Here is a 230,686-nt window from a genome sequence, read left to right as displayed (position 1 = left end):
CAGACTATTGTAAGTGGTCAGGTACATCCGCTAAGATTGTTTTTTGGGGGGCTCGGCATAAGCATACTGCTCGGTAGTTTCGCTTTCCTTTTGCTAAAAATCCGTATTGACAAACTTACGAAGTCACATAATTCAGAGCTCCAAAACACGCGCGATGAACTGCTTGCACTCGCTTCACACCAGTTACGTACCCCCGCTACAGGTGTAAAGCAATACATTGGTATGCTCCGCGAGGGTTATTTTGGTAACCAAACGCCCGAACAACTCAGCATAATCAACAAAGCATACGCCTCAAATGACCGCCAGCTCGAGATTATTGATCAGCTGCTCTACGTCGCCAAGGCCGATGCCGGCCAACTCAGCCTCAAGCCGGAACGCTTTACACTTTCTGCCACAGTACTCGATGTTGCTGAAGCCATGCGAGAACAAGCCAAGCCAAAAGAAATATCTTTCCAGCTCAGAGTCCCCCCCAATGTCACAATTATCGGCGATGAACGATTTATTCGCATGATTATAGAAAATCTGGTGAGTAACGCCATAAAGTATTCGTATCCCAACAGTACTGTGCAGATCACCCTGCAGGAAAAGCTAGGCACTATACGACTGCGTGTTAGCGATTCTGGGACTGGTATCGCCAGCGAAGACCTAGGTAGGTTATTTAAGAAGTTTAGTCGCATAGAAAACCCTCTTTCGAGTAAAGAAGCCGGCAGCGGGCTTGGCCTTTATCTTGCCCAAATGCTTGCAGTGGCGCATGGTGGGAAAATCACTACAAAACAACGTCGTCCAAGGGGGACGGAGTTCATACTTATTCTACCAAAACATATGATTAGTGATGAAACTGTTATCCAGCTAACAGAACACAACTACACCGGCAACGTATAGTACTTAGCATGCCTCGAACCCACAAAGTACTCCTTGTCGAAGATGATTCAGCGCTCAATGACGCTTTCGGCATAATCTTGTTAAAAAGTGGCTATGATGTTCGTGCAGTTTTCAACGGACAGGAAGCACTCGATGTCATGAGTGACTTCACGCCAGATGTTATCCTTCTTGATTTACTTATGCCCATTATGGACGGCAAAGAATTCCTACGCCGACTTGGTAAAAATAGTCCTATCCCAATTATCGTGTTTAGCAACCTAGATAGTAAATCGGACGTCGAGGAAGTTCTCGGACTCGGTGCCTCACGTTTTATGCTCAAAGCCTGGGCAACTCCAAATGAGCTTGTCAACGTCATACAAAACACTCTGCAATAGCAGTGCTAGTTAAATAATAATTTCATCGATGTTGTCCTCACCGAGCAAACTATTGAGCTGCGGTAAGTTGACGGTGTAGAGCTTCAACTTTTCACTTACTGCGTTCTTAGCCTTCAACTTTGCGAGCTCTATACTGACTGTCTCGCGTGACATTGTGCACAAATTTGCTAGATCCTGTTGTGTCAGCCGAATATTTATCCTCACAAATCCTTTGCCGCTCATAGCCATGCCAAATCTGATTGCTAGGTAACGCAAGGTGTGACCCAGTTTTTCGTACGCGTTAGCCTGACCAAGCGCATTGACATGGAGCAGTGCCCCCACATACCGCTTGCTGTCTTGCGCAGGAGTACTGTCATTTGCTGCTCGAAGTGACTGAAAATCTTCATTTGTCTGATTGTGAAGCACGCAGTCTGTCAAAGCTTCGTAGTAAAAAAGTGTGGCCGGGGCGCTATGGTACGCCGTTTCAACAGGGAAGTAGTCTCCCGGGCCATAGAGAGCAATATTTATCTCACTGCCCGTTCCAAGGATACTGTAAGCACGAATAATACCTTCAGAAATGACATATACGCCGCTTAGAGCTTCACCCTGGTAGAGCACAATCTGTTCTTTTCGTACTCTTTTCTCCCGCATCATGGCTTTAGTATACAGAGTAATAGCGCAAAAGAGTAAGCCAATAGTGCTTCACGGCTCTGCCGGCCGAGCTGGCTAGCTGGTGCGATATGCGTGTAATCGTCATTTTTCGCCAGGTGCTATGCTCGTATCCTGAGAACTGGTATGATAAACCCATATGGGAGCAGTCGAGACTATTGGTATTGTCGGCGGCGGACAGTTAGGTCGCATGCTCACGCTTGCCGCCAAACCGCTTGGCTTTGAAATTGTTGTTGTTGACCCAGGCAAACATTGCCCAGCAGAGCAGGTAGGAGCGCGGCAAATCGTCGCCAACCTATATGACGAACGCGCGCTCGAACAACTGGCGACCGAGTCAAACTACATTACCGTGGAAATCGAGCATCTTGACGCCGACGCATTAGCAAAGTTGGAACAAAATGGGGCGACAATAAACCCGTCGCCCAGCACCATCCGGCTCATCCAGGACAAGTATGCTCAGAAGCAGTTTCTCCAAGATAATAAAGTTCCCCTAGCCCCATTCGCCGAAATAACAGGGGAAAGTTCCGCTCGGGATGCCCTCAAGCAGTTCGGCGGTTGCATGATAGTCAAAACCCGTCACGGCGCCTACGACGGCCGTGGCAACATGGTTGTTCGCTCTGAAGCTGATCTTGATCAGGCACTAAAGAATTTTGCGGGCAAGGCTCTTTACGCCGAAGGCCTCGTCGACTTTGAAAGCGAACTAGCCGTTATGGTTGCGCGAGACATGCAGGGCAATGTCGCACTCTACCCCATCGTCCAGACTATTCACAAGCGGAACATTTGCACCGAGGTACTTGTGCCAGCGCCAGTTTCGGCTGAAATAATGAAGCAAGCCGAAGCCGTTGCCCGCCAGGTCGCTGGGCTGCTTAGCGGTGCGGGAACATTTGGCATAGAGCTTTTCCTGACGCGAGATGGTGAAGTACTAGTAAACGAAATCGCACCACGAGTTCACAACAGCGGCCACTACACCACCGAAGCCTGCCGCACTTCACAGTTCGAGCAACACATCCGCGCCATTGCCGGTTTACCACTGGGGGACACAAGCCTCGTCGTAGCCGCAGCCGTCATGATAAACATCCTGGGAGAGCGAGACGGCGAAACCCAGGTAAAAGGCACCCCTGATGTTTTGGCCATCCCAGGTGCAAGCATCCACCTTTATGGCAAATCCCCGACCAAAATCGACCGCAAAATGGGTCACATCACCGTCACAGGTTCGGACATAGAAACTGCTCGTAAAAACGCCCGAAAAGCCCGGAGCTTACTGAGCATATGATGTGGTATAACGACAAGAGATATGAGATAAGAGATAAGAGCGATATTTCGCACGGTTGGTCAAAACTCATGACTCATGACTCTTATCTCTTAAATCTAAGGAGGATTGTATGAACAAACCAGTTGTCGGCATCATAATGGGGTCAGATAGCGATCTCGACATCATGAGTGAAGCTGCCAAAATGCTAGATAATTTTGGGATTAGTTATGAGGTACGCGTGGTTTCGGCGCATCGCACGCCAGATGTCATGGAAGAGTACGCGCGGACTGCAGCCGAGCGCGGACTGAAAGTTATCATCGCTGGGGCAGGCGGGTCGGCACACCTCCCCGGCATGACGGCCTCACACACCACGCTGCCCGTCATTGCCGTTCCCATAAAACGCGACCACCACGGCCACGAAGCATTTTGGTCCAGTATAAAAATGCCCCCCGGCATCCCGCTAGCAACCATGCCCGAAAATGGTGCCCGCAACGCCGCCCTTATGGCAGTAGAAATCCTAGCCTTGAGTGACACCACTCTTGCCAATAAGTACGTCGCTTTCCGCGCCGATCAACACGACAGCGTCCTCACCGCCGACGCAAAACTCCAACAACAAGGCTGGCAGGGCTACCTAGAAAGCCACTCCTAGTATTTGACTTGCTGAAGTTTGGTGAGAAGGTTTTTCACCTCCGTCAATGAGGCAACTGTAGAGGTGGGCTTCTCACTATCCAGTTCTGGTAACTCGTTTGCAAACTTGCCTTGCTTCACCCAAATCGTTGTAGCGCCAAGCACATTTCCAACCGCAAGCTCTGAGCGTACACGGTCACCGATGAAGACTGTTTGCTTAGCATCAAACGTGTTGACAAAAAGGGCAAATAGATCTGTATCTTTGCACCCTCGCGAAATATAACTTGCGAGAAATACTGCCGTACTCCTAGCCGATCTACTTTACCGTACATATCAGTGTCGCCCTTACCGATAAGTACCGTGGGAATCTCCTGGCTGCCCAGCCATTCCAGAAGTTCAAGCGCCCCGCCAATAAGCTCATCCTCCTCGGGTTCGTACAGCGTCCGCTTCCAATCAAAAACAATATTAGTCATACAAACAGAATAGTTTACCCAGTTTGCAGAGACAAGACATACCTCAAACCGGTAGCTTACCCGGCCTCAGAGCATCCACAAAACGCTCAAAATCTTTCACAACAATATCTGCTGCCAGTAGGTTGTCGCTGTTGTGCTCGGAGCCACCGTAAGCAATACATTTCATCCCGGCAGTTTTTGCGGCTTGCACACCATTTTCGGCATCTTCCACGACAACACAGTTTGCGGGATCAACTCCAAGTCTGGCTGCGGCCAGTAAAAAGATGTCCGGTGCCGGCTTGGAATGTTCCACATCATCACCGCAAGCAATAACAGGAAAATATCTTTTAAGCCCAAGCTTTTTCAAAAATAGATCGATCCGTGCTGCCGAAGCAGACGAAGCCAATGCCAAGGGGTGTCCGGCGGCGGCAAGACTCTTCACAAGCTTAACTGCGCCCGGAATAGACGGTAGCGCTGAGAGGTTGTTTAGATGCTGCATATACGCCTTGCGCGATAACGCAATTAACTCGTCAACCTGATAATCAAGCTCAAATGTTTCGATAATCAGACGCGAAACGTTCTTCGAGCTGACACCCTTGAGATTATGCGTAAGCTTGCTAGGATCTTCGATACCCAAACTCAACAAAAAGACTTGCAGGTGCTGCTCAAAAATTGGCTCACTATCTATGAGCACACCGTCCATGTCAAAAATCACAGCTTGCATAAGAAAAGTATACCAGCCCCATTAAACCTCTGCTGTTTACCTGCCATGTATGAAGCGTTTGGCTATGCTGAAACAATGAAATATCCCTCGTAAGTCGAGTAGAGTAGAATAGATAATGTTGTTACAATAGGTGAGTACGGACGAGGTGGCGCAATGCGTGCCTTTTTATTAGTTGAAAGGAGGGTCTATGGCAAACAATCCAACAACCTATGCACAGACTGGTGTGGATTACAGCGCGATGGATCCGGTGAAGGTGCTAGCGCAAAAAGCTGCGCTGTCGACAGCTCAAAATCATGCACGTTTCGGCGCTACTGAAGTCGGTGCGAGCCGAGGAGAATCGGCCTATGTTTGGGAAGAAAAAGATGCATACCGTGCACTTGTCATAGAAGGACTCGGTACTAAGAATCTCGTGGCAGACGCAATGCGTAAAACCACCGGAAAAACTTACTATGACTCACTCGCCCAAGACACGGTAGCAATGATTGTCAATGACCTAATTGTCGTTGGGGCCTTGCCGCAGGTTGTAAATGCTTACTTTGCTCTCGGTGACGGCGCTTGGATGAACGACCGTAAGCGAGCTACCGATCTTGTGACTGGCTGGGCAGGGGCTTGTAATGCAATTGGTGCAGCGTGGGGGGGCGGTGAAACACCAGCGCTTAAAGGCATCATTAACCCAGACACAATTGATTTGGGAGGTTCGGCCGTAGGAATAATTAACCCAAAAGAAAATCTCGTTCTTGGAGATAAGCTAGCTGACGGTGACGAAATTATTCTAGTAGAAAGTAGTGGTATACACGCCAATGGTATTTCATTTGTGCGGCATTTATACGAAAAAACCCCCCAACTCTATGAAACAACACTATCCAACGGGAAACTATTTGGTGAGGCAATCTTAACCCCTACACTACTGTATGTACCTCTCGTCCGTGATGTACTCGAGGCGGGCGTTGTTCCTCACTACATGGTAAACGTCACCGGTCATGGCTGGCGCAAGCTAATGCGTGCCAACGCGGCTTTTACCTACGAAATCGAAACCATACTGGAGCCCCAACCAGAATTTCTACACATGCAAGCCGAGTCCCGTGTTGATGACAGCGAAATGTACGGCAATTTCAACATGGGCGTCGGGTTTGTGCTGTATGTTGCGCCACAGGACACCGACTCGGTTCTCGCAGCCGCTAAGCGTAATGGGGTAAAAGCCATCAGGGGTGGAAAAGTCAAACGAGGTAAGAAGCAGGTGATTATCAAGCCAAAGAATCTAACATTTTCAGCAGAAACCTTGGAGGTGCGCTAATGCAGATATACAAAGGGGTCAACGCAATATCGGATTTCCGTGCGAAAAATTTGCTCAAACAGTTGCAGTCAGTCGACAAACACATAGGCAGTGTTACCGCAGAGTATGTACACTTCATAAACGGCGATAAAAAGCTTTCGTCACATGAAGACAAAGAGCTCAGTAAGCTCCTAGCCTACGACACCCCGTACAACGGCGCAAGAAGCGGCGAACTATTTTTGGTAACACCTCGGCCAGGTACAATATCTCCCTGGTCATCAAAGGCAACCGACATTGGACACAATGCTGGTCTATCTAGTATCAAACGAATTGAGCGAGGAACGGCTTATTATATCGAATCGTCTCGGCCAATCGAGCGCGGGACAATCGAACCACTACTCCATGACCGCATGACCGAGGCTGTTCTAGACTCACTGAGTTCGGCCAAGGCACTTTTTGCCGAACCATCACCGAAGCCACTCATTATCGTCAATGTGCTTGAGGGTGGCAAAAACGCGCTAGAAAAGGCAAACACAGAGCAGGGGCTTGCCCTCAGTGCCGATGAAATTGAATATCTTGTTGCCGCCTACACCGAACTTGGCCGTAACCCCTCTGACGCCGAACTCATGATGTTCGGCCAAGTCAACAGCGAACACTGTCGCCACAAAATATTCAATGCCGACTGGGTTATAGACGGTAAGCCGCAGCCAAAAAGTTTATTCAAAATGATCCGTAACACGTTTGAGCGTGGCGGCGAAGACGTGCTCAGTGCATATTCAGATAACGCCGCCGTAATCGCTGGTCCTGTCGCTGATCGCTTTTTCCCAAACCCAGAAACGCATGAATATGGTTACAGCAAAGAACCGATTCATACTGTTATAAAAGTTGAGACACATAATCACCCGACTGCCATTGCACCGTTTCCGGGCGCAGCCACCGGTACTGGCGGTGAAATCCGGGACGAGGGCGCCACCGGTCGCGGCGCCAAACCCAAGATGGGACTGGCCGGATTCAGCGTATCAAATTTGAACTTGCCTGGCGCAGGACAACCTTGGGAAAAACCATACGGAAAACCAAGCAGGATTACCTCACCGCTGGGCATTATGATAGACGCTCCTTTAGGCGGCGCGGCGTTCGCTAACGAATTTGGTCGCCCAAACCTAGCTGGCTACTTCCGTACCTTTGAGCAACACGATGGTCAAAGCGTACGCGGCTATCATAAACCGATCATGATTGCCGGCGGTCTGGGGAACATCCGCGACCAGCACGTTCAAAAAGGCAAGCTAAAAGCCGGCGACAAAATTATCATCCTCGGTGGGCCAGCTATGCTCATTGGTCTCGGCGGCGGCGCAGCCAGCAGCATGCAAACCGGCGCAAGCAGCGCGGATCTCGACTTTGCATCAGTCCAGCGAGGAAACGGCGAAATGGAACGCCGCGCGCAGGAAGTCATTGACACGTGCTGGGCGAGTAGCGAAAACCCCATCGTCATGATTCACGACATTGGTGCCGGCGGTTACTGTAACGCCGTGCCGGAGCTTGTGCATGACGCCGGCCTAGGAGCAGAGGTTGAACTACGAAATATCGACAATGCCGACCCGGGTATGTCGCCTATGGAAATCTGGTGCAACGAGGCCCAGGAACGCTACGTCATAGGACTAAGGGAAGCAGACGTTGAGCGTTTCGCGAGTATATGCAAACGAGAACGATGTCCATTCACCGTCATTGGTACTGCGACAGACAAAGATCGACTTGTCGTGCATGATAATCTACTCGACAACGACACCGTAGACCTACCCATGAGTACACTCTTTGGAAAACCTCCCAAAATGACACGCACCTATACATCTGTATTGGCTCAGACAGCTTCATTCAATACTGCAAATATTGACATTGAAGAGGCCGTAGAGCGCGTGCTTCACGTACCCGCTGTTGGTAGCAAAAAGTTCCTCATAACCATCGGCGACCGTACCGTCACCGGCCTAATTACCCGTGATCAAATGGTTGGACCATGGCAGGTGCCTGTTAGTGACGTAGCCGTTTCTGCCGTTGGGTTTACGAGCAATCATGGTGAGGCAATGACCATGGGCGAACGCACGCCGCTGGCTGTTTCCAACGCACCGGCCTCCGGCCGTATGGCTGTCGCCGAAACCATCACAAACATGCTGGCTGCCGACGTCAAAAAACTATCAGACATAAAACTATCAGCCAACTGGATGGCGGCGGCCGGACAAGGTAGTGAAGACCAAGCCCTCTACGATACTGTCCACATACTCGGCGAAGATTTTTGCCCGGCGCTTGGCTTGACTATTCCTGTCGGCAAAGATTCCCTGAGCATGCGTTCAACTTGGACTGATGGCAAAGAAGCAAAATCAGTTACATCACCACTTAGCCTCATTATAACCGGCTTTAGCCCAGTGACTAACGTCACCAAAACACTAACGCCTCAGCTCGACACCACTACCGATTCGCTGCTCATGTTTGTCGATCTTTCCGGTGGGCAGACTCGAATGGGAGGCTCGGCGCTTGCGCAAGCTTACAACCAAACAGGCGACAAAACACCCGATGCTGACCCGACGCTCTTAAAATCCTTCTTTAACTCACTGACAAAATTAAAAGCAGACGGAAAGATTTTGGCATACCACGACCGCTCAGATGGCGGAATACTTACAACTCTATGCGAAATGGCATTTGCAAGCCGTTGCGGACTTGATATAAAAATCGCCGCTCTTCCCGGAGAAACAATTGAAAAACTATTTAACGAAGAGCTCGGCGTAGTCATCCAAGTAAAATCAACAGACGAAAAAACTGTATCCCGGGTTTTTGGCGACTCCGCGTACACAATTGGCAAGCCCACAAAAACGCAAGATATTGTTTTTAGCGATGGGCAGAAAATAGTATACAAAAGTACTCGCGCTCAGCTCGAACAGTGGTGGGCAGAAACCAGTTACCTCATACAAAAATTGCGCGACAACCCCGCCTGCGCCGACCAAGAATACGCTTTGATTAACCATGACAATAACCCCGGGCTAAACCCGCTGCTAAAGTTAAGAGATAAGAGTTATGAGTTAAGAGTAGCGGCATTAAGGCAACAAACAAATGAGGGTACACCGCTGACCGAACGAGCGCACACCGCGAGCGAACAGCGAGCGGGGGAGCGGAGGCTGCTTTCGAGCGAAGCAAAGAAAACACCTCAAGAGGGGCAAGCCTCTCTTCAAAAAGATAAGAAAAGGTATATCAACCGCCCACAAATTGCCATCCTCCGTGAGCAAGGTGTCAACGGTCAAATCGAAATGGCCGCCGCCTTCAACCGCGCCGGCTTTTTAGCCGTAGACGTTCACCTAAACGACCTCATTACTGGCACAACAAAACTCGATGACTTTAGCGGCCTTGTTGCCTGTGGCGGGTTTAGCTACGGTGACGTGCTTGGCGCTGGGGGCGGCTGGGCAAAAACCATCCTCTTTGACCCAAAACTTCGAGCACAGTTCAAAGCATTTTTTGAACGACCAAACACCTTTAGTTTAGGCGTCTGCAATGGCTGCCAAATGCTTTCTGAGCTGAAAGAACTTATACCAGGCGCAGATAACTGGCCACGGTTCCTGCAAAACCGCAGCGAACGATTTGAAGCCCGCTTGCCGCAAATCAGGTTAAACGAATCACCGTCAATCTTTTTCAAGGGTATGGCTGGCTCTGTGTTGCCCATACCGGTCGCACACGGCGAGGGTTATGCGGCGTTTGCGTCAAAGCAGGAGCAGCAATCCGCAGTAAAAAGCTGCCTAGTTTCGGCACAATTCGTCGATGACAACCACAAACCGACAGAAGTCTATCCAACCAACCCAAATGGCTCACCAGAGGGCATCACAGCACTTACCACACCAGACGGTCGCGCCACCATTATGATGCCACACCCCGAGCGTGCTTTCATGACCCGTCAGCTTTCTTGGCACCCCTCCGACTGGCCAGAGGATTCACCATGGCTCCAGATGTTTGTAAACGCCCACGACTGGGTAACGGATAGGAATCATGAAGCATGAATCATGAAGCAGGTAAAAAAAGCATTAGGAGCTTTACTGACTTAGACACCCGGAAAGAAGGTCATAAATTAGTAATTCTCATTTACACTACGACAAAAACGTTTCCTGTCAACGAGCAATTTGGGCTAACCAGCCAGATTCGCCGAGCGGCTGTCTCGGTGACATCAAATATTGCTGAGGGTTTTTCAAGACCATCCTACCCTGATAAAGCACATTTTTTTTCAATGGCTCACGGTTCGCTTACTGAGCTACAAAATCAACTTTTAGTTAGTCGAGACGTTGGCTATATTACAGCCGATGATTTTAAAATACTTGCTAAGCAATCAGTAATAACCCACAAGCTACTAACTGGCCTACTAAAAACTACCCGGCAGTACAACAAATTACATGATTCATAATTCAAAATTCATGATTCAATTAAGGAGGAGACATGTCTATCTACCACTTACTTAAAACTAATCAAAATGCCTTGCTTTCAGTCTATGACAAAACTGGAATCGCCGAATTTGCCAAGGGGCTGCACGATCTGGGGTGGAACATCATTTCGTCTGGCGGAACCGCCAAAGTTGTTGCCGAGGCGGGCGTACCGGTCACAGATGTCGCAGAGCTAGTTGGCGGGGAAGCCATACTCGGCCACCGTGTTGTGACGCTTTCGCGCGAGATACACAGCGGCTTGCTGGCTGACGCCGACAGGCCAGAAGACTTACAGGAGCTAAAAGACAGAGGAATTCCTTTTATCGACCTCGTGGCAGTGGACATGTACCCCCTAGAAGAAGAAATTGCCAGCGGCAAAGCCACACTGCAAAGCGTGATTGAAAAAACCGATATCGGGGGTCCAACTATGCTCCGCGCCGGAGCAAAAGCACGGCGAATTGTGCTTTCCCGTGCCGACCAACGAAGTGAAGTGCTTGCCTGGTTAACAGATGGCAAAACAGAAGAAAAAGCGTTCCGGGACAAATTGTGTGCCGTTGCCGAGTACGAATGTGCGCGCTACATTATGATTTCCGCCAAGTACCACGGTGGGGAAGAGGTGGCTGGCTGGATAGGCAAACGTGTTGCGCCTACGAAATACGGCGAAAACCCGCGGCAAACACCAGCCGGGCTCTACGCCGATAACCGCGTCACAGTTGATCCGCTTGGCCTCGACCAGTTCACCCACCAAAAAGGTTGGGAACTGAGCTACATAAACGAAACCGACATGCACCGCTTGCTGCAAACTGTCACGCATATTGCTGCTGGTTTTGAGAAAAACTTTGGTAAGGTGCCGTTCATCGCAGTCGGTGTCAAGCATGGTAACGCCTGTGGGGCAGGAACGGCAAAAACCACCGTAGAGGCGGTACAGCGCATGCTTGAAGGTGATGAAATCGCCATATTTGGCGGAGTTGTCATGGTAAACGGCCTCATTGACGCCAATGTCGCAACCATTCTCATGCAACATCACATGCCAGAAGGGCAAAACCGACTGCTCGACGGTGTCGTTGGTAGTGGAGCCACTGCGGAGGCGTTGGAAATACTTGGGCGAGCGAAGTTGCGTGTCGTGACAAACCCGGCACTTGCAACTTTGGGTAATGATTCTCTAGAGACTGCCTCTGTGTACCGTAATGTGCGCGGCGGCATACTTGTGCAACCAAACTACACATTTGTTGTAGACTTTGCAGCTGACTACATCGAGCAACACGGCGAAGTAAGCGACCAAACAAAGAAAGACCTTATCCTCGCCTGGGCAGTCGGTAGCACAAGCAATAGCAACACCATTACCATTGTGAAAGATTGCAAACTACTGGGCAACGGCGTCGGCCAGCAGGACAGGGTTGGAGCAGCTAGGCTCGCCGTTACACGTGCCCTCGGCCGCAACCACGACATAAAAGGCGCGGCGGCTTACAGCGATAGTTTCTTCCCATTCCCAGACGGCCCACTTGTGCTTGCCGAGGCTGGCATCACCGCCATCCTGACATCATCTGGCTCTGTCAAAGACACCGAGGTCGTCAAAACTCTAGCCGACAAAAAGGTTTCCACCACCATGCTACCCGACAAACTAGGCCGCGGCTTCTTCGGCCACTAAGAGGCTATGAGGAAACCGTGATAGGTTTCCCTCATCGAGCCAGGTCTCGCATCTCCCTAATCGGTCGATCACTCGACTTGGTCTGCTCCTTCCTGAAAGATGTAAATATATCCTTGGAGTAAATCCAAGGATATATTTGGTTTGATACGACTTCAACACAAACCCGAGAGCATAAAAGTATTTGTGTAAGTAAGACGACCGTTTGCATTCTCACCTGTGGTTTTGTCCAACGTTGGCTACCCAAAGTCGGCCGCCACGCCCAGTCTGAACCGCGCATGAATGTAGCGCTTGCCATAAAGCGCTCGTGCTTTCATACTGATAGACAATGCAGCATCAGGTAAAGAAAAATTTGGGCGTGACTGGGCACGGGGAAAGTACGCAGTTTCGGCTGTGGGCGCCGTTTGCCACCAGCGTTACCCTAGCGGGCACTGTCAACGACGGCCAACGCGTCGATATGGCCAGCGAGGGCGATGGCTATTGGTCAGTAAGTATCAAAGGGGTCGTACCCGGCCAAAACTATGTCTACCTCATTACGACACCAGACGGCCGCACACTCACGCGTAACGACCCTCGAGCGCAGCAACTTACAACATCTGACAGCGGCGCTTCCGTCATCGTTGATCCAAATTTTGATTGGCAAGGCGATGATTTCTCGCCAGTACCACCCAAGCAACAGGTCATATATGAACTTCACATTGGCACTTTCAACCGACCAGATGCCGCAACAATTGGTACATTCGAAGACGCAATCGATAAGCTTGATTACCTGAAAGGGCTCGGCGTTAACGTCGTAGAACTTATGCCCGTCACCAGCATGGCGCACGGCTACGGTTGGGGGTATGCCCCAAACCACATTTTTTCAGTCGAAAACGCCTACGGCGGACGGCATGGCTTACTAACGTTTGTACGAGAGTGCCACAAACAGGGCATCGCAGTCATTCTGGACGTTGTTTACAACCACTTCTCAGGTAAAACTGACCTCTGGCAATTCGACGGGTGGAGTGAAAACCAACGGGGAGGCATATACTTCTATAACGATTCCCGAGGCGATACGCCGTGGGGTGGACGCCCAGATTATGGCCGCCCGGAAGTCCGCCAGTTTTTCCTTGATAACGCTGCCATGTGGCTAAACGAATATCATCTCGATGGACTGCGCGTCGATAGTACAATTTACATGCGCAACACCGAAGGCCACGATAACGACCCGGCACACGATATATCTCACGCGTGGTACTTGCTGCAAGACATAAACGAACTCGCTCACAAAATCAAACCATCGGCCATTATGATCGCCGAAGACTGTGCCAATAGCGCGTACCTTACCAAACCGCGTAGTGAAAACGGCTGCGGATTTGATGCGCAGTGGGAGCTTGGATTCCCGCATGCACTGCGTGATGCGTTGGGACTACGCGGCGGCCGCACACTGGCGGGGGTACGCTACGAACTCGAACGTCGCTACAACGGCGCTGCTTTTGAGAAAGTTGTTTTTAGCGATTCGCATGACACCGCCGCCAACGGTTCGGTTCGACTAAATGAAGCCGCCAGTTCGGGCGATGCTGCCGACATCCATGCGCGCGAAAAATCGCTGCTGGCCGACGCCGTTATGCTAACCGCTCCCGGCATACCTATGCTTTTGCAGGGTCAGGAGTTTTTGCAAGAAGGCAGCTTCAATGACTGGCAGGAGCTAGAATGGGGCAAAGCCGAAAGATATAGCGGAATAGTGCTCGCACACCGCCACCTCATAGACCTACGGCTCAACCGGCACAACAATACCGCCGGGCTGCTTGGCCAAAGCACAGCCGTCTTTCACCAGGATGACAACAACGGCGTTTTAGGCTACCATCGCTGGAACCAAGGCGGTGCAGGCGACGACGTCCTCATTATCGTCAATTTCGGCGACCAAGCCCACAATATCTACCAACTTCAGCTGCCGGTGCACGGCACTTGGCAAGTACGATTCAACAGTACCTGGAAAGGTTACAGCCCCGACTTCCACGAAGTCGATGTTGCGAGCATTATGACTGAGGGTAGCAACCTTGCCACTATTTCACTTCCTCCGTACTGCGTCCTCATCCTCTCCCAGGACGAGTAGTCCGTTTATCTCCCTCATTTTAGATTGTCCGGCCGGACAATCTAAAATATAAGTTATACTTGGTATATGAAACGTCTGCTAATTATATCCCTTGCAATCTCGACCGTCGGACTTGGACTGTTTTTGGCGTTTCGTTCTGACGATCTTCCTCAGAACACCTCGAAAAACTCAGCAGATTTAAAAACTACCCAGTCGCAAAAGACAAACGAACAGCCCGTAGGTGGTACCACTGAGCTAGTTATTGGAAATGCAGATGCAGCGATTACCATTGTCGAATATGGTGACTACAAATGTCCAAAGTGCAATGATTTTCACCAGAAAGCAGGCAAAGACATACGTCGAGAATGGGTCGACACTGGAAAGGCAAAAATTATCTACCGGCCATATCCACTTTTTGGCGAAGACTCCGGACTAGCGCTGTACGCTTCATTCTGCGCCGCAGAGCAGGGTAAATTTGCTGCCTACCACGACAAAATGTTTGCATACATGTGGGGCAATTACTTTAGTAAAGGTGATCTAGATGCCACCACCGCAAAACTATTCACCCCCGAAAAGCTCGGTGAGTTGGCTCACGGAGCAGGTTTAAGTGGCACTGAATTTACAACCTGCGCCGGTGGGCAATCTCATGCCGACGCGTACAACACAGCTGTCGACAAGGCGGCTGGTGACGAGGTACAGGGCACGCCAACGCTTATCATCGGTGGCCAAAAAATTATCGGCTCGCAACCCTACAATATCTATAAGGCTCTGTTGCAAATTCAATGAGCTCGCTCAAACTACCGCTAAAAACCAAGCTCAAAATTGCCGCCACAAACACGGGCAGGATAGTTCTAAAAAACCCACTTTACTTCGTGCTGGCGGTAGCGACCGCATTTCTCATGCTTGCGATTATCATTTGGTCACTCAACTACGAGCTCGCCGGATACATCATTACCAACCCCGATATGACGTTCGACCAAAAAGTGAGGTTTTTTGGCTATGGCTACGAGGCGCTTTTTACTTCATTTGATAGTTTTCTCTCTGTCAGCATCACCTCATTATCATTGCTGTTTGGTATCAACATTGCCGTACTTACCTATGCGCTTCGGCGCAAAACTGCCTCTGCGCGCGCAAGCGGCACGAGCGGACTTGCCGCCACACTCGGCATCCTCAGTAGCGGCTGTGCCGCATGCGGAACTTCACTACTCGGTCCGCTTCTTGCAACTTTTGGTGCAACGTCGCTTACTGCGGTTCACAACATCGGCGCCGCTTTTAGTCTCGTTGGAAGCGCTCTGTTGCTATACTCAATCTACAAAATCACCCTCCAAACCCAAACCAAGGGCTAGCTTCTAGACAATCGGTCCAGGAGGTCGGCTTCGCTGCGGATGGCGGCGGCTTCTTCCATGGTAAGCGTGAGTGCATGTTTGGCAGCAATGGCTTCATAGCGCTCGACGCGGTGAGCAAGCAGGCGAGGATAAAGATAGGCGCCGACCTGCCTCGGTGAAATTTCGGTAACATCAGCCGCGTTGAATTTTTCTAGCAGTTTCGGCAACTCAGCAGCCACAAAATCTGGCCGATAATAGATGGGTTTTGGGTCGGCAATATTACGTTCGATGAGCACTTTTTCATGCGCTTTGGTGGCACGAATGTAGATAAGTGTTACTGTGTCGTCCATTATCTGGAGCACTGGATCGTCATCGTTCGCAGGCTCGACAACCTCGCATAAACTTCCGCTTAAATCGGCAAGAAAGTGTGGATATTTGTACAACTCTTCAGCCCGTTTAATGAAACGCGGGATATCTAGCATGGCAGCGATTTCGCTTTCGGCGTGCCGTGCCATCCGCTCGGTGAAATCCGGCAGCGTCGAACCATGCTTTTTCGGGTTACCGAGCATGCCCATGTAGAGTGATGTCGCAAGCAGGTTATCAAAATGAACCCGATGTTCAACAGTTATAGCATCGCGTTTTAGCATGTCACACAGTAATGGGTGAGACATGGCGAGCTTCTTAAGGTAATCATTAAGCTCATCGCCAAGGTAATGTGTCCATATACGGTAATCGACCGAATAATGAAACCACCGACTGCTTGGTAGGCACCGCGCCAGCGTGGTTTTACCTACACCACTAAGCCCCATTACGGCAATCCTGATTGGCTGGCTTGTGTTTATGGGGTGATACATGATGTCAGAGATGAGAGATATAAGTTAAGAGTTTAGAATTTCTTGTTTAAGTGCTTCGAGGGAGTTAGGGATTGAAGTGAAGCGCTCAGGCACCGTACGGAGTTTTTCAAGCTCGGCAGTGTTATCGACAAATATGCCTGTCTCCCGCATAATTTCTTCGGCAAATTTTTCTGGGGCGGCCGTAGAAACAATAACGTCATGAAGATCTTTGTTTGGGTGCTGTTCGCTCGCATACCACGCCACTGCGGTGTGAGGGTCAAGCAAGTAGCCAGTTTTTTCGTAAACCTTCTTGATTGTCTCCACCGTTTGCTCGTCACTTACTTGCGCAGTCAGGATATCCGCGCGAAATGCATTGACGTCCTGACCAAAAATCTGCCGCAAACGTGGTAAGTTATTTGGCGCCCCGATATCCATGGCGTTTGACATAGTTGGCACCGCTTCAAACGGGGTAAAGTTGCCGGTTTGCGCGTACCGATCTATGGCATTATTGGCATTATTGGCTGCCAAGAAAGAAGCAATTGGTATACCCATCTGCTGTGCCAAAACACCGCCCGTTACATTGCCGAGGTTACCGCTCGGTACTACAAAGCGCAAGTCTCTGCGCCCGCCCAGCTGAGCGTATACACGTGCATAATATAGTGTTTGGGGAAGTAGCCGCCCCACAGTAATGGAGTTTGCTGAAGTCAAGCCAACCTTTTCTACTAGCTGCTTGTCGGCCAGAGCCTGTTTGACGAGTGACTGACATGTATCAAAGTCGCCCTCAACTTCCAGTGTATGTACGTTGTTGGCGGCGCGGCGCAGTTGTTCTTGTTGAAGCTGGCTGACACGACCTTTCGGGTAGAGGACGACAACTCGCGTGCCCTCAACACCGCCAAAGCCGTGGGCAATCGCCCCACCCGTATCGCCGCTTGTGGCGACAAGCACTGTAGAGGTGCGCCCAGTCTTGGCATTAAAATAGCCCATCAGGGCTGCAAGATAGCGCGCTGCGACATCCTTAAATGCCATAGTAGGCCCATGAAAAAGTTCTAGCACATGCTTGTCGCTAACAGAAACCGCTGGTGTTTCAAAAGAGGCAGCAGCATCGACAATATTACGAAGATCGTCTGCCGGAATTTCGTCGCTCAGCCAAGCACCGAGCATGACCGCATCGATTTCATTTTTCTCAAGTTGAGGCATTGCGCCAACTTGCTCTGTAGACAAACGCGGGATTTTTACCGGATAGTACAGGCTGCCGTCAGGAGGAATCCCCCGGCTTAACGCTTGCTCAAACGAAACAACATCTTTCTGATTACCCAAGCTCATAAATTTCATACCTTTAATACTACGCTACCCTGAGCCGGATGCAAATAATACTCATTTCCCTACAGAAAGCCCAGCACGCCGTCGCCCTCTACGCCAACTAACACACCGAAAACTGCGACCGTATACTGTGACGGCGCAGCCCCTTGCTACGGGCCTCGTGAAGTGGCCGCGCATGGCAGTGCCGGGAACTGCTGGGGATATAACGGCAACCGCGTTATAAATATTTCAGGTTTCGATGCGGCATATCATAAAGCAAAAAGCGGTATTGGGAGCGTTGAGGTGAGTGGGGTGTGCGGCAAAGACCTTTCTGGCTCTCTTGGTGGCAGCGTCAGTGCAGAAGGTCAGACTAGAAACCACAACGCTGCCACAAAATCCAACGCCGACCGTAACCTGATACCGTACTTTGTAGGGTACTTTGACGTCAACAAACCATAAAAAAAGAGATTTAAACTATGCATAATAAATTAGGTAACAACCAATCCCAAGTAAAAACACTAGATGAAAAACACAGTCCCAGACGAAATTGGGAACGTTGGCTGTTTGGACTAAGCATAGTAATGCTCATGGTATCATTTCTTATTCTTGAGGTCGCCAGTTCGATTGCAAGCGAGCGTATACGCGTGCCTTTTGCAGGGTTAGTGGCAGGCAAACCCATTACCACCGGCACAACGACTATCACCGTCAGCGATATTCACCATAAACCAGGCACTGGGCGTTTCATTGCGCGGAGCGGCTACGAATATCTTGTTCTGACGCTCAATGTGCGCAATAACGGCGAAAAACCACTTAACGTTTTCCCGACTACCGACACCTACATAAAAACAAACTCAGGCGTAGTCAGCTATGTAACGCCGTACGACCTCGCAAATCCATTCCATAGTGGCAGTGTTTTGTCGGGTGAGTCTACTGAAGGCCAGTTGAGCTACCTTGTCCCAAAAAACGCCTCCTATAAGTTCTACGTTGAATCGAGCTGGAGTGGGGGCGCTATTCCGTTTATGGCACAATCAGAAAAACTTAAGCGAGACAATTTGTAATGGATTTTAAACCGGTAGTCGTCGAGTTTAACGCCCCCAAGACGCCCCTCGGCAGTTGGCGAGACAAGCTTCCTCATTTTGGGCCGCGCGGCACTAAGATGATGATAATTGTCATATCGACCATTATGATTGCCAGTATGGTCAGCTTCGCAGTATTTACCGTGCAGAGCAACAACGCCGACTTCAGCAAGAAACACGGGTTAGACGCCAATCTCCCACAAAGCAGTGGTGTCGATAAAAACAATGCCTCACTACCGGGCGGCGGGGTCGCTGTCGGAATTGGCGGAACAACAGGGAAGAATGCCCCCTCGATAGAACTCACCGCCGAACCAGCCTCCGTGGTTCAGGGACAAAAAAGCACTCTGAAATGGACAGTAACAAATAGCCCCAACACGTGCACAGCTAGTGACGACTGGAGCGGAGAAAAGTCTAAGACAACAGGGAGCGAACAAACGCAAACACTTAGCAGCGTACAGAACTACTTGTTCACACTAACCTGCAAAACCGCGACGGGAACCGCATTTAAAACAGTGGCTGTGAGTGTAACAGCACCAAATACCTCCGCACCTGGTAGCACGTCTACAGCCACAACTGGGGTGCCCGCAGTGAGTATTGCTGCTAAACCAAACTTAATCTTTGCCGGTGACAGTTCGACTATCACATGGGAAGCAACCAATAACCCATCGTCATGTACAGCCAGCGGTGACTGGAGCGGAACCAAAGCGGGTTCTGGTAGCATGAGTACCGGAACTTTGATTACTGCGAAAACCTATACCTATACACTGTTATGTAAAAATACCGCAGGCTCCAGCCAATCAATCAGCGCAAAACTCACCGTGCAAACAGTGCCGCCTGGAAGCCCAGTTGTTTTTTTGGCGAGCACCCCCCCTGGGCCAATTCAGCCTGGCGCCGGCGTAACCTTGAGCTGGACAACCGAGAATTCACCGTCCTCATGTCTGGCCAGTGGTGACTGGAGTGGTACAAAAGCCGTTGGGGGCGGGAGCCAACAAATTAGTAATCTGTCGACTATAAAAGAATATGTTTTTACCATTACCTGCTCGAATGAAACGGGTACTATTGACGATTCCGCCACAGTTCAAGTGCTGCCTAGCCCGCCCAATGTGTCACTGACCGTCAATCCAAGCAGCATAATATCGGGGCAGTCTTCGACCTTAAGTTGGTCGGCCACAAATAGCCCCACCAGCTGCACCGCCAGCGGAAGCTGGAGCGGAGCAAAGGCGAGCAGTGGCACGCAAAGTACAGGGGCATTGAATGCCGGTGCATATGCCTACAATCTCAGCTGCACGAACGCTGGTGGCACAGGCTACGCAAATAATGTTCCGCTCACGGTTTCTACTCCACCCAAGCCTGTCATTACGCTCAGTGCAAGCCCAATTTCGGTTTCGGTAGGTGGCAACTCAAACTTAACTTGGTCGGCCACAAATAGCCCCACCAGCTGCACCGCCAGCGGAAGCTGGAGCGGAGCAAAGGCGAGCAGTGGCACGCAAAGTACGGGGGCACTCAACACAGCACAAACTTTCACATACACATTATCCTGCGCCAACGCTGGTGGAACCGGCACTGCGAGCACGAGCGTTACGGCTTCTTCTGGCGGGGCGACAAATCCGCCAGTTGTATCCATCAGCGCCAGCCCAACGTCCATAGGAACAGGAGGCAGCTCAACACTCAGCTGGTCGGCCACAAATAGTCCAAGCTCGTGCACCGCCAGCGGAAGCTGGAGCGGAGCAAAAAGTGCCAGCGGAACCACCACGTTGTCGCCTACTCCTGCTGGAACATACACCTACAGCCTGTCGTGCAACAACGCAGTCGGGTCTGGCAGTGCCTCGGCAACAATCACCGTCATCGCCACCCCAACGGTAAGTGTTAGCGTATCACCGGGCACTATTACTGCGGGCAGCAGCACAGCCGTGGCATGGACAACAGGAAACAGCCCCTCGTCCTGCACAGCGGGCGGTACGGGGTGGAGCGGAAGTAAAACACCGAGCGGTGGTTCGCAATCTGTTGTCCTGGCAGCTGCTGGTACCTACACTTTTACTCTTACCTGTAGCAATTCCGGCGGAAGCACTACAAGTAATACTGCCAGCGTTACGGTAAACGCCGCCGTGTATTGCGCAGGCCTGACGCCCTGCTACAGCACCGCCGACCTAAACACCCACACAAGCCTTACCGACTGCTGGAGTTACAACACTTCTACGGCAAGCGCTTCCAATAAATCTGTATACAACATTACAAACTTCAACAATGGCTGGCATAGATCACGGCAAAACCTGCTGCCAGGCGCTTCGTCTGCAACAGCGCTTTGCGGCGCCAAGGATTTTGCCGCATTTATTGCCGGCACAAATCTTTCTGGGGTGGGTAGCCGCAATCACGCAACCAACACCAAGCAAAATTCAAATACAACGCTGAATGCGTACAGGGCAGGCTACTATGATGCAACGAAACCATAAGAAAACGACAACACATAAGAAGGGAAGTGCATGAAAAAACATGAGACACCGATAGAGAAGATTGAAGACGCCATCGAGCACGAAGCCAACAAGCTAAAGCGTGAATATAAACGATTTGAAAAGTTTCGTGATGAAAACAACTTACTTTTTGGGGTCTTTGTAGCAGCAATTGTAGCGCTACTAGTCGTAAACACTCTTTTTTGGGCACAATACACCGCACGGCGCTACGATAAAGAAAACCGCGTCACAACAACGGTAGCCAACCTTACCAGCAGCACATCGCTGCAAACAGCTCACAACTTTGCGCTAAGCGCCCGCGTAAGCAACGTCGGTACAAAAACAGAGCAAGACCGTGCCTTTCCGATAGATCCTGGCAAAACTCTGCTAATTATGGATGTTACAGTTACAAACAAAACAACCACTGACCAACAACTCATACCAGTCACCCAGTTCTACGTTCGCACCACCGACGGGCAATACGCTACCCTCTACCCAAGCTCAAGACTACGGCAAGCACTTTTACCGCAAGATCTTCGTCCCGGGCAATCCGCCACCGGCCAGCTTAGCTTTGCTATTTCCGACCGTACTTCCATGCCTCTTCTGTACATAGACACCATGTGGAACCGTGCCACACCTCTCGTCATAGACGTTCTACACTAACCCGAACAGGGCTTTCGGCTCGTTCGCTTCGCTCATTACGGTCGAGCGTAGAGATAACCGGTGGTGCTTATCTGGAGCTGAATTTAACTGGCCAGCTGTTGGCGAAAACGACGGAGGCGTTTAGTTTGAATTTTTTCGGCCTCAAGCAGCCATGTATCGTTGTAGTCTTCGCTGCCTATTTCTGCCTTTAAATCCTGGACCGCAATCGGACGACGAAGGATGTTAAGCCTTTTTAGTTGTTTGACATGTGGTAATCGTTTCATGGCGAGAGTTCCTTTCAACGAAATTAATTTGATTTGGGCGTTTCGGCGCTACGTTTAAACGCTTTACCTCTAACATACGCCAAAACCCTCATGTTTGTCTGAGAGCTAGATTACAGAAATATAATATTTCACCCGAGATGAGCAATTTATCTCTGACAACTTTACCGCGGATTATTCACAACATTTTTTTGGCTCTACGTAGTCTGCCAATATTTTTTGTGAACGCACTTTGAACTCATCACACATTTTCTCCTTAAATCACGGGGGGAGCCGTACTTATGGTACGGTGAGTCAGTACAAAATGCATGAGTTCAAAGTACGAAATGGGTAACTGATTGTATTATCTGATAATTAGTGCTATGCTTCCACGTACTAGAAGGCTGCGAAAAAGGGGTGGCCGGTCATAAGCCCGGCAATTCAGGTTCTAGAAAGATTAATAAGTTATGTTCGATGCAAGGCGCAGCTAAGACCGTTCTTTCGGGATTACCTTCAGCGACAACCGAAAGAAAGGGTTCCATTTAATGGCAACCAAATTATTCGTCGGTTCACTGCCATGGTCAGTGGACGACACACAGCTTGCTGATCTCTTTGCAGAGTTCGGCCAAGTTACATCAGCTAAGGTCATCATCGACCGCGACACCAACCGCTCAAAGGGCTTTGGTTTCGTTGAGTTCGACGACGACGAGGCTGCAAAAGCAGCTGTCGCCAAGCTGAACAACACCGAAATGAACGGCCGCACCATTGTGGTCAACGAGGCTCGCCCACAAGAACCACGCGCTCCACGCCGTGACTTCGGTGGCGACCGCGGTGGCTACAACGACCGCCGCTATTAAGCAGTAGAAGGGGCTTGCCCCTTCTAAAAAGCCCCGAAGTAAATTCGGGGCTTTTTTCTACCCCCTAAAGCCGGCGCTTCGCACCGGTTCGTTTCACTCAATTAGTAGAAGGGGCTTGCCCCTTCTAAAAAGCCCCGAAGTAAATTCGGGGCTTTTTTCTACCCCCTAAAGCCGGCGCTTCGCACCGGTTCGTTTCACTCAATAGGAGGGGCTGCTATACCTTATTCGTGGGGGTTGATAAATTAGAGGTAGATAATATGCTATCATGAGGGAAGATAAGGAGCCAAACAAGTGAAACTAGTTGTTGTTTCAATATGCAAAAACGAGGCCGACACCATTGCTGAACTCATCAGCCGCATTCCAAAAAAATATACCGGTATCAGTGAGCTCGAGGTCTGCATTGTGGATGATGGTAGCACAGATGGCACTGCCAAAATCGCCAAAAATGCTGGAGCGGTGGTTTACAGCGACGGAGCTGGCAAAGGACTGGCGTTTCGGTTTCGAGAAGTTATCGATATAGCACTAGAGCGCGGCGCAGACGTGCTCGTCAACATAGACGGCGACCTGCAGTTCAGGCCGGAAGATATACCGCAGTTCGTAGCACCCATTGTTAAAAACGAGGCAGATTTTGTCGCCGCCGACCGTTTTACTGACCCCAAAACAAATCGGCAGCGCCGTCCAGAAAACATGCCGGCTGGTAAGTACTACGGCAACAAACTGGGCGCCCGTGTTATTAGTAATTTTTCAAAACAACGCTTCAATGATGTTACTTGCGGATTTCGCGCCTACAACCGCCGAGCACTATTTGCACTCAATCTTAACAGTACCCACACCTACACTCAGGAGTCATTTCAGATTATCGCCGCTAAACGTATGCGAATAACAACCATACCGACTCATGTCACCTACTATAAAGGTCGCAAATCTCGGGTGGTCAAAAGCCTGGTTAGCTACATCGCCATCAGCAGCCTAAATATACTGCGTGCCTACCGCGATTTCGCCCCATTACGTTTTTTCTTCTCTGTCGGCTTCATCCCATTTGTCCTTGGGGCGATTGGCATGTCTATTGCAGGTTGGCACTGGTTCCAGACCGGCAGTATTTCACCATACAAAGCTTTTGGTATAGCCGGACTGTACCTGACAACACTCGGCATATTCTTCTGGTCACTCGGTCTCGTTGCCGACATGCTTGTCCGTTTGCAAGGTACTCAGGAAAAAACCTACGAAGACGTCAAGCGACTCCGCTACCCTAAAAAGTAGCTACGTCAACCCCAGCTCAGTGTCAGTACCGCTATTAGCGCTTTCAAGGGTGCCACGCATTTCGCACCTTAACCACGCATACGAGCAGCCAGCGCTAGCTGGATGCTCGGTTTTATGACCTCCCACTTTTGTTGGTACATGCTGTTTTGTATATTGTTTAGCCTGTCTTGTTGTCTTCTCTTGTGTCTTTGTATCCAGGTGAGCATAGAGAGCCCAATGTGGTTTCTCTGTGCTCGGCCAGTGTTGGCCAGACAGCGAGTAAAACCACAGGTTTGTTTGAGTTCACGATGCAACACTTCGACGCTCCAACGTCTTTCAAAGTACTCTTTGACTTGGCTCCTGGATAGATCGAGCTTGCTAGTACCAATGTAATCCGTGCGACCGTGTTTGGTCACGAACCGGAATAGCTTGATCCATCCGTATCCTTTGAGGTGTACGACCAGACCTTCATCTGGTATCTCGAGGGTTTTAATCTGTACATGTGGTTTGTTGACCAAACGGTTACTACGTAACCCCATCACCCAATCCCAGCCATGAGAGCGAGTGGCTTTAAGGTTATCTAAACTGGAATACCAACTGTCGGCAACAACCATTTCAGGCGTAGTTGACGCTGTTTTAGCTGTCAGCATATCCCTGAAATGGTTGTTTTTAGTCTTGCCATCTTCCGACGGATTCCATATACGGTAGTCCATCGGCATGTAGTCTTCTTTACTGGTTTGCCATAAGGCATTAACTACACCAATACCTTTAGTTATGTCGTGCTTTGAGCCGGCATACTGCCAGTTACTAATTCAGTCTTACCACTACGACTTTTGTCTATGACTACATCGTCAAAGACAAGGATACCAGGTTTAGAGGCTACCTCAGACTTAGCAGCCTGCCACAGATCCTTGGGCTGTACCTTTTCGTCTGCAAGCCAACGAGAGATGCTGTCATGTGATAGCGTCGATCCATCTGGAGCAACTTCGCTCAGTGACAATGCTGAATATCTATCTGCTGTTACTTCCAAGAAAGCACAATACAGATCGCGAGAACATTTTGATCGAGACATGTTTATTTTATCCTGCTTAGTTTTGCAGGGCTAACGCCCTGCTACTAATTATGCAGGTTGGGGGTTAAAGTGCGAAATGCGTGGGTGCTTGGGTTATTTCAAAATGAATGGCGCTACGACGCTGCGGACGACACGGCTGATAGGCTGCATTGTCGGCCAATACCATGTATCCTGCGAACGGATAATGTAAGCTGCCATACCGCCGCCCCACAAGCTTGCAAGAAGAAGTATAGAAACTGCTACAGCGGAAACGGTCTGCATTTTTTGCTTACGCAAAAGTGGCCGCAAGCCGATGTATACTAGGTAGCCAGCGAGCGGCAAGAAGGGCAAGACGTAGCGCCCATGAATTGAGAGAGGAACTGCCGTTGCAAGAAACGCACCATAGTTTTTGAGAAATAAAAATACAACATATGTGCCCGTAACTGCAAAGAGTAGCTGGGCGTATATGTTTTTTCGGAGTATCCAGGGCAGGCGCAGTAATATTGTCAGAGCTCCCAGCGCTGCGACTATCTTTCCCGCTGTGTAAGGAACGGGCAACGGTTCTGCAACTGGATACGCAATTTCTTTCGGCCCGACCGCAAAGTATGATTCGTAGATCATTTTTTCATACCATTTGTATGGATATGTTAGCCGCTGCTTCTGAGTTATTGTCTTGTACCAACCTTTTTCTCGTATGTCGGCATCACGTCCATAGGGTGCAAAGCCAAGACAACGCTCATGGCTTAAAACAACCTGGCATTCCGGAACCAAGCTGCCGTAGTTCAGGTAATTCATCCCATACCGCTGAACAAACAGTACCCCAGTAAGAAGCAGTACCCCAACAGCCACAGCGCCAGAACCTTTGGAGGCGTCAGTTCGCCAAGACTGCCAGATACTCGACCAACGCAAGCGTTTCTGATAGGTTTGCCTGGTTAAGTAACCAATCATATACAGCCCCGCGCCTAACGCCGCCGGGAAAAATGCGTATTTTGTCTGTAATGTTACCAATACGGCAACACCCACCCAGGCAACGAGGGAAAGCGGCAGTTTTCTCTGCTCGCTTACCGTCCGAAGCAACCGAACAAGCAGAAGCACAGTTACCCCGCAAGACGTAAAGAAAAGCGCATCATATGTCAGCTGCCCAGCCATAAAAGGTGCCATGGGCATAAGCATACATATGGCCAATAGCACATGAGCCGGCGCTGCCGAAAGCTTGAGCTCAAAGAGCAAACGCCGGAATACGTACCATCCAGCCACCACAATGCCAACATCTAGCAAACGCAGCATGACAATAAGCGCCGTCTGTGAAGTAGTCACTAGGCGCAGCAGTCGGTAGGGAAAGCTCATCAGGTAGTGATATAGGTATGAACCATCGGCCGTAAAAGCACTCAGTTCAGCTGGCCCAGGCGGCTGGGTAACTTGCCAGGGAAACAACACTTTTGAATATTCGTTTATGGCGGCAAGGTGAAAATGCTCATCAAACGCCATAGAAAACTGGCCAACGAGAGCAATATACACGGCTTGTATGACAAACAAGCCTACTATGCCACGCCAAAACCACCGCGAGGCAGTCACAGAAACGAGCGTCGCAAAAACTCTTTTCCCAAAAAACAGTTTGTACATTATAAGGTAGTATAACCCCAGCTCTGTGTAAGCACCACTGCTGGCGCATTTAGGCATTAAGCGAGCGAGAGCGAAGCCTTCAGGGGTGGGGAGCTTTAAATAACTGGATTTACTCCGGTTATTTAAAGCGGGGCGGGCGAGCCTGCCCCTTTAGGACTCGGCGTTTGCGCCGAGTTCGAGTAGTATAGCTTAGTCATGCAGTGGTACGATACTAGGTATGCGCGGCAAATCGGTTCGTCTGTGGCTCATGAGTACCGTTTTACTCGGAACTGTCATTCTTTTTGGGTGGTATATTCGCAGTCACCCAGAGCATATCACCCAACTTAGAACACTTGAGCCAAAATGGATTATTTTCATACTGCTCGCAAATGTTGGAGGCATTGCAGCTCTTACTGGTTTATACCAGGTACTGGTTCGCCTTGTTGACGTTCGACTCCAAGCAACAGAAAATATACTGCTCACCGTTTATTCATCCGTTGCAAACTTCTTTGGACCGCTCCAGAGCGGACCTGGCGTCCGAGCAGCCTACCTGAAAGCCAAGTACGATCTTCCTGTCAAACGCTACGTACTTGTGACGCTTATTGCCTATGCGGCATACGCAGTACTCAGCGCTTTCTGTATGCTAGTGGGTACGCGGCCATGGTGGCAGACGCTACTTGCGGTAGCGGGTGCCGCCTGCCTCAGTGTATTGGTTATTCGTGCACTTACTCGGCGACGTGCCGCAGGCGTAAGCCGTCTAAACCTCACAGCACCGCTTTTAATCGGCGTACTCCTGTGTACAGCCTTGCAAATTTTGTTCATCACCATCCGCTACTATTTATCTTTGCGAGCAAGCGGTACCGAGGTTTCGCTTGGGCAAGCCCTGTCTTACACAGGTGCTGCAAATTTTGCATTGTTCGTATCCGTTACCCCTGACGGCATCGGTATCCGTGAGGCTTTCCTGTTGTTTTCACAAAACATCCACGGAGTATCCACTCCAGACATTGTAGCGGCGAGTGTGGTAGATAGGGCAACGTATGTTTTATTCCTAGGTTTACTGTTTATATTTGCGCTTAGCCTGCATGCAAAAGAACGTATTACACATATTGGACGTGGAAGCTCGACCAAAAAAGCGCTACACTAACGGTTAGCGCTATGCATATCACCATTATTGACATCCTTATTGTGTTCTTGGCCATCGGTGCGCTGCTACGAGGCTACCAGATTGGTTTTTTGCGCCAAGGCATATCGACAGTTATGTTTATAGTCGGGCTGTTTCCAGGTTCCTGGTTGTCCGGCTACGCAATGGAGCACGTCAGTGGACCAAGTAAGCCCTTGGCTGGGCTAGCCGTTCTGCTTACGGTGTGTTTTCTGCTTATGACCATCGGGGAAATCATAGCCGTTCGGCTGAAGCACGCAGTCGAAAACAAACTCATTCATAAGTTAGATAACGGACTTGGCAGTTTCATGTCAGTCATAACACTCCTGCTGGGGTTTTGGTTGGCTGGTGCTTTGTTCAACTTGGCTCCACCGAGCGGTTTGCAGACTGCACTAAAGCAATCGGTAATAATTAGTGCGTTTACGAGCCGACTACCCCCCGCCGGACAAGTTCTGACAACCCTCAACACACTGATTGACCCAAATCAGTCCCCACAAGTGTTTGCCGGCCGCGAGCCAACCCCTGACGCGACCTACACTCTTCCAAACCCCCAGCAATACACTGACATGCTATCTCAAGCCCAACAATCGGTTGTCAAAATAGAAGGTCTTGGCTGTGGGGGCATTGTCGATGGCAGCGGTTTCGTATTTGCCCGTGAGTTCGTCGCAACTAACGCGCATGTTGTAGCAGGCGTTAGTAGTCCAAAGATACAAAGTGGCAACAAAACTTATAACACAATACCCGTTGCTTTTGACGCAGAAAACGACATAGCCGTGCTTCTTGTGCCCGGTTTAGCCGCCCGCCCAATGACCGTTAATCGTATGAATCTAGCACCTAAGAGCCCCGCCTTCGCACTTGGCTATCCGGGCGGCGGCGATTACAGCGTCAGTCCAGCGGTAGTGTTCGACCAATTTAAAGCACTCGGGCAAGACATCTACGGAAAAAATCGGGTTATCCGTGAAGTTTACAGCCTGCAAACGACGATTGTACGCGGCAACTCGGGCGGGCCAGTCGTTGGCGCCGACGGCACAGTAATTGGCGTTGTGTTCGCTACCAGCACCACGTACAATAATGTCGGTTACGCGCTGACGATGGAACAGGTTCATCAGGTGTTGCATAAAGCACAAACAAACTCTAACCCTGTCAGCACAGGGAAGTGCAGCGAGAAATAACTGACTGACGATTGGAGATAAGAATGGGAAAAGCCTTAAAGAGCAAAAGCAAGCAAGATCCTTCAGCCCAAGTGAAACTCCCCTCTGTTAAATCATCTTCCCAGGTAAAAGGGCAGGCTCATCCTAGGCACCTCAATTGGCTGGAGCGTCATGTGCCGTGGATTCTCATTGGCTCGGGGTCAATTGGACTATTTGCGTCTATCATGCTTTCGGTCGAGGAATTTTACCACCTGAAACAGCCCGCTGCGCAGCTCGGCTGCGACTTAAACCCCATCATAGGCTGCGGCTCGATTCTCGACACCTGGCAAGGGCATGTTCTTTTCGGTGTCCCAAACCAGTTTTGGAGCGTTTCCATGTTTTCGGTCATCATTGCAATTGGCTTCGCTATATTGGCGGGGGCAAGACTGAAGCGATGGTTCTGGCTAGGTCTGCAAGCCGGTATGCTTTTTGGGTTCCTTTTCGTCGTCTGGTTTATGGCACAAAGCATATTTGTGTTAAAACACCTGTGCCCGTACTGTATGCTCACGTGGGTAGCGATGATTCCGGCTTTCTGGTACACAACACTCTACTGCATCCGAGCCGAGCATCTTCGTCTGCACGGCAGCCTAGCCCGAGCTAACCATTTCATACAGAAACACCATGCCGATATTCTCGTAGGAATGTACCTTACTGTCATCGGTCTCATTCTCTGGCGATTCTGGTACTACTGGGGAACGCTCATTTAGGCTATTACTGCTAAGCGGAAGTGAAACTTTTATCTGTCAGGCATTTCGCAGCAGCCAGCTCGGCGCTTACGCCCGGCTTGGGTTCATTAAGATGACAAGTGGTTTCGTTCGACGTGATGTTTGTTAATACCGTTCACTACGTTTGTAAAGCCCATTTGTCGGAGATAGGGCATTGTAGCGTTACTGCGGCTGCCGCTCAAACAGTAGACAATGATTTCAGCATCACGGGGGATATCTGCCAACTCCGGCGGATTACTGAGCAGTTTCGCCGGGGGTATGTTGATAGCGCCCTCGACATGCCCCATTTTGTATTCAAACGGTTCACGGACATCGATTATAATTTTGTTGGTCATAGTACATAGGAGTATACTATACAAAGTAAAGTAATAAAAGAGGCTAACTATGAAAAAAGTGTTCGCTGTTCTTACAGTCCTAGTTGTTCTGATTGGTGGCTTTTTACTGATTAGCAGGCCGGACAGTTCATCCGAGATAAACAAGCAACCAGCCGCTAAACTCACCTTCGGGCTAGTAAAAAACGAGGTCGAAAAGGGTAGCGCGATGCTACTTGATGTCCGCGAACCAGAAGAATACGCCAGCGGACATTTTCCGGGTGCGCTCAACCTCAGTCTGCAAAATATAGAAGCAGGAAAACGGCCTGATTCAGCCAAGACTCAGCCATTGTACATATATTGTCGTAGCGGGAACCGTTCGGCTCAAGCAACCACAATTCTGAAAAATAGTGGGTACACCGTTATTACCGACCTGGGAGGTCTCGATGACGTCACAGCTATGGGCGGAACCCTCATTAAATAACCGGGAGGCTCTCCGTGAAACAAGTATTTACCAAAACAACCGTTATTATTGCTATGGCAATTGCCGTACTTGTGGCAGGCTTTTTTTATGCCCTATCTAAACCAGAATCATCCGCACCGGTCGTGAAAACAGTAACGCAAAGGACAAGTGAAGCAACGTCCAAGCCAGAAACAGCCGATCCTTCCGCGGCTACAGTCAACACACTGTCACAAAATGAGCTTTTAAACTACCTCCTGGAAGAAGAAAAGCTCGCTTATGATGTCTACAGCGTAATGCATGATACCTACGGCGCAAAAGTTTTCGGCAATATACTAAACAGTGAGCAGACACATCAGGGCGAAGCGATGGCTCTCTTAAACACAAGAAACTTACCAGACTCACGCACAGGCAAGACTGGTACGTTCACGAACCCGGAGCTGCAAACGCTCTACGACCAGCTAATTGCTCAAGGCAAGCAAAGTGCCGAGGAAGCCTACAAGATTGGAGTAGCCATTGAAGAAAAAGACATTGCCGATATTACAAAGCAACTTGCAACAGCTACCGATAGCAATATTGTAACTACGCTCGAAAAACTCCGAACCGGTTCCGAAAACCATTTGCGTGCCTTCAACCGCCAGCTTTCTCGGTACTAGTAGCCGGATGAATCTGTTACAATACTGGCAAATAGCTTACGCTTTTTGCCATGCCAAACATACCCAAACGATTCGATTCTGACAAGTTCCTCGAGAAAAGCGTGGAAGTTCCTGCGGTCATGCTTGAAAAAACGCTGGAAGCAGGCAACAGAGCCGTCCAAGCCGTTCCAAACAATCGAGGCGTAAAAAGGGCACGTGACTACTGGCATGCACTAGGGCCCGGGCTGACAACAGGAGCAAGTGACGACGACCCTTCGGGTATCGCTACTTACAGCCAAGCCGGCGCTCAACACGGCTTTGGGTTTTTGTGGCTGAGCTTGTGGACATTCCCGCTCATGAGCGTAGTACAGGAAATGTGTGCCCGAATTGGCATGGTGACGGGCAGAGGTCTCGCGGGAAACATTCGTGTACACTTTTCACGTCGTATGCTGCGGTTTGTGACGCTTCTGCTTTTTGCGGCCAATGCTTTTAACATTGGCGCAGACCTTGGAGCTATGGCAAAGGCCGTACAGCTTTTGAGACCTGGCCTGTCTTTTAGCTGGCTCGTTGTTGGTTTTGCGGTTTTTAGTTTGCTTTTGCAAGTTCTCATGCCCTACGCAAAGTACGCAAAATACCTAAAATGGCTAGCCCTCGTTCTGCTTAGCTACATCGTCTCGGCTATTTTGGCGAGGATTGACTGGACAGAAGCTCTACAGCATACTTTCGTCCCAGACCTCACAATTAACAGAGACAGTCTTCTCCTCATTTGTGCCATACTCGGTACCACCATTTCCCCATACTTGTTCTTTTGGCAGACCTCGCAGGAAGTCGAAGAAGAAATTCTGGAGGGTAAAACAACCCTGCGCGAACGACGCAGTGCGACCGCGCCCGAACAAATTCGCAAAATGCGTGTAGACGTTTGGAGCGGTATGTTCTTAAGCAATCTCGTCATGTTTTTTATAATCGCTGTCTGTGGCTGGGTACTTTTTCCACACGGCATCACAAACATCACGAGTGCCTCTCAGGCGGCGGAGGCGCTTCGGCCATTTGCCGGTGAAGCAACCTACTATTTGTTCGCCCTAGGTATTGTTGGTACCGGTATGCTTGCCATACCCGTACTGGCCGGTTCCTCTAGTTATGCGGTTTCAGAAAGCCTAAAGTGGAAGGGTGGTCTGCATAGCCCGCTTAAGCAAGCCCATGCTTTTTACGGAGTTATTATTATTTCCATGCTTGTCGGCCTGGGCTTAAACTTTGTTGGGCTTGACCCCATTAAAGCACTCATTTACTCGGCTGCCGCCAATGGCATTGTCGCTCCATTTGTACTGTTTTTTATCGTAAGAATTGCGGGCAATAAAAGCATCATGGGTCACTGGGTAAACCGCCGCAGCACCACCATCATCGGCTGGGTGACAACAACGCTCATGGCCGTCGCCGGCCTCGCCGCCCTGTGGTCAATGTTCTAAAAAAACCAGCTCAGTGTAAATACCGCTGATAGCTTCCTCAGGCGTTAGCGAGAGGGAGCAAATCCTTCACGATGGGGAGCTTTAAACAACTGGATTGACTTTAGGTTATTTAAAGCGAGGCGAGCGAGTCAGCGCCTTTAGACCTCGGTACTTACCCCAAGCAAAGGTTAATTATTAAAATTTATCGGGCAATGAACGGTACTTCTGCTGACGAGTGGTCAGCTATCCAAACTCTCCATAAGTTTTTCTGTTGGTGAAACTTCTCTAGCCGACGCCGTCTCTCGCCGGATGTTGCACCTGGGTCTTCTTTATCATACCATCCGAACGTTTCCTCTAACACACCCTCCATACCCTTGCTTATCTGAGAAGCATGTAGTTGTAGGTAATTCTGAGCGCTCGGAAAGCGCTTACCGCATTCGATAAGATCACCGACAACACCACTACCTAACACTTCGGTAGTCAACCTCTTAAGTGCAACGATGGCTGCCTCACGGTCCTCATCCGAATCGATCCCAAGGAGGGTCATATACCTATCCCCAAGCGCTGCATGCTCCAGTCGTCTAATCTGCTGCAGAGATGAGAGAGTATTGTTCATGAAGCCCATCAGCTCAACTGTCTTAAAGGCACCAGGCATTTTCTGCATTTTATCACCAAATGCAATATCTTGACCCCTTCTATAAACTGTCAGGATCATGCCCCCTAGTTTAGGCACAAAGGACGCCTCGTATTCTACTAGTGTACGCGCCTCTTTCTCCCGCTGATTCCGTGACTTTCTACCATACTCGATATCTCCGACGACTGCTTCGCCCTGGTCGTGCATGGCTGCCGTTACCGTTAGCTCCTGTGCTTCCTTATAGGAGAAAGTGCCGGGTTTAATATTATTCTCAGTATCAACGAACCAAGCAGCAACGGCTATTGATTGACGCATATGATGAAGGTTGTTTCCATCTGGACCGATTAGCCGCTCCCATTGTTCCGTAGAAAACCCATCAGGAATAAAACGATGGTACCGAGGCGTATCTTTAAGCATGTCACCGAATCCGGTCGCAGCGAATTCCCGATACACTCTTCTTGCTACATAAACAGGGTTCATTGCGACGATTATACCATCACAAGACACTGAAATTTAGGGTAATATAATACCCTAAATTCGCGTAAATGACCGAGGTACCATATAATGCAGGCCATGCTAGAGCTGCACAGATTACAAGTGAAAGTATTGCGAGAAATGGCGCTACACCCATCACGACGTTTTTCGGACATGATGGCGGTAACGGGACTGACGAGCGATGACTTTAAGTTTCATCTGCGCAAGCTTGTGAAGCTAGATTTGGTTGCCAAGAACGAAGAAGGCTTGTACGAGCTAACGCCTGAGGGAAAAGAGCTAGCCAATCGGTTTGACTACGCGGAACGGGCACCGATTCGACAGCCGAAACTAACCACCGCAACTATACTATCCAGAGCTAATGCCAACACAGGCCAAACTGAATATCTGTTTCATCAGCGCCTTCGGCAGCCATTTTATTGGTACTGGGGTGTTATCGGCCAGCCGGTGAGGTGGGGCGAGACATTTGAAGATGCGGCACGGCACGGCTTGAAGGAGCAGACAGGGCTGGATGTGCCTGTACAATTCATAGGATTTTACCGGCAGCGTGACTATGAGGAAAATACTGATGAGCTTCTGGAAGACAAATTGTTCGTGATATTCAAAGCTGATTCTGAGGGTAAGGAAACACAAAACTGGCCACTCGCAAACGCAGAGTGGATGACGGCAAGTAAGTATGCTGAGCAAAAGAAGAAATTCAAATCGTGTGTCGATATGCTCAACATCGTCGAAAATGGTCAGAGTAGTTTCAAGGACAACACCAGTTTTTACCCACAAGAACAATATTAGGCTGTAGCCGAGAAAACCGTATTTGTGTTTTATTTATTCGTGGCGAAGGGCTTCGATGGGGTCCATTCGGGCAGCCTTGATAGCAGGGATGGCTCCAAAAAGTACACCTGTGGCGAGCGCTATGAGCGGCGCAGCCACCACAACGGGCCATACTATCGCCGGAGAAAGACTTGTATACATACGCAGCAGCCCAATGGCCGCCAACGAAGCAACAACTCCAACCACCGCGCCGACTATACAGAGCGCGAAAGCTTCAGTCATAAATTGCCTGAGAATTTGTTTGTTTGTTGCGCCAATTGCTTTCCTGAGCCCAATTTCGTGGATACGCTCGGTGACGCTTACTAGCATCATATTCATAATGCCAGCTCCACCTACGACGAGGGCGACTATGGCCATACAAACAGTCATGAGCGTCAAGAGTTGCAACGTGGGCTCAACACCACCTCTTTTTGAGCCAGGCGAGAGTACCGCAACATCATCAGTGCCGCCATGAGAATCGGATATTGTTTTCTGTAACTCCGTGGCTAAAACCTGCGTAGAAACGCCCGGTTTTGCTTGGACAAAAAGCTGATTCATGCGGGGCGGAGACCCCAATAAAGATTGGGCTGCCGCATAAGGGATAAAGACTGCTTCGTTGTAGTTTGCTTCAAGCGAAAATGGCGCTGCCGTAAACGAACTAAACACACCGGCTACGGTAAACTGTTGGCCGCGAAAGGTGAGTTGCTGCCCAAGCGGTGCGACATCTGCAAAAAGCTGTGCCGCCACCGTTTTCCCAAGCACCGCTACCCGTTCTCCATCACTTGCTGTAAAGAAGCCACCGAACTCCATTTTTTGATGCACTAAGCTAGCCAATTCAGGGCTCGTTGCAATGACTAGCGGACTCTGTACGCTTTTATCTGCTTTTATTGCCCCCCTGAGTGTACTGAGTGGAACGACTTGCTGTACGCTCGGAGAACGCCGAAGTGTTTCTGCGTCGGCGGGTTCGAGCAAACTAGTTGCCACGCCAGTGAAGCTTCCGCCGAGACCGCTTCCTGTGTCTGGCCGAACGATGAGAACATCTTTGCCATAACGTGCCGACTGATCGGCAATCTGATCTTTCACTCCTTCTCCAACCCCGACAATCACTATCACCGACATAACTCCAATAACTATTCCGAGCATGGTCATGAAACTTCTCATACGAGAAGCCCGCAGACTTTGAAGCGCAAGACCAAGGTAACCTTTACGTATACTGGTCATGTCGATGCCTTTTGTTTCGTCTCACGTTTACTGCGTCGCTTAGAAGCCCGCTTCTGTGGCAATTTTTTGGTTTTTTTATCTGACCCAGTTTCTCCAGGGCGTATTTTCATAAGCACCGACACTCCCGCCAAATCATCTTCTTCGCTTGCAACTGGCACTTTGTACATAAACTGTGCCACGTAGCGGCCTACTTCGCCAAGTTTTGTTTGCTCATCGTGTTTAATAAGCCCGTCCTGCATGTACACAACCCGAGTTGCGTAACGGGTGAGCTCAGGGTTATGCGTCACAAAAATAATAGTGTTACCCGATTTGTGAATTTCACCCAAAAGTTCCATCACAAGACGAGAGCTTTCAGAATCAAGGTTACCCGTCGGTTCATCTGCAATAATGATTTCTGGTTGGTTTACTAACGCCCTCGCTATTGCAACACACTGTGTTTGGCCACCAGACAATTGCCTCGGGTAGTAGTAGCAGCGGTCATTTAAGCCAACACGTTCAAGTAATGAGCGGGCAGCATGGTTACGCTTTGATGTACTGAGACCACGGTAAAGCAAGGGAAGTGCAACATTTTCGAGGGCGGTTAATCGCCCTAGCAGGTTAAACGACTGAAAAATAAATCCAATCTTGTCACGGCGAATTCGTGCTCGCCGATTTGTCGAAAGCCGGCTGACACGCTTACCAGAAAAAAAGTAGTCGCCGTGGGTCGGATGATCAAGCAGTCCAATCATGTTCATAAGTGTGCTCTTACCGCTGCCGCTAGGACCCATAACAGCTACACATTCGCCTTTTTCGATAGTCAAACTGACCTCGTCGAGCGCCACACTTGTAGCGTCGCCAAAGCCATACAGCTTGCTAACGTCTTTAAGTTCTATAAGAGACATTTATGCTTCTTAGTGTACCGCCCTTTGCAACAGAGGCGCAACTACATAAACTTCATTTTCCAACGTATTTTTCGCAACACCACTTCCACGGAGCGACTTCTGACGCAGCTGCTCACGAATCAAGCTCAATGTTTAATCTCGATTTAGATTGTCCGGCCGGACAATCTAAATCGAGCACTTAACGTTGTTCTTCTTAAAACGCTCTGTTTTCTTCACCCCATTTTCGCTATACTGCTAACATTACGGAGGGGTCGCCTAGTGGTCTATGGCGCCGCCTTGGAAAGGCGGTTTGCGGGCAACTGCATCGAGGGTTCGAATCCCTCTCCCTCCGCCAGACACAATAAACCTACCGGCAAAATAACGTAAACCGTTTATGGTCATGTAATCAGATCCGTGAACGCTCCAGACTTACATTATGAGGATTGAGCACTACTAGACGTAGGGAAATACATGGGCTTATCCGGTTGCTGCAACTCAACTACTAGCTTACGACTCGAGGCAAACATATCAGCCGCCAGGGGAAATGCCCAGTTGCCAGCGAACACCAAGCCAGTTATAAGTGCTCCCATGACCATAGCGGTCTGTAGCTTTGACGGCCGCTGACCTACCTCGCGTAAGTCAGGCTGATTGAGCTTTTCAAGAAGTATATCCATTTTAGCGAATGATGGTTCCGACCGATTCGCCGGCAGCGGCGCGGGCAATATTGCCTTCTGTGAGTAAGTCACAGATGATGAGTGTCTTTTTATCTTCAAGTGCCATTCCCAATGCTGCCTTGTCCATAACCTGGATATCGCCGTTGGCTAACGCTTCGTCATAGCTGATATGGTCGTACTTTACTGCGTCAGGGAATTTCATTGGGTCTTTGTTGTACACGCCGTCGACTTTTGTTGTTTTAACAATTGCATCGCACTTCAATTCCAATGCAAGATTTACAGCCGCCGTGTCAGTGGTAACAAAAGGACGACCCGTACCGCCTCCAATTATAACAACCCTATTTTTTTCAAGATGGGTTACCGCACGGCGGAAAGTATAACTATCAACAATTTGATTGATTTCAATGTTGCTCAGCGCCCGAGTTTCTAGACCGTCAGCGTTAAAGACGTCAGCCAGTGTTACTGCATTTATTACGGTTGCAAGCATGCCGACATTGTGCGCGGTCACATCAACGATACCATTGCCCATAAGCTGTGCGCCGCGTGCGTAATTGCCACCGCCAACTATTATCGCCACCTGCGTACCCGCTTCTATGACTGGTTTTATCTGTCCGGCAATCCACTTTGCCCGCTCAGCGTCAAAACCGCCGTCTTTATCGCCTTGTAATTGTTCCCCAGAAAGTTTAAGTAAAATTCGTTTATACATAAGGTCGAGTATAGCATGCCCGACGCACCCAATACATAAACCGCATAATCCCACCCCACCAGACTCACTCATCAGCCGCGTTGCAGTCCTTTAAGTAGCAATGCGTTATACTAATCCGCATGAAACTCTATAGCTGGAATGTTAACGGTATACGGGCGGTGCTCTCAAAAGGCCTTTTGCAGAAGTTCGTGCAAGAGCACGATCCTGACGTCTTGTGTTTACAGGAGACCAAAGCCGAGCGAGGACAATTTGTGTTCGATTTTCCGCAGTATGAAGAACACTTTTTTAGCGCGGTAAAGAAAGGCTACAGTGGCACGGCGGTACTATCCAAAGTGAAACCTATCAGATGTGTAGATGGCTTCCCGGGTGAAATCATCAAACAATACAACGTTACGGGCGATAGCTACGGTGACTCGAACGCAGAAGGTAGAATTATTGCCGCCGAATACCCAAATTTCTGGGTTGTGACGTGCTACACGCCAAACAGCAAAGGCGACCTTAGCCGGCTCAGCCTCCGCTACGAACACTGGGACAAGGCCTGTCTTGCATATCTACAGCAGCTGAAACAAACAAAGCCGGTTTTGTACTGCGGGGACATGAATGTGGCACACCAGGAAATTGACCTTGCAAACCCTAAGCCGAATGTTGGTAAACACGGGTTTACAGATGAAGAACGTGCCGGTTTCCAAGCATTTCTAGACGCCGGGTTTATCGATACCTTCCGCAGCGCTAACCCAGATAAAACTGACGCCTACACTTGGTGGACGCACTGGGCCGATGCCCGCACCCGCAACGTAGGCTGGCGCATAGATTACTGGCTTGCCTCAGCCGATATTGCAAACCAGGTTAAAAACTCGCAGATTCACCCCGATGTAATGGGGAGCGATCACTGCCCAATATCCATTGAAATTTAGCCCTAGCAGACGAACCGAAAGCACACGTAATCTGTAATGCTCTAAATCACGCGTTTCGCTTTGAGTTTTTTTTTTTTTCCCGGGGGGGGGGGGGGGCCCCGGGGGGGGGGGGGCCGGTGGGGGGGGGGGGGGAGGGGGGGGGGGGTTAAAGGGGGCCGGGGGGGTGGGCGCCCCCGCCGGCGGGCCGGCTGGCGCGGCGGTGAAGTGAGTGCTACCTCTTGAGCCCGCAAAATGATATTCTAGTAACATGAAACGGGATGTGGACTTTTTATATGAGCTGGGGGCTATTCGCCTTATAGATCGGCAGTGGCGGCGTTTTCATAGCCAGAATTTTGCAAACCTCGCTGACCATCACTTCCGGGTCGCTTGGATTGCGCTCGTCATCGCCGCCCGCGAAGGTGGCAAACTAGACACCGGCAAGCTTGTCAAAATGGCACTCGTCCACGACATAGCCGAAAGCCGTACAGGGGATGTCGACTATTTATCGAGGCAATACGTTACAAAGGACGAGGCAGGCGCAGCCAAAGATATGATGGATGACACGAGCATCGGCGAAGAGTTTTTAAGCCTACTCGAAGAATATGAGAAGCGAGATTGTCTGGAAGCGAAAATTGTGAAAGACGCCGATAACCTAGATGTCGACATGGAACTTTGCGAGCAAGCAATGCAGGGCAATGCTCTTCGTAAGACTTGGCAGTTCAATCGTCGACTTGTGGCCGATACAAAATTGTACACCAAAACCGCCCGACACATGTGGGACGAAATTCAGTCTACCGACCCCGACCACTGGCACGCCGGCTCTCCCAAAAACCGCGTCAACGGCGGCGACTGGAAGCCACCCGACAAGAAGTCAGCAGAGAAGTAGTGATGACCCCAGACAAGCATACAATCGCAGAACACATGCTCGAGGTCGGCCACGAACACACCTTGTACATTCAGGACTGGGGCAATAAAAAGGCAAAAACTCCGATATTCTTCCTTCACGGAGGCCCAGGCGCGCAGTGCAAAAACAAACACAAATTGCCATTTGACCCTGTCACGCAGCGCGTGATTTTCCACGACCAGCGGGGCAGCGGTAAAAGCACACCGCTCGGACGCTGGCACCACAACAATACCCAGGAGCTGGCCGCAGATATTACCAAAATTGCCGACTACCTGAAAATTGATCAATTCATTATTACGGGCGGATCATGGGGAAGCACGCTCGCACTCTACTATTCCATCTGCGAACCACGCCGAGTCAAAGGTATTGTCATTGACGGCGTATTCACCGGCTCGCAGGCCGAAATAGATTGGGTAGACAAAGGTTTGTTTCGGGCTCATTTTCCCGATGCTTGGGAGCACTACCTAGCCGCAACACCCAAAAAATACTGGGGTGACCCAAGCGCGTACCACATAGCACAGGCACTCGGTACAGACGAGGCAGCGACCAAAAAATCTGCACATGCTTACGAGGAGCTTGAACGCAGTATTATGAGTTTGGATGATAATTTTTTGCCATCAAATCCTGAAGATTTTGAACCCGAGGGAATGTTAATCGAAATGCGGTATTTGAGAAACCGCTGTTTCTTGCCCGATAGGTTCATCCTGAAAAACGCCGGCAAACTCAAGATGCCGCTATACATTATCCAAGGCCGTTACGACTTTGTTTGCCCACCGCAAACAGCATATGAACTCAGCAAAATCGCTCCAATTGCTCATCTTACCTGGGTAATTAATGGACATAAGGGGGAACATGAAGTTGTCTCCGTTAAACGGCTTATCTACAGGCACTTGACCGAAGGAAAATAATGTCGCAAACCGCGTGCATAGTCTATGGATTTATGGAAGGGCCGCGGCACGGCCATCGGATGAGGCAAGCTCTCAGAGACAGGGGCTACCGCGTCGTCAAAAGCCAAAGACATGCCAACCTTATTGTTGCCCACTCTGGAGCACACCTACTGGTACGCGTGCCCAAAGTGAGGCAGCAAGTCCTCATCATAGATGCCTCGTGCAATACGGGCCGACACGTCTTCGATAACGCCCTCAGGCATGTTTGGTATGATCTGGTGCATGTGCTAGGAAACGGGCAGGTGCAATACTACGCCTGGAAAACTTGGTGGAACGCCGTATACTTTTTCTTGCGTCCACTGCCCGCTTGGCGTATGTACCGACGGATTCGCCGGCCAGACTACCTTCCAGTTCGTTTTGCTGGCAAAGCAGTCATAACTCAAGGTGATGACCGCTCGTGGTATCGGCCGGAATCATTGCCGCTCGAAGAAATTGTTTTCATGAGCGGTGATCACGACGATTGCTGGCGCAACCCCGACCGCTACCTCGACCTCATAAATGCTCTACAACCGCCAAAACCCACAACCTAAACCCACCCATACCCATACCCATACCCATACCCATACCCAGGCCCATACTCAGGCTCAGGCTCAGGCTCATATCATTTAGATTGTCCGGCCGGACAATCTAAAACTGAGTTGTAGTGTTCAGAGGCGAAAGGGTAGAATAATATATATGATTTCTGCGAAAACAGAGGCGCTACTGCGCAAGCTCCTGGCTGAGCAACCGACGTACAAACCGAACAGTGCCGTGCTGGCACGACTGAAACACATAGATTATACCTGTTTTGTAGGAGCGACCTGTATGGGTAAGACCACGCTAATGGATACACTCGTCGCACTCAACCCCCTTTCGTATGGTAAAACACGTAATTTCACAACCCGCTCACCACGAGCAGATGATGACCCAAAACGCTATTATTACTACCCGCACACTGACGAAGGGTTGCGGCCAATCTTCGAGCGCATCGCCCGACACGAAAACCTCCAGCATAACATTAACCCTTACACGCTCATCATGTACGGTAGCGAAATCGATGATTACCCTCACCGCTATAATCTCGGCGACATATTTTCCAGCTCCATCGATGGTTTCCGGCAGCTTGGGTTTGGAACGCTACGCGTCTTTTCGGTTGTAACTGATCCTGCTGTTTGGATAGACCGTGTCGAGGAACGATTCCCAGTTGGCAACTTCGACCGTAAGGCCAGATTCCAAGAAGCTATCGATAGCCTCAGCTGGTCACTAGCTCAAGCCGCAACCAATCACTCGTGGATTATCAACCCCTCGGACCACATCCAAGTGGCAGCTGTATCTGTTGATGCTGCCATCCGCGGTGAAATCGTAACCACTCAAGCCGACGCACGCGCCCTCGCCGAGGAATGTTTAAAGCACGTAAAAGAGCTTTTAAAATGAGTAAACAGTGCCACGAAGCTGACACAAGCGAGGTTCATGCTTCGAGCTCATGGCTGTTTTCTAGCACAACGACTAACGAAGTCTTTCAAAGGCACGGCGAGAGAAGAATCACCGGTGCAAAACGTGCAAAAGACGAAATAACTAGCGGAGTTGGCGGCTCGGCTGACAAGCAGGCAAGCCGACATGAACTTCGAAAGTTTGCAGTGTTTGACATAGACGGCACACTCATCCGATGGCAGCTGTACCATGCTGTGGTACACAAACTTGGGAAGGTGGGGCAACTTGGACCGGGTGATTTTGAGGCAATCAATGCCGCCCGCATGGAGTGGAAAAACCGCCACGACACCGAAGGGTTTCACATTTATGAGAACGAGGTTGTTGAACGGCTCAAAACCGCGCTGCCGCATATTGACCCAGCAGTGTATGACCAAGTAGCAGAGGAGGTATTTGACGAATACAAAGACCAGACCTTCACGTACACACGCAACCTAGTGACTGAGCTAAAAACAAAGGGATATTTACTTTTCGCAATCAGCGGCTCACCCCAGGAAGTCATTGAACTGCTGGCAAAACATCATGGCTTCGATGATGCCATAAGTGGAACGTTTGAACGGCTAAACGGACAGTTCACAGGTAAATATGCAACGCCTATATTTAATAAAAAATCCGCCCTCGATTCACTCATCGAGAAACACGGTGCGACGTACGATGAAAGCTACGCGGTTGGCGATAGTGCCAGCGATATTTCGCTCCTTGAAGCCGTAACGCACCCCATCGCTTTCAGCCCGGACCAAAACCTTTACCGAGCGGCTAAAAAACGCAACTGGCCGATCATAGTCGAGCGCAAAAACGTCGTCTACGAACTATGACCAGGGCACTAAATTAAGGGTAAATTATGATTATGAATCAACCATACTGGTTAAAACAAGACGAAAAAGCGTTGTTTCCTGATCTGTTGTGGGCACGACCCGAGTTAAAAAGTGCCGCCGGTAAGCTTCTAATAGTCGGCGGGCACGCCCAAAGTTTTGCAGCCGTCGCCGAGGCATATGCAGCAGCTGAAAAAGCGGGCATAGGTAGCGTCCGAGTTCTGTTACCTGACTGTCTCGAAAAAACCATCGGTAAACTATTTCCAGCGGCAGAATTTGCACCGAGCAACCCCAGCGGCGGGTTCGCCATGCAAGCACTCGCCGAAGTACTGGCGGCAGGGCAGTGGGCAGGCGGGACACTCATCGCGGGAGACCTTGGCAGAAATAGCGAAACAACTGCCATGCTTGAAAACTTTGCGGGCAAATACACGGGGCAGCTAACCATCACGAAAGACGCGGCCGACTTCTTTTGCTCACAGTCACACGGCATAATATCGCGGGCAAGCACGCTACTCGTGCTCAGTATGGGACAGCTCCAGAAACTAGGCCATTCATTAAAACTGCCCAGCGCTTTTACGAGCGACCTCGGCACAGTACAGCTGGTAGAACTACTGCACGACCTTACCAGCATGTACCCTAACCTTCACCTCATCATCCGTAACCAAAATCATGATGTGGTAGCCGTAGCTGGGCATATTAGTACAACACCAGCCTCCACCGACAAACCCATCTGGCGCGTCACCACGGCAGCCTCGGCCGCCACTTGGTGGCTCCAAAACCCGACGAAAGCATTTGAAGCCATAACCACTACCCTAGTGTCATAAATCACATTACAAAGCGAAGCATAAAAGATATAGTGAAGGCGCCCCCCCCCCCCCCCCCCCCCCCCCCCCCCCCCCCCCCCCCCCCCCCCCCCCCCCCCCCAAACCCCCCCCCCCCAAACCCCCCCCCCCCCCCCCCACCCCCCCCCCCCCCCCGCCCCCCCCCCCCCCCCACCCCCCCCCCCCCCCCCCCCCCCCCCCCCCAACCCCCAACCACCCCCCAGCCTACCGGCAACCCAAGCGGGCCGGGGGGGCCGCGCCCGGACCCCCCAAAACCAAAACACACCCCCGCCGGGGGGAGGGGTTTTGTCTTTTTCCTTTTTTTGGGTTTTGGGGTTAAACCCCACACACCCACACCGCGAAAACAACCACACGACCCCGGACGACCCCCACACGCCCCCAACAACCCCCTCCACCCCCCCCCCCCCCGCCCTTCTCCCCCCCCCCCGTTTTTCCCCCTTTTTTCTCAGGTTCCCCCCCCCCCCCCCCCCCCCCGCAGGGGAGGATGGGGTTGGGGGTTGCAGGGTGCGGGGCTGCGGCTCCCCCGCCCCCGCACCGCACAGAACAGGAGGGGATGAGCGACAGAAAAAAAAAAAAAAACACACCCAAAACTCCCCCCCCCAATTACCCCCCCCAAAAGTATGGGTTACCAGAAACCCGCAGAGCTACACCCCATAAAAAAGAGATGTGGTTTTTATATTTTGGGCGGTGCCCCCCCGCCGGGCCCCCCCACACAAAAAAAAAAAAAAAAATAAGGAGGGGGCGGCCCCTTTCTTCAAGCCCTAACAAAACACGGACCTTCTCGGATAAGAGCTATGTCAGGCGTCTGTTTGCTCGCAGCTGCCGCGTAACGTAGCGCCAGAGCTTCATTTTTTGTTATACTTTGAGCAATGAAGAAACACAAACGCAATGACAAACTTGTTGACGTATGGAGTTTCGTACATGTAGTTAGCAGTGGAGCGCTCGCTTGGCTAATCGGGCCTTTGCCGGCGCTTGTTATCGTCACGCTTTGGGAACCGCTTGAGATTTTTGTGGTTTCGCCCTTACTGGCAAAACGTGGCACTCTCTTCGGCTACGAAAGCTGGCGAAACTCTCTTTCTGACATTATTTTCAATACGCTTGGAATCGCCATTGTTACGGGCTTAAAATCGGTATAAGAAAACCTTTTCCTTACTCAAACAAACCCCTGCCGGGCGTAAGTAAGCTGGCCTGGTGCGATAGGCACGATTGTTTGAAAAATTAATGTGGTGCCGCAGGCCGGACTTGAACCGGCACGTCCGTAAGGACACAAGATTTTGAGTCTAGCGTGTCTACCAATTCCACCACTGCGGCAGCACATTTATTTTTCAATGAACAAAGTGATGTTTATATACTAGTTGCACTACTCGCTTTGCGCGCAATAACTATGGAGATTACCCATAGTCACCAGGGGTGTATTGTACTATACTTATGTATGAAACGCGAGTGGGCGGTGGTCTGCTAGCGTATAGACGCATATGAGCACACACCCAATTTTTCCTGACAACCCCCTCCGACCTGAACCGGCCGACAGCGCTGCCGTGGAGCTCATACGGCAAAAGGTTTCCCGCGCATATGGCCAAGAGCCGTCAGCGAGCGAAGAACTAGTTAAAGCAAAGCATGATCGGGCTCCAAGCAAACACCAGCTTTTTATGAAACAGCTCGCCGAGGCAGGAAAAAATCTTGCCGAAGTGCAGACAGAGTGGCATCACTACTATACACAGCTACCAGATGACGAAAAACGTGAGGTATGGGATGAATTTTATGCCGCAAACGAGTATACACCGTACCAAAAGCTATTCCAGAAGCAACAACCAGTTCAATCGCGCGCACAAATAGAGCCCCGCGTCATTAATGCCGCCCAGACTCCGTACGTGCCTGACCAGAACGCAACTGCCCTGAACGGCGTAATGGTGGGGGATCTTTCCACCCCCAGAACAGTGTTGCCCCCAAAAACGAAAAGAAAAAAACGAAAGTCTGGTGCCGCTAAAAAAACTGGTGAGCTCATTCGCAAAACCAAAGTAGGTCGCCGAGTTGCCGACTCACGGACAGCGGAAAAAACACGACACATAAAGCAGAAGATTCAACAGAAAGTGAGTGCAGGGGGCAGACTAGAGGCACGCCACCACATTCAGTCACTCCTATTCGGTCTGGGTGTTGGAGCTATCATGCTTTTATTTCTGTTGTTTGGTTTTTTTAACGAGTACATCATCACGCCGTTTATCCAGCCGAGCAGTAAAGTCAGTAGCATGCCCATAATTGTCAGCAACATATCCGCCGACCAAGCCGCGAATCCAACAGTAATTGTACCGAAAATAAATATTCAAATCCCGATAGACTTCAACCTCACTACCACTGACGAATCGACAATACAGAGTTCTCTGGAAAACGGCATCGTGCACTATTCCAGCACCGTAAAACCCGGTCAAAACGGCAACGGTGCATACTTTGGACATTCAAGCCAGAACCTTTTAAACAGCGGCAAGTACAAATTTGCGTTTGTACGACTCCGTGAGCTTACCACTGGTGATATTTTTTACGTAACCTACCAAGGAAAAGTATACGGCTACCAAGTATTTGCAAAAGAAATCGTTCCGCCTTCACAAGTAAGTGTTCTAGGCGACACTAAGGGAGAACAAGCGACGGCAGTTCTTATTACGTGCGATCCGCCTGGTTTCAGTACTAACCGACTAGTTGTTTGGGGCAAGCAAATTAGCCCGAACGTAGCCTCCAACACTACACCAGGCACTTTGCCCGCTGTACCAGAGCCCGTGCAAATCACAAGCAATGGCCCCACGCTCTGGACTCGTATGTGGCGAAGTATTGAGTTTTGGCGGTAGCAACACTCAGGTAACCATAGCTCGGTGTAAATAACCCTGTTAACGCCTTCAGCCACGGGCGAGCCTGCCCCTCTAGAATTCGACGCTTATACCGAGTGTGGCTAAGGTACGATTAGAGCAGTCTGTGTCAGTTTTGGCAGTTCACCTGCGACCTGAGTTACCGCGTAGCTATGCTCAAAGTCAGGAGCAAAAAACACACCGTACTGCGGGAGCGCCGCGTGCAACACATGCTCGTTAAGATTATCGTAATCATATGCCACAACTTTTCCATCGGAGATGTATGTCAGTCTATGACCATCCATCCACACAGCTTGTGCCTGAGATGCGTCAAAGGGGGCAGTTTTTATATAGTGGTAAACTGCCTGGTACTCCAGGTCATACACGGTGTGTCTCAAGCCGTTTCCAACCAAAATAAACTGTGCATTTGCCGAAAAAGATACATACTGCGGGGAAGGTAGCTTCAAAAAACGAAACGGAGCTGGCATATCTGATGCTTTTGCAAGCACAGCGTCAAGTGGATTAAGGTACGTATATACACCTTTTGATGCGTCTGAGCCTAGAACAACGTACCATTTACCGTCGTACTGGGCAATATCAAGTAAGTACCGGCTCGCAGTCGGCAAACGCTTCAGCACACCGCTACGCGTACCTTGTTGCAAAACAACCCAAACAAAACCCGGTGTCGCTTGGCTCCCCAGCGGCGTGTCGGTCACGTATAAAATAGTGTTGTCTTCATAGGTTTTATACGCCAGCACCCGTTGCAGTTGTAGTGTCGCGGGAGGACTACCGTTCAGCGCAAGCGTCCGCAAAACCTTTGTTTCGGTGTTATATACATAAAATAGATTCTGCTTCTTATCAAAAAGCCGCACTTGCTCAGCAGGTGCCAGACTCAACTCCTTGGTGATATTCCTTGCTGCAGTGCCGTCCTGGCGATCAAGTAGGAGATATTCCTGTGCCTGAGTACCCGCGGCCGTGTAAGACCTCTGCGTCAAAATGTGCCGCCCGTCGCTGGACCATTCCACGACATTCCAAGATTGCACTGACTCGGACGAGCTTATCACCGTTGTCGGCAGCTGGATCGTCACGCTGCTTGGTTGTTCTGAATTTCGTAGGTCAAATACTTTCAGTTGAGCTGGTTGTGCAATCTCAGCAACCACCACCCAACGACGATTTGGGCTCTGCGTCACAAAAGATGCCGAGCTGCCCAAGGTCGCAATCGATTTCGACTTGAGGTTCACAGGATAGAGTAGCGGGTAATCAAACCTCTGGACATCGCCGCCCGCCACAGTCACGCTTCGGCTCCAGTCGTGATAGCCAGAGCGGCTCAACCGGATGTTATATGTTCCACTCTTTAGATTTACCTTGCCATTTGTGGTAAATTTTTGCACTTTATCGTCAATATGCACCGTTGCGCCATCTGGTTGACTCGAAACAAACACAAGACCACACCGATCGACCTTGCCATCTCGACCCAAACAATATCCGTCGGTTTGATACAGCAACATCCAGCTTGTGAGGGCAATAGCAACGGCAATAAGACCGTAGCTCGCAATGAGCACAATACGATTTAGCCGTTCCTTTCTGGGATCAAGAAAATCCATGGTGTTTACAGTATACTCGACTTACCAAAGAACCGCCGCAATCTCCGACTCACATATCAGCATCCGTAGGAACTGAAAACACTTGCGCTTTCACAACCAAAAGCGGTATGATACGTCATGAAAGCGTGATAGCTACAAGAGAGAAAGCAAACAATATGGGGAAAACGGTTGTGCAAGTAAACGGTAAGTTATACGATGCTGTGTCGGGTCGGCGTATCATCGACATAGCTTCACCCCCAGAAAAACCCGTTGTTCAACGCGTAAAAAAGCCTAGCCCCATCGCTGTTACCACGGTAAGTAAGCAGGCTCGACAACCGGCCGCACACGCCAAGCATCGTCATCCCGAGTCATCAAAAACACTCGTTCGTCGAGCGGTCAAAAAACCCAGTGCAGGACTAAAAAAACAAATGCACGTTCAACACGAAATCAGCCACAGTGAGCAGCAGAGTATTGTTGTTAAGCACATCGCATCACATGTTGATACCGCCAGGCTGCACCGGGCAACCGCAACTGAAAAAAACCAGCAAGTCCATCGTTTCCACAGCCCTGCCGTCGTCCCAACCACGTTTACCCATGTTCAGGTACAAACACCACCCCAGGATCTCCCCGCCAACGAACCTCTCATTGTGCCGCCTCCAACCCCCAGCAACGATCCACCAGATATATTTGAGCAAGCCATTGCCAATGCCTCCCACTTCGTCGACATTACAGCTCATAAAACACACCTCAAGAAAAAAGCCCGTCAACATGCACTCACCATGGTCGCCGGTGTTACTGTGCTACTATTTTTAGGCGGATTTTTGGCACTCCGTAATACACCCAGCCTTCAGGTCAAAATGGCCGGTGTTGTGGCGGGCGTGTCAACTCACATGCCAAACTTTGCCGCCGCCGGTTTCACTTACGAGGGCGTGTCCGGGAAAGATTCACGGCTTGTCTACACATTTCGTAGCGACCTAGCACGGTACCAAATGGTCGAACAAACTACCAACTGGAGTGGGGAAGAAATGATTCGTCAAGTTTCTTCAGTCGCCGCCAACGGTGCCCCCAACTACACCACAGTCCAAGCCGAAGGCCGAACCATATACAAATTTAGTGACCGCCACGCTACCTGGATTACTCATGGTACATGGTACCAAGTTCATGGTGAACAACCATTTTCTGACGCCCAGCTCGCAGCACTTGCCAAAAACAGCTAACATTACTTTGGCCTAGCAAAACCCCAGCCCGGTACAGGCACCACTGTTAGCGAGTTCAGCCGTAAGGCGGGCGAGCCAAGCCCTTTTAGTTATAATTTACCCCTGAAGTCTGTATACTTAGGGATATGACAACTGTCCGTACACGTTTTGCACCAAGCCCCACCGGATACATCCACGTTGGTAATGTCAGGGCGGCATTATTCCCCTGGCTTTTAGCACGCCAGCAAACAGGCACATTTATTTTACGCATCGAAGATACCGACCAAGCACGGTTTGTTGCGGGTGCGACCGATCTCATCCTCGACACACTAACCTGGTTGGGTCTCACCTGGGACGAAGGCCCCCGTGTTGGCGGAGAGCACGGCCCGTATTTTCAGACCGAACGGCGCGACACGTACCGCGCCTGGGCACAGAAACTTATAGACAAAGGCCTGGCCTACGCCGATCCGTATACCCCAGAACAAGTCCAGGCCTTCCGCGAGGAGGCCAAAGCTGCCAAGCGAGCTTTCCTATTCCGTGACCACCGTCCTGAAAACCCACCCGTTTGGGACGGCACGCAACCACTACGCTTCAAGGTGACAGACGTGAAACGCTACACCTGGCACGATCCGGTTATGGGTGAGCTCACCGCCGGCCCCGAAGCACTCGACGATTTTGTACTTATCAAAGCCGACGGCCTGCCAACCTACAATTTCGCCCATATCGTAGATGATGCTGAAATGGGCATCACCCACGTCATACGCGGCCTTGAGTACATAAGCTCTACTCCTCGTTACCTCAGCCTTTACGCAGCACTCGAACTTGAAGTACCCATACTTGCGTGCCTGCCACACATACTGGCTCCGGACGGCAAGAAAAAACTCGGCAAACGTGACGGTGCCAAAAGCGTCACTGATTATCGTACCGATGGCATTTTACCTGAAGCCATGCTAAATTTCCTGGCCAGTCTTGGGTGGAACGATGGTACCGAGCAAGAAATATTCACCCGCGAAGAGCTTATACAAAAATTTAGCCTAGGCCGTGTTCAGAAAAGCGGAGCCAGTTTCGATGAAACCAGACTTCTCTGGATGAACGGGCAGTGGATTCGTCGCCTAACATTAGATGACCTCTATGCCCGAACTGCACCATACTGGCCAGCCGAAGCGGGCGACGCCAACGAGCTGCATAAAAAGCAGGTACTCGCGCTTGTTCAAGATCGCCTAAAAACCCTCGCCGAATTACCCATGATGACACGATACTTTTTTAGTGAACCAACTGAAAACCGCGCACTCATAACAGAGAACAAACAGCTAAAAAAACTACAGCCAAGTGAAATAAACGCCCTTATGGCCGCTGCCCGCGACAAACTGCAAGGGGTAGAGCAGTGGGACGCCGAGCATATTCTAACCGCTCTGAACGAGCTACTAGAAGAAACCGGCCAAAATCCAGGCACCCTTTTTAGCCTCATACGTATATACACTACCTGGGCGCCCTTTAGCCCAGCACTCGACGCTACCCTCGCTCTCCTCGGCAAAGATAAAACCATCACCCGCCTGAAACCCCAGCAAAATTAATATCAATTCCATGACTACAGGGTAACCGAATCGAGTGCTCTGCTTTGACTAATATGCGTCAGGGTACGATCCCTAACAACAACTTTTTCTGGGAGCACAAGGAGGTACAGGCAAGCCCCACTCCTAACTTCAGCCACTAAAGCACCGGTAAGCTTATCCGGACTAGGTGATACGTTTTCCCCGTCCCGAGGCATTCTAGCAGGGTCTAGCTGGAATACCGTGCGCGGCGAAGAGGGGTCATCCTCACCATTGGTATGCCCCGACGACTGATAAGCTTGCACCGCTCTCTGACCAAACTTAAACTGAAGTTGCTTAAGAACTTCATTAGTACACTCTGAATCTAGGGGAGCTTCCACGGCTACACGGATAAGAGTAGACCCCTTTGTTGGCACTAACTGACTGGGATATAGTGTAAGCGACCTATCTTGCTCCGACATCTGCTCCAACCTTTATAAGATAAAAATAGCATAAACCGCCCAAACTACAAATTATTTATACTGAATATGGTGGTAGATAGCCCCTAACATTGCTACAATAATGCTTATGATTGATAACTTTCTTGGGGCTGATCCACTGCGCCGCCAAACCCCGAAACTAGTTGAACCAGTTAAGCAAGAGCCCCTTCGTTCCATCCACGAGTTGGTTGCGGAGCAGGAAGCGACCGAAACTGCCGGGGATCAGTCGCCTGGAGCAGTGCAAACTCCCACCGACATTTTACCTGAAACTCCAAATGAAGTTGAGTCGTCCTCTGTAAATAACACATCCCAAGTAAAGAGGGCTCCTGGTTTTTTTGCGTTCCGCTGGACACTTAGCAAGCGTTGGACTATTGTACTCGGTCTGGTTGTGGCCTTGCTCATAGGAGGTGGGCTTACTGCCGCCTACACGCTCACGCGCCCAACAGTCAAAGGCGGTGTCTATACGAGCAAAAATCCGCCGAAACCTGCGCCAAAAATCACCACAGTGGCCAGCAGCCTTAGCGGCCTACAAGTTGATCCAAGCGTCAATGAGCGTCCAGTTTTGGGCGTTATGATTGAAAACAGTCCTGATGCTCGGCCACAAAGTGGGCTTGACCAGGCTGGTGTTGTTTTTGAAGCAATCGCCGAAGGAGGGATCACCCGTTTCCTCGCTCTCTACCAAGACACGCAGCCCGACTACATTGGCCCCGTGCGCAGCGCCCGGCCGTACTATGTGCAGTGGTGCATGAGCTTTGATTGTGCGTATGCCCACGCTGGGGGCAGTCCAGAGGCTTTGCAAAATATTGGGGCATGGGGCACAAAAGATTTGCCCGACACGCGTGGTATATTTTGGCGCATTTCTAATCGCTATGCCCCACACAATCTATATACAAGTAGCTCGAAACTGACAGAGCTCGCGGCCACAAAAGGGTACGGCAAGCCAACACTGACCGGTTTTACCCGTAAGAAGGACAAACCCTACGTAGCACCCCCAGCTGCCACGGCAACGCCAAAGAAAAACACAACACCAGAGACAAGACCTCCCGCCAACGTTGTCAATCTCAACACCTCAAGTGGTAGCTACAATGCTCAGTTTAACTATGACCCCGCGACAAACTCCTACGCCCGTGCCCAGGGCGGAGCGGCGCATACGACGATAGACGCCGCCGGTACTCAAACGCAAATCAAGTCTAAAGTTGTTGTCGCTCTTATAACCAACTACGGTGTAGCCGCAGATAAGCACTCCCAGTACGGCGTTACTGGCAGCGGACAGGCCGTTGTATTCCAAGATGGCACCGTAATACAAGCCTCGTGGAGCAAGACTGAAACTGCCTCACCACTCAGGCTGACTGATGCGGCTGGTGCAGATATAGCCCTGAACGCCGGCCAAACATGGCTAACCGCCCTTAGCGGTGCCGACAGACTATCATACCAGTAGGCTTATGGATTTTTATAGCAAATACCGACACCAACTCACCCTCCGAGTCCTCGGCTATGTCATTGTGCTCCAGGCATTTGTACTTGGAATAGGCTGGATGTTGTACTCACAGGAGATGGAACCGCTTGTTGTCTCTATGGGTATGGTTTTGTGCTCGCTAGGCGGAGGTCTGCTGTTTACCCATTTCATTACTACTACGAGCAGCGAACCATTGAAAGCACTATGGCAAGCAATTTTGCACGTTGCTCCTCACGGCGAGTCACAACACGCACCCCAAATTGAAAAACTGCACTACGGCAGAGAGCTCGTGTCAAGTCTGATAAACCACGTTTATCAGATGGCCAGCGTCATCACGGATGTCGAAAAAACTACCTCAAAAAAAATACAAGACATGCATGCAAACTTTCTTGCCAATTCTTTACCGCTGCCACTGCTTGTCCTCGACAAAGACGACGCCATTGTTTACGCAAACGAAACAGCCATCCGGTATTTGGCCCTGCCGATTGATGAGATGGAGGGCAAAAATATCTACACCGCGCTCGACATGTCGTTTTCGGACGACCAGACATTACACAGCTGGCTACAGAACGTTCGGCAATCAAGTATTACCGGCAATATGCGCTGGGAACGCGTACGCATAGGCCTGCCTGGGCAGCAAAACGGCAAGCAGTTTGATCTAGCGGCCCATTTTAACAAAGAGAACCCCATGGGCTACGAAACGCTTCTCATTATGTTTGACCATACCGAAGTCTACAGCCAAGATGACCAAGCAATGAGCTTCGTGGCACTGAGCGTGCATGAGCTACGCACTCCGCTTACTTTACTTCGCGGGTACATTGAGGTTTTTGACGAAGAACTCGGCCCAAACCTAAACGCCGAAATGCAAGGCTTTATGAAAAAGATGGATGCCGCCGCTCAGCAACTTGCTGCGTTTGTTGACAACATTTTGAATGTTGCAAAAATAGAAGATAACCAGCTCACGCTCCAGCTAAAGCAAGAGGAGTGGGACGACGTTTTGCGCACAGTAGTGAACGACCTACGCCTGCGGGCAAGCGTTCGAGGCGTGACCATAAAAGCTACCGTGGCACGCAACTTGCCGGCTGTGGGAGTTGATCGATACAGCATATATGAAGTCGTTGCAAACTTGCTCGACAACGCCATCAAATACTCCCGTGGGACTAAAGAAGTACACCTCTCCGCCAGCCTCAACGCAAATGGTCTTGTCGAGACCAGCGTAAAAGATTTTGGCCTTGGTATAGATTCTTCAATCTTGCCACATATTTTCGATAAATTTTACCGCAACCACCGTAACCGCGCTCAGATAGGTGGCACAGGTCTAGGCCTCTACCTGAGTCGAGCTATTGTGCAGGCACACGGCGGGCAAATATCGGTCAATAGCAAAGTTGACGAGGGAAGCACATTTACATTCACCGTCTTGCCATACACCAAACTTGCAGAACAGGGCAAAACAGGCAATACTAATGGCATCACCCGCGGAGCCCACGGCTGGATAAAAAATCACTCGCTCTACCGCGAATAAAGGAAACTATGCAACCAGACACACCCATTCCCACTCCAACCCCAACGCTTCGAAAAGTCCTCTGCGTTGAGGATGAACATTTTATTAGTGAGCTCTACGCCCGAGCTCTGACCAAAGCCGGTTACGAAGTCGATGTTCAGCTCGATGGCCAAAACGGCTTAGCGGCCGCCCAAACAGACGCATACGATATTATCTTGCTTGACCTTATGGTGCCCAGTATTACCGGCATCGAGGTTCTGCGCACCTTGCGTGACCCTCGTCAGACGCCCAAGATGCATGCAAAAATAATCATTACGACGAACCTCGAACAGCGCGATGACGTCCGTGCCGATATCGAGCACCAGGCCGACGGCTACCTTGTCAAAGCAGAAATAACTCCCCATCAACTGGTAGAGTTTCTGAGTAAACTCGAACCGGCAACGACCTAAGATCAGAATTTGAAGAGCAATTGGCGACCTTGCGTGGGCGAAACCGCCTGCCTATGCTGTCTTGTGGTTAAAACGACACTATGCAAGTCGTAAACACAAGCGTATATTAAGTAATCCAGCCATGTGAGGACTGACCTGTTTAAGGTTTTTACCTCGCAGACTATATTTCAGGCAATCACACTTCGGTCACTGTGCGCCTTCATTACTCAAAACAGGTTCCTTATACCCACCCCGCGTGAAACGGTCGCGAGCGTGACAGGCACCTACCAACAAAACCCGTTGCCGAAAGAGTTATTACGACTTCGGCTTTTTGTCGTTCTAAAGCTTTATCGACAAAAATTAATGAAATGTAATGGAGGAAAGTCAGCCATGACCCAAGTTATCAACCAAGAAGTTACTATAAATGCCCTCTATTTTGCCGGCCAGACAATGAAAACATTCCCGCGCGAGATTGAATACGGTGGCAGGGCTGTGACGTTTATGAACGGCCTACGCTACCTTGTCCAACGCGGGCAAGAAGCAATCCAGCTATTCGACATGAGCACTGAGGACGGCCATACCTACCGAATCAGTCGAAGCGGTGACAGATGGATGTTGCTCGGCCGGAAAGGAGCTTTTTAAATGAAAAATAGGCAGTACCTCACTGAGGATATCGGGCAGATACAGCGTTATTTCCCGGGAGCACAAGCCGTCACACTGCGAACGCCATTTGATCTCAGCCCGCCTCACCGTCGTATTATTGGCGATGTATTCCGCGCCAAACGGCCAATCAAACACTGGGGAGAAAGCCTACGCTGGACCTCATAAACCCACTAGGCAACACACCTCATGAACCCCACTATTATTTGCGACGAGCGTGTTAGCGTTGTCATCTTATTTCACGTCCACACCGAACCAAGTTCAATCGCGCAGCCTTACAAAATGCGCTACAAGAACCGTGACGTTACCTTTACGCAGCTCGGCTTGCGCCATCCAACCGCAAAGGGGAAGCGCATGATTCATGTGTTCGATGTTTCCGACGGCTGCGATGATTACCGGCTCGAGTTTGACGCCGAGGCACTGACTTGGACACTCACCGCCATCATTCCAGGAGGCAGCACATGAAATATCAGAAAAATTTTCGGCTAAACACTGAAGCCCCTAGTATTATGTGGGTTGACCTCAACAGTGCGTTCGCCACCGCCGAACAACAAGCGCACCCGAGTCTGCGCGGCCGCCCCATGGGAGTCACGAACCGTTTAAGCCCAGAGTGCTGTGTCATAGCCGCAAGCTATGAAGCGAAAGCTCTCGGCATAAAGGTAGGCGTGCGGCGCAGCGAAGCTATGGCAATCTGTCCAGACTTCATTATGCTCGAAACAGACCCACCCAAGTATAACCACGTCTACAAAAACCTGTGCCGCATCATGCAAGACTACACCCCGCACATCAAAATGCGCAGTATCGATGAAGGCATTTTAGATTTTCATCATACGCTTCTCGAGAGCAAAACCGAAAAAATCGTTGAAATTGGCTACGAAATCAAGCAACGAGTCAAACGGGAAATAGGTGACTACACCAAGATAAACGTTGGCATTGCCCCAAATCGATTTCTGGCCAAAACTGCCGCAGGCCTCCACAAACCGGACGGTCTAGACGTCATTGATCACCAAAATCTCCTAGCGGTATACCGAGGGCTAGATCTGCAAGACCTAAGTGGCATTGCCGATGGTTACGGCGCACGACTACGAGCGCACGGTATCACAACACCGCTTGAGTTCCTGGCGGCACCAGAACGCCTGTTGCGACGAGTTGTTTTTCGCAGTATCAACGGTATACATTGGTACAACAGGCTACGTGGCTATGAGGTAGACGATTTTCAAACTCAGCTCGGTATGGTAGGGCGACAGTGGGTTGTCGCAAGCCCAACAGCAGAAGACGCATATTTGCGCTCTTGCTTGCACTTTCTCGCTGAAACAACCGGCATAAAACTACGTTACCGGCAAGCCGAAGCACGTGGCGTTTGCGTGTGGCTCAGCTTTCAGGCTGGAGGAGAGTGCATTGTAAAAAAACTGTACAAAACAGCGTGCTACACTAACAGCACTATTTGGGAGCGCGTTGCTAGTCTATTTGATCAACGACCAAAAGGCATGGTGGTGCGCACTATGGGGCTTTACTTATACCACCTGCAGCCTTCCACGCGCAGTCAACTCGGCCTTTTCGAAGACCTGGCCAAGGCAGACTACCTCACCAGTGCCGTCGACGAAATCAATGACAACTACGGCGCGTTTACCGTCTACTCGGCAGACACACTCACCGGCACCCGCACGGTCCGCCAGAAGATACCCTTCGGCGGTACAGAATACTTTGACCTACTCTTAAAGAGACAATAACCATGCAACACCGACCAATCGTATTTTTAGACATTGAGACAACGGGCGGAAGTCCGCACTGGTCACGTATTACCGAAATAGGAGCAATCCGCATCGAAAATGGCGCAGTCAGTGGCGTGTTCAACCAACTGATTGATCCAGAGTGCGCCGTTCCGCCGTTCATCACACGGCTCACTGGTATTAACAATGCGATGGTATCGGGGCAGCCGACATTTAAAGACGTTGCCACAGAACTGGAGCAATTTTTGGATCAGGCAATATTTGTCGCTCACCACGTAAACTTTGATTACGGGTTTATCCGAGAAGAATATCGCCGCCTCGGGCGTATGTTTCGTATGGACCGAGGGTGTACCGTTCGACTTGACCGACTGTTATATCCAGCGCAGCACAGTCACGCACTAGACCGCATCATTGAACGGCAGGGGATAGACGTGGCGCATCGCCACCGCGCATTTGACGACGCTGCCGTCCTGTGGGAGTACTTTGAGTTTGAATGGCAAGCGCGCGGCCTAGAAATATTCCGCAACTTCGAAAAAACCCTCATTACAACTCGCTCAAACATCCTGTAACTTACTACATCCTCCCGCAAAATAGATTTGGCCGTATTTTTCTGACACCATACAGCCCCGGAATATGCTAGTATACCTATAAATATGGCAGAATCATTTCGATTTGAGGAAATTGGCTTAGAAACTCGTGACAGACGAGTATATGAGGCGCTGGTAGAAAACCCCCAGAGCTCGCTGCGAAAGATTGCCGCCGACACAGGGATAAACCGCGGCAGCGTCTACGAAAGCATGAAGCGGCTCGCAGAACAGGGCTTGGTCGGCTCAATAGAGGTTGGTAAGCAGCGACGCTATACTGCCAGCAACCCCGACGTCATCATCGAGCTGCTTAAAGAACGGCAAGAACAGGCCGCAGTCGCCCAATCACTCGCCGCGGAATACATCGCCAATCTACCAAAACCCAGTAGCGACACTGCTCAAGTTGTGTCTTTCGCTACCTTTTACGAAGACCACGAGGGGATTGCAGCCATTTTACGGGATGTGCTTGCCACCTGCCGCGAGCAGAAAAACCCAGCATACCGGGTTATCTCTACGAAACGCGTTCGCCAATATCTTTACCATAATTTTCCAAATTTTACTCAACGCCGGATAGCAGACGAGATTAGTGTTCGAGTGATTGGCGTTGGCAGCGGCAGTAGTCAAGATGAATTAAGTGAACGCAAAGAGTTTCCAGCAACTCGCGGAGAGGCTCCAAATTGCTACACCCTCATATACGGCAACAAAACAGCCCTGATAACGCTCGGCGACACAAACGTTCTTTCGGCAATTGTTATCGACAACCCCGGCGTCACCAACATGCAGAAAGAGCTTTTTGACCACCTATGGCAAACGTTCTAGTAATGGTAGTTTGCTTGAAGCCCAGTAAGTAATGTTCAGGATTCAAAGTTCAATACAAAATGATCAATCATATAAGCACAATACTCCACAAACACACTCTCATTTCTGATCAGGTTAGCAAACAACAGGTCGAGGTTATACTGCACCAGCTTCAGCGCGTCCTAGACGCCTATATCGAAGGAGACATTGTTGAATTTGGCTGTTACGTCGGCACAACGAGTCTCTTCATTCGACGGCTCCTCGACCAACAATTACTAGGGAGCGATGGCTCAGAGCGGGCATTTCATGTCTACGACAGTTTTGAGGGTCTGCCGCCAAAATCCACCTGGGATACGTCTATAACAGGGGAGCAGTTTACCGCGGGCCAACTTGCCATCAGCAAAAAACAGTTCCTGCTTGAGTTCAAAAAAGCTCACCTTCAGCCACCCATTGTTCACAAAGCCTGGTTCAAAGACCTTACGGATACCAGCATTCCCGACAAAATCGCATTCGCATTTCTTGATGGTGACTTTTATGAAAGCATACGCGGTTCACTCAACCTTGTCCTTCCTCACATGACGCAAGGTAGTACTATTGTTGTCGATGATTACTCCCGCGAAGCACTCCCCGGCGTCGCCCGTGCCGTAAACGAACACTTCCGGTCCGAAACCATTACCACTTCGCATAACCTTGCCATCATCCAGCACTCGTAATATTGCCAAAATCCACCCCTAACTCCCCATCTCCCATCGTCAACCATTCCTTATCTAACTTCAACATTCTAGTTCTTCATGCTATGGCCTTTGAAACTAGCATGAAACTGTAAGCGAGATGATTCTGGAATGTAAGTTTTGGCCTGTAATTTACTACTATGTTTTTGCTACTATGTTGCTATGCATCCAGAAGCCAAGCCCGTTCGGTAAACAATGGAACACATTTCTGACGCGGCAGCAGAGGCTGTCATCGGCATTTTTATCATGAGTACCAGAACCACAAAGATATGCGACTACACCTACTAACAATCGGCAAGCCTAAGCTTGCATATGCAAAGCTAGGGTTTGAGGAGTACGCGCAGCGGTTGGGGCGGCTTCACCAGCTACGCGTAACGCATTTAAGTGACAAATACGCTGATGACGCCAAAAAGATCCTAGGTGAAACGCAAGACACCGTAACAATGGTGCTAGAAATAAATGGGATGGAATATACATCTGAAACATTGGCAGATTTTGTGCGAGCCAGAGAACTCGAAAGCAGGGAAGTCTGTTTTATCATTGGCGGACCAAATGGTTTGCCCCAGCAAGTGCGTGATGCCGCCGACTATCGTTGGTCACTTGGCCGCCTCACGCTACCGCACGACCTTGCCATGGTCGTTACTCTAGAAGCCCTTTACCGCGCCAGCACTATCATCTCCGGCTTACCGTATCATAAGTAAAAAGCCCTACCCGTGGTAGAGCTTTTTACTTGGTGACCCCGGCGGGGTTCGAACCCGCGATTTTCTGGATGAGAACCAGATGTCCTAAACCACTAGACGACGGGGCCGGGCTACTTTGCTCCAATTTTTATTTCACTTCTTATAATTATCATTTGGAGCTACAACAGGTTACCATATCTGACGATTTTCGTCTAGGTAACAGAACGGAGCCGTGGCAGAGGCACCTTGCTTTTCACAGAGAAAAAACAGATACTAATACGTAAGCAGTTTAACGTATGCAAGAATACATATTTATCGGTGGTGGGGCGATTGTTGGCATTGCACTGGGGGTGATGGGATGGATTCTTGCTATAAAACGAAAAGGGCTCGGTTCTGCAACCACAAGCAAGCTTGCCAGCACGCTACGTGATGAAAAAGCAAAGTCCGACATCATCCTTGGAGCCATTCAAGATGGAGTAGTCCTTGTAGACGACCAGCAAATCATTCAGCATTTTAACCAAGGTGCAACGAGCATTACTGGTTGGACAAAGCAGGAGGCACAAGGCCTGGACTGGCATTCGGTATTGAAGTTTGTTAGTGCCAAAGGCGAGGTCATACCGACCGACCTAACGCCACTGGCAAAAGCCTTCTCGACCGGCCAGCCGCTACGTGACAACGCGCTCAGCATAATGACCAAGGCAGACACAATTGTTGCCACCAATTTCAGTGTGTCACCGCTCGTAGACAGTGGCAAGCACGTCACGGGTATGGTAGCAATTTTTCGCGACGTTAGCGAAGAACGTGCCGAGGAAAACCAGAGAGCAGAATTTATTAGTACAGCCAGCCACGAGATGCGCACGCCCGTTGCGGCTATAGAAGGCTACCTCAGCTTGGCGCTCAACGAAAAGGTTGCAATCATTGACAACCGTGCACGGGACTACCTTGAGAAGGCACATAGCAGCACAAAACACCTCGGACAGCTCTTTCAGGACCTCCTTACTAGCGCCAAAGCTGAAGATGGCCGCCTCACTAACCATCCAAAAGTAGTAGAAATGGGCGCATTTCTCGAGCAGCTCGCTCAGGATTTACGGTTTTCGGCCGAAAAAAAAGGGCTGTTCATGGAGTTTTTATTTGGTAATTCGTCTATAAAAGATGCCAGCGGCGAAAGAGGTGAAGTCTTAGACATGAACAAAGTTATACGGCCGCTCTACTACGTGCAGGTTGACCCTGACCGTATGCGCGAAGTTATTACAAACATTTTCGACAATAGCTGTAAGTACACCGAGGAGGGCAAGGTAAGCTTGGGACTAACTGGTAACGATGGCGTTGTACAGGTGTACGTAAAAGACACCGGTGCCGGCATCCCAACAGAAGACATTCCTCATCTTTTCCAAAAATTTTATCGGGTTGACAATAGCGCCACGCGTACCATTGGCGGCACGGGCCTAGGCCTTTTCATATGCCGGAAAATTGTTGAGCTGTATCAGGGGCGAATATGGGTCGAGAGTGAACTCGGCAAGGGCAGCACTTTTTATATAAACATCCCCCGCATAACCTCTCAAAAAGCCGAGCAGCTCATGGCCACAGAAGCCGCCAATCCACTCAACACAACTACAGTCGTACCAAGCACAACCGCGCAGGTATCGACAAACCAGCTGTCGTGATATACTTTTACATATAAACCATAAGTGTTTTTACACGATAAAAGGCAGCAACAGTGGCAAAACTCCTCCTCGTCGAAGATGACAATAACCTACGCGAAATCTATCAGGCTCGCTTATCGGCCGAGGGCTACGACATTGTCACTGCTCAAAACGGCGAGGAAGCACTTTCAGTAGCAAAACAAGCCCACCCTGATCTAATCATTTCCGATGTTATGATGCCCCGCATAAGCGGTTTTGAGATGCTCGATATTCTGCGGGCAACTCCAGAGCTCGCAAATACCAAGATTATTATGCTGACAGCTCTCGGCCAAGCCGAAGATCAGGCTCGGGCAAACAAACTCGGAGCCGATAAATACCTAGTGAAATCTCAGGTAACGCTTGAAGACATTGTAAATTCCGTAAGGGATCTCTTGAGTGGCACTACTATGGTCGCGCCGTCTACCGTAAGTCAGCCAACTGCAACGACTGCTTCCGTACAAACATCGCCAGTAACGGCTGACCCAACAAGCGCTCCTACCGTCGCCACACCTTCACTAGTACCAGCGCCAGAACCGTCGCTACCCGGTTTTCTCCCTACACCAAATTTTGGGAGTGACGGGGCTATTGCAGCGCCCGCACCCGCACAAAACACTGCCGACCCTGCAATAACTGCAGACAACACAACAACCCAGACAAACTCTGGTTTTGTGACTGCGACCGTGTCGGATCCCGACCCGCTCTCTTTCGCCCAACCAGCCACTCCGGCACCACAGACAGCAGAGTCTGTCTTGCCCGAAATCATGACACATAGCGGACCAGTCCTGGGCGCGTCCAACAACACTGCAACCGACACAACTTCAGATATACCCAACCCCACCGTACCCTCAGTGACAACCTCTGGAACAGAAGAAGCACCCACCGTACCTCAAGTAGCCATTCCCTCAACCGACGACCAGACTGCACAAACTCTTGCTGCAGAAGAAGCCACTGTTGCATCGCAAATTGCCGCCTTTGCAAACACTATTCCGACAGAAAGCAGCGCAGCAGTTGCGCCGTTTCCAGAGACACCACATACTCTAGCAAACGAAGCTAATGAGCGAACCCTAACAGCAGCTGTAGATGATTTAGCCGCTGCAGTGAACCAACCGCCTGAGCCGTCGCTTCCTCCCAGCCAAAAAATTGTTCCCGGCGAAGAACCACCCATTGTAACCGAAACTGACAACACTACCCCCATCCCGCCGGAATCGATCGCTGTAACTGTAACACCGGAGCCTACAGACACCGCGGCAACCACACCGTCCGTAGTAACCCCAACCCCCGCAACCACGCAAAATCCTGTTTCGCCCGACCAAGCACAGCCAATAGTTGTAAGTAACCAGCCAGCACCGCCGCAAGCACCACCAGAACCCGAGAACAGTCAGGTAAACGTCGCCGGCAAAAAGGTTATTAGGCCAATTAACAACATTACCCAGGGGCCTAATCTAAGTGAGCTCCTCGCAAAAGAAGCTGAAAAGGAACAAGCGTCCGTCGGTTTTAGTAATGCTGTTGTTGGCGATGAGTCGCAACAGATTTCGGCGCCAACAGCTCCAGCCGCTCCAGCAGCCCCTCCAGCCGGCCCCACTAGCGCCCCGACACAGACCGCCATCGATCCAAATAGCATCGCTCTCTAGCGTTCAACGACGTATACTTGTTACATGCGTATAAACAAGTACGTCGCAGCCGGTACATCACTAAGCCGCCGCGCTGCCGACACTGCCGTTACTAATGGCCGCGTTACCATAAATGGTCATACCGCTGAAACTGGATCTCAGGTGAAGCCAACAGATACAGTTTGCTTCGATGGGGTAAAATTGGCCATTCGTGAGGCGCCCACAACAATCATACTCAATAAACCAGTCGGCTACGTGTGTTCACGGAACGGGCAGGGCAGTCAGACCATTTTTGAGCTGTTGCCACCTGAGTATCGGCATCTCCAGCCCGTTGGGCGGCTCGACAAAGACTCTTCTGGGCTTCTGCTGCTTACCGATGACGGTGACCTTGCCAATGAGCTGACCCATCCGCGCTACGCAAAAACTAAAATCTACGAAGTTACACTCGACAAACCCCTCGCCCCCCTCCATCAACAAATGATTACAGATATCGGGATAACGCTCCAAGACGGGAAGAGTCAGTTCTTGATTACAAAAATTGACTCACAAGCACAGAGCACGGGCGGCGAAAGGATTAAGACGGGGGTGGGACAGGGGCGACACGGGCAAAGCCGTGCGTCGCGCGAGAAGGGCAACGCCCCTCCCAGGTCAATTGAGCAGTCTGTGCCGATTTACCAAATTACTATGACAGAAGGCCGTAATCGCCAAATTCGCCGCACGCTCTCCGCCCTCGGCTACAATGTCACCACCCTCCACCGTACTAAGTTCGGCTCTTACTCACTGCATTCCCTTGGTGCTGGCCAGCACTCTGTCGTTTCTGCCTATGAAGCCTAGTTATGGTCGTCAAGCAATTTTTCTACAATCATCTGGCCAGTTTGCTTAAGAAAGTTTTTTGCATCTTTTGCTGCTAAGCAGAAACACCACGGCCGCCTAAGCTTCGTCGTCTTGTAAGGAACCGTGCTACTACGCATTTGCCACTTTGAGCTCACATCACGCATTTTCTCCTCGTAGCACGGAAGGTACGGTTAAGCGATCACTGGAAAAGAAAATGTGCATGGGGTTAAAAAAGCCAGCCATGCATCACGGCTCTCCCGGCAAGCAAGCTGACTATTGCGATATGTTTGGTTACTGCGCGGAGCCCGCTTCGGCTAACATTCATTTGTTTGGCATAGGCGTTGACGTGGCACAGCCTAACACATGGGCATCATCAACCAAATTATGTAGTTAGCTGGTGCTTTTTCACTTTAAAGTACTCCTAATAGCCTTCAAAACACCACTTGGATCCGCCGACCGTAACGACTGCAATGTTCGTTGTATTGGCGCTTTTTCGGAACCCGGGACAACCCAAATGGCCATAATACCAAGCGGCACTTTTTTAGAACGGGCAAGGTCAGTCGCTTCCACATTAAGATGAGCCGTACTACCAGAAGGTGCGCCCTCAAGAGGCGTCGACACGTCAGGCGTCGCAGTTGTTAATGCCACCCCTCTCTCGGCTGAATTTTTCAGAGCTTCATCTAGCTTCGTATGTAACTCTACTAGGCCCTCAGGCGAACATTCTACATGTACAGGAGCCGTTATGGTCAGGAATGTGCCTACATCTCTACCATATGGAGGTCGAACACCGCAAGTATAAAATGCAGACATCCTTACAGGTATAGCCGCCGGATCTATAGCGGTTTCACCGAGCTGTACAGTCTCATATAATGCGCTATACCGATCTCCCAGGTTTACGATATCGCCTGCACGCGCCAACGCCGTCCCAAAAGCTAGTGACGGTTTGGGCGGAATATTACTCTTCATATAAATATGATAGCACCTTGTTGCAATTTGTGAAATCTGCTTCTGCGCCAATTTATACTATTAAAGAATTTGAGGTGTCTTTTTGCAAATATCGTTACCTCTGTTATACTGTCTAAGAATGATTAAAAAACTACCGATTGTCGCCATAGTAGGGCGGGCAAATGTGGGCAAGAGCAGTCTGTTTAATGCTATCCTCGACCGACGAGAGGGCAATTGTTGCGCGTGAGGCTGGCACAACGCGCGACAGCATCACCGCCAAAGCCGAGTGGCAAGGACAAAACTTCTGGCTCGTCGACACCGCGGGCATGAAAGACGCAGCCGATGATTTTGAGTTCACCATCCAAGAGCAAATTATCCAAGCAGCCGACAGCGCCGACATCATTTGGGTTGTTGTGGAAGCAAACGTCGCCATCAGCGAAGAAGACCGCCGTGTTGCCAGATTGGCACTGAGAAGTAAAAAACCTGTTTTTCTTGTTATAAACAAAGTTGACCGAGCGCGGAGCGGCGACCTTGAGGGATTCCAACGCCTCGGTATAAAGCCCATTTTTCCAACCAGCGCCACCCAAAAACGTGGCATCGACGACCTACTGGATAGCCTTATCCAGCACATTCCGAAAGCTACGCTTGCCGACAATGACAACCGCTTGCGTATTGCGCTTTTGGGTCGCCCAAATGTTGGCAAATCACAGCTTTTCAATACTCTCGCAAAAAAACAGCAGGCAATTGTAGCCGACCGTGCAGGCACCACCCGCGACATCAACCGCGCCACGGTGAAATACAACGGTCAAGAGATTGAGCTTATGGACACCGCAGGCATCCGCCGTCCGGGTAAAATTGGTGTTGGCATAGAGCATTTTAGCGTTGTACGTTCCTTGAGCGCTATTGAGCAGGCCGATGTCTGTTTGCTGCTTATAGACGTCAATGAAATAGGTACCGCACTTGATCAAAAAATTGCCGGTATGGTCAAAGACGCAGGCAAAGGACTTGTACTGGTTGTGTCAAAATGGGACAGCGTAGAAGGCAAAGATGCTTTCACACGCGACGCACTCGCCCCCCAAATTGCTCAAACATTTGATTTTGTCTCGTGGGCACCGCTTATCTTTACCAGCTCAGTAACTGGACAAAACGTAACAAAAATATTTGACCTCACGCTCGATATCGCAGCTGCGCGCAAAACCCGCATTACCACCCGAGTGCTAAACACCTGGCTTTCAGGTGTTATCGCCAAACATCCGCCCGCCGGCCTAAAAAACCGCGCTCCAAAGCTAAATTACATGGTACAAGAAGACGACAACCCCATTCCGGCCTTCAAAGTATTCGGCGCCCATACGAAATTTTTACACTGGAGTTACAAGCGCTTTATGGAACGTGAGCTGCGTGCCCAGTTTGACTTTTCTGGCACAGCAGTACAACTGTGGTTCATTGAAAAAGATGGCCGGCACAAGCACGGCAACAGCCCTACCAAGCCAGAGCGTAGCGACACTCAGCGCAAGATTATCAAAAACAAAACCCGCAGTGGCAAAGCGTAGAGTTGTAGTTAGTAGCCTACAGCCTGTAGTCACGCATATCGCACCAGCCAGCCTGCTCGGCCGGCAGAGCCGTCAAGCACTGCTGGCTTCTTTAATCTCCTGCACATTTTTCTTTTCTAATACTCTCTCACCGGACCTTAAGTACGGCTCGTTCCGTGCTTCGAGGGAAAAATGTGCATGAGCTTTAAAATGCAAAAAGCGTGGTAGTATGGAAACATGTATCGAAAATCCCAGCTAACTAGAGTTGACGACTAATGGCTTTGTTTGTAAAACGCCCAGACATTGGCAGCCGGATCAGCTTCACCACATACGGCATGAATAAATCACTGCTCATCGTCGGACTTGGCAATCTTGGCAAGGAGTACGACGGTACCCGGCATAATGTGGGTTTTTTATGTTTAGACGAGTTTGCTCTTAAAAACGATTTTACATCCTGGGTGAACAAAACAGATATGAAATGCCTAACCACGGTAAAAACAGTTGGCGATACCCGCGTGATTTTGTGCAAACCCACAACTTTTATGAACCTCAGCGGGGAAGCTGTACAGGCCGTGATTCACTTCTACAAACTGTCGCTTGATAACGTAATTGTGCTGCATGACGATATTGACGTTGATTTTGGCCAAATACGAATGCGCCGTGGCGGCAGCAGCGCAGGGCACAACGGCATAAAAAGCGTGACGCAAATGCTAGGTAGCGAAGACTACGGCCGTGTCCGGGTAGGTATTGGCCCAAAGACACCGCCGCAGCTAGACTCTGCCGACTTCGTTCTCCAGAAATTCAACGCCACAGAGCGGGGCGAGCTACCAAAACTAACACGTGAAATGAACGCACTCCTCAGTGAGTATGCCTACGGCACGCCCCTCACCTCCGAAACCCGCAGCTTTTTATAACCCTACTGTTTTGGCTGTAGCAACAAAAGCTCCTGGATTTTGTCCCGAATCCTGATTAACTGGTTCTGCCCATTAACGTGAACGACTTGTTCTGCTCCAAGAAGTCGCGCAAAGCTGCGTGTCTGTTCAAAGATTTCTCTATAGCTAGCACCATACTCGGCCAATTTACTCCTAAGTACGTAAGTGGCGTTACCGTACTCCGGGCTCTCACCGATAGCAAACTCTTCACCATCCACTGACAGCACTGCTACGTAATATGGTACACCGCCTTTTCCTAGGCTGCTAGGAAGCGTCTGACCTACTACACCGCCAAAAATGTCACGGAGCTTCAATAAGTTTTCTACGTAGCCCCAGTTAATCTTATGGCTAACCTTGTCTCCATAATTCTCCAGTGTAAAACCTTTAATCACATTGATGTCCGCATCGGGGGGGAACATTTCCCAATCTAGTTGGCGAATCACGTCTTTTTTATCCCAAAGAGCAGGCAAATCCGGCGGAGACGCCGGATCGGCACCTAATTTCACGCCCTCACCGTCTCCTTGATCATCGTCACCTAGCAATTCCCCTGTGGCTAAGGCCACCTGTACTTCGTCGTCCTCACGTACCGAAGTATCGCCATCGCCCTGAGATGCAGTAAGCCCTTGTTTGTACACTAGAACGTCAGAAAGTATTCCTATGGCCGCCCCCCAATCTTCCTTGCCGAATGGAGAATTATAAGGAGAATCTTCCGCCCCAATGATTTCAAAAATCTTCCGTATTGAAGCAAAATTATCTGCGTCACTAAGCCATTCAATCTCGGTCGATAAATCACGCTGTAATGCATTACGATAGCCTGAACGGCTATTAAGTTGAGCAAATAAACGCCCATACTCCGAACGTAGGCTACTGTCAGCCACGAGCTGTTCTACTAACTCATTCTTGAAGCTTTCGCCGTCTTGGCTTTTTGAGGCAAGGACTAGCAAGCCAACAAATGTTTGTAGCACAGAATCTGGAAGTACTTGGCTAGTCTCTTTTTGCAAAATATAAGAAAAAGAATCTTTACCCATGAAACCCAACGAACGTAACTTTTTCCCCGTAAAAGTATACTGCTCGAGAAGAGTGGCCTGTGCGGAGGTTACTCTAAGCATATTTTCGCTTATTTCCGCGTCAGCCTCCATCTCTGCCTGTGTTCGCAGAGCCAATTCGGCGGCTCGTTTTGCAGCCTCGTCTAGCCGTTTCTGACGAGCCGCCGCCAGGGCTTCACTTCCTTCGGTGGTAGCTTTTCGTGGAGAATTATCCTGTCTTGATAATAATAGACGGCGGTCCCGGCGGCTATTATACGCCTCCAGTACACCCCTAAGTCTGTCGCCACTTAGTGGCTCATACCGAACAAAGCTGCTCGCGACTTCGGGGAAATCAGTCAGTGCACCACAGCGTAAATCTATAGACTCAATAATCACATCTTTTGCCAAATCAAACACGTCCCGCATTCTTTCTGGTGCGTTGGAGGCCTTAGTTTCTAGTAGAAGCAAGGCTTTTTCGAGGCGACCATCTAGCCCAGTCAAATATTCCTTAACTGTCTGATTTTTAGGGGTAGAAGTATTATTTATTAAGTTTGTAGTAGCGTTAAACACCCGCGCACTCTTCCCAACATCAGGGTGTGCAGTCAATACCGATGCGGCAAACCTAAGACTCGTTTCCGCCAGTACAGTTTGTTCCTCCAATACAAGCCCATCATACTTCTCTAAGTAACCTAAGGATGTATAGTTACCTTCCTCATTTATTTTTGAGAGTGTTCGATCCACGCTTGGACGCTGACCCAAAATAGTTCGCACAATTCCATCAGGTTTAGTCTCTCCACCATACTCCTTAAGTGCAGCTTTATAGTTACCCTCGAGTGTTTTGCTATGTATTCCACCCAGAAGCCTTGCAGCCACTATTCCGCGCCACGTGCAAGCCAACCCCAAAGTCTTAAGCTGCCCACTATGACAAGTCCAATATCTATCGGTCATTCTTTGCAGCAATCCAGTCGAATGGTTACTAATAAGGTAGCTACTGTCGCTTACAAAGAGTGCTCCGGCGTCCATCCATTGCGTTTGCAACTCAGCAAAACTCTCAACAGCCGCTGGGCGTCCCTTATACATGAATGGTGTCTCGCCTAGGTTAGCCATTTCTTCAAAGCTCATCGTATTGTGTATGCCGTTGCCTTGAGCAAATCGGCCATCGACCAGATTGGCCTCTTTAATAATATGTAGCCCTGGGCTCACTGGTGCTAGTCGTATATCTACTTGATCGGGGTGGTTCATAATTGTTGTATTATAATACTTTATTACAGTTTTATCAAATTTGCTTTCTCGCATTGCAAGATACCGCCGAGAGGGCGGAGATCGCCAGTGGCAATTTTCACGGCGTCTAAACCAAGGGGAACAATATAAAAAGACCACCGAGAGGGGGTGGGCACCGCTCGATGGTCTATTTATGGAGACCACCGAAGTGATCTCCCTCCACCCTTCAACCCACCCGCAGAGAATGAAGCATCGTGCATCTGTGGCATAGACGATGACGTGCTTTTCAGGATTTGATACCTAAAAATCGTCCAGATTCATTGGTTTTTCTGGGGTCCTCTCAAAATCAAAAATTTTGGGAGGTCCTAGTTAAAGGGGTTAGTTTGTTTTAGAACGCTCCAGGCTAGTAGCCAGGAAATGCCGAGAGAAAAGTGGAGGGTAACAACTTTTAAAATGGCACGTTCTAAAACAATCTAACAAATTTTTCCTCCAGAGCTTCGTCAGAAGCAAGGGAGGGTGTTAGAATGGGGGATATAAGGTGCGAAAGTGATGCTATACCACTTCTGAGTTGCTATTTTAGCAATAAAGTGTCATATTGTCAATTACTTTTTCATGGTTTCGTATGAAAGTAAAAAAGATTACATTAACTAACAGCTCTTATCCCGACGTTCTGCGCAACATTCCGTCGCCCCCCAAAAGAGCTCTACTACATCGGGTGTGAGCCAGATGAGTGGCTTTCACGCCCTCGTGTCGCCATTGTGGGAAGTCGAGGAATTACACCGTATGGTAAGATTGTAACCTCTCAACTCGCCGGTGACCTCGCCGCAAAGGGCATTTCCATAGTTAGCGGCTTAGCTCTCGGGGTAGATGCCACCGCCCATGAAGCAGCCCTGAAAACGGGGGGTCTCCACATAGCTGTGTTAGCAAACGGCCTTGATAAGATTTATCCTGCCAGTAACACCCAGCTCGCCCGTCAAATACTTGAAACGGGCGGGGTGATTATTTCTGAGTATCCAGAGGGTATGCCTAGCTTAAAACAGAATTTTGTCGCACGTAACCGTATTGTGGCTGGGCTGAGCAACGCACTACTCATCACTGAAGCTGCAGAAAAAAGCGGAACGCTTCACACTGCTCGGTTCGCGATGGAACAGGGCAGAGATGTTTTAGTGGTACCAGGAAATATTACAAGCCCAAATAGCGTGGGGTGCAACAACTTGATAAAGTCCGGGGCAATACCCGTCAGCTCTGTCGACGACGTCTTGTTCGCGCTTGGAACAAAAAATCTTATCACAACGACATATATTCATAAGGGTGACACGACCTAAGAACAAGCACTCCTAAACCTTCTATACAACGGCGTAAGTGATGGTCACGAGCTGCTCACAAGGAGTACACTCGCCCCAAACCTGTTCACCCAGACCGTGACCATGCTCGGGCTTTCTGGCAAAAACCACCCCCTGGGCAATAACCACTGGGCTCCCTCATAAATTACTCCGCTCTCTTGACGAGACGAGAACTGTCGTGTATGCTTTCCAACCGTTGTCTAGCTATATTATATAAATTGAGTATACTGTTAAAAAGCATATGGCAAAAAACCTGGTCGTCGTCGAGAGTCCGGCAAAAGCAAAAACCATCGAGAAGTATCTTGGTGGCGATTTTCATGTCCTAAGCAGCGTTGGGCATATTCGTGCCATCCCCAAAAAGTCCAAAGACGGCACACCCGTGATAGACATAAGAAACGGCTTCACCACACAATACGAAGTAGATCCTGAAAAAAAGAAAATTATTGCCGAACTCAAAAAAGCCGTTAAAGCCGCCAGTACAGTATGGCTGGCAACTGACGAAGACCGCGAAGGAGAGGCTATCGCCTGGCACCTTTGCGAAGTGCTTGGACTTGACCCGGCAAAAACCAACAGAATCGTGTTTCATGAAATAACGAAAGACGCAATTACCGAGGCTATCAAGCATCCACGCACCGTTGATATGCACCTGGTGGCGGCCCAACAAGCCCGCCAAATTCTTGATCGTATTGTCGGATTTGAGCTCAGCCCAGTCGTATGGCAAAAGGTTCCGGGTGGCAAAAGTGCGGGACGCGTACAAAGCCCGGCGGTAAAGCTGCTGGTAGAACGTGAGCGTGAAATTCAGGCATTTGAGAGTACCGCCCAGTTCAAAATTACTGCCGAATTTACACATGGTAGTGAAACGTTCAGTGCAGAATTACCAAAACGTTTCGACACCGAGCAAGAAGCCCATGATTTCATAGCTGGCCTGAGCGCCGCGACTTTTTTGGTCACAGACGTTACAACCACCCCCGGAAAACGCAACCCAGGAGCCCCGTTTACGACGAGTACCCTCCAGCAAGAAGCCAATGCAAAACTCGGTTTTGGCAGTCGTGCAACCATGACCGCCGCCCAAAAGCTTTACCAGGCCGGCAAAATAACCTATATGCGCACTGACAGCGTCAATCTGAGTAAACAGGCAATCGCCTCAGCAGCGACCTACATTGAGAAAACCTACGGGAAAGAGTACGTGCAAGTACGCACTTTTGCGACCAAGAGCAAGGGCGCCCAAGAAGCTCATGAGGCTATTCGTCCAACTAACATGGCGCTAGAGGTAGCCAGTAGCGACACTTACGACCAGAAGTTGTACGAGCTCATTCGCCGTCGCACTCTCGCAAGCCAAATGGCGCCCGCAAAACTAGAAAAAACGGTCATTTCCATTACCGCCCAGTCCGGAGACACAACTCACGAAACACGTGTTTTCGAAGCCAAGGGTGAAGTTATTACCTTCAGTGGTTTCCTAAAAGTCTACGGACGAGCTAAAGATGATGCCATTTTACCTCAGTTAACACCAGAGGATGAGGTAACCCTGGCGTCTGCCACGGCCCGCCAGGTGTTTGGCCGCCCGCCAGCCCGATACACCGAGGGATCACTCGTAAAAAAGCTTGAGGAGCTTGGCATCGGCCGCCCAAGCACGTATGCCACCATCATTGGTACAATCCAAACTAGAGGCTACGTGGAGCGTGGCGACAGCGAGGGCGACCCAAGAGAATGTATTCAGCTCACGCTTGACCCAGGTGCAGCAGGCCGGGAATCACAAGTTACGAAAGAAGTTATTACCGAAAACACCGGCTCTACCAAAGGCAAACTTGTCCCAACGCCAAGTGGGCAGCTAATAGCCGATTTTTTGAGCAATCATTTTCAACCTGTTATTGATTACGGTTTTACCGCCAAAATCGAAGAAGAGTTTGACGATATTGCCGAAAACAAGCTCGAGCGCAATACCATGCTCAGCCATTTCTACGAACCATTTCACGCCCTTGTAGCAAAAGGTGACAAAATTGACCGCGCCGCTGTTGCCCAAGCCAGGGAAGTTGGCATTGACCCAAAGACAGGCAAACCTATTTACGCCAAGTTCGGACGTTTTGGTCCATATCTTCAGCTCGGAGAAGGTGGCGAAGGGGAGGAAAAACCGCAGAATGCCCCGTTGCCAAAGGGTGTTACCATAGAGACCGTTTCTCTAGAACAAGCACTCAAGGCTTTTGAGCTGCCACGACTCGTCGGACAAACGCAAGACGGACAAGACATCCGCGCTAACATTGGTCGCTTTGGCCCATATATCCAAATCGGGAAGCTGTTTGTTAGCATAAAGCCGCATGACCCGTACGATATTGACCTCGTAACAGCCCTTGCATTGTACGTAGAAAAACTGAAAACTGAAGCCGAAAAGAACATCGCTGACTTCGGTGACGGTGTAAAAGTTCTGAAGGGAAGGTGGGGGCCTTACGTCACAGATGGCAAAAAAAATGCCAAAATTGATAAAAAAATTGACCCAGCTTCTCTCACTCGCGAGCAGGCTCTGGCACTCTTGGCGGACGCACCGGCGGCAGGCAAAAAGCGCCCCCCTTACCGTCGCAAGAAATAATCGCTACGAACTCACTTTGTCCACAGGCAAACCATGACCTTATTAACTTTTACAACACGGAGTCTGTGCCATAGTCAATTTATGTGCTACAATAACGTTACGAACGCACATTATCAGATGAGCAACAAAAAAGTGGTGGATTAGCAAAAAGTCGTTGACTTCCTACATAAAAAGTTTTATAGTAAAGGTAATAATGTCAGAAAAACAATCCGTTCTTAATACAGAAGCCATCGTGCAAGATGTTTTAAATAGCATTGACCGTGAACGAGAGCGTGAAATCATTGCTCGTCGCTACGGCTTATTTGACCGTAAGGAAACGTTGGAACAAATTGGGGAGCTGCTTGGCATCACAAGAGAGCGCGTGCGTCAGCTTGAGAAGTCGGTTATGACTAAGCTCCGCCAAACAAGTTTGGACTTACCGCACATTGCAGAGGTAGAATCGGTTGTTCTCAAAACCCTTAGTGAAAAGGGAGAAACAGCCCGAGTCACAGTTCTCGCTGGCGTGCTTACCGCCGAAAACACCCGTACTGATCAGTCTCGCCTTGCGTTTCTGACAGAACTGTGTCCAAATGTTGCTGTTGTTTCTGAAGATGACACCTATTTTCAGGCGGCAGGGAACAGTACCACTCACGATGTCGCCACGCTAAAGCGCGAAGTTGTAACTATTGTTGAGGCCATAAAAAAGGCAGGGAAGCCTGTCAGTGCAAAAGAAATGACAAAGTTGGCTGGTTTTGATACCGAAGCCTTTACAGCCGCGCTCGCGAGTATCAGCAAGCAACTTGCGACGCTTAATGGCCGGTGGGGACTCGTACGATGGCCCACCGTTAACCCAAAGAACATCCGCGACAAAATTTACGTTATACTCAGCGAAAACAAGAAACACATGCACTTCAATGAAATCGCCGAATCTATTAAAGCCAGTGATTTCAAACGCAAAGACGTAACCACGCAAGCTATTCACAACGAGCTCATCAAGGACACGCGCTTCGTCCTAATAGGCCGCGGTATTTACGCTCTCAAAGAATGGGGATACAAAAAGGGCACTGTGGCAGATATTATTTCAGAGGTCCTCCGTGAAGCCAAGCAACCACTCCACCGCGATGAAATTGTCCAGCGGGTGCTTAAAAGCCGCTTCGTCAAAGAAACGACCATCCTCTTGAACCTGCAGAGCAAGCCCCAGTTTAAACGCGTCGCCAAAGCCACCTACGAACTCAGCGAGTAACCAGGATATGGCTGAGTGGGTTCCTAACTATCCAAATACGCCAGCCGTCATGTCTGCTGCTGCCGTATATTGGAATCTTGCAGGACATATTTCAAGGCACCCCAACACCCACTTAAACCAAGAATTACGAGACGGGATCTATGGGCAACTAATGTTTTTTTCCGTGCCAAACTTGACTCCTGAGCCAACCCCTAAAGCAGAAACAACTACTCCGCCACTTACTCAAGCGCTCACCAGCACACACTATGGCGGTTTATTGTCTATAAACGGTGGGCTAGCTTATCAGGAAAGACTGAAGAGTGGCGAAGACATTATCGGTGTCCAATGCAGCCCACAATCGGTTGACCCGCCGCCACTCGCTGATACAGACAAGCTAACAGCTCGTCTGCTGGTATTTAACCGTGATTCATTTTTGCCTAGCGGTTTTATAGGTGAAGCTATTGCAACCGCGCTTAAAGCATCGGGCCATTCGTCCGGTTGGGTTATCGCCGAACAACAACCAAATAGTAGCTGGAAGGTATCACCTGATCTTCCAATAGAGATTGTACCAGGAATGGTCAGTAACGTCGCCGTGGCAGCAGCATTTGGTCTAGCCCTCACGCGTAGGGTAATTTTTCCACAAAGTTATGCCGATGACGAAAAAATACTAATGCGTTAGTAATACAAACAAAATGCGAACATTGATTACCGACCAGCATACAAAAGGAGAGCCAACCGATAACCCAAACCTGCGAGCACAGACAAGGGAATTCAAGGCTTAATAAATATATTGAATCATTGCTTGGCCAAAACAGAAAGCCACAATGGGCGAGCAGGTGAATAAAAAGAGAACATAGTTTATATGTCGCACAATGTATATTTTGCGACGTGAATATCTTCTTTCAAGATGATTGTGTGTACCCCTATTAACGGGGGAGTTTTGGCAGCTGGGCTTCAAAACTGCTAACTTAGGTCTCCCCACACTTTATGTGGGATTCATAATTGCTCTCTGTATGCTTCACTTGGTTGGGCTTATAGTACGTCGCGGCTTCAGTATAGCTAGTGTTTGCTTTTTTATTGAAACGCTATTGCAGTATGCGTTTATTTGACTTTTCCACAGGCACGTTGTGAAAACATTTGCTTTTTCACGCATTTGACTTTTTTATAGCTCTTCCCCTTTTTGCCTCCCTATCCTGCTCTGTTATATATTTGACACTGCCCTACAATGCATGTGTCGTATGCTTTTTTGCAAGATAAAATGCAGTACGAACATTTTGTGAACACTAGCGGGGTAGCAACGGGGGGATTGCTCGTCACCGCGCTACTTGTAATACGCTCTGCCAAGCACCCTGACATCGATATATTCAGGTCGCGCGGTTGGCTCCAGTTGTTGCAATACGGCTACTGCTCCCCCGCTCTGTTGGAGGGCATCCGCCTGCAAGTTAAATCTCACTAGATACGACTTTCCCACAAGCGCTAACTGCATTTCGTACGGTGCATCTGAAGGCAGCACAATCCTACTTATAGTGAAGCCCGCCTGCTGCATCTGAAATTTAACCGTTCTAGCAAAGCTAACCGTAGAAGCGGGAAGAAATTGTTTTCCGACTTCGGGGACACGATTGCTAAGTTCGGCCATTGTCACAAGTTCCTTCTCGGGTGCTGGAAGTTTGGCGAGCACATACCCATTGTCTGCCAGACTATATAGGCCCATGGGTGACTCTATCATGAAAGAGGCGCGCGAAGGAGTAACGTACACTATCGGCCGGTTACCAACCAGGGGCACCGTGACTACGACGCTGGCAAGCTCAGGAAAGCGTTGCTCTATATCTGTTGCTACCCCACGCGTGTTTAATGTAATTTTATTTCTGTTCAACAGACTGCTTTTCAGAGAACTATTGGCAGTCTCGGCATACGCATTTTGAGGTAAATCAAGAGTTTGTACATTTTCAGTTATAACAATCTTACTATTGGGCGTGAGCAGAACAATTTTGAGGGCACAGAGCAACCCAATAACAACGCATACCAGGAGCATTGCGGTATGGATATTCATGCCTGAGATAACACGTTTTTTTTCGGGGGAGGCATTTGGTCGGCTTCGGGTTGATGTTCCGGTATTATCCGACGGCCGTGCCTTATAGTACAAGTATTGCGGACGACTCCCGGCCTGTTTCGGACGATCACGACCCGGGACGAGTGGTTTTTGTTGTTTCTTATGCCATTTCCAGACCATACTGACTACTAGCCACCCTTCCCTGTTGCTATGATGAGCGTAGCTAGCTCATTTGCAGCCTTTGGCCGCGCAAACACACCGATGGCCGTTTCTAGCGTTGCCCGGCGGGCAGGGTCTCGCAGCAGGCCAGCAACCGTGCGGCCAAGTCGTTCAGGCTGCTCGGCCTGTTCTTCGGTGAGCTCGAGCACGGCTCCTGCTTTAGCAAGAGCCTGACTATTTTTTACATTCCACGCTAGCTGTTTCGAAGGCACCAGCAGACAGGCTTTATGCTGAAGCGCAAATTCAGCGATACTACTCATACCACCTCTCGCAATTATGACATCTGCGGCTCCGCTGAACTTATAAAAATCCGCTGCAAAGCTGTATACACGTACTCGGGTACGGGCAGCCTCCAGCTTGAGACTTTCATACATATTATTTGTTTCCTGCTCAAGCGCGCGCCCTGCAAAATGCAGAATAATCAGATTTGGAAAGCGAGATAGTAAATACCGGCTATTGTTAACGACAAACTTGTTGAGCATCCGGGCGCCGTTTCCCCCGCCAGTTACCAACAAGACTTCATCGTACGCCTCCAGCCCCAGTTCTTTTTTATACTCATCTCGTAGATTCGTGCCGACAGGCTTATGATTGTGGCCGACGGGCATCCCAACCATGCGGATTTTGTCCTGAGGATACGGATATAACTCTGGCGGAAGCGCCACTGTATGAAGATGAGCCCACCGCCCTATCAGACGATTTGCGAGGCTTGGCAAGCTATCCGCATCGTGAGTAAGGTACGGAATGCCGTGCATTTTTGCAGCCAACGCGACTGGCACACTCACAAAACCGCCACGGGTAAAAACTACGGCTGGTTTGGCCTTCTTGAGCAAACGAAAGCTTTGTATAAAACCCTTTATAGTCCGAAATACATCACGTATATTCAGCGCCTGAGTCTTTATATCAAACAGTTGTCTCCACCCCTCCCCGCTGTATCGTCGCAGTTTTCCAGCCGACACGGTTTGTATTTCATCAATATCTGGGTTGGCTTTAATAATATCAAGTAAATCATCACCGTACTGACCGATGTACATCACGTGGCATGAGGGTAGCTGCCGCTTCAGTTCATGGGCGACTGCTAGAACCGGGGTGATATGCCCCCCCGAACCGCCGCCTGTCAATACTATGTTCATGTCTATCCCTTTGCTGGCTACCCATGGCGCGCCGTGTGTTAAAACTTGTGTAGTGTGAAACCTGATAAACAAGCCCAAGCGCTGCGCCTACGAACAGAACGCTTGTACCGCCGTAGCTTATCAGTGGCAAAGTAATGCCCTTTAGGGGCAATAGTCCTATCATAGCACCAATATTGATAATTGCCTGCGTGCTCAGCCACGCAAGCACCCCGACAACAACCAATCTGCTAAACATGTCGGGCGCCCGTTCAATAATTAGCCTCAGCCGAGCAAACAGTGTTACAAACAACGCAAGTAGCACCATTGACCCGACAAAACCGAACTTTTCTGCATATATCGCAAAAATCGAGTCATTTTGGGCTTCTGGCAAGTAGCCATACGCTTGAACGCTCTTACCAAGTCCTAGGCCAACTAACCCACCGGAACCAACGGCAATCAAAGCTTGGCATGCCTGATGTCCCGCCTCTGTCGAGCAGTTTGCTTCAGGGTGTAAATATGTGTTGAGACGTTCTCTTCGGTAAGGCGTTGAGGAAACTGCCAGCATGGTTCCAAACGCAACTACCAAACCGATTGTCATTATCCGGCGCATAGGCATACCCGCAACAAACGCCATTATGGTTGCCATTGCCACAATTACTCCGGCAGATCCTAAATCACTCTGTACAAACGCCACAATAAACCCTATCACGCCAAGTACAAGGACAAGCGGCTTAAGCGTCTTTCTGTAATCGCCAATATTTCCCTCGCGTATCCGTGCGGTCAAAAAACCGCTGAGCGCAATCAGCAAGGCAAACTTGAGTACTTCGACAGATTGTAGCGAGAAACTACCAAAACGAATCCAGCGATGTTGTGGGTACGCGGGTATCGCTGGTGTAATCAGGGCAACCAAGGTACCGAGCGCGGCACCCGCTAGCAGCCACCAACGCCATTTTTCCCACTTTGCAAGTGGAGTTCGAGCAGTCACAAAAAAAGCAACAATACTAAGCAGAATCGCAACAACCTGGTGCACAACATAATTTCCGCCACGAAGCTCGGAAAGCGCCGGACTAATCGAATATACCACAATCAGTCCAACTGCCAACAAAAACGCCACAATCACAAGGAGCCAGTAGTCAGGCCGGTGCTTTCGAAGCACCTCTGTTGGTCGGCTGTTTCTTTGTCGCTGGGCATAATATTCAGACATCTCTACTCCAATGCACGGCAACCAAACGCAGCACCGCATCGTCTCCCTGGTAAAAGTGACTTATAGGTACTCCTGGTGAGTTTGAGACGATGGAGTTCTTTCGTAAGTCGAGTACAGCAAAGCGAGCCGTGAGTGTTCTATGGGAGTTAGTTTGTTTGTGTATGTTCATTTTTTCTTTTTTACTTGTGGTATTGCTTAGGTTCTAGCCGTATCGACCCATTACGAAAAGTGCGAGTCCAACTAACGCAGCGGTCTGGCCAATCACCCAGAAGCGCATGGTTACTTTTGCTTCAGGCCAACCAATCGCCTCGAAATGGTGATGGATGGGTGAAATACGAAATATTTTTTTACCATTCCGTAGCTTTTTAGACGCAATTTGCAAAATCACAGAACCCGCCTCAGCCACAAATACAAACCCAATAATTGGAAGAAGTAGCACAGTATCTGTGTACATGGCTATCACGCCCAGGGCTGTACCGAGCGCAAAAGATCCAACGTCACCCATAAAAAATCGTGCTGGGAACACATTAAACCAGGTGTAGCTCATGAGCGCTCCTACCATGGCCGCGCAAAAACCGGCGACACCGTACTTGCCTTCAAGCACGGCAATAACGGTATAGGTTGCAAATGCAATAGTTGTTAACCCTCCAGCCAAACCATCAAGCCCATCACTGATATTCACCGCATTTGCCGTTGCTACAACTACAAGGGTAAAAAGCGGTATAATCCACCACCCGAGCACCAATGAATGCTCAAGACCTGGCAACTGTATGCTGTTAAACCCAAGTTTATAGTAAAAATACCAGCCCGCCACCGCAGCCACCAGCGTTATTAAAAGAAACTTCAGTTTTGACGGTAACCCAGCTTTGCCGGTTCCATCTCCCCGCAAATTGATAATGTCGTCCAAAAGCCCAACAGCCGCGGCGCCGACAAATGCTGCCAGCGGCAACCACGTTTCCGCTCTTGACCAGTTGGCACTCAACGTCAAAATAGCTACAGCTGTTATAAAAATAACGCCTGCCATGGTTGGAATATGCCGCTTGTGCTTCTCCCCGTGCAACTTCATAAACACTGTAGCTTGCGTGCCTGTCACTGTTTGGGTACGAGGTTTTTTCCAGAGATGCCAGCGATACGCAACGGTCGTGTAGAGAGGAGTCAATGCCATTGAAAGCAAGAAACCCCCCACGCCAAGTAAGACAATTTTCAATAAACTGGAGCCTTCAAGCGTCGCCGTAAGTAACTGGTCATTCATATTGTTTTTCCTTTTCCTGAAATCTGTCGTGTAGTATAGCGCATTGTCTTCCTCGGGTCACCTTACTTTGTTTTCGGAGTTACGTCATAGTTATTTATAAGCATATGAGCAATCTCAGCAAAAATTGGTTGCCCAGTTTGCGCCCCCGCATAGCCAGAATAACCGTGTGGCTCTATGTTGTAGACAACTATGGTGTACTGGGGCGTATCTCCACCGACATAACCTAAAAATGTTCCGTTAAACACATCTTCTCGGTAAAGATGCGTCTTTTCGTCAATAATCTGTGCCGTGCCAGTTTTACCTCCCACACTATAACGACTGTCAAAGCGCATGTACGGAAAACCTGCCGTGTGTGCTTCGGTAACATAGTCGAGCAGTTCAACCATGCTCTTACTGGTTTGTGCAGACACAACATCACGAGACAGCACGACCGGCTTTTTTTGCACCACATCCCCCGCCCCGCTCACGGTTGAGGAGATCAGGGTCGGTTGGTAGTATGTGCCACCATTTACCACGGCTCCGAGTGCACTCGCCATTTGCAGTACGGAAGCTGAATATGCCTGGCCAAAAGACATATTTGCGTAAGTTATATTTATACCGTTATCTTTGTCCACTGGGTCAGGCACAAAGCCCGCTCCCTCGTAGCCCTGCTCAATACCGGTTGGCTTCATAAACCGAAAATGATCGACAAAATACTTATAAAGCTTCGCTCGTCCGGTATCATTCAACTTTCCACCGCCCATCTGCATCAGCGTCCATGTTGCACCGGTGTTAAGGGACAAATTCAAAAGACTTTTAATCGTCTGTGTCCCGTTGCCAGTCCCCTCTGCGACATTGAGCACTTTTGCGCCGTCAATCGTCCACTTGCCAGGGTCATAATAGGAAGTATTTTTCGTAATTGCACCGCTGTCTAACGCTGCCGCAACTGTGAAAACCTTGGTTATCGAGCCGGGTTCTATGGGGCTGGCAACGCTATAGTTTTGAAACAAAGCACCATCTTCAACTGTTTGGTAATCTGCTGGATTATAGGTCGGATAGTTCGCCATTGCTTTTACAGCGCCGGTGTTTGTTTCCATCACAACTGCACTGACATTTTTTGATCGAAACTTTTCCTGAGCTGCCTTAACAATCGACTCTACCTGTGCCTGCATGCCCATATCGAGCGTCAGTGTCACATTCTGCCCTGCCACGGGCTCAACAAGCAGGTTTTCGCTGCTGGCAGCAAGTGGAACACCGTTCACATCGGTAATGGCCTTCAGGCGGCCTCGTGTGCCTGCAAGCGTTTCGTCAAGTGCCTCTTCAACGCCGTACTTACCTTCGCCATCATTATTGACAAAACCAAGCAGCTGGCCAGCCATGGTTCCTTGCGGGTACACTCGGTAATTCATCTGCTGCGATGCAATACCCGGATATTTCAACGCCAATAATTTTTTGTTATCATCTGGTGCCACCCGACGTTTTAGCACAACATAGCTTGTATTTTTACTTTGAAGCTTTGCTTCGACCTCACGAGCATCTAGTCCCAGCATGGGAGCGATAGTCGCAGCGGTTTTTGCATGATTTTTTATAATACTAGGGTCAGCAAACACCGTAAACAGTTTCTGATTTAGAACAAGCGGTATTGTTTCTCCGTTCAGCTGTGCATAAATGGTCCCTCGTTCCGGCAGGACATCGTACTCACGAGTTTGGTCGCTCAAAGCAAGCGACTTATAGTGGTCATACCGAATGACCTGAGTATAAAATAATCTCACGGCAAAGACCCCGAAAACAACGACAATTAGCGCATACCATAACCTGGTGCGCAGAACGGGGTCAGTCTGTTTGCTGTGAGTTGGTTTCATGAAGGTACTTGACTAAAAATCTACCGAACACTGCCGCTTGGAGCCACTGCCACGAGCTTTTTGGCTTCAGCAGTTTGTTTTACTGTGGCCAGTGACTGCAAACGTGCTGATGTTGCAGCCAAGTCGTCGCGTTCACTTTGTAGTGCAGCATGTTCGTGTTGCAAATTATTAATTGTGTAGCCGTAGGCATTCGTTTTTGTAACTTGCGTTAGATATAAAAGCCCAAGTAAACATGCCAAAACAATCAGCACGATTGTATTACTAATAGGCCCTAGCCGTCTGTCTTTCGGACGAAAGCTCACCGAATTATGCCCGCGAACCGCGAGCTGTTGACGACCAAGCGCCATACTTGATGAATAAGTCATATGTTTGTTTTTGTTTCCTTTTTTACAAAAAATGCCTTGTAGTGATTGGTGCTGGCGGAGCAAATGCTCCGCCAGCAGCCTCGGCCTTAGTGACCCACTTTGACGTGGACTTTGTAGGCTCGGGAGCTACTTTTTACCCGTATAGGCATATCGAGTTCCCTTTCTTTTTTTATTTTCGCTGCAAGGCTCGAAGTTTTGCGCTTCGTGCCCGCGGATTAGTAACTGATTCAGTGTCGTCGGCCACGACTGGATGCTTTGTGAGTAAACGATACTCGGCGTCATAACGATCGCCTGCAACGTCTGCAAAAGCCTGCTTGATGATTCGATCCTCAAGACTGTGAAAGCTAATGACCGCAAGTCTTCCCCCCGGCTGTAATAGTTCGAGCCACATGGGTATGCTGCGCTTCAGCTGTCCGAGCTCATCATTAACTGCAATACGAATTGCCTGGAAACTACGTGTCGCAGGATGCTGCTTGCTTCCCCTCGGAAGGGCACCCGCAATCACTTCAGCAAGCTCACTTGTTGTCCGAATGGGACGACGAGCAACAATTGCTTGAGCCACGCGCCGAGCACGATTTTCTTCACCATAACGGCGCAAAATATCTTCTAGCTCAGCTACCTGGTACGTATTGACGATGGTATCGGCCGTAAGCTCTGCGCGTTGATCCATCCGCATATCGAGCGGACCATCCAAACGAAACGCAAAACCACGTGACGACGTGTCAAGGTGCAACGACGAAACACCCAAGTCCGCCAATATCATATCGAAATGCTCGCCCTGCTCCTGCAGCGACTTCGAGATTTCTTCGAAACTGGCATGCAATACCCGCGCACCCTGGTCTGCCAATGGTTGTAGCGCTGTAATCGCAGTCGCGTCGCGATCGACCAGCGTCAAACCCGTCGGCTTGTGGGTGTGTTTCAGTACCGCCGTCGCGTGCCCCCCGTAGCCAGCCGTCAGGTCGAGGTAATTTTCCCCCTCCACTGGTGCAAGGTACGTGAGCACTGCCGGTAGCAGTACAGGCTTGTGTATGGTTTGTGACATAGTGCATGTCGTGTCTTTTTTTATGTTTGTATTTGTTTTGGTGATTTTCGCAGCTTATTTAAGCTTTGTTTTTGTTTTTAATGCGTAACAAATTCTAATTGAAAATGTTTGCGCGTTTATCACCTATTTAGCAGCCAACTTTTTGTTTTGTTTGTAGTTTTTGTTTTTGTGGTGTTTCCGGTCCGTATGTAAGGAAGCAAAAGTTTAGTAAGATTTAAAAAATCTTGTAAGGCTTCCTACTTCCCGGAAACTAAGTGAGAGACTTATGTGTGAGGTGGAGTTTTGGGAGGTGTTTTATGGAAAGAACTAAGGTTTTTTAGCGTGGTGCCTTCGGGTTGTCCACGTGTTGACTGCCAAATAGGTGACCCTAAAAAATTGAATATTGAATCATGATTTTAGAATCATGTATCCGTTTTTAGGTCTATTCGTTTTTGCATGATTCAAAAATCAAAAATTCGTGATTAATGTTTCATGCTTTCTCTAGGTTGTTAAGGTTATATGATTGCCCTGCAGGACACTATGCCTGCTCGGCTGCTAATAAACGCCAGTAATTCCCTACACTTACCGCGGTGACACCTTTTTGTATGCCCGCATAATCAAGTAAGTGCTGTTCCAGGGTTATCCGCCCCTGCTTGCCATCGAGTGATTGCTCGACCTTGCCCGTACGAAATTGCACGTTCAGGTCTGCGATCCGCTCGTCTAGGATGTCGCCGGCCAACCTTGGTTCAACAAGGTTATTCCAGACATCTTTCGGGTAGAGGTGCAGATACTGCCCAAATCCACGAGTGATTACTGCCCCGCTAGCAAACATGTCTCGAAGCTCGGTCGGTATGGTTAACCGCCGTTTATCGTCAAGTTTGCGCTGGAAGTAATCCACCTGTGTCATGGCTATTGTATTGTTTTAAGTTACAGTGAGTTTTTTATTTTTGTTTGTCTGCCTAAAGTTCGAGAGAGCTTTTTGGCGGGCTACCTACTTTTACCCACTGACATCAGTTTACTACCCACTATCACCCACTGCAATACACAAATGTGAATATAGTGGTATTATCCACACCATTTCTCCACAGAAAATACACGTTCGTTGCTACTGCTTGTTGGGGGGTTCAAGAGTAAGCGTTCTTTGACCTTGTCCTGGGATACTACATATTCCCGTAACTGTTACCTCTCCAGGGGTGCCTGCCATCAGATTTAAAGGTTTGCCATTAGAACCGTACAACGCAACTTGGTCACGTGTTGCCGCATTAACATTTGCATCCGTTGGCGAGAGACCAACCTTGGCCAAAGCAGAAACAACTGCGTCACTAACGAGATCTCCTGGCCCAATGGTAAGTTGCCCTTCAATACACGTTTTGCCCCTATTATCATGTGTAACTGTGTACGAATCACCACGTTCAACGACTGCTGTTGTCGTACGACTAGCTACTGCAATGGCGGCACCTGTTGCACTGGCGGCAGACAGGGCAAATGGCAATAAACGACGTAACAGTTTTTGCTTGCGTGTCAAGGGTGCAGCGGCCTGTTCTGGAGGGTATTTAGGCGACACTTTCTCACCGTTTGAGGAGAAAAGTCTAAGATGCCGGGGGGGCTTTGTCATGTTACGATTATATACGTTTTATAGTTTTTTGTCAATAGGGCAAGTTTATGTTCCACTTACGCGGGCGGGGCGAGCAAAGCTGAGTTGGGCATGACCAATGTGGGTTTCTGCTTCCCGCAAATGGGTATGGCTAAAGCCCTCCCCGTTACCGTGACCCGGGCTGTAATAGACAGCCGCTATCATCCCCTCGCTCGTTTTCATAGCAGTGATGAGCAGCGCCGCTATACCCACATACATTCCGACATGTAAATGTACCGGGTGCATCTGTAACCAATTCTGTTTCTTTTTTGTTTTTGACATATTGTTTGTTTCTTATAGAACTACATTATATTAGCAAGACATAACCGTTTTGTCAACTCTATGTTTTGCTATGCAGGATAACATAGTAAAAATCACCCCTATTACTCCCCCGTCATCAGAAAAACAACTACCCCTCTTAATTTCAACCCCGCTCGGCTGTCGATATGATAAGGCTTAAAGCTCTACTACCAACGGGATGCCGTTTTTAGGTTCGAGGAGCGTAGTTAGACTCGAGTCACGCAAAACCTCACCTCTGCCACTACTACCTCGTACGGGTGTTTGGTTTTTTGTGGCGAAAATCACGGTATGCCAGCTCCCTGCGGTGCTGATCAATCCCCTCTATATATTCGTCAAACCCCTGAAGTAGCGTCGAAAACCGTCGGTTTGGCGCGAGTACCTTCAGTAGCTTCTTTTCGTCTCTCAGGTACTCAATAAGACTAAAGAAGTCGCCGTCACCACTCACAATCACCGCTTTGTCATAGTTTGGCAGCTCTTTCATGGCATACAGTACAAGGTCTGCGTCAATATTCCCCTTCACCTGGGATTTTTCTGTCTCCTCTGTTTTCTTGCCCATATTTTCACCTGGTTTGCTAGGTTTTGATACCCCGGACAAAGTCGAGGAATCTTCAACGGCTTTTACTTGCTGCGTTGGTTTGATATCCACAGTCGGTTTTAGCACAACCAAAAAACCATGAGCGTACATCTGCTCGTAAAGTGATTCGTTGTCCGGCATGTAGCCAATGAACATAAACGCTTGCTCGACGTTGTACTCAGACTTAAGCCATTCCCGAAACTTGTGCCAATCCATCTTCCACCCGATCTTCTGCACCCCAAGATTCAGGTTTTGACTGTCAATAAATGCATAATTACCCTTCGGCTTTGGCGGCGCCACAACAGGCTTAGCCCCCTGCTTCCGTTTTACCCACCAGGGCTTTCTGCCCCCCTGCCCTGTCTTTTGATTTTCCGTCATACCATCATGATACCAGAGTGAGATAAAATTGCGACCAACTACGAGTGCTAGTATGACTCCTGACGAGCGTTGCGCTAAGTGGGTTCGGAGATCAGTAATTTGAGAAGACTGGGTGCATATTTTTCAAGCTTCATTTTTCCCATGCCTTTTATGGCTAGTAGGGCTTGCTTGGTTTGGGGACGGCGGGTGGCAAGTTCTTTCAGTGTGGTGTCATGGAAAACCATGTAGGACGGGATTTTTTCTTTCGTGGCCTGGGTGGTACGCCATTTCTTGAGCATGCTTAAAAGAGCTTCATCGAGCGCTGCTTCAACCTCATTTTTCTTATTATCTTCGGTATAATCGGTTGTTTTTAACCCCATTTCTTCAGAACGTTCACGCAGATACACATCGTACTCATATATAACTGGGTGCATGGCAAGTGCCGTGCGGTTTACGCCGGCCAGATATACACCATCCATGCTCCTTACTCGGGAAAGCGCCACATAGCCCATACCTGGTGTAAAGGTGCGACTGAGGTCAATTTCGGCAGCGTCAAGACTCATCCCCTGACTTTTATGTATGGTGATTGCCCAAGCTAAACGTAGCGGCAGCTGCGTCACCTCAGCCTTTACCCGACCGTCTTCCTCGAGTGACCAGCTATGTGGCTCAACAAGCACCTCACGTCCGCCAGTCGTCACTACCAGAGGGGCGGTATCGACAAAGTCTATCACCATGCCGCGCGTTCCATTGACAAACTTACCCTTTTGGCTATTTGCCACAAACATGACTTCCGCACCTCGCTTAAGCTCCAGCTCCTCTGGCGCCAAAACGCTTTTCATGAGCTGTTCACGCTTTGCAGCCACGCCTTTGGCTTGCATGGTGTATCGGCGCGCCGGCGCGGTGATAGCGCGCAAGTGGCGCTGGTTAATGCTGTCGACATCAACATTGTGTGCGTAGAGCCGCGTTACTGCCTGCCCTTCATCTGCCGTAAGGCCCATACGTTCATGCAGCGCTGCTTCGTGATATTCATTGACGTCACCGCGGCGCATGGCAGCAAGCAGATCTAACAGCGTATCACCAACAGCTTGTCGGTGCTGTTCCGTCAGGTAGCAAATAATTGGATCCAGTTCTTGCCAGGCTGCACTCTGGTGTGCAAAATCTGCCACATCACTACCGCGTGTAACTGGTGGCAGCTGAAACAGATCACCAACCAGAATCACCTGAAGTCCGCCAAATGGCTTGTCACTCTGACGCATTTTTTTAGCCAACTGGTTGATCATGTCGAGACGGTGGCCGTGCAACATCGAAACCTCATCTATCACCAGCGCATCGGTAGCATTATATCGTTTCACCAAATTTGACTTTGCACTCAGGCGAGATACATCGTACTGGCTCAGGCTATCAAGTATCCCCAAGCCCGACCAGGAGTGGATTGTACTACCGCCAATGTGAGTAGCCGCAATGCCCGTACTAGCCGTAACGGCGACATTTCTCCCCCGCGATTTTGTGAGACGAATGAACTCATTTAGGACATACGTCTTCCCTGCCCCAGGCGCGCCCGTCAAAAAAATGGACTCTCCGTCCATCATCAATCTCAGTGCCTGCTTTTGTCTCACTCTATCGCTCTCCTTACGCTACGTAAAACCCTTGTCGTCGCACCCTACCCTGCCTCCGCAAGCCCTCGCCCTCCCCATCCTCATCGCATACCAAACCTACTACCTACAGTATACCCCTTCAGACTACACGCAAAGCAACTCTCTGAATATATTATTCACCTAATTTTTAGATTGTCCGGCCGGACAATCTATTTTTGTATCAAGATTGAAATGCAGATTTAAATCGATCTATAAGTACCGACTCGTGGTCAATGTGAGCTGTTATGATATAGGTTACAAATTGGCTAATAGCCATTTTTTCGCAGACAACTGATATTTCGCGGCGAGATTCGAACGGATGAATCCAGACGCTTTGATGTAAATATTTATAACCAAGCAGACGTAGTTTCATTGTAAAATCTCGCCGTGTCATATGCATATTCTCTGGAATATCAAACATTACAATTCTCCACTGTCCATCCCACACTTTTGGGGTTGGTATGGCAAGTTTTTCATAATCCATACGTTTTAACCGCAAGCGACCTAGCGTCGTTATTTCTAGACCATTCTGAGAATTTTCCGTTAGAAGTTTTTTGGATTTCATATAGGCAAAAACCCTTGCAATCTCTCGCTCCTGAGCTCTTTTGTCGAGCGTGTCAAAAGCTTTACGCATTGGTTTGTTTAACCCAATGAGTGCATTTGGCGCTACAATCATCGTGCCCGCAACTGCTCCAGCAATAACTAGCCTAAGAATCTCGTCCACAAGGGCACTGGTCTGTGCATTTCTCGCCATAATTTAGATTGTACGGCCGGACAATCTAAAATGCAATGTATACGAGCATACGAACAGGCTAAGAACAGCAGCTGTCATAAGTTTTTTTGACTGTTAATTGCAAGTGTTTGTAGTATGTTTTATTGTCAAGGTTTTTTGTGACGTTTATTGTTACTCTTTTGGTTACGCTTTTTGGCTGATTGTCGGACTACTTCTCCGCCTGCTGCTTGAGCGAGGTTTAGGGCACCTAGCGTGTTAGCTACTGCCGCCAGTGGAGCAGCTAATACGGCCCCCACAGCAAAACAGGCTGCAGCACCAAGAGCGTTGATATTTCGGTACAATCGAGCCAATCGCTCTGTTTTATTCTGACTGGTTGGTTTTTTAGGCTCTTTTTCTGACATTATATGCCTTATTTTAAACCCTGCTCGGCATAAGTACTACCTACCCCACTTAATTGATAACCAAAATAAGCGAAGTACCCGAGCATAAGGGCGAGATTTAGAGAGCATGATAAGTACTCTCAGCTTTGTGAGCCATTTCTTTCCAAATGTAGATTATTATGCCTCTTCGTCTTTTGCCTTGAGGGGACGCTTTTTAATAATTTCGTAGCGTTCGCCAGTTAATGGTGATTCCCAGTAATCATCATTTATTATGTTTACAAATGTCGTCAGACTTTTTTCATCTAATATTATGATTTTACCCTGGTCATCGGGCAATAGTTCTAGGTCCATATCCTCAGCGTATTCAAGTGCTTTTGCTTGGGTTACCCTACCAACTTCAAGTTTTTGCAGCTTCTGAATAAGCTGTTTTTTGCCCTTTAGAAGCGCATTCAGCCCAACCCCTTCGGGGAAACTTAGCCCGTAAGTTTCCATAATCTCGCGGACTTTACTTTCGGCAATTGCTGCTTCTTTTGCATCGTATCCAAAAAGGGTCTTTAGCTTTGACTGATTAAAAACGTACAAATCCTGGTTTAAGATCAACAGCTGTGGGTCGGTTGGTAGTCGAAGTGCCGCCTCTGCGTCAAATGGTACAAATTTGTCGGAGCGCAGCATCCACCCCTGTTTACCTCTCATTACCTGAGACTTTGGCAACACCTTTGCAAGGTAAAACGGCTTATCCATTTCTGGGTGACTGACTCTAGCCATGACACCCTTCATATGATTGATATCGTGTTCGTCGTCTTTGAATAGCACGATTTCACGCTCCTGGGTTCGCAGCCAGCCGAGCGTTTCGCGAAGTTTCTCTACTTTAAAAACTTGCGTTCGCTGCAAAACGCCCGTTTCGGCCTCAGCGTCTTCAAAACCTCGTACAATTAAGCCCTTTTCTGCTCCCTCGAGAATGTAATCGAGTACTTCATCAACAAAAATTGGTTCTAACTGTTTTTTGAGGCCTTCCGCCATGGCTGTTTTGTACAGCACATAATTTTTTGAGATAAAAAAAAGCTCAATCTTGAGTTCATCCTTATACTGGACCAGGTTATTCGCCCACGCAAATACATCGGTTTCTTGGTAGTTATCTCGCTCTTTTTGGAGCTGCTGTTCAGTGCTAGTGTCTTCATCCATGCCAGCATTGTATCACCGAAGTGAAGACACCACTGTTGTGTTATCGTCTCCTTTTACGCGGCTACTTCTTTCGGACAAACATTTTAAAAACGCCTAACAGCAGCGCAAGTAGTCCGGCGTTCTTTTTGTTAAACAAACCAGACACGATATCTCCTAGGCCACCGTCGCCTTTGCCAGTTTTTTGACCAAGTAGAATGCTCACTAACCCGCCGACATCCAGCCCCTCAGACTGTTTTTGTTTGCCAAGCTGACCAAGCACTATCGGTGCCAATGTGCCCAATATATCACCGGCCGCAGAGCTGCTTACCCCAGCATTTTTTGCTACCGTATCTGTAATTTTATCGCTTTTATCCCCAAAAATGTGTTCAAGTATTTTTGTGCCGTCTACCTTTGTTGCATCGCTGCCAACCGCCCCAACTAGATCATTTAAAATTGATCCATTGTGATCTTTGCTCAAGGCGTCGTCCAGTTTTTCAGCCGTTTTGCCATTACCCGCTTCCTGCTGCAAGCCACTCAAAATCGCTGTAAGCGCAGAATCCACCGCTGAATTAGTCTGTGATGAATCTAGCCCGTTGCGCGAACCAAGTTTATCGGCCGCCGCACCAGAAAGCTGGTCAAGTATGAGCTGCTTGATATCCATAACTATTTCTCACACGCAATGCCGTCGTTGTCTCGGTCGAGGCGAGGCTCATAGCTGGCGTTAGAACGTTTGATATCAAAAACTCCTGCTTCAAAAGCAGCTGTGCAATTCGTAAACGTGCGCCCACCTGAATTTTTGCTTTCTTTCTGTGCTGCAACCTTCTGCTTCGCTGAGGCGCTCGCGGTATTCAGTGCATCTGTTTCACCCGTAACTTCGCCATTTGGCTGAGTTTGAATCGGTGAGTATTTTCCATTCACATTTGCTTGCGAGGGGTTGGTGAGGATGACACCAGCGTACCCTGCCCAAGCGACCGCCAGACCAAGTAATGCCTTTGCCCACGGACTCGTTTTAAAGCTTTCTGGATCACGCACGTACCATATGACTGCCGCAACAATCGGGATAATTGGTAGCACAATCAGCCAAAGTAGCCATCCGACTATAATGGTGCGAGCCGTCGTCCAGTTTTGATATTTATTGCGCGTTATCGGAAAACGCGACACAATCCAAACGGCACATCGTAGGAAAAAACCCGGATGTTCATAATCATTACGCTCCCCAAGCACCCGTGCATCCTTCGTCGCGGCACTATAATCCGTTGTATCAACCTTCTTATTTTTGTGCTCAGACATACCGACCCCTCCTCGTTATGTACTAAATGTACCACAATTTGGCACCTTCAGACAGCCTGAGTTATACGTCCGATACCAGGTTGTCCCTGCTGCGAAGTTCGGTAACCAGGTAGACTCCGTCTGACTCTTGCCGAAACATGACTTCATGCGGATTCATAAAATAATCGTTTGAACCGATTATTTGGTACACAAGCTCGGCGCGAGTTTCCGGACGAGCACGGAACGAATGTCCTCGGTATAGGAGGAACTCCGCGCTACCATGCGACGGAAGATTGTTGTCAAGCTCGACAGTTTGCCCAAATATACGAATTTTATCGAGCTGTATTTCAAATGGCGAATCATTGTGAATATGCACGCGAAGCTCAGAGTGATCACCACTGCGGTGAAAATGTGCGCTTGATACTTTTGCTACCGGATACACCTTGCGTCCTGAAGACTGCAAGTACGGATTTGCACCGTTTGCTGCTGGAGAAGCGCCGTGCCCGCCACTGGGGGAACCCTGCGTCTCCTTTTTGTCTGTTTGGAAAGCTGGTTCGCCAGAAAAAATTCTCTTAAGCACCGAGAAGGGTCCGTTAGTGTCAACATTGTTATCCTCATTTTGTCGCATGTTCAATTACTCCTTATGCCCGACTCAAGCGCTGTTTCAGCGGGTGTGAAATACGGCGGCGAAACACACCGCGCAAGAATTCTCCAGCGAGATAGTAGTACGGGAACACCGTAACTACCATAAGTGTACTCGAAAGCAAGCCAAAAATTAGCACGACCGCTAGTCCTTGCCAGAATGGACTCGTGAGAGAGAGCGGAATAATAGAAACAATGGCCGTTAAGCTCGTAGCGACAAGTGGTCGGAATCGCTCGGCGAGAGCTTCCTGCGCTGCATCAACGGGGTTCATCCCTGCCCGACGCGACTGATTCGCGTAATCGGTCAGGAGGATGGTGTTCTTGATGCTAAGACCAATTAGTGCAAAGAAGCCAAGCATTGCAAAGAAGCTAAATGCATTGTCTGTCAGCCATAGCCCCAGCGTAATCCCAAAAAGACTGAATGGAATTGCCATAAATATCAGTAATGGCTGCAATAGGCTACGGAACTGCGCTGCAAGCACTAAGTAAATGACGAGAAGTACTATCGGAAATGCGACTGCCAACGTCTTAAAGCTGTCCTGGTTTTCACTCTCCTGACCAAAGTTGAAGCTTACGGCATCTTTCGAAACACCGTAGGCAGCTACTTTCCCAGGGGTAAAGGTATCCTCTACGGCCTTCTGTGTTTGTGTCACAAGTGCAGTTGTATCAGTATCAACAAACTTGGCAGTAATACCCACATACGATTTACTGTCGACCCGGGTCAGAATATCGGCATTATCAACCGAAACGGTTTCAATTTTGACTTTACTGCCATCCAACCGACGAATATCGGCTGTTCGTATATAGTTAGCAATGTCGGTCGCCAGTTTTTCGGCCGCTGGACGGTTTTCATCCGATGCAATTCGAGCTGTAAAGTCTGAGGCTGGAGGCCCGGCGTCAATAGTCGTAATACCAATTTGAGCTTGCTTGAAATCTTTGAAAACCACTTTGAGCTGGTCTATGTACTCTGGTGCAGTTGTTTTACGTTTATTGTAGTCCTTGAGGTCTATAAAGAACTGCGCACTCTGCGCATTAGCCAGACCATAGTGCGCTCCGGACACAAAGTCCTCCCCGAGCACTGCCTGTACCTTCTGCAAAGCCACGTCGCTGATTGCCTCTGCTTGCTCTATCGAGGTACCTGTTGGAAAACGTAATGTTGCGGCAATCTGGTTCGTATCCTTTGAGGGTGGAAAGATATTAAACGTTACTTTTTGAAAGATAAAGCCGCCGGCGCCTATGAATGCAAAACTTAGGAATATCGCCGCCAATCCAACCCCAAAAAGTTTACGTTTGCTGTGTTGAGCCCACAGCATCGGCTTGGCAAGCCAACGAGCCACGCGAGCTTCGAAATTAGCCGCCAATTCATGTTCGGCTTTGGCGCCAACATGTTTTTCGCCAAGCATAATAAACCGTGCAAAAAACGGAATAAAAACTAGCGCAACAATCAAACTAATGACAAGTGCCGATATAATCGTTACCGGCATAACACGAATAAACCCGCCCAATATGCCGCCAACGAACAGTAAGGGAGCAAAGCTTAAAGCTGCGGTAGATGTCGCCGCTATCATTGCACGGCCAACCTTGCCGATAGCCGTTTTTACAATATCTTTCGCATCATTCTTGCGTTTCCGTTGGGCATCGAGCGCCTCAACGACAATGATGGTATCGTCAACTATGAGAGAAAGTCCTAAAATCAGCGCAAACAGCGAAATAGTATTGAGCGTATAGCCAATAAGTTCTAATACCCCTAGCGTAGCCAAAATAACAGTCACCATAGAAAGCACCGTGATGACCGACGCCCGCACCGCAATAACAATCGAGCCGATAATTAACACCGCTAGTAAGCCCTCGAGGAGCGTCTTTTGCAGCTCGCTGATTTGTTGGCGAATGCTCGGGGCAAAGCTTGCACTCACTCGCATAGCAAAACCGCTAGAGCTAAACTTGCGGTTGTAGGCATCGACCGCCTCTTTTAGCTGATCACCAAACGTTACAACGTCACCGCCCCTTACAATGCTTGCGCCAATCGGCACAGAGCTATAAAAGGTGGTTTTATCGCCAACCCGTTCGCCAAATCTCTCAAATCGGCTTTGCACATTTTGTGTTTCACCCGTCAGCGGATTCTGGGCCTGTTCAATGGGGCTAATAATAGACGCGTCTTTGACAAGGCTCTGTTTCTGCTCCCTGATAAACTTAGCAGCTTGCGTAGCAGCCGAAACAAGCTCAGGTTCAGGAAGTGCAGTATTCTTCGTTGAGAAAAAAGACACAACCGCATCATCACCGCGCTCCGTAAATCCGAACCGTGCCGCCTCAAACTTTAGGTTTCCTCCCGCCGGAACAATTTTCTGCGAAACCATTGCCTTCTGTAGCTCCTGGCTGCGGCTTGTCGCGTCGACCTTTGCTTCGTACTGTAGAACAACTGTCGCAAAGTTACCGAGACTATTCGTCTGTACCGTTTTTACCCCAGATTGTTTCATAAGATATTCGCTGACAGGCTTGGCTAAGTCGGTGTCGACTTTTGCAGCATCATTCACAAAGTACGTCGCTTGGCCAATTGCGTAAGGTACGTTGATTGGCGGAAAACCTTCCCTTTTGAGCAATGTTGTGTAGCTAAGCACGCCAAATCCAGCGACTATAAGACACAGTATGGCAGTTGTGCGAGGTCGCTGGAAGAAAAACAACGCAAAGCGCTGCAACGGTCGCAGTTTATCTGCTGAGTTTCGTCCCACGTTTTTTCTGGCTCCGTGTTTTTTCGGCATCAATAGTCCCCTTACACTTTATTAACTCTATTGTAACAAAGCAATCCGTGAAAACTGTATGAAAACCCACAACTCATAAGTTAACGCAGCTCCTGAGAGTACTCAGTCATGGCTTCAAATACAGCACACAAGAATCAGATAAATAACTCACCTGCATTTGGAAAGCTATTGTAACCTTTGTGACTCATGCTCCGGCAGTAGGCGCCCGTGTCATATATGGCAATAGTGTCGCCAATATTTGCCTTTCGCAGCTCTCTCGATTCTATACCCTCTGGGTCACCTGGCGCCGGCGTGAGAATATCAGCCGTTTCGCAGTTATGCCCGACCAACACATACTCCGCTGTATCAAGCGCGTCATTTAGCACTGCAACCCGGTGCTGAGCGCCGTACATGCCTGGACGTGCAAAGTCATTCATCCCAGTATCAAGTCGCAAAAACGTATGACCATCGTCGCCCGTATCGACAACATCGACGACACTGGCAAGCAATACCCCTGCATGCCCGACTAGCCACGTACCCGGTTCGATTTCTAAGTGCAGTTTTCGCCCCGTTTTTTTCGCGAACGTCTGTAATTGCCGGCTAAATTCAACTCCTATGGCAACCAAATCTGCTTCATGCTCATCCCCGTAGCGATGGATCTTGTACCCTCCTCCCATATTCAGACTGGTCACATCATGCATGTTTTCGGCAATAGAAAGCGCCGTTTCTATCATTTTTCCCCACATGGTTGGGTCAGCGCCCGAACCGATGTGTACGTGCAGGCGATCAATCTTCACCCCATTTTTTTTAGCTAGTTGAAGTGCCTCAGGGACATAGGCATTCCATAGCCCAAAACTACTATTAGCTCCACCGGTAGTCAGTCTATTATTGTGACCAGCACCAATACCGGGATTAACTCGTAATCCTATCTGTTTTGGACACTGCTCTTCTCGTAAAACCAACTCGAGTTGATGCATGGAGGTCGCGACAAATTTTACACCAGCCTGCAACAATTCTTGCAAATTGTGCGCTGGTTGCTGACTGGATAAACTAATCTTTTCACCTGGAATACCTTGTGCCAATATTTCATTTGCTTCGTAGCTAGAACTGGCGTCAAACTGCAAGCCCGCGTCATGAAACATTTGCAGTATATCTGGATGATTATTGGCTTTAATTGCATATCGCGGAGTATAACCAAATGGAAGCTTCAGATCGACAATTTGCTTCGCCCGCTCAAGTAGTAACTGACGCGAATAAACAAACAAAGGTGTCCCCTGTTCGGTCGCGGTTGATCTGAGCTGGGTCAAGTCCCAATTGTTATTCATTAACCTCGACTCCTCTCCAAAACGCCACGTAGTTTGTATAATCTTTGTGGACACGCTCAATCGAACCTTCTCGTGGCTCCGGGTAGTACCAAGCCGCATCGCTGTTTGTTTCGCCGCCAACGACTACATTGTAATAGCTAGCTTCTCCCTTCCAGGCACAAGTCGTGTGTGTTTCGCTAGGTACAAAATACTCCTCGTTAATAGCTGAGGGCGGAAAATACCAGTTCCCCTCAATATATATAAGACTGTCTTTGTCAGCCTGAGCGATAATCTGACCTTTCCATTTTGCTATCATTATGAAAACCTCGCTTTCAATTAGTCTACATTATAGCTGACTATATGGGATTATCCCGCAGATACTCACGGAGTTTGTCGATTTTTGGATTGATGACTATTTGGCAGTAGGCCTGCTCTGGGTGCTGCTCGAAATAATTGCGATGGTATGCTTCGGCTTCATAAAACGCATCTAGTTTTGCGACCTCAGTCACTATAGTTGTCGCCGTTTCAGCTTGGATCTCCTCTATAACAGATTGCGCTTTCACAGCATCCACCTTATCGCCATACAAAATGACTGACCGATATTGCGAACCTTCATCTGCTCCCTGGCGATTAAGCGTCGTAGGGTCGTGTGCTCTGAAGAAAATATGTAGTAAATGCTCCAGCGATATCTTTGTATCGTCATAATCGACTTTTACTACTTCAGCATGTCCAGTTTTGCCGCTGCAAACTTGTTCATACATCGGATCTGGCACAGTGCCTCCGGCATAGCCTGGTACAACCTTTGTCACGCCATCCACCCGCTGAAATACCGCCTCGCTACACCAAAAACATCCCCCACCAAAGACAATCGACTTGATCATACATTTACCTCTACGTGCTTTTTGAGCCACTCGGAAATTTCCTCTACACCCAAATGCTCCACAGCCACTTGCACTGCAAAGTCTTCGAGCTCCTGATTACTCGCTCGCAGAGTTAGGCCATTCACTTTCATCAACGTTAAGCCTGCAAGCATCGCCGTTCTTTTATTTCCATCTATAAATGGGTGGTCCGCAATAATACCACGAATAATCGCGCCCGCCTTGTTGTACAGTTCCGGGTATAATTCGGTTCCGAAAACTTCCTGTGTTTGCGTGGCAAGCGCCGCCTCAAGCCGCCCAATATCGCGCACTCCATCACCGCCACCTGTATTTGCAAGCACAAATGAGTGCAGCATCAGCAGCTGATCTATTCCAAACGTTTTTACATTCATCGATTAGCTAAATTTTGGAAGGCCGTACGATATTCGCGCAGAATGTCATCGGCTGCTGTTATAACTTCTTCGTTGGTTGCAGCATTTGATTTCTTGCGTACGATAAGCTCAAGTTCGTCGTCGTCCTTTACACCAAGACGTTTTAGTTCCTTCGCCGGCAAAATAACCCCACGGCTTGTCCCAATCTTAATTGCTTTTTGGATGGTCGTAAATGTCATAATTCCATCCTAGCATATGTCTCAAACCATTACAATATTATTATAATGTTTTCATTCACTAAATACGCCCTGTTTAAAATCGTCCGAAGTTAGTCGATTTTGAGTACATTTATAGCTGGCGCTAGATACGCCCAATTTTCATGGATCATACTGCCAGTATACGGTATGCTTGTCCGCTAGCCTGAATGATTTTCAGAACGTCGCTAGGCGACAGGAAGACGGTGGCAGTATTGTCATTGGGGTGAAAACCAAGTTCTGGTTCAGTCATGAGCGATTCATCTAGCACAACCTGTATGTTTTTAGATCCCGGGTGGAGAAGACCGAAGATAGAAACGCTTCCCGGTTGAACGCCTACCAGTTCAAACACACGCTCTGGCTGTACGAACTGCAGTTTTTTTACCCCCAGCTCGCGCGCTAACAGCTTCATATCCAGTCGGTTCAGCCCGCGCATTGCCACCATCCAGACATGCTGTTTTCGCTCATCTGTCACCAGCAACGTTTTGACTGGTAATTTCTCCTCTAGTTTTACGCTCGACTCCGCCACAGTAAACACTGCCTCGTGCTCCTGAAGCCGATAGGGAATATCCAGTTTTTCTAAGGTTGCAAACACAGCGTCACGCATAGCCCATAGTATAATCTTTTGTATGGCCTTCAACCACTACGCAAAACTAAAACGTATTTTAGCTAACGAACCGGCAGATTGGTTCATACGACGTATAGACGAGCCCACGACCGCACAAACATTCAAAGGTGAGCTGCGCCGCTTTGACTACTACTACCGACTCTACCACGCCGACGGAACACCCATAAAATACGGCAAATTTCAGCAGCTTGACCGCCTCGCCTCTACCCTTGGTACCTCACCCAACGCCTTGCCAATCGTAAACGACTAGCTTTTTGCTTAGTGCACTCCTTAGGCCAAGCGCCAATCTCCTCCACATTCAAATGCTGCACAATTACACTTTCTCAGATTCTTATGCCCTCGCGTGCTTGGTTGGCCCAGTGGTCTGCTAACTCATTGCCCTCATGCCCCACGTGACCACGCACCCAGATTAGCTCAGCCTGCGAACTGCGGTACAGCGGGCAGACCTCCTGCACAATATCGAGGTTTTTTATTTCGCCGCCCTTCTTCTTCCAACCATTTGCCTCCCAACTAAGTGACCATTTCGTGATGACATTTATCCAGAATTCGCTGTCGGTATAGATCTGGCACGGCTGGCCTCCGGCATGTTTCAGAGCGTTCAATATGGCAAAACCCTCCATACGGATGTTGGTAGTCACTGCACCACTCGGCTCACCGCCGAGTACCACCGGTTTACCTCCGCTCACCACCGAAAACCCTCCTGGCCCCGGGTTTGGACTGGCACTTCCGTCGGTGAAATAAATAAACATTTCCCTATGGTACCTCATTTCTGTATCGTTTGACCAATCATGAAAAATATGAGAACCGCGAAATATATTTCTATAGTTATACAGTAATTTCCGGCTATGCCCTACTTAAGGAGTGCTATCAAATTCAAAACTTTGGCGCGTTCCTGGGCGGTGGTGTCGCGTGAGCGGACTGTCACAGTGTCTTTCGTGTCCCCTTCTAGAGTGTCGAAGTCTACGGTCACGACATAGGGTACACCTATTTCGTCCATTTTGCGGTAGTTTTTACCAATGTTGCCGCTGTCCACCCATAGGACTGCGCCGAACTCTTTCTTTAGGCTAGTGTATATTTCACGCGCTTTTGCTACCAGTTCAGGGTTATTTTTTGCTAACGGACAGACTGCTACTTTTACTGGTGCAAGGTCGTATGGCAGCCGCAAAACCACGCGGTCGTTTTCGGTATCGTTCCAGTACGCACTACACAGCACCGCCATGACAGCACGCTCCACGCCGAAGCTTGGTTCTATGACGTGCGGTACATACGCTGGTGATCCATTTTTTGGCCGGTATTCCATGCCTTTTTTCGACGCATTTTGGATGTTTATAAGGTCAAAATCGGTGCGGTATGCGAGCCCCATCAGCTCTTCGCGTCCGATCGGGAAGTCGAACTCAAAATCTATCGTGCGCTTGCTGTAATGTGCGCGGTCGTTTTGTGGCACCTCTAGTTCGTGCACGGTTCCTTCTGGTAGACCCAGCGCACTAAACCACTTTTTGCACTGTTCTACCCAGTGTTCAAAACTTTCTTCCCATTCATCGGGCTGTACAAAATACTCGATCTCCATCTGCTCGAACTCGCGGCTACGAAACACAAAATCACGGGGGGAGATTTCATTGCGAAAGGCCTTGCCCTGCTGGGCAATGCCAAATGGCACATCTGGATATATGGTGTCTACTACGTTCTTAAAATTGGTAAAAATCCCCTGCGCCGTTTCTGGCCTTAGGTACGAAAGCGAGGCATCATCATCGACTGGCCCAACATTAGTTTTAAACATCATATTAAACGCTCGAGCCTCACCAAATGTATTTTTTTGGCCACATGTCGGACACGTATCGGCCTTGTCAAGTTTGTCTGCGCGGAAACGACCTTTGCAATTTGAACATTCTACGAGTGGGTCGGTAAACGTGTCGACATGACCGCTGGCTTGCCAGACTTTTTGATTCATCAATATGGCGGCATCGACGCCGTACATGTCGTCACGTTCCTGTACAAACATTTTCCACCATAGCTGCATGATATTGCGTTTCAGCTCTACACCGAGTGGACCGTAGTCCCAGGTTCCAGCCAGCCCACCGTAAACATCACTGCCCGGGAATATAAACCCCCGCCTCTTACACAGGCTAACGATATCTTCCAATTTTACCTCGTTTGGGCTATTTGCCTCTGGCAGTTTCACCTCATGTCGCTGTGTACTCATAGCCCTCATGATACTCTTTACCCTCCGTAAAATCCAATCGCACACGTCTTGTTGGGCACGCATTTCGCTTTCCAAAAGCACAGATGGTACATTTTCTCCCCAAAGCACGAGTTCGGGTTATACACGAAGATGGAGCTGGCGCAGCGTCTGAATGAGCGGAGCCACAAGAATAATTATTGCGTCTACTCCCTGCACCCTTACGAGGATGTTTGGCTTGCTCTCGCCAAACAATAGGCGCAAGAACTTAACTTCATTTACGCCAAAAACGCCACTAGGACTGAGCGAAAAAGCAGTGGCATCATAGTCAAAATCATAGCGCTGAGTTGACGCAAGTTTCGTTTTATCAGTACTTGTTTGTAAATTTGGGCTATGCCCAGCGAGTCGCAGCAGCTGAGCGCTAAACCAGATCCGGATTAAATTAACGGGCACGTTTTGGTCATCCAAGGCGAGAAACGCTTGCTCAAGTAGGCCAAAATATGCCGTTTCCGGTTCGTCTTCTGTAACTTTGTGTAGAAGTTTTATCAGCTCGTAACCGAGCATTGTACGATCAATGTTTTCTACAATGTGTCCATAGTGCCGGCTAAGTCTAGCTGAGACAAGTGTGGAAATATTTCCCCTACCTGGTATGTACGTAATCTCACTCGTGCTAAATAATTCAATTCCGCCGGCAAGTTTACTTCTTACTTTTCGAACACCTTTTGCAATCAGACTTAGTTTTCCACTGTCGGGGGTAAGCACCGTAATTATTCTGTCTGCTTCGCCGTAATTCACTCGCGTAAGAACGATTGCGGTTGTGCGGCGCTGGTTCATGGTGCCCCCTGCTCACCCGCGGCCAAAACAGCATCACAAAGTTGCACTAATGTCGTTTGCGACCGTACCAAGACGGCTTGAACCCCAAGCTGGTCTCTCAACGCAACCGGGTCACCGAGATCGAATGCAAGTCGTGGCACTAACAGCACCACCGGCACCGGCTGCCACTCTGGATAGCTTTTGAACTCGTAGAGAAACTCTGCGCCGTTGTGCCGAGCAATGCCGAGCGACAGCACAATAACATCTGGCGTACTAGTGTCTGCCGCCCGCACCGCCGTTTGAGCGCTCACCACACGAACTACGTGATGTCCAGCCGTCTCAAGCGCTGTCGTATATGTTTTGGCAAGTATCGTGTCTGGTTCAACGAGCAATACTTTCATAGCTAGACTAATTGGAGCTGGTGACAAGCTGGCAAGGTTGCGGCAAGCCCAGCCGTATTGTGATACCGCGCAACATGAAGCTGAGATGAAATTGATGCCAGCAACCCGTCTGCAATAAAAACGCCACTCGCCGAACCACTAACCAGCTCGTGGAGCGGTTGTTGCACTCGGCCGTGTAAGCGACGAGCCCTAGTAAGTGCCCGCGCACTCAGTTCGTAACCTTGGCCATACCAACCAGCAACAATCCCATATCTTCCTTTATGCGCCCCTAGACTGAGCACGCGCTGCTCATGCTCAGATTCTGACTGAGCACCTATAAATACTTGACCAAGGCTGAGTAACGCAGACTGTAAAATAGCCCTATCACTCACAACTGGTTCGAGACTGGGAGGTATATCGATCGCAAGGTCAACCTGATACTGTTTAGCGTAGGGTTCTAGCATATGAAGAGTGTCGTAAAGCAAGCTGGTAACAGCCACTGGTTCAAGGAGCGGCTGAGCTGTACCACCGTGTAGGCGCATGAGATGGACGTAACTTTCCAAAAGCTGCAACGACGCACCGGTTAAGTCACGTACGGCTGCCCACTGTTCATCTTGGCTACCAGGTATAAAACGTGCTTCCTCACTCAGGCGTGTCAGCTGAAGAAAAGTATGACTCACGCCATCGGCTAAACTTGTAAAAAGCTTTTCGTGCTCGGTAAACTCTTTTTTTTGCTTTGCAACTCGCACCGCTTATACCCTTTTCCTTACCAAGTCCACACTACGCGATTTCTCTACGCAGTATACCTAAGTAAAAGCAGGGTGCATATTGTGAAAATTATGGAGAGAAGGTTGTATTGGGTAAGATTATGCCATCAAAGTCGGCAGCAAATTGGCTTGATTCAATCCAAAGTTTTAATGTTTTGTCGCGCATTGGTAAAACCACAATACTCCCCTGCTTTGTTGGGGTAATTTGACCATCTACCCGAACGCCAACCGTACCAGGAACTTTCGGCAAAGCGTAAGGCTTCACGGTTACTTTGCCCTGCTTTTGTAAACTCTGGTACTGTGTCACGCTTTGGCTGTACGGCGACGCAACCACTTGAACTCGTAATGCAAAAACCGACTTCAGGTCGGACACCGAAGGAACCACATCTGGGTTAAAGAAGCCGTCCAAGGGCTGCCCTGTCCCGGTGACAATATAACCACTCCAAGTTTTTGGATACTGAATGGTAACGCTACCATAAGCCTCTGGTCCAGCGTATGTCTTGAGCGGATTCTTGGCCGCTTCGGCATAATCTTTTGCGTCCTGTGCTTGGACAGTTTTTGTGTTAGCTTGCACAGCCGTTTTAATCTTTGCGTCAACGTTTTTTTTATAATCTTGGCGACCGTTATACGCCCAGTAGCCAAAACCTAATCCCCCGACAACCCCCAAGCTCAGTAGTACTATTGCGACCAAGCTCACTACAGAACCCTTTTCGTCCACCGTATATTTCATACTGCTCATGGTAACGCATCATGGTCATATGATGCAACCTTCGAATGTACTTACGTTAAATATATTATTGTATTATTAACTACTATGTTTTATGTTTATTGTTATGGCTGAACCGCCGCATAATCTTTCAAATTCTCCTGGCTTTCCTTCCCAGCGGCCATACCACTTTCCTGTACTTATGGAGACATGCCAGACCATAAGTGATGATTTGACTAGTTGGACTAACCAGCACCTCCCCAAGATAACCGCCAGCATCGTCACCGATACGGCAACGTTACAAGCGCCGGATTATAGACCGGAAAAACGTTCGAGAATGGACGAGGTAATCTACTTCTCCCTACTTAATCGAGGGACCGATGATGCTCGAACTGCCAGTAATACCATACGAAAGTCAGCCACTGCGCATGAAATACTAAGATTGGTTCAGAATTCCAAAAAAATCAGAAACGACCAAGACGAGCTGCCACCATTTCTTGCTGATATAGTTTCCGACGCAAGACAGGTTCCAGAAGTTGGGTGGCTCGAAGAGCGTCTGAAGTATTTACACTCTATCCTCCCCAGGGAGACTGTGGAACAAGGCGCTATGGGGAAAGTTGCCCGCACGATCCTGGGAGTACTTTCTATCACGGCAATGCATCCTGCAATCGTTTCAAAGGTCGAGAGAAAGACTGCAGTGCTAGCGGCCATCCCAGGCGCATATTATTATGCGGCAACATACCCAATAGTTGACGATGTCTTACATGACAGCAGTATTATCCCCGCGCGACTGGCTGAACGCGCCCATAGCAGTATTGTAAATGGGCTTTCGGACGGTCAAGACATATCTTTGCGCGATATACCCGATCATCCGCTCGCAGAAGAACTACTCAGTGTTTATGATGGCCTACGATCGCACTACCCGTTCGAGACAAATCAACATCTTTATGACGCCCTGCTTTCGATGTATACCGCCCAGCATCTAGAAGCTACCGGTGATCATCTCGACAAGATGTACCCACTTATTGCCATGAAAGCCGGACTATCCCGTGTAGTCGCGCATCTTCTATCAAATTACGCTCCTATTCATGATGATATAACACGACTTCTATACTCGCTGACGCGTAACCAATTGCTTGATGATTTTCGGGATTATTTTGATGATAACGCCGCGGGGCGCTTGACTCCGTTCACCACATACCAAAAAGGGACGGAACAACTCAACCCCCTGCTGGTCTACTTTGCTTCAAACCCCTATATTGCACAACGTTGCTACAATGGATCCCCTCGCGTCGAACAGATACTAGGCAGGTATGGTAGCCTTGAACTTGCACGTTCGCTCTTGGGACAGCCTGACAGAATAGCAGCCATGGAAAATACCTTCGGTGATGACGGGCCATTGAGCGCATGGCTCGCTACTGTCGGGCAGCTTCCCTGTGATCCCCCAACGAAACGGAGATTAACCCGAAATGAAAAAATTATATTGGATGATGTAACCAAAAGGTTGAGTACGCGCTCACTACAAAATACCGACCCGCGAACATATTTTTTGGATAACAGTAATTACATCGAGAATCTGATACTGCAAGAATTTGTGGGCAATAACGCAATCCATGAAACTGTTCGCTATGCTCTCCGTGGCGAAAGTAAACGTGTTAGATCTATGCTAGGACTGATGCTTGCGGATTCTCTCGGTATTGACCATAAAAAGGTTGAACCGTGCCTTGTCGGTGTAGAAATGGCTCATACATCTAGTCTCCTATTTGACGATCTTCCCGCGCAAGATAACGCAAAGACACGCCGCGGTAAACCAGCTGCCCATCATGTTTTTCCCGAGTCTCAAGTACAACTGGCTGGCATAGCTTTGATAGATTCTGTTTACCTGAAATTAACTCAGCTGAAGGAACACTACCCACCAGAAAAAGTATTAGAAACTATCGCTTACATTGCAGGCAAAATTGGCAAGGATCTGTGCGAAGGACAAAATATTGACCTTACCCCTTCAAGTGCCACTACAACAGAGGAAATCATAAGAATGTATGCCCTTAAAACATCCTCTCTCATAGACGCCTCTCTAGTTCCTCTGATGATGTTAGAACAGCGACCACCTGTAGAAATTGAACTCATGCAAACTTATGCATACCACGCCGGTATTGTCTTTCAGATCCAGGATGACATCTTGGACGCGACTGGCTCAGCCTCCATACTCGGAAAAGATAGCCAGCAAGACAATGAAAAGTCTACTGTCGTTACACTCGGTGACGTAACAAAAGCTCAATTTTTACGTGATTATCATCTTGATGCTGCAATCAAGGCTTTAGATGAATTGCCATTTTCCACAGGATTACTAGCCAGCACGGTACGCTACTTCGCAAATCGTCGGCGCTAATACAAATAAAGAAATACCCCCTGTTTCTCTGCTGTAACAGCCCTACCTGGCATCTTAAACGCCACGCTTGCTAGCGGTTTTTTATACTCACTCATTCGCTTATCAAGCTTAGGCATGTAGCGGTCAAGCAGGAACACAAAGACTGCGTCAGCGGAAGGCCACGTAACATTCCAAAAGTTGCCCAACATTACCCTGACCTGCTTTCTGTAGCGCCGAGTTCGCCACAGCGAAACAAGCACAAGCAATGGATTTAGTTCGATACCAACCGCGTGATATCCAGCCTGTGCAGCCGCCAACAAAACCTTCCCGTCTCCGCTACCCAGCTCAAGTAAAGTTTGACCTGGCCTGAGGTTAAGTAGTTCAAGCGCAGTTTTCACCTGAGGTGTTAATGTCGGCAAGTACGGCGCACCAAAGAACACCGCTAAACCAAACAGCAATAGAACGACTAGGATTATTCCGATAACCAAATCCACCTATGCACCTTTCGCTAGCTGCTTTGTCACTTCATTTTCGGCTTGTTTCAGGTAGTCTTCTATGTCGGCTATCAATAGCTTCCCTGCGGCATGCAGCTTCAGCGCTTCATCGAGCTGGATATCCTCTGCCTGCAAGTGTGCCAGTATATCCTCCAGCTCTGCAGTCTTTGCAGCGTAATCAAATTGCATAAAATTGTTACTCATTATTTCTCCTTAGTCGTTATAGATTTCACCTGAGATGTCACCGTACCATCTATCAATTTTACCTCAATTTCGAGGCCGGGGTGCAACTGAGCTGCTCGGGTAATAAGGTGCGTACCGGCACGTACGAGCGCATACCCCTGCCGCAGCGGGCGGTCTGGATCATACGCGGCTAACAGTGACTGAGCGGCACTAAGCCGCTGCCGGGCGTGTTTTGATACCTCGGCTAGCTCTTCGTCAAGCCGTTCGGCGAGCATAACCAATCCCGTTCGGCGGCGCATGATTCCCTGCGCTAACTGCTCATTCAGACGTTGCTCATACGCACGCAGGTGTCGTAGTTCCTCTTTCCGATCAGGTACAAGCAACTCAGCCGCATTACTTGGCGTGCTTGCCCGACAATCGGCCGCAAGTTCGGCCAGGCACACATCTATTTCATGACCTATGGCAACTAGTGTGGGTACCCGACTGCCCGCAATCGCCCGCACAACACGTTCATCGCTCCACACGGCCAGGTCTTCAACACTGCCGCCGCCCCGAATCAGGACAACCACATCAGTCGGTGTATCTGACTCGTTCACAGTTTTAAGTGCGGCAATAATCTCACCCGGGGCTTGTTCGCCTTGAACGAGAACATTGTACTGGTCAATGCGTAAACCACCCCACCGCGCACCCACTACTTTTATGAAGTCCGCATAAGCTGCCGAGTCACCCGCCGTAATTAGCGCAACCCTGCGCGGTGGGTATGACAGTTGACGCTTTCGACTTGAGTCAAAAAGACCTTCTTTTTCAAGCTTGGAAGCAAGCAAATCAGCTGCCCGCTTCAGTGAGCCTTCCCCTAGGGGCCGTATAGCCTGTACCTGAATGCTAAAGTTATACAGCGGGTGCAAACGCGGCGAGCCCTCAACCCTCACAACCATCCCATCCTCGAGCGGCCCCGGAAGTTCACGAACCGTTGCAAAACATTTCAAACTTGCCGTTTCGTCCTTGAGGTCAAAAAACACCCATCGGTTTTTACTCACTCGGAAATTGGTCAGTTCGCCTTCAATCGCAACATATGGGTAGGCGAACTCGAGTGTTTGGTTGAGTACCGCGACAAAATCGCTGACCGAAAAAACCAGGTCCTCCGTTGGCCTATGTGCTGTCACAGTGAAACACCCATTATCATGTCAACATTATAACCCCAGCTCGGTGTAAGCACTACTGTTGGCTCCTAAGGTGCCAGCAAGCGAGAGCAATGCTTTGAGGGGTGAGGAGTTTTAGTCATGCGACCAAAAGAGACAACAATCTGTTAATCTGTTTTGACTTCGATGGTCGGTGGTTCTTTTTGCCCCAAATGCTCGTGGTAAAAGTATGCCCCAGGGATAAGCTGAACACTGATAGCAAGTATGCGGTACATAATTGTTACCGGCAGGCTTAAGCGTGACGGTATACCGGTTGCCGTGAGGGTCAGAGTCATTAGCCCTTCATAAACGCCTATACCGCCTGGTAGCACGCTAATAAGCCCTGCAAAGTTTGCAATCGCATAAGCCAAGATAACAGCGCCGATGTTAACCCATTCTCCAAATGCCACGTACACAACATATATTGTCAGCACTTCCCAAAAACTGGCCAGCATAGCAAAGAAAAGCGGCCGTTTCAGCTTACGCAAATCGCGCGTCATCAACATATAATTTTCATGCAAGTCGTCAAAAACCCGCCTGACGCGGTCAATTTTGATTGTCTCTTTGTGCTTTGGTCGAACAACACGAATAATTCGGTTCAATAATACACTCATGTACGCAAAGAATCCGGAAATCCGCCGCTTGCTACTGATGATAAAACCCATCGCCGCGGTTGCTATAACGACCACTGTTGAAATTGTGCCTGCCAGCAGTAGTACCAGGCTATTCATCTGACCCTGCAACGCCAAGGCAAACACACCCACCATAATCAACCCTTCAAAACTTAAGAAATACAAAATAAGCTTAAAGAGCTGCACAGCAGATGCTTTCGGCCCAGTAATATCAGTGCCTTTCATCCGTGCGCCGAAATAGGATATTCCGCTCACACCGCCGCTGGGGAAAACCGTGTTGACGTAGTTCAGAGCCAGCGCACTTTTATACAGCTCCTTGTAGCGGAGTTTGTTCCCGACTATGGCAAACAAATCTTGGTACAGACGAGTCTGGGCATCGTAATTGAGCGCCTGTATCACCGGGATTAGCAAAAGCACCCAGATGTGAACTTTGAACAAATTTTCAAAAGTGGCCTTAAACTGATCACGTATAGCTACGACTAGCACAACCAACGCAATCACCGTCACTACGTTTAGTAACACTTTCCAGTTTCGCCGCATAAAGGAAGTCTCTGCCATATACTACATGTTATTATACAGGCATGATTCAATCTGTTTGCATTTTGGGGAGACAGCCGGCGTTGGGTCTCGCTGAGCTCGAGAGCTTATATGGCCCGAGTGCCGTCGTACCGATACAAAGGGCATGCCGCTGGGATGTCGCTTGACGTACAACAAATTGAATTTCTGCGGCTCGGTGGCAGTACTCGCCTAGCGGCAGTTCTCGGAGAAATGTCTGGCACCAGCTGGAAGCAAGTCGAAAAATCGCTTATTGAACTAGCCAAATCCACCGCATTTGCCCTTCCGACCTCTGGCAAGTTTCACCTGGGATTGTCTGCCTACGGTTTCGACATATCACCCGCAAAACTAAATGCCCTTGGTCTCACCCTAAAAAAAGTGATTCGTTCACGGTATGAGGGTTCGGTACGGCTTGTACCAAACAATGAGACCGAGCTAGGCACTGCCCAAGTCATTCACAATCGACTGGTTACGCCAAACGGCGCAGAGCTCCTTCTTATTGCTGACTCCGAAAAGACATACATTGCAAAAACTATTTGTGTACAAGACATCGCCAGCTACACGCTTCGCGACCGCGGACGACCAAAACGAGACGCGCGTGTCGGCATGCTGCCACCTAAACTAGCCCAGATCATCATAAACCTCGCAGCGGCTTCACAACCCGCCCACCCATACAATGGCGCAAATGAAGCAAAGCAGCGTGCCCAAATCCTTGATCCGTTCTGTGGAACAGGCGTTATTCTGCAAGAAGCTATTTTGTCGGGATTTACAGCTTACGGGTCTGATTTAGAAGAGCGGATGGTGGCATATTCTCAACAAAACATAGAGTGGCTGCTTGCAACCTGCCGGCTACCTGCTCCCAGGCCTGTTATAGAAATAGGTGATGCGACAACACATGTCTGGCAGCAACCAATAGACTACGTTGCATGCGAAACATACCTGGGGAGACCTTTCACCGAGCAACCGAGCAGCGCCATTCTCGCGCAAACCATTAGTGAAGTAAACCTCATACTCAAACGCTTTCTGCAAAACATTGCCCCACAACTTAAATCAAAAACCCGTCTATGCCTCGCTGTACCCTGTTGGTTTGACGGTCGCGAACAAAAGCATCTGCCGCTAATTCAACACTTGAGTGATATGGAATTTGAGCGCATTCACTTCAAGCACGCTTTGGCACAAGATCTCATATACCACCGCGAGGGGCAAATAGTCGGTCGTGAACTCGTGACATTGCAGAAAAAGTAGAGTAAACTACAAGCCTATGATGAAATTAACAGAGGTGAAAAAATTAATACGGCCAGCAGATTTAGTTGTTGCGCTCTACATTTTTGGCATCATGACAGCCGAACTGATGGGCGCAAAGACTTTTGTCATTGGTAGCCTAGGCGACTACACTGTCCGCGCTAGTGTAGCAATATTTCTCATGCCACTTCTTTTCACACTTACCGATGTTGTGACTGAAGTTCGTGGCCGAGAACGCGCTCGCAGTATGGTACTCACCGGCCTCGCAGTGATTGTACTACTCATCTTCTACACCACGCTGGCAACTTCCCTGCCACCATCCGCTCGTTCAGCTGGAAATGAAGCCAGTTATGATAGTATCTTTCACGACTCGATTCGTATGTCTATAGCAAGTTTGATTGCCTTTGCCTCTTCCGCATTTCTTGATATTGCCATTTTTGCCAAATTGCGCGCCCGCATGCATAAACGGGCACTGTGGTTCCGCAACAACGCCTCTAACTTCGTCTCGCAATTTGTCGATTCAGCCGTATTTCTTACGGCCGCTTTTTACGCACTCAACGTCGGTTTTAAAGACAATCTTTCATTTATAATTGGGTTGCTCATACCGTACTGGCTGTTGCGCTGCGGCTTATCGCTCATGACAACTCCACTTGTCTACGCCGGTGTTCGCTTCCTCCGCACCGACAAATCCCGATAACCGTTGACTTTCAGGGGTCGTTTAGCGTATAATCCCCTAAGAATTGAGGTTTGGAGTACTACTCCGGCTTTATTTTTAACAAATCTAATGCGTCACTTAAACCACCGTCAAGGCCCTGCCAATGGTGGATGCAGTGTAAGGCGCCGCGCAGCATTTATGGCCGCGCTAAAGGAGCAAATATGTCACATGTCAAAGCCGGTGGTACAAGTAAAAATACCCGCGATAGCCAAGGCCAACGCCTAGGTGTCAAACTATTTGGTGGTCAAGTAGTCAAAACCGGTCAAGTTATTGTTCGCCAGGTAGGCGCAAGCAAGCGCGCTGGTAAAGGCACGAGCATGAGCCGCAACTTTACCATCCATGCCGCCCAAGACGGCACCGTGAAAATGGCAAGCCGCAAAGTGCGCACCTTCTCTGGCCGCTCAGTCCGTCGCACCGAAGTCACCGTCGAATAAAACACACCAATTCTACAAGCTTGTATACATAAATGCTAAAACACTGGCCATGCGTGCTACACCGAAAAAGGTCAAATCAATAGCTCACTTGCGCTAATGTCTATACTAAAATCAATTACTGCGGCGCCTTTTTCGCGGCACGAATTTCCTTAACAGCTTTAGAAATTTTTGCCGCACTAATACCCATGCCGTGATGTCGTCTATACGAAGGTAACCATTCCTCATGAAAATCGTCGAGACCATTCGCACTATTTTCATCCACATCACGCATCCATTTATTGATTGCCCCGTCCATTTTCTCATGGCCTAACTTCTCTAGAGTTTCCCTTACTGGTATCTCTAGACTTGAGGCGTCTGTCGGTCTCTGTTGTTTGCTCAAATCAACAAACTCCTTGGCTTGTTGAGGGTATCGTTCATACGGTAATGGCTTCAGCGCCATTAGTAGCATGGCGTTGCGCATGCCGATTTTTTGAGCTGCAGGAGCAAGAAAGGCAGAAAGCGAATCTCCCTGTTTTAATGCATCAGCAAGAATATCTTTGGTAACCGAAACACCTGTCGCAAATGAAAGATCCGTAAACAGATTTTTCACATCCTGATAGCCTTGTTTATCGCCAGAGATATATTCAGCTTTTCTTTCTTCAACCATCAATCCTAGCTGATTATGTACACCAAACGTCATATTTTTTTGCGTGTGGCCATATTCATGGCGTACTATTGCGAAAATATCCTCAACATCTCTTCGTTCCAAGCTTCCTTCTGGAAATTGTTCGTTATTAAAATACTTTATTATTGCCAATGCCTGTGGAGCACGAAGATAGACCTGCGGGATTTTGTCTTCATTTATATCTACGAATGCGGGCTGTAATCCACCAAATTTATCACCAAAACGTTTCATATACACATCATAAGGGTCTGTAAGCAATTTTGTTGCAGCCGAATTCCTTTCACTCTGTTTGATTGCCTCATCTAAGGTTGCGGAATGAGCCGCATTTTCATCATCTGTATGCTCACGATAATCCCAACCCAAATCGGGATACTGGGGTTCGGGCTGAATGTGAGCTGTATAGATATCTACACTTTCGGCTACTGAGAGGACCCTAACTCTAAAGGCTTGTTCGTTCTCGCCCTCTACACCTAGGGCTTTTCTTTGTGCATCAAGAAATGACCCTTCTCCCGTCATCGTAAGTATATTTTGAATTCGATCACTCAGTACTGGGTCTACAAGACTATCCACGAACATATCTCGTTCGACTTGGTCGGGATCAGAAGCACCTTCTATGTAACGATGCCAGCTGGTAGGGTCAGCGATAGCAATATCCCGAACCGTACCCGCTTGCTTACCGGCAAGCATGCTGGCTATATCGACAAGCGCCTCGCGTTCCGCGATTATCCTAGGCCTATCCGCATTTGGATCAGCAGCAGCCACTTCGTTTCTAAACCAAGAATCTGCAATTGCGGTTAACATAATCGTGTTTGCTGGTCTTTCGAAAAAGCTGCCATTTAACTGCATGTCTCGTGCAATACTTGCCGTCAGCTCCGTAACTTCTCTAGCCTGTTCTTCTATTTCTGGTGTTACCGTTTCAGACCCTACCGTTACGGCAAGAGAATCAGCTACATAAAAGCCAAGCTCAGCACTTCCCTTGAGGCCATTAGCTACCATTGCTTGATAATCGGCACTGGGTGCTAACTCATAATCAACCTGCTCATTTATTTTTACGACTTCTGACATTTTTTTGTTTTGTTTCCTGTATATATTATTAGCACAAGTTTTATAAAAAGTCAATGTTCGGGTGCTGTAATACAAAGAAAAACCCCTTTCAGGGTCTGGCAGGATAAAAATTCGACTGGTTTAGCTACACGCCGAGGTGGAATTTTATGCGGTCTACAACATCACTCATGACAACCTGACTTTTTACCATGTAGTCGTCAGCACCGAGGCCTTGAGCCCGCTGTTTGTCGCTCTCTTGGCTGAGAGCGGTGAGCATGACGACTTTTAGGTTTGCGGTTTCTGGGGTATTGCGAAGTATGTCTAGCACGTCAAAGCCACTAATTTTAGGCATCATGGCGTCGAGTACAACAAGGTTTGGTTTGTATTCACGAGCCGCTGCAAGTGCGTCTTCACCATTTGCAACGCGTCGGGTGTCAAAGCCTTCGGCCTGCAAGCGTGTTATATAGGTGTTAGCAAGCGCATCATCGTCCTCTACCAGTAGTATTTTCTTCGGTCTTTGTGTTGCAGTATCATCCATACTGCTAATGGTACTTCTCTGCGCTACATGAGTCAAGCACAGAGTTGGAGACAAGCGATAATAAAAGCCGAGGCCTGAGGGACTATCCCAGCATGTCAGTTGTGCGACCATAATCTCACAAATCGATGCTCCCTTTGTGGGAAACACTTTCCCTCATGCATGCGTGGCGTGAAAAAGTTACCGCCGCTACTTAGTGCTACCAGCGGCCGCGGCGATGAAGCCGGCGAACATCGCGTGCGGGCGATTAGGACGACTTTTAAATTCGGGGTGGTACTGGCTAGCCATCAGGAAAGGATGGTTGACACCTTCTATGACCTCTACTAGCCCATTGTCTGGGTTAATGCCACTGGCACGAATCCCCCAGCTTTCATACTCACCCACATACTTGCCCATTGCTTCATAACGGTGCCTGTGTCGTTCGACGATATCTTGCGTACCGTACAACTTTGCAGCCAGGCTTCCAGACTCAAAGTGACACGCATAGTCGCCAAGGCGCATGGTACCACCGGTGTTTTCTTTGCCCTTTTGGCCTTCCATCGTGTCTATGACTGCCGCGGAGGTTGCGGGGTTTACCTCAGTCGTATTTGCGTCGGCGTAGCCGTGCAACCGTGCCGCCGCTATGACCATCATGTGCAAACCATAGCAAAGACCCAAGTACGGCAACCCGTGAGTCAACGCGTACTGTGCGGCTCGAATTTTCCCCTCGACGCCCCGCGTACCAAAACCACCAGGCACAACTATACCGTCGACAGCTTGCAGCTCTGCTGCCAGTTCGTCATCTGTGGCAGTTTCCAGCTTGGGCGCGTCTATCCAGCTGATATCAACCGAAACATCGTTTGCCCACGCGGCAGCACGTATGGCCTCAAATACCGACATATAGGTGTCGGCGTTATCGAGATATTTTGCCACCACACCCACTTTTACTGTTTTGCTTGATTTTGACAACGCCTTGCTTACCACACCACGCCAGTCACGCAAATCTGGCTTGGCCACATCAAACGCCAACTGCTTGCAAATTACATCGGCTATGCCTGTGTCCTCTAGGGTTAGAGGAACCTGGTAAATGCTTTCCGCGTTCGGAAGCAGTGCAATTGCCTCTGGCTGGACACCAGTAAAAAGGCTCAGTTTGTCTTTGACAGTTTCCGGTGCTTGCGACTCGCTGCGACAAACCAAAATATCTGGGGCTATACCTAGACCACGCAGCTCACGTACCGAATTTTGGGCTGGCTTGCTTTTAAACTCATGGCTCGCACCCAGGTACGGCATGTACACAACGTGTACAAAAAGACAATTGTTCCGCCCTACGCGCATACCTAGTTCACGTATAGCCTCAACAAACGACAGGCTCTCATAATCTCCAACCGTGCCGCCAATTTCGACGATATGCACATCAAACCCGTCCGATGCCTTCAATATGTGATCCTGGATAGCCCGTGTCACGTGCGGAATAATTTGCACCGTATTGCCTTCGTATTTGCCGCTGCGCTCGGCCTCAATAACCCCAAGCAGCACTCGGCCGCTCATGAGCGAACTTTCACGCGTCAACTCTTGGTCGAGAAATCGTTCATAATGGCCAAGATCGAGGTCGGTTTCGGCACCATCTTTTGTTACAAAACATTCTCCGTGTTCGCGCGGATTGAGTAGGCCTGCGTCGACATTTAGATACGGATCGCATTTTTGAAGATTTACGGAAAGGCCGCGAGCCTTGAGCAAGTTACCAATGGAAGCGGCTGTAATACCTTTGCCAAGCCCGGAAAGCACACCACCTGTTACAAACACAAACTTTGTTTGCTTATCACTCACGCGCCTAATCCTCTCTGTTTATCCCACTTATGATACGCTGCTCGGTTACCAGATGCAACCTGTTGTGCTCCAACCGGTATTATTGCCTAATCCATTCGGTTGCGGCCTTGAGCTGGACGTCATTTTTTGACTTGATATCTTCTTCTGTCGGTTTGATTTCCTGGTCGGGGGTAATACCTTTTTTATCTATGTTGGTACCTTTTGGCGAATACCACTTGCCTATCGTTACCTTCAGAGAGCTACCGTCATCAAATGGCACCAGCTGTTGCACAACACCTTTCCCGTAGCTTTTTTCGCCAATGATACGTGCGCCAAGATGGTCGCGAAGCGCCAGGGCAACTATTTCTGAGGCCGATGCCGAACCCCCATTTATGAGTACCGCCGTTTTCATTCTCTTAAATGGTGCGGTAATGTTCGATACGGTATCTGTGGCATACGTTGTGTCACCTCGTCGTTGTTGCACAATTATCTGGCCTTTTTGCAGCCACAAGCCGCCTAACCCAACCGCCGAAGCCACCTCTCCCCCTGGGTTGTCACGCAAATCCAAAATAATTTCTCGGATACCTTTTTCACGGAACGATTCAGCTGCTGCCTCGGCGAGCTCGTCAGTATCGTCGCTAAATTGGCTAACCTGTAAGTACCCAACATTGCCTTCAAGCACCTTCGACTCAACTGACGGCACGTGTATGACGTCGCGAGTAATAGTAAACTCAAGTTGTTCTTTTTTGTCACGAACAATTGTTAGCTTAACTTTCGTTCCCTTAGGACCGCGAATTTTCAGAACCGCTTCAGTAGCCGTCATGCCATAACTAGTTTTGTCGTCAACTGCAATAATAATATCTTTTGCGCGAAGCCCTGCTGCCTCCGCCGGAGACCCGCTAAGCGGCGCTACAATCACAATATTTTTATCTTGATCTAGCTCGAGCTTCGCCCCCACACCAGTAATGGTACCCTGCAAATCATTCTGAAACTCCGCTGCCTCTTTGGCAGAAAAAAATTCAGTATAGGGGTCGTTGGTACTCCCTGCTAAGCCATGCTTCAAACCCTCAAGCACCTGTTCTTCAGTCAGAGCACCGTTGTAATTGTTCTTGAGTGCCTGATATACCTCGTCAATTTGTGAATAATTGAGTACTTTGGGCAAACGAGTGCGTGATGCATAGGGTTCTTTCGACGAAATTAAACCGTTCTGGCCTGCTATAACACCGCCGGCAAATACAGCCAGCAGCACCCATGTAATCGCCAAACGCTTCCACGTAAATATTGCTCCTGGTTTTGACCACTTCTTCGCTCTTTGCATGTGCTTAACAGTATACCTTACTTTACGGGTGCAGCTCCAGCCGGATGCGTTACAATATCAGCATGCCTTACAATATTCAGACCTGTTCGATTGAAACATATACCGCAGCGTGCAAGACAGTCACTGATGTACTAAGCGAGCCGGTTTCCTTCCTGCAGGCGCCTTTTTATGGGAATCTTCAGGCGACTAGTGGCAAAGACGTAATTTATTTCACCATTTCTCGTCTAGACGAAGTGGTTGGTTGCGGCCTTGGAGTCATCTACGGTGCCGCGGGTGGTCTAAACTTCCTTTACTGCCCATATGGGCCAATCTGTCGTACCCTGGACAAGGAAATCATTGGCGATTTGGACACGTTTTTCCGCACCGTTGCGGCTAAACACAACCTAACGTTTGTTCGGCTTGACAGCGACGAGGTTAAATCTATCTCTATAAAAAAGCCCATCCCAAGTAAACTAGCCTGCACTGCTAGCTTGCAACCACGGGCTGAATGGGTGCTCGACATCACGGGTAGCAAAGAAGCTCTTTGGATGGGTTTTCATAAACATGCCCGTTACAATGTGAGACTTGCCGAACGCGCCAACGCTAGCACAAAAACATACAAACCTAGCGAAGCACCACTTGAAACATTTTTTAGCCTTATGCAGGCGACTGCCGAACGAGACGGGTTTGCTATTTTTGACAAGTCGTACTACGCATCGTACCTCAAAACACTTACAGATGAAGAAGGTTTTGTAGTGATAATCACCATAGACGGAAAGCCAGCAGCGGCAGGATTATTTGTGTTGTACGATGCTCAAGCGCACTATGTTTTTGGTGGCTCAAGCAATGACTTTCGCAAAATTGCCCCAGCTTACATGGTTATATGGGTTGCTCTACAAGAAGCCGTAAAACACGGTTGTACCCTGTTCAATTTTGGTGGCGTGACGGATAATGTCAAAAGCCAAGGCCTTGGCGGCGTAACCGGATTTAAAAAACGATTTGGCGGACAACTAGTCGAACACGCCAACCCCATTGATTTCGTATACAAACCATGGAAATATTTCCTTTTTAAAATGTATAAAATACTTCATTAGCTGCAGACTTAGCTGTGTATGGTAGGTTTGCCGGCGCCCCGATTAGTACACAACTAAAATTTGTCGGCCACCAGCGTTCATACTGGCTTGAAGTGCCCCTGCCGTAAGATACACACTACCCCGCAAGGGGTCATTTAGGTAAAACCCAGCAGGGTTTTCGGCCGAACCTTCAACGCCGTATACAAGTCGCACATGCTGGTTTTTTGCCGCATGGACAACTCCGCTAGTGGCTGTGTTCCAGCTATCATCGATCGCACTCGTGCCCATAACACCCCACATGATGACCGGTCTTCCAGCGTAAATTGCCGACGCAACGCTTGCAGCGGATGGGCTATAAATAACATCTGCACTTCTGCCAAACGACTGAGCAGCCCGAGCAACAGGGCCGGCGTATACCCCCCAGCCCGTCACATTAATTTTCCCGTTTACATCGCCCACAAACTCAACGTTTGGATCCTGCCATGTGTTCGTAGCCGTGTCACGAGGCTGTGGGGCATAACCAATCCGTCCAAGAATTTCGTCATCGCTCGTTCCGACCCCGTAGTAAGCCAAAGCCATCCGTAGTGAGGCCGCTTCGCAACTTAGCGCATGAGCCTGTCGGAAAAACGGGACATTCAGTTTACGTACTTCGTAGACAGTTATAAATTGCTTGCTATACCCAACGCCCATTAAACCAAAAACTGGCTTAATCCCCGGCGCAACAGCGTAGGTATAGGTCGTTTGATATCCATAGCTTGACGGCGTAAAAATCATTGTGTTGCCCGACCAGCTAAATGAGCCGTTGACTTGAGGAGATATGCTAAAGGCATTTTCTGCACTCGCATGGTCGACGGGCTGATCAAAGGTAATTTTTACGGAATTATTTAGTGGAATTCGACTACCACTCGGCTGCGAGCCAACGACTTTTACTGCCCCTGGTGTTTGAGCATTGAATATTTTATCAGTTTTTAAGGCACCACCATGCACAGACTGCGTACCCGAGATAACTTTGTAGCTGTACGTTGTACCAGGAACTACAAAACTGGTCGTGAACGCGTACTGCCGAGAGCCTTGCCAAGCACCCTTGCCGGGCATTGCAAAAACTACAGCTTTGTCATGTTGAACCATGTCCTGATCAAAATCAACAGTTATGGTTTGGTTTGGTTTAATATAGCCCGAAACATTTGTACTAACAGAGGGTTCAGCAACGGTTGTGAAATGAAAAACTGCTACCACTTGCTTCTCTTCGGTCTGCTGGGTATCACGAACCTCAGCGTGATACGTTTTTCCTTGGGCCAATTCGCCCGCGAGCTTCCAGGAGAAAACCGTATCGTCTCGACCGGATGGCTTTGGCGACACTACCGGGATATCGCCAGCGAGTACGAACGTGCGGAGTCCTCTGTTAGTGGTGCTCAGTTTCAGTGATAATTCGGTGCTAACCCGAACCTGTTGAGCATTTATTGCTGGGGTTTGCGATACGATGGCTGCAGCCCGCTCTACAACTACCGCTACGAGTTGCTCGGAGGGCGTGTTGCTCATAATGTCTGCTGTAGGTTGAACGTTTTTAAGTTTCAGATGCAAAACCGAACCTGGTGTCAAAGGATCCTTCGGCGTAAAAACCAGTGCTCGCACGCCCGCAAAAGTTTTTTCTGGCAACCACGACCCGGCTATGTTTTCCTGCCATGCGTAGCTCAAAGAGCCGCGAACCACACGATTGAACGCTATGCGCACTGGTTTATTATGCGCATGGTTCACTATCGGCTGAATTTCTACGGCTGTATGCGCGTAGGCCACAACTTGCAAAGAAAATGTACCAAGTAAGCCTAATGACAGTATGACACCAGCTTGAAAAATCACTTTTTTCCCAGCCGACTTATGAAGATATTTTTTTGTTTTTAGTGATGCCGCAACAAATACCCTCTGCAGGCGCAGGCCAAAAGCACGCATTTTTATCAGGCCATTTTTTGTACGAACAAGTGAATGCAGCTGTGGCTTATCGTGAACCTTTACCGTAATATGATATGCCTTCCCTGTATGTTTGATGGGTATAGTCTTGTGAGTCATTTTTATTTTTTTATGCGAGCGCCGATACTCACTTAATACTTGTTTTTAAGCGGCTACATTTGGTCGAAATAGATGTAGGTCAAGTTTGAGGCCATGCCCGCGCTTACAAGCATTTCACTGTAATGGCCGTTAAAATCGTAGTTGTACTGACTAATCCAGATTGAGCCGTCGCTGTTGACTGCTTCAACCCACATGACATGCCCGTAGTAGCCTACATTCCATACTGCTACAGAGCCGACACGAGGTGTTGAGCTAGTGGGTATGCCGGCTCGAGCGGCGTTACCCGGCCACTGGTTGGCGTTACCGATTCCTCCCCAATACGGCATGTAGCCGTAGGCTTGGAATACTTTCCAGGCAGTGTAGCTCACGCACTCGCGGTTATACATGCCCCATGGGTCGACAAGGCTGTCCTGCGCTGCATAATCAAGATAAGCTGGATACCCGCCGTGGCCTGGATCCCCTGCGGTGACACCTCCTGCCGTACCGCCGCTAAGACGTCGGTTTGCAGCGGCCTGTTCAGCACGTAGCTGTGCTACTTTGCTATTGTTAGCTTTTATTTGCGCATCATATTCAGCCTGATTTGATTCATTCATGTTTAACAGTTCCCACTGTTTTGCACGGTCGGCACTCAGCTGTGATTGCTGAATCTGCATTTCTTTAACGAGCTGCTCAACTTTTGCTTTTTGCACCTGTAGCTGTTTTTGAAGCTCTGCAATTCTTTTCAGGGTATCTTGCAATTTATTTTGAACTCGGGAACGGTACTCTTGCTTGTCGACATAATCACTAAAGTCCCGGCTGCTGGCAAGCATTTCAAGTGAACTTGGCGTGCCATCTACGTACATAGCCTTAACGTCTTCAGCTAAAACTGCCTTTTGACGATCTATCTCGGCTTGTGCTTCCGCAATTTGCCGTTGTAGCTGAGCCTGCAAATCGAGGTTCGTGTTTATTGAGGCCTGAAGCGAGTCAATTTGTTGCTGAAGCTTGCGTATGACGTCTGTGTAGCTTTCTGCCACGGCCTCTAGCTCACCGAGAACGGATCGGTTTACGCTGTTTTGTTGCTGCAAGGCATCTATTTGTGCCTGGTAATCATTTGCCCAGACGAGATGTCGCCATGACGGAATAAGCGTTCCTGCAACCAATAGTAGGCAGCTTGCTACCAACAGACACGCTTGCACGGGGCGTGGTAGACGACGAGAAGACATATGAGAGATTTTTTTATGCATATTTTTGTATGTTTTTATGAACATGCTTATGATATCACAATTATGCAAGACTTATAAACCCTCCCCTTACTCTATATTGTTGTAGTTTTGTCTATCTTTCGTCAGCCTGCCCGTTTATGCCGAGAGACTAAGTAACCCCCGCGCGATGATTTTGTCGCGCGAAGGTGGTGTTATTTCTTTGGCGTTTTGAATTTAAGATATCGCTGCGTAGCTATGACTGAAGAAGCAGCACCTATCAGTATACCAAGCATGAGCTGCATGAGCAACAGCTGCCAATAATGCTCCTGAAAATACTGCTGGCTATATGAAATGTCGAGAAGTCCCAAGCTTGTCGCTTGCAACGAGCTTGAAGCAGTAATAAACAACGCGTTGATAATCAGGATAGATATGATAGCGGAAAGCACTCCGTAAATTATGGTTTCCACCACGAATGGCGCACGTATGTAGCCGGTGCTTGCCCCTAGCAAGCGCATAATTTGAAGCTCATCACGTCTGTTAAAAATTGCCATCTGAATCGTGTTAAAAATAATCAGAACAGATATGAGCGCAAACACTCCGACGGCTATAACACCAGCTCGCTGCAGGATGTTCGTGGCATGTGTAATTTTGTCGATAGTGGTTCGACGCTCTCCGCTGTCAGATATTGGGTCCGATTGAAGTTTTTGCCATTCGGGTTTAGTCACATACGAACGAATGTCACTCATTTTGTTGAGATCTCGTGGTTTGATTTTCACTGTTGCCGGCAATGGATTGTCAGTTTCATTTACCGCCGCCAGCAGTTTATCATTGCCAGCATTTTGTTTAATGAATGCCCTAAGGGCTGCAGCCTTGTCAAGGAACGTGACTGATTCCACGTTAGGCAATTTTTCGACATTTGCCACAAAAGTCTTTGCCTGTGCCGTTGTAACTGTGTCTTTAAGGTATACCGATATGTCTATCTTGCTTGTTATTTGGTCAACCTGATTATTGAATGTCGCATTGAGAATAATAGAAAACATAATGATTGTCAGCGTAATAATCATGGTTGCCATAGCTGCAACTGCAAGCCAAGCATTCCGCACAAAATAAATACATCCTGTTCGTACAATCCTACCTGTAGTTATGATACGTCTACCCATACTACATGCCCCGACCCGTTGGCACCTTCGCCGGTACTTTTTCATTATACTATGCATTGGCACGGTCACTCACAACCTGGCCATTTTTGATTGTTATCACTCGCCGCTTCAACTTATTGACAATTTCTTGGTTATGTGTCGTCAGTAACACTGTAGTGCCGTAGCGGTTAATTTTTTCAAGGATTGTAATAACGTCCCAGGCGTGTTTTGGGTCAAGATTACCTGTCGGCTCATCGGCAATGAGAATCTTCGGCTGCCGTACAATAGCGCGAGCAATTGCGACACGTTGGCGTTCACCACCACTAAGCTCTATGGGCATGCGCTTAGCTTTGTCTTTTAGGTTTACAATATCTAGTACGCGTGGCACGGTGTTGTTTATTTCTTTTGTGCTCACTCCGACAATTTCAAGTGCAAAAGCGACATTTTCAAACACCGTACGGTTGGGAAGTAGCTTGAAATCCTGAAAAACAACGCCTATTTTACGCCGTAACAGTGGAATATCTTTATCGGGCAGTTTGTCATAGTCTATGCCTCCGACAATAATTTTGCCGCTCGTAGGTCGTTCTTCGCGTGTCAACAATTTTAAGAGTGTCGACTTCCCTGCGCCACTTTGACCTACCACAATAACAAACTCTTTTGGCTCCACATGTAAACTAACTCGGTCCAATGCAGTCCCTAGCGTTTTACCATATGTTTTCGTAACCCGATCCAACAAAATCATCGTTTCCTAGTATATCATGGTTATGCTGTTGTGCCGGAGCGCACGTAAACTCATATCTACAACAAAAACATCGCTAAAGTAAGGCGCCTAAGAGGTCAAGAATAACTTTCAACTACCAAGTGAATATTCAAGATAGGCAGTAATAAAGGGATTAAGCTCTCCACCAAGCACTTTTTCAGGATCAGATGATGTGTACTCAGTGCGGAGATCTTTGACTTGTTTGTAGGGGTGAAGCACGTAGCTGCGGATTTGGTTGCCCCAGGCCGCTTGCTCATTTGGGCCTTTTAGCTCACCTACCTTTTCGGCATGTTGCTCAAGCTGTAATTGTGCTAGACGAGAACGCAAAATAGTCATGGCGGTTTCGCGGTTTTGCAACTGAGAACGCTCGTTCTGTATGGCAACAACAATGCCGGTAGGTAGATGGGTCACGCGCACGGCTGAGTCAGTTGTGTTCACGCTTTGGCCACCATGGCCACCACTTCTGTACACATCAATCTTCAAATCTTTTTCGTCTATCTCAATGTCTTCTGGTGCATCAATTTTAGGTAAAATTTCAACTTTAGCAAAGCTCGTTTCCCTGCTTTCAGCGTTAAAAGGACTCAACCGAACGAGACGGTGGACGCCATGCTCACCTTTCAGTTTACCAAAGGCAAATAACCCCGATATTTCCAGTGTTGCGCTCTTAAATCCGCCTTCGTCAGCTGGAGCCTCTTCGAGCAGTGAAACTGAATAACTATTTTGTTCAGCCCAGCGCGTGTACATGCGTAAGAGCATGCCCGTCCAGTCCTGCGCGTCCGCACCGCCCGCTCCGGCATGAAGACTCATGATAACATCGTGGTCATCATAAAAACCAGAAAATTTCAGCTCTTCCTTTAGCTCCAAAAACGTTTTTTCGCCCATTTTCACTTGCTGCAATACTTCTGTTTCAAGTGCACTGTCATGCAGAGCAAGGAGCTCAATGGCATCGTCCACTGACTGTTTCAGCTCTATCCAAGGGCGTAATCGCTTGTCTAGGCTAGCTTGTTCTTTCATTGCTTTTTGTGCAGCAGTCGGATCATTCCAGAAATTCTGTTCCAAAGTTTGCTCGTCTACCATTTGTTTTCGATTGCTTAGCTGTTCGAAACCAATCTTATCTTGCGCTTCTGCCACAGATGCTTGGAGCTCTTGTGCGCGTCGCTGCAGCTCATCCATATTAATTTCCCTGTTGCCAGAGCATTCGCAGCTGGTCGTTCAAAGTTTCACCTAACTCAGGTGTGGCGCTGCCATATATTCCGAGCCCACCAATACCATCGGCAAACATTGCCCGTGTGCTATCGATGATATCCTGTTTTGTTACTGCCTTGATCCGTTCGGGAATGGCATAGTAGTCATCAATGTATTCGTCGAAGAAATAGCGCCCCGTGTATCCACCCGCCGTACTCGCAACGGTTTGCGCACTCCTCTGGTAACGTCCGATTGCATAAGCCTGTGCGGCGGCAATATCTGCCTCTGCGAGCTCCCCACGAAAAAGGTTGCCGAGCTGCTCCGTAATAATGTCGAACAGTGCTGGTGCGTTTGCTACCGATACTTGACTCCCAAACCACAAATTACTGCTCAGTTTAATCTGTTGAAAACCACTATTCATTCCGTACACCAGACCACGCTCGCGAGCTGTTCCGAGAATCTTTGAATAAAGTGTCTCTGTCAGAAGCGCATTCACAAGACCGAGCGCGTCAAGTTCTCGCTCCTCCAGCCGACGGTTCATAAACGTATCTATGTAAAAATAGAGCGTATCGACCGTTTCGTTCGGTATGCATACTGGTTTCTGAAGCGTCCGTACTACCTCATCAGGCATGATAAAACGCTCACCGCGCGGAAGCTGTATGCCTTCTAGCGTCTGCATAATTGCAGATCGGCGCTTTCCGATGTGCCCAGCCACTACAAATCGCATGTTATCTGTTGTATGAGTGCGACGATAATGCTCCCGGACGTTTTCAAGGGTCACATTGTCCATCAGCTCAAGGCGCGCTTTATCCGTTTCAGATACTAACCCGTAGGCCTTGCGGCTTTCAGCACCCAGCTGACGATAATGGTTATTTGCTCGAGCTGCTAATTCCTCCCGGACGTTACCAAACTCCGCATCAAATTCTTCCTGCAAAAAAAGTGGTTTTTCTATAGCAGTAACGAGCAGACCATACACTCTGTCCCATTCGAAATCCGCACATTCTGTTTCATAAACAATGTCATACACATCCGTAGATGCGTTGCTGTATGCTCCATTTTTTTCAACTTCAGCCTGAAAATCGCGAGCTCTCGGATAGTCATCATTTGCACCAAGCAAGATATGCTCCATGAGGTGCGGTGTTTCCCATTTATCTCGCTCAACCAGATATTCACCGGCCCGAAAGTTAATATACACATTTAAAACTGTCGCGTCTGGAACATGAACAAGCAGACCTTTTGCGCCGTTGTTCAGAATAATTTCTTCTACAGTATGCTTCATGAGTTAGATTTGTAGGATTGAGGTTCTAGGCCTTTTCGTTTTTTTTGGCTACCCCTACTGCCTATTTTTTCTTTCTAGCTTTTGCCTTTTTTTGGCGTTCACGTTTGTTAGCTTTTGCACGATCTTTTGCGGTAGATTTAACCTGGGATACCTTTTTCTCACCTGTAAAGTCCTTCTCGTCAAACTGCTCAGTATCGCCCAAAATGTCCGCAGCGTTGCTGATGGAACCACGGGCTGCAAGCGTCAATTCGGTCTCAACTGGCTGCTCAAGTTCACTCATTTCAACTGGCTCGGCATGGAAAATCGCGCGCACAACTTCGTGTCGAAGCGCAAATTGCATTTGCTCAAATATCATTTGGCCGCGTCGGCGATACTCAACAAGCGGATCTCGCTGGCCAACACTCATCCAGCCAATTCCTTCTCGCAAATGATCCATGTTCTCAAGATGTTGCATCCATAGATTATCCAAAATCTGCAAATAAACATCGCGCTCTACTCGTCGCATCACTTCTGTAGTAAAGGCCGCCTCTCGACCTTCGTATAGTTCCTTGGCTTCTTCTAGCAGCACTGGTTTAACCGTATCTTGTGTTTTTGAGAAAATGCGGTCAAGTGCAGCGTCATCCAAAGGCAGTAGCTCGCGCACCGCCGGTTCAAACTCGTCGGTGGCTCGAAGCGGTGAATCTGCCAGTAGGCTCATTTCCTCATCAATGTACGCTTTAATCCGTTTACTAATATCGTCTGCTCGCAAAATTTCTTTGCGCATTGCATAGGTTGCCTTACGGTGGCGGTTCATGACATCGTCGTACTGTACAACATTTTTACGCTGGTCGAAGTGGAATCCTTCTACTTTCTTCTGTGCTGCTTCGAGGCTACGTGTAATCATGCGGTTTTCGATTGGTACGTCTTCATCTACTTTTAGACGGTCAAGTACGCGTCCAATACGCTCAGCGCCAAAAATACGCATAAGATCATCTTCGGTACTCACATAAAACTGCGTCACACCTGGATCTCCCTGACGGCCAGCGCGACCTCGCAACTGATTGTCTATACGGCGTGATTCATGACGTTCACTCCCAATCACAAGCAAGCCGCCAAGCTTCTTGACACCCTTACCTAGGACAATATCAGTACCTCGCCCTGCGATGTTTGTGGCGAGCGTTACCGCACCCTGCTCACCCGCCTTGGCCACAATTTTTGCCTCACGCTCATTATTCTTTGCATTCAAAACCTGGTGGGGCACACCAGCCTTGGTCAGTAGGCCACCGAGTCTCTCATTTTTTTCGATAGATGCCGTGCCAATAAGTACAGGCTGCCCTTTTTTGTTTAGTTCCTTTACCTGTGCCACAATTGCTTTGAACTTCGCCGCTTCGTTGCGGTAAATTCGGTCACTTCGGTCATCCCGTACGATTTGTCGGTTAGACGGAATCTCCACGACATCGAGTTTGTAAATCTGATGAAACTCTTCGCTTTCAGTCATGGCGGTACCGGTCATGCCAGATAGCTTGTCATATAAACGAAAATAGTTCTGGAACGATATGGTTGCAAGTGTCATTGACTCCTGCTGTACTTCCACGCCCTCTTTGGCTTCAATTGCTTGGTGAAGCCCTTCGTTGTACCGCCGTCCAGCGAGGAGGCGTCCGGTGAACTCATCGACGATAACAATTTCTCCGTCATTTGTTACCACATAGTCTTTGTCTCTCTTAAAAAGTGTCTGCGCGCGCAAGGCTTGCTCTAGATGGTAAAGCGTCCGAATGTTGTCGGTGCCATAGAGATTTTCTATGCCGAGTACTTTTTCTATCTTATCAACACCTTCATCGTTTAAAACAACTGTCTTACGCTTTTCGTCGACTTCGTAGTGTTTCGGTGTGAGCTGCCGAACTGTTTTTGAAAACTGCGCATAAGCATTACCTGGCGTCACGCTGGGCGCGCTGATAATAAGTGGGGTTCGCGCTTCATCTATAAGAATAGAGTCAACTTCGTCAACAATGGCATAGTTTAGCTCTCGCTGACGCAACTGGTCTGTCTCGCGCACCATGTTATCACGCAGATAATCGAAGCCGAATTCGTTATTTGTACCATATGTTATGTCGGCGGCATACGCCTCTTGCCGGGTACACGGGCGCAAATGACGGAACCTCTCGTCTTCGTGTTCTTCGTTGGTAAACTTTGGATCATACAAATACGAATGATCCGCCATAATAACAGCTGTTGATAAACCGAGAAAATAATAAACCTGACCCATCCAACCAGCATCACGCTGAGCGAGGTAATCATTGACTGTGACAAGGTGCGCACCCTTACCGCCGATGGCATTTAAAAACATTGGAGCCGTTGCGACCAACGTTTTGCCTTCACCAGTTTTCATTTCACTAACATTGCCCTCGTGGAGCACCATGCCACCAATAAGCTGAACATCGTAGTGGCGTTGGTTCAAAGCTCTAGTTGCTGCCTCACGCACAACCGCAAAAGCGTCTGGTAATATACCGTCGAGTGACTCTTTCTTGAGCCGCAAACGGAGCTTATTTGTTTGCTCCCGCAGCTGCTTATCTGTCATTTTTTTGTATTTTGGCGCGAGATCGTTAATGACCCGCACCCGCTTACGCAGCCGCTTAATCGTTTTTGCCTGTGGGTCACCCAAAATACGTTTGAGAACTCTGTTCATTTACTTGCACCTCCACACATGTCACTGAATTACGTCAAAACCATTGTACCCTGTTTGCCTGTTTATGTGAACTAGCTCGCAGTTTTTTCGCGCTTCAAGCGTCGTGCAAATTTGTGTCGCAAACCGTAACTGCTATGTTTGCTTTTATACTCCGCCAGTTGACGTCGAATCTCAACCACTGCAATATCAAACGCGGCATACATATGACTTGTTGTTTCTTTGGCCGCCAGTGTATCGTGCGGTAGCTGTAGGGCCAGTGTACAAGTTTTTTCCTGACCCTTCTTGGCTTCTTTAAAGTGTATAGCAAGAACAGCAGCTTCCCGTGCTTTTCTAGGAATGTATTTTTGAATATCTTTCACTTTACCTGCGGTATATTTTTGAAGTTTTGGGGTCAGGTCGAAACCTTCCGCGCTAACGGTATGGATCATAACACTCCTTGCGGTTATATCTCTGTTCTTTTTCCCATGTAGGGTTGTAGAGCCTCTGGTATACGTAGTGTACCACGTTCCGTCTGATAATGCTCAATGACCGCTACAAGTGATCGAGCAAGCGATACGGCAGTGCCGTTAAGAGTATGAAGCACTTCTACCTTGCCGTTTTTGCGCCGGACCCGTATGTTTAAGTTTCGCGCTTGAAAGTCCGTGCAGTTACTACAGCTGGTCAGCTCGCGGTACTTCTCGTCAACCGGCGACCAGTATTCAACATCGTACTTTTTAGCAGCTGGTGCCCCTAAGTCCCCGGCCGCAATGTTGACCACATGGTACGGCACGCCGAGCGCCTGCCACAGCTCTTCTTCTGTCTGCAAAATAAACTCATGCATATCCCGACTTTGTTCTGGTGTACAAAAAATATACATTTCGAGCTTGTTGAACTGATGCACCCTGAACAATCCACGGGTGTGCTTGCCATACGTCCCGGCTTCCTTACGGTAGCACGGACTGTAACCGACATATTTTAGTGGCAGTTTGGCCTCATCAATAATCTCATCAGCGTGGTATCCAGTAAGCGGTGCCTCGGCCGTGCCAATAAGCGCCAGGTCTTCACCCTCGACAAAATATTCGTTGCCACTTTCGTCACCACGTGGCGCAAACCCCGCCCCGGCTGCTATGCGAGTGCTTACCATGTGCGGGACCGTCAAATAGGTAAAACCTTTTGGGAGTACAAAGTCTAGTGCAAACTGGGTAATCGCGTTTTCTAGCAGCGCCAAATCACCCTTCAGATAATAAAACTTCGCACCAGCCACCTTGGCACCGCGCTCAAAATCAACCCAGTCCCGCTTGGTTGCAAAGTCCAAATGGTCTACTGCTCCCTTTGTTTGTTCGCCCCAGCGTTTTATCTCCACGCTGTCGGCTTCACCACCTAGTGGCACGTCATCAAACGAAGGATTAGGTACAGTTTGCATCTGGGATTGCCATTTTTCCTCTGTGAGTTTCACCTCATTTTCTAAACCGGCAATTTTTTCCTTCAGCGCTTTTCCCTGCTCTATTTGTTCAGATGTCGGCTTTTGGCCTTTCATAGACTCTGTCAGAGCATTGCGCTGCGCCCGCAGGTCTTCAACTTTTGTCAGCTGCGCCCGCCGCTGTTCGTCGACTGCCAGCAGCGCTGGGATATCTACGTTTTTATAGCCTTTTTCCCGCGACTTCTGCTGAACAAGTTCAGCGTTCTCTCGTATAAATTGTATGTCTAACATACTAGTAGTATACAGATACAGTGATACCAAACAAGATTTAAGGAATTACTTTTTTTGTATAGCCTGCAGTGTTAACTCAGTCCGTTTACGAGCATACGTGCAGTGTTCGCACGGACCACCCATAGCCGCAGCTCCTACAGGCGGCATGGTGTCGCTATCCATACAGGCTTTCATGTCTAGCAATGTTTGCTCAACCCAATCGCTTTTGCCGTGGTATGGAAATACGTGCGTTTCAAATTCAACCACACCATCAAATGCATCTTTGCCAGGATTACCCGTGGCATAAACAAAATATCCGGTAGTACTAACCGGGAAGCCATTTTGTCGCAGCAGCCACTGGTAAACCTCCATCTGACGGCGGTACATATCCTGCCAGCCACCTTCAGGACCAAGCGCTGTCACGGGTGCCGCTTTGGCCGTAGCTTTGTAGTCTACAACTATTAGTTCACCCGCAGGATTTACCCAGACATCATCGACAGCGCCAAAGACATGCAGGTTTGTTGGCTTGTGCAAGGTCGCCACGCCAGTGAAGTTCTGCCTCCAGGTGTCGAGATCCTTGTGAGTATACGGTATAGCATCTACGCCGAACTGTTTCATGAGCGGATGTGGCTTTTTCTGCCCGCGAAAAACATCAAACTCTTTTTTAAACAACTCATCTATGGCTTTATTTATCTGAAACGGCGGGCTGCTGGGCCGAGTGATTTTGTGACGCATATCCAGCCAAAAACAACGTGGACACTGCATATACAGCTCAATTTTTGACCGCGAAACTTTATACGGCGCCGCTTGACCCGGCTCGTAGGGTCGCGACCGTTCCCTCATATAGTTCATGTAAGTAGTATACAGAGTTAAGAGTTAAGAGTTAAGACCGCGAGCGTTTCAATGTGTGGAGTGCGCGGGAAAAAATTAAACACCTCAATGCGGCTGATTACATATTTCTCTTGCAACACAGCCAAATCTCGTGCCTGCGTTGCCGGGTTGCAGCTGAGGTAAATAATTTGTTGTGGCAATACATCTAGGCAACGCTCCACTACCTTTGGGTGCAATCCTGCCCGCGGCGGATCAAAAATAACCGTCTCCTTACCAGTGATATACTCCAATACCTTCTCTGTTGGCGCCTCCACCACTTCTGCGTCAAGGACGGACCCCGACGCAATCATACATGATATATTTTTGCGAGCCATGGTTGCGGTTACTGGGTCGTGCTCTACAAGCGTGACTTTTTTCTGTGCAACACTTAAACCTATCGTGCCAACGCCGGCGTACATATCAACCGGATCGCCAATGCTGTGTGATCGAATACTTTTTAGAGCCTCCTCGTAAACCGGTACATTTACCTGAAAAAAGCTATCAACATTATAGTGAAATGACTTTCCAAGCAGTTCGTCGTTTAGCTCGCAGTCGCCGAGTTCATACAGCAACTTGGTTGCCACAGACGTCGGTGATTTCGGATTTGAATGATATACTCGAAGCCCCCTAGGCGTACCCGTAGGCTTGTCCTCTGCGCAGCTAGGTTCTACCTGGTATGGTATTTTCAATCTGGGGAAATTACTTGGTTTCACGAATAAGCTCGCAGCCGCAGTCCCCTCTTGGTCACAACGAATAACGAGTGTTTTTAGGTCGTTCGCCCGCACCTGCAAGCGACGCAGTTCAGCGAGCATAACATTTGCAGCTGCATCAACCGCTGGCATAGCCAGTGCACTCCCCTGTACAGGCTGCTTACCGTGACTCCTGCGCTCATGCAAAGCCAAATGCAAACCGTCTTTGTCACCACAGAAACTGTATTCCATCTTGTTTCGGTAATGATACTCTGAACCTCGAGCAACGGTTTTGTTAGGTAACGGACAATTGATTTTTTCGTGCCGAAATAAATCGCAGATAATCTCAATCTTGGCGCGGTTTTCGGCTTTGCATGTCATTATTTGCCATGGGCTGGTCGCTAAAAAAGTGTCTTCTACGGGGACAATACGGTCAGGCGATGCTAAGATGACTTTTTCGGCAACCGCCTCGGCGTATGACCGCTTATTCTTTGTTATCCGTACCAAAACGATTTCGCCGGGTAAGGCATTCCAGACGAACACCTTACGTCCATCTGCTAGCTCACCAAGCCCCTGCCCGCCGTGTACGAGTTTAGTTATAGTTACTTCTTCAAGCACGCTTGTAAAACCTTTTGTAGCTCAGTGCTATCATGCACAAGATAATCCGGATTGACTGCCGCCAACCCTTGCGCACTCGCGTACCCCCACGTCACCGCAATAACCTTTAAACCGGCAGTATGCGCAGACCGTACGTCAACCCGCTCGTCACCTACACACCACACATCTGCAGCATTGAGACCTTCTCGCCGGACAAGTTTATCCATGGCCCTAGCTTTACTCAAAAAGCTCGCTCCTCCGTAGATACCTGTGAAATATGTGTCTAGTTTATGCCAACTCAAGTATTTTCTAACGTTTGCGGTGCGGTTGGCACTCAGGACATAGAGTGGCACCTTTTGACCATGAAGCTTCTGGATTATCTCCGTCATGCCCGGGTGTACCTGCACACTGCGCATATGATGCTGAAACATTCGCCTGCCCCAGACGGCTAGCCACAAAATCTTCCATTTTGGAATGTTCATTTCCCGTGCAATCTGCAACAAACTCTTGTTCTGCAGTACCCGACGCTGCTCTGCTGTAAGTAGGCTACCTCCTCGCACACCCTCATATACCTTAATAACCCCGGCAAGGCTATCCACAATCGTTCCGTCAAAATCAAAAATCACCGCAGGCATATCAGGTACTATACACATACTAGTTCTGTGACCAAATACTAACTTCTGAGATTAAAGAAATTAAACCTCTCCTGACATAATATACTTTAATGTCACCTCTCCGACCTGGCAAGGGACTTGTGCGGCGATTTGCAGTACTTTATCAACAATCCTCATCGACCGCATATCAGGAGGACTAAGCGACCCTAAGATTCTTTCCACCTCAGTGGGCTCGCAGCCCAAAGCCTGTGGCAGTTCGGCTAGGTTAACAGGGTTTTGAGACATAAAAGATCTTACTGCCCCACCAACAACGCTTATGCTAGGCACAGTAAAAAACATAGCTTGGGAAAGAGGAGTGTCTTCCACATCACAGACACCCCCTAAGATAGTACGGCGCCGAAGAAAACTTGGACCCCCAGGAAAAATTTCACTGTCAATGTGTAACCCCCCATCCCTAGTACCATAAACGTGGTGCATATTCCTCGGAGATCCCCTATCCACTACTAGAGTTATCTCGCCTTTTGTGGGTCTTTTTGTTTCACCAATCACAATTTTATCGGGGCCGCCGTTATTGCCGGAGGTTATGAAGTTTACAGAGTCAACGAGCCGCTGTGTTCTTACTTCAAAACTTTCGGGGGGGGATATACCAGGATTCTGTCTTCCTCTAAATCTTCCAAACATAGTTTCATTCCTTTATAATAAAATAAACTTTAGATATATCAAAACAAAGAAATTATACTATTGTTTGCAATAAATCGAACATTACTTTTCTAAAAATTAGCTGTACAGGAACTTTATAACTCCAGACCTCGTATCGTAAGCCAACCTACAATACAAGGTCTTAAGACGGCGCTAGGCACCGTCAACCCGTCATTCCGAGCAAAGTCTAGGATGCTTCCCCTATTTTTCCGGAAAGTTATTCAAGGTTGTGAATCTGTTCGTGGTCAAGCCCATAATAGTGAGCGACCTCATGCCAGAGGGTGTGGCGAATGTTTTCGTAAAGCGCTGATTCGTCATCACTTGTGGCCAGCAGCGGCAGCTTAAACAGCGTTATGACATCAGGAACAATCGATTCCCTGCCCTGTCGCTGTGGCAATGGTACACCACTGTACAGCCCAAGCAATGTCTGATTACAGTGTAACTTTAGCTCCTGCCTTTGCAGAGGCGTCGGTTCGTCGGCCGTCACAATCGCCACATTCTTTACACGGTCACGGTGGACACGCGGTAGCGATTCAAACGCCTTGTCTATCAGCTCATGAAACTGCTCGTCAGAAACATCCATGCAATTTTGAGAGCTCCTGTTCATAGACTCGCTTCATTGTTTTATCAAAAGTCATTAGCGTTTTTTTGGTCTGCACGCAAAAACATACGAGGTAGCAATCTGTCACATCTAACCCGGAGACAGCGTACAGATGCAAGTAGTTTTCACCGATATCCGACTGATGGGTAATATTTGGCAGACGTAGTAGCGCTGTAATCGCTTCAACAGCGAGCACTTTCTCGTGTCGATACTGTTTCCCAGTGAGCACATACAAAACTTCACTAATAACCATATCTGTAACAGTGACATGTTGCTTGCGGAGTACTAGCTCTGCCTTTCCATCCGAATCATCGTCAAGCAAAAAACGTAAAATGATATTTGTATCGACAACCATCAGTGATTCGACGCCATATACTTTGCGGTTGCACCCTCTGATAGCAGCTGCTCCCGGTCAGAAAGTTTACTCGGACGAGATGGTCCTTTTAAGATGTTTTTGATGTCTTCCAGACTAAGCTCACGCTGAACAATAAGCTCACCATTCCGAACATCGAGCCGGACATGCTTAGTAATGCCTAGTTCCCGCCGTACCTTTGCAGGTATAGTTAGCTGCCCCTGCGAGGAAATTGTAGCTGAATATGTCATGTAAATCATTATACCAGACACTTTAACTTTTTTCAAACAATTTACTTTTCGAGTCTCAGACGAGCGAGCAGCCAGTCCCTAGGCAGGATACTTAGGAAATAGCCGGCGCGGGGACCGCTGGTTTTGCCAAGGAGTAAGCGGTAGAGCGCAGAGAATATTTCTTTGGGCTGCATGCCAAGTTCGTCTTTGAAGCTGTAAAGCGCAAGGTGAAAATACTCCCCATCTGCATCCTCTGGAGCTGCCGCTGTTTTTTCGGCAAGGCGGGCAAAGAGTTTTACTTCATTTTCGCTAAATTCTTCCTTTTGTATCTGTCCTCGCAAGCTAAATTTCACTTCGTCGGGTGCGCGCTTATCAAGCCAAGCATCTATAAACTGCAGTTCGCGGGTGATAATTTCGGCGTCTTCCACTGCTGCCTGCGAATGTTCCGTCCGCTTTACTACCTCAAGCGTCCGAGCAGGATCGCGCAAACTAGCTTGGTAGCTTGCCACTAGGTGGCTGAACGGCACTCGGCTGACTGTACGGGCTTCCCCTCCGCGTGTACAAATGTAAAGCAGTTGTTCTTCGTCTGGTGATTTATCTGGCTTCGCCGCAAACGCCGCATATTCATCCATGAGCTTTACAACGCCACCTACCGGGTCAAAATAAAGCCGTTTGCTCGGTGGCACACCCAAAACAAAATAGCGAATCACCTCTGATGGCATAAGTGCAGCCCCCTCCATGGCATCGAGCCCAGTACCCTTGCTGGCACTCATTTTCTTCGTATCTCCGGCCATGTTAATAAAGTCATACGGGACAGGATATGGTTCGGGCGCTTCATATACATCCTTCATAATTTCAACACCGGTCGCAAATGAGCCACCAGCGCTCGCGTGGTCACGACCAAAAGGCTCAGCCGCCACACGCATAAGCCACCATCGACCAGGCCAATCCAGTCGCCAATCGAGTTTCACTTTTCCATCGTCATAACGAACTGTCTGTTCCACCCCATCGGTGTCTAAATATGTGATGGTTTTATCGGCTATTTTGAGGCCGACAAAACGGCGGTTTTTTAACCTACCTTTTTCCATTATCTGAATAGGTGACCAGTGTTCGTCGAGCTCACGACCAGATACGGTTTCCAGTGCGCGGCGAGCCTCTGGGATACGGCTGAGCGAGCGTTCTATAGCAGGCACAAAGTAGCCACTGCGGTAACGCTGATGCGACAGAATGAACTCAACCTCTATGCCCAAAATACTGCACGCATCGCGCATGCCCTGCATGAAATGTTCAGCGTAGGAAGTTGCAACGCCTTCGGGCGCGGGTATATCACACAACGGCATGCCTAGGTACTTTTCAAAGTCAGCCGGTATGTTAACGGGAATCTTCCGCAAAGCATCTAAATCATCGACAAAATAAACATGCTTCGCCTCTCGACCACGCCGACGCAGCTCCAGCATAATAGCATCGCAAATAATGACCTCTCTAAGGTGCCCCAGGTGATACGTCCCGCTCGGGGACCCACCAGATTCAATCAGTATCTCTCCTTCGGCCTGCCGAGACACAAGCTGATCAACAATTGTATTCAACCACTGCATGAGTTCTATTGTAACGAAGATTCGTTCCAGATGAAACTGCTTAAGCTATAGTGCAGACTCAGCATTTAGTTAACCGGCACTCAGCGTAAGCGCCGAGTCGTAAGGGGACGCCCATGAAGACGCTAAAGTATGGCGCATGAATAACCTAGCGGATGTAGTACGTGACCTGAACGGTGTAGGTTAGGTTGTTTTCGCCGGGCTGAACAGCGAGACTTTGCGAACTTGGAGCCACAGTTTTTGCTGAATCCATAGTTTCAGCGAGCGGCATAGGGTAACCGTAGTCGTTGTTGCTATCTTGGACACTTTTCACCTTGCCCACTTTGAAACCGAGGTTTTTGGCTTGCTGGTCAGCTTTAGTACGCGCTTCTTTAGTCGCCTGGTCGCGACCTTTTGCCTCAAGCTCTTTTTGTTTTGCCTTACTGAACGTTGCCTGCGGAGTCACTGCCCCACTCGGGTCTGTGGTAAGTAGGTAATCCTGTACCTTTTGTGCTGTTTCCCTGGTACGAGTCGTGGCGGTTACTTGCAACGCGTAGGTATGGGCACGCGACTCCTCATTGTAATAGTAATAATTTCGGTAGCCACTGGCGTTCGTCTTAATGTCTTTATCGGCCACGCCTGCTTTTTTGAGTCCTGCCACAACTTCTTCACTCTTGGCGGTCAGCTCCGCCAGTCCAACAGCTTTGTCAGAATTTTTGAACTCATAGCTTGGGTAAAAGACGTACTCATCTGGCTCGGCGGTAATAGTTGCTGTGCCACTAACCGTTACTACATCGCTCGATGAACGAGGTGTACCCGTCCAGGGATGCCACATTAGGAGCGTTGCCACTAACCCAGCCAGTAGAACGGCGTTTAGCCACCATGGGTTTACCCGCAACGTCAGTGCCTTTGTACTTGAAGATTTTACTTCATTTGCATTATTCGTATCTGTTGGTTCCACTTCATTACCCTCCTGCTTATATCCCCATTGTCCCCCCTGCGGTAGAAAAAGTAAATGTTTCCTGCATTTCGCTTTTTTTAGCTCGTTAGGGGCCAGCAGGCAGGCTGGTGCGATACGCGTTGTGTTTTATCGAACGCTGAGGACGGTGTAGGTGATGATTTCGGCGGGCTTATTTATGTCGACACTGTCACCTTCTTTTTTGCCAAGCAGCGCTTTGCCAATGGGTGATTCGTCGGAAATTTTGTCATTTGCCGGGTCAGCTTCTATCGTACCCACAATCTGCACCGTAACTTCATTGCCCTTAGGATGTTTAAGCGTCACCGTAGAACCTAGTGTGACTGACCTGCTCTTTTTTGCCTTTATTACCTCGACATTCGCCAGAATATGCTCAATCTCCTCAAGACGACCGTCATTGCGCTCCTGCGCGGCGCGCGCAGACTGGTACTCTGCATTTTCACTAAGATCTCCTAGCTCACGAGCAGTTTTTATAGCTTCTGCCGTTTCGGCCCTTTTTACGAGCAGCTCTGCCTTTTCCGCCTCTAATTCGTCTATCCCTGATTGGGTCAAGTGAAACAATTTCTTCATATCTTTATCTCCTTTGCGTTTTTCTAGCTTAACCGATTTCGGTCGTTTCGTCTTGCTATACTACTGGGTTTCGTCTACACGGTCAACATATTTCTAAGTTTGTCGATTGATACCATTTGGGCATCACCGGACGTACGCGCTTTATACTCATAATTTCCTGCCTTGATTGTTTTAGAACTGACGACAACGCGATGGGGGATACCTAGCAAATCGGCATCGGCAAACTTTTCGCCCGGACGTTTATCGGTGTCATCATACAACACAGTGACCCCCCATGACTGTGCGATTTCGCACAATTTTTCAGCATTTTCTACGACTTCGGTTTCTTGGCCAATCTGGATGACATATAGTTGGTACGGCGCAACTACGGCTGGCCAATTAAGCCCCTTTTCGTCAGAAAACTTTTCGGCAATAACTCCCATGAGACGGGTAATCCCAATGCCGTAAGAACCCAGGTGAACAAACTGCCGCACTCCAACCTCGTTAGTAAAGGCAAAGTCCATGTCCTCGCTCTTTTTGGTACCAAAGTTAAAAATATTCCCCACTTCGGCGGTTTTGTAAACTTCATAAGCCTCACCCGTTTCCGGATATAAATCACCCTGCTTGGCAAGCTTGATATCGTAGAACTCGGTCGGGTGGGCTACGTCTTGTTCCCAGTTGACGTTGTAAGCATGCTTGCCTGTCTCATTGGCGCCAGTTTCAAAATTTACCAGATGCTCGCAAGATTCATCGACAAAGCAGTGAACCGTTTCTGGCAGACGATAAAGACCCGCGAAGCCCAGTTCCGCACCAGTGACTTTACGCACCTGCTCGGCGGTGGCCAGTTGCAACCAATCCGCATCTGCTACAGCCTTCAGCTTATCTTCGTTCAGTTTGTAGTCGCTGCGTACGACAGCAGCAATCAAACCTTTATCGGTATCATACAACATTGTTTTTGTACTCGACGTAATCGGGATGCCGAGCTTAGCAACAAGGGCTTCAACACCGATGGTTTCTGGCTCGTCAAAAACTTCAATCTTTTTCATGTCACTTGCTTGTTCGACAGGAGCAGATTTTACCGGGGCAATTTCAGCATTGAAAGCTTGCTTCGTGCTAGGCACCAAGAATATATAATCTTCACCAGCATCGCAAATGGTTTGGAACTCGTGGCTAAATGTAGTGAATGCTCCACCACTGGCGTAAGTGATGTAGGTGTCATCACCCAGCCCAATGCGCGCAAACACACGCATGTAAGCGTCCATCGCCGCCTGGTAGAAGGCCTCGTGCTGAGGCTCATCAACACACATACTATACATATCATTCATGACGAACTCACGGCCGCGCATTATGCCGCTTTTTGCCCGCACTTCGTTCCTCAGCTTTGTCTGAAACTGATGGACATATACGGGCAGGTCTTTGTAGCTACTAATGAACGTTTTAAGCATCTCAATAATGGGCTCTTCGTGGCTCCAGCCAAACCCCACCTCTGTGCCGTCTTGCAAATGCGATTTAAACCAGATGTCGACGACCTTTTCGTCCCAACGCCCAGTTTTTTCCCAGGTTTCTTTCGGCTGCAAGCTACTCATAATGAGCTCTTGACCACCTATACCATCCATTTCTTCCCGCACAACGTGTTTTATGCGCTCAAGTACACGCAGGCCGATCGGCGTGTATGAATACACCCCTGCCATGTTTTTGTAGACGTAGCCTGCGCGTATAAGAAGCTGTGCGTTTTTTGCTACTTCCTCGGCTGGAGCGGTTTTACTTGTTCTCGTAACGAGCTGTGATACTTTCATAATACATTTCCTACTTAAGTTTTAGCTGGTAATAAACAATTAGTAACAACAGTACCGCCAGGGCGGCGTGGTACGAGCATCAGGTTGGCAATACTTTTTTTGCATTGCAGTCATTGTACCGCACGTTGCTACTTCAGTAAAAACAGAAACAAGAACGCCACCATATTTTTAAACATATGGATGAAGATAGCTGGCCATAAGCTGCCGGATTTTTCTCGCACACTGCACAACACCAAAGAAAGGACAAATGTATCAATGGCGGCAATCCAAAGAAGCGGCTCACCCGAGCCAAATTGAAGGTGCGCTACGCCAAAAAGCAGGCTTGTGAGTAAAGTACTTGCGGCAAATGTATTGCGCGCTCGCAAACTAGTAAACAAGAACCCACGGAATACTATTTCTTCTGTAAGCGGGGGCAATATAACCAAACTCGCAAAAACCAGGAGCAAATCGGTCGGCGAATGAGCGGTACCAAAGCCAATTTGTTGCTCCTGATCGACATCGAGTGACGGTATGAGGCTAGAGACAACAGCCACGACTAGAATATATCCGAGAACATACACGCCAAACCCCGTCAGGGCAGTCCAAATATCGATAAGCTTTGGTTTAATCCAACCAAATAGTCGCATGGGTAGCTGCCTGTGGCGTAGTAACGCCAAAATGGCGATTATTGTCATGGTTTCGGCTAGCAGAATATACAAAAACTGAGCTGAGACGGCACTCTGCAGCCATAATTCAGTCCGTTTACCACTCCAGCCGAGCGCTCGTAGGCCCAGCAAAATAACTGCTACGGCAATAATCTGCGTCGTCACATACAACACCAACGCCCAAAGTGTGGCGGCAAACGGGCTATAGTGTTTTATTGTTTTTTCATCAGGCTCTGAAGTAGGTTCACCTGGGATGGCAATATTAACATCGGTGAGGTTCACTTGGGAAGTGTTTTCTTTATTAAAAGAAACGTTTGGCATCGACGAGTGTGATTAATATGATAAGCCCGAGCAGTAGCAAAAAGCTCGCCCCGACAATGTTTTCTTCCATTTTGGGTGTTAGTCGTTTAGCCTTCGTGAGGCGACTAGCCAACATCATGTACAGCCTACCGCCGTCGAGCGCCGGAATTGGCAGGACATTCATGATTGCAAGAGTGAGTGCAATTATGGCAATTATAAACAGCATGAAAAGCACTCCCAGACTACTCCCGCCTTTAAGTACAAAATAGATTCCGAGCGGACCTGAAACTTGGCTGCTCGCTTCTGTCTGTGCGTTTTGACGAGCAGTTGTGTTGCCTGTTAATCCGCCGGCAATAATCCCGCCAAGACCTTGTAGGGCTGTGCCGATACCCTTCAATGTCAGTTGCGTAAACTGCGCCGTCAAGCCCACAGCTACCACTGGAGCAGACCACGTCGAGCGCCGCAAAGTGATTTCTTGCGGAGCAATACCTAAAGGCCCGGAAGGATTATCTGTTTTCAGACTTTTTTGGACTTCTGCATCTGTCAGCAGACGAACCCGCTTAGTAGACTCACTACCCTCTCGTACGTACCGAACGGTAACGTATTTGCCAGCGTTTTCCTTTGTGTATTTTTTAAGGTCGGTAGCAGTATTTATAGACACGGTCTTCGCCGGCTCACAGACAGTTTCTTCTGCACAAGTCACACCTGGGTTACTTACACGCAGAGCCTGAATCTGGTCTTGAGGTTTTATGCCAATACGTTCCGCCGGAGAACCGGGCACGACCGCGCCAGCAAGTAGTTTTTGAGTAGAAACCTTTGTGTCTTTGGCAATAGTAAACTGGTTGTCGATCAATTTTGGCATGCCTAAGAGTGCGAGAATGGTAAATAACACGAGTGCTGTCACGAGGTTGACTGCTACACCGGCAAGCATTATCTTGGCTTTTACCCAGTCACTGGCCGCCCCAAAACTGCCTTTTTCAGTGTCGCTGTCATGTTCACCCTTAAGCTTAACAAAACCACCAAGGGGCAACAGATTAATGGTAAAATCCCAACCGCCTTTCATTTTTTTACTCCATAGTTTAGGAGGAAAAAAAATGCCAAATTCTTCAGCCTTGACACCGTTACGCTTGGCGACTAAAAAATGCCCCATTTCATGAGTAATAATAAGCGCAAGAAACAATATGATTCCTAGTATGAATATAACCATCTATTTACCGAACCTCCTCTGACGTTTACTATATTCTACCAGACATTCGTTGAAAATCCGTGGCGTAAAATCGGGCCAATACTCATCTCGAAATATTAACTCACTATATGCCGCCCGCCACAACATAAAATTACTAAGGCGTTTCTCGCCACCAGTGCGAATCACAAGATCTATGGGTGGTAATTCCGGATGATATAGCTGGCGCTCAATGGCTTCATCGTCAATATTTTGAGTTTCTACGCCCGAGTCTATGAGCTTTCGGGTAGCATCGACTAGTTCTTTATACCCACCGTAGTTTAGGCATACCCCTAGCGTCCCCTTTGTCCCATTCTCGGTAGCTTGCTCGGCAGCCATGAGTGATCGTTTCACCTTATCTGAAAGCCCGTCTGCGCTCCCGAGTATGACAATCCGCACTTCAGCGTCGATAAATTCCTGTAGGTGCTTCCTGAGGGCTCGATCAATCTGCTGCATCAGGTACTTTACCTCAGTGTCGTTTCGGCGCCAGTTTTCTGTTGAAAAAGCGTAGACCGTAAGATACTTCACTCCTACCTTAAAGGCATGCTCAACAATCTGGTGTAATACTTCCTGGCCAGCGGCATGTCCGCGGATAGAACGTTTACCCATTTTTCGAGCCCAACGACGATTCCCGTCCATGATAATACCAACATGTGACGGGAGACTAGGTAGTTCCGAAATAATCAAAACTCGCTACACTTTCATGATTTCTACTTCTTTGCCCTTGGTAGCGGCTTCTATCTCTGTACGAGTTTTCTGCATAGCCTCTTCAACCTGTGTACTAAGCCGCTTTGCGTCGTCCTCGCCAATGACTTTGTCTTTTTTGGCAGCGTCTAGGGCGTCCATAGCTTCATGTCGGATGTTCCGGATGGCAATCATAGCGTCTTCTTGTTTACTGCCCAGCTGTTTTACGATGTCTCGACGGCGCTCTTCTGTCAGAGAAGGGATGGGTAGCCGCACAACCCTGCCATCATCGCTTGGGTTTAGCCCGAGGCTCGGGTTATCACGAATAGCGCTAGCAATTTTCTGCAGATTATTTGGATCAAAAGGCGTTATCTGTAACAGCTGCGCTTCAGGCGCAATCACATTTGCCACTTGGTTCAGTGGCATGGGTGTACCGTACGCTTCTACCATCACGCCATCGAGCATACTGGCACTCGCGCGCCCAGTGCGCAAAGTTTTCAACTGTTCGTGATAATGCTCAACTGCCGCACTAAACTTTTTCTTTGCATCTTCAACTACCTGCTGTGGATTCATTTTGTCTCCTTATATCAGACAAGTATACCATCTTGTTGGGTTGTTTGTTGCCCCTCAACAGAGCTAAAAATGAGTTGACCTTTTCCGACAAGACCGATTACTCCTGCAAAATCTATGTAGGTAGTACATACACCTCCCAGCCCTCAATGGGACCTTACCTGTTGGCGAGGATTCTCCAGCGGGGGCGAAATGCCACAGCCCAGAAATACATAATTTTGGAACTTGATCTAAAGCAGCAATGACACCAGAAAGCCGTTATCTGATCTTCGTCTACTTGCGTTGCACCGAGCGATGCTTCTTGATCATTCCTAAAGATCAAAGCCCGGCATTACAACTATGCACGATGCATCACCTACGAGCAATCTTTCGATCTTACTAACCAGTGCTTCTGATCGCGCTGATCTAGCATTTTTAGTGTGTCGAAATTTCCGCTCATGATATTTCCCATAATACTTCTTCACTGATAGTGGTCGTATGGTAGTAGCCATCCTTCGAGTTATTTTTCGCCGAGGGCGATGCGGTTGAAGCGGCGGACGACAATGTTTTCGCCGAGGCGTGCATTGTGGTCAGTTACGTACTGCCCCACCGTTTGGTCTGGGTTTTTTATGAATGGTTGATCCAAAAGACACAGGTCCGCAAAGTACTTGCCCAACTGGCCTTCTACGATTTTCTCGGCCATGTCTGCTGGCTTGCTTTTTAATGCATCGCTGGCAAGTAGTTCCTGCTTTTTGGCCTCACGGTCTTCTGCTGGTATATCATTACTGCTAACGTACTGTGGATTGCTCGCCGCAACGTGCATGGCAACATCTTTTACGAGATCTAGAAAAATTTGGTTGCGTGCCACAAAGTCTGTTTCGCAGTTTACTTCCACGATAACACCTATGCGGCCATCGTGATTGTAGGTACCAACAAGACCCTGACGAGCTTCGCGCTCACCACGTTTTTCGGCCTTAGTGAGGCCTTTCTTACGCATTTCTTTCAGTGCGATGTCAAAATCGCCGCTTGCCGCGTCGAGCGCCTGCTTGGCATCGGTCATGCCTACGCCGGTAAGCTCACGCAGTCGCTTTATGTCTTCAATACTTATAGCCATAGTTATTTCTCCTTGATCGTTGATCTTTTAAATTTGATCGTTAACTGATCATTTTTACATTTTTCATTTGCTACTACTCGGCAGATCGATGGTCAGTGTCAGACGAAAAAGTACTGAACAAAGATCAATGCCAAAAGGTCAATTAAGCTTCAGCCTTTTCAGGTGTTTTGGTTTTCGCTTTTCCGTTCAAAACGGCTGACTTAAAATAATCGGCCAGTAGTTGCAGCGCCTTGATAGCGTCGTCATTACACGGTACTACGTAAGTTATGCCGGTTGGATTTGCGTTTGTATCGCACACGCCCACAATAGGCAGTTTGAGCTTAGTGGCTTCTTTGACGGCGTTTTTGTCATGCACAATGTCAAATATAACTACGACGCCCGGACGAGCATTGAGCTCCTTGATGCCGCCGTACAGAACATTCATAGCGTCTATTTCTTCTTGGAAGCGCTGTACTTCGAGCTTATTGAATTTGTTTGCCAGCTCGCCGCTTGCCATTTTGGCTTCCTGGTCAACGAGGTATTTGATTTGCGCACCCACTGTGTTCCAGTTGGTTAGCATGCCGCCAAGCCACCGCTCGGTGACGTACGGCTGACCAGTTTCTTCGGCTAATGTCTTTACAATGTCGGCCGCCTGACGCTTTGTACCCACAAACAGAACTTGCTTGTTCTTGCTTGCCATTTCTTCCACAAAAGCGAGCGCTTCCTCGAGCTTTGTGACCGTCTTGGTTAGGTCAATGATATGGCTTCCGCCGCGCTTACTGTGTATGTACTGCGCCATTTTTGGGTGCCAACGCTCGGTTTTGTGCCCAAAGTGCGCCCCCGCCTCTAATAATTTCTTGATATCTACGTCTGCCATGCAGACTCCTTCCTAGGAATAGGTAGCGGTGTAAGGTTTTTAAGGAAAAGTCTGCGACTCTACCTTACCACCTACAACCACTGACCATCTCATCCTTTTACACCGGTCGGGTCACCACAAGCGCGCTTGCAAAGCCACGCTGCAGAGGATTTTCACCCGCACCTGCTTAGTTAATTGCCGTTTTATCGTAACAGATATAGCGCCTCATAGCAAGCAGGAGCGTCGACCCCCCCCCCCCCTCCCCCCCCCCCGCGGGCCGCCGCCCCCCCCGCCCGCCGCCCGGGCCGCCCCGGGGCATAATAAAGAACGTGTTTGCCGGCAGCAGGCTGGTGATGCGAGTAACAGAGGTGATATAATGAATCTAATTGTTTGGGATACGTCGGACTGCAAGTCGCCCGTTGCTAATCCGAAAGCCAAACATACCAATCAACCATTTAGGGCAGAGGTTATACCAAATGAAAAAAGATCTTCATCCGAAAGATTATCGCCTGGTGGTGTTCCAGGATCTCAATAACAATCAAACATATCTGACACGCTCCACCGTGAAAACAGACGAAGTTATCAAGCTCGACGGCGTTGAATACCCCCTCGTAAAAGTGCACATAACTGGTTCGAGCCACCCCTTCTACACCGGCGAAGAACGTGTTCTCGACATTGAAGGCCGCGTTGACAAATTTAAGGCTCGTGCCGAAGCCGCCGCAAAAGCCAAAGAAGCTCGCATGGCCGCTGCCAAAAAATCAACTGCCCGCGCCGAGAAAAAAGCCGAAAAAGCTGCAGACGAAAAAAGCGACAATAAGTAACTAGCCCCATACAAACCGTCGATGGTATCACTCTTTCGGTTGGTTGGTTTATACTAATCCGAACTCGGCGTCATCGACGAGTTGTAAGACTTGCCACCCCTGACGGATTCGCTCTCACTCGCTAGCGCCTGAAACCGCTAATAGTAGTGCTTACACCGAGCTAGGGTTATACTAATAAAAGTCTATGGATCAAAAAGAACAATCGCTACGTGATGAATACGCTGAGCTCCAGGGAAAGCTGCAGGATTCTTCAGTATATTCTGAACCAGGCTATCCAAAGTTGGCAAAACGACAAGCCTACCTAGAAGACATTGTGTCACTGTTTGATAGGCTAGCTTCGACCAAACAACAGATCTACGACGCCGAAAAAATGTCACAGGATTCTGATCCTGATATCGCAGAAATGGCTTTTGCGGAGCTTGAATCTCTGCGCGCCAATCTGCAATCTCTCACCACTTACCTTTCTGAAGCCCTCACTCCTAAAGACCCCAACGATGAAAAAGATGTGATTATTGAAATCCGTGCCGGTGCTGGAGGCGATGAATCATCCCTATTTGCGGCCGAGCTATACCGCATGTACGTCAGATGGGGTGAAATAAAGGGTTTTAAAACAGAATTGGTCAGCGAAAGTCCAAGTGAAGTTGGCGGGTTTAAAGAAATAATTTTTGCTATGCGCGGGCAGGACATGTACAAACACCTCAAATTTGAAGCTGGTGTACACCGCGTGCAACGGGTACCCGCCACAGAGTCGCAGGGTCGTATCCACACATCTACTGTGACTGTAGCCATACTCCCAGAAGCAGAGGAAACAGACATAGAAATCAACCCAAACGACCTGCGGATAGATGTGTTCCGCAGTGGCGGACATGGCGGGCAAAGCGTCAACACCACCGACTCGGCTGTACGCATCACTCACCTTCCAAGTGGCCTAGTTGTAGCAAACCAAGACGAAAAGTCACAAATAAAAAACAAGGCCAAGGCACTCGGTGTCTTACGCTCCCGACTTCTGCAAATGAAAATTGACGAGGAAGCAAAACAGCTCAGTGATGCGCGCAAGAAACTCATTGGTACCGGTGATCGCAGCGAAAAAATCCGCACCTACAATTTCCCGCAAGACCGTATAACCGACCACCGCATAGGTTACAGCCGCAGCAACATTCCCGCCGCTATGAACGGCGATATAGACGACCTCATGGATAAACTAGCCGACTACGAACGCAGCCTCATCAGTGACGGCCAGTAGTAGAGTTCTTCGCTGTTACTGGCCTTGCGCTCCATAGAGCCTGTGGTATTCCTCATGAAACAGCCCCACGCCGATTCGACCCGTCAATACTACGAATGCGCCACCCCCCTGAACCCATCCACGAGCATGCAAAGCATACCCGTCTGGATCATGAGCAGTGTCCCCTAGTTGATTTAAGGCTCTCGCTTGCTGGGCATACTCCCTCGCCGCAGTCCCTGGATCGGTGATGACTGTCACACCAACAAGCAATTTTCGTTTGCAACGTCAACCACTTTACCCAAATGTTCATCTGAATCGGAAAAAATGTAGATGCCTAAACTTATTAGGGTCACCGCTAAGGTCAGGTAATGATTCTGTCATGAGCCAAATAATACTCTCACCATCTCGGTTTTGTCAATTGCTTTTGCATGTTTTTATGAAATTGCAAATTTTGGTTGAAAAAAACCTACTTTGTATATACTGTGTGGGCATGACTACTGCCATAAGTAAAAAAATCGACACCGATGTAACACGGCCTGCACAAAAGTTCGCTAGAAGTGACCTGCGCACTTTATATCTTCAGCGAGGCGAGGAAACAATAGTCTTTGCATTCCTTAACACACATAGAGAGCAACGTGGCTGATACAATTTCTTCTTGGTTGAGCACTACTGTACACAGGCTAGAAACTGCGGGCATTGAAACCCCTAGGCTCGATGCTTTAGTCCTGCTTAGTGACGAGTTGGGGTGTGATAAAGCGTGGCTTTTGGCGCACCCTGAACACGCTCTTCAGGGGTCGGTAGTAAAAAATCTGAACACAAATGTTACTCAAAGAGCACAGCACGTTCCCCTGGCCTACATACGCGGAAAAGTTGAGTTTTACGGCCGAGAGTTTGTTGTAAATGAACACGTGTTGGTACCCAGGCCTGAAAGTGAGGCCATGATTGTGCTACTAAAACGGAGCATGCTGGCTGAGCCACATACTGCCGTCATAGATATTGGCACTGGCTGCGGCGCACTTGCCATTACTGCAAAATTGGAGTGTCCAGCTTCAAAAATTGCTGCAACAGACATTGATAATGAATGCTTAAAAGTCGCCGCCCAAAATGCAGCTAGCCTGGGCGCCGACATTAGTTTATTGCAGGGTGACTTACTTGAGCCTTTTCAAGGTTCAAAACTCCAAATTCGAAACTCAATAATCCTCGCTAACCTCCCGTATGTACCTGAAAACTACCCGGTAAACACCGCTGCTACTCACGAACCGGAACTCGCTCTCTACGGTGGCGGCGACGGTCTCGCTGTGTACCGGAGACTTTTTGAACAGATCAACGAACACGGTCTGCAGCCATACTGCATTATCACCGAATCGCTTGAACACCAGCATGAAATGCTCACAGAAATGGCACATTCTCACGGGTTTGACCACGTCACCACAAACGGATTAGCCCAGTGCTTTGCTCGACCTACCCGCTTCAAGTGAAACTTTCAGATACAAAGACTCATCCTGGGTGAAGCTAGTTGGCAGGAGCAATGCCCAGTTTTACAGAAATAGTTTTTGTGGCATCACCGCGTAAAATAGTAAGCTCAACACTGTCACCTGCTTTGTGCTTACTTAATATCGACAGTAAACTAGATTTTTCGTTTATGTCTGTGCCGTCAATTTTGGTAATTATATCGCCCTCTGCTATACCCGCCTCTGCTGCCGGACCGCCTTTGATTACCGTCTCACTCCCCATGTCTTCTGTTTTCGGTATGTAGGCACCCCTAGTTGAGCCAAGATTGTACTCTTCGGCGATATCATCGGTTAACATAACATAGACAACACCCAGATACGGACGTTCGAGCTTGCCGCTTTTCCTTACGTTTTCAATGAGACCTTTCACATTATTGATAGGAATAGCAAAGCCAACCGTTTGTGCGTCGCTTGCTATCGCCGTGTTTATTCCAATAACTTCCCCGTTCATATTTACTAGCGGACCACCAGAGTTACCCTGGTTGATAGCCGCATCGGTCTGAAACATGTCGTCTAGGTTCTCTGCTTGATCGCCAGAACCATCACCGGCAACAAGACTGCGGCCGTAGCCCGAAATGATGCCGCTGGTTACTGTGTTTTGGAACTGTCCAAGTGTATTGCCTATGGCCACAACTGCATCGCCCACTTTCATCTTGCTCGAGTCACCAAGTTTGGCCGCAACCAGTTTTTTGCCCTCGTCATCTTCTACTTTCAGAAACGCAATATCAAGCGTGTCGCGGCTGCTTGTCCGAGCGATGACTTTAACTTTGTCTAGAACCGTTCCATCGCTCAATGTGACGCTCACATCTGTTGTACCCGTCGGTACTACATGTCGGTTTGTCATAATAAGGCCATCCGAGCTAATAATAACCCCTGTACCCGCACTTTCCTGGGTGTACGGGCCATACCCAAAATCAAATAAACCCCCGTAACCCGTGGCCGTACTTTGCGACGTCACATTGACCGATACAACACTACCCCCAACGCTACCTGCGATTGAACTAACTAAATTCGCCGTGTTTGTGACGATAGTTTTTTGTTCTGCTACGGCGCGGCTATCAGTATCGCTCATTTTACTGGATGCACCGAGCCAACCACCCCCAAAACTGATGCTAAAAATAATCAACCCAATGAGGATTTTCGTAAGTAAGGTGGCTTTTTTAGCCGGTAGCTTTTGCGCGCTGTTTTCTTTCTGTTGCGGTGATGTCTCTATATCCATACATTCCTCTTATACTATTAGTCGCTGATAGTTTGCTGATAACCTATATGGTTTTATCTCCCCAATCTGAAAATGCAATGATGACTAGTAAAATTGTTGCGAGAACAAACAGAATTTCTCTGCGCACAAAACGAGATAGTTTATCAAAATGGTCTAAATAATACAGTGTTCCAATACTAAACGCCATTGCAGAAAGGATAAGTGTTGGCTGGGCGACAACACCGTAGTAATAAATGAGCCAATGCCCCAAAATCCACGTGAGTGCTGCGCCAAAGTACCCCCATATGTACGCCAACAACCGAATATGCTCTTCCTCAAAACTGTAAAAGAAGTGATGTGCCGAAAAAAAGCAAATAAAACCAACTGTGGCGACCAAACCAATAAGCGAAATATGATCCCAGGCCGAGAACACTGCCGTAAGTCCAATCACCTGAGCAATAAATGCCTGCAACGACACCCATAATATATCGTGGCGAGGTTTTATAAAAACAAGCCAGCCTGCCCAGGCTGCAACGTAAGCCAGCTGAAGCCAGGTTGTTTCGGTACCAGACATAAGCGCAAGAGCCGACAGACCGATAGTAATATCGACTGCATTTGTACGGATGTTGGCCAGCCAAAATCGTGGCCGCACGGCAAACATACGCCATTTACTAAGTAAAATGAGGCCAAAGGCAACTTGTTCGAACCCACCGCGTACGAGGGCAACTATTAATACAGGGAACAAAACGTTCAATAATATATAGATTGAGTGAGAAAAACCCTTACTGGGCTTCATTTTGGTAATCAGTGGCCTCATGTCCCTGTAATTATAACAAATTGCGTCCCACTTGGCACCTCTACACCGTGAGGTAATTGCTTCGTTGCCGCAACACCGTACCTGTCTTGAAGATAATGCAATGTGTAAGGAGCTACGGCGTTTGATAGATCGACAACAGTCATCCCCGGTGGAACAGTTGGCATTACCGAACTGCCCGACACGTTGTAACCGTAGCCGGCCAAAGTAGCCTCGGTATATGAACGCAATTTTTCTGATGAACCAATTACGTAAACATGCGCCTTTTCTTTCACTAAATAGCCGTCCAGCAGTTGCGACCGAACATACGTCTGGATGTCACTATATGTGTTAAAGCCCGCCTTTGGACGCACAACAGACGCATCGCCGACCCGATCGGTCGTAACCAAGCTCTGTGGGGTCGTTAGACTCAGAGACGCAACATCGTTATCCGCTATACCCTTCATAATGCTAAACAGTCGGCTGGCAGCTTGTGTGCTCAGGTCGGTTCTGACATTACCCCCAAATGAATCCATCAGACTATCTATACGCGCCGGGCTGCTCAGCGTGCCTAGCGTTAGAACTTTTTCCTTCAGTGCAACCAGTAGCTGCCGTTGTCGCTCAGAACGAGCAAAGTCTGAACTCGTTTCGCGGGAGCGCGCGTACATCAGCGCCTGCTTCCCCTGCATATTCTGGGAGCCAGCCGGAGCCAAAACGGGGTTATTGGCATTTTCCCAAGCCATGGTTGGGTCATACAACTGCTCTTTTACATCTACCGACACACCGCCAACTGTATCAATTGCTTGCTCAAAAGCCTGGAAGTCGACGAGTACATGATAATTTATCTTTATCCCTAGAACACCACTGACCGCTTCGCTCGCTGAAGCAAAACCGGCTTCAATTGCTTGCTGGTCATCATTTTTTAAGTCTGTTTTGCCCAAGTATTTGTATTTACCGCTACTGTAAGCGGCGTTAATTTTTTGATAGGCACCAAAATAATTAACCGGCATTTTCACCCACAAATCACGCGGTACACTGAGCATAGCAGCCGTTTTATTGACTGGGTCAACGCTGAGCACCATGATTGTATCTGTCAGATCGCCGCCAGGGTGATTTTCTCCACCAGCGCCGAGCATTAAAATATTTACACGTCCATCGCCCTCGCCCCTCAGGAGCTCCGGGGCTACCTTCTCTGCGCTGAGCGCGGCTACAGTGTTGTTACCACGGAAAACTTTGTGTATATTGACGTAGCCCCTCCAAAACAGTACTCCCGCAAAAAGCAGGCAGAGGGCAGTCGATGCCGCCAAAGTCCTGAGGATGTGACGCTTCCAGGGGGTGCGCTTTTTAACTACTGCTTTTGGCCTTTCTGGTGCAACATATTTCGGTAGATCAAACTGGGGCACGTCGGCTTCTTGTTGTTGCTGTGGCAGCTGAATTGGTTTTTTTGGGGCTAATGTTTCAGCTAGAGCATATTGCTGCGTTACTGGTACTCTCGATGTTGGTTGCAAACCTGCATAATCAACCCTGTGGATATTTCTTGTTCCATTAAACCCGTCGAGAGAAGCGCGAGGAACATGCTTAGACTGTGTTGTATTTGTTTTCATAAGTCTGGTATGAGACCTAGTATACGACAAGACGCTTATGCTCGTAAACCCCACATGTGAATGGCGCGCGTTTTGGAAGTTCTCCAGTCGTAACGTATAGTAGGTACTGCATGCAAGAACAACCACTACTCGACAGCGCCCAACCCGAAGTACAGAATACCAATCATTCAAAACCAGAGGGCGAGAAACACTATTCGGTCAGGAGCACACTCTCTACCATTGGTATACTGCTACTGGCGCCACTTATAGCTGTTGGTTTAACAATCTTTGTTTTTCAGTCATACCAAGTAGACGGCCCCAGCATGGAAACAACTCTGCAGCATAATGACCGACTCATCGTATGGAAACTCGGACGAACTTGGTCACGCATAACCGGCAATCAATACGTCCCAAACCGAGGAGATATAATTATCCTGAATGAAACCGGTCTCTCTAATTACACGGCCGGTGACGATGCAAAGCAACTCGTCAAGCGCGTCATCGCTCTGCCAGGCGAAAGAATAGTTATAGAAAATAATGTGGTAACCGTGTACAACAAAGACTACCCTGAGGGTTTCCAGCCGGATACTACGCTGCCTTACGGCAAGGATGGAGCCATACCCCCCACCATGAACAATTTAGATGTGCGGCTTTCAGAAACAGAACTTTTTGTTTGCGGCGACAACCGGCCAAACTCACTCGATTCTCGCACGTTTGGGCCAATACAGACAGATCAGGTTGTCGGTAAGCTGGTTGCCCGTATCTTTCCGATAAACAATTTTAAAAAGTTTTAACTACGGTTCTTCTTAACGACCCAGCTCGCCAAGAAGACGTTGGAGCTCTTCGTCTGAGGTAAATTGCATTTCCACCCGACCGCCCTTTGCCGTACGATATATTTTAATGGGTGTATGGTAGCGTTTACTGAGCTGCTTGGTTTCTGGTGTTTCAGCAGCCATGCGCGACTGCACTGCTTTGACGGCCTGTAGCCCCGACTTAACCGATGTCACAAAACGCTCGGCCTGTCTGACATTCCACTTCTGGCTACTGATAAGCCCGAGCAACTCTGCCTGCTTGTCGGGCATGCCTTTGAGCGCCAAGATTTGCCGAGCGTGACCTTCACTTATTTGACCCTCGTTTAGGGCGGCTTGGGCAGGCTTGGGCAGACCAAGCAAGCGAACAATGTTACTGACGGTTGTTTCCGCTTTGCCAAGCCGTTTGGCAATTTCGCTGTAGCTCAGGTTGAACTGAACATGGAGGCGCTCGATTGTAACCGCTTGCTCGAGCGACCCTAGATCAACGCGTTGAACGTTTTCTATTAACGCCACCTCAAGCTGCTCTTGCTCTTTTAGACTACGCACAATCACTGGAACAGTTTTCTGCCCCGCTATTTTTGCAGCGCGCCATCGTCGCTCGCCCGCAATGATAAGGTAGGTTCCTTTTTGATTCGTTACAACCAAAGGCTGTACAATGCCATGTTGTTTTATGCTTGCGGCTAGCTCTGCAAGAGCAGTTTCGTCGAATATGGTGCGCGGCTGGTCGCTGTTTGGTCGTAGCAGCGTAAGCTCAAGTTGCTGAATACGTTCGCCTTGCTCAAGCAGAGTCGCCGTGTCAAAATTTTCTGGGATTAAAGAGCCGAGGCCCCGGCCTAAACCAGTATGTTGCTTAGAAGTTGCCACGTTTGACTACCTCCAGCGCCAATGCCTTGTACGCACGGGCACCTTTACTCCATTTGTCGTGCTCAAATATAGTTTTACCGTAACTCGGTGCTTCAGCCAAGCGTATGTTACGAGGAATGACAGTCCGGAATAATTTCTCACCAAAGTGTTTCTCAACTTCTTGCTTCACCCCTTCACTAAGCACCGTGCGTTTTGTATACATAGTTAGAACTACTCCAAATATGTGTAGGTCTGTATTTAATCCCTTTCGGACTAGCTGCATGGTTTGCATCAGTTGGCTTAAACCTTCCAGCGCAAAATACTCTGCCTGAACCGGAATAAGCACACCATTCGCGGCCGTAAGCGCGTTGACCGTCAGTAGGCCAAGGGCTGGGGGACAGTCAATAATAACAATTTCTGCGTCTACGGTTGCCAAAGCCTGTTTCAGTTTTTGCTCACGCCCACTAGTACTAACTAAATCAACCTCTGCCTGAGCCAACTGCGGACTGGCTGGTAGCACAAACAAATTCTTTATTGCAGTAGGCAAGACGATATCGGCAGCACTAGCCTTTCCAATAACAACGTCGTACAATGTTGCACCTAAAGTTTCCCTGTCAACTCCAAGCGAACTCGTGCTGTTGGCTTGCGGGTCAAGGTCGACAAGCAAAACACGTCGCTTGGCGGTTGCAAGCTGGGCAGCGAGATTAACTGCCGTGGTCGTCTTGCCTACACCGCCCTTTTGATTTGTTATTGCAAGCACGTACGCCATTTCAAACATTCCTCATCTATCTATAAGCCTACCAGATTGCCGCCCTGGCGTAAACGTTCACGCCTATCGCTCCAGTCGATCTGCCTGACATTTACAAAAAATATCCTATGGTATCATACTGCTAGTACTACTGTGCTACTCCCTTTTTGCGTATCCTGCTACTTGCAATAAAGGCCGCGAGTGGCCGTTCTACTAACCTGCACTGTCAATGCTTCTTCGTTAATATTCTACTGTTGAACGTGTTGCTGGATAATTGTGCGACATGGCGCTTAGTGCACTAATACCAGGCTCTAAGCTATCCTGCGTGGTTTGGCTCCTTTCGATGTAAACGCCACCTTTAGCACTTTCAGCGGTTAGTCGAGCGGGGGCGCGAAGTTTTCAGGGACGAGGATTTTTTACAGCTGGATTAACTCCCGTTGCCGAAAACGCGGCGTTTAAGCCAAGTTCGGGTTAATTACCCCCCCTGCCCCGAAATACAGCCAGCCAATAAACATGCCGGCACCCCCAAATTATGCTACTTCGCCCGTACGGGTCACGTAACTCTGTGTGGCACCAACATTTCTTCCGAGCGGGCAGCAATCATTTTTGCGGGCAATAAAAAAAGCAGGCCTTGCGAGAGTGCCTGCTTTTTAGGAATACGTTTTTGTTTTTTTTGGTTTGAAGTTTTTGATCCCTCCGCAAAGTACGCGGGAAATCTGTGTCCAAGTATGCGCTAGTGTTAAAACAATTGCAATACTTTTTGTGCACATTTTTTACTCAAAGTAGTTAATTTACCCCAGTTATCCACAGCTACTCTGTTAAAAGGGGCTATGCGGAGCACATAGCTGCGGGCTAACACCTCGCCGGTGCCATGTTCTGTACATAGTTTCCCAAAACCACGTGTTTTCGGTACTATTGAAGCATGAGAAAACTCACAAAGTTACAAGCATCACGGCTAGGCAGTATTTGCCTTGTCTTACTGCTGCTGTGTACTGCGGCATTTGTGTTTTTTGGCAGAGACAACAAACAGCCTTTTGACAAAACCATTTTGAGCCGCGTTGGCTTCCCCATTCTATACCCAGAGAACATCCCTCCAGGCTACAAGCTCAATGCCGACTCAGTTGCCTACAGCGATGGCATACTTGTTTTTGAGTTTAGAAAAAACACTCAACTAATGACATTTACTGAACAGGCACTTCCTCAAAAAAATCTTATGCTTGAAAGCATAGTCGGACTTAACCCTGTTAAAACTGCCCTGGGGACTGCTTACATTGGCAAAGCCGGGGCAGCACCAGTCGCAATCATATCTGGCAGCCGTACACTTGTAAACATTAGCGGCGACTCCAGTACTCCACAGGATGTCATTAGCCAGATGGCTGCTAGTCTCAAAGAGCTTGACTGATTAACCCTTTCTCGGTGCTTATACCGAGCTGGGGTGGATTAACTCGACCTACCACCACTCAATAGTACTGCCGGCTTTTGCTACAATTGCCGAACTTGACACCTCTGAGGCAAATCTGACAGTCAGAGTTCCACCGGCCGAAGGAGTGACAATTCCTTCTATAATTGCAGTGTTGCCCGCAGTACTTGGCGAATCGGTGTTGCTTGCCGCCGGGTTGTCGTACGCCGATGCATAGGTAAAGGCCTCCGTCGCGGCAGTAGTTCCGTAGCGCGTGGCGTAGCTAAGTAGCGACGTCGCAGGCCCATTGACGCTCCAGCGAGAGCCTGTAGTGGTAGCAGCAGCCGTATAGACAATATTGGCATGGAAGCGATACGTTCTACCAGATGTAACCGCAAAACTGAGACCTGTAACATTAGCAATGGTGTTGGCGGTTGCGTTGTTGTTGGTTATATCTGAACCAAGTGTCACGAGGTGGCGCGTTAAACAGTCCTTCCAAGCCCCGTTTTCATAGCGGCGGAACACAGCAAGTGCACTGTTGTAGTACATGCCGCCCGTAACTCCTGTTGGGTCAGTTGAGTTGTTGTAGCTGTCTAACACGAACTGTTTTGCAGTAGCATCAGTTGTAGCAGATCCTATCTGAACGTTACCTGCCGTAACGTCGGCTGTTAGCAAAGTACCAATGGTTACGTTACTAGCAAAGTAACTTACTTGGGCGCTACTGTTGTACAGGGACCATGTGCCAGAGACAGAAGCGGTGCTATCGGCTATAACTAGACCGGAGTTATGAGTGGTGCCTCCAGACCCAGAAGGGATTACAATACGCGCTCCAACGTTGTAAAGTATGCCGCCTGCCCCTGCACCTACCGTCGTGTTTCCTATGAATAACTGGTTGTTCTTAATTGTGCCCGACGTATTGCCACCGTTGTTTGTTACACCATTTATAGAAATACCGTAGTAGTTCGCTGCTTTACTGCCGGACATAGATGGATTTTGAATATTTAAGCCGTGTGCAGCCGTAAGGGTTCCTGTGTAATCTGCGTTGGTTGAAACGCCCGTTACAGATCCAAATATCTGACCAATATTTACGCTACTGGTTGCAAGCATTGCCGTGTTAGTAAAACCAAATATATTCCCACCCGCAGCTCCAGCCGTTGGTAGGAAGATTGGCTCATTTTGTATACCGTACTGCGAAACAGCGCCGGAATTTATGTTGCCAGAAATGTATATACGCTGTGCATTGGTTGTGGTCGTATTCATATACAGTGTGTTTCTAGCCATAGTCACGTCACCAGTAGAACTGACACGAAACGGTATGTTACCGCCCGAAACTTTTACCTGGAGAATATCCACGCTTTGACTAGCGGCGCCTTGGATAACAGCGACTACCTGGGCGGCTGCGGCGCTTTGTATGTTAAAGTTTGCAGTCTGAGTCCCAGCATACTGGTTCTGGATGGCACTAGCGGCAGCACCGGCACAGTTTGTCCAGATACCGCCTTCATAACACCGGAACTTACTGGTATTACTGTTGTAGTACATGGCTCCGTTGTAGCCAGTGGGGTCAGTTGCGTTGTTGTAGCTGTCTAGGCCGAAGAGAATGGCATTGGCGTCAGTGGTGGCGGAACCTATTTGGATCTTGTTACCACTTGTGTCGGCGGTAAGGTAGTCTATTGCACCGCTCTGGATTTGGAAGGCAGAAGCGGAGGCGGCTTGTTTGAAGCGGATGTCAAGACCACCGGCTGTCATGGCTTGACCGGCGTAGATCGTGCCGGTACCAATGTCGTTGATGATGGCAGTGCCAGAAGTAGTGCTGAAGACGTTCCCGGCGAGATAGTTGTTGTCCGAACCTGAGTCGCTAATGTCAATGGCATAGCAGTTGGTACTGCAGCCGGTATCCGTGATAGTGTTTCCGATGATGGTGTTAGTATCGGAAGTGCCCATAGATATGCCATTGTTAGTGAGCGCTCCACCGTTGTCGTGGATAGTGTTGCCGGATACCGTGCTGTTAGAGTCGAGGGAGAGAGAGATACCGCCGTTACTATTCCCCTGCATGGTGTTGCCAGAGAAGGTATTGCTGGAGCTAAAGCTGCTGACGATACCTCTGCCGCTATTCCCCTGCGTAGTATTACCGGTGACAGTATTGTTGTCGGCATTATTGAGACCAATGCCTCCGTTATTGCCCTGCGCGGTGTTGCCGGTAAGGGTGTTGTTGTGGGAACTTTCCAAGTTGATGCCGGGGCCACCATTTTCCTGTACAGTGTTGCCTGTAAGTGTGTTGTTGGAGCTGTTGCGCAAGCAAATGCCATGACCGCCCTGACAGTTACTACTTGCATTGTAGTACCAACTATTCGACCGGACATGCAGTATCTTGGCACCCTGGCGAGCACCGGAGCCGGAGCCACCGCCCATGTTGTTGAAGTCAACACCTACCATAGCGATCACACCGGATTGGTTAGCTTTGTTGCCCTCGAGTCTTAGGTCTTGGATAGTAACGCCGGTGCCGGTAGTTTGGTCGGTGTTGACGATGGCGCTAAAGTTGACGTTCAGAGAGTTCGGGATAGTTATGCTCGTGGCGTTACCGACACCGGCTAGGGTGTGTTATTAGGAATAGATACGCTTGCGTCTAGGGTGTAGGTACCAGCGAGCAGGACGACCTTGCCAGTCTTCGCCTGATCCAGCTGGGTCGGCAGCGGTCAGAGCAGCGTTTATCTGGACTTGGTCACCGTCAGCGGCGGCAGCAGTGTTGCCATCTCCGACGTAGTCAGCTGAAGCCTTGTCGGCGTCACTGGAGTCACTAGCAGCGACGATGATGGCTTCTTTGCCATCAGCTTGCCACTTGCCATTAGCGTAGGTTAGAAGTTGTTTCGTAGCAGTATCATAGAACACCATGCCCTCTACTGGACTAGCTGGACGGGTGGCTCCTCCTGTGATGACGATAGATTTATCGGCAGCGAGGACGGTGTTCTGGTTGATGTTTATGCTAGTCGCATTGGTAGTGCCGATGTTTAGGGCTATGGCCGAAGCGGTATCAAAGAGTGGTGCTTGGACAGCTGTTGTACCGACTAAGGTGCCGGCTGTACCGGTGCCATCTATCTTAAAGCCAGCTGTTTGGGTAGAGGCTGTCTGGTTCTGGATGAAGTTAGTAGCAGTTGGAGTAAGTACTGCAGCATCACAGGTGGATATGACTCCGGCGTTAGTACACAGCAGTGTGGTGCTAGCCGAGGCTTGAGGAGTTACTTTGGTAGAACCTTGGATAGTAGTGGTAGTAGCAGCTCGGCCGATGGTGACTGCGCCGGCAACTGTAGTACCGATGTTCACAGTCGGAGTACCGCTGGTGTAGGTACCAGTATCTATGGTGATGTTACCACTGGCGCCAGCGCTGGCATTGCCAGTGGAGACAGTTACATCACTAGATGTCGTACCAGCAGCAGACTTAATGGTCGCACCAGCTGCACCTTGCAGGGTTAGGGCACCGGCTGTTGTGCTCCAGGTGGTAGCAGCGGCGCTGGTGAGGGTCAGGGCACCTGTGTTGGTGGTGAAGTTGCTAGCGGCATTGGATGTAATACTAACTGCACCAGCAGTGACAGAGCCTATGGTGGTTGTGTTAGTACCTGTTGTATTAATACTAGTATTACCAGCAACTGTTACTGTACTACCAGTCAGGCCGAGAGTACCTGTGGTGTTACCAACACTGTTATTACCAGTGCCAGTACCGATGCTGGTGACAGCAGCACCCGAAGTGTTTATGTTGGTAGTGCCGGTTAGTGCTGTGGTGCCACTGGTGACAGTCAGGTTCTTACCACTAGCTACAGTTGTATCTCCGTTCAGGCTGACGGCACCCGTGCCAGTAGCAAAGGTACCACTACTAGCAGACTGGTCAAAGCTACCAGTCCCAGCTGCAAAGGTAATGTTCTGGTTAGCAGCAATGGATACATTCTTGTTGAGATTAATCTGGGTGGCATTGGTAGTGCCGATGTTTAGGGCTACGGCCGAAGCAGTATCAAAGAGCGGTGCTTGGACAGCTGTTGTACCGACTAATGTGCCGGCTGTACCGGTGCCATCTATCTTAAAGCCAGCTGTTTGGGTAGAGGCTGTCTGGTTCTGGATGAAGTTAGTAGCAGTTGGGGCAAGTACTGCAGCATCACAGGTGGAGATGACTCCGGCGTTAGTACACAGTAGTGTGGTGCTAGCCGAGGCTTGAGGAGTTACTTTGGTAGAGCCTTGGATAGTAGTGGTAGTAGCAGCTCGGCCGATGGTGACTGCGCCGGCAACTGTAGTACCGATGTTCACAGTCGGAGGTACCGCTGGTGTAGGTACCAGTATCTATGGTGATGTTACCACTGGCGCCAGCGCTGGCATTGCCAGTGGAGACAGTTACATCACTAGATGTCGTACCAGCAGCAGACTTAATGGTCGCACCAGCTGCACCTTGCAGGGTTAGAGCACCGGCTGTTGTGCTCCAGGTGGTAGCAGCGGCACTGGTGAGGGTGAGGGCACCTGTGTTGGTGGTGAAGTTGCTAGCGGCATTGGATGTAATACTAACTGCACCAGCAGTGACAGAGCCTATGGTGGTTGTGTTAGTACCTGTTGTATTAATACTAGTATTACCAGCAACTGTTACTGTGCTACCAGTCAGGCCGAGAGTACCTGTGGTGTTACCAACGCTGGTTATTGCCAGTGCCAGTACCGATGCTGGTGGCAGCGGCACCCGAGGTGTTTATGTTGGTAGTGCCGGTTAGTGCTGTGGTGCCACTGGTGACAGTCAGGTTCTTACCACTAGCTACAGTTGTATCTCCGTTCAGGCTGACGGCACCCGTGCCAGTAGCAAAGTACCACTACTAGCAGATTGGTCGAAGTTACCAGACCCAGCTGCAAAGGTAATGTTCTGGTTAGCGGCAATGTTAGTGTTCTTCATCAGCTCAATAGTTCCAGCTGGCTGTATCATGAAGTTGCCGCTGGCATTGGTTTGACCACCCCATATGGTAGTAGTGCCGTTGTCTATGATGCCAGTAGCACCAGTACCAACCATGGTGTTGTCGGCAAAGTAGTTAGAGACTGAGGCAGCGTCGTAGATGTGGATACCCTGACCGGTACCAGCCGAGTCGTAGATAGAGTTACCAGTAATACTGTTATTGCTAGCAGTGGCAATGTAAATACTACTGTTGGCCGTACCACTGCTGGCACCGTTCTCACGGAGGCTGTTGTTGGTAATGGCGTTGTTGGAGCTGCTGCCGTCAAACAAGACACCACCACCGGTGTTCGTGCCAGCCAGAAGGCCATTGCCGGCAATAGTGTTGGCATTCACGGTAACAGCCAGTGACCCACTGACACGGATACCGAAGGCTGAGTTCACCATGACGGTGTTGTTACTGACGGTAACGCGGTTACTCCCGTTGATGTTGATACCGTCACCGACGTTGTAAAGGACATTGTTGTTGGCAACGGTACCGTTTGAGCTGCTGTAGTAGTAGATACCAGTAGAACGGAAGTTGTTGACCCAAGTGTTAATGACGGTTGGTCCTTGCAATATGCCGGCACCGCTTGAGCCAAACCGACGTTGTTCATATTATACCATGCTGAGTACCACTGGTGTTGACGGCTTTGTTACCATCGAGGCGGAGATCACGGACAACCACGCCTTCACCATTGGTAGTATCTGTGTTGGTGATCATGTTCTTGTTCTGAGTTGCAATGTTACTAAAGGTAACTAAGGTGCCACGACCGTTACCAGCTAGTGTCGTGTTGTTTGGTATGGAGATAGCATCACTGGTAGTAAATGTTCCTTCGAGTAGAACAACTTTGCCACCAGCGGCAGCGGTAAGAGCGGTGTTAATGATGGTTTGATCGGCGCTACCTGTTGCGACATAGTCGGCAGCATCTTTCAGGGCTTGGCTAGCAGTACTCGGGGCTACGATCTTTGTAGCCGTTTCTCTGTCAGCCTGCCACTTGCCATTGGCGTAGATTAGAAGTTGTTTGGTGGTAGTGTCGTAGAATACCATACCTTCGGTTGGAGTCAGCCCGTTGCGAGTAGTTGTATCGCCGCCTGTGATGGTGATGGTCTTGTTGGCAGCCAGGACGGTGTCATCTGCCAGAGAAATAGAAGAAGCATTGGTACCGCCAATGGTTAGGGTGCCAGCGGCGGCAGTGTCTAGGATGGGGGTGAGGACGCTGGTTGAGCCCCGCAAGATGGCAGCTATACCTGTGCCAGAGATGTTGAAGTGCCCGGTCTGAGCGGTTCCTGGTGTCCCAGTCTGCAGCTTGATGTAGCCATCACTGCGCGATGGTGCGGTTAGGAGGTTGTAGGTTCCGGCTGCTCCCTGATTTTGGAGGTGGAGGGTTTGGTTTCCACCTGTCGGGGATTGGATAGCCAGGGTGGAGATGAAAACACCGCTGGTGGTAACAAGCTGACTGGCTGTCTTGGCGTTGAAGGCATAGGGTACGGCAGTGAGTTTGAGGCGTGGGTTCATTTCTCCGTCCCATGAGGCTGAGGTGCCAGTACCGCCAACGTTCATGGTGAGGTAAAGCTGCTGATCCCAGGGCATGCTGCCAGGGAAGCTGGTGATAGAGCCTAGGTTGACGGTGACGTAGCCGTTGGCTACCCTAACACGACGGTCAGGGGTACCACCGTTGTAGTCGTAGGTTTCAGTCCAGAGGAGGGTACCACCACTGGCAGCGTCGTAGAGCTTGAACTGGAGGTTGTAGAAGCCATCGGCAGCGATGGCTCCGGCAGAGTTCTCTAGGCGAGCTTGGAAGTTCAGGTTGTCGGAAGTGGCGGCATAGGCGTGTTCTACGCCTGTGTACCCACGCGTGAGGAAAAATAGGGGTAGGAGGAGCAAAGAAACAGCGAGGGCTACCTGTACACCTTGCTTCGATACTCGAAAAGAAAATCGTTGCATGAGCCAAAGAATGCACGAATGTGACCAGCTTTTCAGAGCATACAAGTGTTTACGGCGGCCAAATACCACAAAACCCCTCTTGGCGGAGAGCCAGAGGGTACGCACAAACAGTACGGAGTTCGGTATGTGATTTGGCATATTTTTTTGTTTTAGTTTTTGTATTGAACAATTTTTTGTGTTTGGTTCAGTACTTCACTTATTTTCCCCTTTTCGCAGTTTCTTTGCAATCTTTCAGACTACTCGTGCACATAAGTAGACATAATATAGTATCGTGTAGTAATTAATACTACGTGAAATAATACTCTGAGCATAAGATTTTACAGATAAATGTACTGCTAGTGTTGTAGGAAATACCTGAACAATATGCTTAATTTTTGTTGTTTATATTACTCCGTTATTTTGTTCTGGATTTGACCCAATTTGCACAAGAAATACTGTCACTAAGCCTACGCTCTACACTTACCAAATACCCCCATTAGCCTTCGTTACTCCAGGGTTTGTATGTAGTCAATCCAGTCACTGACACTCAGTTTTTTCGTGCTCTGTATAAACATCAGCATTTTATCGTTGGCCAGAACCAGGCGCTGGGTTGTCGCAGACTCCCCCTGCGAGGCATAGACCGTTCCCTGTGTGCTGGTAAAGGTTTCATTTGCACCTACCGATTCAGCAATTTTTTTAATCTCTGTTTCGTTACCTTTAAATTTTTCAGGCACAGCCTGTTGGTCTACGGTGATATTTGCTCCATTATATACGTCAAAAAAAGTATACAGTTTCCGCTTCTCGTCAAATTTTGGCAAAGAGGCAGTCGCTTTACCCTCAGGCGATACGGGTGGCACGAGGGGCTTATAGCCCAATTCTGCCTGGACCACCACCGGAGCTTTTGGCGTATTTTTTTGTTGAGCTAGCGACCCGAGGAGCACTTTTCCTCCTACTGTTACTCCAGCAACGAACACCGCACCGACAAGCCACAGGCGCAACCTGCGCCACGGGATCAACGGCTTCGGGATACGCACAGTTGGCATGTGAATCTGAATCGTTATAGGGGCGTTTGGGGTTCGGCGAGAGGAAGGCTTTGGTTTGTGAGAGGCAATGGGTTTTTGAGTCTGTTTCACCCGGGATTGGGTAAACCCCTCTGTTGATTTTACCCGGGAGCTAGTTGGTTGGCTCGGCTTCGCAGGTTTTGCTCGAGACTCTTTCTCCTGTTCTCCAAGCCAGGCTGCCCACCCCTCCTCGTCGGGTTCATCTCGTTTGCGGAAATTCCCTATGTCCATGTTGTCTTCCTTATGTTAGAACGGCGTATCGAGCGGTTGTTGTTCGCCACCAGTAAAAGTTTTGCCGTGCAGCAGGCGCTTGCTTGGATCTGCGGTAAAAAATAAGCTCAAGTCAGCGATGGTTGGCCCGCGGTTGACGTCTTCTGGGTAACCAAACGCCTGAGAACTATCGATATTTAAGGAGAAGTAATAGTACCGAGCACAGTTTGTGTTTGTGCCGCTACCATCACGAGCTACAAAGGTTTCTGGGTTGCCTAGCGTGACAACACCAAAGTTTGTTTCCTGACCCCACGTTGTCATATTTACTACACAATCAGTTGCGTCTCCGTCTATATCCGTCATGCTTCGAAAGCGCATATACCAGCGTGCACCGGTGGAGTTATCGAGTCCATTCACCAGCCATTTTGTAGGAAATACATCAGTATCAGTATCTATCATACGGGAATACTTGGCAACTTGCGGCTGCGATTTTACCGACGTATAGAAGTGCCTTCCGGTGGAAAGCGGTGCGGTGCAGCCACCACCCATAACTACAATCTTACCTCCAACATAAGCCACAGCAGACCCATACCGGTCGCCCGTATAACGTTTATTAGTCTCGTACCATTCACCTATTCCGGTTGGGTTGTTACCGCTCGCAATTGTTGTATTTGCGCTTATAGGAGTAACCAGTGTGTTCGGTGCGCACGTACTTGCGGCTGAACGTCCGGCTACTAAATACAGGTAGCCGTTCGCCGCAAAACCCTCTGCCTCACTAATTGCACCAGGTAGACTCGTACTAAACGTCCAGGCATCAATAGTGCCGTCGCTGTTGATTTGGGTAAATTGTGAGTCATTGAAATATTGGGTACCATTATTGCCCCCTACGCTGTAGAGGTTGTTGGCATAGGCAACGACAGTATTACCACGGCGCACGACATCTGGTACATCAGCATCTTGCACCCAACTATCTGCGGCAATATTTCCCCCGCTGGCGAGCTGCGGACTTATATATACCGCGTTTGTGTTTGCCGCGCTGCCATCAAGTCCGGCGACAACATAAATACGGTCGTTCCAGACGGTCGCACCAAAGCGTGTCAGGGGCTGAGCAGCCTGTGACGCGGTGTCACCTATACCACCAGAAGCGGTTCCCCACGCAGCCGTAATATCCCCGAGCGTAAACGTACCGGCATAGTACACCGCTGACTGTTCGTTTGTGGCAGTGTCGTCTTGCCCACCCAAGTAATACAGGTTACCGCCAGCAACCTCCAGCTGACCCCATGTTCGGTCTGCTGGCAGGCCGTTCGTTGCACTCGCCCACGTGCCAACGGTGCCGTCACTTGCACTAATGGGAGCATACTGGACGTTGTTCGTTGCATTTGTACAGTCTGTTGCACTTATACAGCCGCCGGCGACATATACATAACCGTTCAAGACTGCCGCACTTGCCCCCCACCTATCGGTATCAGCCGCAAAGGTGTCGTCAGAAAGAGCCGTGTAGTTTACTGGCGCTCCACTGTCGTTGTTGTAGAGCTGGAAAGTCTGGATTTCTGGTTGCATAGATGTGCACCCATCTGGTGCGGCACCGACACTACAGCCCCCTATTGCATAGACATAGCCATTTCCAACAATAGCACGTAAATCCCAGCGCGGTGTGACTACCACACCAGAGCTATCAAACGACCCCATATCACCGGTAGTGACATCAATTTTGGCAAATAGAAGGTCCTGGAGAGACGCCGTACCGCTATATCCTGCAAGTGAATATATGTATCCATTGTAACCAAACGCCACCGCGCGTCGACGCACTGGATTCATGAGACCAGTCGTAAACTTCCAGGAGCCACCCGATAGCCCTGTGTCATTATCGACAATATTGTTGCTGTCATTGATTTTTGCGTAGATGGTTTCTTTTCTTTGAGCGTTGTTGTTGATAACAGGCGATGTGTCTGACGCACACGGATCCGTGGGGTTGACGTATGACGTAACCGCTGTGCAAGCACCCCCAACCAGATAGACTCGGTTAGCGTACACCGTACCCGCCATTAGACCCAGTCCTTGAGAGCCGGTGTTGATATTGTCTGCGTCTATCTGAACCTGTCCTGCTGTGTCGCAGTCATTGGCGTTTGCTTCCTCTAGCGCACCGCTCGTCATAATATTGCACTTGTACACCTTAGTGAAATAGGTGCTACAGCCAATGCCATCATCCCCGGTACCACCACCTGCAATGTAGCAGCCGCCCAGCACATATAGATTTCCGGGGTACGTCGCAGCATTATTCGGATTACTGCGCGTAAATGAGAAGGCGTATCCCCTGGACGTACCAAGTGCCAGTTTTGCAAAAGTTTGTGTCGTCCAAGCGCCGGTGAGCGTGCCATTTGCGTTAAGCGATACTCTATAAACCGTACTGCTCCACGTAGAGCCAGATGTCCCGCCTATCACGTAAATTACGTTGTTATACACGGTTGCGCTTCCCGCCGAAATACCTGTGGTACCATTGACGCGGTTGGTACTGTCAACACACCACAGGCTGTTTGTCACAAATGTACCACCGCATGTCCCAACCCGGGTCATGTTACCGCTTGAGTCAATGGCAGCGTACAGCACGTTGCCGCTTGAGGCCGCCGTTCCGGCAGTTTCACAAACATTGTTAGCGGCAACGCTCGTACAGCCCCCAATCACATAAATATATCCGTTATTTATCACTACCATGTTGCTCATTTGCCCGCCCTGCTCTGCACCATCACCACCACCAGGAAGGTCACAGTCGGTAAAGTTAGGCGTAACACAGTTGCCCGTGTTGGCTGGTTCAGAATTACTTACGGTGCTCGCATCACCGTCTGGGTTGACTATTCCATATTCAACATCTCTATGTACCGCATAGCACACACCGGTGGTCGTATTTTGCCGGTTACAGCCACCAAAACGGTACAGCCCGTTTTGCCACGCCACAAGACTGTACCCAATGCGCTGGTTACTGAGATTCAGTATAGTGTTCCAGTCGGCGAGTGAACCATCGGCATTAATACTCGCTAGCTGGACATCGCTTGCAATGGTACTGCAATAGGCACCAGTTAAGCCCGAGCATCCCCCACCCATATACACATACCCACCCCAAACAGTCGTCATGGAGCCACCCATACTGGCACGTGCGGTCGTGAATGTGCTTGTTTGAGACCATGAATTCATCGTTCCGTCGGCGTTCATTTTACTAAAGTACACAGTGTTGCGGAGTGTGCCACTGCTATTCCCGCCAATAAGGTACATAACGTCATTATAAAACTGCACGCTGTGACCGTGGCGGACATCTGGCAAGTTTTGCATACCTGTTGTCGACCAGGGCCCAATATCACCAGTTGCCAGTACGTCGGCAACCCGAACCGTGTCAACGCTGGTGCCACCTGTGTTCCTGCCGCCAAGCAAATATAATCTGTTGTTGGCAATGCTAATGGCTGTATAACTGAGTGCGACGGGAAGCGTGTTTGTAGAGGCGTACCAATAGGTTGGCGTGCCGCCAGATGGGTGCCACAACTGCGGCTCGCCGTTAGCACCTAGTTTGGCAACCCACACCGTGTTCTGTGCGTTTGCAGCGGTACCGTCGGTAGTCCCGCCAATGGCGTACAGAAAACCATTGTACGCATACATCGACATGCCTACTCGATTGGCCGGCAAATTATAGACAGCCTGCGTGCACCAGCCACTACACGTACCGGCTCCCGGATTGGGGCTATCGATTGTTCCCGCAGAGGGGTTAACCTGGGCCCATTCGAGCATGTTCTGGTACCCTGCTGTGACAGTCGCCGGCCGAATAGCAATAGAAGATGCACCGTAAGAATCATTGATTAGCCCGTCATTTATCAAAGATGCGGCGGCGGTGCTATTGCTCGCCAGCGGCGGAACATCTAGAGTGGTCGCGACAAGGGCAGCGCTGTTGACGGCGTCTGTGTCGCTACTTGTTCCAGAATAAACGCGGGTATGGCCCAGCGGTAACCATGTTGCTTCGCTGGGTTGATCTTCGTCAAAGCCTGTTGCCCGTATTACCAAAGTTGCATCATGTCCAGGTGTTGTAGCCGGAAACTGTGGGATTCCAGAGGCTGCGCTGGTAGTGCCTGCTGTACCGCTAACTGGTGAGCCGGCATTGAAGTTTTTTATCCGCAGAATAATTCCCGTCCATTGCTCTGCCGTTGTTGCAACCGTCCACTGGTATGTCGCGGCTTCATTCCCCCCGCCCTGGTCTGTTCCTTCTTTGTAGTACGCTGCGTGTTGCTGCAAATCGGCATACTCCGTCCATCCAGCAGGTGGTGATACTCTGTTATCGCCGTCTTTTGCAATTAGCGCAACGTACAAATCACCTGCTGGACGCAGCGTGGGCATATTCATAGTAAAACTTAGGCTGTTTGTTGCCTGTGTGGTCGCCTGCTGGCTAGCCACATACGGCATGGTCGGATCTATACGACCACCCGAGCGGTACACAAAACCCCCAGCCGAAGCCATCGCTTGATCCCAAACACCGCTACTCATTTCTGTCGTGTCAGACCAGTAGTCAATGCGAGCCCCGGTAGTCTGGCTTTTTTGTATGAGTTCGTTATCGACGTCAAAGTCAACATTTGTTTCGTTGTTGCCTTTCATGAGCTTCCGTGCAGTTTCAATATAGACAGTAGGGTCGATTGTTAGAGGGTAGTTAGCAGATTGTAAGTTAGTTGCGTGCACCGTAAGGACGTCTTTATTCAAGCTATACCAAGCTTTTGCCTGACTCGTTTTTCTACCCGACTCCCGTATGTAAGGAGCGGGCAGAGTGAAGAGTAAGCGGTTTTTTTCGCCATTTGCCCTCGCCTGTTCAAGCAGTTTTGTATCCGACTCAGATCCCGTCGAAACCGCCCCAAGCAATGCCGAGTTTACGCCGTATACGCCAAGCGAGCCGTCTGATTCCATCCGCGCCTCTGTACCAGTATCGGTTTTAAGTGTGTATTTAAATTCCATCGAGTCCGTACTGTATTGATTTAAGATAATATCTTCTTTGATGCTTGCTGCTCGCGCCGTATACACTTTTTGCGCAGTACTACCCGCCACAGGATAGATCAGTCGATTTTGTGATTGCCGGGGCTCATGCAGTGCAAACTCTGGCACAAACGTCAGTTTTGCACCCGTGGCAGGATCGGTAACCATGACGCCTTGCTTTGGATCAAGACTAAATGAGGCACTAAATTTTGGAGTACCCTGAGAAATCACTTCTGCGCTCGAGCGATATCCATCGTTGTAAAGATAGCTGCCTTGTTTGTAATCTAAACGAAGACTTTGTTCGTATGATTGGTTTGCCTTGCCAAGCAAAGCTTCTGCTCGCGGTGAAAGCGCGTATATTATGTCCTTTTGTCGCACCGACAGCAGTTGGGAATTTGCCGCAAAAAGCATCAGAAGCGCCATCGCACCCCAGCCTAGCCGTGCCAGCACTGGATGTTTTCGACGTTTTGGACGTAAAAAGTAGAGTTTTCGTGCCAATGGTTTTGGCAAACTAAGCAGAATGTATTTTTCCAGCTTATTCACTGCACGCCGCAGCTTAGCCCACGCAGCACGAACAACCAGAATAATCCCACGAGGCATAAGCCCCAAACGCAGTGTAACTGTTTTACGAGGAACATTAGCCGCCCCTCCCTGAGATTCGGACAAACCATGCGTCATTGCTTGGATTTTTCTGTCTTCCACTTTTTCCCGTACGTTAAACGCACTTTCCCTTACCGCTACTGCTTACAGTGTATCACTCCACCCCTGAAATCCATACGTTTTTTGTCCACATTTTGCTCGGCCAAGTAAAATCCCAGGGTTTTCACCTGGGATTTTACCGCGAGTTTTTGTTTTTGTTTTCCGTAAAGCCACTATTTGACAATAACGAGGAGGAGCTAACCCCGTAGGGGTCTGACTAAGCCAGTGCAAACAATGGGTCGCTTTGTATCTGCCGCCGCAGTCGAACCTGCTTCCGCCGCTCATTTTGCGGCAGTCGCTTCAGGACTCGATCATCTTGCCTCTTTCGATCCTTTTTCATATTAATTCCTTTTGTATATGTTTGTTTGGTTTTAAAGGTTTTGAATTTTGTTTTGATTTTGGGGCGTGGAGTTCTCGGTCTTCCAGCCTTCTACACGGTCCCGCCCGTATAGAAGACTTGGTTGGAGGTGGTATTGTTGTTTGATAGTTGTTCATTTGTTTTCCTTTTCTTTCTTATCTCTTAACTCATATCTCTTATCTCTTATATCTACTTCTTCCCTTACTTATTGGTATACCTGAACTCTAGGTTTTCAACGTACACGTTGGCGTTACTCTGTGCCGTCACATTTATTTTGAACAGCACAACATCACCAGCGGCAAAACCACACCCTGTTTCGTTGCCCGTCAAGCTAGTTGTTGTCCATGAACTGGTCGCTGTCGTCACGGTTGTGGTTGACCCACACTGAGTCACAGCACTACCAGTACTTCTGAATACACTGAGAGCGGCAGTCGAGTTCGTTGCGTGGTCACGTAAACCAGTCAGCTTGATAGTGTTGTCGTCGTAGAACGTTTTGAAGGTGCTCGGCAATTTGTACGAGACATAAATACTGTAGGTTTGTGCCGTTGCCTGAGGTGAAGTCCAGCGGTAGTAGTTGCGAGATACGTGGTTCGCGCAGAAGCCGGTGTTGACTTGGAGGACGGTGTTTTCGTTCGAACAGAAATCGGCCGTCAGCGTACCTACGCCAGTCGCAGTAAACGTTCCTCCCATGGTACCCGGAGCGCTAAGTACAGCGTTTGAGTACTCCGGTGTAAGCGTAATGATGTTGTCTGGGGCGCTACCGCAGGCGCCCCATCCGTCAGCCTCGTAACACTGAATGTTTCCGAGGGTTGTGTCGTAGTACATTGAGCCCAGATAGCGGTCATCACTTCCAGAGACAAGTGGGGCTGTACTCGAGCGGTCAAAGGTAAAGAGAGTGACTTGACCACCTGTGTTACCACCCCCGATTTGAACGTTTGCAGGGCGAGTCGTGGAGTCATTGCGGATGAAACTGAGGTTGTCTATGTAAAACGTGCGCGAAGTCGCATCTGTCTGACGGATTATGAGTAGTGGTGTGGTCACTGCGGTCGCAGTGGTGGTTACCGTACAGGTAACTTTCGTCCAGTTGTAGCTCGTGTAGTTTGAGATGGGCCGTGAGGTTGTGTAACCACCGCCAAAGCCTTGACACGTGTTCGTCATAGTCGTGCCGTTGTCTGGAGAATAGATGACCTCTATCGGTGTTGTGTTCTGACCCGCCGTACTCGAAGCGGCAGTGAACGAGACAGTATACGTAACAGAGCCAGTAACAGGATTACCCGATAGCTGGTTCTTGGCACCTTGAGATATACCGGTCGTTACAACTTTCACACCTGCCTGACCCGTCTGGTATTCACCACTGGTCACCGTGCGGCTAACCGTTGCTGTGCTCTGCGCCGACCATGTACTTGCCGGGAAGGTTATGCTTGACCCTCCAGCCGTTTCCGCACCACCGTTGCTCGCCAGCTCGGTACCGTAGCTATTAACACTGAACAGGTTGGTACCAACAGCTGTTTGGACTTCTAGGAGGCCTCCAGAGAGCGGTGTCGTGCCGTTATTACGAATAGTCAAACCGTCGGCAGCTCCGCCAGGTGCATTCAAGACCAGCTCTGCACCACCAGCGCTAGTGAGGGTATTGTTGTAAGCGGCCTGAAGGTCGGTTGAGCTACTGGCACCAGCTGCTGTCCAGCCGGTACCGTTGTACACCAAAGTCGCGGTACTATTCGCCTTCATGCTGATGCTAACTGAGGTGCCCGCTAGCGACAGCGTAAAGTCGGAGCTGCCATTGACAGCGGTGATGTACAAAATACGACCAACAGTTGTCACTGTAGGCAAATCAACCGTCAATACATAGCCTGTACCAGTGGCATTGACTGGAACTGTTCCGTAGTTGTTTGTGCCGTTTGTAAGCAATGTATTCAAAGAGTTAGTGGCCGAAAGTGTGACCGTAGAAGATGCTGCAAATGCAGTTGGATTCAAGCTAACAAGACCCATCTTTCCGGTACCGCCAGCATCTCCACCCGACAGGAGTAGGGTACCACCGTTACCACTCCCCAGACCAGCACTGCCCTTAATGGTTAGCTGATCGCCAGTCGTATTGGCTGCCGTTTGTGCTGCCCCCTGAACTGTATTCGTTGCACCAGCCGTACCGATATTGATTGTGCGTGAGCCAAAGTTTGTTGTGTTGGCAGTGTTACCAATGGTCACGGCTACGTTAGTTGTGCCAGTGCCTATGTTGACTGCATAGTTGCTACTAACGTTTAGGTTTATAGCCCCACCGCTTGCGCCTACTGTGCCTTGGACGTTGAGGACGTAGCCATTTGGGTTACTGGCTGTTCCAATACTGGTGTTGCCCTGGAGGTAGTTGGCGGCGGTAGAACTATTGTAGATGGCGTAGTTTGTCGTTGCGGCACCACCAGCGCCTGTCAAATAAAGGCCGTAGTTGCTGGTTGTTCCTGTGGCCCCGCCTGTTGGAACAGTGATGTGAGCAGTGTAGTTGTTGAGTATACCACCAGCACCAGCTGTAGCAGAACTGCCCGGAAGCCGTATACCGTAGTTACTGATTGTGTTACTTGTGTTGCCACCATTACTAGTACCATTTACGTAGATACCTGTGTAGTTTAAAATCTTGGCTACGCCTGCACCAGGACTACCGGCAAGACTTGGGGCATCAATTCGCAGACCATACCCATTGGTTATCTGACCGGTGTAGCCGGCTGTCGTATCAATGCGGTTAAAGGCGGCGTAGACGTCGCCGATTGCATAGTTACTGCCTGATATAGTCGGAAGATTGATAAAGCCGTACAGGCTACTTAGAGAGCCGCCGGTTGGGCTGAAGTTCATCTGATTCTGGATGCCATATATAGCTGAGGTGTTACTAGCGCTGAGCGTTCCAGACAAAGACAGCCGTACATTATTTAAAGCGGTGCCATCGAGTGAAAGGGTGCTCTTGACGCTGGCAGTGGTACTCGCTTGACCTATAACAATGCTGGTCGCATTGGTATTGCCGATGTTTAGGGCAACACCGGTGGCGGTGTCAAGAGTGGGGGTCAGGAAGCTAGTGTTTGCCCTACCCGTACCACTAATCCAGAAGTTACTGGTAGCCTGTGCCCCGGCATTTTGGTTCTGGATGAAGTTAGTAGCAGTTGGGGCAAGTACTGCAGCATCACAGGTGGAGATGACTCCGGCGTTAGTACACAGTAGTGTGGTGCTAGCCGAGGCTTGAGGAGTTACTTTGGTAGAGCCTTGGATAGTAGTGGTAGTAGCAGCTCGGCCGATGGTGACTGCGCCGGCAACTGTAGTACCGATGTTCACAGTCGGAGTACCGCTGGTGTAGGTACCAGTATCTATGGTGATGTTGCCACTAGCGCCAGCGCTGGCATTGCCAGTGGAGACAGTTACATCACTAGATGTCGTACCAGCAGCAGACTTAATGGTCGCACCAGCTGCACCTTGCAGGGTTAGAGCACCGGCTGTTGTGCTCCAGGTGGTAGCAGCGGCACTGGTGAGGGTGAGGGCACCTGTGTTGGTGGTGAAGTTGCTAGGGGCATTGGAAGTAATACTAACTGCACCAGCAGTGACAGAGCCTATGGTGGTTGTGTTAGTACCTGTTGTATTAATACTAGTATTACCAGCAACTGTGACTGTGCTACCAGTCAGGCCGAGAGTACCTGTGGTGTTACCAACAGTGTTATTGCCAGTGCCAGTACCGATGCTGGTGGCAGCGGCACCCGAGGTGTTTATGTTGGTAGTGCCGGTTAGTGCTGTGGTGCCACTGGTGACAGTCAGGTTCTTACCACTAGCTACAGTTGTATCTCCGTTCAGGCTGACGGCACCCGTGCCAGTAGCAAAGGTACCACTACTAGCAGATTGGTCGAAGTTACCAGACCCAGCTGCAAAGGTAATGTTCTGGTTAGCAGCAATGGATACATTCTTGTTGAGATTAATCTGGGTGGCATTGGTAGTGCCTATGTTTAGGGCTACGGCCGAAGCAGTATCAAAGAGCGGTGCTTGGACAGCTGTTGTACCGACTAATGTGCCGGCTGTACCGGTGCCATCTATCTTAAAGCCAGCTGTTTGGGTAGAGGCTGTCTGGTTCTGGATGAAGTTAGTAGCAGTTGGGGCAAGTACTGCAGCATCACAGGTGGAGATGACTCCGGCGTTAGTACACAGTAGTGTGGTGCTAGCCGAGGCTTGAGGAGTTACTTTGGTAGAGCCTTGGATAGTAGTGGTAGTAGCAGCTCGGCCGATGGTGACTGCGCCGGCAACTGTAGTACCGATGTTCACAGTCGGAGTACCGCTGGTGTAGGTACCAGTATCTATGGTGATGTTGCCACTAGCGCCAGCGCTGGCATTGCCAGTGGAGACAGTTACATCACTAGATGTCGTACCAGCAGCAGACTTAATGGTCGCACCAGCTGCACCTTGCAGGGTTAGAGCACCGGCTGTTGTGCTCCAGGTGGTAGCAGCGGCACTGGTGAGGGTGAGGGCACCTGTGTTGGTGGTGAAGTTGCTAGGGGCATTGGAAGTAATACTAACTGCACCAGCAGTGACAGAGCCTATGGTGGTTGTGTTAGTACCTGTTGTATTAATACTAGTATTACCAGCAACTGTTACTGTGCTACCCGTCAGGCCGAGAGTACCTGTGGTGTTACCAACAGTGTTATTGCCAGTGCCAGTACCGATGCTGGTGGCAGCGGCACCCGAGGTGTTTATGTTGGTAGTGCCGGTTAGTGCTGTGGTGCCACTGGTGACAGTCAGGTTCTTACCACTAGCTACAGTTGTATCTCCGTTCAGGCTGACGGCACCCGTGCCAGTAGCAAAGGTACCACTACTAGCAGATTGGTCGAAGTTACCAGACCCAGCTGCAAAGGTAATGTTCTGGTTAGCGGCAATGTTAGTGTTCTTCATCAGCTCAATAGTTCCAGCTGGCTGTATCATGAAGTTGCCGCTGGCATTGGTTTGACCACCCCATATGGTAGTAGTGCCGTTGTCTATGATGCCAGTAGCACCAGTACCAACCATGGTGTTGTCGGCAAAGTAGTTAGAGACTGAGGCAGCGTCGTAGATGTGGATACCCTGACCGGTACCAGCCGAGTCGTAGATAGAGTTACCAGTAATACTGTTATTGCTAGCAGTGGCAATGTAAATACTACTGTTGGCCGTACCACTGCTGGCACCGTTCTCACGGAGGCTGTTGTTGGTAATGGCGTTGTTGGAGCTGCTGCCGTCAAACAAGACACCACCACCGGTGTTCGTGCCAGCCAGAAGGCCATTGCCGGCAATAGTGTTGGCATTCACGGTAACAGCCAGTGACCCACTGACACGGATACCGAAGGCTGAGTTCACCATGACGGTGTTGTTACTGACGGTAACGCGGTTACTCCCGTTGATGTTGATACCGTCACCGACGTTGTAAAGGACATTGTTGTTGGCAACGGTACCGTTTGAGCTGCTGTAGTAGTAGATACCAGTAGAACGGAAGTTGTTGACCCAAGTGTTAATGACGGTTGGTCCTTGCAATATGCCGGCACCGCTTGAGCCAAAACCGACGTTGTTCATATATATACCATGCTGAGTACCACTGGTGTTGACGGCTTTGTTACCATCGAGGCGGAGATCACGGACAACCACGCCTTCACCATTGGTAGTATCTGTGTTGGTGATCATGTTCTTGTTCTGAGTTGCAATGTTACTAAAGGTAACTAAGGTGCCACGACCGTTACCAGCTAGTGTCGTGTTGTTTGGTATGGAGATAGCATCACTGGTAGTAAATGTTCCTTCGAGTAGAACAACTTTGCCACCAGCGGCAGCGGTAAGAGCGGTGTTAATGATGGTTTGATCGGCGCTACCTGTTGCGACATAGTCGGCAGCATCTTTCAGGGCTTGGCTAGCAGTACTCGGGGCTACGATCTTTGTAGCCGTTTCTCTGTCAGCCTGCCACTTGCCATTGGCGTAGATTAGAAGTTGTTTGGTGGTAGTGTCGTAGAATACCATACCTTCGGTTGGAGTCAGCCCGTTGCGAGTAGTTGTATCGCCGCCTGTGATGGTGATGGTCTTGTTGGCAGCCAGGACGGTGTCATCTGCCAGAGAAATAGAAGAAGCATTGGTACCGCCAATGGTTAGGGTGCCAGCGGCGGCAGTGTCTAGGATGGGGGTGAGGACGCTAGTTGAGCCCTGCAAGATGGCAGCTATACCTGTGCCAGAGATGTTGAAGTGCCCGGTCTGAGCGGTTCCTGGTGTCCCAGTCTGCAGCTTGATGTAGCCATCACTGCCCGATGGTGCGGTTAGGAGGTTGTAGGTTCCGGCTGCTCCCTGATTTTGGATTTGGAAGGTTTGGTTTCCGACAGTCGGGGATTGGATAGCCAGGGTGGAGATGAAAACACCGCTGGTGGTAACAAGCTGACTGGCTGTCTTGGCGTTGAAGGCATAGGGTACGGCAGTGAGTTTGAGGCGTGGGTTCATTTCTCCGTCCCATGAGGCTGAGGTGCCAGTACCGCCAACGTTCATGGTGAGGTAAAGCTGCTGATCCCAGGGCATGCTGCCAGGGAAGCTGGTGATAGAGCCTAGGTTGACGGTGACGTAGCCGTTGGCTACCCTAACACGACGGTCAGGGGTACCACCGTTGTAGTCGTAGGTTTCAGTCCAGAGGAGGGTACCACCACTGGCAGCGTCGTAGAGCTTGAACTGGAGGTTGTAGAAGCCATCGGCAGCGATGGCTCCGGCAGAGTTCTCTAGGCGAGCTTGGAAGTTCAGGTTGTCGGAAGTGGCGGCATAGGCGTGTTCTACGCCTGTGTACCCACGCGTGAGGAAAAACAGGGGTAGGAGGAGCAAAACAGACAAAACAAACACAAAGCCCCTCGTTCGTAGCCGACCGAGGGTACACGCGAGCAAGGCAAGCTGTGTGCGTTTTTGTTTGATCATTTGGTTTGTTTAAGGTGTTTGTGTTGATTTCTCGGTTTGATTTTGAGAGATCAATCTTTGTTTCGGATTTTGCCTGTTTTTTGGTTTTGGCTTATCCTGCCCCAAAGTATGCACTTCCAATCGAAGTTGTTCAAGAGAGAAGACAAAAAAATGTGTGCAAAAAAATATGTTCATTTTTGCTATAAAAACACTCTACATTGATTGTAATTAATGCAACATTTATTCCTTACCCCTGTTAATTGCACATAAAATCGCACTATGAAGTTTACGAAATGAATAAATAATTATTGCATTATTAACAACGATTAATATTTTCCTGCGGACTTATCCACAGGCAAAACACATTTGGCTTGAAAAAAGTGTTTATAGTCACACTTTTTTAATTTGAACTCAGGTTAAACTATGCTGTCAATCTGTATAACTGTCTGGTCCTGTTTGTGACCATGCAGCTTATGCACTCGTTTTTTTGCTTTGTAGCGTATAGCTGTTACCTTGTCTGCTCGAGCCTCAGCATCTACTACGGTCGCTTTTACCACAGCACCTTTTACGAGCGGAGCACCAATGATTGTCTTTTCACCGTCTACAACGATCATGGCGTCAAAACTGACCGTTTTATCATCACTCTTAAGCCGCTCAATGGAAAGTGTTTGACCTTCGGCTACGACATACTGTTTGCCGCCGGTAGCAATAACTGCTTTTTTCATTCCGTCTTCCTTACCTTTAGTACTAATCCGTTCTATGTTACCAAACCTACCCCTGTTTGTAAAGTCACCCGCAACGTGCAATAAACTCTCTGTACAGTATAGAACCGTTTCTGTCAGATTCTGCGTGCCACTGTATCCCAAAGCTACGTTCACTTTGCATCGCTTCGATTACTCCGTCCGGTGCGACTGCACAGAGCTCAAAACCGTCCGGTAACGTCGCTACCGCCTGATGATGCCGAGATACAACCTGGTAAGTCTGCGCTTTTTTTAGGCCTAAAAAATCGGTTTTCATAGAAACATCGTGAGTAACACCCACGTGTTCGATACTCAGTTCAACTTCCGCATGTATATCTTGGTACAAACTTCCACCATAGTGGAGCGCCAGCAGCTGCATGCCGTAGCAAACACCCAATATTGGCTTATTAGCCGCGGTAAATCTGTCAATCAAAACACGCTCCCACATGACACGTTCTAGTGGCTCTGGTACCGTTAGCAGTTTCTCTCCACCATAGACCTCGCCAGGAATATCTTCGCCTCCCGAAATAACCAAGCCGTCACAAAGCTCTAAAATATACTCAACCGGCATATCGGGTGAAAGAATGACCGGCAGCACCCCAGCTTCGTTCAGAACCTGAGTATACTCACGTCGTATGTATAGTGAAGCCTGTGAGGCAGGCAGCTTCACTCCCTCATCAAAGGCCGGCGTGACACCAATAACAGTAGGCCTTGTATGCATCTAGACTTTGCCCAGCGCAATTTCCAAATCAATTCCGTCAATACTGAGCATGCTGGTAAAGTCAGCTTCGTCGAGCGTTGCAATGCTTTGTGCGAGCGTCTCTGCCTTGATACTAACCTCATGCTCCTGAATTGCTGTTTGTAATTCGCTATTCGTCGTCGTTAGGCATAGTACAATCCGATCATCCACCTGAAGCCCGGCTTGTTTCCTAGCATTTTGCACGGCTCGCACCACTTCCCGCATCATGCCTTCTCTCTGTAAAGCGGGTGTTATATTTTTGTCAACACTTACAGCCATTTTTACTTCGGACGTAAAAATAACTTCTCTTACATTTACCTCGTCTGAAATTGTCATCTCGTAAAACTCGCCTAGTTGCTGCTCGCCACCATAAGTAAGGGTGGCAAGCGGCTGGCGTACTTTCACTTGAACTTCGTGTTCCGATTTAAACATTCGTGCAGCCAAACCTTGTTCAATCACAATGCGCGTATGTGCCATATCACTGAGCACTTGGTCATCAATACTGCCTTGCTTAGGCCAGTCAAGCAAATGTACACTTTCCCCGCCCGTAAGTTTCCGGTACAGCTCTTCGGACAAAAATGGAGTAAAGGGTGCAAGCAGCATACTCAGGCGCACCAGAACATAATGAAGCGTGCGGTACGCGTCATTTTTGTCGCTATCATCTTCACTCTTCCAGAAGCGTCGGCGACTCCGTCGCACGTACCAGTTGCTTGCATCGTCGAGCAACGGCAAAACTTCGCTCATTGCCTCAGGAAGATTATAGTCATCCATATGACGCGTTACATGTTGTTGCATCTGATGTAATCTTGACACCATCCAACGGTCTAATGGGTTATGTAACCCCTTGAGAGGGTCTTCGAGAGATCCATCCCATTCCCATCCATCGACATCGGCATACATTGTAAAAAAGTCATACATGTTCCAAATCATTGCCAACTTTCGCTGCACATCCTGTACGTCTTTGTCCTTTAGAGCAAAATCCTCCCCTGCCAGTAGCGGGCTCGATAGCATCATAAAACGAAAAGCATCCACGGAAAAAGCATCCATCAGCACCATCGGGTCTGTGTAGTTTTTGAGTTTTTTGCTCATTTTTTTGCCGTCCGCCGCATTTATAAATCCCGTACAAATCAGATTTTTAAAAGGCGACTTTCCGAAGAGCGCCACGTTTACGGCAGTCAGGCTGTAGAACCATCCACGGGTCTGATCGATTGCTTCGATAATGAAATCTGCCGGAAAACTACGCTCAAATTTTTCCTTGTTTTCAAACGGGTAGTGAAACTGAGCAAAAGGCATACTGCCGCTCTCAAACCAACAGTCCAAGACTTTACCTATGTGCCTCATCTCTACCCCATCACAAATGAAAGTGACGTCCATGACGCTCGGTAAATGGTAATCATCACAACGCTTTCCAGTTAATTGTTCAAACTCTTCGTACGAGCCGATGACTTTCACAACCTCCGTACCATCAGGCCGATAACCTCTCCAAACAGGTATGGGTGTAGCCCAGTAACGATCTCTGCTCAAATTCCAATCGGGAGCGGACTCGATAATGTTGTTAAAACGTCCTGTTCTAAGATTATCCGGCTTCCAGCGTGTCGCTTGGTTGGCCTGTAGCATTTCATTTTTTTGAAGCTGTATGTCCATAAACCAGCTTGGATGCGCCCTATACATGAGCTTAGTACCGCATCGGTGACAGTGAGGGTAGTCGTGCAGTATATATTCAATTCGCAGCGCGCGCCCGTCCCGAACTAGTGTTTTGGCGATTTCTTTGTTGACATCCCATATATTTTGGCCTATCCAATCACCCTCCGTGTAATTCCCGTTTTCGTCTACGATCGAGACGACTGGCACGCTATGTTTCTTGCACAGCTCGTAATCTTCTTCACCATAAGCAGGCGCTTCGTGGACGATGCCAGTACCATCGTCAGCCGTTACAAAATCTGCGGCCAGCACGTGATGAGCCCCGGGTCCACGATTTTCAAACAGCGGCTGATATCGTTTACCAACTAGCTCTGACCCCTGTATATTTTTTACAACATTGTATGCCAATACACTTTTCTTGTCGTCGACCATCACTCGCTCGAGCGCTGCCGTAGCGACATAAAATTTTCGCCCCTCATACTCCACTAACGAGTAGTCTAGATCGGGATGTACTGCCACTGCCACGTTGGCGGGTAGTGTCCAAGGTGTCGTCGTCCAAGCTAGCAACGACTCGTCGGAATCATCGATTTTGAAATAGACATAGACGCTCGGATCAGTGTCCTGCTGGTAGCTGTTTTCCATGGCAACTTCACTTTTGCTGATGGGCGTAGCGTCTTTGGTGCAATAGACCAAAATTTTTTCACCTTCATAAATTTTGCCTTCTTCGTAGAGCTTTTTGAAGGCCCACCAAACAGACTCCATAAACTCATTGTCCATGGTTTTGTAGGCACCCTTAAACTCAACCCAGCGACCCAGTCTATAAATGGTATCTTCCCATTCTGTGCCGGTCTGAACCATAGCCGCACGGCACTCCCTAACATAATCGCTTATGCTTATTTTGGTGCCGATTTCTTTTTTACTAGTTATGCCAAGCTTCTTTTCGACGAAGACTTCAGCCGGCAAACCATGACAGTCCCAGCCCCAACGCCGCTCGACTCGCTTGCCCTTCATCGTTTGGTATCGTGCTACCGCGTCCTTGACCGACGAAACCAGCAAATGCCCGTGGTGGGGCGTGCCCGTCAAAAAAGGAGGGCCGTCGTAGAAAACATACGCCCCTTCTTTTGGCCGCTGTTCAACCGACTTCTCAAATGTTTTGTGTTCTTTCCAGTGCTGCACAAGATCCTTCTCGTACTCACTTGCCTTCCGCCGCGTATTTGCCTTAAACTTCATATTTCCTCCCAAATAAAAATCACCTCTGTTAAATATCGGATCCCGGGTGAAATCACGGGAGGTACCATCCGATTTCTAAAAGAGATGATTCTTTTAGCACTTAGTTACTCGGTCTGACGAGCCGAACCGTTGGAATCTAGTTATTTGATTACTCAAATGTTCTCTCCACTACTTCGCGGTTGATAGCCGCTCATCCGCCAACCAGCGAAACGCATGTACCTATACATCATATACGAGACTAACAAAAAATCAAAAAATACCCCTCCTCCCAACCAACTTACCCTAAACAAATCAATAACAATCCTGTCGCGATTGCAACAGAATTGTTATTGATTTATGTTTGATTTGGGAAAAGATGCTTTATACCTTTTTAGGACGGTTACTGTTGGGAATACGCGGCGACATCGCGCATGAGAGGAAGCTCTGCGCCCACCCAGCTATGAATATAGCCCCCAGCATTGTCCGTCACAACAATGGCTGGCGTCATCATAATGTCGTATATTTTCGAAAGCTCTATGCCCTCTCTGCTGTCGACATCGATAGTTTGTAGACTAGATTGGTCGACATCATGCTGTCGACGCAGATCGTGCAAAAACTCTTCAACCTTACGCGCATGTTCAGTGTTTGGTTTGTATAGGACGAATACTTTCATACACCCAGTATACTTCTGGATACAATCAATTCCAACTTAAGTTTCCGCCCTTTTCGTGGAACATACCTACAAAACACAACATGCCACAACGCAGCTCCATCTGTTTTGCACGATCGTAAGGATTAGTAAGCATTGCCTCACTTCGACTTAAGTACCTATTCCGAACAGCTCAGCAGAAGCAAGCCCCTTACGCAAAGTTCGACGTTTCTTAAAAAACACTTGCTACAGTTCGCGGGGCGATTAAGAAACCGACGCTGACACAACAGGGGGGCAGTGCAAACATCAGGCCGCTTTTTGTTATGTTATATACACTCTGGCGTGCTTACGAGCACCCTGTCGTTGAACCGCAACTTGTACAGACATAGCAGCTACCACTTCGTTGGGTTTGGTTTCCGCAGTTGTAGCACAGTGGAGCCGTAGAATCTTTAATCTGAACTTGCCTACCATGCTGAGTAGCTTCCGCGTGTACGGGTGCCATGGGTTGTGTCTCAACAGGCTTAGTGACTTGTGTCGTGGTCGTTTCAGAGTGAGTAATTACTTCGTTTTTTTCTGCGCTGCCCTCGAGGAGACTAGTTTGTTCTTCAGGCATGTCGTCAATACTTGCCAGTCCAAGTTCAAGACGATCATCAAAGTTCAGATAGTCGAGTGCAAGCCGGCGGACAATGTAGTCCGTGACCGAGCTAGCCGTTCGGATATCTGGGTCATCCGTTATACCAAATGGCGCAAAGCTTGTACCCCGTAGTGTCTTGACGTAGCTCTTGAGTGGCACGCCGTACTGCAAGCCGTGGCTCACGCTGATAGCAAATGAGTCCATTAGACCAGCCAACGTCGAACCCTGACGGCTTACGCTTATGAATAACTCACCAGGAGTACCGTCTGGGTATTCACCCACCGTAAAGAAACCTTCCAGGTCGGCGACAACAAAACGGTAGGTACGACTGTTCCGGATACGCGGCAGCTTCCGACGCACCGCACCTTTGAGCACAATTTTACCGTCATCTGAAACAGCCACAGCGGCGACAGGTGCTTCTTCCTTATTTTCATCACTGTCTTTCTTAGCCATACTTAGCGGCTGCGCCACCTTACAGTTGTCTCGGTAAATAGCGACCGCTTTCAAACCCATTTTCCACGAATCTATATGCAGCTGTTCTATGTCTTCTACGGTTGCCGTTTCTGGCATATTTACGGTTTTACTAATTGCACCAGATAGAAATGGTTGAACAGCCGCCATCATTTTTACATGACCCAGGTAATGGATAGAGTTATCCCCCATGGAGCACGCAAAAACAGGTTCGTGTTCTTTTTTGAGATGAGGTGCACCAAGAATAGTTTTTTCGATGTCAATGTAGGCAACGATATCATTGACTTGCTCGTCGCTATAGCCAAGCGCCCTGAGGGCTCGTGGAACCGTCTGATTAACTATACTCATAGTGCCACCGCCGACCAGTTTTTTTACCTTTACAAGGCCTAGATCTGGTTCGATACCCGTAGTATCACAGTCCATCATAAGCCCAATAGTACCAGTTGGCGCAAGCACACTTGCCTGACTGTTGCGTACACCGTACAACTCACCAAGCTCAACTGCATCATCCCAGGCTGCAACAGCCGCGTCTAGCAAGTCTTCGGAGACAAGACTAGCGTCAATGTGATTTACGGCCTCACGGTGCATTCGAAGCACTTTCAACATGTTGTCACGGTCTTTGTGGAAACCGGTAAAAGGTCCAACCCTACGAGCCATCTTAGCGCTCGTAGCGTAGCTGTGGCCAGTCAGAATGGCCGTTATTGCTGCTGCCTGTGCGCGCCCTTCGTCACTGTCATAAGGCAAGCCTTGAGCCATAAGCAACGCGCCCAGGTTCGCATACCCAATTCCTAGCTCGCGGTAGGCCCGAGCATTTTTTGTAATACGCTCGGTTGGATACGAACTATAGCCAACGAGAATTTCTTGAGCGGTAAACATAAGCTCAACGGTATGCTTGAAGCTTTCAACATCGAAGCTAAAGTCATCATTCAGGTAATGGAGCAAGTTAATACTTGCAAGGTTACACGCCGAATTATCAAGATGCATGTACTCGCTACAGGGGTTAGAGCCATTTATACGACCTACATTTGGAGTTGTGTGCCATTTGTTAATAACCGTGTCAAATTGCATACCAGGATCAGCGCACTGCCACGCAGCCTCTGCAAACTGCCGAAAAATGTGACGGGCTTTGATTGTTCGAACCGTTTTGCCAGTACTAACTGCTTTAAGATCCCAGTCGCCGTCTGCCTCAACCGCCTGCATAAATTCGTCGGTGACTCTTACTGAGTTATTGGCATTCTGGTACTGGACGCTGAAAATATCTTTACCATCAAGGCTCATGTCAAACCCAGCCGCCTGAAGCGCGCGCGCTTTGTCCTCTTCAATTGATTTACACCAAATAAACTCTTCTATATCTGGGTGGTCGACATTCAGAATAACCATCTTGGCAGCTCGGCGCGTTTTTCCGCCGCTCTTAATTGCGCCGGCGCTCGCATCAGCACCTCGCATAAAACTTAGTGGACCACTTGCTGTCCCAGCGCTTTTGCCCAGTGGTTCAACACTTGAACGAATAGGGCTAATGTTGACACCGCTACCCGAACCACCCTTGAATATCATTCCTTCGTCAGTGTACCATTGCAGTATTGCTGGCATGGTGTCTTCGACGCCCAAGATAAAACAAGCACTTGCTTGCTGTGCCCTCTCCGGTGCGCCAATATTAAACCAAACCGGGCTATTGAATGCTGCTCGCTGAGTGGCTAGGACATACTTGAGCTCTTCCCGGTACGTTTCAGCTTCGGTGACAGAATCAAAATAGCCCTCTTGCTGACCCTGACGTACAACAGTATCAACTACGCGGTCAATCAGTTGTTTCAGCGAAGCCTCGCGCCCTTTCGTGCCCGGTGTACCTGTAAAATATTTTTGTGCCACAATATTAAGCGCGTTAAGCGACCAGCTCTCTGGGATTTCAACACCTTTTTGCGCGAAGACAATCTCACCGGTAAAAGGGTTTTTAAGCTCAGAATCACGCTTCACCCACGTAATGGCGTCGTACGCCTTAGCACGAGGCGTGGTAAAAAGCCGCTTTACTCCACTATCAGTTGTCTGTCCCATACTTTTACCCTCACTTTCTTTGGAAGCACATGCCATTCCTGCATAACTCCACTTAGTTTTTTATATGTTTGTACTTACTTTTGTAAGAAAATCAATCCACGCTATGCCTCATCTAAGGCTTCTTGTTTTCTTTCACGTATGTTCGAAAGTTCCCTCTCAAAACCCGCTATGTCGCTAAACCGACGGTAAACGCTTGCGAAGCGAACGTACGCCACCTCGTCGAGCCCACTCAGGCGATCCATTACCATTTCGCCTATGGTGCGTGAACGCACTTCGCTATCGGCACAAGCATACAGTTCGTGCTCAATATTTTGAACAAGTGCATCAAGCTGCATACTAGTAACGCTCGTTTTCTCACATGCCCGGTAAAGCCCCGCAAGTAGTTTTTGCCGGTTGAACAATTGACGTGTACCGTCATTTTTCACGACAATAAGCTGGGATCGCTCTACACGTTCATAAGTAGTAAAGCGGTACCCGCAAACCATACAAGCACGGCGGCGGCGGACTGACTCACCTTCAGCGACATCGCGACTCTCGATTACCTTCGTGTCATCGCGGCTGCATTGGCTACATTTCATTCTCGAGCCCTCTCATGTTTTTATAAGGTGCGACTACACAGCAAGCAGTAAATTTTTGAAACACCACCTGCTACATATAGCGTTTTACATAACCATCATACCCCCATAAGTGGGGTTGGTAAAGTAGAAATGCGGTGTAATATTTAATACAGAATCAGACAGTTGTGCCTGTTATTTGTCAATATCTTCAGAATCGACTTTTGAGCGTCGACGTGCCAAGCGGCGCAAAAACGATGGTTTCTCGAGCTCATCTTCATCTTCATGAGATACGACTGGCTCGTGCAACGTCACTGCATCCTTTTTGTCGAAATCTTTTTCATCGTGCTGGATAGCCCAAATGTTTGGCATGGGCGTTTCGTTGGAAAAGTCCGCGGCTTGGTCTGTTTGCTCTGCGTTATCTTCTTTAATAGACATGTCAATTGCTTCCATGTCTGTTTCCGTTGTCTTGGTAACGGAATCTATTGGCTGAGCAATTGCTCTATCTTGATCAGATGCCTGATTGGGCAAACTAGTACTTACGGCCTGACGATTCGTGAAGTACGAGGCATCAAACCCTGTCGCCACGACAGTAATAATTATCTCACCCTCTAGTTCCGGGCTAATTGTTGCGCCAAAAATAATGTTGGCGTCAGGATCGGCAGCCGCCGTGATAGCCTCTGCGGCAGTATTGATCTCGTGCATAGAGAGGTCTTGTCCACCAATAACGTTGAAAAGGATACCCCGCGCACCATCGATAGAAACTTCGAGTAAGGGTGACTCAATAGCTTGCTGTGCGGCCTGAATCGCTCTGTTTTCACCACTTGCTCGGCCAATACCCATTAGGGCCGATCCAGCATTGCTCATCACGGCTTTTACATCGGCAAAGTCAAGATTGATAAGCCCGTGCACCGTTATGAGGTCAGAGATGCCCTGGACGCCTTGTCGCAATACGTCATCGGCTACCTTGAAGGCTTCAAGTAAAGGTGTTGCGCGGTCAATGGTCTGCAATAGTCGATCATTAGGGATAATAATGAGTGTATCGACTGCGTTACGTAGTTTATCGATGGCCGTATCAGCGTTGCGTCGCCGTTTATCACCTTCGAAGGCAAACGGTTTCGTAGCAAAACCTATGACTAGAATGCCCATGTCTTTCGCTGTTTGTGCCACAATATGCCCGGCGCCGCTTCCTGTGCCACCACCAGCTCCAATCGTGATAAAGACCATGTCTGCGCCTTCTAGCGTCGCTTTGATTTCTTCACGCGATTCGGCAGCAGCCTGTTCGCCAACCGCCGGATCTGCACCCGCGCCAAGACCACGTGTTGTGTCACGACCAATGTGTAGTTTAGTACCGGCCCTCGAGTTATGAAGAGCCTGCGCATCGGTATTGATGGCGATGAATTCCACACCGTCAACCCCAGCGTCTATCATACGATTTATGGCTGCGCCGCCAGCCCCGCCAACACCGACTACTTTTATGCGAGCAAATGTTTCAATTGCCGGATCAACTGCCTGTGCCATATTCTTTCTTCCCTCGCCTTACTTACTAACACCAGTATACGCGTCCGCGGTAGGGAGTTCAACCATCAGTGCATACAAAAAAAACTCACCACGTCAGCAGCCGAGTAAAAACATGGCTTATCAGGAAAAAGCCTGAACACAAGGCGTGTTCTAACGTCTGAATTTTTTAAGAAAATTGGACACAGAAGACACCCCGCCGCTGAAAACCTGCGTCGAAGTTATCTGGTCGTTTACATAAGGGGCAAGTAGGATGTCGAGTAGCATTAACCCGGTAGCAGTCGCAAATGCAGGATCGTCTACTGTGTCGACCAGCCCAGCCAAACCACGTATCTTGCCGATGCGCGCTGGCAGTTGCAGTCGCTCTTTGGCAAACTCAGCCAACCCCGGTAGGGCTGCGCTTCCACCAACTATCACGACTCCGCCTGGCAGCTTACGTGAACGGTGGATTTTTTGGAGCTCTTTGTCAACGTACTCAAGGAGTTCTTCTACCCGGGCTTCGACAATCATATTCGTTTCTGCTTGCTCAAAGGTGTATCCTGCTCCCTCGACAATAATTCGGTACGTTTTATCTGTGGTGTCACCAAGAGTAACATGTTTTAGTTTTACCTGTTCAGCAACTTCAAGATCTGTTTTAAGGCCAATTGCCAAATCGTTTGTTATATGGGTACCTCCCATGGGTATAACAGCAATATGCTGTATCTCACCGTCTTCTATGACAACAATGTTGGTTGTGCCAGCGCCAATATCAAGCACCGCCGTGCCAGCTTCTTTCTGCTTGCGGTCGAGAACCGCTTCCGCCGCTGCCAGCGATGATACCGTATGATGCTGTGGTCGGATCTGAGCTTTTTCGAGCGCCAAATCCAAATTGCGTACGTTTGGCGTTGCGGCCGTCAAAATATGGCAGTCTACCTCTAGGCGCACACCGTGCATGCCGACTGGGTCTTTCAGATTATCTTGTCCGTCAAGACGATAGTTCTTGGCAAATACCTGCAAAATCTCGCGGTTAGCCGGTAGCTTAACAATGGCCGCTGCTTCTTCAACACGATCGCGATCATCTGCGGTAATTTCTCGGTTTGGGCTACTGATAGCAATGGTCCCCCGCGAGTTCATCCCCGCAACGTGCGCACCATTCATATTCACTGTCGCGTGCTCAATTCGAACGCCAGAAATCCGCTCTGTTTCGGTCACCGCCTGCACAATAGACTCGACACATTCATCTACATGCATAATAACCCCCTTACGCATGCCTTGATTTGGGCTCATACCATGTCCGATAACGGAAATAGCTGTCGGGTCATTGACGTCACGCGTGCCAATCACGCATCGTACATGCGATGTCCCAATATCGAGACCCACATAATGGGGAGCAGCTGAATTTTCGCGCATATTGCCTCTCAGTATAGCGCTAGAGCTTGCCCGAGCGCAACATTTGTTATGATCTTGTTCTTAGTTGACGCTCATTTTGCAAAGCAAATCAGGCACGGGCACTTAGCAAGTCGCTGGTAGCATTTAGCAGAAGCAGAACAAAGAACATACTTGGATGTGTGTCATCTGATATCTTTACTCTGCTAAATAAGAAAACTGTCATGGCCGCTGGTGCTTGGTCTGAAAATAGCAGATGTTTGTGTCAGCTAGCCTATACCTGTGTCAATATTTCGCAGCCGTCTGTTGTAACAAGCAGCGTGTGCTCAAACTGGGCGCTACGGCTGCCATCGACCGTAAGGAGCGTCCAGCCATCGTGCGCACCAAAAATTCGGTAATCTCCAAGGGTTGTAATGGGCTCAATAGCAATTGTCATGCCAGCCTTTAGCGTAGGGCCGGTGCCGGCATGGCCGTAATTCGGTATTTCTGGTGCTTCATGCAGCTCATGCCCGACACCGTGGCCCACCAGCTCACGCACTATCCCTAGATTATACGACTTTAGCACTTTTTCAATCGTGGCTGATATATCACCTACTCGTACACCTTCCCGCACTACATCAATCGCCGCATATAACGCCGCCTCAGTTCCCTTTAGCAACCGCTCAGCGTCCGCATCTGGCTTACTACCAATGCAAATGGTAATGCCTGCGTCAGTAATCATGCCGTCGTAGACAACACCGTAATCAAAGTTCACTACATCACCGTTTTTAAACGGGGTATCATTTGGAATACTGTGCTGTACCTCATTGTTGTTGGATATGCAGATAATGTCTGGGTAGCCCTCGAAACCTTTGAAGGCTGGCTTGCCGCCTAGCCGGTCAGTCTCCTCGGCTGCAAGTGCAGAGACCTGCTTCGGTGTCATCCCCATACGTACTTCACGCCGGATTTTCTCCAAAACAGAGCCGAGTATATATCCACTCTGACGCATTGCCGCTATTTCAGCTGAAGTTTTTGATTGCATATTACGTATCCTCTTGGCAAAATTATACCCTAAGTTCCCGTGTGAAAGGTTATACCTCGCAGAATTTGTGCGAGGTATAACCTTTCACACAATATTCATGCCGTAAGTCTAATCAAACTTGGCAGGAAGACCAAGCGCAGTGATGATATTTTTATATACTTTGGTTGGGGTACCATCGGCGTCAACGTCTAAAACTTCGACACCACTATCGCGAAACTGCTGTAATATTGGCTGGGTCTTACTGGCATAAAGCTTGTAACGTTCGGTAATCGAATCAGGTGTATCATCTGGACGCCCGCGTTTAGCTAAACGATCACGCGTTTCCTTCTCGCTAACATCCATATGTACAACAATTGGTCGGTCAAAGCGACCTTTTTCGGCCTGTTTCATCAGCCACGTCACCTGCTCAGCAGTACGAGGGAAGCCATCGAGTATAAATTCATCTTTGGTGTCGACAATGTCAAATACCTTATCCATCATATCAATTGTTTCGTGGTCGCCCATCAGTTTCCCCTCAAGCATAGCCGCACGCCGGTGACCGGTGAGGAACAGACGGAAGATTTCTCCAGTCGAGATATACGCGTATCCGTGCTCATCGGCCAGTTTGTGCCCCTGAAGGCTTTTACCCGCGCCGGCCGGACCCATCAGCAAAATCATTGATTATCCTCCAGTAATGTTACCGGTAGTTGGAAGTTCATTATTACTGATTTCATGGTTGCAACCTTTCCTTAACAAGCGCCGCTATTATTGACCCATCGGCAGTGTTGCCGACTTGTGATTTCACTTGGCCAATGACTTGACCCATCTGTTGCAGCCCATCTGGTTTTACCTGGAAAACAATTTCATCGATAATTGCCTCAAGCTCGGTTTGACTCAATTGCGTAGGCAGGTACTCTTCGATAATTGCTTTTTCGGCCAACTCTTTATCAGCCCGTTCTTGTGAACCGCCTTGTACATACAGATCTGAGCTCTCCTGGCGCTTTTTTGATTCCTTGGCAAAAAGCGTTAGAATTTCATCGTCATCCAAACCATTTTCGCGTTTGCCCGCTGCCACCTCAGCATACAATATGACACTTTTTAAGCCTCGCAAACACTCCAAACGCAAAGAATCACCAGCCAACATGGCAGATTTCACATCATCTTGGAGACGCTGTTTTATGCTACCCATCAGAACTGATTATTACTTTTGGCCAAGCTTAATTTTTTTCAGCTTGATAGCCTTACGCTGATTACGAATGATCGCCTTGCTGCGACGCTCACGCTTGCTCAGTGGCTTTTCAAAATATTGGCCTGCTTTAACGGCGATAACAAGTCCCGACTGTTGCACACGGCGATTAAACCGACGCACCAAGTTTTCGGCGCTTTCTTTCCCGTCTTTTCTTGTAACTTCTATCATAACCGTAGGAGTATAACACTGAATAATACTAGAAGACAAGTGATTAAAACCTCGCCCTTATACGGCGTCGGGAAACACTGCCCCCCGGCGCCCCCTCTGGAGCCTGCCCGCCCTGGATGAAGCTGCCCATCAGCGCCGACGATGTAAGTTGGCCGCGCTTTTGGCGGAAGAAGCTGGCGTAACAGGGTAGCGTGTCCACACTTCACCCAAGACTTCCTTAGTCGTCACTTGCTTCTAATGCACCAGGTGATTGTTCAAATCATCTCGATGTGCCGGCAACACCTAGTTCTGCTAATTTTCCATACACACCTATAGTATCCATAGTCATTCTTCCCGCGGTTCGTAATAAATCGTCCGGGCCACGTAATACCTCTGATAAAGGCAGTTCCCGCACCGTGATTCCATTATTTTGCATACAGCGATCTCCTTACTATTTATAGTATATCAGCTACACACCATTTTGTCAAATATATCGTGGGCTAGTCCTCCGAGCTATGCAAAACTTGTTAGGCTGTAGCACTTAGCCGCTTTAGCTGACATGGCGTTTTTGCTGGGTGCGCTGGCTTTTGAGTACAATAGACTGAAGCTCTTTGAAGATGATGAACTGCTTGTTTGTGTGGTATATCTTCGTGTTGCCCTGCTTTTCACTCATGAGAAAACCAGCTTTTTCAAGACGCTTTAGCTCACGCTGAATGTTACCGGCGTCTTCCTTGATAAGCTTTGCTAGCCCACGTACGTGCGTTTTGAAGTCAGGATATTTGGCATAGATTACAATAATCTTGCGGCGCACTCGGCTGGTGATGAAAACGTCTAGCATAATCCCCGTACCCTTACCTTTACATAAGCCTTTATATTGTCGGAACGACAACGTAGTACATCTATAATAACAACGTTTGTCTAGTATTTCAACAACTTTTTTCCTCTCTCCGGCAACCTGCGTCAAGGACGGACCCTGACGCAAACCTGACGCAGTGTTTGCTTTTTGTACGCGTCAGGGTCCGTCCCTGACGCAAACGAAGCAGGCTATACTGTAGGGGTGCGGTATTATGAAGTGTTAGTTGGGGATATGCAGTACCATGGCAAAAGTGCCCTGACCTATTCGTCGGACGCTGAGCTATTGCCAGGTTCCGTTGTAAGAATTGCTTTGCGTAACCGCTCTGTGCTCGGCATTGTTTTTAGGCGAGTACCAGAGCCGACATTTACGGCCAAGCCCGTTGCCGCCGCCGCACCTGCCCAGCCGCTACCTACTGCGGCGCTCCAACTAATTGACTGGCTCTATGGGTATTATCCTTCGTCCTTTGGTGCGGTTATCCGCCAATTTCTGCCGCCCACAACCGCTTTTGTGAAGACGGCGAACGCCCCCGCACCGAGCGCAAAATCACTCACACACCCAGAACCTCTTGTTCCACATTCCAAAAAGCTACCCACCCTCACGCCCCCGCAAGTCGAAGCCTTGAAAAACATTGGCTCCTCTGGCTACCACCTCTTGCACGGCATCACTGGCAGTGGTAAGACGCGGTTGTATGTAGAGCTAGCAAAACGATCACTTGGAGCTGGTAAGTCCGCTATCGTGCTCACGCCAGAAATTGGTCTTACCGCTCAGCTAGTCGGGACTTTTGAAGGCTCATTCCCGGGCAGCGTACACGTAATGCATTCCCGGCAAACAGTCGCGCAGCGACGAAACAGTTGGTACAAAATCCTCGGCAGCGACAAACCCGTCGTCGTCATTGGCCCTCGCTCCGCACTGTTTGCACCCGTACAGAAACTTGGTCTCATTGTTATAGACGAGTCACACGATCAAGCATACAAAAGCGAATCTGCACCACATTACCGGACAGAGCGAGTTGCCGCCAAGCTCGCACAGTTACACGGCGCCTGTCTGGTCAGCGGATCCGCAACCCCGAGTGTAGAAGATTACTACCTTGCAGCTGCTAAGAATCGGCCGCTCGTATCTTTGCATGAGCTTGCCGTTCAGCGTACAGCCGAGACAGAAACTTTGGTAGTCGACCTGCGCGACCGAAGCGTACTCACACGAAGCCCTATTCTATCGACTCCGCTCCTGCAGGCACTGCAACATGCGCTTGAAACCGGCAACCAAAGCATGCTTTTCCTGAATCGTCGGGGAACGGCTGGAGCAGTGCTATGTGCTGCTTGTGGCTGGAGAGCTTTGTGTAATAACTGCGACCTCTCACTTACCTACCACGGCGACCATCACGCTATGCGCTGCCACATTTGCGGCCGCACACGGCCACTCCCCAGTAGCTGCCCCGAATGCGGCGAAACTGATATTGTACTCAAAACCATCGGCACTAAAGCTGTTGTGGCAGAAGTGAAACGACTATTCCCGCAGGCCAGAGTGAGCCGCTTTGACACCGACACCGCAAAAGCCGAGCAGCTTGAGACCCAGCTTGATACTTTGCAAGCCGGCGATGTAGACATCATCATCGGCACCCAAATGATTACGAAAGGCCTTGATTTGCCCAAGCTCACCGTCGTAGGCGTACTTAATGCCGATGCCAGCCTGCTCATACCCGACTACACGGCGAATGAACGAACGTTTCAACTTCTCACACAAGTTTTTGGCCGAACCGCCCGTGGACACGGCGATGGTACAGTTGTCATACAAAGCTACAACCCCAACCACCCCACACTACAAGCAGCCATCCATAAAAACTGGTCTACTTTTTATGAATCTGAACTCGCCGAGCGAAAATCATTTAAGTTCCCTCCTTTTGTATACCTACTCAAACTGACCTGCCTACGCGCAACCAACGGCTCGGCTGAAAAAACAGCAATGAAGTTAAGCGGACAGATACAGAAAGACCATCCCAAGTTAAACGTTGAAGGACCGTCTCCAGCTTTCCATCCTAGGGAAAGTGGCAAATACAAGTGGCAGCTCATCGTAAAAAGTACATCCCGCCAAGTTCTCGTCGATATAGCGTCCAGCCTTCCAAGTGGCTGGACTCACGATCTCGACCCAGTTAATTTACTATAGCCCCCTGTCACCGCAGTAGAATCTTAGCTAGGGTGGTGCGGCACCGCACCACTATCCGCCGCAGTTGCAAGGCACCCCCACGGCTATCATCTGATATACTAGGGCGCATGAACAAAACTCTTATTACACTTCCAAACTCGCACTTACGAGAAAGAAGTAAAAAAATTGGATTTGTGGGTGACGAAGTTAGACAGCTAATAGCTAACATGCAAGCGGCAACACTCGAATGGGAGGATGGACGTGATCATGAAGTTGGCGTGGCTCTTGCGGCTGTGCAAATTGACGAGCTGTGGCGTGCCGTTGTCATACGCAATAACTTTGATGACAAAACCGATCGGACATTCCAGGTCTTTATCAACCCAGAAATTACTAAGTATGAAGGCGAGATTATTGCCGACTACGAGGGCTGCCTAAGTATAAAAAATGTATACGGCCTAGTACCACGGCACAGCAAGGTTCGCGTAAAAGCACTCGGTCTCAACGGTAAAGAAGTGCGCCTTACGGTCGAGGGGTTTTTGGCCCGGGTATTTCAGCACGAAATAGACCACACAAACGGCATCGTGTTTATAGACCATATCAAAAATGATGAGAAGGCATTTTTTACCCTAACTAGCGAAGGTAAATTGGAGCCAAAAGACTATGAGAAAGACATAAAAAACAATGCCGACCTCTGGGACTAACAAGCGAATCATTTATTTTGGTAATGAATGTATTGCCACTGGCGTTAATTCAGATGCGCCCATTCTACGGATGCTACTCGGTAATGGCTACGATGTTGCTGCCGTAGTACTCAATGATAACGAGTCCCGTTCTCGAAAACTGAGACACTTTGCCGTGGAAACAATCGCTGTTGAGCATGATATTCCTGTTTTTAAGCCACATAAGATTGCCGATATAACCCCGGAGCTCGTCGCATTCAATGCTGCAATAGGTGTGCTGGTAGCTTTTGGGCAGCTTATTCCCCAGAATATTATTGACATATTCCCGTGGGGTATCATCAATGTTCATCCATCTTTGTTACCTAAGCACCGAGGATCAACTCCTATTGAGAGTACCCTGCTTAGCGGCGATCCAACAACTGGCGTTTGTCTTATGCTACTTTCAGCAACAATGGACGCAGGGCCACTCTTTGATTTGAGCGAGCTAAAACTGAATGGAGATGAATCAAAACTAACACTTGCCAGTGCTTTACTAAACATTGGATCGGATAGATTGCGACAGCTTTTGCCAGGTATACTAAACGGCGAAATCAAGCCTGTGCCCCAAAAGGAAGCCAACGCAACATACGACAAACGCATCAGTAAACAGGACGGCGTAATTGACTTGCAGAAACCAGCCGTGCAACTCGAACGTGAGGTCCGCGCATACATTGGGTGGCCAGGGAGCCGTACGGCCATAGCAGGAAAAGATGTAGTCATTACTGCCGCTCATGTCGCAAATAACTCCTTAGAAAACGTTGATAATAAAGCAACGTTTGTTGCCGACAAACAACTATGCCTGCAGACGGCGGACGGCATCCTTGTCGTTGACACACTCATACCTGCCGGCAAAACCGCCATGCCCGCCAGCGCGTTTTTAGCCGGTTATGGAAGACTGCTTTAACCCGAGATAAACTGCTGGTATACTGACACCGATTGGGGTATTAGCTCAGTTGGCTAGAGCGCGGCATTCGCATTGCCGAGGTCGGCGGTTCGACTCCGCCATACTCCACCAAGCAAACATTTGGTAAGCCCTACACCGGCTTGCCTCAATCTTGATTACTCTAATTAACCCAGCTCAATTAAACACCGCTGTTAGCGGCTTCAATCCCTAACGAGCGAAAACGAAGTAGTGTTCAGGGGTGGGAAGCTCGAGACATCTGGATTTACAGATTTTCTAAAGTGATTTGTAGGTGGGGTTAGAGTCAAGCGGGGCGCGGGAACGGAGCAGGCGCTGACCATTACTGTCAACGACCATCGCAACGTCTTGATAATTATTCTCAAGGTAAAGCTGGATGGTTTTTTGCTCATCTGCTGTAGGTTCGACAACGGTATAGCTTTGCGTCGTCGCTGAGGGCTGCGAAGCTTGGGCGACTTGTGGCTGTTGGTAGGGCTGCGTATAGGCCTGCTGCGAAGCATCTTGGGGCTGTCCCACGGCTGGTTGTTGCTGGGCTGTAGCTACAATTTGCGGCGCCATGCCTTTGATCTCAACTTTCAAAGCCTCAAACACATCATTTACAACCTGTTTGTAGTTAGGCAGGTTGGACTCAAGCCACTGAAGCGCTTGCGCTTGATTTTGGTCGCCGCCAGCATCTATAAAGCGCTCGAACTCTTCAAGTTGTTTATCAGTCATTTGGTTTGCCAGCTGGGTGCCGACACGAAGCTCAAGAGTTTCATAAATGTGCTGTAGCATAGCCTTCTTCTGATCTTCAGGCAAGCTACCCAGACCAAGTTCTGCTAAGAGATTGTTATCAAGCTTTAACATGACTGTATTATAACGTCCTTTCCTTCGTCTCTACAACGTAAAATTCAAGTTTATCGCCAAGTTGTAATTCAACACGACTAGTGGTTTCTAGTTCAAGCCCGCCTAATTCACCTTCTACCAGATCGTTCGCTGCATTGGGTCCGCGCTTTAAACCTTTCAAAGTGGCCAAGCCAATCTGTTCTTTACCCCTTTTCAAACGTACTAAAGCCGGCACAGTAAGCTTACCGCTTTGTACTTCGCCGCCGCATATAATCTCTGTTTTGGTTGTCTTAAAGACGCCTTTTAGCAGTAATGTTCCCATTTCTTTTTCGGTAACTTCGGGGGCAAGCAGCTTACTCAGTTCATCCTTTACGTCGTCTATCAGCTCGTATATGACGTTGTAAAGGCGTATTGAAACCTTGTCACGGTTTGCGAGGCGTTTGATATTATTGGCCACACTGGTATTGAAACCGTAAAGAATTGCCCCTGTGCTGCGAGCAAGATGAATGTCATTGTCGTTTACAACGCCCACACTGGAGCTTGCGACTCTAACGGCGACTTCTTCCGTACCAATACTCTTCAGGCTGTCCGCAACAGATGTGAGCGACCCCTGAACGTCTGCTTTAATGATAATAGGCAGTTCCTGGAGCTTGTCGGTGCGGCTTATGATGCGTAGAAGCTCGCTACTGCTCATGTCGCTTCGATTTGTACCATGCGCGCGCTCCGTAGCAACCACTGCGGATCGTTCCCGAGCTTCACGCTCTTGAGTCACTGTCTCAAACTTATCGCCAAACTCAGGCAATGTTTTGAAACCACTTATGACAACTGGCGTAGAGGGGCCGGCGGATTTGATAGGTATGCCACTGGTCGATTCGAGGTTTCTAACTTTAGCATACGTACCACCCGCAAGAACAAATTGGCCGGCTTGGAGTGTCCCCTCCTCAACCAGCGCGTGAGCTATTGGGCCACGGCCGTGTTCGATGTGTGCCTCGATAATTAAGCCCTGGGCGGGAACGGTCGGGTCGGCCTTCAGCTCATCTATATCGGCCACAAGCAAAACTGTATCAAGCAGATTTTCGAGCCCACTACCTGTTTTGGCACTAACCTCAACCATCGGCACATCACCGCCCCACGCTTTATCGTCTGCCACTACACCATGTTCGGCCAACTGACCCATAACAAGCCCGGTGTTTGCACCCTCTTTGTCCATTTTATTTATAGCTACTACAATTTTCGTCCCAGCATTTTTCGCATAGCGTATTGCCTCAACAGTTTGGGGCTTCACACCATCGTCCGCGGCGACGACAATTATGACAATATCTGTCAAATCAGCGCCATGCTGGCGGATGGCGGCAAATGCTTCGTGGCCAGGCGTGTCGAGAAATGTGATGGCACGGTTTTTATGTTCAATCTGGTAGGCTGAAATGTGCTGAGTGATCCCACCGGCCTCTCCCTTTGCAACCTGCGCGCCACGAATGGCATCGAGTAGACTGGTTTTGCCATGGTCAACATGCCCCATAACCGCAACAACGGGTGGGCGATCAACAGAACTGGCGGTAGGCGCATATTTTTTACGCTGCGGCAAGTCAGCCTCAACGACTTTGCGCACAAGGACTACATCAAGACCAAGTTCTCCAACAATTATTTGTGCCGTATCAAAATCAAGCCGTTCATTTATGGTAGCGATGATGCCGTTCTTAAAAAGCTCGCCTATAAGTCGGGTCGCGGGCAGCTGAAGCACTTCCGCCAATTCGCCGACGGTAACGTTTTCTGGCAATTCAATTTGTGCTGCCATTTCGGTATGCTCCTTTCTGACCACTCTCGCTTAGCGTGCGGACTTATTTAACACTTTTAAGACTCAAGGAAATCTTGCGTGCTTCAGTGTCTATATCAAGAACTTTGAACGTTTTCTTTTCGTTAAGCTGGAAAATTTTCTCGGGATCAACACTTTCGTCGTCGCCCATTTCGCTTACATGTACTAGCGCTTCCACACTGGAGCTTAGCTGTACGAAAGCACCAAACGGTGTTATGCGCGTAATCTTGCCTTCGACTTTATCGCCCTTCTTGAAAGATTTAACTTCCTTCAGCCAAGGGTCTTCACTCATTTGCTTGAGGCTAAGGCTAAGACGATCTTTGTCGATAGCAATAATTTTTGCCTTTACGGTTGCACCCACTTTTACGTAGTCACGTGGATTCTCAACGCGCTCCCAGCTGATTTCGCTGATGTGAATGAGCCCTTCTATGCCGTCCACGTTCATAAATGCACCAAAGTCAATCACTCCAGTCACAATACCTTCAACCTCATCACCAACTTTCAGTTCAGCAAACCTAGCTTGCATGTCATCTTTGACGGCTTCTTTTTCGGAAAAAATGAGCTTGTTGTCTTTACGACTAACGTCCAAAATACGAACTCTTAGCGGTTGAGCGGTGAGCGAGTTGAGCTTCTGTAAGATTTCATCCTTATCTGCCCCACTTACACGAGGATAATGCCCTGCTGCCAACTGAGAAACTGGCAAAAAGCCGCGAATACCTTCCAGTTCCACCAGAAGACCCCCACGATTAGCATCGTAGGCTTGAACCTCAATAATCTCGCCGGCTTCAAACACGCGCTGGAGTTCATCCCAGCCGCGATCTTTGGCCGCTCGGCGCATACTGAGCAAGGCGTAGCCTTCGTCCATTTCGGGGTCGATTATACTAACGGTGACCGGCGATCCTTCTTCGAGCGACTGGCCATGCCCAACCTCTCGGCGCATGACAATCCCGACACCGCGCGGCCCCAAGTCTATCCAGACCTGATGTTTACGGACAGAACTAATTGTTCCTTCAACCACGTCTCCAGTTTCAAGCTGTTTTAGCTCAGAACCTGCCAGCAGGTCGTCCATTGTTATTGTTGAATTGTTTGGCATTTTCTTACGATGCCTCCTTTGAAAGTGTATTTCCTACAGAATCAGTAGCTAGCGCTTACGTACTTGGACCACTCCATCTGGAAGATTACTGCTCATTATAGCTGTTTTTACTCTTTAGGTAAAGAGTTGGGTTAGTAACTGCTCACACCCCTAGCTAGCCGAGCGCAGCGAGGCTAGAAAAGTAGCTGTTCGGGTTAGTGCGCCACGTAGTGGTGCACAAGGATAGAACCGTAGCTAATGCTTGGGCACCTTTTTCAGTCTTGCTACCAAAGGATCGCTTGCGCTTCAGAACGAGCTGTCTTAGGTCTCGTTCGGCTCGGTTATTGTCACAGGGCGTATCCTTGGGCAAACAGACGAATAGTTTGTCTTGGCCTGCTCGCAGGAGTTGGGCTTTGAGCTTACGCAGCTTGTCTGGTTCACCAATGGTTGGGGCTGGCTGTTCTGCTAAGGCTTTTGTGCGTTGCCAAAGCTCATCTGCCTGGGAGCCCGTATGACTTCGTCGTACGGCTCATCTAGATACAACCGTAGATCCTGGTAAATGGCGACGAATTGTTCGTACCACCAAGTGACAGTAGGTAGCTGGTCATTCGGGAGGTTGGCATTGTAGCGGAGGTCTCGAATCACTCGGTACAGATGCACCCAGCACAGTTGCTGGAACCCGGGTAGTGTGCGGTAGGCTGGGTAGTCATCGGAGATATGGACGGCATTGCCGTCCATGCCGTGCAGCTTCTGGGCATGGGCCGCACCCCGGCTGGTGGCTAAGTGAAACAACGTCTCGGGGCTGTTTGCTGCACTCATGACCCAAGCGTAGCCGGCATTGTCTGTTGCTTGGATCTTCCAAGGCGTTTCATCGTAGTGACGAATCGGTGCGGCTCGGATGTCTGCTTTGAGTTGGTTGTAGGCTGGCAGCCAAGTCTGGTGTTGCTTGCGCAAGATGTTGGTAATCTCGCCGTCCGTGACGGTGAGTCCATACAAACTCAAGATGAGACTTGCCGCCTGAGCGTAGCTGAGACCAACACCAGCAATGAGGTGCGACACAAGGAGTCGGACATTGGGACCAAGAGCAACCTGGGCTCCGCCCAGGTCAGTGTCGTTGCCAGTGGTGACCTTGCCACAACGGTTGCACTGACCTTTGCTAATAACGTATTTGGTTACCAGTAGTGCTTGGTAGTCCGAAGTCAGCTCAGGTAGTGGAATGTCTTCCACGAATCGGTCGTGGGTTGTCACTGACTTTGGATCGAAGCTGCCACCGCAAGCACAGGCTTCAGGAAGTGGTAGCACCACTTCCTGCGTAACAGCACTTGCTGGCGGGACAGGACGACGGTAGGAGGCTTTGTTGCGTGGCTGCTTTGGTACAGAGAAAAGGTCAGGTGCAATGGGTGTACCACCCGTTGGCGGCCGTTTCTTTTTGCCGAAGACCATTGTCTGGAGTTCGGCTATCTGGATAGCTTGCTTTTCTAGCTGCGCTTGCTGCAGAGCTACCAGCTGACGGAGTGCTTTATTCTCGGCTTTGAGCTCACCAGTGACTTTGTCATACTTTCTCTTGAGTTCACGATACAGGCGTTTGTAGTTTTGACCCTCAATGAGTCGTTCCTTAATCTGTTTGTCAGTAAGTTTTTGCATGTCAGTTTTGTTTTAGTCGTCCTAAACTAAAGTTTAGTCCGACTGCCCCTGCGGGGCAAGGGGGTGTGAGCAGTTACTTAGGTTAAACTAGCCCTCGGGATTATATTCATCTGGTAGATAAGAGTCGCACGCAACCCTGCCCAAATTACATACTGCTCCATAACAAGTATCCCTGCCGTCCTTAAAAAATTCGCCTATGACACCAGCTACCCCAAGAAGTTTTTGCACAGATTTTGCAACTTCAACAGGCATCCAACGCTGCATAAAAACGTCTAGTCGGTGTCCCATAATGTAGCATTCACTATACACCTACGGGAAAAATAAAGCACCAAGCGTAAAATCTCACCCCAAACGCGACTTTCGTAATACTTTCGCTAATTCCAGTGTAGCAGTCTCTGGGCTTTCTGCGTAGTAGCGCTGAAACTGGGCTGGGGTCATGAGGTCTGGTAAGCCCATGTGCCAGCGCCGGTTCATGTAATGTTCGGCGTACTTGTCGGCCTGTTTCTGGAGCTTTGGTATGTCAGATTGTTGGTAGTCACCCCGAGGAAAACACTCGCTTCTCAGTGATTTGTTAAAGTTCTCAATGTGCGATTGTTCGTTTTTCTTGTAGGGTCGGCTGTAGCGGTGTTCTGCGACAGCCTCGACGGCCCTCACGAAAGGTCGTCTGAAATTCGCTACCGCCGTCAGACTGGTGCAGTAGGGTGCGACCATAGAACTGGTGGTGCTTGGTAAAGGCAGTGGCACCAGTGGCCATCTCTAGGTTATTACCGATGTAGACGCTGGGCTCCTTGGAAAATATGTCAATGGCGGTGTAGGCGTAGACGCCACCACCGAGATCGACGGTGTCATGCTCGACCACCTCACGCGGTGCGTGAGCCGTCACCAGGGCTTTGTGCTTCTTGTAGCGCTGCACACCAATAGCAGCTTTGGTAAAACGTCTGTGGAGGTACCGGTATACGGTCGAGAGGGCTAGGCTAATACCATGGTTTTCTTTGAGCTCTTTACGTATCTTGGCTCCACACCAACCAAACTCGTTACGAATGTCGACAATCTTCTGGATGACATATTCGGGAGTCTGAGCCCTAGGGCGACGCACCTTGCAGGCTGCTTTGCGACGGTGGAACTCACGGATACCAATCTGGCGAATCTTTGCCAGCCAGCGGTAGACGGTAGCCCTGTCCTTACTGACCACGATTGTTATTTGTTCCATGGTTGAACCAGCTCGGGACATATTCCAAGCTACTTCGTAGTGTGTTAGTGTACGCATGAGCGACACTCCTTCCTTTGTTTAGTTAGTCCTAAACGAAAGTATACGGGTGTCGCTCTTTAGTTAGCTCCGCTTTGTCGCATTGTTAGTGGGAATTTTCCGCAAGGCTTCCAAAACCTACGGTCTTTCTTACATTCTTCCGCAATAATTTCAACTTTATTGTCGCAATTCCGTTTGGAAGCTAACCCCAATAAGCTGTAGATTTTTTCGTCCCATTAGCCAAGCTCTCCGTGTTACACTATAGCCAAGCATAAGGAATGGACAAATGTATATATGTATTGATATTGGCGGTACAAAAACACTCGTTGCAGCACTAACGAATGAGGGCGTCATTAGCGAATCTGTCAGATTCCCAACACCTAAGGATTACGATGAATTTTTACGAGAATTGACCAACGCGGTAAAAGGATTTAAGACGCAAGGCTTCCGGGCTGGCGCAACCGGTATGCCGGTGACAATATTTGATAGAAAAAGATGTATCGGCGTTAGCTTTAGTAATCTCCCCTGGCAAAAAGTACCTATCCAGCGCGATTTAGAAAAGTTATTTGCTTGCCCTATGCTAGTAGAGAACGACGCCAAATTGGCCGCTTTATCCGAATCAATGTTAATCAAAGACTACCGCAAGATATTATACGTAACGATTAGCACAGGGATTGGCGAAGCTCTTGTCGTCAACAACCAAATCATTACTGCCGTGGGTGACGGGGGCGGTCGTACTATGCTTTTTGAATACAAGGGCAAGATGACACCTTGGGAGGATTTTGCGGGCGGCAAAGCAATTGCAAAAACTTACGGGAAGCCTGCATCAGAAATACACGACCCGGCTATATGGAAGAAAATTGCTCGCAATCTCACGCCAGGTTTTCTGCAATTTATCGCAATTCTTCAACCCGAGGTTATTGTTGTTGGCGGTGGCGCAGGACACTATTTGGAACGTTTCCATGACGCACTAGTAGCCGATCTAAGACAATACGAGACCCCCATGCTTCAAATTCCTCCCATCATTCCCGCACAGCGCCCAGAAGAAGCTGTTGTATATGGATGCTACGACTATGCGCGTCAAAACTACTCATAAACCATCCTCAGCGACGCTTGGGACGCAAGAGTTACTTAAGCAGCTGCGCTTGGATTACCCTGAGTACTCATTTGTTGAGTCAAGTCAGTTTTCTTGGCACGCCGGCAAGCGCCACGTCTCGTACCGCAAAAGCCCCCTGCAGAATACCCAGGGTGGTTGGGCAATTTTGCATGAACTTGGCCATGCACTGCTCGACCACAGCGAATATACGAGCGATATTGAACTAGTACAGATGGAGGTAGCGGCATGGGAAAAGGCTCATGCACTCGCCCAGCAGTACGACATGGCCATAGATGGAGAATATGTGCAAGATTGTTTAGACAGTTACCGTGACTGGTTACACGTGCGCGCTACCTGCCCCACATGCTTTGTGCGTTGTTTGCAGTCAAACACCAACACATATAGCTGCCACAACTGCGGCACCGAGTGGCATGTTACCCGTTCCCGTCTTTGCCGACCCTACAGACGAAAAAAATGAGAAACGCCAGTTTGATTTTTTTACCTCATGATGGTTATTCTGTGTGCATGACGCCCCTTTATAACTCAGCGCTTACGCAGATTTTGGGTTACTATAAAAAACAATTATCTCCGGATTCACTCCGAAGATAATTGCCTGCTTCCTTAAAAAATAAGTAAAGCGGTGACAAATCAAGCCGCGCAGTTTCCGCTACAGCGGAGCCGAGCGTGTTTGTCTTATGAACTTTTTTTAGTGCGGCGACTAATACGCCCACCAATAGCACCGTATACTCGGGCTCGCTCACGACCAGCGTCACCAGCGGCAAATCCGCCAGTTTTACCGTTTTTACCGCCCTTAGCACCGATTTTTGCATAAAAATCGCCACCGTACTTTTTCTTGTTGGTTGCTGCTGCGGCCATGCCGCCTGCTTTTGTTCCAGCCATAGGAACACCTCCTAAATTATGTTGCTCCGATAGAAAAAAGGGCTTCACGCCACCCCACACGGAAGCATGAAACCCTCTTATCCTTTCGAATTATGCTTATACTATCAAATAAACTTGCTTATGTCAACAATATATTTCTATACATATCTGCCCGATAAGTCATCCCCCTAGCCAAGTGGTTGATGCGTATGAGTATTCCACCACGTTGCGCTGGGTATGCCACGACGGGCTAACGTCTTACTTTGTAGGAACAGTACTAGTAAACTCCCCCCAAAAACCAGCAACAGCATCGTCGCGATGTCGGCGGTGCGCTGCTCTTCCACAAGCTGCATTACCTCTTGTTGTACGGGAAATCGCACGCGAACGAGCACACTACCATCGATATTCTGTTGGATAAATGTAAGTGAGACATCCGGAGTACCATCGTAGGCAAGCTGCAGACGAATGGTTTCTCCCAGCTTCACGGCTGTCTCCTTGCCCTCGGGCAAAAATCGTATATTTAGCGTACCATTTTTAATACTAATTATTTCAAACGTACGATCATGCAAACGGAACCGTTCTCCCGGCAACAGGAAAGCATATTTGATATCCTTATACACAAGCAGCACATAGCCACCCGCAGGTTGGTTTTCTGCGCTGGTGTCAAGGTAGATTGGTTTTGTTCGCAGAAACAGTTTTGCTGCTTCACCTTGGGTTGGAACGGCGAACTGAGACAGCTGGTGCGTAATAAGTTGTGGCTGCTTTGCGTAAAGCTCTGGTACAACTAAAGCACCACAACCCGGCACAATAACGTACCTGAGACTACCATCATCACGAACCACCGTTGTCAGCACGCAACTAATCTGTGTGATGTTCTGTCGCAAAGAAACAATCGGTAGTGCACTGCCCCTCTGCGGAGGCAACGCAGCGATCCACACGCCAGCCAGCAGAGCACAAATCAATACCTTTTTCATTGCGCGATAATGGTTATGGTAAGTCCAACGCTATAAGTACCAGGCAACTGCTCGGCTGGGATGTTTTGGCGCAGCGTGACCCCTGTTAATTCCCAGTAGCATTCCGTGTTTGAACCCGAGGCAGCAGTCATGAGATTGATTGCATCGACGGTTCCATCATCGTAGTCTTCGTCACTTCCGCGGGTCACATTGGAAACCGAACATCCTAGTTGCGGCGTAATCGTACTGAGCGCCGGTTCGACACGCAGTTTACCTGCAACAGAATCACTATCAGATCCGTCGCTACACCCCGCTGGCGAACCAGTAATGTCATTGAAGTCGTACTGCGCCGTATTACCAACATTATCCCACAACGCATTAACTCCGCCCGTCGGAGCAATTGACAGCACCCAGCTCGCATTGGCAGACATATTCGTTACGCGGATTCTTTGTTCGGTAGCACCCAGTGTTGCGTTGCTTTCAGCGCAGTTAAAAACCAGGCCGAGACTACCAAATCCAACTGAAGGAGAACCGACGGTCGCACCCCCACTGTCGACAATATCGACACTAAGACCTCCCGTCGGGGGCACTCTCCAGACCGCGTAACGGTACAAACCACCGTTCGTGTTAGTTGCCGTATTGGTTCCTACGGTAAATCCACTTGCATTAATTGCGGTGATTGCGGTAGCGGTGTTGGCTGTATTTGGAAATAATTGAGTAGCCGTACCGGCGAGAGTTGATGGGCGCAGTACCCCCGCAACCGCCGTAGAACGCTTAACCCAAATGGCATCAGACCAAAATGGTGCTGCCACTTGCCTACCGTTTACGCCATTACCAGTGTAGGAGCCGACGCTAAAGTTCGTACCAGATTTGAAAGCAAACCATCGGTATAAAGAGCCACTGCTATTGACGGCTGCATTAGTACCGGCCTGAAAGCCATTTGCCAACAAGCTTTGCACAGTATTTGCGGCATCAGCGGTGGCAGCAAAAAAACTGCTTATATCACCGCTATGCGCACTTGTGCGAAACGTTGCCGCTGTGGTTGAGTTTCTTTTCATGGCAACTAAATCTGGCTGAAACGGTATGTCCGCTATCCCTCGGCTACCTATACCATTCCCATGGTATACTCCCGTTGCAAAATCTGCCGAACCGCTGCTCGTGTCTGATGTATACGCATTGCCAAAGGCTTGCCAGTGGTAGGTATTTCCGTTGGTATTTGTAACAGTGCTTGTTCCCAGGCTAAAATCGTCGCTACCGAGTGATGTTATCCCTCCAGCAAAATCTGCCGTTGCAGATGCAAAATATGCTGTAGTGTCCCCTGCCATCTGTTTTATGCGAAAAACGGCAAAGTTTGCGGCGTTGTCCTTTACGATAACTAGGTCGGGAGCAAAACCTATGGCGCTTATTGAACGTGCTGCGCCGTTACCAGTATATGACCCTTGTGCCATACTAAATGTACCGGTACCTGCTGGGCTTGGTGCCCCGCCGAAAGCAAACCAATACATTGTTGTACCTGTCTGATTGACATTGACTCCCGCCCCAACCTGAAATCCATCGCTCTGCATAGCCTGTACCATATTGACCCCATCTACTACTACATCACTCAGATAGCTTGAAAGGTCTCCAAAATGCTTATCGCCTGACATGATAGAGCGTCGGTTATTTGCCGTTGCGCTTGTGCTGTTTTTTACGACAACAAGGTCTGGCTGGAAACCAACGCCGGTGATATCTTGGTTGTCAGTAGCGTTGCCGCTATATGTTCCTTGAGCAAAGCTACCAGCTCCGCCCCGGAAGGCAAAAAAGTTATAAACACCGCCGTTTACATTATCTGTTGCCCCAACCGTAAAACTGGTTGCAGCAAAGCTTGCAATGTAATTCCCTGCCGTATCTGCAGCGGTCGTCGTGAAAAACTCAGTCCGATTTGCAGCCATTGCCGCTGTGCGAAAATGAGCTCCAACATTTGTAGAGCGCTTCACGGTTACCATGTCTGGCTGAAACCCGGTCGTAATTGCTCGGCTCGCAGCACCGTTTCCGGTATATGTGCCCATACAAAAATAACCCGTCGATGAGCAATCTGAGCCAGTAAACGCATACCAGCGGTACAGTACATTTGCCGTATTGACATTGGCAAGTGTAGCAACACTAAAACCATCGGCGTTCAGTGTAATGTTATTTGCCGTGTTGTCGACCGTTCCGTTAAAATACGCCACGTTGGCAGCTGGCATTGCGCTGGTCTTAAAGACGGAAACTCCAGCAGTCGTCGAAGCGCGGATAATCACCAGTTGCGGCTGGAAGCCAAGCCCGCTTATGGTTTTTGTGGCGCCCGTGCCTAGGTAGTAGCCAACGCGCATGCTAAAATTTGCGGCATTTGCGGGCGACGCATGAAAGATTGGGAATACTACAGCCAACATCAGCTCGGCCGCGCAAATATATGCGGTCAGTCTAGTTGTCCCGAAGCGCCAGTTACGACGCAATAAGGCTGCAGCCATCATTGACCCTTACGAAGTTTTTACACATCTCTTGCAAGAGCACACACAACTGTTGCTTACTGTCCCCATGCCGATCACGTTCATCGCTTTGTGTCACTTTTTTTGACCCTTTTGTTTGACGTTTTTTTTCGTGTCGATGTTTTACGCTTAGCAGAAGCCGCCTGTATTGGGGATGGCTCTTGCGTGGCCTGCAGTGGCGACCATTCAGTGCTTGGTGACGCCCATGAATAGCGCTTGCTCTTTCTGCTACTCCGTTTCGGTTTTGCTTGCGAGCGGATAACGACAACCCTCGGTTGCTGCAAGGCTACGTGAGGCTGCGACACTGTTGGCTGAGACTGAGCAGGCGCCGTAGCAGCTGGTAATTCCCAATCTTGTGGCGCGGGCTGAGCTACTGGCGTGACAGGCTGAACAGGCTCTGGCGTCTCAAGGGCTTTTTCTACTGTATCATCTGCTACTTCTTGCCAGTCAGAACGTTTCTTACGGTGTTTAGCCGCCGTCTTTGGAAGAAGCACTATTTGCCCGCTCTGAAGCATATACGGTGGACGTAAGCCATTTAACTTTGCAAGTTTTTTCCATTTACAGGCGTGTGCGGCGGCAATAGATACAATTGTGTCTCCAGCTTGCACGGTGTAGCTTTCTAGCTTTTTGTACGCAGTGCGTCGGATGTGCTTTCGGCGCAGTGTACTAATGAGTGCCCCTAGGGCAAGTAGTGGAAGGCTTAGCTCGACAGCAAGCGCCTGTGGTTTCGGCATCATAAAGAAATAGCCCGTGTCACGCCGAATCTTTTTTTGTTCTCCGTTTACCTGGTCGCCAAGCCCTGTCGCGGGGTTAGCATTGTAGCTAAGCGAGGTATATGCTCGGTAAAAACCACCCCAAAACGGCTGCTTGAACTCAAACGCCCAGCCGGTTGTAGCGCCCGCAATAACTGGATAATCAGCGGCTTTTACTTCAGTTTGTTCTCCAAAGAAGCTTTTGAGCTGGGCTCGCGCTTTTACATCGAGCGAGACATTACCGGTGTTCTTTGATATAGGCGAGACAGTATAGTTGCCTTTTTCATTCCGGGCAACGTCAACCTTCTCAATTCGCAAGTCTTTAACAATTTTTCCGGGTACAGTTATTGCTACCCGGATGGCGTTGCGGAAACCCAGCAGAACCCCCGCTCCGCTTTTTGCAGCAACATTTTTTGTGTCCTGCGCAGTAATGCACGCGCCATGTTCGCCAGGCGCCACTTTGTCGGGAACCGAAACAGTAAACGTGACGAGCTCATTGGATTTTGGAGAAACGGTGACTTCTTTTGCGGCTAGTTTAATCCATTTGCCAACCGCCGTTTTATTTTCACTATTTTGTTTACAAGAGAACGAGCCGTCGGTGGCTGAGATTGAATCCACTACGTCGACTAAAACCGTGCGCGACTCACTTGTGTAGTTGTACACCCGAACTCCATCCTCAACCACTTCCCCGCCTTTGAGCGTCAGTATAAATATGCTACGGCTGCGCGCATTATTGGGCTTCGGAAACGCCGGCGCTATTCCAATGGAGCCGGTTTCCGCGAGAACCTGGGGCGCGGCAGTAAAGAGCAGGAGGGCAACAACAAGCAATAGTCCCATTTTTTGCAGTCGTTTTCTCATCTTGCTCTTTACTGTACATTGTTTGCGCCTTTTTGACTAGAACTCGTTTATGGTTTTTTACTGCGCAATAGCAGAAATAACCATACTCAAGCTATATGTACCATCGGCCTGCTCTGCAGGAACCTTCTGGCTAAGTGTGTAACCTGTCAATTCGCCTTCCCATGCAGTAGTGCTCGTGTTGTTCATGAGCGTCACAGGGGAAGTGCTAGTAAATGCTCCGCCAGGAAGCGTAAAGGTAGGTACGTTTGCACCAGCGGTTTGGTTAAAGCTACCACCGCTAACGGTCATTTGACCACCTGTACAACCAGCGCCTGCAGCATCTTTGTAGCTGTAGCTCTCGCTGCCTGTTGTCCAGTTATCTGATGCTGGTGTCTGAGCATTGATATCAAGCTTAACGCCTGAAAGAACTGGGTTGTTCACTTTGACTTTCTGTGAAGCAGTACCGAACGTGGCGTTCTGTGTCTGACACGAGAAACTAAATGTTGTTGCCGGGAAAGCCACAGCTGGGCTTGCTACCGGTGAACCGGCACCGTCGACGATATCATACGTCAAGGTGCCAGGGTTAATTACTTGTGAAAGGCTCGTATTTGTGGCGGCAGAAACGGCTACGGGAAGTAACAGTCCAGCTACTGCAAATAGAGCTACAAGTGCACTAAGCTTTTTACGCATATGCGTAACTCCTTTGTTTTGTTTTGTTTTGTTTTTTGTTTGTAAGAACCTATGGGACTAGGTCTGTACACACTTATAATAGGCGGAGCGAAGTAGTTAATCAATAGTGTAGTGATAATTATAACGTAATATTTACAACGCTAAATTACATCGATTACATCTGTATAATTTATTTTGTACAACGTTTTTTTACATACATGTTACTAATAAGCATTTCGTTGACAATCGCTTAACCTCAACTCGCCAACATTATTGCAATGCAAAAATGTTGCTCTTGCTATTTTGGATATATATTTTCTGGGAAAATAGCACGGTGCGTCGGTTAGATGCATAATAAAGTTTTACCAATAGAAAAAGCCCTCCACGAATGGAGGGCTTAGTCATAAAACGGCACCGTGCTATTTTCCCAGGGCTAGAAGACCCAAGTATTGTAACCGCTGAGAGGCTTAACTGCTGTGTTCGGTATGGGAACAGGTGTGACCCTCTCGCTATGGGCACCGACATAACTGAGACAAACCTACGGTTTTTCTCGGTCGCGCGGAGTCGCGGAATAAATCCGCTGGCTTCGGCTGCTCTTTTCCCTTGGTACAAGGAATAGTCACAGTCGGTGTCGATGTCCATTACAATTAGACGATAGTATGTAAAAAAGAGCAAGCAATGTTAAAACAAACGTTGCTACCAGCATGGTAAAACCACACCAATAACTAGTCAATGCACTTTTTTGCCTATGAACCATGCACGTAAAATGCACGATTCATAGGTCGTAAAAAGTCAATGGGGCGATTAGTACGCTTCGGCTGAATACATTACTGCACTTACACCTTGCGCCTATCAACGTGATAGTCTTTCACGACCCTCATAGGGAAATCTAATCTTGAGGCTAGTTTCGCGCTTAATATGCTTTCAGCGCTTATCTATTCCGCACGATAGCTACTCAGCAATGCCCTTGGTAGAACAACTGATACACCAGCGGTGCGTCCGCCCCGGTCCTCTCGTACTAGGGGTAGATCCTCTCAAATTTCCTTGCGTCCACAGCGGATATAAACCGAACTGTCTCACGACGTTCTGAACCCAGCTCACGTACCTCTTTAACCGGCGAACAGCCGGACCCTTGGGACCTGCTTCAGCCCCAGGATGAGATGAGCCGACATCGAGGTGCCAAACAGCATCGTCTATGTGAACTATTGGATGCTATAAGCCTGTTATCCCCGGCGTAACTTTTATCCGAAAGCGCTGCCGATACCACACTCTTGTACAAATGTACTGACAGCGGAAAACTTACTCCGACTTTCGTCCCTGCTCGGCTTGTAGGCCTCACAGTCAAGCTAGCTTATGCGTATACACTATCACTACGATTTCCATCCGTAGTTAGCTAACCTTTGAACGCCTCCGATACTCTTTAGGAGGCAACCGCCCCAGTTAAACTACCCACCAGACACGGTCCGGAAGCCAGAAACTAATAACGAGGAACTCAAAACATTATGTAGTTTTGTCTCATTACCAATTTGTGGCTCCCGTAAGAACAAGATCATAACAAGGGTGATATTTCACTGGTGGCTCCACCGAGACTAGCGTCTCTGCTTCAAAGCCTCTCACCTATACTACACATGTTATAACCCGGCTCAATGTCAAGCTATAGTAAAGCTGCACGGGGTCTTTTCGTCCTGCTGCGGACAGACGGCATCTTTACCGTCAATGCACTTTCACCGAGCTCTTCGTTGAGACAGTACCCATATCATTACTCCATTCGTGCGGGTCAGAACTTACCTGACAAGGAATTTCGCTACCTTAGGACGGTTATAGTTACCGCCGCCGTTCACTGGGGCTTCAGTTCGCTGCATACACAACTCCCCTTAACCTTCCAGCACTGGGCAGGAGTCAGCCCGTATACATCCACTTTCGTGTTAGCACAGACCTGTGTTTTTGGTAAACAGTTGCATGGGTTCCTTAGCTGCGGCCCCCTCACTCTACCTATGAGACAAACCTTGCGGTTTTTCTCGGGCTGCTCTTTTCCCTTTCGGGTCCTGAAGCAGCTTTGTAAATAGTGTGTTTGGGACAGCTTTCTTTCTGATATGTCTCAAAAGATCTTGGTAGACATGCTAGCTGCAAGAAGTTATAAACTTGCAGTAGCAATCATAGTTTTCAAAAAGAAAACTGGCATACTCACCTGTCATAGACAGAGTGAGGGGGCAGACCTTATCCCGAAGTTACGGTCGCTTGTTTGCCGAGTTCCTTAACGAAGAATCACTCGTACACCTTGGTCTTCTCGACCTGAGCACCTGTGTCGGTTTGCGGTACGGATGGCATGTACCACGCGTTATATTGCTTTTCTAGTCAGCACTTTCATAGGAATTCAACCTGATGGTCGTTTCATTCGTACGTGTTTCTCGTACTTAGACGGATATAACCATGAATCCGCTCCTACTACTATGCCGCGCACATATAACAAATACATGCCAGTACAGGAATATTAACCTGTTGTCCATCGCCTACGCTACGCGCCTCGGCTTAGGACCGACTAACCCTGGGACGATTACCGTGGCCCAGGAAACCTTGCTCTTTCGGTGGGCAGGATTCTCACCTGCCTTATGGTTACTCATTCCAACATTCTCACTTCCTCACGCTCCACTCAGACCTCGCGGTCAAGCTTCAACGCAGAGAGGAACGCTCCTCTACCACTCCTAGATAAATCTAGAAATTCACATCTTCGGTGCTATGCTTAGCCCCGTTACATTTTCCGCGCAGGGTCTCTTGACTAGTGAGCTGTTACGCACTCTTTAAATGAATGGCTGCTTCTAAGCCAACATCCTAGTTGTTTAAGAAACCCCACCTCGTTTCCCACTTAGCATAGACTTGGGGACCTTAGATGGTGATCTGGGCTGTTTCCCTTTCGAGCGACGAGCTTAGCCCCGCCGTTCTGACTGCTGTAGTTCCGCATGTGGTATTCGTAGTTTGTCAAGGGTGGGTAATCTTACGACCCCCAGTCCAAAACAGAGCTCTACCCCCACATGTTACCGTACAACGCTAGCCCTAAAGCTATTTCGAGGAGAACCAGCTATCTCCAGGTTCGATTGGCATTTCACCGCTAACCACAGGTCATCCGGGCGTGTTGCAACTCGCTACGGTTCGGTCCTCCACGTCGTTTTACCGACGCTTCAACCTGCCCATGGTTAGGTCACCTGGTTTCGGGTCTATTCAACATGACTATGCGCCCTATTCAGACTCGCTTTCGCTTGGCTTACGTCATATGACTTAAGCTTGCCATGCCAAATAACTCGTTGGATCGTTCTACAAAAAGCACGCCGTCACCCGCTCATCACAAATGATGAGCTCCATTTAGCAAGTAGCAGATATCGTTGAGCAGAAATTTAGCCAGTTTTAGATCGCAGACACTGAAGTCTGATACCTGTTACATGTTTTATGCTAAATTTATGTCATCTGTTAACTGTTTTCTGCCAAATACTCTTCATCTATGAAGAGCGGGCTCCGACTCCTTGTACGCACACAATTTCAGGTTCTATTTCACTCCCCTCCCGGGGTTCTTTTAACCTTTCCCTCGCGGTACTTGTTCTCTATCGATCATGCAATATATTTAGCCTTGGAGGGTGGACCCCCCAGATTCAGTCAGGGTTTCACGTGTCCCGACTTACTCGACAACCGAGTTTGCTCTAGATACACAGCCGAAGCTACGTAACCGACAGCAAGCTCTTTGCAAATATAAGGTTGATGAAACTTGGCGTACCGGGCTATCACCGTCTATGGCGCAGCTTTCCAACTGCTTCTGCTCGCCTCATCAATTTTTGACCTTATGCTAGACACTGGTAGATCTAGCTGCCTCGTGTGGACTCCCGCCGAAGCGGACTCCCACACAAGGATGTTTGCAATGTCACAACCCCTAATTTACATTCGTCTACCAACTTATTTGCCAGTAATAAATTACCAGGCAAAAGCAAAATAGGTTTGGGCTGTTCCGGATTCGCTCGCCACTACTACCGGAATCGTTGTTTACTTTCTCTTCCTCGCCCTACTAAGATGTTTCAGTTCAGGCGGTTACCTACTCACTATCCTATATATTCAGATAGCGGTGATTAGACATTACTCTAACCGGGTTTCCCCATTCGGACATCTCCGGATCAAAACATATTTGGCTGTTCCCCGGAGCTTTTCGCAGCTCATCACGTCCTTCTTCGGTATTGCATGTCAAGGCATCCTTTGTGTGCGCTTGAGTAACTTTTTACGAAAGATGAGATCGAAATCTCATCTGTTTTGTGCAATTTGCTCGATTACCCGAAGGTAGTCGAGCTAAATCACGAACACTTACTCGTAAAAATAAATGCTCGTGTTGACTAGTTATTGGTATGTACCACATCTGGCAATTTGAAAACCAGTGTGATCGCACATCAATAGCCGTTTGTCTTAAATTAAGACGTATGTGTTTACAAAGACACATACGAATTGCTTTTTTGTTCGCTGTAACTCCCAAGGATTATCTCGGGCGATGTCGAGCGAACAAATTCTCTTCTCTTACATATTCAACTTGTTAAGTTGCTACCCAAGACACTTCACCGCAGCCTGTTTCTTGTAAAAAGAATAGACGTCGATGCGTTTTTAGCTTGAGTTTAAGCTTAAAGCTTGGCGGTTTATCTCCGTTTTGGCTTCGTTACCGAAGCTTCACTGTCTAAACTCAAGCATCCGTACAATTCTACTCTTTTTTACAGGGGCGGTCAAGCATATGCCGTAGTCATTTTTGCAACACCCTCGCCCCTGAAAACGTTCTTCAGTTTTGTAATATATATCACAAAAAAATCCGCTGCCTGCGGATTTTTGAAACTTTTTGATAGGCGACGAGCGTTTCGTAATTCTAGCCTAGACATTGTTATAAAATTTTAATTAGATCTGACTGGTGGGCGATGAGGGACTCGAACCTCCGACCTCGTCATTATCAGTGACGCGCTCTAACCAGCTGAGCTAATCGCCCATCGGTCAGATCTAATTGAATTGTTAACTAGTCTTGCCCAATCTACCAACGATTGTGGCGACGCTTTTGACGCGTCTGGTAAATTCGTTTTGGTGGAGACGCTGTGCTTTAGGCACTGCGCCCCCATGAATTTTCCCTAATTTGCTAGGGTGAGCAGACGATCAAACGGATTCATTCCGTTCCCCTGTTTGGATGAGAAAAACTTAACGTTTGTCTCAAAATATTTGGTGGAGTGACGGGGACTCGAACCCCGGACCCCCTGCTTGCAAAGCAGGTGCTCTAGCCAACTGAGCTATCACCCCTCGACCGCAGTATTTTACCGGAATGCACCCTTAAAAACAAGTTTGGGCCCCTACATTCTATCCCGAAGTGCAACAAAACCGGCTAACTGTCTTGCCTGTACGTAGTATCTCTGCTGAATAGGCGTGCGGAAATTGTATCGTTTTCTTGGACGGTTGTTAAGCTTGGTTTCTACGACTTTGAGTTGTCTTGGGGTAATCGTCTTAAAGTCGAATCGTTTTGGGTAGTATTGGCGGACAAGGCTGTTTAGATTTTCATTACTGCCACGCTGTGATGGCGTATAGGCATCAGCAAAGTACACAGCTATGGCAGCATTGTTTCGCAGACGCTCATACTCGGCAAACTCGGTACCACGGTCATATGTAACAGTCCGGATGGGGAGCCCGGACTGTGCATATTGTTTCAGCCGCTTAGCGGTGTCGTCAGCTATCTTACGTGCGTCATAGCCAAGTACTAACCCGAGCAGACACTCCCCACTTGTTCGATCAACGTGGGTGGCGATTCGGTCTTTAGTGTCCAACCCAACAATTGTGTCGCCTTCGAAGTCACCTAGACGAGTTCGCTGTTCAATCACTGCGTCACGGCTCTGAATTGGCGGCAGAGCTTTCTGCCTAGCCTTGATGCGTTCGTTCGTACCGTGATGACGGTACGGTCTGCCGCCGCGCCGAAGGTGCTTTTGAAGCTGTTTCTTATCTGTTTTGTTGGAGCAAAGATCGATATAGTCGTAAATGGTTTGCCAGTGAAGTACAATACCGTAGTTTCGTCTTAAGCCACCGGCAATCTGCTCGGGTGACCACTCATTTTTGAGTAGACGATGTCTGACGTACTGTTCGAGCCAGTCGCCAGACTGGTATGCCAACCGCAGCCGGCTTTGGTTTGCATTCAAACGTCGTGTGGTTGCAGCACGCTGGGCACTGCGCGGTTCATAGAAACGGTTGGCAAGATGAACTTCGCGTACTGCGCTGCAGTAATTCTCTCCTGCTTCGTATTTGTCCTGGGCGAGACCGCTACCTCGGGCATGGCGGCAGTCTTTGTCGAGAATGGTCGGGCGTTTGGGCAGTGGTATCTGGACTGGTTTGTCTCGTGTTTTGTTGCGAGCCAGCTCACGACTGATGGCCGAACGATTGACGCCAATCCTACTGGCGATATAGCTTTGGTTTCTGTGTTCTTGCAGTAGTGTTGCTATGACAACACGGTCATCTGAGATAAGATGACGATAGGACATTAGCTGTCTCCTTTCATCGATTATTAGTTGCTGAACACACCTAATTCTAGAGACAAGGCAGACGAGAAGCTAATGTCCTACTTTTTTAGAGGATAGTTTTGGTTTGTTGCACTTGGAGGTCGAATTAAAGGCCAAATATAGTTTGTGTTGCTATACTAAATATATGAACATTGAGATTGCGCCAGCCATAGAAGAAGACATACCAGACATACAATCTATACTGTCACACGGCATACGCAGCAAAATGTACCGGGGTGATTTGGCATGGGGCGAAACGACAACAGATGAGACCAATTTGAAGGCTATTGTGGCTGGCGGCAATATGTACGTTGCCCACACCGACGAGGAGATTGTCGGCGTATTTATGCTTTTCTGGGATGACTTGGCGCGGTGGGGCAAACAACCACCCATAGCCGGTTACCTGCACCGTTTCGTCGTTGCGCCTGGCCTACGTGGTCAACATGTTGGCAGCCAAATCATAGACCTCATTTGTGCAGAAGTTGCCAAACAAGGCCGCCAGTATCTTCGACTGACCTGCCCGTCTGACAACGAAAAGCTCCAATCCTACCATCTATCACATGGCTTTGTCCGCGCAGACAGCAAGGCTGTTTCTAGCCACCTGCCACAACCCATGGCCTACTTTGAACGACATGTTAGTGGCACTACCGAACAGCCTTCGTTGGCTAGCCAGGACGCCAAAAAAAAGTTCCGCTTCCCCTTCACCCAACGATATGAATGAATATAAAATCGTAATATGAATGATAAACGTACACCATTAATAGTCCGCTTCATAGGATCTGTGTTAGTCTCAATTATTGCACTAGTGTTTCTGTTCGGCATGTACACCGATTGGGTTTACTTCGGTACTTACGATAAAATTGGCCTTAGCGGCATCCTACTAAGTTTTGGCTTGATTACGTATGTTCCGGTTCTAGTAGCGGGTGTATATGTAAGCATAACAAGTTATCTTAAACTTCGAAAAACAGAAACGCCACACAGTCCCATCCGTTCGAATGCTTCAATATACTCACCGAGCAGAAAAAACTACCTTATTGGCGCAATTACATTCATTTTGGTTGCGATAATTTTTGCTCTATTCGCTGCAAATGAAATTGCAGTTAATTCTGGTCGTGGTCAATATTTTGGTGGAAGCACCGTATCCATGGTTGATACACTTATCATGATTTCAGTGGCGAGCGTAATTATGTCCGCTTGTCTCTGTTGGGCGTACTTTAGATTGAGAAAATAAAAAGGAGCCCTCTCGCAAGTGTGGGGCTCCTTATAATTCAGACTAGCCGTGCTGTGACTGTTAAAAACTGAGTAGTGCAACCTCTCCTTGCGGAGAGAAAATGCTGTTTTCGGTACATATTGATGCAAGCATCATTATGTACCTACGAACTGCATTATCAACGTCAAGTTCACAAGGTTCAGAAACTGAATGTGCCGTCCGATAAAAACCGGAAATTGAATTGTCAGTACTGATTTACAATCCATCGACATCGACCTAACTCTGCATTGATTACTCGTTTGCAGGTTAGTTTCTCCCTAGAAAGGAGGTAATCCATCCGCACGTTCCCGTACGGATACCTTGTTACGACTTAACCCCAATCATCTGGTTTACCTTAGGGCGAGGCGATGCTCACACGTCAGGTACCCCCGACTTTCATGGTTTGACGGGCGGTGTGTACAAGACCCGGGAACGTATTCACGGTAGTATAGCTGACCTACCGTTACTAGCGATTCCGACTTCATGCAGGCGAGTTTCAGCCTGCAATCTGAACTGGGACCGGCTTTGATGGGATTTGCTCCGTCTCGCGACTTGGCAGCCCTTTGTACCGGCCATTGTAGCGTGTTTGTAGCCCCAGATGTAAGGGTAATACTGACCTGACATCATCCCCTCCTTCCTCCCCGTTACCGGGGCAGTCTAGCCTGAAAAATACAACAGACTATAAGGGTTGCGCTCGTTGATGGACTTAACCAAACATCTCACGACACGAGCTGACGACGGCCATGCAACACCTGTCACTTGGCTCTAAAAGCACTCTTTCCTTTCGGAAAAATTCCAAGGATGTCAAACCTGGGTAAGGTTCTTCGTTTACCATCGAATTAAACAACACGCTCCACCGCTTGTGCGGGTCCCCGTCAATTCCTTTATGTTTTAGTCTTGCGACCGTACTCCACAGGCGGGATGCTTAACGCGTTAGCTTCGCTACAAGAGGGGTCGATACCTCTTACAGCTAGCATCCATCGTTTACGGCGTGGACTACCGGGGTATCTAATCCCGTTTGCTACCCACGCTTTCGTGCCTTAGTGTCAGGGACGAGCCAGTTACCTGCCTACGCCATCGGTATTCCTCCTTATATCTACGGATTTCACTCCTACACAAGGAATTCTAGTAACCTCTCTCGCCCTCTAGCTGAGCAGTTTCTGTAATGTGTATATGGTTGAGCCACACGCTTTCACTAGAGACATACTCTGCCACCTACGCAACTCTTTACGCCCAGTAATTCCGGATAACGCTTGGATCCTCCGTATGACCGCGGCTGCTGGCACGGAGTTAGCCGATCCTTATTCATATGCTACCGTCATATTCGTCACATATAAAAGCAGTTTACGACCCGAAAGCCTTCATCCTGCACGCGGCGTTGCTCCATCAGACTTTCGTCCATTGTGGAAGATTCCTTACTGCTGCCTCCCGTAGGAGTCTGGGCCGTATCTCAGTCCCAGTCTGGCTGATCATCCTCTCAGACCAGCTAACGATCGTCGACTTGGTGAGCCATTACCTCACCAACAATCTAATCGTACGCAGGCCGTTCCCAAACCGCCGAAGCTTTACTCCGTGGAGCACATGCGGTATTAGACACCATTTCTGGTGCTTATCCCTCAGTTTGGGGTACGTTCCTACGCGTTACTCAGCCGTCCGCCGCTCGTGTACTCCCGAAGGAGCCTTACCGCTCGACTTGCATGTATTAGGCACGCCGCCAGCGTTCATCCTGAGCCAGGATCAAACTCTTCAAAAAAGAATTTGTCTTAGCATCAGTTATAAAACTGACTTACTTTTGAATCTAGTACAGATTCGAAATTTCTAAAACAATTCACGCTAGTTTTACCTAGCAGTGTGAACTGACGTTGATTGTCCCCCTCGTTATAAAGGGGACGTTGCACTACTCAATTTTTAACGTCCAAGTTTGAGAGACACAAAATAGAGACCTCAAAAGCACTAGCTGGCTATTGTATAGACCATTTCAGCCCAAGTCAAGGATATATTTGCCCGAATGTGTTGTATTTGATACATCTAGCTAATTAGTTTGAGTTTTCTACCCCAATGCAATGCTTGGGTTGGGTGTTCGCTGTCTGGTTGGCAGCATTGTTCCCGCCAAGCCATCACCCATTTCATTGCTACCACCATCAATGATTGGAACAAACCCCGATCTGTGCGCATGTGTGCGTAGGAAGAAACCGTCTGGCATGTAAAAGCCCCCTCCGGTATTTTTCGAATCATACATATTCCGCCGTCTACTAAATGTGAAGTTCTACTTTGTTGGCTTTTCTGCTGACTCAATGACAACGTCTTCATCGTCTTCATCTAATAGCTCTGATTTGTCTACAAGGGCTAGCGAAACTACTTGATCCCCGTCATTGAGGCGCATGATACGTACTCCCTGCGTCGCGCGGCCGAGTGCGGGTATGTCTTTGAGCCCCAAGCGAATGGTTTGTCCGTTTTGGCTGATAATTATGACCTCCTGGTCGGCACTATCACTTAATGTATTCACCCCAACAAGCTCACCAGTTTTACTATTGACTACCGCCGATCGTATACCGACCCCACCACGTGCATGTGGCGTAAACTGAGCAACTTTTGTGCGCTTACCATAGCCGTAGCGACTAATGACAAATATACTGCTGTGCTCGTCTACAACGTCCATGCCAATGACATAGTCGTCGCTACGAAGCCGTATGCCACGAACACCACGACTTACTCGACCCATTGGTCGCGCATCGCGTTCATGGAACCGAATAGCTTGGCCTTGCTTAGTGCTAATGACGACTTCGTTGTCGCCACTTGTCTGTCTTATCCATTTCAGCTCATCACCATCGTCTAGGTTGATGGCAATAAGACCCGAGGTACGCACATTTTTGTATTGTTCAAATGGTGTTTTCTTAACAACACCTTTTTTCGTACACATGATCAGATTTGCAGTCTGCTCACTATCGCTTTTCGAAACATTTATAACGGCACTAACGGTTTCCTCTGGTTGCAACTGCAGCAAGTTCACAATAGCTACACCCTTGGCGTTTAAGGAGGTGGCGGGCACTTCGTACGTCTTAAGGCGGAACACGCGTCCTTTGTTTGTGAAGAAAAGCAGATAGTCGTGCGTAGACGCATTTACAACGTGTTCGATGACATCTTCCTCACGCGTAGCCATGCCACGACGACCTTTACCACCTCGGCCTTGGCGCTTGTATTCAACCAAAGTGCTCCGTTTTACATAGTTAGCCGATGTAAGCGTTACAACTACCTGTTCGTCTGGGACAAGATCCTCGTCACTTAGTCTATTGAGTTCACTCGGCACAACCATGGTGCGACGCTCGTCACCATACTGTTTCTTGAGCTGTTTAAGCTCGTCTTTTATTATGCTGAGTATTCTTTTTTCATCGGCCAAGATTGCCTCAAGTTCTGAGATTAGTTTTATGAGCTCAGCAAGTTCATCCTCAATTTTCTTTCTTTCCAAGCCAGCCAATGTCCTGAGCTGCATGGCAAGGATTGCTTTTGCTTGAATTTCACTGAAAGCAAATTTTTTGATCAAGTTGGCTTGAGCTTCTTCGGTCGTTTCACTAGCCCGAATTGTTCTAATAACTTCATCTATATTATCAAGGGCAACTTTAAGCCCTTCAAGAATGTGAGCGCGATCTTTTGCCTTACGTAGTTCAAATTCTGTTCGGCGCCGCACAACTTGTTGCCGATGTTTGATATGCTCATTCAAAATATCTTGCAGACCCAATACACGCGGCTGTATGCCGTCTATGAGAGCCATCATGTTGTAATGAAAACTTGTTTGAAGCGGCGTAAGCTTGTACAGCTGGTTGAGCAGCTTCTTAGGATATGCATCTCTTTTGAGGTCTATGACGATGCGTACCTTTCCACGGGCGCTCTCGTCGCGGAGGTCACTTATGCCAGCGATTTTCTTATCTTTGACGAGATCGGCTATTTTTATAACCAGGCTCTCTTTATTGAGCGAGTATGGGATTTCGCTAATAACTATCTGGTGCCTACCCTTGTTCCCTTCGATGATTTCGGCGACACCGCGTACAACTACACCGCCACGGCCAGTTGCATATGCCTGCCGGATCGAGCCTGCGCCGTAAACAATTCCACCTGTTGGAAAATCTGGCCCCTGTATAAACTCAAGAAGCTTTTCCAGTGATGCATCCGGATGATCAATTTTGTATACAGTCGCATCCACAACTTCCCCTAAGTTATGTGGTGGGATATTTGTAGCCATACCGACAGCAATGCCAAGCTGGCCATTGAGCAGCAAGTTGGGCAACTTGGCGGGCAAAACTGTTGGCTCCTGTGTCGTACCGTCGTAGTTATCACGAAAATCTACTGTATCTTTGTCTATGTCGGCGAGTAGCTCGTCGGCTACTCGATGCATTTTGGCCTCAGTGTAACGCATTGCGGCTGGCGGGTCTCCGTCCATAGAGCCGAAGTTACCCTGCCCATTTACCAGCATATACCTCGTAGACCATGGCTGAGCAAGGCGTACCATTGCATCATAGATTGATGAATCACCATGCGGGTGATATTTACCCATGACTGCACCGACTACATTGGCGCTTTTACGATGACGGGCAGAGCTTCTTAAGCCCTCTTCGTGCATTGAGTACATAATTCGTCGGTGAACTGGCTTCATGCCGTCTCGTACATCCGGCAACGCGCGGTCAATGATAACACTCATGGAGTACCGCAGATAGCTGTCTTCCATGACATTTTCAACACTCCGCCGTTCTACTAGGCGAGAGTGGCTCATACCTTCTACGATTTCAACAGCATGACGGTCAATCAGATCATCATCTGTATATGTAGTAGCATTGGCTGCTGACAAAAGAGCATCTTCGATCGGTTCAGGGTTGGGTGCTTGCGGTTGGTCTGCCATACTAGATATCCAGGTCCTTCACAAATTTAGCGTTTGCTTGAATGAATGTTTTTCTCAGGTCAACTTCAGTGCCCATGAGCTTATTGAAAATTGCGTCAGCTTTTTCAGCATCTTCTACTTTCACCTGCACGAGAACTCTTTTCTCCGGATTCATGGTCGTCTCAAAAAGCTGCTCGGCATCCATCTCTCCAAGACCTTTGTACCGCTTTTGCTCGATAAATCCAGCTTGTTTGTAGCGCTCGTCATCAGGATTGATTTTAATACCTTCTGCTTTACGCTTAGCGATGGTCTCGTCGAGAGATATGTCTAGTTCTGCCTCATCGTAAATAAAAACACTGTTCTTACGCCCCGTCTTTACTAATTCAAATAACGGCGGCTTTGCTAGGTAGACATGGCCACCGTCAACAACTTCCTTCATATATCGGAAGAAGAATGTGAGTAGTAGTGTAGCAATGTGGCTACCGTCAACATCAGCATCAGTCATTATGATAACGCGGTGATAACGCAAACCCTCGACACTAAACGAGTCCCCTATACCGACACCTAGTGCTTTAATGAGGTTCAAAATCTCGTTATTGGCAAGCATTTTATCAAGGCGGGCGCGCTCAACATTGAGCACCTTACCTCTAAGCGGCAAGATGGCTTGAGTCTTGCTATCCCGACCAGTTTTTGCCGAACCACCGGCTGAGTCGCCTTCTACAAGATAAATCTCAGAGCTTGCGGGATCCTTACTTGAGCAGTCGGCCAGCTTGCCTGGCATACTTGCGCCGTCAAGCACACCTTTGCGGATAATGTTATCCCTCGCCGCTCGGGCGGCTTTGCGCGCACGGGCTGCAAGTAACGACTTACCGATAATTTTTCGAGCAATAGCTGGGTGTTCTTCGAGATAGTAGGAAAGGTATTCGGTCATCACCTGCTCAACATGACCACGAACTTCAGGATTGCCGAGCTTGTTTTTTGTTTGCCCTTCAAACTGTGGTTCGGGAAGTTTCACAAGAATCACCGCTGTTAAACCCTCTCGGGTATCTTCGCCGCTCAAATTTTCTTCTTTTTCTTTCAGAAGTCCCTGTTTGCGCGCGTACTCGTTTATAACGCGCGTCAGAGCCGATCGGAACCCGGTCAAGTGAGAGCCACCGTCTGGGTTATAGACATTGTTAGCAAATTGCTTAATTGTTTCACTAAAACTTTCGGTGTACTGAAGAGCTACCTCAACCTGAGTATCATCTACTGTTTTGTCGACGTAGAATATGTCCTCGTCGACAGGTTCTTTGCCAACGTTAAGATTAGCTACATATGACTTTATACCGCCTTCAAAATAGAAACTGTATTTTTTACCATTTGAATGATTGATTAGTGTAGTTCGTACGCCTTTTGTGAGATACGCCGCGTGACGCAGTCGATCTAAAATTGTGTCGTAACTAAATGTCGTTCCTTCGCTAAATATACTATCGTCGGCAGAAAACATTATTTCTGTGCCGTGTTTATCTGAGTCGCACTTGCCAGTGACTTTTAGGTCACCCTGAGGAACGCCTGTTTCGTATTCTTGAAAATACACCTTGCCGTCACGATACACCGTAACAGAAAGTTTAGTCGCAAGAGCGTTTACAACGCTTACACCGACTCCGTGCAGTCCCCCCGACACTTTATAGCCACCGCCACCAAACTTACCTCCTGCATGCAGTACAGTAAGGACTGTTTCTACAGTGCTTTTGCCTGTTTTTGGGTGAATATCGGTCGGTATGCCGCGACCATCATCGGTCACCCGTATAGCACCGTCTTCGAGCATTTCGACAATAACGTGCGTAGCATAACCTGCAAGTGCTTCGTCTATACCGTTGTCTACTAGCTCCCACACCAGGTGGTGCAAGCCTTCTATACCCGTCCCACCTATATACATTCCTGGTCGCTTCCGAACTGGCTCAAGCCCCTCTAGCACCTGAATCTGATCGGCAGAATACTGTTTGCTTTGACTCACTAAAAATCCCCTCTACGTTTTGGTTCTACACCTTTGTACTCGCATTCTAGTATATCTTGTATTTGACGTTTCTACAAGATGAGAATAGCTGTTATTAGTCCTCGGCAGATGAATTATTTAGGTGGATTGTGCCATCATTATCGATTGCAATAGTATCACCGTTTGCCAGAGCCTGGCTTTCTGCTGATTTGAGGGATAAAAGCTGGCCATCAGTCGGCACTTGGGGGGTCACCTGCGTCGTACCTTGGGCGGCTTGCTCTGAGTTTAAGCCCTTCTTTAGCTCCGCGGCAATACCCTTCACTTCTTGCTCGTCAAGTTCAGCACTCGAAACGTTACCCGCTTCGTACAAGTCGGTTGTTGGTTCGGTCGTGAGCGGTTTGATTTCCTGCTGAGTCACAGACTCCTGTGTACCAACGTCTAGCTCAACACTGGCAACATCCGTAGCGATTTGAGACTGGGGTGGTAACGGCGTGGCGCTTGGCATAGTCGCACTGCTGGGCTGAGCTGTTGGCCTTGCAGATGCTGGCATAGCTTTCTGCTTTGAAAGCCATTCATCGAGAAACGAGCCTGAACTAGGCGCTGGCGTCACGGCGGGCGGAGTAAGCGCCGCTGGCTGCCCGCCTACAGGTGCCTGAGCTGAAAATGGGTTAGAAAATGGCGTAGGCTCTGGCGTCCTCGTTGCAAGACGCTCAAATATTGCTTTTTCAACAACCGCACGCGGTTTGCCAAACTTTGCAGCCGAAAGTTGCTTGAGTGCATCGGAAAGACCCGGATTTGGGTTTCCTAGCGGTGGCAGTGTCGCCATACTAAATGGCTGAGTCGGCACACCGTTTATGAGTGTTCGAACAATCGTATTTGCGTTCGGCACACGCAACAAATCATCTCCATCGAAGTGCGGCTGAAAGTACCGACCGAGGCTCTCGACATCATTTTGCCCAATACGAAACGCTACGATTGTACCAATGTTACCAAAAACAGCATCACGGATTTCCTCAGTAAGCTGCGTCGTAAACTGGTTGGCAACAATAAGATTCAGGTGGTATTTGCGCGCTTCACTCATGATGGTCGCAAAGCTATCGGTTGAGAAGTTCTGGAACTCGTCAACGTAAAGCGCAAAGTCTGTACGTTCGTTTTCTGGCACATCGGATCGACTCATAGCTGCTGCCTGGAATTTCATGATAAACACCATACCAAGCAGTTTGCTATTGAGTTCCCCGGTGCGACCCTTGCTTAGGTTAACCAGTAGGATTTTTTTATTGTCCATCACATCGCGCAGGTCAAAGGCACTCTTGGTTTGGCCAATGATATTCCGCATCATTTCATTACTAAGGAAAGCTCCAAATTTACTAACAAACCAACTGATGACCTCACCTGAGTCGTTTGATCGCTGACTTGCCGGATATTCTTTTTGCCAATAATCAAGCACGTTAGGATCTTTTACGTACGTAAGTTTATGTTTTAAATACTCTGGGTCTCGGAAAAGTTTGGGAATATCTACAAAACTGCTGCCAGCCGGGTCTGCCATGACCGCAAGCGCGCAGTTACGAAATATACTTTCATACCGTGGCCCCATAATTCCCTGGTGCTGCGGGTCATATAGTTTATAAAGCATACCAATGACCTCTTGGATGATGAAGTCCTTCTGGTCGGCATTATGAAACTCAAACAGATTCAATCCCATAGGATAGGTCATATCTGAGGGACAGAAATATATAACATCTTCAGCTCGTTCCTTAGGCACCATGGAAAGCAACTTTTCTGCCGTATCACCATGAGGATCGACAAACGCAAAACCATCTCCGCGCAACATATCTTGGAGTGCCAGGTTTTCGAGAAAGGTTGATTTACCTGTACCCGTTTGGCCCACCACGTACATATGACGTTGCCTATCGCCCAGCCCCAATCGAACCGGCTTTTTCACTCCTCGAAATACATTGAAGCCCAGCAACAAGCCTTCCTGCGGCATATTGCGTGGACCATCTACTTGCTTTGAGTCCTGTCGCTCCAACTGTGAAGTTGGTATGCTGCGCTGATCTGGGAAGTGAAATATTGTGGCTAGCTCAACAGAATTGAGTATATTTTTTTTCTTATGCATAGGAAACGCCCTAAGCAAGAAGTTTGTGACGAGTTCTGATGGATCGTGAGCCGAGTGATAGTCAAAGCCATTCCTGCCAGGTGCATCAAACAACGAAAAACTTGCGATGATGTTATTTAATATCGCCTGCGAACGCTGAGATACATTTGAAGATGCAACGATCCTTATTGCAACCTCAAAACCAGGATGACGCGTTTTGTCTTCTATGGCATCAATAATCGACTGCTCCAGCGACGAAATATCTTTAGGCTTGTCCCGTTCCTCTTTAGGCTCTGGCGGCTTAACAAAAGCCGTCATCATGTCCTTTGCAAACGAGCCGACAGTCAGCCCCTTGTCTGTCCCTTTCTTCTTTGCAGATGCAAAATCTGTCGCCGTCTTTCGCCATGAAGTTTCAGCCGGACGGAATAATAGCTGGATTGCAGCGCCATCCTCATTTTCCACAGTCGAAAGAGCGTTAAGTATCGACTGAAACGCGTCGCGCTTCAAATCTTGGTAAGTAGCGATTGGGTATGCGTACTTTTCTTTTAGATTTAGTTGCCCGCCCATAACCGCATTCATGCCGCCAACCTGACTAAAAATGTTGTACTCGGGCGTAATTTCCAAACGAGCTGCTGGGTAGGCGCTTACGATAGCCTGCTGCATAACACTAACGTAGTCAGCCGGCACTGCAGTATATAAACGTACAAAGCCTTTTATGCCGACGATTTCAAAACAGAAATGACGCTGCCCATGAAACCGGTTTTTAAAACTTTGCTCTATTGTGCTCGCTATAATGTTGTAAATAATTTGTGCTTTGGAAATATTTTCGTCAACAAGATCTCGTACGTCACGGCCATTTAACTCCGTATCTTCACTCGGAGGAGGCAGATGTATGAGCATCGGAACCATAGATAGACCACGTTCATATTTGAACTTCTTTTGATTTAATTTTTGTAGACTTAATAACATCGTTTATTTACATCCTGGGCTCTGCTTACTAAGTACTGTCATGGTATTACTGCGCTTTTTCCTTCAAATCAATTCCAAAACGCGCTTTTAGATAGGCCTCTTTAATAGCATGGATATTGTCTGCTCGTTCGACTGGATTTGTGGCAGTTTGCAGCACAACACTCTCGATTTGTTCAGTCGCACGCTCCTGAAGAATTTTATCATCAACAGCCTGCGGCGAAATAGGCTGGGCGACTGCGTTCTGTTGCGAATATGCAGTACTACTGGGGGTAGGTGGCGCTGGTTGAGGCAACTCGTTCATGTATATAGTATATAACGATAGCGGACATCAATAATAGTGGCAATTTGCCTAGCTACTCCCTGTAGGACGATCGTACCGTGTAGAAATACCCGACAATGCCGAAAATTAGCAGCGTAAAGAAATCTCTGGGGGTTAGTTCGCCGATAGATTCAAGCCCAAGGCTCAGTACAGCGACAAGGCTTATCACCACTCCAAGTAGTTTAGACTGACGTGTCTGGGTTTTGCCTATGTGCAAATAGTACGCCCGTGAAAGCACCTGCCAGGTTGTAAATAGCGCGATACCGAGGAGAACGAATGGAACAATCAGTAAAAAAACAGGCATATTATAAGGCATTGTTGCGCCCATGAAGACAAACAAAAGAAACCAGATGCCACCGAGCTTTATGAGTTCTTTGTACTTCATAACCTATACTAATTAAAACACGCCATAAGCATAACACCTAGGCGTGGAAAATACATGGGTCGAAAGGCGATAAATCCGCTCAATATAAATTAATTTATAGCGCTTATCGCCTTCGACGTGACTGACCGCTCTCGCTGCCGGTAAGGCAACTCGAGCGAAAATGAATTGGATTTTTGTTTTGGCTGAGCCAAGTTCTATACTACTACATCAGGTATGGTTTGTCAATACGCTTTTGCTTGCCCGGCTAGCAACCTCTAGCTAAGCACATGCAAAGTTGCAGTATTTATCACAAGCATTTTGGTATTGACAACTGACTATTTGCTCACTATTATTAGAGGTAGCACTGAATAAAAAAAGTGCTCAAAAATAAAAACGACCAAAAAAACGACGGCCTCTCGCAAGCCGTCGTTTTATAAAACGAATACACAAACAACAAAAGACATTGTAACCGCAACCCACCATCCTACAGGTGGGTTGCGTTCTTTTTGAATACTTGAATAATCCGAACGTAACGGAATATGAAGTCACAGTCTATCCAGGCGGTGGTGAAAAACGGCCAACATGGTTTGGTTGTCGATATTGAGTGTCAGCTTACGAAGGGTCTGCCGGCGATCATTATTATCGGCTACGCAACAAAGGCTGTCGACGAGGCCAAGGAGCGCATACGCAATGCATTTGCCAGCTCACGGCTTGAGCTGCCTATTGAGCGTATTACTGTGAATCTTGCCCCTGCCGATATTCCCAAGGAAAACACTGGTTTTGATCTGGCAATTGTGGCGGCAATTCTACGCGCCTCAGGCCAATGCAGATTCGTGCCAGAGCATACAGCAATTATCGGCGAGCTTGGCCTTGAAGGCTCAGTTCGTCCCGTACGCGGCATAATTGGTAGGTTACTCGCCGGAAAGCATCATAATATACGCACTTTCATCATTCCTGTCGATGACCTCGACCAGGCGTCACGAGTACCAGATATCAAGCTCGTTCCAGTCTCATCGCTAACACAGCTCTACGGCTTCCTGAACAATAACCATGAACCATACGTCATTGCTACGTCTGATAGCCCAGTTTCTGCGCCTACTGAGCATGTGACGGACGAGGATAGTCTTACTCTTGAAGACGTTGTTGGCCAGGCGCTCGGTAAGCGAGCCGTCGAAATCAGTGCTGCAGGTGGTCACAATGTCCTACTTGGTGGGCCACCAGGAACCGGCAAAAGCATGCTTGCAAAAATACTTCCAGCCTTCTGCCCGCCATGACTCGCACTGAAATGCTTGAGGTCACACACCTTCATAGCCTTGCCCGTAACGATTTCAGTCGACTTGTGACGCTGCGACCATTTCGCTCTCCACACCACAGTGCCAGTACTGTTGCTGTGATAGGTGGCGGCAACAGTGTGCGCAATGAGTCTCGCGCACCGCGTCGTTTTGTTATTTGACGAATTGCCCAAATTTGGCCGGGTCACCATCGAAGCCCTGCGCCAACCGCTTGAGACCCGAACCGTTACTATAGCTCAAGCAAAAGAAACAGCAGAATATCCTGCCTATTCATATTCATCGCAACTGCTAACCCCTGCCCTTGCGGACATTACGGCACAAGTAAACCTTAGCGTTGCCTTCCACACCGCACCGTCCAATATCGTCGTAAACTACCTGGACCAATCCTTGACCGAATTGATATTTGCGTTGATGTGCATGAAATTGGCAACGGTCGTTTACTCAATAGCGGCAAAACTGATGGCCCCAGTTCAAAGGAAATGCGAGCAAAAGTTGCCACAGCGCGAGCCAAACAGTCAAAGCGCTTTGGTAAAACTGCTAAGCTCAACGCCGACATGACAAACCGTGAAGTCAAAGCACTGGCGAACCTAGAAGCGTCCGCAAAAGACATGCTAGACGCGGCAGCAGAAATAATTTAGCCTCTCCGCACGAGCCTATATGCGAAGTGTCAAGCTCGCGCGCACCATTGCCGACCTAGACGGAAGTGATGTCATCCAGCAAAAACACATCGCCGAAGCACTCCAGTACCGCCCCCACCAGTTCCACGACGCTTAAATCAAAGTCAACAGAAACAGCGTACCAAGAATACAGCGAGTAAGCTCCTCAAAAAAATTGACCTCTGTTTCTGCATCTGTTACAATCACTTGCACGGAAGTAATCAAGGAGAAGCTAGTATCGGCACAAGTACACGCCTGAATGGACAGATTCGGGCACCAGAAGTCAGGGTCATCGATGCAGATGGCAAACAGCTCGGCGTGATGAGCTC

Annotated in this window: 206 protein-coding genes, 6 tRNA genes, 3 rRNA genes and 4 pseudogenes (2 of these 219 cut by a window edge); 81 read left to right on the top strand and 138 right to left on the bottom strand. The window is 48.9% G+C overall.

Annotation, left to right across the window (positions count from 1 at the left end):
• Together IPL85_04105 and IPL85_04100 are read left to right on the top strand one after the other, a co-directional pair.
• Positions 1-882: the final stretch of a CHASE domain-containing protein gene (locus IPL85_04105; protein QQS19438.1), read on the top strand. 933 nt of this gene lie to the left of the window's left edge; 882 of the gene's 1,815 nt are visible here — the last part of the coding sequence; its start codon lies off the left edge, out of view; its stop codon occupies positions 880-882.
• An 8-nt stretch (positions 883-890) separates the two neighbouring features.
• The gene (locus tag IPL85_04100) at positions 891-1,256 is read left to right on the top strand and encodes a response regulator (GenBank protein QQS19437.1); all 366 of its coding nucleotides are present in this window, start codon (positions 891-893) and stop codon (positions 1,254-1,256) included.
• Positions 1,257-1,265: 9 nt separating this feature from the next.
• Here IPL85_04100 and IPL85_04095 read toward each other — a convergent pair whose 3' ends face one another.
• A complete protein-coding gene (locus IPL85_04095; GenBank protein QQS19436.1) occupies positions 1,266-1,889 on the bottom strand; it encodes a Crp/Fnr family transcriptional regulator in 624 nt (207 codons plus the stop codon).
• 154 nt (positions 1,890-2,043) lie between these two features.
• Between IPL85_04095 and purK the strand changes: the two genes are divergently transcribed.
• Both purK and purE read left to right on the top strand, forming a co-directional pair.
• Entirely contained in the window at positions 2,044-3,177 is a 1,134-nt protein-coding gene (purK, locus tag IPL85_04090; GenBank protein ID QQS19435.1) for a 5-(carboxyamino)imidazole ribonucleotide synthase, read from the top strand.
• A 109-nt stretch (positions 3,178-3,286) separates the two neighbouring features.
• Entirely contained in the window at positions 3,287-3,805 is a 519-nt protein-coding gene (gene purE, locus IPL85_04085) for a 5-(carboxyamino)imidazole ribonucleotide mutase (protein QQS19434.1), read from the top strand.
• On the opposite strand, the gene IPL85_04080 is transcribed toward purE, so the two are convergent.
• Together IPL85_04080 and IPL85_04075 are read right to left on the bottom strand one after the other, a co-directional pair.
• Entirely contained in the window at positions 3,802-4,062 is a 261-nt protein-coding gene (locus IPL85_04080) for an HAD hydrolase-like protein (protein QQS20436.1), read from the bottom strand. The genes purE and IPL85_04080 overlap by 4 nt on opposite strands.
• A gap of 237 nt (positions 4,063-4,299) precedes the next feature.
• On the bottom strand, positions 4,300-4,959 hold the full coding sequence (locus IPL85_04075) for an HAD family phosphatase (protein ID QQS19433.1): 660 nt from the start codon (positions 4,957-4,959) through the stop codon (positions 4,300-4,302).
• 187 nt (positions 4,960-5,146) lie between these two features.
• Between IPL85_04075 and IPL85_04070 the strand changes: the two genes are divergently transcribed.
• From IPL85_04070 to IPL85_04040, 7 genes are all read left to right on the top strand, one after another.
• Positions 5,147-6,253, top strand: coding sequence for a phosphoribosylformylglycinamidine cyclo-ligase (locus IPL85_04070; GenBank protein QQS19432.1), 1,107 nt, complete (start codon positions 5,147-5,149; stop codon positions 6,251-6,253).
• A complete protein-coding gene (purL, locus tag IPL85_04065; GenBank protein QQS19431.1) occupies positions 6,253-10,263 on the top strand; it encodes a phosphoribosylformylglycinamidine synthase in 4,011 nt (1,336 codons plus the stop codon). The genes IPL85_04070 and purL overlap by 1 nt, the downstream gene beginning before the upstream one ends.
• Positions 10,260-10,661 carry a four helix bundle protein gene (locus IPL85_04060; GenBank protein ID QQS19430.1) on the top strand — a complete coding sequence of 134 codons (402 nt, stop codon included), beginning with the start codon at positions 10,260-10,262 and terminating at the stop codon, positions 10,659-10,661. Before purL ends, IPL85_04060 begins: the two co-directional genes overlap by 4 nt.
• 32 nt (positions 10,662-10,693) lie before the next feature.
• The gene (locus IPL85_04055) at positions 10,694-12,325 is read left to right on the top strand and encodes a hypothetical protein (protein ID QQS19429.1); all 1,632 of its coding nucleotides are present in this window, start codon (positions 10,694-10,696) and stop codon (positions 12,323-12,325) included.
• 325 nt (positions 12,326-12,650) lie between these two features.
• Positions 12,651-14,417 (top strand): alpha amylase C-terminal domain-containing protein, encoded by a 1,767-nt coding sequence (locus IPL85_04050; GenBank protein QQS19428.1) that lies wholly within the window; start codon positions 12,651-12,653, stop codon positions 14,415-14,417.
• Between the two features lie 66 nt (positions 14,418-14,483).
• Complete coding sequence (locus IPL85_04045) at positions 14,484-15,182, top strand: thioredoxin domain-containing protein (protein ID QQS19427.1); 699 nt, start codon at positions 14,484-14,486, stop codon at positions 15,180-15,182.
• Positions 15,179-15,742 (top strand): hypothetical protein, encoded by a 564-nt coding sequence (locus IPL85_04040; protein QQS19426.1) that lies wholly within the window; start codon positions 15,179-15,181, stop codon positions 15,740-15,742. Before IPL85_04045 ends, IPL85_04040 begins: the two co-directional genes overlap by 4 nt.
• Here IPL85_04040 and IPL85_04035 read toward each other — a convergent pair.
• Positions 15,739-16,575, bottom strand: coding sequence for an ATPase (locus IPL85_04035; GenBank protein ID QQS19425.1), 837 nt, complete (start codon positions 16,573-16,575; stop codon positions 15,739-15,741). The two genes, IPL85_04040 and IPL85_04035, sit on opposite strands and share 4 nt — an antisense overlap.
• A 24-nt stretch (positions 16,576-16,599) precedes the next feature.
• Positions 16,600-17,886, bottom strand: coding sequence for a threonine synthase (thrC, locus tag IPL85_04030; GenBank protein QQS19424.1), 1,287 nt, complete (start codon positions 17,884-17,886; stop codon positions 16,600-16,602).
• A gap of 153 nt (positions 17,887-18,039) precedes the next feature.
• On the opposite strand from thrC, the gene IPL85_04025 reads away from it, so the two are divergent.
• From IPL85_04025 to IPL85_04010, 4 genes are read left to right on the top strand one after another with little or no spacing between them, the layout of a single operon-like run.
• The gene (locus IPL85_04025; protein ID QQS19423.1) at positions 18,040-18,312 is read left to right on the top strand and encodes a hypothetical protein; all 273 of its coding nucleotides are present in this window, start codon (positions 18,040-18,042) and stop codon (positions 18,310-18,312) included.
• Between the two features lie 17 nt (positions 18,313-18,329).
• Positions 18,330-18,911 (top strand): DUF4352 domain-containing protein, encoded by a 582-nt coding sequence (locus IPL85_04020; protein ID QQS19422.1) that lies wholly within the window; start codon positions 18,330-18,332, stop codon positions 18,909-18,911.
• Positions 18,911-21,379 carry a hypothetical protein gene (locus tag IPL85_04015; protein ID QQS19421.1) on the top strand — a complete coding sequence of 823 codons (2,469 nt, stop codon included), beginning with the start codon at positions 18,911-18,913 and terminating at the stop codon, positions 21,377-21,379. The genes IPL85_04020 and IPL85_04015 overlap by 1 nt, the downstream gene beginning before the upstream one ends.
• A gap of 30 nt (positions 21,380-21,409) precedes the next feature.
• Positions 21,410-22,039 (top strand): DUF4352 domain-containing protein, encoded by a 630-nt coding sequence (locus IPL85_04010; GenBank protein ID QQS19420.1) that lies wholly within the window; start codon positions 21,410-21,412, stop codon positions 22,037-22,039.
• A gap of 83 nt (positions 22,040-22,122) precedes the next feature.
• Here the strand turns inward: IPL85_04010 and IPL85_04005 are convergent, their stop codons facing one another.
• Positions 22,123-22,302 carry a hypothetical protein gene (locus IPL85_04005; GenBank protein QQS19419.1) on the bottom strand — a complete coding sequence of 60 codons (180 nt, stop codon included), beginning with the start codon at positions 22,300-22,302 and terminating at the stop codon, positions 22,123-22,125.
• Between the two features lie 521 nt (positions 22,303-22,823).
• Here IPL85_04005 and IPL85_04000 point away from each other — a divergent pair.
• Both IPL85_04000 and IPL85_03995 read left to right on the top strand, forming a co-directional pair.
• A complete protein-coding gene (locus IPL85_04000) occupies positions 22,824-23,135 on the top strand; it encodes an RNA-binding protein (GenBank protein ID QQS19418.1) in 312 nt (103 codons plus the stop codon).
• Between the two features lie 291 nt (positions 23,136-23,426).
• Positions 23,427-24,395, top strand: a complete 969-nt coding sequence (locus tag IPL85_03995; GenBank protein QQS19417.1) for a glycosyltransferase family 2 protein — start codon at positions 23,427-23,429, stop codon at positions 24,393-24,395.
• A 68-nt stretch (positions 24,396-24,463) separates the two neighbouring features.
• Here the strand turns inward: IPL85_03995 and IPL85_03990 are convergent.
• Positions 24,464-25,446: pseudogene (locus tag IPL85_03990) on the bottom strand (transposase).
• A 93-nt stretch (positions 25,447-25,539) separates the two neighbouring features.
• Entirely contained in the window at positions 25,540-27,048 is a 1,509-nt protein-coding gene (locus tag IPL85_03985) for a hypothetical protein (GenBank protein QQS19416.1), read from the bottom strand.
• Positions 27,049-27,265: 217 nt separating this feature from the next.
• Between IPL85_03985 and IPL85_03980 the strand changes: the two genes are divergently transcribed.
• The 3 genes from IPL85_03980 to IPL85_03970 are packed head-to-tail and all read left to right on the top strand — an operon-like array spanning position 27,266 to position 30,083.
• Positions 27,266-28,171, top strand: coding sequence for a flippase-like domain-containing protein (locus IPL85_03980; protein QQS19415.1), 906 nt, complete (start codon positions 27,266-27,268; stop codon positions 28,169-28,171).
• An 11-nt stretch (positions 28,172-28,182) separates the two neighbouring features.
• Positions 28,183-29,358, top strand: a complete 1,176-nt coding sequence (locus tag IPL85_03975; protein ID QQS19414.1) for a MarP family serine protease — start codon at positions 28,183-28,185, stop codon at positions 29,356-29,358.
• Positions 29,359-29,381: 23 nt separating this feature from the next.
• Positions 29,382-30,083, top strand: coding sequence for a vitamin K epoxide reductase family protein (locus tag IPL85_03970; GenBank protein QQS19413.1), 702 nt, complete (start codon positions 29,382-29,384; stop codon positions 30,081-30,083).
• A gap of 86 nt (positions 30,084-30,169) precedes the next feature.
• Here the strand turns inward: IPL85_03970 and IPL85_03965 are convergent, their stop codons facing one another.
• A complete protein-coding gene (locus tag IPL85_03965) occupies positions 30,170-30,436 on the bottom strand; it encodes a rhodanese-like domain-containing protein (GenBank protein QQS19412.1) in 267 nt (88 codons plus the stop codon).
• A gap of 91 nt (positions 30,437-30,527) precedes the next feature.
• Here IPL85_03965 and IPL85_03960 point away from each other — a divergent pair, with 91 nt between their 5' ends.
• The 3 genes from IPL85_03960 to IPL85_03950 all read left to right on the top strand — a co-directional run bounded on the left by IPL85_03960 (position 30,528) and on the right by IPL85_03950 (position 32,970).
• The gene (locus tag IPL85_03960) at positions 30,528-30,896 is read left to right on the top strand and encodes a rhodanese-like domain-containing protein (GenBank protein QQS20435.1); all 369 of its coding nucleotides are present in this window, start codon (positions 30,528-30,530) and stop codon (positions 30,894-30,896) included.
• Between the two features lie 14 nt (positions 30,897-30,910).
• Positions 30,911-31,528 (top strand): DUF2202 domain-containing protein, encoded by a 618-nt coding sequence (locus IPL85_03955; GenBank protein QQS19411.1) that lies wholly within the window; start codon positions 30,911-30,913, stop codon positions 31,526-31,528.
• A gap of 119 nt (positions 31,529-31,647) precedes the next feature.
• Positions 31,648-32,970: a divalent metal cation transporter gene (locus tag IPL85_03950; GenBank protein ID QQS20434.1), complete on the top strand. Its 1,323-nt coding sequence runs from the start codon at positions 31,648-31,650 to the stop codon at positions 32,968-32,970.
• 181 nt (positions 32,971-33,151) lie between these two features.
• On the opposite strand, the gene IPL85_03945 is transcribed toward IPL85_03950, so the two are convergent.
• Positions 33,152-34,063, bottom strand: coding sequence for a hypothetical protein (locus IPL85_03945; protein QQS19410.1), 912 nt, complete (start codon positions 34,061-34,063; stop codon positions 33,152-33,154).
• 93 nt (positions 34,064-34,156) lie between these two features.
• Here IPL85_03945 and IPL85_03940 point away from each other — a divergent pair, with 93 nt between their 5' ends.
• On the top strand, positions 34,157-34,864 hold the full coding sequence (locus IPL85_03940; GenBank protein ID QQS19409.1) for an NUDIX hydrolase: 708 nt from the start codon (positions 34,157-34,159) through the stop codon (positions 34,862-34,864).
• Between the two features lie 33 nt (positions 34,865-34,897).
• On the opposite strand, the gene IPL85_03935 is transcribed toward IPL85_03940, so the two are convergent.
• Positions 34,898-36,103, bottom strand: a complete 1,206-nt coding sequence (locus IPL85_03935) for an ABC transporter permease (protein ID QQS19408.1) — start codon at positions 36,101-36,103, stop codon at positions 34,898-34,900.
• Positions 36,100-36,984: an ABC transporter ATP-binding protein gene (locus tag IPL85_03930; GenBank protein QQS19407.1), complete on the bottom strand. Its 885-nt coding sequence runs from the start codon at positions 36,982-36,984 to the stop codon at positions 36,100-36,102. Before IPL85_03930 ends, IPL85_03935 begins: the two co-directional genes overlap by 4 nt.
• A 244-nt stretch (positions 36,985-37,228) precedes the next feature.
• Here IPL85_03930 and IPL85_03925 point away from each other — a divergent pair.
• Positions 37,229-37,318, top strand: a tRNA-Ser gene (locus IPL85_03925).
• Between the two features lie 79 nt (positions 37,319-37,397).
• Here IPL85_03925 and IPL85_03920 read toward each other — a convergent pair.
• A complete protein-coding gene (locus tag IPL85_03920) occupies positions 37,398-37,637 on the bottom strand; it encodes a hypothetical protein (protein ID QQS19406.1) in 240 nt (79 codons plus the stop codon).
• A 1-nt stretch (position 37,638) separates the two neighbouring features.
• The gene (gene pyrH / locus IPL85_03915; protein QQS19405.1) at positions 37,639-38,343 is read right to left on the bottom strand and encodes a UMP kinase; all 705 of its coding nucleotides are present in this window, start codon (positions 38,341-38,343) and stop codon (positions 37,639-37,641) included.
• A 119-nt stretch (positions 38,344-38,462) separates the two neighbouring features.
• Here pyrH and xth point away from each other — a divergent pair, with 119 nt between their 5' ends.
• A complete protein-coding gene (xth, locus tag IPL85_03910) occupies positions 38,463-39,257 on the top strand; it encodes an exodeoxyribonuclease III (protein QQS19404.1) in 795 nt (264 codons plus the stop codon).
• 81 nt (positions 39,258-39,338) lie between these two features.
• On the opposite strand, the pseudogene IPL85_03905 reads toward xth, so the two are convergent.
• Positions 39,339-39,425 (bottom strand): annotated as a pseudogene (locus IPL85_03905) (DUF2497 domain-containing protein).
• A 79-nt stretch (positions 39,426-39,504) separates the two neighbouring features.
• Here IPL85_03905 and IPL85_03900 point away from each other — a divergent pair.
• The 7 genes from IPL85_03900 (at position 39,505) to IPL85_03870 (ending at position 45,344) form a co-directional block, all read left to right on the top strand.
• The gene (locus IPL85_03900) at positions 39,505-40,122 is read left to right on the top strand and encodes an HD domain-containing protein (GenBank protein QQS19403.1); all 618 of its coding nucleotides are present in this window, start codon (positions 39,505-39,507) and stop codon (positions 40,120-40,122) included.
• Between the two features lie 2 nt (positions 40,123-40,124).
• Positions 40,125-41,048, top strand: a complete 924-nt coding sequence (locus IPL85_03895; GenBank protein QQS19402.1) for an alpha/beta fold hydrolase — start codon at positions 40,125-40,127, stop codon at positions 41,046-41,048.
• Entirely contained in the window at positions 41,048-41,617 is a 570-nt protein-coding gene (locus IPL85_03890; GenBank protein QQS19401.1) for a hypothetical protein, read from the top strand. Before IPL85_03895 ends, IPL85_03890 begins: the two co-directional genes overlap by 1 nt.
• Positions 41,618-41,762: 145 nt before the next feature.
• Positions 41,763-42,500 (top strand): hypothetical protein, encoded by a 738-nt coding sequence (locus IPL85_03885; protein QQS19400.1) that lies wholly within the window; start codon positions 41,763-41,765, stop codon positions 42,498-42,500.
• Entirely contained in the window at positions 42,497-43,369 is an 873-nt protein-coding gene (locus IPL85_03880) for an HAD family phosphatase (GenBank protein ID QQS19399.1), read from the top strand. Before IPL85_03885 ends, IPL85_03880 begins: the two co-directional genes overlap by 4 nt.
• 32 nt (positions 43,370-43,401) lie before the next feature.
• Positions 43,402-44,190 (top strand): hypothetical protein, encoded by a 789-nt coding sequence (locus tag IPL85_03875; GenBank protein QQS19398.1) that lies wholly within the window; start codon positions 43,402-43,404, stop codon positions 44,188-44,190.
• Between the two features lie 887 nt (positions 44,191-45,077).
• Positions 45,078-45,344, top strand: a complete 267-nt coding sequence (locus IPL85_03870) for a hypothetical protein (GenBank protein ID QQS19397.1) — start codon at positions 45,078-45,080, stop codon at positions 45,342-45,344.
• Between the two features lie 88 nt (positions 45,345-45,432).
• Here IPL85_03870 and IPL85_03865 read toward each other — a convergent pair.
• Positions 45,433-45,519 (bottom strand) — tRNA-Leu (locus IPL85_03865).
• A gap of 164 nt (positions 45,520-45,683) precedes the next feature.
• Here IPL85_03865 and IPL85_03860 point away from each other — a divergent pair.
• Positions 45,684-47,045, top strand: a complete 1,362-nt coding sequence (locus IPL85_03860; GenBank protein ID QQS19396.1) for a sortase — start codon at positions 45,684-45,686, stop codon at positions 47,043-47,045.
• 101 nt (positions 47,046-47,146) lie between these two features.
• Here IPL85_03860 and IPL85_03855 read toward each other — a convergent pair whose 3' ends face one another.
• Positions 47,147-48,646: a PEGA domain-containing protein gene (locus IPL85_03855; GenBank protein QQS19395.1), complete on the bottom strand. Its 1,500-nt coding sequence runs from the start codon at positions 48,644-48,646 to the stop codon at positions 47,147-47,149.
• A 155-nt stretch (positions 48,647-48,801) separates the two neighbouring features.
• Between IPL85_03855 and IPL85_03850 the strand changes: the two genes are divergently transcribed.
• The 13 genes from IPL85_03850 to IPL85_03790 all read left to right on the top strand — a co-directional run bounded on the left by IPL85_03850 (position 48,802) and on the right by IPL85_03790 (position 60,439).
• Complete coding sequence (locus IPL85_03850; GenBank protein ID QQS19394.1) at positions 48,802-49,842, top strand: hypothetical protein; 1,041 nt, start codon at positions 48,802-48,804, stop codon at positions 49,840-49,842.
• Between the two features lie 125 nt (positions 49,843-49,967).
• The gene (locus tag IPL85_03845; GenBank protein QQS19393.1) at positions 49,968-51,395 is read left to right on the top strand and encodes a glutamate--tRNA ligase; all 1,428 of its coding nucleotides are present in this window, start codon (positions 49,968-49,970) and stop codon (positions 51,393-51,395) included.
• A gap of 543 nt (positions 51,396-51,938) precedes the next feature.
• Complete coding sequence (locus IPL85_03840; GenBank protein QQS19392.1) at positions 51,939-53,288, top strand: DUF3048 domain-containing protein; 1,350 nt, start codon at positions 51,939-51,941, stop codon at positions 53,286-53,288.
• A gap of 4 nt (positions 53,289-53,292) precedes the next feature.
• On the top strand, positions 53,293-54,828 hold the full coding sequence (locus IPL85_03835; protein QQS19391.1) for a PAS domain-containing protein: 1,536 nt from the start codon (positions 53,293-53,295) through the stop codon (positions 54,826-54,828).
• An 8-nt stretch (positions 54,829-54,836) separates the two neighbouring features.
• On the top strand, positions 54,837-55,256 hold the full coding sequence (locus IPL85_03830; protein ID QQS19390.1) for a response regulator: 420 nt from the start codon (positions 54,837-54,839) through the stop codon (positions 55,254-55,256).
• Between the two features lie 123 nt (positions 55,257-55,379).
• The gene (locus tag IPL85_03825) at positions 55,380-55,877 is read left to right on the top strand and encodes a hypothetical protein (protein QQS19389.1); all 498 of its coding nucleotides are present in this window, start codon (positions 55,380-55,382) and stop codon (positions 55,875-55,877) included.
• The gene (locus IPL85_03820) at positions 55,878-56,063 is read left to right on the top strand and encodes a hypothetical protein (protein ID QQS19388.1); all 186 of its coding nucleotides are present in this window, start codon (positions 55,878-55,880) and stop codon (positions 56,061-56,063) included.
• A gap of 21 nt (positions 56,064-56,084) precedes the next feature.
• The gene (locus IPL85_03815; GenBank protein QQS19387.1) at positions 56,085-56,360 is read left to right on the top strand and encodes a hypothetical protein; all 276 of its coding nucleotides are present in this window, start codon (positions 56,085-56,087) and stop codon (positions 56,358-56,360) included.
• A complete protein-coding gene (locus IPL85_03810; protein ID QQS19386.1) occupies positions 56,357-57,625 on the top strand; it encodes a hypothetical protein in 1,269 nt (422 codons plus the stop codon). Before IPL85_03815 ends, IPL85_03810 begins: the two co-directional genes overlap by 4 nt.
• 2 nt (positions 57,626-57,627) lie before the next feature.
• Positions 57,628-58,194: a 3'-5' exonuclease gene (locus tag IPL85_03805; GenBank protein ID QQS19385.1), complete on the top strand. Its 567-nt coding sequence runs from the start codon at positions 57,628-57,630 to the stop codon at positions 58,192-58,194.
• 84 nt (positions 58,195-58,278) lie between these two features.
• Positions 58,279-59,028, top strand: a complete 750-nt coding sequence (locus tag IPL85_03800; GenBank protein QQS19384.1) for a winged helix-turn-helix transcriptional regulator — start codon at positions 58,279-58,281, stop codon at positions 59,026-59,028.
• A 59-nt stretch (positions 59,029-59,087) separates the two neighbouring features.
• Positions 59,088-59,720, top strand: coding sequence for a class I SAM-dependent methyltransferase (locus IPL85_03795; GenBank protein ID QQS19383.1), 633 nt, complete (start codon positions 59,088-59,090; stop codon positions 59,718-59,720).
• Between the two features lie 287 nt (positions 59,721-60,007).
• Positions 60,008-60,439: a 23S rRNA (pseudouridine(1915)-N(3))-methyltransferase RlmH gene (locus IPL85_03790; GenBank protein ID QQS19382.1), complete on the top strand. Its 432-nt coding sequence runs from the start codon at positions 60,008-60,010 to the stop codon at positions 60,437-60,439.
• A 30-nt stretch (positions 60,440-60,469) separates the two neighbouring features.
• Here the strand turns inward: IPL85_03790 and IPL85_03785 are convergent.
• Positions 60,470-60,546, bottom strand: a tRNA-Glu gene (locus tag IPL85_03785).
• A 168-nt stretch (positions 60,547-60,714) separates the two neighbouring features.
• Here IPL85_03785 and IPL85_03780 point away from each other — a divergent pair.
• The 3 genes from IPL85_03780 to IPL85_03770 are packed head-to-tail and all read left to right on the top strand — an operon-like array spanning position 60,715 to position 64,544.
• Positions 60,715-62,082 carry a PAS domain-containing sensor histidine kinase gene (locus tag IPL85_03780; protein QQS19381.1) on the top strand — a complete coding sequence of 456 codons (1,368 nt, stop codon included), beginning with the start codon at positions 60,715-60,717 and terminating at the stop codon, positions 62,080-62,082.
• Positions 62,083-62,135: 53 nt separating this feature from the next.
• Positions 62,136-63,731 (top strand): response regulator, encoded by a 1,596-nt coding sequence (locus IPL85_03775; protein ID QQS19380.1) that lies wholly within the window; start codon positions 62,136-62,138, stop codon positions 63,729-63,731.
• 24 nt (positions 63,732-63,755) lie between these two features.
• Positions 63,756-64,544 (top strand): rRNA pseudouridine synthase, encoded by a 789-nt coding sequence (locus IPL85_03770; protein ID QQS19379.1) that lies wholly within the window; start codon positions 63,756-63,758, stop codon positions 64,542-64,544.
• Between the two features lie 405 nt (positions 64,545-64,949).
• Here the strand turns inward: IPL85_03770 and IPL85_03765 are convergent, their stop codons facing one another.
• Complete coding sequence (locus IPL85_03765) at positions 64,950-65,510, bottom strand: hypothetical protein (protein ID QQS19378.1); 561 nt, start codon at positions 65,508-65,510, stop codon at positions 64,950-64,952.
• A 118-nt stretch (positions 65,511-65,628) separates the two neighbouring features.
• Between IPL85_03765 and der the strand changes: the two are divergent.
• Positions 65,629-67,039: pseudogene (gene der / locus IPL85_03760) on the top strand (ribosome biogenesis GTPase Der).
• A gap of 254 nt (positions 67,040-67,293) precedes the next feature.
• Positions 67,294-67,932, top strand: coding sequence for an aminoacyl-tRNA hydrolase (locus tag IPL85_03755; protein ID QQS19377.1), 639 nt, complete (start codon positions 67,294-67,296; stop codon positions 67,930-67,932).
• Between the two features lie 2 nt (positions 67,933-67,934).
• Here IPL85_03755 and IPL85_03750 read toward each other — a convergent pair whose 3' ends face one another.
• The gene (locus IPL85_03750) at positions 67,935-70,217 is read right to left on the bottom strand and encodes a hypothetical protein (GenBank protein ID QQS19376.1); all 2,283 of its coding nucleotides are present in this window, start codon (positions 70,215-70,217) and stop codon (positions 67,935-67,937) included.
• Between the two features lie 638 nt (positions 70,218-70,855).
• Between IPL85_03750 and dprA the strand changes: the two genes are divergently transcribed.
• The 4 genes from dprA to IPL85_03730 all read left to right on the top strand — a co-directional run bounded on the left by dprA (position 70,856) and on the right by IPL85_03730 (position 76,000).
• Positions 70,856-71,521, top strand: a complete 666-nt coding sequence (gene dprA, locus IPL85_03745) for a DNA-protecting protein DprA (GenBank protein ID QQS20433.1) — start codon at positions 70,856-70,858, stop codon at positions 71,519-71,521.
• A gap of 259 nt (positions 71,522-71,780) precedes the next feature.
• A complete protein-coding gene (topA, locus tag IPL85_03740; protein ID QQS19375.1) occupies positions 71,781-74,120 on the top strand; it encodes a type I DNA topoisomerase in 2,340 nt (779 codons plus the stop codon).
• A 193-nt stretch (positions 74,121-74,313) separates the two neighbouring features.
• Positions 74,314-75,342, top strand: coding sequence for a hypothetical protein (locus IPL85_03735; GenBank protein ID QQS19374.1), 1,029 nt, complete (start codon positions 74,314-74,316; stop codon positions 75,340-75,342).
• A 7-nt stretch (positions 75,343-75,349) separates the two neighbouring features.
• Entirely contained in the window at positions 75,350-76,000 is a 651-nt protein-coding gene (locus IPL85_03730; GenBank protein ID QQS19373.1) for a hypothetical protein, read from the top strand.
• 642 nt (positions 76,001-76,642) lie between these two features.
• Here IPL85_03730 and IPL85_03725 read toward each other — a convergent pair.
• From IPL85_03725 to IPL85_03605, 25 genes are all read right to left on the bottom strand, one after another.
• Positions 76,643-77,551, bottom strand: a complete 909-nt coding sequence (locus IPL85_03725) for a hypothetical protein (GenBank protein QQS19372.1) — start codon at positions 77,549-77,551, stop codon at positions 76,643-76,645.
• An 8-nt stretch (positions 77,552-77,559) separates the two neighbouring features.
• A complete protein-coding gene (locus tag IPL85_03720) occupies positions 77,560-78,720 on the bottom strand; it encodes a UDP-N-acetylglucosamine--N-acetylmuramyl-(pentapeptide) pyrophosphoryl-undecaprenol N-acetylglucosamine transferase (protein QQS19371.1) in 1,161 nt (386 codons plus the stop codon).
• Entirely contained in the window at positions 78,653-79,903 is a 1,251-nt protein-coding gene (locus IPL85_03715; GenBank protein QQS19370.1) for a cell division protein FtsW, read from the bottom strand. The genes IPL85_03720 and IPL85_03715 overlap by 68 nt, the downstream gene beginning before the upstream one ends.
• 202 nt (positions 79,904-80,105) lie before the next feature.
• Positions 80,106-81,155: a phospho-N-acetylmuramoyl-pentapeptide-transferase gene (gene mraY, locus IPL85_03710; protein QQS19369.1), complete on the bottom strand. Its 1,050-nt coding sequence runs from the start codon at positions 81,153-81,155 to the stop codon at positions 80,106-80,108.
• Between the two features lie 62 nt (positions 81,156-81,217).
• The gene (locus IPL85_03705; GenBank protein ID QQS19368.1) at positions 81,218-82,996 is read right to left on the bottom strand and encodes a penicillin-binding protein 2; all 1,779 of its coding nucleotides are present in this window, start codon (positions 82,994-82,996) and stop codon (positions 81,218-81,220) included.
• Positions 82,997-83,016: 20 nt separating this feature from the next.
• Entirely contained in the window at positions 83,017-83,361 is a 345-nt protein-coding gene (locus IPL85_03700; GenBank protein ID QQS19367.1) for a hypothetical protein, read from the bottom strand.
• A gap of 169 nt (positions 83,362-83,530) precedes the next feature.
• Positions 83,531-84,403: a 16S rRNA (cytosine(1402)-N(4))-methyltransferase RsmH gene (gene rsmH, locus IPL85_03695; protein ID QQS19366.1), complete on the bottom strand. Its 873-nt coding sequence runs from the start codon at positions 84,401-84,403 to the stop codon at positions 83,531-83,533.
• Positions 84,404-84,920: 517 nt separating this feature from the next.
• Positions 84,921-85,289, bottom strand: coding sequence for a cell division/cell wall cluster transcriptional repressor MraZ (locus tag IPL85_03690; GenBank protein ID QQS19365.1), 369 nt, complete (start codon positions 85,287-85,289; stop codon positions 84,921-84,923).
• Positions 85,290-85,487: 198 nt separating this feature from the next.
• A complete protein-coding gene (locus IPL85_03685) occupies positions 85,488-85,997 on the bottom strand; it encodes a hypothetical protein (GenBank protein QQS19364.1) in 510 nt (169 codons plus the stop codon).
• Between the two features lie 45 nt (positions 85,998-86,042).
• Positions 86,043-86,297, bottom strand: a complete 255-nt coding sequence (locus IPL85_03680) for a hypothetical protein (protein ID QQS19363.1) — start codon at positions 86,295-86,297, stop codon at positions 86,043-86,045.
• A gap of 262 nt (positions 86,298-86,559) precedes the next feature.
• Positions 86,560-87,267 carry an NYN domain-containing protein gene (locus tag IPL85_03675; protein QQS19362.1) on the bottom strand — a complete coding sequence of 236 codons (708 nt, stop codon included), beginning with the start codon at positions 87,265-87,267 and terminating at the stop codon, positions 86,560-86,562.
• 74 nt (positions 87,268-87,341) lie between these two features.
• A complete protein-coding gene (locus tag IPL85_03670; protein QQS19361.1) occupies positions 87,342-88,862 on the bottom strand; it encodes an AAA family ATPase in 1,521 nt (506 codons plus the stop codon).
• 199 nt (positions 88,863-89,061) lie between these two features.
• Positions 89,062-89,634, bottom strand: a complete 573-nt coding sequence (locus tag IPL85_03665; protein QQS19360.1) for a hypothetical protein — start codon at positions 89,632-89,634, stop codon at positions 89,062-89,064.
• Between the two features lie 125 nt (positions 89,635-89,759).
• On the bottom strand, positions 89,760-90,014 hold the full coding sequence (locus IPL85_03660; GenBank protein QQS19359.1) for a hypothetical protein: 255 nt from the start codon (positions 90,012-90,014) through the stop codon (positions 89,760-89,762).
• Positions 90,015-90,170: 156 nt separating this feature from the next.
• Positions 90,171-91,175, bottom strand: coding sequence for a DUF4868 domain-containing protein (locus tag IPL85_03655; GenBank protein QQS19358.1), 1,005 nt, complete (start codon positions 91,173-91,175; stop codon positions 90,171-90,173).
• Between the two features lie 61 nt (positions 91,176-91,236).
• Positions 91,237-91,815: a DUF937 domain-containing protein gene (locus IPL85_03650; GenBank protein ID QQS19357.1), complete on the bottom strand. Its 579-nt coding sequence runs from the start codon at positions 91,813-91,815 to the stop codon at positions 91,237-91,239.
• A gap of 2 nt (positions 91,816-91,817) precedes the next feature.
• The gene (locus IPL85_03645) at positions 91,818-92,444 is read right to left on the bottom strand and encodes an excalibur calcium-binding domain-containing protein (protein QQS19356.1); all 627 of its coding nucleotides are present in this window, start codon (positions 92,442-92,444) and stop codon (positions 91,818-91,820) included.
• 61 nt (positions 92,445-92,505) lie between these two features.
• Positions 92,506-93,051, bottom strand: coding sequence for a hypothetical protein (locus IPL85_03640; protein ID QQS19355.1), 546 nt, complete (start codon positions 93,049-93,051; stop codon positions 92,506-92,508).
• A 13-nt stretch (positions 93,052-93,064) separates the two neighbouring features.
• Positions 93,065-95,821: an efflux RND transporter permease subunit gene (locus IPL85_03635; protein ID QQS19354.1), complete on the bottom strand. Its 2,757-nt coding sequence runs from the start codon at positions 95,819-95,821 to the stop codon at positions 93,065-93,067.
• A gap of 134 nt (positions 95,822-95,955) precedes the next feature.
• Positions 95,956-97,125, bottom strand: a complete 1,170-nt coding sequence (locus IPL85_03630; protein ID QQS19353.1) for a diaminopimelate decarboxylase — start codon at positions 97,123-97,125, stop codon at positions 95,956-95,958.
• Positions 97,118-97,423 carry a DUF427 domain-containing protein gene (locus IPL85_03625; protein ID QQS20432.1) on the bottom strand — a complete coding sequence of 102 codons (306 nt, stop codon included), beginning with the start codon at positions 97,421-97,423 and terminating at the stop codon, positions 97,118-97,120. Before IPL85_03625 ends, IPL85_03630 begins: the two co-directional genes overlap by 8 nt.
• Positions 97,424-97,460: 37 nt before the next feature.
• Positions 97,461-97,985 (bottom strand): peptide-methionine (S)-S-oxide reductase MsrA, encoded by a 525-nt coding sequence (gene msrA, locus IPL85_03620; protein ID QQS19352.1) that lies wholly within the window; start codon positions 97,983-97,985, stop codon positions 97,461-97,463.
• On the bottom strand, positions 97,982-98,374 hold the full coding sequence (locus IPL85_03615) for a type II toxin-antitoxin system death-on-curing family toxin (protein QQS19351.1): 393 nt from the start codon (positions 98,372-98,374) through the stop codon (positions 97,982-97,984). Before IPL85_03615 ends, msrA begins: the two co-directional genes overlap by 4 nt.
• A complete protein-coding gene (locus IPL85_03610) occupies positions 98,371-98,592 on the bottom strand; it encodes a hypothetical protein (protein QQS19350.1) in 222 nt (73 codons plus the stop codon). Before IPL85_03610 ends, IPL85_03615 begins: the two co-directional genes overlap by 4 nt.
• Positions 98,593-98,737: 145 nt before the next feature.
• Positions 98,738-99,214 carry a hypothetical protein gene (locus IPL85_03605; protein ID QQS19349.1) on the bottom strand — a complete coding sequence of 159 codons (477 nt, stop codon included), beginning with the start codon at positions 99,212-99,214 and terminating at the stop codon, positions 98,738-98,740.
• A gap of 22 nt (positions 99,215-99,236) precedes the next feature.
• Here IPL85_03605 and IPL85_03600 point away from each other — a divergent pair, with 22 nt between their 5' ends.
• The gene (locus tag IPL85_03600) at positions 99,237-99,485 is read left to right on the top strand and encodes a hypothetical protein (GenBank protein QQS19348.1); all 249 of its coding nucleotides are present in this window, start codon (positions 99,237-99,239) and stop codon (positions 99,483-99,485) included.
• A gap of 73 nt (positions 99,486-99,558) precedes the next feature.
• Here IPL85_03600 and IPL85_03595 read toward each other — a convergent pair whose 3' ends face one another.
• The 6 genes from IPL85_03595 to IPL85_03570 form a co-directional block, all read right to left on the bottom strand.
• Positions 99,559-99,984, bottom strand: a complete 426-nt coding sequence (locus IPL85_03595; protein ID QQS19347.1) for a ribonuclease HI — start codon at positions 99,982-99,984, stop codon at positions 99,559-99,561.
• 101 nt (positions 99,985-100,085) lie between these two features.
• The gene (locus IPL85_03590) at positions 100,086-101,435 is read right to left on the bottom strand and encodes a glycine--tRNA ligase (GenBank protein QQS19346.1); all 1,350 of its coding nucleotides are present in this window, start codon (positions 101,433-101,435) and stop codon (positions 100,086-100,088) included.
• Positions 101,436-101,552: 117 nt separating this feature from the next.
• Positions 101,553-102,245 (bottom strand): DNA repair protein RecO, encoded by a 693-nt coding sequence (gene recO, locus IPL85_03585; protein QQS19345.1) that lies wholly within the window; start codon positions 102,243-102,245, stop codon positions 101,553-101,555.
• Entirely contained in the window at positions 102,242-102,625 is a 384-nt protein-coding gene (locus tag IPL85_03580) for a hypothetical protein (protein QQS19344.1), read from the bottom strand. The genes recO and IPL85_03580 overlap by 4 nt, the downstream gene beginning before the upstream one ends.
• Before the next feature lie 2 nt (positions 102,626-102,627).
• Positions 102,628-103,353 carry a hypothetical protein gene (locus IPL85_03575; GenBank protein ID QQS19343.1) on the bottom strand — a complete coding sequence of 242 codons (726 nt, stop codon included), beginning with the start codon at positions 103,351-103,353 and terminating at the stop codon, positions 102,628-102,630.
• A gap of 88 nt (positions 103,354-103,441) precedes the next feature.
• Entirely contained in the window at positions 103,442-104,101 is a 660-nt protein-coding gene (locus tag IPL85_03570; protein QQS19342.1) for a hypothetical protein, read from the bottom strand.
• A gap of 103 nt (positions 104,102-104,204) precedes the next feature.
• Between IPL85_03570 and IPL85_03565 the strand changes: the two genes are divergently transcribed.
• Complete coding sequence (locus tag IPL85_03565; GenBank protein QQS19341.1) at positions 104,205-106,466, top strand: polyprenyl synthetase family protein; 2,262 nt, start codon at positions 104,205-104,207, stop codon at positions 106,464-106,466.
• Here IPL85_03565 and IPL85_03560 read toward each other — a convergent pair.
• From IPL85_03560 to IPL85_03545, 4 genes are all read right to left on the bottom strand, one after another.
• Positions 106,463-106,939, bottom strand: a complete 477-nt coding sequence (locus IPL85_03560) for a class I SAM-dependent methyltransferase (protein ID QQS19340.1) — start codon at positions 106,937-106,939, stop codon at positions 106,463-106,465. The genes IPL85_03565 and IPL85_03560 overlap by 4 nt on opposite strands.
• A complete protein-coding gene (gene xseB / locus IPL85_03555) occupies positions 106,940-107,143 on the bottom strand; it encodes an exodeoxyribonuclease VII small subunit (protein QQS19339.1) in 204 nt (67 codons plus the stop codon).
• Entirely contained in the window at positions 107,143-108,285 is a 1,143-nt protein-coding gene (gene xseA, locus IPL85_03550; GenBank protein QQS19338.1) for an exodeoxyribonuclease VII large subunit, read from the bottom strand. The genes xseB and xseA overlap by 1 nt, the downstream gene beginning before the upstream one ends.
• Positions 108,286-108,428: 143 nt before the next feature.
• Positions 108,429-109,490: a flippase-like domain-containing protein gene (locus IPL85_03545; GenBank protein ID QQS19337.1), complete on the bottom strand. Its 1,062-nt coding sequence runs from the start codon at positions 109,488-109,490 to the stop codon at positions 108,429-108,431.
• A gap of 90 nt (positions 109,491-109,580) precedes the next feature.
• Here IPL85_03545 and IPL85_03540 point away from each other — a divergent pair, with 90 nt between their 5' ends.
• From IPL85_03540 to IPL85_03530, 3 genes are all read left to right on the top strand, one after another.
• Entirely contained in the window at positions 109,581-110,732 is a 1,152-nt protein-coding gene (locus tag IPL85_03540) for a hypothetical protein (GenBank protein QQS19336.1), read from the top strand.
• Between the two features lie 16 nt (positions 110,733-110,748).
• Positions 110,749-111,426, top strand: a complete 678-nt coding sequence (locus IPL85_03535; GenBank protein ID QQS19335.1) for a queuosine precursor transporter — start codon at positions 110,749-110,751, stop codon at positions 111,424-111,426.
• A gap of 179 nt (positions 111,427-111,605) precedes the next feature.
• Positions 111,606-111,878, top strand: coding sequence for a 50S ribosomal protein L27 (locus IPL85_03530; protein ID QQS19334.1), 273 nt, complete (start codon positions 111,606-111,608; stop codon positions 111,876-111,878).
• A 115-nt stretch (positions 111,879-111,993) separates the two neighbouring features.
• Here the strand turns inward: IPL85_03530 and IPL85_03525 are convergent, their stop codons facing one another.
• The 4 genes from IPL85_03525 to IPL85_03510 all read right to left on the bottom strand — a co-directional run bounded on the left by IPL85_03525 (position 111,994) and on the right by IPL85_03510 (position 117,224).
• Positions 111,994-113,607 (bottom strand): hypothetical protein, encoded by a 1,614-nt coding sequence (locus tag IPL85_03525; GenBank protein ID QQS19333.1) that lies wholly within the window; start codon positions 113,605-113,607, stop codon positions 111,994-111,996.
• A 124-nt stretch (positions 113,608-113,731) separates the two neighbouring features.
• Positions 113,732-114,124, bottom strand: a complete 393-nt coding sequence (locus IPL85_03520) for a response regulator (protein ID QQS19332.1) — start codon at positions 114,122-114,124, stop codon at positions 113,732-113,734.
• 186 nt (positions 114,125-114,310) lie between these two features.
• Positions 114,311-115,927 (bottom strand): CTP synthase, encoded by a 1,617-nt coding sequence (locus tag IPL85_03515; protein ID QQS19331.1) that lies wholly within the window; start codon positions 115,925-115,927, stop codon positions 114,311-114,313.
• Between the two features lie 79 nt (positions 115,928-116,006).
• Positions 116,007-117,224, bottom strand: coding sequence for a S41 family peptidase (locus IPL85_03510; protein QQS19330.1), 1,218 nt, complete (start codon positions 117,222-117,224; stop codon positions 116,007-116,009).
• Positions 117,225-117,286: 62 nt separating this feature from the next.
• Here IPL85_03510 and IPL85_03505 point away from each other — a divergent pair, with 62 nt between their 5' ends.
• Positions 117,287-118,297: a peptidoglycan bridge formation glycyltransferase FemA/FemB family protein gene (locus IPL85_03505; GenBank protein ID QQS19329.1), complete on the top strand. Its 1,011-nt coding sequence runs from the start codon at positions 117,287-117,289 to the stop codon at positions 118,295-118,297.
• A 42-nt stretch (positions 118,298-118,339) separates the two neighbouring features.
• Here the strand turns inward: IPL85_03505 and IPL85_03500 are convergent, their stop codons facing one another.
• The 26 genes from IPL85_03500 to rpsB form a co-directional block, all read right to left on the bottom strand.
• Positions 118,340-120,340, bottom strand: coding sequence for a C39 family peptidase (locus IPL85_03500; protein QQS19328.1), 2,001 nt, complete (start codon positions 120,338-120,340; stop codon positions 118,340-118,342).
• Positions 120,341-120,393: 53 nt separating this feature from the next.
• Complete coding sequence (locus IPL85_03495) at positions 120,394-121,563, bottom strand: CHAP domain-containing protein (protein ID QQS19327.1); 1,170 nt, start codon at positions 121,561-121,563, stop codon at positions 120,394-120,396.
• Positions 121,564-121,733: 170 nt separating this feature from the next.
• The gene (locus IPL85_03490; protein QQS19326.1) at positions 121,734-122,594 is read right to left on the bottom strand and encodes an ABC transporter permease; all 861 of its coding nucleotides are present in this window, start codon (positions 122,592-122,594) and stop codon (positions 121,734-121,736) included.
• Positions 122,595-122,730: 136 nt separating this feature from the next.
• Entirely contained in the window at positions 122,731-123,402 is a 672-nt protein-coding gene (gene ftsE, locus IPL85_03485) for a cell division ATP-binding protein FtsE (protein QQS19325.1), read from the bottom strand.
• A gap of 108 nt (positions 123,403-123,510) precedes the next feature.
• The gene (prfB, locus tag IPL85_03480; protein ID QQS19324.1) at positions 123,511-124,593 is read right to left on the bottom strand and encodes a peptide chain release factor 2; all 1,083 of its coding nucleotides are present in this window, start codon (positions 124,591-124,593) and stop codon (positions 123,511-123,513) included.
• Between the two features lies 1 nt (position 124,594).
• Positions 124,595-125,884: an insulinase family protein gene (locus IPL85_03475; protein ID QQS19323.1), complete on the bottom strand. Its 1,290-nt coding sequence runs from the start codon at positions 125,882-125,884 to the stop codon at positions 124,595-124,597.
• Positions 125,885-125,945: 61 nt separating this feature from the next.
• The gene (secA, locus tag IPL85_03470; GenBank protein ID QQS19322.1) at positions 125,946-128,546 is read right to left on the bottom strand and encodes a preprotein translocase subunit SecA; all 2,601 of its coding nucleotides are present in this window, start codon (positions 128,544-128,546) and stop codon (positions 125,946-125,948) included.
• 71 nt (positions 128,547-128,617) lie between these two features.
• Positions 128,618-128,974 (bottom strand): ribosome-associated translation inhibitor RaiA, encoded by a 357-nt coding sequence (gene raiA, locus IPL85_03465; GenBank protein ID QQS19321.1) that lies wholly within the window; start codon positions 128,972-128,974, stop codon positions 128,618-128,620.
• A gap of 14 nt (positions 128,975-128,988) precedes the next feature.
• Entirely contained in the window at positions 128,989-130,236 is a 1,248-nt protein-coding gene (serS, locus tag IPL85_03460) for a serine--tRNA ligase (protein ID QQS19320.1), read from the bottom strand.
• Positions 130,237-130,281: 45 nt separating this feature from the next.
• On the bottom strand, positions 130,282-131,067 hold the full coding sequence (locus IPL85_03455) for a PD-(D/E)XK nuclease family protein (protein QQS19319.1): 786 nt from the start codon (positions 131,065-131,067) through the stop codon (positions 130,282-130,284).
• Positions 131,068-131,084: 17 nt separating this feature from the next.
• Positions 131,085-132,392: a class I SAM-dependent RNA methyltransferase gene (locus IPL85_03450; GenBank protein QQS19318.1), complete on the bottom strand. Its 1,308-nt coding sequence runs from the start codon at positions 132,390-132,392 to the stop codon at positions 131,085-131,087.
• Positions 132,377-133,006, bottom strand: a complete 630-nt coding sequence (locus IPL85_03445; GenBank protein ID QQS19317.1) for an HAD hydrolase-like protein — start codon at positions 133,004-133,006, stop codon at positions 132,377-132,379. Before IPL85_03445 ends, IPL85_03450 begins: the two co-directional genes overlap by 16 nt.
• A gap of 60 nt (positions 133,007-133,066) precedes the next feature.
• Entirely contained in the window at positions 133,067-133,666 is a 600-nt protein-coding gene (locus tag IPL85_03440; protein ID QQS19316.1) for a hypothetical protein, read from the bottom strand.
• A 235-nt stretch (positions 133,667-133,901) separates the two neighbouring features.
• Positions 133,902-134,291 carry a metallopeptidase family protein gene (locus IPL85_03435; protein ID QQS19315.1) on the bottom strand — a complete coding sequence of 130 codons (390 nt, stop codon included), beginning with the start codon at positions 134,289-134,291 and terminating at the stop codon, positions 133,902-133,904.
• Complete coding sequence (locus tag IPL85_03430; protein ID QQS19314.1) at positions 134,254-134,640, bottom strand: PIN domain-containing protein; 387 nt, start codon at positions 134,638-134,640, stop codon at positions 134,254-134,256. Before IPL85_03430 ends, IPL85_03435 begins: the two co-directional genes overlap by 38 nt.
• A complete protein-coding gene (locus IPL85_03425) occupies positions 134,640-134,888 on the bottom strand; it encodes an AbrB/MazE/SpoVT family DNA-binding domain-containing protein (protein ID QQS19313.1) in 249 nt (82 codons plus the stop codon). Before IPL85_03425 ends, IPL85_03430 begins: the two co-directional genes overlap by 1 nt.
• 41 nt (positions 134,889-134,929) lie before the next feature.
• Positions 134,930-136,462 carry a lysine--tRNA ligase gene (gene lysS, locus IPL85_03420; protein QQS19312.1) on the bottom strand — a complete coding sequence of 511 codons (1,533 nt, stop codon included), beginning with the start codon at positions 136,460-136,462 and terminating at the stop codon, positions 134,930-134,932.
• A 145-nt stretch (positions 136,463-136,607) separates the two neighbouring features.
• Positions 136,608-137,399, bottom strand: coding sequence for an SIMPL domain-containing protein (locus tag IPL85_03415; protein ID QQS19311.1), 792 nt, complete (start codon positions 137,397-137,399; stop codon positions 136,608-136,610).
• A 126-nt stretch (positions 137,400-137,525) separates the two neighbouring features.
• Positions 137,526-137,984, bottom strand: a complete 459-nt coding sequence (gene greA / locus IPL85_03410) for a transcription elongation factor GreA (GenBank protein QQS19310.1) — start codon at positions 137,982-137,984, stop codon at positions 137,526-137,528.
• Between the two features lie 74 nt (positions 137,985-138,058).
• A complete protein-coding gene (proS, locus tag IPL85_03405) occupies positions 138,059-139,759 on the bottom strand; it encodes a proline--tRNA ligase (protein QQS19309.1) in 1,701 nt (566 codons plus the stop codon).
• A gap of 128 nt (positions 139,760-139,887) precedes the next feature.
• Entirely contained in the window at positions 139,888-140,724 is an 837-nt protein-coding gene (locus IPL85_03400) for a CPBP family intramembrane metalloprotease (protein QQS19308.1), read from the bottom strand.
• Entirely contained in the window at positions 140,705-141,910 is a 1,206-nt protein-coding gene (locus tag IPL85_03395) for a site-2 protease family protein (GenBank protein ID QQS19307.1), read from the bottom strand. Before IPL85_03395 ends, IPL85_03400 begins: the two co-directional genes overlap by 20 nt.
• Positions 141,911-142,564, bottom strand: a complete 654-nt coding sequence (gene uppS, locus IPL85_03390) for a di-trans,poly-cis-decaprenylcistransferase (protein QQS19306.1) — start codon at positions 142,562-142,564, stop codon at positions 141,911-141,913. It lies immediately after the preceding gene.
• Positions 142,565-142,618: 54 nt separating this feature from the next.
• The gene (gene frr, locus IPL85_03385) at positions 142,619-143,182 is read right to left on the bottom strand and encodes a ribosome recycling factor (protein ID QQS19305.1); all 564 of its coding nucleotides are present in this window, start codon (positions 143,180-143,182) and stop codon (positions 142,619-142,621) included.
• Between the two features lie 496 nt (positions 143,183-143,678).
• On the bottom strand, positions 143,679-144,272 hold the full coding sequence (locus tag IPL85_03380; GenBank protein ID QQS19304.1) for an elongation factor Ts: 594 nt from the start codon (positions 144,270-144,272) through the stop codon (positions 143,679-143,681).
• 142 nt (positions 144,273-144,414) lie between these two features.
• Entirely contained in the window at positions 144,415-145,128 is a 714-nt protein-coding gene (rpsB, locus tag IPL85_03375) for a 30S ribosomal protein S2 (GenBank protein QQS19303.1), read from the bottom strand.
• Between the two features lie 455 nt (positions 145,129-145,583).
• On the opposite strand from rpsB, the gene IPL85_03370 reads away from it, so the two are divergent.
• Entirely contained in the window at positions 145,584-145,928 is a 345-nt protein-coding gene (locus tag IPL85_03370; GenBank protein ID QQS19302.1) for a type B 50S ribosomal protein L31, read from the top strand.
• A gap of 184 nt (positions 145,929-146,112) precedes the next feature.
• Positions 146,113-147,171 (top strand): peptide chain release factor 1, encoded by a 1,059-nt coding sequence (gene prfA / locus IPL85_03365; protein QQS19301.1) that lies wholly within the window; start codon positions 146,113-146,115, stop codon positions 147,169-147,171.
• 15 nt (positions 147,172-147,186) lie between these two features.
• On the opposite strand, the gene IPL85_03360 is transcribed toward prfA, so the two are convergent.
• Positions 147,187-147,408, bottom strand: coding sequence for a hypothetical protein (locus tag IPL85_03360; protein ID QQS19300.1), 222 nt, complete (start codon positions 147,406-147,408; stop codon positions 147,187-147,189).
• A gap of 377 nt (positions 147,409-147,785) precedes the next feature.
• Here IPL85_03360 and prmC point away from each other — a divergent pair, with 377 nt between their 5' ends.
• The gene (prmC, locus tag IPL85_03355; protein ID QQS19299.1) at positions 147,786-148,628 is read left to right on the top strand and encodes a peptide chain release factor N(5)-glutamine methyltransferase; all 843 of its coding nucleotides are present in this window, start codon (positions 147,786-147,788) and stop codon (positions 148,626-148,628) included.
• A gap of 34 nt (positions 148,629-148,662) precedes the next feature.
• Here the strand turns inward: prmC and IPL85_03350 are convergent, their stop codons facing one another.
• Genes IPL85_03350 through IPL85_03340 form a run of 3 tightly spaced genes read right to left on the bottom strand, consistent with a single transcriptional unit; the run spans position 148,663 to position 152,256 of the window.
• Positions 148,663-149,880, bottom strand: coding sequence for a trypsin-like peptidase domain-containing protein (locus IPL85_03350; GenBank protein ID QQS19298.1), 1,218 nt, complete (start codon positions 149,878-149,880; stop codon positions 148,663-148,665).
• A gap of 43 nt (positions 149,881-149,923) precedes the next feature.
• Positions 149,924-150,676, bottom strand: coding sequence for a hypothetical protein (locus IPL85_03345; protein ID QQS19297.1), 753 nt, complete (start codon positions 150,674-150,676; stop codon positions 149,924-149,926).
• On the bottom strand, positions 150,673-152,256 hold the full coding sequence (locus IPL85_03340) for an LCP family protein (GenBank protein QQS19296.1): 1,584 nt from the start codon (positions 152,254-152,256) through the stop codon (positions 150,673-150,675). Before IPL85_03340 ends, IPL85_03345 begins: the two co-directional genes overlap by 4 nt.
• Positions 152,257-152,366: 110 nt before the next feature.
• Here IPL85_03340 and lepB point away from each other — a divergent pair, with 110 nt between their 5' ends.
• On the top strand, positions 152,367-153,029 hold the full coding sequence (gene lepB, locus IPL85_03335) for a signal peptidase I (protein QQS19295.1): 663 nt from the start codon (positions 152,367-152,369) through the stop codon (positions 153,027-153,029).
• 12 nt (positions 153,030-153,041) lie between these two features.
• On the opposite strand, the gene IPL85_03330 is transcribed toward lepB, so the two are convergent.
• Positions 153,042-153,911, bottom strand: coding sequence for a ParB/RepB/Spo0J family partition protein (locus IPL85_03330; GenBank protein ID QQS19294.1), 870 nt, complete (start codon positions 153,909-153,911; stop codon positions 153,042-153,044).
• Positions 153,898-154,659, bottom strand: coding sequence for a ParA family protein (locus tag IPL85_03325; protein QQS19293.1), 762 nt, complete (start codon positions 154,657-154,659; stop codon positions 153,898-153,900). The genes IPL85_03330 and IPL85_03325 overlap by 14 nt, the downstream gene beginning before the upstream one ends.
• 901 nt (positions 154,660-155,560) lie before the next feature.
• Here IPL85_03325 and IPL85_03320 point away from each other — a divergent pair.
• Positions 155,561-156,040 carry a hypothetical protein gene (locus IPL85_03320; GenBank protein QQS19292.1) on the top strand — a complete coding sequence of 160 codons (480 nt, stop codon included), beginning with the start codon at positions 155,561-155,563 and terminating at the stop codon, positions 156,038-156,040.
• A 48-nt stretch (positions 156,041-156,088) separates the two neighbouring features.
• Here the strand turns inward: IPL85_03320 and IPL85_03315 are convergent, their stop codons facing one another.
• The 22 genes from IPL85_03315 to IPL85_03210 all read right to left on the bottom strand — a co-directional run bounded on the left by IPL85_03315 (position 156,089) and on the right by IPL85_03210 (position 191,938).
• Entirely contained in the window at positions 156,089-158,602 is a 2,514-nt protein-coding gene (locus tag IPL85_03315) for a right-handed parallel beta-helix repeat-containing protein (GenBank protein ID QQS20431.1), read from the bottom strand.
• Positions 158,603-158,638: 36 nt separating this feature from the next.
• Complete coding sequence (locus IPL85_03310; GenBank protein QQS19291.1) at positions 158,639-160,327, bottom strand: hypothetical protein; 1,689 nt, start codon at positions 160,325-160,327, stop codon at positions 158,639-158,641.
• Entirely contained in the window at positions 160,224-160,745 is a 522-nt protein-coding gene (locus IPL85_03305; protein ID QQS19290.1) for a hypothetical protein, read from the bottom strand. The genes IPL85_03310 and IPL85_03305 overlap by 104 nt, the downstream gene beginning before the upstream one ends.
• Positions 160,746-160,835: 90 nt before the next feature.
• Positions 160,836-161,564, bottom strand: a complete 729-nt coding sequence (locus IPL85_03300; protein QQS19289.1) for a right-handed parallel beta-helix repeat-containing protein — start codon at positions 161,562-161,564, stop codon at positions 160,836-160,838.
• Between the two features lie 34 nt (positions 161,565-161,598).
• A complete protein-coding gene (locus IPL85_03295) occupies positions 161,599-162,933 on the bottom strand; it encodes a hypothetical protein (GenBank protein QQS19288.1) in 1,335 nt (444 codons plus the stop codon).
• A gap of 485 nt (positions 162,934-163,418) precedes the next feature.
• Positions 163,419-164,204 carry a hypothetical protein gene (locus tag IPL85_03290; protein ID QQS19287.1) on the bottom strand — a complete coding sequence of 262 codons (786 nt, stop codon included), beginning with the start codon at positions 164,202-164,204 and terminating at the stop codon, positions 163,419-163,421.
• Between the two features lie 15 nt (positions 164,205-164,219).
• Positions 164,220-169,883: a hypothetical protein gene (locus IPL85_03285; GenBank protein ID QQS19286.1), complete on the bottom strand. Its 5,664-nt coding sequence runs from the start codon at positions 169,881-169,883 to the stop codon at positions 164,220-164,222.
• A 556-nt stretch (positions 169,884-170,439) separates the two neighbouring features.
• On the bottom strand, positions 170,440-177,156 hold the full coding sequence (locus IPL85_03280) for a right-handed parallel beta-helix repeat-containing protein (protein QQS19285.1): 6,717 nt from the start codon (positions 177,154-177,156) through the stop codon (positions 170,440-170,442).
• A gap of 395 nt (positions 177,157-177,551) precedes the next feature.
• Complete coding sequence (gene rplU / locus IPL85_03275; protein ID QQS19284.1) at positions 177,552-177,860, bottom strand: 50S ribosomal protein L21; 309 nt, start codon at positions 177,858-177,860, stop codon at positions 177,552-177,554.
• Between the two features lie 64 nt (positions 177,861-177,924).
• Entirely contained in the window at positions 177,925-178,596 is a 672-nt protein-coding gene (locus tag IPL85_03270) for a gamma-glutamyl-gamma-aminobutyrate hydrolase family protein (protein ID QQS19283.1), read from the bottom strand.
• Complete coding sequence (locus IPL85_03265; GenBank protein ID QQS19282.1) at positions 178,597-181,485, bottom strand: isoleucine--tRNA ligase; 2,889 nt, start codon at positions 181,483-181,485, stop codon at positions 178,597-178,599.
• A gap of 379 nt (positions 181,486-181,864) precedes the next feature.
• The gene (locus IPL85_03260; protein QQS19281.1) at positions 181,865-182,137 is read right to left on the bottom strand and encodes a hypothetical protein; all 273 of its coding nucleotides are present in this window, start codon (positions 182,135-182,137) and stop codon (positions 181,865-181,867) included.
• Positions 182,138-182,459: 322 nt separating this feature from the next.
• Positions 182,460-185,303, bottom strand: coding sequence for a vitamin B12-dependent ribonucleotide reductase (locus tag IPL85_03255; protein ID QQS19280.1), 2,844 nt, complete (start codon positions 185,301-185,303; stop codon positions 182,460-182,462).
• 65 nt (positions 185,304-185,368) lie between these two features.
• Positions 185,369-185,845, bottom strand: coding sequence for a transcriptional repressor NrdR (gene nrdR / locus IPL85_03250; protein ID QQS19279.1), 477 nt, complete (start codon positions 185,843-185,845; stop codon positions 185,369-185,371).
• A 171-nt stretch (positions 185,846-186,016) separates the two neighbouring features.
• Positions 186,017-187,342 (bottom strand): cell division protein FtsZ, encoded by a 1,326-nt coding sequence (gene ftsZ, locus IPL85_03245; GenBank protein ID QQS19278.1) that lies wholly within the window; start codon positions 187,340-187,342, stop codon positions 186,017-186,019.
• 150 nt (positions 187,343-187,492) lie between these two features.
• The gene (gene ftsA / locus IPL85_03240) at positions 187,493-188,728 is read right to left on the bottom strand and encodes a cell division protein FtsA (protein ID QQS19277.1); all 1,236 of its coding nucleotides are present in this window, start codon (positions 188,726-188,728) and stop codon (positions 187,493-187,495) included.
• A gap of 250 nt (positions 188,729-188,978) precedes the next feature.
• Entirely contained in the window at positions 188,979-189,725 is a 747-nt protein-coding gene (gene map, locus IPL85_03235; protein ID QQS19276.1) for a type I methionyl aminopeptidase, read from the bottom strand.
• A 108-nt stretch (positions 189,726-189,833) separates the two neighbouring features.
• Positions 189,834-190,382, bottom strand: coding sequence for a nucleoside monophosphate kinase (locus IPL85_03230; protein ID QQS19275.1), 549 nt, complete (start codon positions 190,380-190,382; stop codon positions 189,834-189,836).
• A gap of 52 nt (positions 190,383-190,434) precedes the next feature.
• Entirely contained in the window at positions 190,435-190,893 is a 459-nt protein-coding gene (locus IPL85_03225; protein ID QQS19274.1) for a GatB/YqeY domain-containing protein, read from the bottom strand.
• Positions 190,894-190,905: 12 nt separating this feature from the next.
• Positions 190,906-191,121 carry a 30S ribosomal protein S21 gene (rpsU, locus tag IPL85_03220; GenBank protein ID QQS19273.1) on the bottom strand — a complete coding sequence of 72 codons (216 nt, stop codon included), beginning with the start codon at positions 191,119-191,121 and terminating at the stop codon, positions 190,906-190,908.
• A gap of 259 nt (positions 191,122-191,380) precedes the next feature.
• A complete protein-coding gene (locus IPL85_03215; protein ID QQS19272.1) occupies positions 191,381-191,536 on the bottom strand; it encodes a hypothetical protein in 156 nt (51 codons plus the stop codon).
• Between the two features lie 114 nt (positions 191,537-191,650).
• Positions 191,651-191,938, bottom strand: coding sequence for an ArsR family transcriptional regulator (locus IPL85_03210; GenBank protein ID QQS19271.1), 288 nt, complete (start codon positions 191,936-191,938; stop codon positions 191,651-191,653).
• Positions 191,939-192,157: 219 nt separating this feature from the next.
• Here IPL85_03210 and priA point away from each other — a divergent pair, with 219 nt between their 5' ends.
• The 4 genes from priA to IPL85_03190 all read left to right on the top strand — a co-directional run bounded on the left by priA (position 192,158) and on the right by IPL85_03190 (position 195,829).
• Positions 192,158-194,116, top strand: coding sequence for a primosomal protein N' (gene priA, locus IPL85_03205; protein QQS19270.1), 1,959 nt, complete (start codon positions 192,158-192,160; stop codon positions 194,114-194,116).
• 107 nt (positions 194,117-194,223) lie between these two features.
• Positions 194,224-194,796, top strand: a complete 573-nt coding sequence (gene def / locus IPL85_03200; protein ID QQS19269.1) for a peptide deformylase — start codon at positions 194,224-194,226, stop codon at positions 194,794-194,796.
• Positions 194,777-195,718, top strand: coding sequence for a methionyl-tRNA formyltransferase (gene fmt / locus IPL85_03195; protein ID QQS19268.1), 942 nt, complete (start codon positions 194,777-194,779; stop codon positions 195,716-195,718). The genes def and fmt overlap by 20 nt, the downstream gene beginning before the upstream one ends.
• Before the next feature lie 34 nt (positions 195,719-195,752).
• Positions 195,753-195,829: transfer RNA gene (locus IPL85_03190), tRNA-Ala, on the top strand.
• A gap of 162 nt (positions 195,830-195,991) precedes the next feature.
• Here the strand turns inward: IPL85_03190 and IPL85_03185 are convergent.
• The 8 genes and pseudogenes from IPL85_03185 to IPL85_03150 form a co-directional block, all read right to left on the bottom strand.
• Complete coding sequence (locus tag IPL85_03185) at positions 195,992-196,579, bottom strand: hypothetical protein (protein QQS19267.1); 588 nt, start codon at positions 196,577-196,579, stop codon at positions 195,992-195,994.
• 7 nt (positions 196,580-196,586) lie between these two features.
• Positions 196,587-198,353, bottom strand: coding sequence for a translation initiation factor IF-2 (locus IPL85_03180; GenBank protein QQS19266.1), 1,767 nt, complete (start codon positions 198,351-198,353; stop codon positions 196,587-196,589).
• A gap of 43 nt (positions 198,354-198,396) precedes the next feature.
• Positions 198,397-199,464: a S1 RNA-binding domain-containing protein gene (locus IPL85_03175; protein ID QQS19265.1), complete on the bottom strand. Its 1,068-nt coding sequence runs from the start codon at positions 199,462-199,464 to the stop codon at positions 198,397-198,399.
• 154 nt (positions 199,465-199,618) lie between these two features.
• Positions 199,619-199,960, bottom strand: a pseudogene (locus IPL85_03170) (transposase).
• Positions 199,909-201,087 carry a transposase gene (locus IPL85_03165; GenBank protein ID QQS20410.1) on the bottom strand — a complete coding sequence of 393 codons (1,179 nt, stop codon included), beginning with the start codon at positions 201,085-201,087 and terminating at the stop codon, positions 199,909-199,911. Before IPL85_03165 ends, IPL85_03170 begins: the two are co-directional and overlap by 52 nt.
• 87 nt (positions 201,088-201,174) lie before the next feature.
• A complete protein-coding gene (locus IPL85_03160; protein QQS20409.1) occupies positions 201,175-201,375 on the bottom strand; it encodes a hypothetical protein in 201 nt (66 codons plus the stop codon).
• Positions 201,376-201,429: 54 nt separating this feature from the next.
• Positions 201,430-201,741 carry a transposase gene (locus IPL85_03155; protein QQS20408.1) on the bottom strand — a complete coding sequence of 104 codons (312 nt, stop codon included), beginning with the start codon at positions 201,739-201,741 and terminating at the stop codon, positions 201,430-201,432.
• The gene (locus IPL85_03150; GenBank protein ID QQS20407.1) at positions 201,668-202,354 is read right to left on the bottom strand and encodes a helix-turn-helix domain-containing protein; all 687 of its coding nucleotides are present in this window, start codon (positions 202,352-202,354) and stop codon (positions 201,668-201,670) included. The genes IPL85_03155 and IPL85_03150 overlap by 74 nt, the downstream gene beginning before the upstream one ends.
• A 265-nt stretch (positions 202,355-202,619) precedes the next feature.
• On the opposite strand from IPL85_03150, the gene IPL85_03145 reads away from it, so the two are divergent.
• Both IPL85_03145 and IPL85_03140 read left to right on the top strand, forming a co-directional pair.
• Positions 202,620-203,429 carry an ROK family protein gene (locus IPL85_03145; protein ID QQS20406.1) on the top strand — a complete coding sequence of 270 codons (810 nt, stop codon included), beginning with the start codon at positions 202,620-202,622 and terminating at the stop codon, positions 203,427-203,429.
• Complete coding sequence (locus tag IPL85_03140; GenBank protein QQS20405.1) at positions 203,392-203,907, top strand: hypothetical protein; 516 nt, start codon at positions 203,392-203,394, stop codon at positions 203,905-203,907. Before IPL85_03145 ends, IPL85_03140 begins: the two co-directional genes overlap by 38 nt.
• Positions 203,908-204,122: 215 nt before the next feature.
• On the opposite strand, the gene IPL85_03135 is transcribed toward IPL85_03140, so the two are convergent.
• From IPL85_03135 to IPL85_03090, 10 genes are all read right to left on the bottom strand, one after another.
• Positions 204,123-204,329: a hypothetical protein gene (locus IPL85_03135; GenBank protein QQS20404.1), complete on the bottom strand. Its 207-nt coding sequence runs from the start codon at positions 204,327-204,329 to the stop codon at positions 204,123-204,125.
• A gap of 167 nt (positions 204,330-204,496) precedes the next feature.
• Positions 204,497-205,282, bottom strand: coding sequence for a hypothetical protein (locus tag IPL85_03130; GenBank protein ID QQS20403.1), 786 nt, complete (start codon positions 205,280-205,282; stop codon positions 204,497-204,499).
• The gene (locus IPL85_03125) at positions 205,279-207,753 is read right to left on the bottom strand and encodes a hypothetical protein (GenBank protein QQS20402.1); all 2,475 of its coding nucleotides are present in this window, start codon (positions 207,751-207,753) and stop codon (positions 205,279-205,281) included. Before IPL85_03125 ends, IPL85_03130 begins: the two co-directional genes overlap by 4 nt.
• 77 nt (positions 207,754-207,830) lie before the next feature.
• Positions 207,831-209,378: a LysM peptidoglycan-binding domain-containing protein gene (locus tag IPL85_03120; protein ID QQS20401.1), complete on the bottom strand. Its 1,548-nt coding sequence runs from the start codon at positions 209,376-209,378 to the stop codon at positions 207,831-207,833.
• 57 nt (positions 209,379-209,435) lie between these two features.
• Positions 209,436-210,047, bottom strand: coding sequence for a hypothetical protein (locus tag IPL85_03115; GenBank protein ID QQS20400.1), 612 nt, complete (start codon positions 210,045-210,047; stop codon positions 209,436-209,438).
• A 385-nt stretch (positions 210,048-210,432) separates the two neighbouring features.
• Positions 210,433-210,549, bottom strand: a 5S ribosomal RNA gene (gene rrf / locus IPL85_03110).
• A gap of 260 nt (positions 210,550-210,809) precedes the next feature.
• A 23S ribosomal RNA gene (locus tag IPL85_03105) occupies positions 210,810-214,284 on the bottom strand.
• Between the two features lie 664 nt (positions 214,285-214,948).
• Positions 214,949-215,025: transfer RNA gene (locus IPL85_03100), tRNA-Ile, on the bottom strand.
• Between the two features lie 225 nt (positions 215,026-215,250).
• Positions 215,251-215,327 (bottom strand) — tRNA-Ala (locus tag IPL85_03095).
• A 50-nt stretch (positions 215,328-215,377) separates the two neighbouring features.
• Positions 215,378-216,550: an IS30 family transposase gene (locus tag IPL85_03090; GenBank protein ID QQS20399.1), complete on the bottom strand. Its 1,173-nt coding sequence runs from the start codon at positions 216,548-216,550 to the stop codon at positions 215,378-215,380.
• Positions 216,551-216,713: 163 nt separating this feature from the next.
• Here IPL85_03090 and IPL85_03085 point away from each other — a divergent pair, with 163 nt between their 5' ends.
• Together IPL85_03085 and IPL85_03080 are read left to right on the top strand one after the other, a co-directional pair.
• On the top strand, positions 216,714-217,289 hold the full coding sequence (locus IPL85_03085; protein ID QQS20398.1) for a GNAT family N-acetyltransferase: 576 nt from the start codon (positions 216,714-216,716) through the stop codon (positions 217,287-217,289).
• Between the two features lie 15 nt (positions 217,290-217,304).
• Entirely contained in the window at positions 217,305-217,799 is a 495-nt protein-coding gene (locus IPL85_03080) for a hypothetical protein (GenBank protein QQS20397.1), read from the top strand.
• 300 nt (positions 217,800-218,099) lie between these two features.
• On the opposite strand, the gene IPL85_03075 is transcribed toward IPL85_03080, so the two are convergent.
• The 7 genes from IPL85_03075 to IPL85_03045 form a co-directional block, all read right to left on the bottom strand.
• Positions 218,100-219,570, bottom strand: a 16S ribosomal RNA gene (locus IPL85_03075).
• A gap of 297 nt (positions 219,571-219,867) precedes the next feature.
• Positions 219,868-220,020, bottom strand: coding sequence for a hypothetical protein (locus IPL85_03070; protein ID QQS20396.1), 153 nt, complete (start codon positions 220,018-220,020; stop codon positions 219,868-219,870).
• 63 nt (positions 220,021-220,083) lie between these two features.
• Positions 220,084-222,582: a DNA gyrase subunit A gene (gene gyrA / locus IPL85_03065; GenBank protein ID QQS20430.1), complete on the bottom strand. Its 2,499-nt coding sequence runs from the start codon at positions 222,580-222,582 to the stop codon at positions 220,084-220,086.
• Positions 222,583-222,709: 127 nt separating this feature from the next.
• Positions 222,710-224,683, bottom strand: coding sequence for a DNA topoisomerase (ATP-hydrolyzing) subunit B (gyrB, locus tag IPL85_03060; protein QQS20395.1), 1,974 nt, complete (start codon positions 224,681-224,683; stop codon positions 222,710-222,712).
• Between the two features lie 94 nt (positions 224,684-224,777).
• Entirely contained in the window at positions 224,778-227,726 is a 2,949-nt protein-coding gene (locus IPL85_03055; protein QQS20394.1) for an ATP-binding protein, read from the bottom strand.
• A 46-nt stretch (positions 227,727-227,772) separates the two neighbouring features.
• Positions 227,773-228,027 carry a hypothetical protein gene (locus IPL85_03050; protein QQS20393.1) on the bottom strand — a complete coding sequence of 85 codons (255 nt, stop codon included), beginning with the start codon at positions 228,025-228,027 and terminating at the stop codon, positions 227,773-227,775.
• 52 nt (positions 228,028-228,079) lie between these two features.
• On the bottom strand, positions 228,080-228,430 hold the full coding sequence (locus IPL85_03045) for a hypothetical protein (protein QQS20392.1): 351 nt from the start codon (positions 228,428-228,430) through the stop codon (positions 228,080-228,082).
• Positions 228,431-228,948: 518 nt separating this feature from the next.
• On the opposite strand from IPL85_03045, the gene IPL85_03040 reads away from it, so the two are divergent.
• The 6 genes from IPL85_03040 to IPL85_03015 all read left to right on the top strand — a co-directional run.
• Complete coding sequence (locus tag IPL85_03040) at positions 228,949-229,683, top strand: ATP-binding protein (protein ID QQS20391.1); 735 nt, start codon at positions 228,949-228,951, stop codon at positions 229,681-229,683.
• The gene (locus tag IPL85_03035; GenBank protein QQS20390.1) at positions 229,680-229,862 is read left to right on the top strand and encodes an ATP-binding protein; all 183 of its coding nucleotides are present in this window, start codon (positions 229,680-229,682) and stop codon (positions 229,860-229,862) included. Before IPL85_03040 ends, IPL85_03035 begins: the two co-directional genes overlap by 4 nt.
• Positions 229,828-230,259, top strand: coding sequence for an ATP-binding protein (locus tag IPL85_03030; GenBank protein ID QQS20389.1), 432 nt, complete (start codon positions 229,828-229,830; stop codon positions 230,257-230,259). Before IPL85_03035 ends, IPL85_03030 begins: the two co-directional genes overlap by 35 nt.
• Positions 230,181-230,339 carry a hypothetical protein gene (locus IPL85_03025; protein ID QQS20388.1) on the top strand — a complete coding sequence of 53 codons (159 nt, stop codon included), beginning with the start codon at positions 230,181-230,183 and terminating at the stop codon, positions 230,337-230,339. Before IPL85_03030 ends, IPL85_03025 begins: the two co-directional genes overlap by 79 nt.
• 19 nt (positions 230,340-230,358) lie before the next feature.
• Positions 230,359-230,475 carry a hypothetical protein gene (locus tag IPL85_03020; GenBank protein QQS20387.1) on the top strand — a complete coding sequence of 39 codons (117 nt, stop codon included), beginning with the start codon at positions 230,359-230,361 and terminating at the stop codon, positions 230,473-230,475.
• 89 nt (positions 230,476-230,564) lie between these two features.
• Positions 230,565-230,686, top strand: the 5' portion of a protein-coding gene (locus IPL85_03015) for a translation initiation factor IF-3 (GenBank protein QQS20386.1). 469 nt of this gene lie beyond the right edge of the window; the window shows 122 of its 591 coding nt (coding positions 1-122); it begins with the start codon at positions 230,565-230,567; its stop codon lies beyond the right edge, outside the window.

It is taken from the genome of Candidatus Saccharibacteria bacterium (assembly GCA_016699955.1).
Classification (GTDB): domain Bacteria; phylum Patescibacteriota; class Saccharimonadia; order Saccharimonadales; family UBA4665; genus JAGXIT01.
This window is presented reverse-complemented; position numbering and strand designations above follow the sequence as displayed.

Excerpts from the sequence above, each read along its gene's own strand:
- IPL85_04100 (QQS19437.1), top strand. The coding sequence starts at position 891 with ATGCCTCGAACCCACAAAGTACTCCTTGTCGAAGATGATTCAGCGCTC.
- IPL85_04095 (QQS19436.1), bottom strand. The coding sequence starts at position 1,889 with ATGATGCGGGAGAAAAGAGTACGAAAAGAACAGATTGTGCTCTACCAG.
- purK (QQS19435.1), top strand. The coding sequence starts at position 2,044 with ATGGGAGCAGTCGAGACTATTGGTATTGTCGGCGGCGGACAGTTAGGT.
- purE (QQS19434.1), top strand. The coding sequence starts at position 3,287 with ATGAACAAACCAGTTGTCGGCATCATAATGGGGTCAGATAGCGATCTC.
- IPL85_04075 (QQS19433.1), bottom strand. The coding sequence starts at position 4,959 with ATGCAAGCTGTGATTTTTGACATGGACGGTGTGCTCATAGATAGTGAG.
- IPL85_04070 (QQS19432.1), top strand. The coding sequence starts at position 5,147 with ATGGCAAACAATCCAACAACCTATGCACAGACTGGTGTGGATTACAGC.
- purL (QQS19431.1), top strand. The coding sequence starts at position 6,253 with ATGCAGATATACAAAGGGGTCAACGCAATATCGGATTTCCGTGCGAAA.
- IPL85_04060 (QQS19430.1), top strand. The coding sequence starts at position 10,260 with ATGAATCATGAAGCAGGTAAAAAAAGCATTAGGAGCTTTACTGACTTA.
- IPL85_04055 (QQS19429.1), top strand. The coding sequence starts at position 10,694 with ATGTCTATCTACCACTTACTTAAAACTAATCAAAATGCCTTGCTTTCA.
- IPL85_04050 (QQS19428.1), top strand. The coding sequence starts at position 12,651 with ATGCAGCATCAGGTAAAGAAAAATTTGGGCGTGACTGGGCACGGGGAA.
- IPL85_04045 (QQS19427.1), top strand. The coding sequence starts at position 14,484 with ATGAAACGTCTGCTAATTATATCCCTTGCAATCTCGACCGTCGGACTT.
- IPL85_04040 (QQS19426.1), top strand. The coding sequence starts at position 15,179 with ATGAGCTCGCTCAAACTACCGCTAAAAACCAAGCTCAAAATTGCCGCC.
- IPL85_04035 (QQS19425.1), bottom strand. The coding sequence starts at position 16,575 with ATGTATCACCCCATAAACACAAGCCAGCCAATCAGGATTGCCGTAATG.
- thrC (QQS19424.1), bottom strand. The coding sequence starts at position 17,886 with ATGAAATTTATGAGCTTGGGTAATCAGAAAGATGTTGTTTCGTTTGAG.
- IPL85_04020 (QQS19422.1), top strand. The coding sequence starts at position 18,330 with ATGCATAATAAATTAGGTAACAACCAATCCCAAGTAAAAACACTAGAT.
- IPL85_04015 (QQS19421.1), top strand. The coding sequence starts at position 18,911 with ATGGATTTTAAACCGGTAGTCGTCGAGTTTAACGCCCCCAAGACGCCC.
- IPL85_04010 (QQS19420.1), top strand. The coding sequence starts at position 21,410 with ATGAAAAAACATGAGACACCGATAGAGAAGATTGAAGACGCCATCGAG.
- IPL85_04005 (QQS19419.1), bottom strand. The coding sequence starts at position 22,302 with ATGAAACGATTACCACATGTCAAACAACTAAAAAGGCTTAACATCCTT.
- IPL85_04000 (QQS19418.1), top strand. The coding sequence starts at position 22,824 with ATGGCAACCAAATTATTCGTCGGTTCACTGCCATGGTCAGTGGACGAC.
- IPL85_03985 (QQS19416.1), bottom strand. The coding sequence starts at position 27,048 with ATGTACAAACTGTTTTTTGGGAAAAGAGTTTTTGCGACGCTCGTTTCT.
- IPL85_03980 (QQS19415.1), top strand. The coding sequence starts at position 27,266 with ATGCGCGGCAAATCGGTTCGTCTGTGGCTCATGAGTACCGTTTTACTC.
- IPL85_03975 (QQS19414.1), top strand. The coding sequence starts at position 28,183 with ATGCATATCACCATTATTGACATCCTTATTGTGTTCTTGGCCATCGGT.
- IPL85_03970 (QQS19413.1), top strand. The coding sequence starts at position 29,382 with ATGGGAAAAGCCTTAAAGAGCAAAAGCAAGCAAGATCCTTCAGCCCAA.
- IPL85_03965 (QQS19412.1), bottom strand. The coding sequence starts at position 30,436 with ATGACCAACAAAATTATAATCGATGTCCGTGAACCGTTTGAATACAAA.
- IPL85_03950 (QQS20434.1), top strand. The coding sequence starts at position 31,648 with ATGCTTGAAAAAACGCTGGAAGCAGGCAACAGAGCCGTCCAAGCCGTT.
- IPL85_03945 (QQS19410.1), bottom strand. The coding sequence starts at position 34,063 with ATGAACCCTGTTTATGTAGCAAGAAGAGTGTATCGGGAATTCGCTGCG.
- IPL85_03940 (QQS19409.1), top strand. The coding sequence starts at position 34,157 with ATGCTAGAGCTGCACAGATTACAAGTGAAAGTATTGCGAGAAATGGCG.
- IPL85_03935 (QQS19408.1), bottom strand. The coding sequence starts at position 36,103 with ATGACCAGTATACGTAAAGGTTACCTTGGTCTTGCGCTTCAAAGTCTG.
- IPL85_03930 (QQS19407.1), bottom strand. The coding sequence starts at position 36,984 with ATGTCTCTTATAGAACTTAAAGACGTTAGCAAGCTGTATGGCTTTGGC.
- IPL85_03920 (QQS19406.1), bottom strand. The coding sequence starts at position 37,637 with ATGGATATACTTCTTGAAAAGCTCAATCAGCCTGACTTACGCGAGGTA.
- pyrH (QQS19405.1), bottom strand. The coding sequence starts at position 38,343 with ATGTATAAACGAATTTTACTTAAACTTTCTGGGGAACAATTACAAGGC.
- xth (QQS19404.1), top strand. The coding sequence starts at position 38,463 with ATGAAACTCTATAGCTGGAATGTTAACGGTATACGGGCGGTGCTCTCA.
- IPL85_03900 (QQS19403.1), top strand. The coding sequence starts at position 39,505 with ATGAAACGGGATGTGGACTTTTTATATGAGCTGGGGGCTATTCGCCTT.
- IPL85_03895 (QQS19402.1), top strand. The coding sequence starts at position 40,125 with ATGACCCCAGACAAGCATACAATCGCAGAACACATGCTCGAGGTCGGC.
- IPL85_03890 (QQS19401.1), top strand. The coding sequence starts at position 41,048 with ATGTCGCAAACCGCGTGCATAGTCTATGGATTTATGGAAGGGCCGCGG.
- IPL85_03885 (QQS19400.1), top strand. The coding sequence starts at position 41,763 with ATGATTTCTGCGAAAACAGAGGCGCTACTGCGCAAGCTCCTGGCTGAG.
- IPL85_03880 (QQS19399.1), top strand. The coding sequence starts at position 42,497 with ATGAGTAAACAGTGCCACGAAGCTGACACAAGCGAGGTTCATGCTTCG.
- IPL85_03875 (QQS19398.1), top strand. The coding sequence starts at position 43,402 with ATGAATCAACCATACTGGTTAAAACAAGACGAAAAAGCGTTGTTTCCT.
- IPL85_03870 (QQS19397.1), top strand. The coding sequence starts at position 45,078 with ATGAAGAAACACAAACGCAATGACAAACTTGTTGACGTATGGAGTTTC.
- IPL85_03860 (QQS19396.1), top strand. The coding sequence starts at position 45,684 with ATGAGCACACACCCAATTTTTCCTGACAACCCCCTCCGACCTGAACCG.
- IPL85_03855 (QQS19395.1), bottom strand. The coding sequence starts at position 48,646 with ATGGATTTTCTTGATCCCAGAAAGGAACGGCTAAATCGTATTGTGCTC.
- IPL85_03850 (QQS19394.1), top strand. The coding sequence starts at position 48,802 with ATGGGGAAAACGGTTGTGCAAGTAAACGGTAAGTTATACGATGCTGTG.
- IPL85_03845 (QQS19393.1), top strand. The coding sequence starts at position 49,968 with ATGACAACTGTCCGTACACGTTTTGCACCAAGCCCCACCGGATACATC.
- IPL85_03840 (QQS19392.1), top strand. The coding sequence starts at position 51,939 with ATGATTGATAACTTTCTTGGGGCTGATCCACTGCGCCGCCAAACCCCG.
- IPL85_03835 (QQS19391.1), top strand. The coding sequence starts at position 53,293 with ATGGATTTTTATAGCAAATACCGACACCAACTCACCCTCCGAGTCCTC.
- IPL85_03830 (QQS19390.1), top strand. The coding sequence starts at position 54,837 with ATGCAACCAGACACACCCATTCCCACTCCAACCCCAACGCTTCGAAAA.
- IPL85_03820 (QQS19388.1), top strand. The coding sequence starts at position 55,878 with ATGAAAAATAGGCAGTACCTCACTGAGGATATCGGGCAGATACAGCGT.
- IPL85_03815 (QQS19387.1), top strand. The coding sequence starts at position 56,085 with ATGAACCCCACTATTATTTGCGACGAGCGTGTTAGCGTTGTCATCTTA.
- IPL85_03810 (QQS19386.1), top strand. The coding sequence starts at position 56,357 with ATGAAATATCAGAAAAATTTTCGGCTAAACACTGAAGCCCCTAGTATT.
- IPL85_03805 (QQS19385.1), top strand. The coding sequence starts at position 57,628 with ATGCAACACCGACCAATCGTATTTTTAGACATTGAGACAACGGGCGGA.
- IPL85_03800 (QQS19384.1), top strand. The coding sequence starts at position 58,279 with ATGGCAGAATCATTTCGATTTGAGGAAATTGGCTTAGAAACTCGTGAC.
- IPL85_03795 (QQS19383.1), top strand. The coding sequence starts at position 59,088 with ATGATCAATCATATAAGCACAATACTCCACAAACACACTCTCATTTCT.
- IPL85_03790 (QQS19382.1), top strand. The coding sequence starts at position 60,008 with ATGCGACTACACCTACTAACAATCGGCAAGCCTAAGCTTGCATATGCA.
- IPL85_03780 (QQS19381.1), top strand. The coding sequence starts at position 60,715 with ATGCAAGAATACATATTTATCGGTGGTGGGGCGATTGTTGGCATTGCA.
- IPL85_03770 (QQS19379.1), top strand. The coding sequence starts at position 63,756 with ATGCGTATAAACAAGTACGTCGCAGCCGGTACATCACTAAGCCGCCGC.
- IPL85_03765 (QQS19378.1), bottom strand. The coding sequence starts at position 65,510 with ATGAAGAGTAATATTCCGCCCAAACCGTCACTAGCTTTTGGGACGGCG.
- IPL85_03755 (QQS19377.1), top strand. The coding sequence starts at position 67,294 with ATGGCTTTGTTTGTAAAACGCCCAGACATTGGCAGCCGGATCAGCTTC.
- IPL85_03750 (QQS19376.1), bottom strand. The coding sequence starts at position 70,217 with ATGAACCACCCCGATCAAGTAGATATACGACTAGCACCAGTGAGCCCA.
- topA (QQS19375.1), top strand. The coding sequence starts at position 71,781 with ATGGCAAAAAACCTGGTCGTCGTCGAGAGTCCGGCAAAAGCAAAAACC.
- IPL85_03735 (QQS19374.1), top strand. The coding sequence starts at position 74,314 with ATGTCAGAAAAACAATCCGTTCTTAATACAGAAGCCATCGTGCAAGAT.
- IPL85_03730 (QQS19373.1), top strand. The coding sequence starts at position 75,350 with ATGGCTGAGTGGGTTCCTAACTATCCAAATACGCCAGCCGTCATGTCT.
- IPL85_03725 (QQS19372.1), bottom strand. The coding sequence starts at position 77,551 with ATGGTCTGGAAATGGCATAAGAAACAACAAAAACCACTCGTCCCGGGT.
- IPL85_03720 (QQS19371.1), bottom strand. The coding sequence starts at position 78,720 with ATGAACATAGTATTGACAGGCGGCGGTTCGGGGGGGCATATCACCCCG.
- IPL85_03715 (QQS19370.1), bottom strand. The coding sequence starts at position 79,903 with ATGTCTGAATATTATGCCCAGCGACAAAGAAACAGCCGACCAACAGAG.
- mraY (QQS19369.1), bottom strand. The coding sequence starts at position 81,155 with ATGAATGACCAGTTACTTACGGCGACGCTTGAAGGCTCCAGTTTATTG.
- IPL85_03705 (QQS19368.1), bottom strand. The coding sequence starts at position 82,996 with ATGAAACCAACTCACAGCAAACAGACTGACCCCGTTCTGCGCACCAGG.
- IPL85_03700 (QQS19367.1), bottom strand. The coding sequence starts at position 83,361 with ATGACTTATTCATCAAGTATGGCGCTTGGTCGTCAACAGCTCGCGGTT.
- rsmH (QQS19366.1), bottom strand. The coding sequence starts at position 84,403 with ATGTCACAAACCATACACAAGCCTGTACTGCTACCGGCAGTGCTCACG.
- IPL85_03690 (QQS19365.1), bottom strand. The coding sequence starts at position 85,289 with ATGACACAGGTGGATTACTTCCAGCGCAAACTTGACGATAAACGGCGG.
- IPL85_03685 (QQS19364.1), bottom strand. The coding sequence starts at position 85,997 with ATGACAAAGCCCCCCCGGCATCTTAGACTTTTCTCCTCAAACGGTGAG.
- IPL85_03680 (QQS19363.1), bottom strand. The coding sequence starts at position 86,297 with ATGTCAAAAACAAAAAAGAAACAGAATTGGTTACAGATGCACCCGGTA.
- IPL85_03675 (QQS19362.1), bottom strand. The coding sequence starts at position 87,267 with ATGACGGAAAATCAAAAGACAGGGCAGGGGGGCAGAAAGCCCTGGTGG.
- IPL85_03665 (QQS19360.1), bottom strand. The coding sequence starts at position 89,634 with ATGGCGAGAAATGCACAGACCAGTGCCCTTGTGGACGAGATTCTTAGG.
- IPL85_03660 (QQS19359.1), bottom strand. The coding sequence starts at position 90,014 with ATGTCAGAAAAAGAGCCTAAAAAACCAACCAGTCAGAATAAAACAGAG.
- IPL85_03655 (QQS19358.1), bottom strand. The coding sequence starts at position 91,175 with ATGGATGAAGACACTAGCACTGAACAGCAGCTCCAAAAAGAGCGAGAT.
- IPL85_03650 (QQS19357.1), bottom strand. The coding sequence starts at position 91,815 with ATGGATATCAAGCAGCTCATACTTGACCAGCTTTCTGGTGCGGCGGCC.
- IPL85_03645 (QQS19356.1), bottom strand. The coding sequence starts at position 92,444 with ATGTCTGAGCACAAAAATAAGAAGGTTGATACAACGGATTATAGTGCC.
- IPL85_03640 (QQS19355.1), bottom strand. The coding sequence starts at position 93,051 with ATGCGACAAAATGAGGATAACAATGTTGACACTAACGGACCCTTCTCG.
- IPL85_03635 (QQS19354.1), bottom strand. The coding sequence starts at position 95,821 with ATGCCGAAAAAACACGGAGCCAGAAAAAACGTGGGACGAAACTCAGCA.
- IPL85_03630 (QQS19353.1), bottom strand. The coding sequence starts at position 97,125 with ATGAATAACAATTGGGACTTGACCCAGCTCAGATCAACCGCGACCGAA.
- msrA (QQS19352.1), bottom strand. The coding sequence starts at position 97,985 with ATGATCAAGTCGATTGTCTTTGGTGGGGGATGTTTTTGGTGTAGCGAG.
- IPL85_03615 (QQS19351.1), bottom strand. The coding sequence starts at position 98,374 with ATGAATGTAAAAACGTTTGGAATAGATCAGCTGCTGATGCTGCACTCA.
- IPL85_03610 (QQS19350.1), bottom strand. The coding sequence starts at position 98,592 with ATGACATTTACGACCATCCAAAAAGCAATTAAGATTGGGACAAGCCGT.
- IPL85_03605 (QQS19349.1), bottom strand. The coding sequence starts at position 99,214 with ATGCGTGACGCTGTGTTTGCAACCTTAGAAAAACTGGATATTCCCTAT.
- IPL85_03600 (QQS19348.1), top strand. The coding sequence starts at position 99,237 with ATGGCCTTCAACCACTACGCAAAACTAAAACGTATTTTAGCTAACGAA.
- IPL85_03595 (QQS19347.1), bottom strand. The coding sequence starts at position 99,984 with ATGTTTATTTATTTCACCGACGGAAGTGCCAGTCCAAACCCGGGGCCA.
- IPL85_03590 (QQS19346.1), bottom strand. The coding sequence starts at position 101,435 with ATGAGTACACAGCGACATGAGGTGAAACTGCCAGAGGCAAATAGCCCA.
- recO (QQS19345.1), bottom strand. The coding sequence starts at position 102,245 with ATGAACCAGCGCCGCACAACCGCAATCGTTCTTACGCGAGTGAATTAC.
- IPL85_03580 (QQS19344.1), bottom strand. The coding sequence starts at position 102,625 with ATGAAAGTATTGCTCGTTGAACCAGACACGATACTTGCCAAAACATAT.
- IPL85_03570 (QQS19342.1), bottom strand. The coding sequence starts at position 104,101 with ATGAAATATACGGTGGACGAAAAGGGTTCTGTAGTGAGCTTGGTCGCA.
- IPL85_03565 (QQS19341.1), top strand. The coding sequence starts at position 104,205 with ATGGCTGAACCGCCGCATAATCTTTCAAATTCTCCTGGCTTTCCTTCC.
- xseB (QQS19339.1), bottom strand. The coding sequence starts at position 107,143 with ATGAGTAACAATTTTATGCAATTTGATTACGCTGCAAAGACTGCAGAG.
- IPL85_03545 (QQS19337.1), bottom strand. The coding sequence starts at position 109,490 with ATGGCAGAGACTTCCTTTATGCGGCGAAACTGGAAAGTGTTACTAAAC.
- IPL85_03540 (QQS19336.1), top strand. The coding sequence starts at position 109,581 with ATGGCCCGAGTGCCGTCGTACCGATACAAAGGGCATGCCGCTGGGATG.
- IPL85_03535 (QQS19335.1), top strand. The coding sequence starts at position 110,749 with ATGATGAAATTAACAGAGGTGAAAAAATTAATACGGCCAGCAGATTTA.
- IPL85_03530 (QQS19334.1), top strand. The coding sequence starts at position 111,606 with ATGTCACATGTCAAAGCCGGTGGTACAAGTAAAAATACCCGCGATAGC.
- IPL85_03525 (QQS19333.1), bottom strand. The coding sequence starts at position 113,607 with ATGTCAGAAGTCGTAAAAATAAATGAGCAGGTTGATTATGAGTTAGCA.
- IPL85_03520 (QQS19332.1), bottom strand. The coding sequence starts at position 114,124 with ATGGATGATACTGCAACACAAAGACCGAAGAAAATACTACTGGTAGAG.
- IPL85_03510 (QQS19330.1), bottom strand. The coding sequence starts at position 117,224 with ATGCAAAGAGCGAAGAAGTGGTCAAAACCAGGAGCAATATTTACGTGG.
- IPL85_03505 (QQS19329.1), top strand. The coding sequence starts at position 117,287 with ATGCCTTACAATATTCAGACCTGTTCGATTGAAACATATACCGCAGCG.
- IPL85_03500 (QQS19328.1), bottom strand. The coding sequence starts at position 120,340 with ATGACTCACAAGACTATACCCATCAAACATACAGGGAAGGCATATCAT.
- IPL85_03495 (QQS19327.1), bottom strand. The coding sequence starts at position 121,563 with ATGCATAAAAAAATCTCTCATATGTCTTCTCGTCGTCTACCACGCCCC.
- IPL85_03490 (QQS19326.1), bottom strand. The coding sequence starts at position 122,594 with ATGGCAACCATGATTATTACGCTGACAATCATTATGTTTTCTATTATT.
- ftsE (QQS19325.1), bottom strand. The coding sequence starts at position 123,402 with ATGATTTTGTTGGATCGGGTTACGAAAACATATGGTAAAACGCTAGGG.
- prfB (QQS19324.1), bottom strand. The coding sequence starts at position 124,593 with ATGGATGAGCTGCAGCGACGCGCACAAGAGCTCCAAGCATCTGTGGCA.
- IPL85_03475 (QQS19323.1), bottom strand. The coding sequence starts at position 125,884 with ATGAAGCATACTGTAGAAGAAATTATTCTGAACAACGGCGCAAAAGGT.
- secA (QQS19322.1), bottom strand. The coding sequence starts at position 128,546 with ATGAACAGAGTTCTCAAACGTATTTTGGGTGACCCACAGGCAAAAACG.
- raiA (QQS19321.1), bottom strand. The coding sequence starts at position 128,974 with ATGATCCATACCGTTAGCGCGGAAGGTTTCGACCTGACCCCAAAACTT.
- serS (QQS19320.1), bottom strand. The coding sequence starts at position 130,236 with ATGTTAGACATACAATTTATACGAGAGAACGCTGAACTTGTTCAGCAG.
- IPL85_03455 (QQS19319.1), bottom strand. The coding sequence starts at position 131,067 with ATGAACTATATGAGGGAACGGTCGCGACCCTACGAGCCGGGTCAAGCG.
- IPL85_03445 (QQS19317.1), bottom strand. The coding sequence starts at position 133,006 with ATGCCTGCGGTGATTTTTGATTTTGACGGAACGATTGTGGATAGCCTT.
- IPL85_03440 (QQS19316.1), bottom strand. The coding sequence starts at position 133,666 with ATGTTTGGAAGATTTAGAGGAAGACAGAATCCTGGTATATCCCCCCCC.
- IPL85_03435 (QQS19315.1), bottom strand. The coding sequence starts at position 134,291 with ATGAACAGGAGCTCTCAAAATTGCATGGATGTTTCTGACGAGCAGTTT.
- IPL85_03430 (QQS19314.1), bottom strand. The coding sequence starts at position 134,640 with ATGGTTGTCGATACAAATATCATTTTACGTTTTTTGCTTGACGATGAT.
- IPL85_03425 (QQS19313.1), bottom strand. The coding sequence starts at position 134,888 with ATGACATATTCAGCTACAATTTCCTCGCAGGGGCAGCTAACTATACCT.
- lysS (QQS19312.1), bottom strand. The coding sequence starts at position 136,462 with ATGCAGTGGTTGAATACAATTGTTGATCAGCTTGTGTCTCGGCAGGCC.
- greA (QQS19310.1), bottom strand. The coding sequence starts at position 137,984 with ATGAAGAAATTGTTTCACTTGACCCAATCAGGGATAGACGAATTAGAG.
- proS (QQS19309.1), bottom strand. The coding sequence starts at position 139,759 with ATGAAAGTATCACAGCTCGTTACGAGAACAAGTAAAACCGCTCCAGCC.
- IPL85_03400 (QQS19308.1), bottom strand. The coding sequence starts at position 140,724 with ATGCCAAACGTTTCTTTTAATAAAGAAAACACTTCCCAAGTGAACCTC.
- IPL85_03395 (QQS19307.1), bottom strand. The coding sequence starts at position 141,910 with ATGGTTATATTCATACTAGGAATCATATTGTTTCTTGCGCTTATTATT.
- uppS (QQS19306.1), bottom strand. The coding sequence starts at position 142,564 with ATGGACGGGAATCGTCGTTGGGCTCGAAAAATGGGTAAACGTTCTATC.
- frr (QQS19305.1), bottom strand. The coding sequence starts at position 143,182 with ATGAATCCACAGCAGGTAGTTGAAGATGCAAAGAAAAAGTTTAGTGCG.
- IPL85_03380 (QQS19304.1), bottom strand. The coding sequence starts at position 144,272 with ATGGCTATAAGTATTGAAGACATAAAGCGACTGCGTGAGCTTACCGGC.
- rpsB (QQS19303.1), bottom strand. The coding sequence starts at position 145,128 with ATGGCAGACGTAGATATCAAGAAATTATTAGAGGCGGGGGCGCACTTT.
- IPL85_03370 (QQS19302.1), top strand. The coding sequence starts at position 145,584 with ATGAAAAAAGATCTTCATCCGAAAGATTATCGCCTGGTGGTGTTCCAG.
- prfA (QQS19301.1), top strand. The coding sequence starts at position 146,113 with ATGGATCAAAAAGAACAATCGCTACGTGATGAATACGCTGAGCTCCAG.
- IPL85_03350 (QQS19298.1), bottom strand. The coding sequence starts at position 149,880 with ATGGATATAGAGACATCACCGCAACAGAAAGAAAACAGCGCGCAAAAG.
- IPL85_03345 (QQS19297.1), bottom strand. The coding sequence starts at position 150,676 with ATGAGGCCACTGATTACCAAAATGAAGCCCAGTAAGGGTTTTTCTCAC.
- IPL85_03340 (QQS19296.1), bottom strand. The coding sequence starts at position 152,256 with ATGAAAACAAATACAACACAGTCTAAGCATGTTCCTCGCGCTTCTCTC.
- lepB (QQS19295.1), top strand. The coding sequence starts at position 152,367 with ATGCAAGAACAACCACTACTCGACAGCGCCCAACCCGAAGTACAGAAT.
- IPL85_03325 (QQS19293.1), bottom strand. The coding sequence starts at position 154,659 with ATGGCGTACGTGCTTGCAATAACAAATCAAAAGGGCGGTGTAGGCAAG.
- IPL85_03320 (QQS19292.1), top strand. The coding sequence starts at position 155,561 with ATGAGAAAACTCACAAAGTTACAAGCATCACGGCTAGGCAGTATTTGC.
- IPL85_03295 (QQS19288.1), bottom strand. The coding sequence starts at position 162,933 with ATGCAACGATTTTCTTTTCGAGTATCGAAGCAAGGTGTACAGGTAGCC.
- IPL85_03290 (QQS19287.1), bottom strand. The coding sequence starts at position 164,204 with ATGGACATAGGGAATTTCCGCAAACGAGATGAACCCGACGAGGAGGGG.
- IPL85_03280 (QQS19285.1), bottom strand. The coding sequence starts at position 177,156 with ATGATCAAACAAAAACGCACACAGCTTGCCTTGCTCGCGTGTACCCTC.
- rplU (QQS19284.1), bottom strand. The coding sequence starts at position 177,860 with ATGAAAAAAGCAGTTATTGCTACCGGCGGCAAACAGTATGTCGTAGCC.
- IPL85_03270 (QQS19283.1), bottom strand. The coding sequence starts at position 178,596 with ATGCATACAAGGCCTACTGTTATTGGTGTCACGCCGGCCTTTGATGAG.
- IPL85_03265 (QQS19282.1), bottom strand. The coding sequence starts at position 181,485 with ATGAAGTTTAAGGCAAATACGCGGCGGAAGGCAAGTGAGTACGAGAAG.
- IPL85_03260 (QQS19281.1), bottom strand. The coding sequence starts at position 182,137 with ATGAAAGTATTCGTCCTATACAAACCAAACACTGAACATGCGCGTAAG.
- IPL85_03255 (QQS19280.1), bottom strand. The coding sequence starts at position 185,303 with ATGGCATGTGCTTCCAAAGAAAGTGAGGGTAAAAGTATGGGACAGACA.
- nrdR (QQS19279.1), bottom strand. The coding sequence starts at position 185,845 with ATGAAATGTAGCCAATGCAGCCGCGATGACACGAAGGTAATCGAGAGT.
- ftsZ (QQS19278.1), bottom strand. The coding sequence starts at position 187,342 with ATGGCACAGGCAGTTGATCCGGCAATTGAAACATTTGCTCGCATAAAA.
- ftsA (QQS19277.1), bottom strand. The coding sequence starts at position 188,728 with ATGCGCGAAAATTCAGCTGCTCCCCATTATGTGGGTCTCGATATTGGG.
- map (QQS19276.1), bottom strand. The coding sequence starts at position 189,725 with ATGCAATCAAAAACTTCAGCTGAAATAGCGGCAATGCGTCAGAGTGGA.
- IPL85_03230 (QQS19275.1), bottom strand. The coding sequence starts at position 190,382 with ATGATTTTGCTGATGGGTCCGGCCGGCGCGGGTAAAAGCCTTCAGGGG.
- IPL85_03225 (QQS19274.1), bottom strand. The coding sequence starts at position 190,893 with ATGGGTAGCATAAAACAGCGTCTCCAAGATGATGTGAAATCTGCCATG.
- rpsU (QQS19273.1), bottom strand. The coding sequence starts at position 191,121 with ATGATAGAAGTTACAAGAAAAGACGGGAAAGAAAGCGCCGAAAACTTG.
- IPL85_03215 (QQS19272.1), bottom strand. The coding sequence starts at position 191,536 with ATGCAAAATAATGGAATCACGGTGCGGGAACTGCCTTTATCAGAGGTA.
- IPL85_03210 (QQS19271.1), bottom strand. The coding sequence starts at position 191,938 with ATGCTAGACGTTTTCATCACCAGCCGAGTGCGCCGCAAGATTATTGTA.
- def (QQS19269.1), top strand. The coding sequence starts at position 194,224 with ATGAACAAAACTCTTATTACACTTCCAAACTCGCACTTACGAGAAAGA.
- fmt (QQS19268.1), top strand. The coding sequence starts at position 194,777 with ATGCCGACCTCTGGGACTAACAAGCGAATCATTTATTTTGGTAATGAA.
- IPL85_03185 (QQS19267.1), bottom strand. The coding sequence starts at position 196,579 with ATGTTAAAGCTTGATAACAATCTCTTAGCAGAACTTGGTCTGGGTAGC.
- IPL85_03180 (QQS19266.1), bottom strand. The coding sequence starts at position 198,353 with ATGGCAGCACAAATTGAATTGCCAGAAAACGTTACCGTCGGCGAATTG.
- IPL85_03175 (QQS19265.1), bottom strand. The coding sequence starts at position 199,464 with ATGCCAAACAATTCAACAATAACAATGGACGACCTGCTGGCAGGTTCT.
- IPL85_03165 (QQS20410.1), bottom strand. The coding sequence starts at position 201,087 with ATGCAAAAACTTACTGACAAACAGATTAAGGAACGACTCATTGAGGGT.
- IPL85_03160 (QQS20409.1), bottom strand. The coding sequence starts at position 201,375 with ATGGGACACCGACTAGACGTTTTTATGCAGCGTTGGATGCCTGTTGAA.
- IPL85_03150 (QQS20407.1), bottom strand. The coding sequence starts at position 202,354 with ATGCGTACACTAACACACTACGAAGTAGCTTGGAATATGTCCCGAGCT.
- IPL85_03145 (QQS20406.1), top strand. The coding sequence starts at position 202,620 with ATGTATATATGTATTGATATTGGCGGTACAAAAACACTCGTTGCAGCA.
- IPL85_03140 (QQS20405.1), top strand. The coding sequence starts at position 203,392 with ATGGATGCTACGACTATGCGCGTCAAAACTACTCATAAACCATCCTCA.
- IPL85_03135 (QQS20404.1), bottom strand. The coding sequence starts at position 204,329 with ATGGCTGGAACAAAAGCAGGCGGCATGGCCGCAGCAGCAACCAACAAG.
- IPL85_03130 (QQS20403.1), bottom strand. The coding sequence starts at position 205,282 with ATGAAAAAGGTATTGATTTGTGCTCTGCTGGCTGGCGTGTGGATCGCT.
- IPL85_03125 (QQS20402.1), bottom strand. The coding sequence starts at position 207,753 with ATGATGGCTGCAGCCTTATTGCGTCGTAACTGGCGCTTCGGGACAACT.
- IPL85_03120 (QQS20401.1), bottom strand. The coding sequence starts at position 209,378 with ATGAGAAAACGACTGCAAAAAATGGGACTATTGCTTGTTGTTGCCCTC.
- IPL85_03115 (QQS20400.1), bottom strand. The coding sequence starts at position 210,047 with ATGCGTAAAAAGCTTAGTGCACTTGTAGCTCTATTTGCAGTAGCTGGA.
- IPL85_03090 (QQS20399.1), bottom strand. The coding sequence starts at position 216,550 with ATGTCCTATCGTCATCTTATCTCAGATGACCGTGTTGTCATAGCAACA.
- IPL85_03085 (QQS20398.1), top strand. The coding sequence starts at position 216,714 with ATGAACATTGAGATTGCGCCAGCCATAGAAGAAGACATACCAGACATA.
- IPL85_03080 (QQS20397.1), top strand. The coding sequence starts at position 217,305 with ATGAATGATAAACGTACACCATTAATAGTCCGCTTCATAGGATCTGTG.
- IPL85_03070 (QQS20396.1), bottom strand. The coding sequence starts at position 220,020 with ATGCCAGACGGTTTCTTCCTACGCACACATGCGCACAGATCGGGGTTT.
- gyrA (QQS20430.1), bottom strand. The coding sequence starts at position 222,582 with ATGAGCCACTCTCGCCTAGTAGAACGGCGGAGTGTTGAAAATGTCATG.
- IPL85_03055 (QQS20394.1), bottom strand. The coding sequence starts at position 227,726 with ATGTTATTAAGTCTACAAAAATTAAATCAAAAGAAGTTCAAATATGAA.
- IPL85_03050 (QQS20393.1), bottom strand. The coding sequence starts at position 228,027 with ATGAACGAGTTGCCTCAACCAGCGCCACCTACCCCCAGTAGTACTGCA.
- IPL85_03045 (QQS20392.1), bottom strand. The coding sequence starts at position 228,430 with ATGAAGTACAAAGAACTCATAAAGCTCGGTGGCATCTGGTTTCTTTTG.
- IPL85_03040 (QQS20391.1), top strand. The coding sequence starts at position 228,949 with ATGAAGTCACAGTCTATCCAGGCGGTGGTGAAAAACGGCCAACATGGT.
- IPL85_03035 (QQS20390.1), top strand. The coding sequence starts at position 229,680 with ATGACTCGCACTGAAATGCTTGAGGTCACACACCTTCATAGCCTTGCC.
- IPL85_03030 (QQS20389.1), top strand. The coding sequence starts at position 229,828 with ATGAGTCTCGCGCACCGCGTCGTTTTGTTATTTGACGAATTGCCCAAA.
- IPL85_03025 (QQS20388.1), top strand. The coding sequence starts at position 230,181 with ATGCGAGCAAAAGTTGCCACAGCGCGAGCCAAACAGTCAAAGCGCTTT.
- IPL85_03020 (QQS20387.1), top strand. The coding sequence starts at position 230,359 with ATGCGAAGTGTCAAGCTCGCGCGCACCATTGCCGACCTAGACGGAAGT.